This window comes from Paraferrimonas sedimenticola, assembly GCF_002282855.1.
Lineage (GTDB): Bacteria > Pseudomonadota > Gammaproteobacteria > Enterobacterales > Shewanellaceae > Paraferrimonas > Paraferrimonas sedimenticola.
This window is the reverse complement of the sequence record NZ_NRIR01000001.1, coordinates 230,475-461,160: the sequence shown is the minus strand read 5'-3', so window position 1 is coordinate 461,160 and position 230,686 is coordinate 230,475. Positions and strand designations below refer to the sequence as shown.

Annotated in this window: 187 protein-coding genes, 5 tRNA genes and 1 other RNA gene (2 of these 193 only partly in view); 139 read left to right on the top strand and 54 right to left on the bottom strand. The window is 51.1% G+C overall.

The annotated features are described in order from the left end of the window. The 3 genes in view from deoA to deoD are tightly spaced (at most 23 nt apart) and all read left to right on the top strand, a layout consistent with a single transcriptional unit that may run on beyond the window. Positions 1 to 1,241: the 3' portion of a thymidine phosphorylase gene (deoA, locus tag CLC93_RS01985; protein WP_095504257.1), read on the top strand. Its footprint begins 85 nt before the window's first position; the window shows 1,241 of its 1,326 coding nt (coding positions 86-1,326); its start codon lies beyond the left edge, outside the window; it ends in the stop codon at positions 1,239 to 1,241. Between the two features lie 17 nt (positions 1,242 to 1,258). Then, a complete protein-coding gene (locus tag CLC93_RS01980) occupies positions 1,259 to 2,473 on the top strand; it encodes a phosphopentomutase (RefSeq protein ID WP_095504256.1) in 1,215 nt (404 codons plus the stop codon). A 23-nt stretch (positions 2,474 to 2,496) separates the two neighbouring features. Next, positions 2,497 to 3,213, top strand: coding sequence for a purine-nucleoside phosphorylase (gene deoD / locus CLC93_RS01975; protein WP_095504255.1), 717 nt, complete (start codon positions 2,497 to 2,499; stop codon positions 3,211 to 3,213). A 69-nt stretch (positions 3,214 to 3,282) separates the two neighbouring features. Here deoD and CLC93_RS01970 read toward each other — a convergent pair whose 3' ends face one another. Further along, a complete protein-coding gene (locus CLC93_RS01970) occupies positions 3,283 to 3,945 on the bottom strand; it encodes an AhpA/YtjB family protein (protein ID WP_095504254.1) in 663 nt (220 codons plus the stop codon). An 83-nt stretch (positions 3,946 to 4,028) separates the two neighbouring features. Between CLC93_RS01970 and serB the strand changes: the two genes are divergently transcribed. After that, positions 4,029 to 4,991 (top strand): phosphoserine phosphatase SerB, encoded by a 963-nt coding sequence (serB, locus tag CLC93_RS01965; protein ID WP_245837042.1) that lies wholly within the window; start codon positions 4,029 to 4,031, stop codon positions 4,989 to 4,991. Positions 4,992 to 5,046: 55 nt separating this feature from the next. Here the strand turns inward: serB and CLC93_RS01960 are convergent, their stop codons facing one another. Then, positions 5,047 to 7,392: a PilZ domain-containing protein gene (locus tag CLC93_RS01960; protein WP_095504253.1), complete on the bottom strand. Its 2,346-nt coding sequence runs from the start codon at positions 7,390 to 7,392 to the stop codon at positions 5,047 to 5,049. A gap of 159 nt (positions 7,393 to 7,551) precedes the next feature. Between CLC93_RS01960 and radA the strand changes: the two genes are divergently transcribed. After that, positions 7,552 to 8,919, top strand: a complete 1,368-nt coding sequence (gene radA / locus CLC93_RS01955) for a DNA repair protein RadA (protein ID WP_095504252.1) — start codon at positions 7,552 to 7,554, stop codon at positions 8,917 to 8,919. Between the two features lie 141 nt (positions 8,920 to 9,060). Next, entirely contained in the window at positions 9,061 to 9,900 is an 840-nt protein-coding gene (cysQ, locus tag CLC93_RS01950; RefSeq protein WP_095504251.1) for a 3'(2'),5'-bisphosphate nucleotidase CysQ, read from the top strand. A gap of 184 nt (positions 9,901 to 10,084) precedes the next feature. On the opposite strand, the gene CLC93_RS01945 is transcribed toward cysQ, so the two are convergent. The 5 genes from CLC93_RS01945 to CLC93_RS01925 form a co-directional block, all read right to left on the bottom strand. Next, on the bottom strand, positions 10,085 to 10,486 hold the full coding sequence (locus tag CLC93_RS01945) for a bactofilin family protein (RefSeq protein WP_095504250.1): 402 nt from the start codon (positions 10,484 to 10,486) through the stop codon (positions 10,085 to 10,087). A 133-nt stretch (positions 10,487 to 10,619) separates the two neighbouring features. After that, positions 10,620 to 11,132: a ferredoxin-type protein NapF gene (gene napF, locus CLC93_RS01940; protein ID WP_095504249.1), complete on the bottom strand. Its 513-nt coding sequence runs from the start codon at positions 11,130 to 11,132 to the stop codon at positions 10,620 to 10,622. 37 nt (positions 11,133 to 11,169) lie between these two features. Next, a complete protein-coding gene (gene galE / locus CLC93_RS01935) occupies positions 11,170 to 12,183 on the bottom strand; it encodes a UDP-glucose 4-epimerase GalE (protein WP_095504248.1) in 1,014 nt (337 codons plus the stop codon). Then, positions 12,184 to 13,092, bottom strand: a complete 909-nt coding sequence (gene galU / locus CLC93_RS01930; protein WP_095504247.1) for a UTP--glucose-1-phosphate uridylyltransferase GalU — start codon at positions 13,090 to 13,092, stop codon at positions 12,184 to 12,186. A 214-nt stretch (positions 13,093 to 13,306) separates the two neighbouring features. Then, on the bottom strand, positions 13,307 to 13,615 hold the full coding sequence (locus tag CLC93_RS01925) for a ComEA family DNA-binding protein (RefSeq protein WP_095504246.1): 309 nt from the start codon (positions 13,613 to 13,615) through the stop codon (positions 13,307 to 13,309). 239 nt (positions 13,616 to 13,854) lie between these two features. Between CLC93_RS01925 and ffs the strand changes: the two genes are divergently transcribed. Both ffs and CLC93_RS01915 read left to right on the top strand, forming a co-directional pair. Then, positions 13,855 to 13,951: signal recognition particle sRNA small type (gene ffs, locus CLC93_RS01920), an RNA gene on the top strand. Positions 13,952 to 14,154: 203 nt separating this feature from the next. Beyond that, positions 14,155 to 14,346: a hypothetical protein gene (locus CLC93_RS01915; protein ID WP_095504245.1), complete on the top strand. Its 192-nt coding sequence runs from the start codon at positions 14,155 to 14,157 to the stop codon at positions 14,344 to 14,346. Positions 14,347 to 14,352: 6 nt separating this feature from the next. On the opposite strand, the gene CLC93_RS17685 is transcribed toward CLC93_RS01915, so the two are convergent. Next, positions 14,353 to 14,499 carry a hypothetical protein gene (locus CLC93_RS17685; RefSeq protein WP_169902760.1) on the bottom strand — a complete coding sequence of 49 codons (147 nt, stop codon included), beginning with the start codon at positions 14,497 to 14,499 and terminating at the stop codon, positions 14,353 to 14,355. On the opposite strand from CLC93_RS17685, the gene CLC93_RS01910 reads away from it, so the two are divergent. The 3 genes from CLC93_RS01910 to CLC93_RS01900 all read left to right on the top strand — a co-directional run bounded on the left by CLC93_RS01910 (position 14,482) and on the right by CLC93_RS01900 (position 16,769). Then, entirely contained in the window at positions 14,482 to 15,069 is a 588-nt protein-coding gene (locus tag CLC93_RS01910; RefSeq protein WP_095504244.1) for an acyl carrier protein phosphodiesterase, read from the top strand. The two genes, CLC93_RS17685 and CLC93_RS01910, sit on opposite strands and share 18 nt — an antisense overlap. 95 nt (positions 15,070 to 15,164) lie before the next feature. After that, a complete protein-coding gene (locus CLC93_RS01905; RefSeq protein WP_095504243.1) occupies positions 15,165 to 15,689 on the top strand; it encodes a phosphatase PAP2 family protein in 525 nt (174 codons plus the stop codon). A 9-nt stretch (positions 15,690 to 15,698) separates the two neighbouring features. Beyond that, positions 15,699 to 16,769 (top strand): MJ1255/VC2487 family glycosyltransferase, encoded by a 1,071-nt coding sequence (locus CLC93_RS01900; RefSeq protein ID WP_095504242.1) that lies wholly within the window; start codon positions 15,699 to 15,701, stop codon positions 16,767 to 16,769. Positions 16,770 to 17,449: 680 nt separating this feature from the next. Here the strand turns inward: CLC93_RS01900 and CLC93_RS01890 are convergent. From CLC93_RS01890 to dinG, 4 genes are read right to left on the bottom strand one after another with little or no spacing between them, the layout of a single operon-like run. Next, positions 17,450 to 18,160 (bottom strand): YccT family protein, encoded by a 711-nt coding sequence (locus CLC93_RS01890; protein ID WP_245837040.1) that lies wholly within the window; start codon positions 18,158 to 18,160, stop codon positions 17,450 to 17,452. Between the two features lie 30 nt (positions 18,161 to 18,190). Continuing rightward, the gene (gene priC / locus CLC93_RS01885) at positions 18,191 to 18,835 is read right to left on the bottom strand and encodes a primosomal replication protein PriC (protein ID WP_095504240.1); all 645 of its coding nucleotides are present in this window, start codon (positions 18,833 to 18,835) and stop codon (positions 18,191 to 18,193) included. Further along, on the bottom strand, positions 18,835 to 19,608 hold the full coding sequence (locus CLC93_RS01880; RefSeq protein WP_095504239.1) for a sulfite exporter TauE/SafE family protein: 774 nt from the start codon (positions 19,606 to 19,608) through the stop codon (positions 18,835 to 18,837). The genes priC and CLC93_RS01880 overlap by 1 nt, the downstream gene beginning before the upstream one ends. Positions 19,609 to 19,667: 59 nt before the next feature. Beyond that, complete coding sequence (dinG, locus tag CLC93_RS01875) at positions 19,668 to 21,785, bottom strand: ATP-dependent DNA helicase DinG (RefSeq protein ID WP_095504238.1); 2,118 nt, start codon at positions 21,783 to 21,785, stop codon at positions 19,668 to 19,670. Between the two features lie 369 nt (positions 21,786 to 22,154). Here dinG and CLC93_RS01870 point away from each other — a divergent pair, with 369 nt between their 5' ends. The 10 genes from CLC93_RS01870 to CLC93_RS01825 all read left to right on the top strand — a co-directional run bounded on the left by CLC93_RS01870 (position 22,155) and on the right by CLC93_RS01825 (position 37,159). After that, the gene (locus CLC93_RS01870; RefSeq protein WP_095504237.1) at positions 22,155 to 23,321 is read left to right on the top strand and encodes a porin; all 1,167 of its coding nucleotides are present in this window, start codon (positions 22,155 to 22,157) and stop codon (positions 23,319 to 23,321) included. Between the two features lie 558 nt (positions 23,322 to 23,879). Then, complete coding sequence (locus CLC93_RS01865; RefSeq protein ID WP_095504236.1) at positions 23,880 to 24,659, top strand: DUF3450 domain-containing protein; 780 nt, start codon at positions 23,880 to 23,882, stop codon at positions 24,657 to 24,659. Beyond that, positions 24,659 to 26,011, top strand: a complete 1,353-nt coding sequence (locus CLC93_RS01860) for a MotA/TolQ/ExbB proton channel family protein (RefSeq protein WP_095504235.1) — start codon at positions 24,659 to 24,661, stop codon at positions 26,009 to 26,011. Before CLC93_RS01865 ends, CLC93_RS01860 begins: the two co-directional genes overlap by 1 nt. Next, positions 26,011 to 26,541 (top strand): MotA/TolQ/ExbB proton channel family protein, encoded by a 531-nt coding sequence (locus tag CLC93_RS01855; protein WP_095504234.1) that lies wholly within the window; start codon positions 26,011 to 26,013, stop codon positions 26,539 to 26,541. The genes CLC93_RS01860 and CLC93_RS01855 overlap by 1 nt, the downstream gene beginning before the upstream one ends. Before the next feature lie 10 nt (positions 26,542 to 26,551). Beyond that, a complete protein-coding gene (locus tag CLC93_RS01850; RefSeq protein WP_095498503.1) occupies positions 26,552 to 26,956 on the top strand; it encodes an ExbD/TolR family protein in 405 nt (134 codons plus the stop codon). A gap of 1 nt (position 26,957) precedes the next feature. Then, positions 26,958 to 27,572, top strand: a complete 615-nt coding sequence (locus CLC93_RS01845) for an energy transducer TonB (protein ID WP_095504233.1) — start codon at positions 26,958 to 26,960, stop codon at positions 27,570 to 27,572. Between the two features lie 2 nt (positions 27,573 to 27,574). Next, positions 27,575 to 28,822, top strand: a complete 1,248-nt coding sequence (locus tag CLC93_RS01840; RefSeq protein WP_095504232.1) for a tetratricopeptide repeat protein — start codon at positions 27,575 to 27,577, stop codon at positions 28,820 to 28,822. Between the two features lie 84 nt (positions 28,823 to 28,906). Next, positions 28,907 to 30,739, top strand: a complete 1,833-nt coding sequence (locus tag CLC93_RS01835) for a DUF885 domain-containing protein (protein WP_095504231.1) — start codon at positions 28,907 to 28,909, stop codon at positions 30,737 to 30,739. 442 nt (positions 30,740 to 31,181) lie between these two features. Next, positions 31,182 to 33,926, top strand: a complete 2,745-nt coding sequence (locus CLC93_RS01830; RefSeq protein ID WP_095504230.1) for a TonB-dependent receptor domain-containing protein — start codon at positions 31,182 to 31,184, stop codon at positions 33,924 to 33,926. 563 nt (positions 33,927 to 34,489) lie between these two features. Next, the gene (locus CLC93_RS01825) at positions 34,490 to 37,159 is read left to right on the top strand and encodes a TonB-dependent receptor plug domain-containing protein (protein ID WP_095504229.1); all 2,670 of its coding nucleotides are present in this window, start codon (positions 34,490 to 34,492) and stop codon (positions 37,157 to 37,159) included. 285 nt (positions 37,160 to 37,444) lie between these two features. Here CLC93_RS01825 and CLC93_RS01820 read toward each other — a convergent pair whose 3' ends face one another. Further along, a complete protein-coding gene (locus CLC93_RS01820) occupies positions 37,445 to 37,804 on the bottom strand; it encodes a TraR/DksA C4-type zinc finger protein (protein WP_141237326.1) in 360 nt (119 codons plus the stop codon). A 283-nt stretch (positions 37,805 to 38,087) separates the two neighbouring features. Then, positions 38,088 to 39,548 carry an aminoacyl-histidine dipeptidase gene (locus CLC93_RS01815; protein WP_095504228.1) on the bottom strand — a complete coding sequence of 487 codons (1,461 nt, stop codon included), beginning with the start codon at positions 39,546 to 39,548 and terminating at the stop codon, positions 38,088 to 38,090. 212 nt (positions 39,549 to 39,760) lie between these two features. Between CLC93_RS01815 and CLC93_RS01810 the strand changes: the two genes are divergently transcribed. The 5 genes from CLC93_RS01810 (at position 39,761) to CLC93_RS01790 (ending at position 47,589) form a co-directional block, all read left to right on the top strand. After that, positions 39,761 to 41,272, top strand: a complete 1,512-nt coding sequence (locus CLC93_RS01810; protein ID WP_095504227.1) for a M17 family metallopeptidase — start codon at positions 39,761 to 39,763, stop codon at positions 41,270 to 41,272. A 274-nt stretch (positions 41,273 to 41,546) separates the two neighbouring features. Next, complete coding sequence (locus tag CLC93_RS01805; protein ID WP_095504226.1) at positions 41,547 to 42,836, top strand: NCS2 family permease; 1,290 nt, start codon at positions 41,547 to 41,549, stop codon at positions 42,834 to 42,836. Positions 42,837 to 43,039: 203 nt separating this feature from the next. Further along, positions 43,040 to 45,130, top strand: coding sequence for a S8 family peptidase (locus CLC93_RS01800; protein WP_169902758.1), 2,091 nt, complete (start codon positions 43,040 to 43,042; stop codon positions 45,128 to 45,130). Between the two features lie 72 nt (positions 45,131 to 45,202). Then, positions 45,203 to 46,339, top strand: coding sequence for a glutamate 5-kinase (gene proB, locus CLC93_RS01795; protein ID WP_095504224.1), 1,137 nt, complete (start codon positions 45,203 to 45,205; stop codon positions 46,337 to 46,339). Beyond that, positions 46,336 to 47,589 carry a glutamate-5-semialdehyde dehydrogenase gene (locus CLC93_RS01790; protein ID WP_095504223.1) on the top strand — a complete coding sequence of 418 codons (1,254 nt, stop codon included), beginning with the start codon at positions 46,336 to 46,338 and terminating at the stop codon, positions 47,587 to 47,589. The genes proB and CLC93_RS01790 overlap by 4 nt, the downstream gene beginning before the upstream one ends. Before the next feature lie 140 nt (positions 47,590 to 47,729). Here the strand turns inward: CLC93_RS01790 and dusC are convergent, their stop codons facing one another. Further along, a complete protein-coding gene (dusC, locus tag CLC93_RS01785; protein ID WP_095504222.1) occupies positions 47,730 to 48,665 on the bottom strand; it encodes a tRNA dihydrouridine(16) synthase DusC in 936 nt (311 codons plus the stop codon). A 219-nt stretch (positions 48,666 to 48,884) separates the two neighbouring features. On the opposite strand from dusC, the gene CLC93_RS01780 reads away from it, so the two are divergent. From CLC93_RS01780 to recR, 9 genes are all read left to right on the top strand, one after another. Then, complete coding sequence (locus CLC93_RS01780) at positions 48,885 to 49,292, top strand: HvfA family oxazolone/thioamide-modified RiPP metallophore (RefSeq protein ID WP_095504221.1); 408 nt, start codon at positions 48,885 to 48,887, stop codon at positions 49,290 to 49,292. A 274-nt stretch (positions 49,293 to 49,566) separates the two neighbouring features. Continuing rightward, positions 49,567 to 50,409 (top strand): HvfB family MNIO-type RiPP peptide maturase, encoded by an 843-nt coding sequence (locus CLC93_RS01775; protein ID WP_095504220.1) that lies wholly within the window; start codon positions 49,567 to 49,569, stop codon positions 50,407 to 50,409. A gap of 9 nt (positions 50,410 to 50,418) precedes the next feature. Continuing rightward, entirely contained in the window at positions 50,419 to 51,192 is a 774-nt protein-coding gene (locus tag CLC93_RS01770; protein ID WP_095504219.1) for an HvfC family RiPP maturation protein, read from the top strand. Positions 51,193 to 51,530: 338 nt separating this feature from the next. Beyond that, entirely contained in the window at positions 51,531 to 52,580 is a 1,050-nt protein-coding gene (rsgA, locus tag CLC93_RS01765; RefSeq protein WP_095504527.1) for a ribosome small subunit-dependent GTPase A, read from the top strand. Positions 52,581 to 52,666: 86 nt separating this feature from the next. Then, a complete protein-coding gene (locus CLC93_RS01760; RefSeq protein ID WP_095504218.1) occupies positions 52,667 to 53,029 on the top strand; it encodes a YbaN family protein in 363 nt (120 codons plus the stop codon). Positions 53,030 to 53,140: 111 nt separating this feature from the next. Further along, the gene (apt, locus tag CLC93_RS01755) at positions 53,141 to 53,686 is read left to right on the top strand and encodes an adenine phosphoribosyltransferase (protein WP_095504217.1); all 546 of its coding nucleotides are present in this window, start codon (positions 53,141 to 53,143) and stop codon (positions 53,684 to 53,686) included. Positions 53,687 to 54,034: 348 nt separating this feature from the next. After that, entirely contained in the window at positions 54,035 to 56,692 is a 2,658-nt protein-coding gene (dnaX, locus tag CLC93_RS01750; RefSeq protein WP_095504216.1) for a DNA polymerase III subunit gamma/tau, read from the top strand. Positions 56,693 to 56,763: 71 nt separating this feature from the next. After that, a complete protein-coding gene (locus CLC93_RS01745) occupies positions 56,764 to 57,099 on the top strand; it encodes a YbaB/EbfC family nucleoid-associated protein (protein ID WP_095504215.1) in 336 nt (111 codons plus the stop codon). A gap of 27 nt (positions 57,100 to 57,126) precedes the next feature. Further along, complete coding sequence (recR, locus tag CLC93_RS01740; RefSeq protein ID WP_095504214.1) at positions 57,127 to 57,726, top strand: recombination mediator RecR; 600 nt, start codon at positions 57,127 to 57,129, stop codon at positions 57,724 to 57,726. A gap of 120 nt (positions 57,727 to 57,846) precedes the next feature. On the opposite strand, the gene CLC93_RS17680 is transcribed toward recR, so the two are convergent. Beyond that, the gene (locus CLC93_RS17680; RefSeq protein ID WP_169902756.1) at positions 57,847 to 58,002 is read right to left on the bottom strand and encodes a hypothetical protein; all 156 of its coding nucleotides are present in this window, start codon (positions 58,000 to 58,002) and stop codon (positions 57,847 to 57,849) included. Positions 58,003 to 58,310: 308 nt separating this feature from the next. On the opposite strand from CLC93_RS17680, the gene htpG reads away from it, so the two are divergent. From htpG to CLC93_RS01715, 5 genes are all read left to right on the top strand, one after another. After that, positions 58,311 to 60,221, top strand: a complete 1,911-nt coding sequence (gene htpG / locus CLC93_RS01735; protein WP_095504213.1) for a molecular chaperone HtpG — start codon at positions 58,311 to 58,313, stop codon at positions 60,219 to 60,221. A gap of 312 nt (positions 60,222 to 60,533) precedes the next feature. Beyond that, positions 60,534 to 61,178, top strand: a complete 645-nt coding sequence (gene adk, locus CLC93_RS01730; RefSeq protein ID WP_095504212.1) for an adenylate kinase — start codon at positions 60,534 to 60,536, stop codon at positions 61,176 to 61,178. 16 nt (positions 61,179 to 61,194) lie between these two features. Then, positions 61,195 to 62,187: a ferrochelatase gene (gene hemH, locus CLC93_RS01725; protein ID WP_095504211.1), complete on the top strand. Its 993-nt coding sequence runs from the start codon at positions 61,195 to 61,197 to the stop codon at positions 62,185 to 62,187. A 171-nt stretch (positions 62,188 to 62,358) separates the two neighbouring features. After that, entirely contained in the window at positions 62,359 to 63,663 is a 1,305-nt protein-coding gene (locus CLC93_RS01720; RefSeq protein ID WP_095504210.1) for an inosine/guanosine kinase, read from the top strand. 127 nt (positions 63,664 to 63,790) lie between these two features. Continuing rightward, positions 63,791 to 64,372 carry a transposase gene (locus CLC93_RS01715; RefSeq protein ID WP_095504209.1) on the top strand — a complete coding sequence of 194 codons (582 nt, stop codon included), beginning with the start codon at positions 63,791 to 63,793 and terminating at the stop codon, positions 64,370 to 64,372. A 326-nt stretch (positions 64,373 to 64,698) separates the two neighbouring features. Here CLC93_RS01715 and CLC93_RS01710 read toward each other — a convergent pair whose 3' ends face one another. Further along, positions 64,699 to 66,168 carry a peptide MFS transporter gene (locus tag CLC93_RS01710; RefSeq protein WP_095504208.1) on the bottom strand — a complete coding sequence of 490 codons (1,470 nt, stop codon included), beginning with the start codon at positions 66,166 to 66,168 and terminating at the stop codon, positions 64,699 to 64,701. 325 nt (positions 66,169 to 66,493) lie between these two features. Between CLC93_RS01710 and CLC93_RS01705 the strand changes: the two genes are divergently transcribed. From CLC93_RS01705 to CLC93_RS01680, 6 genes are all read left to right on the top strand, one after another. After that, positions 66,494 to 67,477, top strand: coding sequence for a YadA C-terminal domain-containing protein (locus CLC93_RS01705; RefSeq protein ID WP_169902753.1), 984 nt, complete (start codon positions 66,494 to 66,496; stop codon positions 67,475 to 67,477). Positions 67,478 to 67,671: 194 nt separating this feature from the next. Then, positions 67,672 to 68,172 carry a transcription/translation regulatory transformer protein RfaH gene (gene rfaH / locus CLC93_RS01700; protein WP_169902751.1) on the top strand — a complete coding sequence of 167 codons (501 nt, stop codon included), beginning with the start codon at positions 67,672 to 67,674 and terminating at the stop codon, positions 68,170 to 68,172. Between the two features lie 364 nt (positions 68,173 to 68,536). Next, complete coding sequence (locus tag CLC93_RS01695; protein WP_281254648.1) at positions 68,537 to 69,688, top strand: polysaccharide export protein; 1,152 nt, start codon at positions 68,537 to 68,539, stop codon at positions 69,686 to 69,688. 26 nt (positions 69,689 to 69,714) lie between these two features. After that, positions 69,715 to 70,158: an arsenate reductase/protein-tyrosine-phosphatase family protein gene (locus tag CLC93_RS01690; protein ID WP_095504205.1), complete on the top strand. Its 444-nt coding sequence runs from the start codon at positions 69,715 to 69,717 to the stop codon at positions 70,156 to 70,158. Positions 70,159 to 70,234: 76 nt separating this feature from the next. Next, positions 70,235 to 72,439, top strand: coding sequence for a polysaccharide biosynthesis tyrosine autokinase (locus CLC93_RS01685; protein ID WP_095504204.1), 2,205 nt, complete (start codon positions 70,235 to 70,237; stop codon positions 72,437 to 72,439). 137 nt (positions 72,440 to 72,576) lie between these two features. After that, on the top strand, positions 72,577 to 73,746 hold the full coding sequence (locus tag CLC93_RS01680; protein ID WP_095504203.1) for a nucleotide sugar dehydrogenase: 1,170 nt from the start codon (positions 72,577 to 72,579) through the stop codon (positions 73,744 to 73,746). 56 nt (positions 73,747 to 73,802) lie between these two features. Here CLC93_RS01680 and CLC93_RS01675 read toward each other — a convergent pair whose 3' ends face one another. The 4 genes from CLC93_RS01675 to CLC93_RS01660 all read right to left on the bottom strand — a co-directional run bounded on the left by CLC93_RS01675 (position 73,803) and on the right by CLC93_RS01660 (position 80,995). Beyond that, on the bottom strand, positions 73,803 to 75,302 hold the full coding sequence (locus CLC93_RS01675) for a capsule assembly Wzi family protein (protein ID WP_095504202.1): 1,500 nt from the start codon (positions 75,300 to 75,302) through the stop codon (positions 73,803 to 73,805). Positions 75,303 to 75,463: 161 nt separating this feature from the next. Continuing rightward, on the bottom strand, positions 75,464 to 76,846 hold the full coding sequence (locus tag CLC93_RS01670) for a phosphohexomutase domain-containing protein (RefSeq protein WP_095504201.1): 1,383 nt from the start codon (positions 76,844 to 76,846) through the stop codon (positions 75,464 to 75,466). Between the two features lie 727 nt (positions 76,847 to 77,573). Further along, the gene (locus CLC93_RS01665; protein ID WP_095504200.1) at positions 77,574 to 79,760 is read right to left on the bottom strand and encodes a peptidase domain-containing ABC transporter; all 2,187 of its coding nucleotides are present in this window, start codon (positions 79,758 to 79,760) and stop codon (positions 77,574 to 77,576) included. After that, positions 79,760 to 80,995 carry an HlyD family secretion protein gene (locus CLC93_RS01660; RefSeq protein ID WP_095504199.1) on the bottom strand — a complete coding sequence of 412 codons (1,236 nt, stop codon included), beginning with the start codon at positions 80,993 to 80,995 and terminating at the stop codon, positions 79,760 to 79,762. Before CLC93_RS01660 ends, CLC93_RS01665 begins: the two co-directional genes overlap by 1 nt. A gap of 556 nt (positions 80,996 to 81,551) precedes the next feature. Between CLC93_RS01660 and ettA the strand changes: the two genes are divergently transcribed. The 10 genes from ettA (at position 81,552) to CLC93_RS01610 (ending at position 91,356) form a co-directional block, all read left to right on the top strand. Continuing rightward, positions 81,552 to 83,219, top strand: coding sequence for an energy-dependent translational throttle protein EttA (gene ettA, locus CLC93_RS01655; RefSeq protein WP_095504198.1), 1,668 nt, complete (start codon positions 81,552 to 81,554; stop codon positions 83,217 to 83,219). 483 nt (positions 83,220 to 83,702) lie between these two features. After that, positions 83,703 to 84,959: a serine hydroxymethyltransferase gene (gene glyA, locus CLC93_RS01650; RefSeq protein ID WP_095504197.1), complete on the top strand. Its 1,257-nt coding sequence runs from the start codon at positions 83,703 to 83,705 to the stop codon at positions 84,957 to 84,959. Between the two features lie 174 nt (positions 84,960 to 85,133). Then, positions 85,134 to 85,586, top strand: coding sequence for a transcriptional regulator NrdR (gene nrdR, locus CLC93_RS01645; RefSeq protein WP_095504196.1), 453 nt, complete (start codon positions 85,134 to 85,136; stop codon positions 85,584 to 85,586). Positions 85,587 to 85,632: 46 nt separating this feature from the next. Beyond that, positions 85,633 to 86,748 carry a bifunctional diaminohydroxyphosphoribosylaminopyrimidine deaminase/5-amino-6-(5-phosphoribosylamino)uracil reductase RibD gene (gene ribD, locus CLC93_RS01640; protein WP_095504195.1) on the top strand — a complete coding sequence of 372 codons (1,116 nt, stop codon included), beginning with the start codon at positions 85,633 to 85,635 and terminating at the stop codon, positions 86,746 to 86,748. 15 nt (positions 86,749 to 86,763) lie between these two features. After that, positions 86,764 to 87,420 (top strand): riboflavin synthase, encoded by a 657-nt coding sequence (locus CLC93_RS01635; RefSeq protein ID WP_095504194.1) that lies wholly within the window; start codon positions 86,764 to 86,766, stop codon positions 87,418 to 87,420. A gap of 206 nt (positions 87,421 to 87,626) precedes the next feature. After that, positions 87,627 to 88,745, top strand: a complete 1,119-nt coding sequence (gene ribBA, locus CLC93_RS01630; protein ID WP_095504193.1) for a bifunctional 3,4-dihydroxy-2-butanone-4-phosphate synthase/GTP cyclohydrolase II — start codon at positions 87,627 to 87,629, stop codon at positions 88,743 to 88,745. Positions 88,746 to 88,908: 163 nt separating this feature from the next. Continuing rightward, a complete protein-coding gene (ribH, locus tag CLC93_RS01625; RefSeq protein WP_095504192.1) occupies positions 88,909 to 89,385 on the top strand; it encodes a 6,7-dimethyl-8-ribityllumazine synthase in 477 nt (158 codons plus the stop codon). 1 nt (position 89,386) lies between these two features. Continuing rightward, entirely contained in the window at positions 89,387 to 89,791 is a 405-nt protein-coding gene (nusB, locus tag CLC93_RS01620; RefSeq protein WP_095504191.1) for a transcription antitermination factor NusB, read from the top strand. Between the two features lie 45 nt (positions 89,792 to 89,836). Continuing rightward, positions 89,837 to 90,799: a thiamine-phosphate kinase gene (gene thiL / locus CLC93_RS01615; protein WP_095504190.1), complete on the top strand. Its 963-nt coding sequence runs from the start codon at positions 89,837 to 89,839 to the stop codon at positions 90,797 to 90,799. Positions 90,800 to 90,867: 68 nt separating this feature from the next. Beyond that, positions 90,868 to 91,356, top strand: coding sequence for a phosphatidylglycerophosphatase A family protein (locus tag CLC93_RS01610; protein ID WP_095504189.1), 489 nt, complete (start codon positions 90,868 to 90,870; stop codon positions 91,354 to 91,356). A 131-nt stretch (positions 91,357 to 91,487) separates the two neighbouring features. Here the strand turns inward: CLC93_RS01610 and CLC93_RS01605 are convergent, their stop codons facing one another. After that, positions 91,488 to 92,096: a DUF416 family protein gene (locus CLC93_RS01605; RefSeq protein WP_141237325.1), complete on the bottom strand. Its 609-nt coding sequence runs from the start codon at positions 92,094 to 92,096 to the stop codon at positions 91,488 to 91,490. A 167-nt stretch (positions 92,097 to 92,263) separates the two neighbouring features. Next, complete coding sequence (gene barA / locus CLC93_RS01600; protein ID WP_095504187.1) at positions 92,264 to 95,050, bottom strand: two-component sensor histidine kinase BarA; 2,787 nt, start codon at positions 95,048 to 95,050, stop codon at positions 92,264 to 92,266. A 120-nt stretch (positions 95,051 to 95,170) separates the two neighbouring features. On the opposite strand from barA, the gene rlmD reads away from it, so the two are divergent. The 17 genes from rlmD (at position 95,171) to CLC93_RS01515 (ending at position 117,490) form a co-directional block, all read left to right on the top strand. Beyond that, positions 95,171 to 96,523, top strand: a complete 1,353-nt coding sequence (gene rlmD, locus CLC93_RS01595; protein ID WP_095504186.1) for a 23S rRNA (uracil(1939)-C(5))-methyltransferase RlmD — start codon at positions 95,171 to 95,173, stop codon at positions 96,521 to 96,523. A 6-nt stretch (positions 96,524 to 96,529) separates the two neighbouring features. After that, positions 96,530 to 98,737 (top strand): GTP diphosphokinase, encoded by a 2,208-nt coding sequence (gene relA / locus CLC93_RS01590; RefSeq protein WP_095504185.1) that lies wholly within the window; start codon positions 96,530 to 96,532, stop codon positions 98,735 to 98,737. A gap of 7 nt (positions 98,738 to 98,744) precedes the next feature. Next, a complete protein-coding gene (gene mazG, locus CLC93_RS01585; RefSeq protein ID WP_095504184.1) occupies positions 98,745 to 99,617 on the top strand; it encodes a nucleoside triphosphate pyrophosphohydrolase in 873 nt (290 codons plus the stop codon). 181 nt (positions 99,618 to 99,798) lie between these two features. After that, a complete protein-coding gene (locus CLC93_RS01580) occupies positions 99,799 to 101,433 on the top strand; it encodes a CTP synthase (RefSeq protein ID WP_095504183.1) in 1,635 nt (544 codons plus the stop codon). Between the two features lie 121 nt (positions 101,434 to 101,554). After that, positions 101,555 to 102,847, top strand: coding sequence for a phosphopyruvate hydratase (gene eno / locus CLC93_RS01575; RefSeq protein WP_095504182.1), 1,293 nt, complete (start codon positions 101,555 to 101,557; stop codon positions 102,845 to 102,847). 566 nt (positions 102,848 to 103,413) lie between these two features. Then, positions 103,414 to 106,278, top strand: a complete 2,865-nt coding sequence (locus CLC93_RS01570) for a TonB-dependent receptor domain-containing protein (RefSeq protein ID WP_095504181.1) — start codon at positions 103,414 to 103,416, stop codon at positions 106,276 to 106,278. 290 nt (positions 106,279 to 106,568) lie between these two features. Then, entirely contained in the window at positions 106,569 to 106,853 is a 285-nt protein-coding gene (gene ftsB, locus CLC93_RS01565; protein ID WP_095504180.1) for a cell division protein FtsB, read from the top strand. Positions 106,854 to 106,886: 33 nt separating this feature from the next. Then, positions 106,887 to 107,639, top strand: a complete 753-nt coding sequence (ispD, locus tag CLC93_RS01560; protein ID WP_095504179.1) for a 2-C-methyl-D-erythritol 4-phosphate cytidylyltransferase — start codon at positions 106,887 to 106,889, stop codon at positions 107,637 to 107,639. Next, positions 107,639 to 108,118: a 2-C-methyl-D-erythritol 2,4-cyclodiphosphate synthase gene (gene ispF / locus CLC93_RS01555; RefSeq protein ID WP_095504525.1), complete on the top strand. Its 480-nt coding sequence runs from the start codon at positions 107,639 to 107,641 to the stop codon at positions 108,116 to 108,118. The genes ispD and ispF overlap by 1 nt, the downstream gene beginning before the upstream one ends. After that, positions 108,118 to 109,170 (top strand): tRNA pseudouridine(13) synthase TruD, encoded by a 1,053-nt coding sequence (gene truD / locus CLC93_RS01550; RefSeq protein ID WP_095504178.1) that lies wholly within the window; start codon positions 108,118 to 108,120, stop codon positions 109,168 to 109,170. The genes ispF and truD overlap by 1 nt, the downstream gene beginning before the upstream one ends. A gap of 9 nt (positions 109,171 to 109,179) precedes the next feature. Continuing rightward, complete coding sequence (gene surE / locus CLC93_RS01545) at positions 109,180 to 109,917, top strand: 5'/3'-nucleotidase SurE (RefSeq protein WP_095504177.1); 738 nt, start codon at positions 109,180 to 109,182, stop codon at positions 109,915 to 109,917. Further along, positions 109,914 to 110,552, top strand: coding sequence for a protein-L-isoaspartate(D-aspartate) O-methyltransferase (locus CLC93_RS01540; protein ID WP_095504176.1), 639 nt, complete (start codon positions 109,914 to 109,916; stop codon positions 110,550 to 110,552). Before surE ends, CLC93_RS01540 begins: the two co-directional genes overlap by 4 nt. A 3-nt stretch (positions 110,553 to 110,555) precedes the next feature. Next, on the top strand, positions 110,556 to 111,455 hold the full coding sequence (locus CLC93_RS01535) for a peptidoglycan DD-metalloendopeptidase family protein (protein ID WP_095504175.1): 900 nt from the start codon (positions 110,556 to 110,558) through the stop codon (positions 111,453 to 111,455). A gap of 105 nt (positions 111,456 to 111,560) precedes the next feature. Next, complete coding sequence (gene rpoS, locus CLC93_RS01530) at positions 111,561 to 112,583, top strand: RNA polymerase sigma factor RpoS (protein WP_095504174.1); 1,023 nt, start codon at positions 111,561 to 111,563, stop codon at positions 112,581 to 112,583. Positions 112,584 to 112,765: 182 nt separating this feature from the next. Beyond that, positions 112,766 to 113,410 carry an MBL fold metallo-hydrolase gene (locus CLC93_RS01525; protein ID WP_211286800.1) on the top strand — a complete coding sequence of 215 codons (645 nt, stop codon included), beginning with the start codon at positions 112,766 to 112,768 and terminating at the stop codon, positions 113,408 to 113,410. 187 nt (positions 113,411 to 113,597) lie between these two features. After that, entirely contained in the window at positions 113,598 to 115,994 is a 2,397-nt protein-coding gene (locus tag CLC93_RS01520; RefSeq protein WP_095504173.1) for a TonB-dependent receptor, read from the top strand. A 260-nt stretch (positions 115,995 to 116,254) separates the two neighbouring features. Continuing rightward, positions 116,255 to 117,490, top strand: a complete 1,236-nt coding sequence (locus CLC93_RS01515) for an alginate export family protein (protein WP_095504172.1) — start codon at positions 116,255 to 116,257, stop codon at positions 117,488 to 117,490. A 195-nt stretch (positions 117,491 to 117,685) separates the two neighbouring features. Here CLC93_RS01515 and mutS read toward each other — a convergent pair whose 3' ends face one another. The 10 genes from mutS to CLC93_RS01465 form a co-directional block, all read right to left on the bottom strand. After that, positions 117,686 to 120,202: a DNA mismatch repair protein MutS gene (gene mutS, locus CLC93_RS01510; RefSeq protein ID WP_095504171.1), complete on the bottom strand. Its 2,517-nt coding sequence runs from the start codon at positions 120,200 to 120,202 to the stop codon at positions 117,686 to 117,688. 171 nt (positions 120,203 to 120,373) lie between these two features. Beyond that, positions 120,374 to 121,606 (bottom strand): sodium/glutamate symporter, encoded by a 1,233-nt coding sequence (gene gltS, locus CLC93_RS01505; RefSeq protein WP_095504170.1) that lies wholly within the window; start codon positions 121,604 to 121,606, stop codon positions 120,374 to 120,376. A gap of 97 nt (positions 121,607 to 121,703) precedes the next feature. Further along, positions 121,704 to 122,000, bottom strand: coding sequence for a hypothetical protein (locus CLC93_RS01500; RefSeq protein WP_095504169.1), 297 nt, complete (start codon positions 121,998 to 122,000; stop codon positions 121,704 to 121,706). Positions 122,001 to 122,171: 171 nt separating this feature from the next. Further along, positions 122,172 to 122,651, bottom strand: a complete 480-nt coding sequence (locus tag CLC93_RS01495; protein WP_095504168.1) for a hypothetical protein — start codon at positions 122,649 to 122,651, stop codon at positions 122,172 to 122,174. Positions 122,652 to 122,754: 103 nt separating this feature from the next. Then, a complete protein-coding gene (locus CLC93_RS01490; RefSeq protein ID WP_095504167.1) occupies positions 122,755 to 124,653 on the bottom strand; it encodes a hypothetical protein in 1,899 nt (632 codons plus the stop codon). A gap of 3 nt (positions 124,654 to 124,656) precedes the next feature. Further along, positions 124,657 to 125,574 (bottom strand): hypothetical protein, encoded by a 918-nt coding sequence (locus CLC93_RS01485; protein WP_095504166.1) that lies wholly within the window; start codon positions 125,572 to 125,574, stop codon positions 124,657 to 124,659. Next, positions 125,564 to 128,719 (bottom strand): hypothetical protein, encoded by a 3,156-nt coding sequence (locus CLC93_RS01480; RefSeq protein WP_141237324.1) that lies wholly within the window; start codon positions 128,717 to 128,719, stop codon positions 125,564 to 125,566. Before CLC93_RS01480 ends, CLC93_RS01485 begins: the two co-directional genes overlap by 11 nt. A 615-nt stretch (positions 128,720 to 129,334) precedes the next feature. Further along, complete coding sequence (locus CLC93_RS01475) at positions 129,335 to 130,342, bottom strand: tetratricopeptide repeat protein (protein WP_141237323.1); 1,008 nt, start codon at positions 130,340 to 130,342, stop codon at positions 129,335 to 129,337. A gap of 46 nt (positions 130,343 to 130,388) precedes the next feature. Beyond that, positions 130,389 to 131,126: a hypothetical protein gene (locus CLC93_RS01470; RefSeq protein WP_095504163.1), complete on the bottom strand. Its 738-nt coding sequence runs from the start codon at positions 131,124 to 131,126 to the stop codon at positions 130,389 to 130,391. Positions 131,127 to 131,170: 44 nt separating this feature from the next. Beyond that, positions 131,171 to 133,117 carry a bifunctional serine/threonine-protein kinase/formylglycine-generating enzyme family protein gene (locus tag CLC93_RS01465; RefSeq protein WP_095504162.1) on the bottom strand — a complete coding sequence of 649 codons (1,947 nt, stop codon included), beginning with the start codon at positions 133,115 to 133,117 and terminating at the stop codon, positions 131,171 to 131,173. Between the two features lie 338 nt (positions 133,118 to 133,455). Here CLC93_RS01465 and tssA point away from each other — a divergent pair, with 338 nt between their 5' ends. The 27 genes from tssA to CLC93_RS01330 all read left to right on the top strand — a co-directional run bounded on the left by tssA (position 133,456) and on the right by CLC93_RS01330 (position 161,510). Next, complete coding sequence (gene tssA, locus CLC93_RS01460; protein WP_095504161.1) at positions 133,456 to 134,484, top strand: type VI secretion system protein TssA; 1,029 nt, start codon at positions 133,456 to 133,458, stop codon at positions 134,482 to 134,484. Between the two features lie 35 nt (positions 134,485 to 134,519). Next, a complete protein-coding gene (gene tssB, locus CLC93_RS01455; protein WP_095504160.1) occupies positions 134,520 to 135,041 on the top strand; it encodes a type VI secretion system contractile sheath small subunit in 522 nt (173 codons plus the stop codon). Next, entirely contained in the window at positions 135,034 to 136,542 is a 1,509-nt protein-coding gene (gene tssC / locus CLC93_RS01450) for a type VI secretion system contractile sheath large subunit (protein WP_095504159.1), read from the top strand. The genes tssB and tssC overlap by 8 nt, the downstream gene beginning before the upstream one ends. Before the next feature lie 14 nt (positions 136,543 to 136,556). Further along, positions 136,557 to 137,039, top strand: a complete 483-nt coding sequence (locus tag CLC93_RS01445) for an Hcp family type VI secretion system effector (RefSeq protein WP_095504158.1) — start codon at positions 136,557 to 136,559, stop codon at positions 137,037 to 137,039. Between the two features lie 9 nt (positions 137,040 to 137,048). Further along, positions 137,049 to 137,543: a type VI secretion system baseplate subunit TssE gene (locus CLC93_RS01440; RefSeq protein WP_095504157.1), complete on the top strand. Its 495-nt coding sequence runs from the start codon at positions 137,049 to 137,051 to the stop codon at positions 137,541 to 137,543. After that, entirely contained in the window at positions 137,540 to 139,384 is a 1,845-nt protein-coding gene (gene tssF, locus CLC93_RS01435) for a type VI secretion system baseplate subunit TssF (RefSeq protein ID WP_095504156.1), read from the top strand. Before CLC93_RS01440 ends, tssF begins: the two co-directional genes overlap by 4 nt. Then, entirely contained in the window at positions 139,381 to 140,331 is a 951-nt protein-coding gene (tssG, locus tag CLC93_RS01430) for a type VI secretion system baseplate subunit TssG (protein WP_095504155.1), read from the top strand. The genes tssF and tssG overlap by 4 nt, the downstream gene beginning before the upstream one ends. 32 nt (positions 140,332 to 140,363) lie before the next feature. Continuing rightward, positions 140,364 to 142,973, top strand: coding sequence for a type VI secretion system ATPase TssH (gene tssH / locus CLC93_RS01425; protein WP_095504154.1), 2,610 nt, complete (start codon positions 140,364 to 140,366; stop codon positions 142,971 to 142,973). A gap of 13 nt (positions 142,974 to 142,986) precedes the next feature. Beyond that, positions 142,987 to 145,311: a type VI secretion system Vgr family protein gene (locus tag CLC93_RS01420; RefSeq protein WP_169902749.1), complete on the top strand. Its 2,325-nt coding sequence runs from the start codon at positions 142,987 to 142,989 to the stop codon at positions 145,309 to 145,311. Next, on the top strand, positions 145,304 to 145,609 hold the full coding sequence (locus tag CLC93_RS01415) for a hypothetical protein (RefSeq protein ID WP_095504152.1): 306 nt from the start codon (positions 145,304 to 145,306) through the stop codon (positions 145,607 to 145,609). Before CLC93_RS01420 ends, CLC93_RS01415 begins: the two co-directional genes overlap by 8 nt. A gap of 30 nt (positions 145,610 to 145,639) precedes the next feature. After that, a complete protein-coding gene (locus CLC93_RS01410; RefSeq protein WP_095504151.1) occupies positions 145,640 to 145,942 on the top strand; it encodes a PAAR domain-containing protein in 303 nt (100 codons plus the stop codon). Positions 145,943 to 145,947: 5 nt separating this feature from the next. Then, positions 145,948 to 147,228 carry a type VI secretion system-associated FHA domain protein TagH gene (tagH, locus tag CLC93_RS01405; RefSeq protein WP_169902747.1) on the top strand — a complete coding sequence of 427 codons (1,281 nt, stop codon included), beginning with the start codon at positions 145,948 to 145,950 and terminating at the stop codon, positions 147,226 to 147,228. Between the two features lie 25 nt (positions 147,229 to 147,253). Next, positions 147,254 to 148,579 (top strand): type VI secretion system baseplate subunit TssK, encoded by a 1,326-nt coding sequence (gene tssK / locus CLC93_RS01400; protein ID WP_095504149.1) that lies wholly within the window; start codon positions 147,254 to 147,256, stop codon positions 148,577 to 148,579. Positions 148,580 to 148,583: 4 nt separating this feature from the next. After that, positions 148,584 to 149,888, top strand: coding sequence for a type IVB secretion system protein IcmH/DotU (gene icmH, locus CLC93_RS01395; RefSeq protein WP_095504148.1), 1,305 nt, complete (start codon positions 148,584 to 148,586; stop codon positions 149,886 to 149,888). Beyond that, the gene (gene tssM, locus CLC93_RS01390; protein WP_095504147.1) at positions 149,885 to 153,280 is read left to right on the top strand and encodes a type VI secretion system membrane subunit TssM; all 3,396 of its coding nucleotides are present in this window, start codon (positions 149,885 to 149,887) and stop codon (positions 153,278 to 153,280) included. Before icmH ends, tssM begins: the two co-directional genes overlap by 4 nt. After that, a complete protein-coding gene (locus tag CLC93_RS01385; protein WP_095504146.1) occupies positions 153,274 to 153,855 on the top strand; it encodes a TagF domain-containing protein in 582 nt (193 codons plus the stop codon). The genes tssM and CLC93_RS01385 overlap by 7 nt, the downstream gene beginning before the upstream one ends. Continuing rightward, positions 153,852 to 154,616 carry a PP2C family protein-serine/threonine phosphatase gene (locus tag CLC93_RS01380; RefSeq protein ID WP_095504145.1) on the top strand — a complete coding sequence of 255 codons (765 nt, stop codon included), beginning with the start codon at positions 153,852 to 153,854 and terminating at the stop codon, positions 154,614 to 154,616. Before CLC93_RS01385 ends, CLC93_RS01380 begins: the two co-directional genes overlap by 4 nt. Continuing rightward, positions 154,613 to 154,891 (top strand): hypothetical protein, encoded by a 279-nt coding sequence (locus tag CLC93_RS01375; protein WP_095504144.1) that lies wholly within the window; start codon positions 154,613 to 154,615, stop codon positions 154,889 to 154,891. Before CLC93_RS01380 ends, CLC93_RS01375 begins: the two co-directional genes overlap by 4 nt. 135 nt (positions 154,892 to 155,026) lie before the next feature. Next, the gene (locus CLC93_RS01370) at positions 155,027 to 155,482 is read left to right on the top strand and encodes a hypothetical protein (RefSeq protein ID WP_095504143.1); all 456 of its coding nucleotides are present in this window, start codon (positions 155,027 to 155,029) and stop codon (positions 155,480 to 155,482) included. Between the two features lie 197 nt (positions 155,483 to 155,679). Next, the gene (gene recA / locus CLC93_RS01365; protein ID WP_095504142.1) at positions 155,680 to 156,714 is read left to right on the top strand and encodes a recombinase RecA; all 1,035 of its coding nucleotides are present in this window, start codon (positions 155,680 to 155,682) and stop codon (positions 156,712 to 156,714) included. Between the two features lie 3 nt (positions 156,715 to 156,717). Beyond that, positions 156,718 to 157,638 carry a regulatory protein RecX gene (locus CLC93_RS01360; RefSeq protein WP_141237322.1) on the top strand — a complete coding sequence of 307 codons (921 nt, stop codon included), beginning with the start codon at positions 156,718 to 156,720 and terminating at the stop codon, positions 157,636 to 157,638. Between the two features lie 141 nt (positions 157,639 to 157,779). Beyond that, entirely contained in the window at positions 157,780 to 160,377 is a 2,598-nt protein-coding gene (gene alaS / locus CLC93_RS01355) for an alanine--tRNA ligase (RefSeq protein WP_095504140.1), read from the top strand. Positions 160,378 to 160,631: 254 nt separating this feature from the next. Further along, complete coding sequence (csrA, locus tag CLC93_RS01350; protein ID WP_095504139.1) at positions 160,632 to 160,829, top strand: carbon storage regulator CsrA; 198 nt, start codon at positions 160,632 to 160,634, stop codon at positions 160,827 to 160,829. Between the two features lie 178 nt (positions 160,830 to 161,007). Then, positions 161,008 to 161,100 (top strand) — tRNA-Ser (locus CLC93_RS01345). 5 nt (positions 161,101 to 161,105) lie between these two features. Beyond that, a tRNA-Arg gene (locus tag CLC93_RS01340) sits at positions 161,106 to 161,182 on the top strand. Positions 161,183 to 161,269: 87 nt separating this feature from the next. Continuing rightward, positions 161,270 to 161,346 (top strand) — tRNA-Arg (locus tag CLC93_RS01335). Positions 161,347 to 161,433: 87 nt separating this feature from the next. Further along, a tRNA-Arg gene (locus tag CLC93_RS01330) sits at positions 161,434 to 161,510 on the top strand. A gap of 79 nt (positions 161,511 to 161,589) precedes the next feature. On the opposite strand, the gene CLC93_RS01325 is transcribed toward CLC93_RS01330, so the two are convergent. Next, complete coding sequence (locus tag CLC93_RS01325) at positions 161,590 to 163,140, bottom strand: phospholipase D family protein (RefSeq protein WP_095504138.1); 1,551 nt, start codon at positions 163,138 to 163,140, stop codon at positions 161,590 to 161,592. A gap of 228 nt (positions 163,141 to 163,368) precedes the next feature. Here CLC93_RS01325 and CLC93_RS01315 point away from each other — a divergent pair. From CLC93_RS01315 to CLC93_RS01300, 4 genes are all read left to right on the top strand, one after another. Further along, a tRNA-Ser gene (locus CLC93_RS01315) sits at positions 163,369 to 163,461 on the top strand. 627 nt (positions 163,462 to 164,088) lie between these two features. Next, positions 164,089 to 164,331 carry an OadG family protein gene (locus CLC93_RS01310; protein ID WP_095504136.1) on the top strand — a complete coding sequence of 81 codons (243 nt, stop codon included), beginning with the start codon at positions 164,089 to 164,091 and terminating at the stop codon, positions 164,329 to 164,331. A 26-nt stretch (positions 164,332 to 164,357) separates the two neighbouring features. After that, on the top strand, positions 164,358 to 166,145 hold the full coding sequence (oadA, locus tag CLC93_RS01305; protein ID WP_095504135.1) for a sodium-extruding oxaloacetate decarboxylase subunit alpha: 1,788 nt from the start codon (positions 164,358 to 164,360) through the stop codon (positions 166,143 to 166,145). Between the two features lie 9 nt (positions 166,146 to 166,154). Next, on the top strand, positions 166,155 to 167,285 hold the full coding sequence (locus CLC93_RS01300) for a sodium ion-translocating decarboxylase subunit beta (RefSeq protein ID WP_095504134.1): 1,131 nt from the start codon (positions 166,155 to 166,157) through the stop codon (positions 167,283 to 167,285). Between the two features lie 431 nt (positions 167,286 to 167,716). Here the strand turns inward: CLC93_RS01300 and CLC93_RS17675 are convergent, their stop codons facing one another. After that, on the bottom strand, positions 167,717 to 167,890 hold the full coding sequence (locus CLC93_RS17675; protein ID WP_095504133.1) for a hypothetical protein: 174 nt from the start codon (positions 167,888 to 167,890) through the stop codon (positions 167,717 to 167,719). Between the two features lie 98 nt (positions 167,891 to 167,988). After that, complete coding sequence (locus tag CLC93_RS01290; RefSeq protein ID WP_095504132.1) at positions 167,989 to 169,260, bottom strand: dicarboxylate/amino acid:cation symporter; 1,272 nt, start codon at positions 169,258 to 169,260, stop codon at positions 167,989 to 167,991. A gap of 354 nt (positions 169,261 to 169,614) precedes the next feature. On the opposite strand from CLC93_RS01290, the gene CLC93_RS01285 reads away from it, so the two are divergent. From CLC93_RS01285 to CLC93_RS01260, 6 genes are all read left to right on the top strand, one after another. Beyond that, the gene (locus CLC93_RS01285) at positions 169,615 to 170,040 is read left to right on the top strand and encodes a YqaA family protein (RefSeq protein ID WP_095504131.1); all 426 of its coding nucleotides are present in this window, start codon (positions 169,615 to 169,617) and stop codon (positions 170,038 to 170,040) included. A 38-nt stretch (positions 170,041 to 170,078) separates the two neighbouring features. Beyond that, positions 170,079 to 172,925, top strand: a complete 2,847-nt coding sequence (locus CLC93_RS01280; RefSeq protein WP_095504130.1) for a M16 family metallopeptidase — start codon at positions 170,079 to 170,081, stop codon at positions 172,923 to 172,925. Positions 172,926 to 173,063: 138 nt separating this feature from the next. Continuing rightward, positions 173,064 to 174,647: a glutamate--cysteine ligase gene (gene gshA, locus CLC93_RS01275; protein ID WP_211286773.1), complete on the top strand. Its 1,584-nt coding sequence runs from the start codon at positions 173,064 to 173,066 to the stop codon at positions 174,645 to 174,647. Next, complete coding sequence (locus tag CLC93_RS01270; RefSeq protein WP_095504128.1) at positions 174,644 to 175,075, top strand: hypothetical protein; 432 nt, start codon at positions 174,644 to 174,646, stop codon at positions 175,073 to 175,075. Before gshA ends, CLC93_RS01270 begins: the two co-directional genes overlap by 4 nt. Positions 175,076 to 175,416: 341 nt before the next feature. Continuing rightward, complete coding sequence (locus CLC93_RS01265; RefSeq protein ID WP_095504127.1) at positions 175,417 to 176,040, top strand: transglycosylase SLT domain-containing protein; 624 nt, start codon at positions 175,417 to 175,419, stop codon at positions 176,038 to 176,040. Between the two features lie 115 nt (positions 176,041 to 176,155). Next, the gene (locus CLC93_RS01260; protein ID WP_095504126.1) at positions 176,156 to 176,914 is read left to right on the top strand and encodes a tRNA-uridine aminocarboxypropyltransferase; all 759 of its coding nucleotides are present in this window, start codon (positions 176,156 to 176,158) and stop codon (positions 176,912 to 176,914) included. 9 nt (positions 176,915 to 176,923) lie between these two features. On the opposite strand, the gene CLC93_RS01255 is transcribed toward CLC93_RS01260, so the two are convergent. Then, on the bottom strand, positions 176,924 to 177,850 hold the full coding sequence (locus CLC93_RS01255) for a flagellar motor protein MotB (protein ID WP_095504125.1): 927 nt from the start codon (positions 177,848 to 177,850) through the stop codon (positions 176,924 to 176,926). Between the two features lie 3 nt (positions 177,851 to 177,853). After that, positions 177,854 to 178,621 (bottom strand): flagellar motor protein PomA, encoded by a 768-nt coding sequence (gene pomA / locus CLC93_RS01250; protein ID WP_095504124.1) that lies wholly within the window; start codon positions 178,619 to 178,621, stop codon positions 177,854 to 177,856. 204 nt (positions 178,622 to 178,825) lie between these two features. Here pomA and xseB point away from each other — a divergent pair, with 204 nt between their 5' ends. The 4 genes from xseB to thiI all read left to right on the top strand — a co-directional run bounded on the left by xseB (position 178,826) and on the right by thiI (position 183,476). After that, positions 178,826 to 179,062 (top strand): exodeoxyribonuclease VII small subunit, encoded by a 237-nt coding sequence (gene xseB / locus CLC93_RS01245; protein WP_095504123.1) that lies wholly within the window; start codon positions 178,826 to 178,828, stop codon positions 179,060 to 179,062. Then, positions 179,059 to 179,952 (top strand): (2E,6E)-farnesyl diphosphate synthase, encoded by an 894-nt coding sequence (gene ispA, locus CLC93_RS01240; RefSeq protein WP_095504122.1) that lies wholly within the window; start codon positions 179,059 to 179,061, stop codon positions 179,950 to 179,952. Before xseB ends, ispA begins: the two co-directional genes overlap by 4 nt. 20 nt (positions 179,953 to 179,972) lie before the next feature. Beyond that, on the top strand, positions 179,973 to 181,841 hold the full coding sequence (dxs, locus tag CLC93_RS01235) for a 1-deoxy-D-xylulose-5-phosphate synthase (RefSeq protein WP_095504121.1): 1,869 nt from the start codon (positions 179,973 to 179,975) through the stop codon (positions 181,839 to 181,841). A gap of 171 nt (positions 181,842 to 182,012) precedes the next feature. Continuing rightward, complete coding sequence (gene thiI, locus CLC93_RS01230; RefSeq protein ID WP_095504120.1) at positions 182,013 to 183,476, top strand: tRNA uracil 4-sulfurtransferase ThiI; 1,464 nt, start codon at positions 182,013 to 182,015, stop codon at positions 183,474 to 183,476. A gap of 180 nt (positions 183,477 to 183,656) precedes the next feature. On the opposite strand, the gene CLC93_RS01225 is transcribed toward thiI, so the two are convergent. Together CLC93_RS01225 and CLC93_RS01220 are read right to left on the bottom strand one after the other, a co-directional pair. Further along, positions 183,657 to 184,556, bottom strand: a complete 900-nt coding sequence (locus CLC93_RS01225; RefSeq protein ID WP_169902746.1) for a ketopantoate reductase family protein — start codon at positions 184,554 to 184,556, stop codon at positions 183,657 to 183,659. Next, positions 184,543 to 184,908: a VanZ family protein gene (locus CLC93_RS01220; RefSeq protein WP_245837036.1), complete on the bottom strand. Its 366-nt coding sequence runs from the start codon at positions 184,906 to 184,908 to the stop codon at positions 184,543 to 184,545. The genes CLC93_RS01225 and CLC93_RS01220 overlap by 14 nt, the downstream gene beginning before the upstream one ends. A gap of 218 nt (positions 184,909 to 185,126) precedes the next feature. On the opposite strand from CLC93_RS01220, the gene CLC93_RS01215 reads away from it, so the two are divergent. After that, positions 185,127 to 185,612 (top strand): YajQ family cyclic di-GMP-binding protein, encoded by a 486-nt coding sequence (locus tag CLC93_RS01215; RefSeq protein WP_095504118.1) that lies wholly within the window; start codon positions 185,127 to 185,129, stop codon positions 185,610 to 185,612. A gap of 250 nt (positions 185,613 to 185,862) precedes the next feature. Here CLC93_RS01215 and CLC93_RS01210 read toward each other — a convergent pair whose 3' ends face one another. The 5 genes from CLC93_RS01210 to CLC93_RS01190 form a co-directional block, all read right to left on the bottom strand. Further along, on the bottom strand, positions 185,863 to 187,221 hold the full coding sequence (locus CLC93_RS01210; protein WP_095504117.1) for an AmpG family muropeptide MFS transporter: 1,359 nt from the start codon (positions 187,219 to 187,221) through the stop codon (positions 185,863 to 185,865). Between the two features lie 44 nt (positions 187,222 to 187,265). Further along, positions 187,266 to 187,604 (bottom strand): hypothetical protein, encoded by a 339-nt coding sequence (locus CLC93_RS01205; protein WP_095504116.1) that lies wholly within the window; start codon positions 187,602 to 187,604, stop codon positions 187,266 to 187,268. 163 nt (positions 187,605 to 187,767) lie between these two features. Next, positions 187,768 to 188,370: a peptidylprolyl isomerase gene (locus CLC93_RS01200; protein WP_245837034.1), complete on the bottom strand. Its 603-nt coding sequence runs from the start codon at positions 188,368 to 188,370 to the stop codon at positions 187,768 to 187,770. A gap of 28 nt (positions 188,371 to 188,398) precedes the next feature. Continuing rightward, positions 188,399 to 188,965, bottom strand: a complete 567-nt coding sequence (locus CLC93_RS01195; RefSeq protein ID WP_095504114.1) for a YajG family lipoprotein — start codon at positions 188,963 to 188,965, stop codon at positions 188,399 to 188,401. A gap of 92 nt (positions 188,966 to 189,057) precedes the next feature. Continuing rightward, complete coding sequence (locus tag CLC93_RS01190) at positions 189,058 to 190,173, bottom strand: methyltransferase (RefSeq protein ID WP_095504113.1); 1,116 nt, start codon at positions 190,171 to 190,173, stop codon at positions 189,058 to 189,060. Positions 190,174 to 190,254: 81 nt separating this feature from the next. On the opposite strand from CLC93_RS01190, the gene CLC93_RS01185 reads away from it, so the two are divergent. From CLC93_RS01185 to nqrM, 15 genes are all read left to right on the top strand, one after another. After that, on the top strand, positions 190,255 to 190,893 hold the full coding sequence (locus CLC93_RS01185; RefSeq protein ID WP_095504112.1) for an alpha-ketoglutarate-dependent dioxygenase AlkB family protein: 639 nt from the start codon (positions 190,255 to 190,257) through the stop codon (positions 190,891 to 190,893). Positions 190,894 to 190,896: 3 nt separating this feature from the next. Beyond that, positions 190,897 to 191,205 (top strand): BolA family protein, encoded by a 309-nt coding sequence (locus CLC93_RS01180; RefSeq protein WP_211286798.1) that lies wholly within the window; start codon positions 190,897 to 190,899, stop codon positions 191,203 to 191,205. Positions 191,206 to 191,293: 88 nt separating this feature from the next. Further along, the gene (locus tag CLC93_RS01175) at positions 191,294 to 191,806 is read left to right on the top strand and encodes a TRAP transporter small permease subunit (protein WP_245837030.1); all 513 of its coding nucleotides are present in this window, start codon (positions 191,294 to 191,296) and stop codon (positions 191,804 to 191,806) included. Further along, positions 191,797 to 193,158: a TRAP transporter large permease gene (locus CLC93_RS01170; protein WP_095504110.1), complete on the top strand. Its 1,362-nt coding sequence runs from the start codon at positions 191,797 to 191,799 to the stop codon at positions 193,156 to 193,158. The genes CLC93_RS01175 and CLC93_RS01170 overlap by 10 nt, the downstream gene beginning before the upstream one ends. A gap of 18 nt (positions 193,159 to 193,176) precedes the next feature. Next, positions 193,177 to 194,271: a TRAP transporter substrate-binding protein gene (locus CLC93_RS01165; RefSeq protein WP_211286797.1), complete on the top strand. Its 1,095-nt coding sequence runs from the start codon at positions 193,177 to 193,179 to the stop codon at positions 194,269 to 194,271. A 75-nt stretch (positions 194,272 to 194,346) separates the two neighbouring features. Continuing rightward, positions 194,347 to 194,856, top strand: a complete 510-nt coding sequence (gene luxS / locus CLC93_RS01160) for an S-ribosylhomocysteine lyase (protein WP_095504108.1) — start codon at positions 194,347 to 194,349, stop codon at positions 194,854 to 194,856. Between the two features lie 1,130 nt (positions 194,857 to 195,986). Further along, positions 195,987 to 198,164, top strand: a complete 2,178-nt coding sequence (locus CLC93_RS01155; RefSeq protein ID WP_095504107.1) for a TonB-dependent receptor family protein — start codon at positions 195,987 to 195,989, stop codon at positions 198,162 to 198,164. A gap of 351 nt (positions 198,165 to 198,515) precedes the next feature. Then, positions 198,516 to 199,859, top strand: coding sequence for a Na(+)-translocating NADH-quinone reductase subunit A (locus CLC93_RS01150; protein ID WP_095504106.1), 1,344 nt, complete (start codon positions 198,516 to 198,518; stop codon positions 199,857 to 199,859). After that, a complete protein-coding gene (locus tag CLC93_RS01145) occupies positions 199,859 to 201,061 on the top strand; it encodes an NADH:ubiquinone reductase (Na(+)-transporting) subunit B (RefSeq protein WP_095504105.1) in 1,203 nt (400 codons plus the stop codon). Before CLC93_RS01150 ends, CLC93_RS01145 begins: the two co-directional genes overlap by 1 nt. Continuing rightward, entirely contained in the window at positions 201,054 to 201,827 is a 774-nt protein-coding gene (locus CLC93_RS01140) for a Na(+)-translocating NADH-quinone reductase subunit C (protein ID WP_095504104.1), read from the top strand. Before CLC93_RS01145 ends, CLC93_RS01140 begins: the two co-directional genes overlap by 8 nt. Beyond that, the gene (locus CLC93_RS01135) at positions 201,827 to 202,447 is read left to right on the top strand and encodes an NADH:ubiquinone reductase (Na(+)-transporting) subunit D (protein WP_095504103.1); all 621 of its coding nucleotides are present in this window, start codon (positions 201,827 to 201,829) and stop codon (positions 202,445 to 202,447) included. The genes CLC93_RS01140 and CLC93_RS01135 overlap by 1 nt, the downstream gene beginning before the upstream one ends. A gap of 6 nt (positions 202,448 to 202,453) precedes the next feature. Further along, on the top strand, positions 202,454 to 203,062 hold the full coding sequence (nqrE, locus tag CLC93_RS01130; protein ID WP_095504102.1) for an NADH:ubiquinone reductase (Na(+)-transporting) subunit E: 609 nt from the start codon (positions 202,454 to 202,456) through the stop codon (positions 203,060 to 203,062). A gap of 61 nt (positions 203,063 to 203,123) precedes the next feature. Further along, positions 203,124 to 204,347: an NADH:ubiquinone reductase (Na(+)-transporting) subunit F gene (gene nqrF / locus CLC93_RS01125; RefSeq protein WP_095504101.1), complete on the top strand. Its 1,224-nt coding sequence runs from the start codon at positions 203,124 to 203,126 to the stop codon at positions 204,345 to 204,347. A gap of 22 nt (positions 204,348 to 204,369) precedes the next feature. Beyond that, positions 204,370 to 205,389, top strand: a complete 1,020-nt coding sequence (locus CLC93_RS01120; RefSeq protein ID WP_245837027.1) for an FAD:protein FMN transferase — start codon at positions 204,370 to 204,372, stop codon at positions 205,387 to 205,389. 12 nt (positions 205,390 to 205,401) lie between these two features. Then, positions 205,402 to 205,626, top strand: coding sequence for a (Na+)-NQR maturation NqrM (gene nqrM / locus CLC93_RS01115; protein WP_095504099.1), 225 nt, complete (start codon positions 205,402 to 205,404; stop codon positions 205,624 to 205,626). A gap of 288 nt (positions 205,627 to 205,914) precedes the next feature. On the opposite strand, the gene CLC93_RS01110 is transcribed toward nqrM, so the two are convergent. Then, positions 205,915 to 206,202 (bottom strand): GIY-YIG nuclease family protein, encoded by a 288-nt coding sequence (locus CLC93_RS01110; RefSeq protein WP_095504098.1) that lies wholly within the window; start codon positions 206,200 to 206,202, stop codon positions 205,915 to 205,917. A gap of 754 nt (positions 206,203 to 206,956) precedes the next feature. Here CLC93_RS01110 and dinB point away from each other — a divergent pair. Together dinB and CLC93_RS01100 are read left to right on the top strand one after the other, a co-directional pair. Beyond that, positions 206,957 to 208,027, top strand: coding sequence for a DNA polymerase IV (dinB, locus tag CLC93_RS01105; RefSeq protein WP_095504097.1), 1,071 nt, complete (start codon positions 206,957 to 206,959; stop codon positions 208,025 to 208,027). 109 nt (positions 208,028 to 208,136) lie between these two features. Further along, a complete protein-coding gene (locus CLC93_RS01100; RefSeq protein ID WP_095504096.1) occupies positions 208,137 to 208,379 on the top strand; it encodes a hypothetical protein in 243 nt (80 codons plus the stop codon). Here CLC93_RS01100 and CLC93_RS01095 read toward each other — a convergent pair whose 3' ends face one another. After that, positions 208,380 to 208,766: a hypothetical protein gene (locus CLC93_RS01095; protein ID WP_095504095.1), complete on the bottom strand. Its 387-nt coding sequence runs from the start codon at positions 208,764 to 208,766 to the stop codon at positions 208,380 to 208,382. A 573-nt stretch (positions 208,767 to 209,339) separates the two neighbouring features. On the opposite strand from CLC93_RS01095, the gene CLC93_RS01090 reads away from it, so the two are divergent. Together CLC93_RS01090 and CLC93_RS01085 are read left to right on the top strand one after the other, a co-directional pair. Beyond that, positions 209,340 to 216,599: a LamG-like jellyroll fold domain-containing protein gene (locus tag CLC93_RS01090; RefSeq protein WP_169902745.1), complete on the top strand. Its 7,260-nt coding sequence runs from the start codon at positions 209,340 to 209,342 to the stop codon at positions 216,597 to 216,599. Positions 216,600 to 216,882: 283 nt separating this feature from the next. Next, a complete protein-coding gene (locus tag CLC93_RS01085; protein ID WP_095504093.1) occupies positions 216,883 to 217,764 on the top strand; it encodes a LysR family transcriptional regulator in 882 nt (293 codons plus the stop codon). A gap of 269 nt (positions 217,765 to 218,033) precedes the next feature. Here CLC93_RS01085 and CLC93_RS01080 read toward each other — a convergent pair whose 3' ends face one another. The 6 genes from CLC93_RS01080 to ubiU form a co-directional block, all read right to left on the bottom strand. After that, positions 218,034 to 218,582 carry an outer membrane beta-barrel protein gene (locus tag CLC93_RS01080; RefSeq protein ID WP_095504092.1) on the bottom strand — a complete coding sequence of 183 codons (549 nt, stop codon included), beginning with the start codon at positions 218,580 to 218,582 and terminating at the stop codon, positions 218,034 to 218,036. A gap of 461 nt (positions 218,583 to 219,043) precedes the next feature. Beyond that, a complete protein-coding gene (locus CLC93_RS01075) occupies positions 219,044 to 219,598 on the bottom strand; it encodes an outer membrane beta-barrel protein (RefSeq protein WP_095504091.1) in 555 nt (184 codons plus the stop codon). 145 nt (positions 219,599 to 219,743) lie between these two features. Continuing rightward, positions 219,744 to 220,310 carry an outer membrane beta-barrel protein gene (locus CLC93_RS01070; RefSeq protein ID WP_095504090.1) on the bottom strand — a complete coding sequence of 189 codons (567 nt, stop codon included), beginning with the start codon at positions 220,308 to 220,310 and terminating at the stop codon, positions 219,744 to 219,746. Between the two features lie 967 nt (positions 220,311 to 221,277). Next, a complete protein-coding gene (locus CLC93_RS01065) occupies positions 221,278 to 221,844 on the bottom strand; it encodes an outer membrane beta-barrel protein (RefSeq protein WP_095504089.1) in 567 nt (188 codons plus the stop codon). 758 nt (positions 221,845 to 222,602) lie between these two features. Continuing rightward, positions 222,603 to 223,493, bottom strand: a complete 891-nt coding sequence (locus tag CLC93_RS01060; RefSeq protein ID WP_095504088.1) for a U32 family peptidase — start codon at positions 223,491 to 223,493, stop codon at positions 222,603 to 222,605. 215 nt (positions 223,494 to 223,708) lie between these two features. Next, positions 223,709 to 224,704 (bottom strand): ubiquinone anaerobic biosynthesis protein UbiU, encoded by a 996-nt coding sequence (ubiU, locus tag CLC93_RS01055; protein WP_095504087.1) that lies wholly within the window; start codon positions 224,702 to 224,704, stop codon positions 223,709 to 223,711. A gap of 226 nt (positions 224,705 to 224,930) precedes the next feature. Between ubiU and ubiT the strand changes: the two genes are divergently transcribed. Continuing rightward, positions 224,931 to 225,434, top strand: a complete 504-nt coding sequence (ubiT, locus tag CLC93_RS01050; protein ID WP_095504086.1) for a ubiquinone anaerobic biosynthesis accessory factor UbiT — start codon at positions 224,931 to 224,933, stop codon at positions 225,432 to 225,434. Positions 225,435 to 225,570: 136 nt separating this feature from the next. Here the strand turns inward: ubiT and CLC93_RS01045 are convergent, their stop codons facing one another. Next, positions 225,571 to 225,828, bottom strand: a complete 258-nt coding sequence (locus CLC93_RS01045; protein WP_095504085.1) for a YfhL family 4Fe-4S dicluster ferredoxin — start codon at positions 225,826 to 225,828, stop codon at positions 225,571 to 225,573. 1,168 nt (positions 225,829 to 226,996) lie between these two features. On the opposite strand from CLC93_RS01045, the gene CLC93_RS01040 reads away from it, so the two are divergent. The 4 genes in view from CLC93_RS01040 to CLC93_RS01025 are tightly spaced (at most 6 nt apart) and all read left to right on the top strand, a layout consistent with a single transcriptional unit that may run on beyond the window. After that, entirely contained in the window at positions 226,997 to 228,139 is a 1,143-nt protein-coding gene (locus tag CLC93_RS01040; RefSeq protein ID WP_095504084.1) for a polysaccharide pyruvyl transferase family protein, read from the top strand. A 4-nt stretch (positions 228,140 to 228,143) separates the two neighbouring features. Next, entirely contained in the window at positions 228,144 to 229,079 is a 936-nt protein-coding gene (locus CLC93_RS01035) for a glycosyltransferase family 2 protein (protein WP_095504083.1), read from the top strand. A gap of 4 nt (positions 229,080 to 229,083) precedes the next feature. Continuing rightward, positions 229,084 to 230,343: an oligosaccharide repeat unit polymerase gene (locus tag CLC93_RS01030; protein ID WP_169902744.1), complete on the top strand. Its 1,260-nt coding sequence runs from the start codon at positions 229,084 to 229,086 to the stop codon at positions 230,341 to 230,343. Between the two features lie 6 nt (positions 230,344 to 230,349). Next, positions 230,350 to 230,686: the beginning of an oligosaccharide flippase family protein gene (locus CLC93_RS01025; protein ID WP_095504081.1), read on the top strand. 896 nt of this gene lie beyond the right edge of the window; only the first 337 of its 1,233 coding nucleotides appear in the window; the start codon lies at positions 230,350 to 230,352; the stop codon falls past the right edge of the window.

Genomic DNA, 230,686 nt, shown 5'->3' with positions numbered 1-230,686 from the left:
TTGCGGATAACAGCATTGCCGACAGTCAGGTGGCAGCATTTGCGATGGCCACCTACTTCAACGACATGACCATGGACGAACGCGTGGCGCTGACCTGTGCCATGCGTGACTCTGGGCGCACCATCGATTGGAGCAGCCTTGGTTTTGACGGCCCTGTGCTAGATAAACACAGCACCGGCGGCGTTGGCGATGTCACCAGCTTAATGCTTGGTCCCATGATTGCTGCCTGTGGTGGCTATGTGCCTATGATTTCAGGTCGTGGTTTAGGCCATACCGGTGGCACACTGGACAAGTTCGACGCCATTCCTGGCTATCAAACCTCGCCGTCGAGCGAGCAATTTGAGCAAGTGGTCAAAGACGTAGGCGTGGCGATTATCGGCCAGACCGCGGATTTGGCTCCAGCGGATAAGCGCATGTACGCGGTTCGCGATGTCACCGCCACGGTAGACTCGATTGCTCTGATTACCAGCTCGATTTTGTCCAAGAAGCTAGCTGCTGGGCTTGAGTCATTGGTGATGGACGTCAAAGTGGGCTCGGGCGCTTTTATGCCGACGCTTGCCGAGTCGCAATCGCTAGCGCAAAGCATTGTCGATGTGGCCAATGGCGCGGGGACTAAAACCAGTGCTTTGTTGACCGACATGAATCAGCCTTTGGCCTCTTGTGCCGGTAACTCGTTGGAAGTTCGCGAGGCCATCGACTACTTGTGCAACCGCTATCGCAACCCGCGCTTAGACCAAGTGACCCTAGCCCTGTGTAGCGAATTGCTACAGTTAGGGGGACTGGCTGAAAACGACGACGAGGCTCACGCCAAGCTTGAAGCCGCCTTGGCATCTGGTGAAGCTGCTGAGCGCTTTGCTCGTATGGTGCACGGTTTGGGCGGTCCTGCTGACTTGCTGGAAAGAGTTGATGACTATCTGCCACCTGCGCCAATTATCGAGCCGGTATTGGCTGATAGTTTTGGCTTGGTCAGCGGTATTGATACCAAAGCGCTGGGAATGGCGGTAGTCGCCCTTGGCGGTGGTCGTAGCCATCCGCAAGATAAGCTGGACTATCGCGTCGGATTGAGCGATTTTTGTCGGATTGGCGATGTGGTCAGCGAAGGACAGCCTCTGGTTACCATTCACGCCAACTCGCAAGCCAGCTTTGAAGTGGCAAAAGCGCGAGTACTGGCGGCCATTGAGTTCAGTGGCGAGGCGGCGCAACCGCAAGTGTGCATTTACGATACTCTGCGCGCTAACTAGCGCAGAAGGACAAATTTATGAAACGTACCATAGTCTTGATGATGGACTCCTTTGGATTGGGAGCCACCGAAGACGCCCCGAAATTTGGCGACACTGGCGCAAACACCTTTGGCAGCATTGCTAAGGCCTGCTTTGAAGGTCGCGCCAATGAAGGCCGCGAAGGCCCGCTAAAGCTGCCAAATTTGGCCAAGCTAGGACTGGCCAACGCCGCGTTTGAAAGTACAGGCGAGTGGCCAGCGGGCTTTGAGCGTGAGCAAGCGCCTAGCGGTGCTTTTGGTCATGCCGCCGAGCTTAGCTCTGGTAAAGACACCCCATCGGGTCACTGGGAAATGGCCGGTGTCCCTGTGCTGTTTGACTGGGGCTATTTCGAAGACAAGCAAAACTCTTTCCCCAAAGAGCTGACCGACCGCATTTTAGAGCGCGCTGGTTTAGACGGTTATTTGGGTAACTGCCACAGTTCAGGCACTGTGATCCTAGAGAAGCTCGGCGAAGAGCACATGAAAACCGGCCAGCCGATTTTCTATACGTCGGTGGATAGCGTGTTCCAAATCGCGGCCCACGAAGAGACCTTTGGTCTTGAGCGCTTATACGAGCTTTGTGCAATCGCTCGCGAAGAGCTAGCGGATTACAACATTGGCCGAGTCATTGCTCGTCCGTTTGTTGGCGCCGATGCAAAGAGTTTTGAGCGCACCGGCAATCGCAAAGACTTAGCGGTTGAGCCGCCTTCAGCCACTGTGCTGGATAAGCTCAAAGACGCCGGTGGTGAGGTAATTAGCGTGGGTAAGATTGCCGATATCTACGCCAATTGTGGCATCACCAAAGCGGTTAAAGCCTCCGGCCTTGAGAAGCTATTCGACACCACGCTTGAGCAAATTAAACAAGCCGGTGATCGCTCTTTGGTCTTCACCAACTTTGTGGATTTTGATAGCCACTATGGCCATCGCCGCGATGTACCTGGATACGCCAAAGCATTGGAGTACTTCGACGACCGTCTGCCAGAGTTGCTAGCGCTACTTGGCCCCGAAGACCTGTTGATAATCACTGCCGATCACGGTTGCGATCCGACGTTCCCGGGCTCAGACCACACTCGCGAGCACGTGCCAGTGATTTGCACCGGCGCAGGACTTGAGCCTGGTTCGCTAGGCCGTCGCGAAAGCTTTGCCGATATGGGCCAAAGCATTGCAAAACATTTTGAGCTGGAGCCGATGCAATACGGCACCGCCTTCATCTAAACGAATTTTAAGGATTATTTTTTATGGCAACTCCACACATTAACGCCAAAGCTGGCGCTTTCGCTGAAACCGTACTTTTCCCAGGTGACCCGTTGCGCGCCAAGTACATTGCTGAGACTTTCTTGGAGAAGGTTGAGCAAGTGACCGACGTGCGTAACATGTTCGGTTTCACCGGCACTTACAAGGGTAAGCGCGTATCGGTTATGGGCTCTGGCATGGGTATCCCATCTTGCTCAATCTACGCCAAGGAATTGATCACCGAGTACGGTGTGAAGAACCTGATTCGTGTCGGTAGCTGTGGCGCGGTAAGCCTAGACGTTAAAGTACGCGACGTGCTGATTGGCATGGGTGCTTGTACTGACTCGTCGACCAACCGTACTCGCTTCAAAGGCCATGACTTCGCTGCTATCGCTGACTACACCCTGCTGCGCGCAGTAGCCGATTCAGCCGAAGGCGCGAACGTGCCAGTGCGTATCGGTAACTTGTTTTCTGCCGACTTGTTCTACACCCCAGATCCAGAGATGTTCGACGTGATGGAGAAGATGGGTGTGTTGGGTGTTGAGATGGAAGCCGCTGGCCTATACGGCGTTGCTGCTGAGTACGGTGCTAAGGCTCTGACGGTTGTTACCGTATCGGATCACATTCGCACTGGTGAAGAGACCACTGCCGATGAGCGTCAAAATACTTTCAACGAGATGATCCAAATTACTCTGGACGCCGTTCATAACATCACTGATTAAGCGCGAAGTTGAGACGCCGCTTAGTGAGTTAACCCTGCATTGTGGCCACGAACCTATCGTGGCCTTTTTTTATGCTTTTTCTTGACCCTTTTCTTTTGCCTCTTCTTTTGTCTCTTCTTGGGGCTCATCCTCGAAAGAACCATTGTCGCTGCGAGCTTGCCAACGTTTAACGCTAAGCATTCGCGCCAGCAAGAATCCAATAACAAGTGATAACAATAAGGCGATAGGCAGCAGTTCCGCCTGAGCCAAGTAAGCGGCGGATAAGTTTTGCACGTGATGCTCTGGGTTCATGCGCAATCGCACGTAGCCCACATCTCCTTGGTTAGCGTGGCGCACCGGCTCAATTACAGGCAAGTGCTTTGCCAGTAGCTTGGCGATGGCTTGCTGTCGCTCAAAGCCTTGCAAGCCCGCGGAAATTTCAAATCTGTGTTCAAAAGCTATTTGCTCGCCGTGGCGGTTGAACACGCTAATTGCTTGCAACGCCGGGTTGGACATTAGCCGTTGCGCCTGTAACTCGGCCTGTTCGTGATCGTCAAGGGCTAGAGTAGAGGAGAAGGCCAACGCGGTTTGCTGGGCCAATTGGCGCGAGAGTTTGCGCCCTTGCTCGTCGAGCAGGCGATATCCTTGATTCAGGCTTTGTTGCCACAGCTCTAGCAGCAATAGGCTCAGTAAGCCCACGAGTAGTAGTTGCCACAGTCGGTAGCGAGCGAATTGACGAGCAAAATCCTTCAAGAACAACTCCGTAAGTGACTGTTTTATTTAAGCGCACTATCCCTATAATAAAGAACTTTTAGAAAGACTAACAGGCAGCCGTAGTGACCCATTTTCAGCTTAGTTCTATCGCTAGTGCGCTATTCTCAACTCTATCTCACAGCCAGCATGCGGGTGCTCGTTGGGCGCTATTGGCCGATGCCAAGCTGTCTCAAACTCAGTTAGAGGATGCACTAAATCAATGCTTTAGCGGTGATTGGGGCTATCGAGAGTTGACGCCATGCGGTCAAGCGTACGGCTGGTTAGTTAGCGGAGCGAGCGATGCCAAGCTTGATGCGCACAAGCTCAATGGCCTAGGGCTAGCGCTGGAAGTCGTTGAGTTAGACGCCAACTGGCCCAAGTTAAGCGAGCCTGGATTGTTGTTAATGGACATGGACTCTACCGCGATCACTATCGAATGCATCGACGAGTTGGCGGCCTTAGCTGGAGTAGGCGAGGCGGTGGCCAGCGTGACCGCGGCGGCAATGCGTGGCGAGTTGGACTTTGAGCAAAGCCTGCGCGCTCGCGTGGCCAAACTCGAAGGGGCCAGCACCGACTATATTGACCAATTGTGCGCTGAGTTGCCGCTGATGCCGGGTATTGAGGCCATGGTGGCCAGACTCAAAGCGCACGGCTGGAAATTGGCTGTGGTCTCTGGTGGCTTTATGCCCTTTGTTGAGCAGCTCAAAAAGCAGGTGGGGTTGGATGATGCCATGGCCAACACTCTGGATATGGCTGAGGGCAAGCTGTTAGGCAGTGTGTCTGGGGTGGTGGTGGATGCCGAGTACAAGGCCACTCAGCTAAGCGGCTTGTGCCAGCGCTGGGGTATCGAGCCCACTCAAAGCATTGCCATCGGCGATGGAGCTAATGACATTCAAATGATCCAGGCGGCTCAGCTGGGCGTGGCTTATCACGCCAAGCCGAAATTGGTGGAAGCGGCGAACGCTTCTGTGGCGCGCTTGGGGTTGGATTCGCTGCCCCTGTTGCTAGAGGCCGCAAATTTAGCCTTTGCCCCCCAAAGCAACTAGGCTTGCCCCTTGAGCTAGCTAACGAAGCTACATTGCTGGCGTTAGCTAACGCTCGCTAGTCTTTGCTGTGGCGCTGCAACATCTCGGCGCTGATGTCCAAAATCTCTCCTATGGCCAAGGTGGAACGCAGTTCTTTTTCGAGCTGTTTGGCCTTGCCCACTGAGTGGATAGTCAGGTAATTCATTTCAGCTTCGATGCGTTCAAAGTTAATCGCATCAACCCTTCCTCGAGCGACGCGAATCGCCATCATGCGCCCTTTGGCCTGAATTTTGTTGATAAGCACTTGCTGCTCAGAGATCGACAAGCCGGTAATCGGGTGCAACTGGCATTGGTAGCCACCCGAGGGCTTGACCTTAATCTGAATCAGCAGCTCGTAGGCCGTCATCGCTTCAGTCGACAGCGCCTTGGTCAGCGGGCCTTGCAGCAGTTGAGCCAGCTCTGGCTCACTGGCCAGTTGCTGTAAGTGATAACGCCCGGATACAGATGAGCCTAGCTGCAGCCAGTCGAGCACGCGGTTGTGTTTTAAGCTGCGACACACCAAGTCGGCCTGAGCCTTGTGCCCGCGTTTGTGGAAGAAGAAGGGCACCGAATTAAGCTGTTGTAAGAACAGGTTCTTAAGGCCTTCGGTCAATTCGGTTTCGCCATCGGGGCGCTCGTTGAGCGAGGTCAGCTTGTCTTGGTTGTGGGTCAGTAGCTTAGCTAAGAACGCCAAGTTTTGGCCCTTGTCGTACTGATGCAAAGCCTTAAAGTGACCAATAACCCCTTCGCTGCGCTGCGATAGCAGCTGATAGGGGATCTTCGCGAGCTTGTTGCTGCCCGCCAGCTTTTGCAGTTTGGGATAACTCAGGGCCACCGGCTTGGTTTTATCAAGCGCTGGCGCGTCTTTAAATCTGAGTTTAATGCCCGAGGCTGAGATGTCCTCACTTAACGCCATAAAGCTTTGACTGCCTTGAGAGACTTCCACCAAAGTTTGCAGCGCAAAGCGCTTTTCTTGGCGACGGTCATGCCAGCTTACCGCCAGCAGCTTTATCGGTTTATCGTCGCTGTCATCGACTCGAAACTGCTGCAGCAAATTCGGGTCTTGCTCAGAGCGCTTGGCTTGATAGCAAAGCTTACCGGCTTCGCTAGTTACATCGTCTAAGCGCAGCAGGTACTTGAGCTGGTTGAGGGTTTCACGAGTTTTCAGCGGCAAGGGCTGCTCTTCGCCAGGCAAGCAGTAATCGTGCAGCGCCTGTTTGCCGCCCAGTTCGGTGGCGTCCAATTGCCAAATGCGCCAGCTGGCCAACTGACTGCCAAAGCTGAAAAACAGCTGCTTTAAACCGCTGCGATTAAGCTCAGCTAGGGTGGCGGCATAACGCGACTGGCGGCCGTTGGCGCGGTACACAAAGCTGTACAACAATTTGTGCTCGGTATTGGGGTTGCGCATGGCGAGATCTATGCGAGGCTTGGTCAGCACTTTAGCCAATTGGCTGCGTTTTTGCAGATCGTCAAAGTAGGCATACGCGTCTTGGTTGTCGCGGCTACTCAGGCCAAATTGAATGCCTTGATTATCGCCAAACAAAGGCAGGCATTGCAGTCGCGGTAAGTATTGAGTCTCGTACGCGAAGCTGGACGTGGCTAGCAGCACCTCGTTGACGTCGACCTTGTACTTGGATTTGTGGTTATCAATGATTTGCTGCAACCACTCGCTGTACTCTTGACCGCCGCCCACGCGGGCTAGCCGCAGCCATTGATACTGGGCTTCGCCTTCGATGCCGGCGATGCGATATTCCACACCGAGTTTGAGTTCGCTAATGCTGGATTTGAGCTCTTTGGGAATTCCAGTCAGGCGCAAAAACAGTGGCTTGGCTGCGTCGATTTTAATGTGACCGGATAAGCGCACGCGGGCACCATTCACCGACAAATCAGAAGTGACCACTTCCATGCGTTGCAGCGGATTTTGCCAGGCCTGCGCTTTGATTGAGAAGTTCATGCGAACTTCTTGACGCTGAATGTAGTTGCCCAGCACCAAGGCCTGCGCTAACTGACTAGGGTCGACCTCTTCTGAGGGTTCGAGATGCGCGGAGTCGAGACGGTTCTTATCCAGCGCGGTGAGGCTCTCATAGACGCCAACCGTGTAGCGACCGCCAAAAATATGCAGTTGTTCGTTGAACGCGCCCACCAGCGCTTTGTCGATGAAGTGCACTAGGTTGCCCACCTTGATCGGTTGGCACTTGTAGTGCTCGCGAAAATCGAGGCGACGTTGGCAGGGTTCGTTTAAACGCTTGAGCTCCATTTTAAGCAGGAAGCGATTAGCGCTGGACTCGCCCAGAGTGAGTTGTTCGAACTTGTGGTCAAAGTCCTCCTCAACCAAAAGGACTTTAAGTTGTTCAATTAGCGGTCGTTGTTGTTCAAGACTCATAGATTGTTCGTTATAGTAGAGCCGCGGAGCAATTCCCGCGTGCCGTCCATATTCCTTTGTCGGCCAAAAACAGCAGTTCTGAAGCCCGAATTGGCAGGGATTCAGCGCTTAGACAACACCCAGACAACCTAAGTCTTATAACAACACGAATCCGTTGATATGGCAAAAAAACAGACCGCTTATGTGTGCACCGAATGTGGTGCCGATTTTCCCCGCTGGCAAGGCCAGTGCAGCGCTTGTGGCGAATGGAATACCATTTCAGAAGTGCGGTTGAGCTCGGCCACGCCTACGGGCCGCGGCGCGCAGTTTAGCGGTTACGCCGGAGCGGCGGACAATCAGGTAAAGACTTTAGACCAAATCGATTTAAGCGAAGTACCTCGAATTAGCTCGAGCTTTAAAGAGCTCGACCGTGTTCTGGGCGGCGGCATAGTACCAGGTTCAGCGATTTTGATTGGTGGCAGCCCAGGGGCGGGTAAGTCCACACTTCTGCTGCAAACCTTGTGTGCGCTGGCCGAGACCATGGGTGCTTTGTACGTTACCGGCGAGGAGTCCTTGCAACAGGTGGCGATGCGCGCCCACCGTCTAAATTTGCCGACCCAACGCTTAAAAATGCTCTCGGAAACCAGTGTTGAGCGCATCATTGAAATTGCGCAAATCGAGAAGCCAAAAATCATGGTGATCGACTCGATTCAGGTGATGCACATGGCGGACATTCAATCGGCGCCTGGCAGCGTGCCTCAGGTGCGTGAGTCTGCCGCTGCGCTGACGCGGTTTGCCAAGCAAAACAACATCGCGGTGATTCTGGTGGGGCACGTCACCAAAGACGGCACCTTGGCGGGTCCTAAGGTGTTGGAGCACTGTATCGACTGTTCGGTACTGCTTGATGGTGATGCGGACAATCGTTTTCGCACTCTGCGCTCGCACAAAAACCGCTTTGGTGCGGTTAACGAGCTTGGAGTGTTTGGCATGACCGAATCCGGCCTTAAAGAAGTGGCCAACCCCTCGGCGATTTTCTTGTCCCGCGCGACCGAGCAAGCCGCGGGTACCGTGGTGATGGTGCTGTGGGAAGGCACTCGGCCCTTGCTGGTGGAGTTGCAGGCCTTGGTGGATCACTCACCACTGTCGAATCCACGCCGGGTGGCGGTAGGTCTTGATGGTAACCGCTTGAACCTCTTGCTAGCGGTATTGCACCGTCACGGTGGTTTGATGATGTCAGACCAAGACGTGTTCGCTAACGTGGTTGGTGGAGTGCGCGTCGCTGAAACCGGTGCGGACTTAGCCTTGTTGCTGGCCATGGTCTCAAGCTTTAAGGACCGTGTATTGCAGCGCGACTTGGTGGCCTTTGGCGAGGTAGGTTTGTCGGGTGAAATTCGCCCTGTGGGCAACGGCCAAGAGCGTCTAATTGAAGCTGCCAAGCACGGCTTTACTCGCGCGATTGTGCCTAAGGCCAACGTGCCGAAAAAGCCGATTGACGGGATGGAAGTGATCCCTGTAACCCATCTTAGCCAAGCGTTAGAGGCACTGTAAATGAGCGGCATGGACCCTAGAGCACAGGCACCGCAGGCCTTGAAGCAAGCACTGGAGGCGCTGTAGATGAGTGATATTGACACTAAAGCGCGGGCACTGCAGGCCTTGAAGCAAGCACTGGAGGCTCTATAAATGAGTGGCATGGACCATAAAGCACAAGCGCCACTGGTATTGAGCAAAGCGCTGTTAGAGTCGATTCGTCTGCTGGCGCAAAAAGCCGGCGAAGCGGCGATGGGCTATTACGGCGATGCCAACGCCATGGGTGTGCAAGTCAAAGGCGATGCCACTCCAGTGACTGCCGCCGACAAAGCGGCCCATCAGGTGATAGTCGACGGGCTGATGGAGCTCACGCCATCGGTGCCGATTTTGTCCGAAGAGGACGAGCACCAGGTGCCTTGGGGCGAGCGCTCGCAATGGTACCAATACTGGCTAATTGACCCACTCGATGGCACCAAAGAGTTCATCCACGGCAACGGTGAGTTCACCGTGAACATCGCGCTGATTCAAGCCCAAGCCCCAGTACTGGGTGTGGTTTATGCGCCAGCCCTTGGCTTGAGTTACTGCGGAGCAGAGAGCGTTAGCGCCTATAAAGTGCTAGCCAGCGGCGAGTCGCTGTCACTGCCGCAGACCGCAGACGTGCCGAGTGAGACTCGAGTCTTATCCAGTCGCTCCCATCCATCACCGGCCTTGAGCGCCTATCTAGAGCGTTTGACCAATCCAGTGTCAGTACCCGTGGGCAGCTCTTTGAAGCTTTGTTATCTGACCGATGGTCAGGGAGACCTGTATCCTCGACTCGGGCCAACCAGTGAGTGGGACATTGCCGCCGGCCAAGCGGTGGTGGGTGCCTGTGGTGGACAGGTACGAGTGCTAGATGAGCATAAGAATCCAAGCCATCCGCTGGGCTACAACCAAAGCGACAGCCTGCTAAACCCAGAATTCGTCGCCTACCTAAACCCAAACAAGCTGCCGAAATCCGAGTAAACCAAGCAACTCACAAGCAGCAACCTCACCTTAGGTTTATCCACACCCACCCCAAAAAAGCGCGCAATTTATCCACAGCGCGCGCCAACTCACTGAATTTTAGCCACAAAAAAAGCCCACAGCCTACCCACAGGGGACTGTCCCCTAGGGTGGTTTTGCGGACTTTTATCCACAGAGTAGTACTTTAGGCGGGTTCCGCGCTAATTTCTGTGGTGTCGATATCTTCTTCGACTTGAGGTGCGGCTACCCAGTTCGGTGCTTGCTTGACGCGGTGGCCGATGAACTGGCCGCCTTGGTAGATTTCGATGGTCTCGCAGTAGACTTCGCCATCTAGGGTGCCGGTTTGGTCGATAACCAGTTGTTGGCAGTGAACTGAGCCTTCAACTTTTCCTGAGATCTTTAGAGTTTGGCATTGAATTTGGCCGCTAAGCTCGCCGCTATTCTCGACTTCAATGTCGGCAGAGGATTGGACCTGGCCGCTGACTTTGCCGCCGATAAGTGTGTTGCCATCGAATGCCAGTTGACCGTCGACTTGGCAACCTTGGGCCAAATAGGTAAGTTGCGCGGGTTTATTTTTCTTGAACATACTGAGCTTCGTTGTTTGCTGTTGGCTTATTATTGAGCGCCGCCAAATTATGCGGCGCAAACTTTGATAGCCATACTAACCTCAAAGCTTTGGCTTTGGCTAGGAGCTGGATCGAATTGTGCAGCGCACTTGTTCAATAAGCCTTCGAGGTGACAGAAGGGCGTGCTTTTGTCTGGATTTTGACGGCATCAGCGGGGCAAACACTCTTACATGCACCACAGCCAGTACAGGCGTCTAAGTCCAATTGCGGACGCGCTACTTGACCAAGTGTTGGTCGAATCGCAATGGCTCTTGGCTCGCAGGCGTCTTTGCAGCTGTGACACACCACACCACGATGGGTGAGGCAGTTATCTTGCACTTCGGCCCAGTAGCTCCAAGGGGCTTGCTCGAAACCTCGAAACATCTCGACCTTGCAAGCTTTGACGCAAGCTTGGCAGAAGGTGCATTCGTCTTTGTCGAAATTCAACTCTACAAAGCCACCACGACCTTTTTGAATGATGCCAGTTGGACAGGCATCGATGCAGTCACCACAGCGGGTGCATGCGTCGATAAAGGCGTTTTCTGACACCAACCAAGGCAGGCGCGGCGGTAGGCTTTGATCGCGACGCAGTAGATTGCGTCGCGATAGATCTGGCAGGTCGCTCATTACTCTCTACCCAACTTTTTAGCCAACTCTTTAGCCATTATTCGGCGTAGCCCTTAGGGTTTTGCGACTGCCAGCGCCAAGAGTCTTGTGTCATGTCATCCAGCGACTTTTGCGCAGTCCAGCCAAGCTCTTGCTCGGCGAGAGTGACCTGAGCGTAACAAGCGGCAATATCACCTGGGCGACGAGGACCAATTTGATAGGGCACGTCACGGCCAGAGGCTTTTTCAAACGCCGCCACCATTTCCAGCACACTGTAACCGTTGCCTGTACCTAGGTTGTAAGTCACAAGCCCAGGGTTTTGCTCAAGCTTGTCTAGTGCTTTGAGATGGCCTAAGGCCAAGTCTACTACGTGGATGTAGTCGCGCACACCAGTACCGTCTTTGGTGTCATAGTCGTCACCAAACACGCTTAGCTTCTCAAGCTTACCCACAGCCACCTGAGTGATGTACGGCATCAGGTTGTTGGGAATGTCGTTAGGATCTTCGCCAATCAGCCCTGAGTGATGGGCGCCAACTGGGTTGAAGTAGCGCAGCAGGGCGATATTCCAACGTTCGTCCGACTTAGCCAGGTCGCGCAGCATTAGCTCAACCATCAGCTTGGACTGACCGTAAGGATTAGTCGCACCGGTTGGTGAGTTTTCGGTGAGTGGCAGCTCAGTTGGGTTGCCGTAAACCGTAGCCGACGAGCTAAACACCAAATTAAAGCAGTTGGCCTGCGCCATGGCTTCGCACAGCACTAGCGTGCCAGCAACATTGTTTTGGTAGTAACGCACAGGCTGAGCCACAGACTCGCCAACCGCCTTGAGACCGGCGAAATGGATCACAGAGTCGATATTGTACTGACCGAAAATATCGTCCAATACGGCGCGGTCGCGAACATCACCTTCGATGAAGGTCACCGGCTTGCCGGTGATTTGCTCTACGCGCTTAAGCGCTTCTGGGCTGGCGTTGCACAAGTTGTCCAACACGACCACATCGCGGTTAATGTCTAGAAGCTCCACTAGGGTGTGAGAGCCAATATAGCCGGCACCACCGGTAACAAGAATGGCCACTTACGCCTCCTGTTTTGCAAGTGTTTGAATCAAATCGGCAACGCGGTCGCCGGTTTCTGCGTGGCGTAGTGCGTACTCAATAGTGGCACGCACATAGCCGAATTTGGTACCACAATCGTGGCTGCCACCGCGCATGTAATAGGCATCTACCTCTTGCTCTTCGATAAGCATATCGATGGCATCGGTGAGCTGAATCTCGTCGCCGGCGCCCACTGGCGTGCGCTCAAGCAAGTTCCAGATCTCTTTGGACAATACGTAACGTCCCACCACCGCTAGGTTTGAAGGGGCATCCTCAAGCGCTGGCTTTTCTACCATCTTGTGAATCTTGGCAAACTCACCCGCTTCGATACTGGCACCGTCAATGTCAGCAATACCGTACAGGTGTACTTTGTCTTGCGGCACACCCTCAACCATGATTTGGCTGGCTTGGGTCTGGTCGAACTTGGCGACCATCTCGGCCAAGTTTTCCTGGGTCAAGTTACTCTTGTGCTCATCGATAAGCACATCCGGCAGTAACACAGCGAATGGGTTATCACCGACCACTGACTTGGCGCACAAAATGGCGTGGCCCAGACCTTTGGCGTGAGACTGGCGCACCGAAATAATGGTCACATCTTTTGGACAGATGGCTTGTACCGCTTCTAACAGCTGACGCTTAACACGACGCTCTAGCTGAGCTTCTAGCTCAAAACTGGTGTCGAAGTGGTTTTCGATGGAGTTCTTTGAGGCGTGGGTTACCAGCACAATTTCCTTGATACCAGCGGCAATCGCTTCCTGAACTACGTATTGGATAAGTGGCTTATCAACAACAGGTAGCATTTCCTTAGGAATCGCTTTGGTCGCAGGTAGCATACGGGTGCCAAGGCCGGCGACTGGGATTACCGCTTTGCGGATCTGTTGGTTTTGCATGAGGGCAAACGAACCTTTGATTGTGGAATGACTAAGGCATTGTAACCAAGTACTTGGCTTAAGTTTAGAGAAAATTGGAAGACAAGCGCAGCACGTACCAACCGATTTACTGATTCGTCAGACTTGTGTAACGGCTTTGACGTGAAATTAAAATACTTGTTGATATGTATCCCACTGTGATAACCGCCAGCGCAGGCACTGGCGGCGGTTTGAGTTACAGGCTGATGCTGTGTTGATTTTTCTCCAATATTGACTGACCGATACCGCGCACCAGCAAGAGTTCTTCGAGATGCTTAAACTCGCCGTTAGCGGTGCGATAGGCCACAATCGCTTCGGCTTTCTTAAGGCCAATCCCCTTGAGTTTTGAGGCCATGGTTTGAGCATCCGCTGTGTTGATGTTGACCTTGTCCGTCACTGGTGCAGTGGCGGTATTGCCCTCTGCAGCTAGCGACAAGCTAGCCGGAACAAAAGTAAGAGCAAAGGCCAAAAGGCCGGTACGGATCCAGGAAATGGTTTGAGTCATGTGCGATTCCTTATGCTGTGACTGAAGATTTTGTTGGCTCCAATAGTGGAGTCACTGCCAGCTTAGATAGTCTTTGTCAGCCTCGCCTCAGACCTTTGGGGGAGTTTTTGTCGCTATGGTTTGTGCAAATCGCCGAATCTTCGCGCAAGCAAGCACAAATGCGGCTTGGCGACTTGATTCAAACAAGGGGAATAGTCATAATGCGCGGGTCTCAATCGAGACGGTCTACGATGGTGGCCCTGTGGTCCCCTCGCAATGCTAGTTCGTGAACCTGGTCAGGCCCGGAAGGGAGCAGCCACAGCGGGTGATGCATGTGCCGGGGTGCGGCTGCAGGGTTGCCACCAAATTCTCGTGTTATCTCAGTCCTTGCCTCACATTAAAAGCCTGCTTTTGATGGTGTTTTGCTGTGCCTGATTTCTACTTTTCGCTTTCTGCCTTTCGCTTTCCATAATTCACTTCCAACCTTGAACCACTGCAGTTCAGATTTTTTATTACATTAGCTGTAATATTAAGTCTTCCTTGATATGTGGCAAAAACTTATGAAATTACTTGGCTTTTTGTTTAAGCGAAAAGTGCTCAGTGATGATGCGAGACGGTACAAGCTCTGTGTTCGACTGCATCAGGGGCACAGCGTAAACGATATCGCAGCGGAGCTAGAGACATCGGTAGAAGTGCTTATGGACGATTTGCAGTACATCCGCACTCCGGCCAGCACACCAGCAGCCGAATAATTCGCGCTAATTGATTGATAATAGCAAGGATGCTTTTTCTTTTTCACCCATGCTCATCTTTTCGTTCACTTGATTCAATTGCCCACCCCAAGGCATGCTAGAGCGTCCGCTTTCCAATAAACGCATCGCTTTGCCATGAATTACCTTGCCCATTTGGCGCTGTCCCAATCTTCAGTAGAGTCGAGAGTCGGCAATCTGCTCGGCGACTTTTGCAAGGGTGTGGACACCAAGGCGCTACCCGTTGGCATTCAGGCAGGGCTAGCTAATCACAGATTGGTGGACCGACTCACCGACCAACACCCTCAGGTCAAATACCTTAAAACCTTAATTTCGCCCCAGCGCCGCCGTTTTGCCGGTGTGATACTCGATCTTTGTTTCGACCACTTCTTGATTGCCCATTGGCATGAGTTTTACGAGGGTGATTATCACCTCTCCAAGGGCGAGTTCTTCGAGCAACTAACCCTAGGTTTGCCCTTGATGCCCGAGCGGATGCAATACGTGGTGTCGCGAGTGGTCGCGCAAGATTGGTTTGAGACCTACGAGCGGGTCGAAGGAGTAGGGTTTGCGCTGGATAGAATCGCGCAAAGGATCCGTTTTACCAATCAGTTTGAGGGGAGCATTGAGGAAATCGACACGCACTACACTCAAATTGAGCAAAGCTTTTTGACCCTTTACCCCGAGATCCAAGCTCAAGTCGCCGACGCTAGACTCGAACTCCTCTAACCGCTCGCTTTCACCCAATTGTTATTCGGCTGTAACCCAAGCGTCATTTGCACGCCTTAGCTTTGTCAGCATTAGCAAAGCTAAGGACCAAATCGATGCGAATGACACTGGCGCGCTGGGATCTGCAACTTTTGTTATGGCTACGACAACTGTCGTTTGAGAAGGACTTACATCGAGTTGCGAAATTGGTTTCGCGAAGTGGTGATGGTGAACTCTACTTTGCCTTTGCACTTCTGGCATTGATGACCCACTGGCAGAGCGGACTCGACTATTTTCTCACTTTGCTGCTCGCTTTTGCCGTTGAGCTGCCGCTGTACTGGCTACTCAAGAATACCTGCCGTCGCAATCGTCCTGCTGAAATTTGCGGTACCCAGGGTGAGGCAATTTCCGCGGCCATCAAACCCCATGACAAATTTAGCTTTCCATCCGGACACACTTGCGCTGCGTTCTTGTGCGCCACAGTCACTGCGCAGATGTACCCGCCACTGGCTTGGATTGCACTAACTTGGGCCAGCTTGATAGGCCTTTCTCGAGTATTACTGGCGGTGCACTTTCCAACCGACGTGTTGGCCGGCGCCGCCTTAGGTTATTCCATTGCTACCATAGCAATGGCTTTCTAGGAGAAAGTAATGCGAATTCTCTTTGGCGTTCAAGCCACAGGCAACGGTCATATTTCACGAGCGCGAAGCTTTGCACGCTCGTTTGCCAACCACCCAGACATTCAAGTGGACTGGCTATTCTCCGGTCGTGAGCGAGAGCAACTGTTCGACATGCAAATCTTTGGCGATTTTAAAGTACTGCCAGGACTCACTTTCGTGACATCCCAAGGGCAAATTAATCCCATAAAAACCGCGCGAAAGCTCAACCTTCCAAGGCTTTGGAAAGACGTGACATGTCTAGACCTAGACGCCTACGACCTAGTCATCAGTGACTTTGAACCAGTCACCGCCTGGGCTGCCAAACACCAAGGCGTGCCATCCATGTCCATCAGTCACCAAGCGGCATTCCTAAAAGACATTCCCTGTCCCAAAAGCGCAATACTCAACAAACCTTTGATGCGCTACTTCGCACCAACTGACGTGCAATTGGGCTTGCATTGGGACAGTTTTGGCCAGAACCTGCTACCACCAGTTATCGAGCCAATGACCTCAACTAAAATCCAGCACGCCCTAGGCGACTTTGCCCTAGTGTACTTACCATTCGAACACCTAGACCAAATCCAAGGTTGGCTAGCCCCAATCAGAGCGCAAGAGTTTGTCTGCTTTCACCCAGACATTGAACGTCCTCTGCGAAGAGGCAATGTGCGCTGGCGTCCACTCTCCCGAGAAGGCTTCATTAAACACCTACACGCCTGCCAAGGCGTAATAACCAATGCCGGTTTCGAATTACCTTCAGAAGCCATCGCGCTAGGCAAAAAACTACTGGCACGCCCCCTAAAAGGCCAATTCGAGCAGCAAGCCAACGCCATGGCACTCCAACAGCTCGGCTACGGATACGCCACCAATAAGCTATCGAGCCAAGCTATTAAGCACTGGCTACAACAACCCAACCGCCAGTTACCACAATGGCCAAACGTCTCTGACGCCATTGTCGAGTGGCTAAAAATTGGCGATTGGCAGAACCTAGACGCCTTGTCGGCGGAGCTTTGGTCACAGGTTGGCACGGTTGCTGAGGAGATGCGGGTAGCGAGCAACGGCTAGCGGTTGGCAGGGAAGAGCGGGAGCCGCCGGCAAGCGGCCGAGAAGCTTCGAATGTTGAAGCTGTTCCCGCCATGCCTTTTGGTCTCGCCTTGGCAAAGCCTTTGTCGGGACGCTCTAGACATCCATGTTCGCTCTCAGGTCGTTCCCGACGACCTGAAGCCCTCCTTAAGGCTTCCCCAAGGCGAAACCAATGTCATGGCATCGAACAGCTTCAACATTCTTCGCTTTGGCGGCCGCTTGCCGGCGGCAGATAGGATGAGGAGCAACTGGCTTGATGGGGGCAAACTTGGCTACCGGCAACACCGGCAACACCGGCACCTCGCACCCAGCTTCCCCGCAGCCAGCCACCAAGCGCCCACAAGCAAAAACTGGCAACCAGCTTCGCCACGATTGGCACTCGCGCGGACAAGGATGTCGTTGTTGGTGTCGATGTGGGTGGGCGATCGGAGGATGGGCTCTGGTCGTCGGGAACGACCAGGCAGTGCATAGGGGTGAAAAGCGAGAGCTTTGAACGCGAGACAGGAGTCGAGCTGGGGAGGCGGCTCAGGGAAGAGCCGCGTTGAACGTCCCGACGAGGACGTGCAGCCGCAGCGGCGCCAGAAAACGACGGCTTGTCCGTGCGAGTGCCAAGTGGCCGCTGGTTGCCAGTTGCTACCAGCTACCAGCTACAAGCCACCCGCTTAGAGCTGGCCAACCGCCCAGCTAAGAAACTCTTTGCGTGTCTTTTCGTCCGCTTGCTCCCACCAGTACTGCAGCATTTCCTGAGCTCGGTCGCTCTGGCCGGTTGCAGCCTTGGGTTGCGCAGCAGTGGCGGCTACTGCCGGTACTGCTGCTGCCGCCGGTGCTGTAGCTGCAGCTGGCGCCGTTGTTGGTGCGCTAGCCACAGCGGTGGTGGTTGCGACTGCGGTGGCTGCTATGGCTGCGTCTTCCGCATCGACGTGCGGGTTCTCGCCTATTAGGGCTTTGAAGATGGTGGCCTCTTCGGCATCTGTGTAGGCTGTGGTGATCTCTACTGGGCGCTTGTTGCTGTCGACTACTTGGACTTCTGGGCGCTTGGCGTAATCGTCGGGCTTCTTGTTGTAGAGCTCGCCGCTGCCGTCAAGGTAGTAGTTTTCGCCGGCCTTGGCGACAAAGGCGATCACGAAGGGTTTCGAGCGGACTTTGCGGTCCATGTCAGAGAAGCGGTCGGCGACTAGGTCGTTGTAGCGCAGCGCGATTTTGTGTGGGCCTTCGCCGATATCGAGTTCGTCGGTGTGGACTAGGAAGCTGGTTTTGACTTCTTTGCCGTCCAGCGCCAGATACTGGAAATTCATTGGAATGTGCAAGGTGGCGGCGGAGGCGGGTAGGGCGATCAGCCAGGCCATGGCGGTGCGAACTAGCCAGTGTTTCATAGTCTCTTCCTTTTGGCGTGATTAGCGCGTTTAGGAGGATAAGCGTTTTTGTAAGTGTGCCAAGGCGCGGCGGCATTGCTCACGGCGCTTATCCAAGGTTAACAGCTCGTTTTGACAACGAATTTTGTCTGCACCATGACAGCGATGCACTCGAATTTCAAGCTTTTGTAAGGATAGTTCGAGTTTGGCTAACCACTGCTTATGCTTAGCTATTTCTGCCTCTAGGCGGTTTGGATCCTGATAGACCTCGATAGGGATCCAGCTGAACTCCTGCGCGCTTTTGGCTTCGGCGACTCGTAGCTTTTCGGCTTGGCGTTTGTGCCACATTTGCTTGGCGCTTTGACGAGACTTTTGCTCTTGGGTCACGGTTACGCTGGTGGTGTTTAACGCCAGGTTTAGCGCGCGAAACATGTCTTGAATGCGCAAGCACAGGGCTTCAATTGTGGCGGCATCGGCCTTTTTGGCCAACATGGTTTCTAGCCGGTCCACTTCTTTGGCTACCGAATTGACGCAGGGCAACAGCAAGCCGCCGTGCTGCTCGAATAATTGCTGATAAAAACGGTTCTTGTTGGCCATTATCCGTCGTGCGCCTTGGGTTAGGCTCTGGTCGTGGGCGCGCGCTTGGTTGGCAAGCGCGTTAAGCTGGGTGCGCATTCGCGCAATGGCGTTGGCCATTAGAGCCAGGCCTCCCAGGCCAGCTTAGCGGCGATTACGATGACCACGCTAATGAATATAGGACGAATAAAATTAGCGCCAAAGCGAATGGCTGAGTGGGCACCTAAGAAGGCGCCCGCCATGATGCACACGCCCATGCTGACGCCTAACAGCCAGTTCACATGACCTAGATAAATAAAGGCCGCCAGAGATGTGGCATTTGAGACAAAGTTCATTGCCTTGGCCATGCCCGATGCCCACAGAATATTGAGCTTGTAGATGGCCATGTTCGACACGGTCCAAAACGCGCCTGTGCCAGGGCCGGCAAAACCGTCGTAAAACCCGAGAGTAAAACCTTGAAAAGTCTGTTTGGTCTTCAATCCTTCAGCATTCGTAGGCGGCTGGTGCTCTTCTTCGTTAGGACGCTTGCTAAATAAGGTATAAACCGCGGTGGCCAGTACTATCATAGGCAAACCTTTATCAAGCACGCTGGGGTCTAAGTAGTGCACCGCAAAAGTGCCAAGCAGGGCACCCACAAAAGTGGTGAACAGGGCGGTTATCCAAATTTGCGGCTTAAACAGCTGCTTCTTATAAAAGGTAAAGCTGGCAGTCGCTGAGCCAAAGGTGGCAGCGAGCTTATTGGTACCTAGCGCTAAATGCGGTGGCAGCCCCGAGGTTAGTAACGCCGGAATGGTCAACAGACCACCGCCGCCGGCGATGGCGTCGATGAATCCGGCGATAAAGGCTACTACTGAAAGTACTAGCCAGATATCGGGTTCGAGCGCAAATTCCAAAGTGTTTCCCTTTCGTAGCGGTATGAGTAGCGGGGTTAGCAGAGAGGCCAACGCGCCGTTTATTCTATGACTCGACGGTAGGGTGGCAGGCCGTCAAGTAGCGCCGAGCCGTAGCGTCGAGTGAGTAAGCGTTTGTCGAGAATGCTGATCCTGCCATAGTCTTGCTCTTTACGCAGCAAGCGTCCGCAACTTTGTATCAGCTTGCGTGAGGCGTCCGGCACAGTCAGTTGCATAAAAGGATTGCCGCCTCGTGCCTTAACGTACTCGGCATGGGCTTCTTCCACAGGCGAGGTGGGGACAGCAAACGGCAGCTTGGTAATAATCAGGTTGGTTAGATAGTCTCCGGGCAAATCCAGACCCTCAGACAAAGAGGCGGTACCAAAAATCACGCTGGGTTTACCCTCGTCTACCCGTTTCTTGTGCTTTTCTAGCAAAGCTTTGTTAGACAAGTCGCCTTGTACCAAGATTGGCACTTTCAACTTAGAGGTCAGCTCATCGACTACCTGATTCATCTGCCAGTAACTTGAAAACAGCACCAGTGATGCCGGTTCGTCTTCGAGCAATTTAGGCAGTGTGGTCACCAGCTCACCGGTAAAAGCTTTGTCACTGGGGTCGTGACGCATTTTGGGCAGATACAAAGTGGCGTTGTTTTCAAAATCGAAAGGGGATTGCAAGGCTAGGTAGCGCGTACCATCGTTGGCGCGCAGGCCCACTTGCAGGCGAAAGTGGTCAAATTGATTAAGCGCACGCAAAGTCGCACTGCACAGCACCACGCCTGCGGCCTGATCCCAGAGTTGAGTCTCAAGGATGTGGCCCACTTCGATAGGGGAGGCGCTCACTAGATAGTCCTGCGGATTGGTGTCCGAGCGCGCGGCAATCCAGCGCGCCAAGGGTGCGGCTTTAGGATGCTGTTCTTGCGCCATCATTTGCCACACCTGCTGCAAGTTCTCTAATCGCTGCAAATAATTGCCCAATTCCACCATTGCCGGTTCGGCTTTGCTGGCGCTCAAGTCACCATCTTTAAGGGCTTCTGCCACCAGATTTTGAATCTTGGTTAGATGCTTGAGATTGGTTTTACAGCTAGCGGCCAGGTCATTGGCCAATGGCGTGAGTAAAGGTGGCAGCTCGCCGTTTTCAAAGCGGATGCGTGCTTCTTCATTATTAAACCAGTGCTCGTTGGCATTGAGTAAGTCGCCCACTTGCTTGAGCTGGCCTATGGTATCGGTTAGCTCATCCATTAATGACTGGCATGGCTTGATGGCTTGCTCTGATGGCACCAAGGCTTGGATTTTGCTGAGGCTCTTGTCTAAGCGCGCCAGCCAGTCGGCACTGGCGCGCACTGTTGCTGAGGCGCTAGAAAAATCGCGAGTCACCTGAGGCAGGTGATGGGCCTCATCAATCACAAAAAATAGGCTATCTGGGTCGGGTAAAATCACCCCGCCGCCCAAACTCAGGTCCGCCAGCAACAAGCTGTGATTGACCACCAATACATCCCAGCGGTCCATGTCATCGCGGGCTTTGTGAAACGGGCAATACCTGTGATCGGCGATGTTGCGTTGACAGCCGTGCTTGTCTGAGCTGATTTGGCTCCAAATCGAGTCAGGAATGGTTTCTTTGAGGCTGTCGCGATCGCCATCCCAGCGACCGTGATGGTAGTCGGACAATAAGGTCTTTAGCCGCTTTATTTGATGCGGGTCAGGTTTGGTCTGAAATAGCGCCTGTTGGTTTTCGTCCGCTTCACCGGCCAGCAGTTCTAATTTCGACAAGCACACATAGCGCTGTCGGCCTTTTACTAGGCCAAACTTAAAGTCCAGTTCGCTTTGGGCCAAGAAGAAGGGCAGCTCTTTGCTAACCAACTGTTCTTGCAGCGCGACAGTGGCGGTAGATATGCACACCTTTTTACCCTGCGCCATGGCCAAAGGAATGGTACCCAGTAAATAAGCCAGCGACTTACCAATACCAGTACCGGCCTCCACCACCATGATTTTGCGGTCTTGGCTGTACTCGCCCGCAAGGGTTTTAGCGATGTCTGCCACCATGTAGTTCTGCTCCCGTCTCGGGTTGAACTGTTTCATGCCACCGGCGATTTTTTTGTAGATGCTGCGGATCTGCTTTTGCACCTTTTCAGGTACTTTGGCCCCCGCGCGGGATGCTGTTTGGGTTGAACTGGTTGTCATGAGTGCGAACGTAAGCGAAAAGTGGCTTCATCATAACAGGGCTGGTTTAGGCGAGCAGCAGTTTTTAGTGAAGCGCCAAGGAGATTCATTCTAAGGTAGTAATCAAAAGATCGATCAATCTTGTAACAATTGCACAATATTTCCACTTTAAGCGCTTTACAAAAACGGTATTTTCTCGCCTATTTGCGTGAGATTGATCAGAGTTTACTTATAAATCATATGCTTAGGAATTTTGAATCCTAATCACCGGCCGGCAGCCCCGCTATTTTAGAAAAAGGTTAATCGCGAATCAGTTCCAATTCGGTCCTGCCTTGGTTTTCGAATTAACTACACTTTGACAATACCCCAGAATATTCATAGGAGTCACAAATGAAATTGGCTTGGCTTAGCAGCGCCGTATCCGTAGCGCTAGCGGCACCCGCTGCACAAGCAATCGAAGTCTTTAACGACGGCAAAAACTCGGTAGGCATTGGTGGATATGCCGATGTACGAGTACTTAATACTCAAGGTAAGACGGAAGTTGCTGATGGTACCTCGCGCATTAATTTCGATTTTAATCGAAACATGGGTCGAGGCTGGGACTTACAAGCCAAGATGGAATGGGGCGTCAACTTGGTCGGTAATACGGATATCTCGCTGACCGGTGACTATGTGCACACTCGCAGCGGTGACTTCCTCAATAATCGTTTGGGTTTTGTCAAAGTAGGCCATGAGAAGTACGGTTCGATTTCCGCGGGTAAACAGTGGGGTGTCTATTACGACGTGGTAGCCGCAACCGATATTCCGCACATTTGGGCGGGTACCAGTTCGGGTGTTTATACCTTTAATGGTGACGGTGGCCTTAATGGTACCGGTCGTGCCGACAAGGCATTGCAGTATCGCAACGAGTGGGGCAATTTCAAACTAGGGTTACAGGTACAAGCGCGTAACTCAGCCGACGAAGTCAGAGATTTGCAAGAAGTGCCTGCGCCACTGCCAAGCACTGGCAATGTTTACCGTATCCAATCGATCACTTACAACAGCACCTATGGAGCCTCGGCTCGCTATCAGGCGACTGACAAGTTGGAAGTGGGTGTGGCTTATAACCAAGGTGAGTTCGAAGGTCGCTTCCTTGACGGCACTCCACTGAATGCCACCGACAAGATTGCTGCTTTTGGTTCTAGCTACGGCGGCATGTATGACGAGGGCTTATATTTGGCCTTTAACGTCAACCAAGCGGAATTCCACGAGGTGGACAACGAAGGTCGCATCATTCCAAAGAGCACGGGTGCTGAGGCTTTGGTGAGCTATGCCCTTGACGGCGGCTGGGTACCATTCTTGATGATGAACTACCTGAAAGCCGATGAAGAGAGCTACAAGCGCGACTACGAAGGCGACACCTTTGAGCGTTCGTTCATCACTGGCGGCGTGCACTATCAATGGGACAAGAACACTATCTTGTACATCGAGGGTCGCAAAGACTTTAGCAAGGTGCCTGACGCTCAGAAGAAAGTTGAAGACGACGGTATCGGTATCGGTATTCGAGTGTTCCTCTAATCGCAATCCGGCTTAATAAAAGCTTCATCTAAAATATCCCCGTTCTCGCCAGTCGAAGACGGGGATTTTTTATACCTGCACGCCAAGTTGCGACAGTGTAATAATTCGCCTTGAATTGGCGCTTTCTCGCCCACTCTTGTTTGTTTGCTATGTTCTAATTTAATTAATTCGAATTCTATGTAAGCGGCACTTTTGAGGCTTTCAGCTATAGTTTATGGCGCTTTGTTCAGCTTAGGTTTAGAAAAGTCCTCAATGACTTAGGAGACTCCGGTTGCAAAAAAACACAAAGTATGAATTTACCCCGCTCGCTTGATTTTCGTACGGTAACGGCTGTTTAGACGAGTTTCTGGGCTGGGAGAAGTGTTGACAGCTATTCAGCTATTATGGAATCATGCCTGCGGGTCTGTCCGTAAAGGCGGATAGAATAAGCTAATATAACAATCACTAAGAGTGGGGATGACAGTACTTTTTACTCAATTCGAAAATTATAAATACTGAATGAGTATTCACACGGTCTGGCATCTTGCTTAAACATTCACATCAAATTGGTTGGAAACTATGTCCAAGGTAAGTACAAGAACCAAACTGGCTACTGCTATGGTTGCTGCACTGGCTTTCGCCGGTAGCAATCTAGTCGCCGCTCCTCTTACCGACGTGCAAAAAGCAGACGGCAAAATGCATGTTGCTGCTGAAAAATCTCAGCAGAAAATCGATAAGTACTATGATCAAGCTCAAGACATGCTGTTCGAATACGGCAGCACCGAAGATCAGCGTGAATCTCTAAAAGGCTACAACGACTACGTTGCTGGTCTGGTTGCTGACCAGGAAGAGAGCATGAAGTTGATCCAAGCGGACATCGACTATGTTGAAACCTTGCGTCAAGGCGTTGTGCCTTTGATGTTCAAAATGGTTGAGACTCTGGAGCAGTTCGTCGCTCTTGACCTTCCTTTCGAGCAAGAAACTCGTAAAAACCGTGTTGAAAACCTAAAGAGCCTGCTGAACTCTGCAGAAGTGTCTTTAGCTGAGAAATACCGTCTTATCCTTGATGCCTACGACATTGAAAACGACTACGGCCGTTTCGTGTCTGCTACCGAAGGTAAGCTGGAAGTTGATGGCAAAGAAGTACTGGTTGACTTCTTCCGTCTAGGTCGCGTTGCTCTGTACGCTCAAAGCCAAGACCAAAAAGGTGCTTGGATGTACGACGCGAAATCTAAGACTTGGAACAAGCTAGAAGACCGCTACTTGCGTGAACTGACCAAAGGTATCCGTATTGCACGTAAACAAGGTGCAAACGACCTGTTCGAATTGCCAATCCCAGCTGCGGAGGCTGCACAATAATGAAAAAATTACTGACTTCTGCCCTGATGGCAGCCAGCCTGAGCTTGACCGCTGGTGCTGCAGTTGCTGCAGAGCCGACTTCGTTCGAAGCTCTACTGCAAAAAGTACAAGCTGAAGCCACTGCTCAAACCAAAGTAAATAAAGCTCGTGAGACTGAGTTCAAAAACTACGCTGGCGACAAGCAAGCGCTGTTGAACAAAGCTAAGCGCGACCTAAAAGCCGAGCAAGACCGCGGTGATCGTCTAAACCAAACTTACCTAGACAACGAACGTCGTCTAGCTGAGCTGGAAGAAGACCGCAAAAACGCTCAGGGTGACCTGGGTGAAATGTTCGGTGTTGTTAAAGGTGCTGCTGGTAACCTAGCTGGTCGTCTAGCCGCTTCTAACATCTCTGCTCAATATCCTGACCGTCACCAGTTCATCGCTGAGCTGGGTGCCCGTAAAGAGCTACCTCGCATCGACGAGCTAGAGCAGTTCTGGATGGCTTACCTGAAAGAAATGACCGAGTCTGGCAAAGTCGTTAAGTTCCAAGGCGACGTAACCGGTATCGACGGTAACACCACTACTACTGAAATCAGCCGTATTGGTCCATTTAACCTATTGGCCGATGGCAAGTTCGTTCTATACAACGACGAGCTAAAGCTTATCCAAGATTTGTCACAACAGCCTGACGGTTACCAAGTTGCCCCAATCAGCAACTGGGCTGCCCAGACTGACGGCTACGCGCCGCTATACGTCGATCCAGCGTCTGGTGTTCTACTGAGCGTATTCACCCAGAAAGCCTCTCTTGAAGAGCGTTTCGAAGCGGGTGGTACCATTGGTAAAATTATCGCTGGTCTACTTATCCTTGGTCTGATCGTATCTATCGAGCGCTTCATCACTCTAGGTGTTGTTGGTGCGAAGATTAAGGCGCAAACCAAGAAGATCGACGAACCTGGTAACAACCCATTGGGTCGCGTGTTGAAAGCCTACCACGACAACAAGACTGTTGACGTTGAGACTCTAGAGCTGAAACTGGACGAAGCAATTCTGAAAGAAACTCCAGCAATTGAGACTCGTATTTCTATAATTAAAGTATTAGCAGCTATCGCTCCTATGCTGGGTCTGTTGGGTACCGTAACCGGTATGATTGCTACCTTCCAATCTATCCAACTGTTCGGTACTGGCGATCCAAAACTGATGGCTGGTGGTATTTCAATGGCACTTGTAACGACCGTATTGGGTCTGATTGCAGCCTTGCCGTTGATGCTGTTACACGCTCTAGTTTCTGCCCGTAGCAAGTCTTTGGTTCAGATTCTTGAAGAGCAAAGTGCTGGCATTGTTGCTGAGCATGCTGAGAAGAGGAACGCCTAATGATGCTATTCCTGATGGATACATGGGATTCCGTCAGGGGCTTCATCTCCACGGGGGGTGACGTCCTCCTGCTGGTGGCGTTTGTTCTGTTCCTTATGTGGGTTCTCATGTTGGAGCGTTACTTCTACTTGAATGTAGCGTTCCCTAAGTTCCGCGATAACGTGATTAACCACTGGAACGCACGGGGTGAAACTTCATCCTGGCATGCACATCGCATCCGTGAAGCCTGGATATCCCAAGCGAAGCAACAATTAAATGCGCGTATGCTAGTCATCAAAACTTTGGTAGCCATCTGTCCAATGATTGGTCTGTTGGGTACCGTAACCGGGATGATTAACGTATTTGACGTTATGGCTGTGCAAGGTACGAGTAACGCTCGTGCGATGGCGGCCGGTATCTCCACTGCCACCATGCCGACTATGGCTGGAATGGTAGCGGCACTATCGGGCGTATTCTTTAGCACACGTCTTGATGCGCGTCTGAAAGTCAGCCTCGAGAAGCTAGCTGATAGCTTGTCGAATAAAGAATAGAGAGAAAACAATGGCACGTAAGAAGCATTCAAGCGTGGAAGAAGAAGCGCAAATCGACATGACACCGATGCTCGACATCGTGTTCATCATGTTGATCTTCTTCATCGTAACGACTTCGTTCGTTAAGCCTTCAGGTTTGGACGTAAACAAGCCTAAGGCATCGCAGTCAACTCAGAAGAAATCGGCTAATATCTTTATTGGCATCAGCAAAACTGGTGTGATTCAGATGGAAAACCGTCAGGTTGATATCGAGCGAGTAGCGGCTAACGTTGAACGTATGCTAGCCGAAGCTCCAGAAGCTGCTGTACTTATCCAAGCCGACAAAGAAGCCCAACACGGCATCGTTGTTAAGGTGATGGACCAAGTGAAGCAAGCGGGTATCGATAAGATCTCAGTTGAAGCGGAGAAAGATTAATATGTTGAGAGCACTAGTATCTTTGATCCTTGGTGCTGTCGTTACCTTTGCTTTGTTCGTCTTCATGGCGTTTCTAATTGGTGGCGGTGCTCAGCGCGCCGACACCAGTACTGAATCACCAGTGATTGAAATCACAATGGATAGGCAAGATGCAAAGGCGCAGAACAAGCCAAGGTTCAAGCCTAAGCCACCGCCACCACCAGAGCAGCCGCCAAAACCGGAAGCTCCACCACCAGAGTCGAGTGCTGATACCTCAGGTATGAGCTTCAACATGAGCGGTGTAGCCATTGGTAGCGCGAGCACTGGTATGAGCCCAGGTAGCTTTATGAAGGGCGATGGCGATGCGACTCCGATTGTACGTATCGAACCACGCTACCCGATTAAGGCAGCCCGTGATGGTAAAGAAGGTTGGGTACAACTAAGCTTTACTATTAACGAAGTGGGCGGGGTAGAAGACGTTAAGGTAATCAAAGCAGAGCCTAAGCGTTTGTTTGACCGCGAAGCGGTACGCGCCCTGAAGAAGTGGAAATACAAGCCTAAGATTGTCGACGGTAAGCCAATGCGTCAGCCTGGCATGACCGTGCAACTAGACTTTACTTTGGATAACGCAGGTTAAATATGGCAAAAGCAAACAACATAGCGACTACGCTGTTGGCTGGCCTAATGGGTCTGGCGCTAATCGCGCCAGCCACTGCAGCCAAGGGTGAATGTCCAATCGACAACCGTAAGTCACAGGCTGTTGGCCAGTCTGCAGGTAAAAAGGTTCAAAAGGCCTTTAACCTGTACAGCGAAGAAGACACCGCAGGTGCCCTTGAGGTTCTGCTGGAAATCGACGCTAAAGATGATTTCGACAAAGCCTATGTGTCGCGTTTTATCGGCAACTTGTACGCCGAGCAGGGTAAAATCCCAACTGCATTGAAGTACATGAAGATCGCTGTTGATTCAGATCAGCTAGGTGGTACCGACCACGCGGCTTCTCTGAAGCTATACGCCGATCTTCTAATGATGGAAAAGCAGTTCTCCAAGGCGGTACCTGTGTACCAAGATTGGATGGAATTCACCTGTAAAGAAGACGCTGACGTATACACCCGTATCGGTGTGGCTTACTCAGAGACTAAGCAGTACGACAAAGTTATCCCAATGGCCGACAAAGCCATTGCGCTGAACAAAGAACCTAAGAAAGGTCCGTTCCAGCTGAAGCTAACCTCGTACTACAACACCAAGCAGTACCAGAAGTCTATCGATGTACTGGAGACCATGATCCCGCTGTTTATCGACGATAAGCGCCTGTGGGTTCAGCTCGCTCAATTCTACTTGTTGGTCGAAGACTACAAGAAGGCATTGGCGACCTATAACATCTCCTACCTCAACGGCTACTTGGAAACCGACGGTAACGTTCGTCGCTTGGCCCAGCTATTGTCGCAAAACGGTTCTCACTACCGCGCTGCGAAAATCTGGGAAAAGCACATGAACGAAGGTCTTATCCCGACCAACGAGAAGAACCTAAAAGATCTAGCGGGCTTCTTCCAACGGGCTAAAGAACACCGTACCGCGGCTAAGTACTTTGGTAAGGCTGCTGACGTCAACAAAGACGGCGAATTGTACCTCAAGCAGGGCATCCTGTTGGTTCAGGCCGAGCGTCACAAAGAGTCGATTCCAGTGTTTGAGAAAGCACTGAAAGCGGGTATCAAGAACCCGGGCGAAGCTCACATTCAGATGATGCTAGCGCATCTATCCCTGAAGCAGCTTAAGTCGGCTTATAAGTACGCCAAGCTTGCCAAGAAGGACAGCAAGACCAAGAAACACGCAACTAGCTACGAAGGCTTTATCCAAGAGAAAGCCAAGCTCTACGGCGTGACCCTGTAACCGTTATCGGTTAATCTAAGCCCTGCAAATGCAGGGCTTTTTATTTTCTGCCCCAAGCAAATCAAAAATAATAAAGGATTCAAGATGAAGCGCACTATGCTGTCCGGCTCAGTGCTCGCGGCCTGTTTGGCCATGAGTGCCTGTTCAGACACCTCGACCACTGCGCCTAAAGCAGGCGTTGAACCCACTCAATCCACAGCCAACTCGGCAGTTTCGGTAAGAGCCGAGCAAGCCTACTTGGCGCTCGCGGATCAGTACTTCAACGAAAGCCTGGCTCAAAGCCCGATCTCTGCCACATTTGTCGGCCTAGATGAATACAACCACTTGTTTGGTGATGAGCTGAGTGACGCTTGGTTAAAGGCCCGCCACGAGCTCAATAAGGGTTATTTAGAGCAGGTTAAGAAGATTGACCGCGCTCAGTTGTCGGCCGACATGCAGCTAAGCTATGACATGTTTATCTACAACCGCGAGTTGGACTTGGTTAGCGAAACCTTCCCTTCGCGTTTTATTCCTTTAAACCAGTTCTACTCGCGTATTTTCACCATGGCTCAATTGGGCAGTGGTGGCTCAGCACAGCCATTCAACACAGTGAAGGACTACCGCAACTGGCTAGAGCGCATGGATGGTTTCACCGCTTATCTAGACCGCGCGATTGCTCGTATGAAAGAGGGCATGGCCTCTAAAGTGGTGCTGCCGCGCACGCTAGTCGAGCGAATGATCCCTCAGATTGACGCTCAGCTGGTAGAAGACCCAAAAGAAAGCTTGTTCTACTCACCGATTGGCCAGTTCCCGGACAGCTTTTCTGAAGCTGAAAAAGCCGAGTTGGACAAAGAGTACCAGACCTTTATTCAAGAGGTGCTGATGCCGGCCCTGAGCGAGCTGCGTGAGTTCTTGGCTACCGATTACCTGGCTGCCAGTCGTGGCTCTGACGGCATGTGGGGACTGCCAAACGGTAAGCTTTGGTATCAACACCTGGCCAATCGCAACACCACCACCCAAATGCCAGTAGATGAGATTCACGAGTTGGGCTTGAGTGAAGTGGCTCGAATTCTGAAAGAGATGGACGAAGTACGCCGAAAGGTAAAATTCGAAGGTGACTTGAACGCCTTCTTTGAGCATTTGTCTTCTGATCCTCAGTTCTTCTTTGAGACTCCTGAGCAGCTGGTACAGGGCTACACAGATCTTAAGGACGACATCAACGCAGTTGTGGCGAATTACTTTGAAGTGATGCCAAAGGCCGACTACGAAGTTCGTGCTGTTGAAGCTTACCGAGAGAAGTCAGCCGCCGGTGCTTCGTATAATGCCCCCGCGGTGGATGGCTCGCGCCCAGGTATTTTCTATATCAATACCTACAATTTAAAAGCCCAGCCCAAGTGGGGCATGACTACTTTATCGCTGCACGAAGCTGCACCGGGTCACCATTTCCAGATTGCCATCAAGCAAGAGTTGACCGGCGTACCTCAATTCCAGAAGTTCGGTGGCTACACAGCCTTTGAAGAAGGCTGGGGGTTATACGCTGAGTACCTAGGTATCGAGATGGGCTTGTTCACCGACCCGTACCAGTACTTTGGTAAGCTCTCTGACGAAATGCTGCGCGCCATGCGCCTAGTGGTCGACACAGGACTGCACGCTAAAGGCTGGTCCCGTGAGCAAGCGATTCAGTACATGCTGGACAACTCGGCGATGGCGGAGAGTGATGTGACAGCGGAAGTTGAGCGCTACATGGCAATTCCTGGCCAGGCGCTTAGCTACAAAGTTGGTCAGCTGAAGATCCTTGAGCTGCGCGCGCGTGCCGAGCAAGCCCTTGGCGATAAGTTCGATCTGAAGAAATTCCACTCACAAGTGCTGCTTACCGGCTCTATGCCAATGGCGGTTCTTGAGAACAAAATTGACGCCTGGATTGCTTCGCAAAAATAGGTATTTTTCGACCTAGTACAAAGCCAACGCTACTGTCGTTGGCTTTTTTTTAACCTATTCAATAGGTTAACGTTTTGTGTTTTGTAATCAAAGTTAGAGCTTTTATGTAAATACACGGTAAGGGCACGATGGCTTTTGCCTCCTGTTAACAAAATTGGCTCACAAAACGGCACTTAGTGTAACTCCTGTCACTCTGTTGCGGCTTTGCGAACAAAATGTCAGTAATGACGCGGGTTTGGTTACCTTGGTGCTATTTGCGTGTGCTGTGTGTTGCAAGATTAATAACGATCGGTAGCGCATAAATGACAATTTGCACTTTGACTCGTTAAATCCCCTCCCTAGTATTCAGCGTCGAGTCACTTCGTTTGACTCCAATGACGATAAAAAACAATAGCAATGACTGGTTCGTAGTCTGTATCGCGAACCTTTAGGGAGTAGGAAAATGACATCACAATCATTGATAGCGAAATGCGTCAAAACGAGTCTTATCGCCTCTGCTGGATTGGCAATGAGTTTGCCAATGGCAAGCCAGGCCATCGCCGAAGAAGTGAGCGCAGACGTAGAGCGCATCGAAATTACCGGTTCTCGCATTAAGCGTACCGACATGGAAAGCGCCACCCCGGTAACCGTGCTAAGTGCCGAGGACATGGCCAAGCAAGGCTTTACCAATGTGCAGGATGCATTGGAAAGCCTAACTGCCACCACCGGCGCTATGACCGGCCAGGAAATTCACGGCTTCACCCCAGCGGCTTCAAGCATTAGCCTACGTGGCGCTGGTGCAAGTCGTACTCTGACCCTCATCAACGGCAAGCGCCTAAACCAATACCCTAAGCCAGCGGGCGGCAGCGACAACTTTGTCGATACTGCGAACTTGCCTATGGAAGCGGTAGCCCGTATCGAAGTGCTAAACAGCGGTGCGTCGGCCATTTATGGAGCTGATGCTGTCGGTGGTGTGGTTAACATTATTCTGAAGCGTGACTTCGATGGTGTTGCGCTTAAATACCGCAAAGGCGTAACCCAAAATGGCGGCGGTGGAAATGATCGCATTGCGCTTTCTATTGGTAGTTCTTCGGACAAAGGTAATGTTTCGACCTTCATTGAGCTTACCGACAATCAGCGCCTACGAGCAACCGATCGCGAAAACTTTGGCCTGCATACCGATAAGGTCGACCACCCACGTTCGTTATACAGTTCATACGGCGCTCGTATCAATGGCCTGAGCGATGCTGACAAAGCAGCGTTAAAAGCAGATCCTGACTATGCGGACGCAGTGTTTTCTCGCACTCCATTCACTGAAGATGAGTGTAACGCAGGTGGATTCTTCTGGACTGGCAGTACCTGCGGTTTTGATCGCTCGACACAACGTGACTTATCGCCTGAGTCTACGCGATTCATCAGCACTACTACCTTTAACTATGAGCTAAGCGATGACGTGCGCTTTATCGGCCGTATGGATATTGCTCAGGCAAAGTCGATTACGCGCATCGAATCCATGGGTGATGACTCAATGAATGTTCGGGTTAACGATGATGGTCAGGTTATCCTAAGTACCTCCTACAACGGCGAGAAAATAAGCAAGGCGCTTGGTGACAAGTCAGTCGCTTTAGGCGGTGATTTTGCTGATTTAGGCGCGGGTAGCTACAACTATGTGCGTCGTTTACACGAATTTGGGCCGCGAACTGGCGAAACTAAAAGCACCAACTATTTCTTCTCAAGCGGATTGGAAGGGGATCTGGCCGACTACGCTTGGGACGCATCGGTCAATTATGGCCGTACGGAAGTTGACGTACTTCGAAGCGGTTACGCAACGGCTGGTGGCATGTTTGAATACCTGACTCAAGGTGACAATGGGGTATCTTACTTGCAAGGCTTTTCAGCAGAAGATGTAGAAAACATCGCTTACAACCCGTTTGAAAAAGCAAGTTCGACCTTGTTGAATGCGCAAGCGAACATCACAGGTTCATTAGCTGAACTTGAAGCCGGTTATATCGATTTTGCCTTCGGCGTTGAATGGTCTCGTCAAGATTACAATACGGATTCAGATTCTGAGTCGAAGAAAGGCGCTATCCTAACCACTGGCGGTTCTTCTGGTACCGGTGAGCGTTCGTTTTGGGCGACTTATTTCGAAACCATCGTTCCGATCACAGACGAAGTCTTGGTAAACGCTGCGCTTCGGTATGACCGCTATAGTGATTTTGGTGGCAACCTAACGCCTCAGGTTTCTGTTGAGTATCGTCCGACCCTCGAGTTATTGGTTCGCGGTAGCATTGGTGGGGTATTCCGTGCACCGGATATGCACCGAGTCTATGGCGATCCGACCAACGGTTACAGCACTATCCAGGATTACAAAACCTGTACTGAGAATGGTGGTACTCCGGGAGATTTGGATAACCCGGCAGCGCTTCAAGAAGTATGCAATGGCTACAGTGTGAGTATTACCACCGGTGCTAACAAAGAACTCAAAGCTGAAACCGGTTACACTGCCAACTTAGGGACAGTGTACTCGGGTGAACAGTGGAACTTATCTGTGGATTTATGGCAGTGGAAGCTAGACGACATGGTTGACTCTATCGCTGCCGCAACGGCAGCTAAAGAGTTCAAAGATTATGAAGACATGCTAACTCGTGACGACTCAGGAAAAATCATTCACGTTAACGCGACCGCGCAAAACCTAGCCTATCAAAAAGTAACTGGATTAGATTTTGAAGCAGGTTATGACTTTGATCTAGGCGAAATGGGAGATCTGCGTTTATTCGGTAATGGAACCTATAACATAGATTCTGAAACTCAACTGTCGCCAACTGATCCTATTCGTGACAACTATGAATATGGTTGGCTGACCCGCTATCGCGTAAACGCAAATCTAGCATGGTTCTACGGCAACCTAGAAGCCACGTTGGCTGCCCGCCACATCGGTCCTATGAAGGAAGGCACAGTTCTTCAAGAAACACTTGAAGATGGCACAAAGGTAGATATTCCGAAGAAAGAGCTTGCTAGCTGGACAAGTTGGAACTTAACAGCTGTTTACCATTTAGGTGACAATGCCAAGCTTACCGCTGGTATTGTGAATCTGTTCGATAAAGGCCCAAACTTCGATCCTACCGCAAGCTCATGGCCACACTACCCACGCAGCGTCTATAACGCTCGCGGTCGTGAGTTCTTCCTAGAAGGTGAAGTGAAGTTCTAATCGCCACCTAAGCGATAACCTCTCAAAAGCCCGCTGTCGCGGGCTTTTTTATGCCTGTCATAAATGCTGGGAGCTAGGTCCGCTTTGATCATTGTTTGTGCGATTGCCCGTTTATGCAGTCAAAGCGGAACTAAATGACTGGTTATGCAGTCTGGAGTAGGTTTTGTGCGCCTGTTGTTATTTGCTGCTGTTGCAAAATTGTGAAGATGTAAAAATTTACCCGTTTCGATGTAAATAAAATGAAAGAAAAGAGCGGTTTTCACACCAGATGAAACTGTCGATAAAAAAAATGTGAAAGCGCTCAAATCAATATGTTGCGCAGTTGTAACGCTGCGGTAACTCCCGTGCTAATGGGATCTTTACATTAGTGAGACCGGCTTGTTTTGCAAATGTAAATGAATTGGTTAAGAGATATTGCGCATCTGTTGCGATTGCGACGTTGACAGTTTTTCGCTCAAAAAACAGTATCAATGTCGAACACATATCGCTTTGTTCAATTCAAAAACTACAACAGCAAAACAATAAATCGGACGCAGAATCCGAACATGTTAGGGAGTAAAAACATGGCATCACCATCTTTGATTGCTAAGTATGTGAAAACCAGTCTGTTAGCCTCTGCCGGAGTGGCATTGAGCTTACCAGTGGCGACTCACGCAATCGCCGAGGAAGAGAGCGCTGCTGTAGAGCGCATCGAAGTTACCGGTTCTCGTATCCAGCGTGCGGATATGGAGACCTCTTCTCCGATCACCGTAATCGACCGCGCCACCATTGACGCATCAGGCATGCCAACCATTTCGGACTTTGTTCGTAATCTGGCGCAAAACTCATTCGGTTCATTCCGTGATGCATCAGGTTTTGGTTCTGGTCAATCTTCACAATCAACTGTTGACCTACGTGGTTTAGGTCCACAGCGTACTCTAATCCTGATCGACGGTCGTCGTACCGGTTATTCAGTGGCATTCGGTGGTGCGACTCAGAACTTGAACACCATCCCAATGGCAGCGGTAAAACGCGTTGAGATTCTACGTGATGGTGCTTCTGCGGTATACGGTTCTGACGCTATTGCTGGTGTAATTAACGTTATTACCAACAAAGAATACGAAGGCGGCAACCTAGAAGTTGAGTTTGGTCGTCCACAGCAAGAAGGTGCTGATGAAAGCAGCGCTCGTTTCACTGTTGGTTCTAATAGCGACAAGACCAACATCGTAGCTTCTGTAGAATTCTACAAGCGTGAAGCGCTATACGACCGTCAACGTGAATACAGTAACATCGCTACTGGTACTTCGTTTGGTTGGCCAGGTGGCGGTATTCCAAGCCACAGCGATGAGTTCATTGATGAGCGTTGTCCTGAGAACTTGGGCGACAGCGCTGACTTCCCGAATTCTTACATTGGTGCCAACGGTCGTTGTAACTACGACTTTACCGCCGATTCTGCCACCATGGCAGCCCAACAGCGTTTCTCAACCTTCGTTAACATCAACCACCAGTTGACCGACGATGTTGAGTTGTTCTCTCGTGCATTGGTTTCTCGCATCTGGACCGAAGGTCGTTATGCTGCAGCACCAGTAACTGCACCATATCCACTATGGACTCGCACCGAAGAGAACAAGTACTTGTTCGACGCAGCCGCTGAGAAGTACGGTTTTGAGTCTTTCATCGATGAAGAAACTGGCGAGCTGGTTCACCAAGATGTTCTACTTCTAATGCGCACCGTACCAAATGGTAACCGTGACACCGAAGTAGAAGATACAGAAGTTAACTTGCTTGGTGGTCTTCGCGGTGATTTGGACTTGTTCGGTGGCGCTAACTGGGAAATCGGAACTCAGTTCATTCGCTCAGAAGTTAGCTCCATCAGCAAAAACCTAGCCAATAAAGTGGCTATCCAAAACGCTTTGGATTCAGGCGACCTAAACTTCTTCGGCTTAGATTATGTTGACGGTGACGGCAACATGGTTACTTACACTCCTGGTGAAGCAGAAGCGGTTATGGCTGGCTTTAACTCTTGGGGTATCTTCCGCGGTCGCACTCAAACCGTTGCTGCCGATGCGAACTTGAGCTTCGACATGTTCGACCTGCCAGCAGGTTCTGTACCTCTAGCTTTGGGTCTTGAGTGGAACACCACTAGCTTCATGCAAGAGAACGACCCTGCGTCTAACCGCCTAGAATTGGCTGGTACCTCTGGTGGTGACAACATCTACGGTAAGAAGCGCGATATTTTCTCTGCTTCTGCTGAGACTATTATCCCTGTTATCGAAGGTCTAGACGTTAACTTGTCTGCTCGTTACGACAACTACTCTGACTTTGGTAGCACCACCAACCCGAAAGTTGGTATCACCTACCGTCCGTTCGATATGTGGTTACTACGTGGTTCTTGGGGTAAAGGTTTCCGCGCTCCAGGCTTTGATGACCTATACGGCAACGCCTCTGAGTCGTTCCCAACTGCAATTGACACCACTGCTTGTGAATTGTCAGGCGACAAAGACTCTCCAGCTTGTGCGGCACAACAATACCGTTCGTTCTACGGCGGTAATGAGCAGCTAGACGCTGAGAAGTCTGAGTCATTGACCTTCGGTACCGTTGTTAACCTAACTGACAACTGGGACGTTGAGCTGGGCTACTACGCCATCGAAATCAAAGACACCATTGGCACCATCAGCGCTCAGAAAGCGTTCGATTTGGAAGCGACTGGTATCGACGGAATCGTATTCCGTAACGATGATGGCAGTGTTGACTTCTTGAAGCTGACCACTCAAAACTTGGGTGTTCTGAACACCAGTGGTATCGATTTCAACACCAACCTGTTGGTTGAAACCGGTTTCGGTGACATCAACTTCAAAGTTGACTGGAACTACATCATCGAGTGGAACGAGCAGCCAGATCCAACCGAAGACAAGATTGAGTACATCGGTGAGATGGGTAGCCCACAAATGCGTGGTAATGTTGGCATCACTTGGATGAAGGACGACATCTCTGCGTCTTGGAACAGCTACTACATCGACAAGCAAAGCTCAGTGATTGCAGACGAGACTTACAGCGTTGGCAACCACATCACTCATGACTTGCAGTTCGGCTACAATGCGCCTTGGAACGGTAAAGTGAGCGTTGGTGTTCGCAACCTGACCAACAAGGATCCAGAGCTGAATCACGACTACTACGGCCACCCAGGTTACGACTTGTACCTGTACAGCCCAATCGGTCGTACTTACTACCTGCGTTATTCGCAGCAGTTCTAAGCTAAGTCTAGGATATGCATTGAAAAGCGGACTCAGTTGAGTCCGCTTTTTTGTGTGCGAACCCTTGCTGAGGCTGGGGTTGAAATTGAATCAGAGGCAGATGTTTTAGGCGCTGGCTGCAGCGTTAGAAGAATAGCAACAGGCGAATTAAACCTAGCGTGGTTTGGACTACTACAACGAGCGCATTAAACCCCGCTTGGCAAAGGCTTTGCTGTTGGCGGCTGGTATGGATGCCGAGGCGAATAGGCCTAGATCAAAAGCAAATTGCAGTAGTCGAGTACTGGATTAAGCGTCGTTAAGCAGGAATTCAGTGCGTGCTATCTTGGCGTAGGACTCGGCACAGGCTTTACAGCGCTGCTCACTCGGGTCGGCTTCCAGTCGCTCACATTCGATGGCTTCTTCGCAATCGCTACAAAGACCGTAGAGCCCAATATCCCATTGGATCCACGCCGCTTCTAAGCGGTGCATCTTATCCACCTGTTCGGCGGACAATTCTGATTTGTAGGCTTCCAAAGCGCTGAGCTTAGCTTTTGGGGCTAAGTCATCTAATTGGTGTCGGCATCCGTCCGATAGCTGTCCTTCCAAACTGGACACAAGCGCTTGGCTGTATTGAGTAAGTAAAACCGTTGGCGAAACTTGCGACATATTGACTGTACGAACACTGGCTAATTAAACATTGAGTGTGCTTTAAAAAGTACTCCTAGCCTGCATACAGAGTCATGATTTGCATCAAACAAGCCTCCGAAAATCTTTGAAAATCCCCCAAAAGTCTAGGGCAAGTTACCCACAGGGGACTGTCCCCTAAAGGGTTGGCATTATATTTGCCGGACAGAAAAAAAGAGCTAACCCGATAATTATCATTCGGTTAGCCCTTCATTTTCACTGAATATTTATCCACAGGGGAGAGTCCCCCTGTGTCAATATTAATTTAGTCTTTGGCTGGGATCGCTTTTAGCAATTGGGTCAGTAGCTGCCAGTATTGCGCCACTGATTCAATGTGCACTTTCTCGTCCGGCGAGTGCGGGAACTTGATGGTAGGACCGATAGATACCATGTCCATTTCTGGATATGGCTTCTTGAACAGGCCGCACTCAAGGCCAGCGTGGATCACCATGATGTCTGGCTCGCGTTGGAACAGCTCTTGGTACAAGTCGCGCACCAATGCCATTACCGGTGAGCTGTTATCCGGCTTCCAGCCTGGATAAGCACCGGTGAAGCTCACTTCAGCGCCAGCCAGTTGGGCAAGGGCGGCCAAAGTGGTCTCGACGTTATTACGCGAGCTGTCGTCTAGCGAGCGAATCAGGCACAAAATGGTGGCAGTACCTTCGGCCACAGTTACAACGCCTAGGTTCAACGAGGTTTCTACCACGCCCTCGATGGCATCGCTCATACGCACCACACCGTTCGGACAGGCGTGCAGTGTGTTCACCAGAGTTTGCTGGCTAGCGCTTTGCATAACCTCTGCAGGCGCATCAATACCGTTAAGCTCGATAGTCAGGTTTGGCTCAGCTACCGATAGCTCTTTGGTCACGATGGCAGTGAACTCGGCAACGTAAGCATTCAGCGCATCGACTTTGTCGGACGCGATGGTGAACTGAGCTTGACCTTCGCGAGGAATGGCGTTGCGCAGCGAGCCGCCTTGAATGGCGGCCAGTGCCAGTTGCAACTCGGCAGGGGCGGCAAATAGAAAACGGCCCAATAGCTTGTTGGCGTTACCGCGACCTAGGTGAATATCACAACCTGAGTGACCGCCTTTAAGCCCCTTCACTGTTAATTGGAAGGCGGTTTGGGATTCAGCGGCTTGGTAGCTCACTGGCAAGCGCAGGCTAGCATCGATACCGCCGGCGCAACCCATGTAAATCTCGCCTTCTTGCTCTGAGTCGGTGTTGATTAGGATCTCGCCATTTAAAGAGTCGGATTGCAGGCCAAAGGCACCTGTCATACCCGCTTCTTCGTCGACGGTCAGTAGTACTTCCAATGGACCGTGCTCTATGTCGTCGCTTTGCAGCACAGCCAGCGCTGAGGCCATACCGATACCGTTATCGGCACCTAGGGTAGTGCCATTGGCGGTCAACCACTCGCCATCGATTAAAGTCTCGATAGGATCGGTCACAAAGTCGTGGTCTTTGTCGTTGTTTTTTTGCGGCACCATGTCCAGGTGGGCTTGAAGCACCACACCTTTGCGGTCTTCCATGCCCGGGGTGGCAGGCTTGGATAGAATCAGGTTACCAGTCGCATCTTGTTTCAGTGTTACCTTTGGCTGGGTCTCTACCCAAGCTTTTATGTGCTCGATGAGCTGTTGTTCGTGCTTGGATGGATGGGGAATTGAACAGATTTGTTCAAACCAGTGCCACAGTGGCTGAGGTGATAGGTGTTGTAATGAGGCCACGTATCGACTCCTTAAATCGGCTAATCACAAAAGAGTGGAGTGCAATATATCACAGGCTTAACGTGGATCCTTAACCCCAGCGCTGGCGTTTTATCAGAAAGCTGTAAATAATGGTGCCAATTTAACCTTGGCTTAACCTCGCTGCTGGACTGTCGGTTGTGAAGGGCGTTCGCCAAGGGATAACAATAAAACCCAGAATCAAGGACTTAATCATGACCCAAGCCTTTTTCCAACAAGTTACCGAGCGCGATCAGATTTTTGCTGACGGCCCTTGGGACGCACTTGTAGTGCTGACTCATCAAATCACCCTTGAAGATTACCCCGAGCTCTCCCAATTAGTGCAGCACGCCGCTAGCGTTGATGAGGGCGTCGGTAAAACCACCAGTTTGTTATTAGCACCAGGTTTGGCGGGAGGCCGCATGGTGGTAGCACCTGTGGCAAAGGTGGATGACCCATACACTGACGTTCGAGTTTACGCCGATGCGGCTAAGTCGGGGATTGAGCGCGCTAAAGCGTCAGGTGCTAAGCGTCCGCTATTGGTAGTACAGCCTCACGGTGACAGTGCCAACGAATTTGCCGAGTCAGTCGCTGCGTTAGGTGCCGCCGAAGGATTGTGGCTGCCACTAGAAGCTCGTGAAGCGGGTGCGGCCAAATGCCAAATCGAGCAAATTGGTTTGCTGGCGGACGATGTGGACGCTGAGCTGTTAAATGCTTTAGAGTCTGGCCGCGCGTTGGCTCGAGACCTATGTGGTACCGATCCTGAGCGCATGGCTCCACCGGCGTTTGCCGATTGGGTTCAGGCGGGTTTGGCTGACTCAGGTCTTAACATCAGCGTGATTGGCGATGAGAATACGCTGCGTCGCGACTACCCCTTGTTGTCAGCGGTATCGCGCTCCTCGTTCGCGGTTGAGCGTCATTGCCCGCGCGTGGTTCGCATCGAATACAAGAGTGAGGGACCAATTAAGCGCACAATTTTGCTGGCGGGCAAAGGGGTCACCTATGACACCGGCGGTGCTGACTTAAAAGTGGGCGGTGCCATGGTGGGTATGAGCCGCGACAAAGGCGGTGCCGCTGCCGCAGCGGGTCTGATGAAGACTCTGAGCATGTTAAAGCCTGAAGGCCTGCACGTAATTGCCGAGCTCGGTTTGGTGCGAAACTCGATTGGCTCCGATTGCTTTGTGCCGGATGAAATTATCACGTCCCACGCAGGTGTACGTGTGCGCATCGGCAACACTGACGCCGAGGGTCGCTTGGTGTTGGCGGATGTGATGTCCCATCTAAAACAAGACTACGCCGATAGCCCACAAGTGGAAATGTTCTCGCTAGCGACCCTAACCGGTCACGTGGTGCGCGCCTATGGTGGTTACACCGCTGCGGTTGAAAACCGTGCCGCACGCGCCAATGGTGTCGCTAACCAAATTCAATCTCGCGGTGAAGCCTTAGGCGAGCCACTAGAAATTAGCCGTTTGCGCCCCGAGGACTTTGACAAGATCAAAGCCACCACAGTCGCTGAAGATATACTGTCGGCCAACAATGCGCCAAGCTCGGTGACCGCTCGCGGCCACCAATTCCCAGCGGCCTTTTTGGTGAAAGCCTCAGGCGTGGATGAGACGATGCCATACACTCACTTGGACATCGCTGGCTCTGCGGTCACCGGCCACCCACACTACGGCACACCAACCGCGACGCCAATGGTTGGCCTGTTGGCCTATTTGCTGGCCTAACTCGCCACTCGTCTCAATCTATAAAGGCGCCAAGCTGTCACAGCGGGCGCCTTTTTGTTTTTCAGAGCCTGTGGATAGCTTACCCGAATCGCGCAAAAAATCGCCAAGTTACACACAGGGGACTGTCCCCTATGCTGTTTTGGGGGTGTTTTATCCACAAAAATCACCAAATGCTGAAGCATGCTTTGATCTGCAACATTGCCAGCCTATTCGACTAGGTTCATAATCCGCTGTTAAAACTGCGCTTTAACAATTTTGCAAACTGGACACTCGCATGCTGGAAAAACTGTTTCAACTCAGACAACACGAAACTAATCTGCGCCAAGAAGTGGTCGCCGGTGTAACCACCTTTTTGACCATGGCCTACATTATTTTCGTCAATCCAGCCATGCTCGCCGATGCGGGAATGGACCAAGGGGCGGTGTTTGTTGCCACCTGTTTGGCCGCGGCTATCGGCTGCTTCATCATGGGCTTTGTGGCTAATTACCCCATCGCCTTAGCACCTGGTATGGGACTGAACGCCTTTTTCACCTATACAGTGGTGTTGGAGATGGGACACTCGTGGGAGAGTGCGCTAGGGGCCGTGTTCCTCTCGGGTATCTGCTTCATGATTTTGTCCTTGGTGAAAATTCGCGAGTGGATTGTTAACTCGATCCCTGTGTCGCTGCGAGTGGGTATCGCCGCTGGTATTGGCTTGTTTCTCGCGATTTTGGCGCTGAAAAACGCCGGTATCATTGTGAGCAGCCCTGCCACTTTGGTGACCATGGGGGACATCACCGCCTGGCCGCCGCTGATGGCCGCTTTGGGCTTTTTCCTAATCATTGCGCTGGTGGATCGCGATATAAAAGGGGCGGTGCTCTTAGCGATTTTCGCCGTGACCGTGATTTCGCTGATTGCCGGTGAAGTAAGTTACTCCGGCATCGTATCTGCACCACCCTCGCTCGCGCCGACTCTCTTGAAGATGGACGTCGCAGGGGCACTAGAACTGTCGATGATTAGCGTGGTGTTTGCCTTCTTGTTCGTGGATTTGTTTGATACCTCTGGCACCCTAGTTGGTGTGGCTCAACGGGGTAATTTGCTGGATAAGAATGGGCGTTTGCCGCGTTTGCGCAAAGCGCTTTTGGCCGATTCTGTTGCCACCGTTGCGGGCTCTATGATGGGTACCTCGACAACTACCTCGTACGTAGAGAGCACTGCTGGTGTGGCCGCGGGTGGTCGCACTGGCCTGACCGCTGTGGTGGTTGGCGTGCTGTTCTTGTTCTGCTTATTCTTATCGCCACTGGCGGGTATGGTCCCAGCTTACGCCACTGCACCGGCGCTGTTCTTCGTAGCGATTTTGATGATGGCCGGTTTGGCCAATGTGGACTGGCATGACTTAACCGAGGCGGCACCCGTGGGCGTGGTGTGTTTACTGATGCCGCTAACTTTCTCGATTGCCACGGGTATTGGCTTTGGTTTCATTGCATATGCGGTTATCAAGGCACTCAGCGGCCGCTTTAACGAGTTGAACGCTGGCGTTGTGACCATCGCTGCCTTGTTTATTATCAAGTTTGCTGTGCTCTAAGCGCTAAGCAGACTCGACCCAAAAGCGCGCTCACTGAGCGCGTTTTTTAGTGTTGAGCCAATGCAATAAACGCCACCATGGCCACAGAATCCGGTTTGGATTGAGGATAGACTGGTGCAAAAGGCCATAGTGTTTAAAAAATGGCCATACAAATATTCCAACAAGAATTATGTTGCGGGTGCAAGCCCGTTAGGCTGGGTAGTATGCCAATCAAATCTTCGTCAATTCGTCCGTACAGCCGGGGAGTCCCATTCGCCGCGCTGGCTTTGTTGTGTGTTAGCGGTGCTTCTATTTCTGGCCCTTTTTCTGCCGAATTAGCGCCTACTGACTCAGTGTCAGCCAAATCCCTCGCGAGTGAATCAGTTTCGGCCGAGATGCTGCAACAATACTTAGACTGCCCCGAAGGTGTATGTCCGCAGCAGCAACTACTGATTAAACAAGCGCGCGCTCATTCGCAAGTTGCTGGGGTTCAAACTGAGAACTCAAATACCGCAGCGCAGAGTTATGGAACGCTTGCGCTAAAGCCTTATCGCCAATCATCTGTGACTCAGCTGCAAAGCACTAGTCTGAGTGCTGGCGATGGTGCCGAGCCGCATTGGAGCCAAGCCTGGTCAAGACTCGAACTCAGCTCAAATCCCATCGAACGTCAGGCTCAACTACAAGCGCTAGCCGAGCTACGCCGACAACAACCCGACTTAGTGGTCGAAGCACCGCAACCTCGCTATTTGACCGGCTTTCAAAATCAAACTGAAATACCGCACACCGAGCCGGGTTGGCAGTGGTCCGCCATCGACTTATTGGGAGCAAGAGACTGGCTGGCCAGCAAGAGCAACGGCACCAGGCCTATCGTGGTGGCGGTCATCGACTCAGGGATCGATTACACCCACCCCGACCTACAACCCTTCATGTGGCGTAACCCCGCGGAAATTGAAGGCGACGGCATCGATAACGACGGCAACGGCATTATCGATGATATCCACGGCGCCAGCTTTGGCGGCAGCGAGCATCACGGTGAGCCTATGGACACCGATGGTCACGGCACCCATGTGGCCGGCATTCTGGCGCAGATGTTAGCCGAGCTAAAAGACACAGGCATTGCCGATATTCGCATTATGGCCATCAAAGCGACCTCGGATAAGCTTCTGTATAGCAACGATATTGCTGAGGCGGTGGATTATGCCGTATCCATGGGCGTTGACGTGATTAACATGTCCTTTGGTGGCAGCGTGCCAAGCCAACTGGAACAAGATGCCATTAGCTCGGCGTTTAAGCGAAGCTTGCTAGTGGCCTCGGCGGGCAATAGCGGCAAGCCAAATAGCAGTGATTGCCAAACCCAAGCGACGACTCGCTTTTATCCGGCGGCTTACCCATACGTGGTTGGCGTGATGGCCAGTCAACCCCAGCTCGATGAGGCCAGTCCGGCAATGGCGGCTTTTTCGAACTGGGACTGTGTGCCGGGCGATGAGCTTGAATATGAGATCATGGCGCCGGGATTGGGGATTTATTCCACACTGCCTAACAATCAATACGCCAGCTGGAATGGCACCTCGATGGCCTCGCCAATTGTGGCGGCCACCTTGGCGGTGATGAATCAGGACAATCCGGGCGAGAGTCATCGCGAGTTGACCTTGCGCTTGCTAGAGGGCTCACCAATGACTTATGCGCACACGCTAAGTGATGGCGAGGTTCAACTGAGCTACCCCAAGCTCGACCTTTTAAAAGCACTGCAACAGGCGCCCGTGCCTCTGCTGAGCTTATCGCAATTGCTGGTGTACCCAAGCACAGACAACTTACCTGGCAGCGCCGCTGCTAACCCGAAAGTCAGTCAGCTGTCACCAGGGCAAAGCTACGATTTGGCGCTAGAGCTGCACAACTACAAACAAGCCGGCATCGAGCTCTCGGTGCAAATGCTGGCCACTGATGCCAATGGCAATACCAGCGAGTATGTGAAGTTCAGCCGCGATACTCAGCAGTGGCCAGCGGCAGAGCCAAGCGCGCTGTTGAGCAACGGTTTGCTGTTAGATGCCAGTGAGCAAGTCATCGGCGCTGAGCAGCCGTTTCGCTTTGAAGTGGCCGAAGGGGTTGAAGGCACTCACACCGTCAAACTCATCGCCGATGTGGTGTTTGAGTATCGCTTTGACCCACAACCTAGGGGCCAGTATCGAGCGCGAGTCGAGCGTAGCATGACTTTAGTGGGCGAAACTCCTGAAACTGGCGGCAGCAGCGGTGGCAGTTGGGGCTTTGGCGCGCTTATTGGTTTGTTAATCGCCGCTTGGCGTCGCAAACTCGCATAAGCAAAAGAATTCAATTCAAAAGCGCTGTTGGCTTGTCTAGACTGGAGATCTCTTAATTAGTAAGGGTTCACAGTGAGCACAAACTATCAGCGCATCGTTGTAAAGCTAGGCACTAGCGTACTAACCGGCGGCAGCGATCGACTCAACTCGGCGCGCATGGTCGAATTGGTGCGACAAATGGCCGTGTTGCGTCAAGCCGGTACCGAAGTCATCCTGTGTACTTCGGGCGCGATGGCGGCTGGGCGTGAGCATTTAGGCTTCCCGGCCCTGAGCGACAGCATGGCCGACAAGCAGCTGTTGGCGGCGGTTGGTCAAACTCAGTTGATCCAGCGTTGGGAAAACCTTTTTCAAATCTACGGCTTGCACGTGGGGCAATTGCTGCTCACCGGCGCCGATCTGCGCGATCGCGAGCGCTATCTCAACGCCCAAGACACTCTAAACGCATTACTCAGCCACGGCATTATTCCTGTGGTCAACGAGAATGACGCGGTGGCGACCACAGAAATTAAAGTCGGCGATAACGATAATTTGTCGGCTCGAGCCGCGTTGCTGGGGCAAGCGGATTTACTGGTGTTGCTCACCGACCAAGACGGGCTGTTTGATGCTGATCCGAGAAGCAACCCTCAGGCGCAATTGATTGAACGGGTCGATGCAATCACTCCCCAGGTGTTAGCTTTGGCCGGAGGCAGCGGCACTCATTTGGGCACCGGCGGCATGGCCACCAAACTGCAAGCGGCGCAGCTGGCGCAACGGGCTGGCATTGAGGTGATCATTGCTGCGGGTGGTCGCGATAATGTGTTGCTGGATGCGTTTGCCAAACGCTCGGTGGGCACTCGAGTCAGCGCTCATGCCAATCGCTTAGAAAGCCGCAAGCAATGGCTACTGGCGGGCCCTAAAGCCAGAGGCAAACTGATTTTAGACAGCGGTGCGGTCAATGCGATTAGCAGTCAAGGCCGCAGCTTGTTGGCCAAAGGCATTATCGATTGCCAGGGCGAGTTTGAGCGCGGTGCTTTAGTGGCTTTGCACAGTGAAACTGGTGAGCTACTCGCTCAAGGGCTAAGCCGCTACAACGCCAACGATATCACGCGGATCCGCGGCCAACACTCGCAAGCCATCGGCGAGCGCTTGGGCTATGACTACGGCAAAGTAGTGGTCCACAGAAATGACTTGGTGTTGCAGCCGGTGAGCTTAGCAGGAGAGCAAAAATGACAGATTTAATCGGCATGGGCCAAGCGGCTCGCAAGGCCTGTCGCGAGCTGGCCAACCTAAGCGCGCCGGCCAAGAATCGCTTGTTGCAAGCGATAGCCGAACAGCTTGACGCGCAGGCACCAGAGATTCTGGCGGCCAATCAAGTGGACATGCAAGCAGCCAAGCAAAAAGGCTTAGCCGATGCCATGCTTGATCGTTTGCTGCTCGATAGCCAGCGCCTGCAAGGCATTATCTCTGATATTCAGCAGGTGATTAGCCTGCCAGACCCGGTTGGCGTTGAACTTGATAGCCAGCGCTTAGACAATGGCCTTCGCCTGCTCAAGCGACGTATTCCACTGGGTGTGCTAGGGGTTATCTACGAAGCGCGACCAAACGTAACGGTGGATATTAGCGTGTTGGCGCTAAAAACCGGCAATGCGGCGATATTGCGTGGCGGTCGCGAGACCCTGAATACTAACCAGGCCTTGCTAAAGGCGATTCAAGCCGCTTTGAGTGAGTGCCAGCTGGACTCGAACACCATTCAGTTGATTCAAGACCCGGATCGGGCCTTAGTCGGCCAACTGCTAACCATGGATGAGTATGTGGATATGATCATTCCTCGTGGTGGGCCAAAGCTTCAGGCAGTGTGTCGCGAGCAGGCTAGCGTGCCTGTGATCACTGGCGGCATTGGTATTTGCCATATGCTGCTCGACAAGCGTGCGGATCTGACTAAAGCGACCGAGCTGGTGATTAATGCCAAAGTGCAGCGACCAACGGTTTGCAACGCGCTAGATACGCTGTTGGTGCATCAAGATTGTGATACTGATGCCATGCTCGACTTGCTAAAGGCCGTCCATGGGCAAGGGGTTAGTCTAAAGGGCTGTCCTTTGGCGGTGGCGCGTTGGCCACAACTGGATATCGCGACCGCCATTGATGGCGATTGGGATACCGAATGGTTGGGCTTAACCCTTGGAGTTAAGCTGGTGGCCAGCATAGATGCCGCGATTGAGCACATTGATGCGCACTCATCTGGGCACAGCGAGGCGATCATTACTGATGATTTGGCCGCCAGTCAGCAGTTTGTCGACCAAGTGCAATCGGCAGCAGTGTACGTTAACGCCAGTACTCGTTTTACCGATGGGGCCGAGTTTGGCTTAGGTGCCGAGGTGGCAGTGAGCACTCAAAAGCTGCATGCCCGCGGTCCTATGGGGCTGGAAGCACTAACCAGTTACAAGTGGATTGGCTACGGCGATTATTTGGCTCGAAGCTAATTGGCAGAGCGACTTGAAGCACTGAAGCACTGAAGAGCGAAAGCACTGAAGACTTACTGGAAGAGCCGCACCAATTTGTTGGGCTATGTCAGTTGCGGCTTTGTTGATGGTGGCAAGCTCAGGGCTTTGATGCCAGCGAGCTAGGCCGCCACCGACAATAACGGCCGAATTGCCTCGGGCGCCTTTAACGGCTTGATTTGGTCGAACATGTCGCGCGCTTCCGGGTAGCTTTTGACCAAATAGGTAAACCACTGCTTGACTCGGTTGGCAAAATACAGGCCCTTGTCGCCTTCCATTTCTAAATGACTGTAGCGTTGCAATAGCTCAACCACTTCTTCCCAGGCCAGCGAGGGGGTTTGCTGTTTGACCATGGCTCCAAGGTTAGGGCGGTTAAGCGCCCCGCGTCCCACCATTAAATCGCTGCAACCGGTGGCCTCAAGACAAGCTTGTGCCGAGGCCCAATCGACAATATCGCCATTGGCCACCACGTTGATATCCAGCGCGCGGTTAATATCGCCAATGCGCTGCCAGTCCACCGTGCCTTTGCGATAACCGTCTTCCTTGGTGCGCCCGTGCACCGCCAGCTCGCTCGCGCCGGCTTGTTGAATAAGCCCGGCGATATCGACCGCTTGTTGGGTGGAATCCCAACCCAAACGCATTTTGGCGGTGACAGGTAAATCGCTTGGCACGGCTTGGCGCACCGCATCCACCACCTCAAACACGCTATGCGGCTCTTTGAGCAACACAGCTCCACCTTTGGAGCGATTGACCAGTTTGGCCGGACAACCAAAGTTAAGGTCCACGCCCGGCGAGCCAAGCTCGATAGCGCGCTTGGCGTTGGCGGCCATTTTGGCTGGATCTTGGCCTAGCAGCTGAACTCGCACTGTGGTGCCACTAGAGGTGACACAACCATTCTTAAGCTCTGGGCAAAGTTTGAAGAAACTGCGCTCTGGTAGCAGCCCATCAGATACTCGCACGAACTCGGTAACGCACAGATCATAAGGATTAATCTGGGTTAAAAGTTCGCGCATTAGGTGGTCGAGTACCCCTTGCATCGGGGCGAGTATCAGTCGCATAGGCTCGTCAGGCGTAGGTTTTGCTTAAAATTGGCGGCAGTCTAGCGCGTTTAAGCCTAAATGCGAGTGGAAATTGTTGCAACTTGTGTGTTTTTTGCTCAATTAAGAAAAATTGTTGCTAGGATGTAATAGAACCGACATGGCTCGGGTCTTATTAACCAAGCCAGCATCAGCGCTGGTTGCCTAAGCAAGGTTAGCAACTTAAAAAGGGTACAGATTATGAACAACGTAAAGAAAACTTCCGTGGCAGCGGCGCTGGGTGCAGTAGTATTGGGCGCGTCAATCGCGCCAATGGACGCACAAGCAGCACCTTTCGGTTTCCAGTCTATGGAGCAGGGCTATCAAATCATGGGCGGCCATGGTGAGAAAGGCAAAGAAGGTAAGTGCGGCGAAGGCAAATGCGGTGAAGGTAAGTGCGGTGGCGATAAAGCTAAAGCCCACGGTGACAAAGCCAAAGAAGGTAAGTGTGGCGAGGGCAAATGCGGCGAAGGTAAGTGCGGTGGCGACAAAGCCAAAGCCCACGGTGAAAAAGCCAAAGAAGGTAAGTGTGGCGAAGGTAAGTGCGGCGGCGACAGCAAGTCGAAAGAAGCCAAGTGTGGTGAAGGCAAATGTGGCGGTGCTGCATAAGCTAGCCAACCTCTAGCCAGAGACACGACAGCCGGCCTTTGGGTCGGCTGTATTGTTAAGGGGCACTCAATAGTTGAGCTTTGAGCTCTGGTATTGAGTCGAATGAGTATTGCAGCCCAGTGGTTTCAAACCAAAGCAGTAATAAGCTAAGGCTTTTATGAACAAAAGCTTCATCAAATCAGAGCAGTACGAAACTCGGCTAGTAGAAAACCAGGGTTTTGATTTAATCTAAATAACACATCCACAATTGATAGGATGGCCGCAAGGAGTTGTTATGCCAACACAGTTTGAAGGACCGCTGACCGGACTCGGTCTACGCCGAGAGATGCTCGATGAGTTTTGCCAGCAGTTACCGCAAGACATCGACTTTCTAGAAGTCGCTCCGGAAAACTGGATGGCCTTAGGCGGCCGTCTGCAAAAGCAATTTCGCCAGCTCACCGAGCGCCATCGCTTTGTGCTGCATGGTTTATCGTTATCCATTGGTTCTCCCGCTGAGCTGGACGTGGAGTTTGTTCGCCAGGTTAAAGCCTTTATGGACCTGCACAATATTGAGTGGTACTCGGAGCACTTAAGCTACTGCTCTGGCGAGGGCCACATGTACGACTTGATGCCGATTCCTTTTACCGAAGAGGCGGTGGCGCATGTGGTGTCTCGAGTCAAACAAGTCCAGGACATACTCGAGCGTCCGTTGATCTTAGAAAACGTCAGCTACTACGCCGCACCTGGCCAGCAAATGGACGAGCTTAGCTTTACTCAAGCGGTGCTGTCCGAGTCAAACTGTCAGTTGCTGCTTGATGTGAACAACATCTATGTGAATTCGGTAAACCACGGCTACGACGCCGAAACCTTTTTGGCCGGGCTGCCGACTGAACGCATTCGCTACATGCACATGGCCGGACACTATGTAGAGGCGGAAGACCTGCTAGTCGACACCCATGGCGCGGCGGTGTGCGACCCGGTTTGGGAGTTGCTGGAAAAAGCCTACGCCATTCACGGCGTGCATCCGACCTTGCTCGAGCGCGACTTTAATATTCCACCAACCTCAGAGCTGTTACCCGAGCTGCAGCGCATTCATCAATTGCAAAATGCCGCAGCGCCGGCCGTGCTGACCGCGTAAGGAGGCGATATGCAGGATTCAAGCAAGGACGTCAGCGTCGACTTTAAAATGGTTCAGCAGGCCTTTATGGACAGTATTCGCGATCCCGATGGCGCGCCATTGCCCGAAGGGGTGAGCGCGCGGCGCATGAAGGTTTATCAAGAGTTGTTTTTCAATAATGTGTCGGGGTTTGTGGATGCCGCCTTTCCGGTGCTGAAAAGCTTGTTTAGCGATGATGGTTGGCTCGCGCTGCAGCGCAAGTTCTTCGCCGAGCACAATTGTCAGTCGCCGCTGTTTATCGATATCTCTCAGGAGTTTATCGAGTACTTATCGGCTAACCCGCAGGTGTTACCGCAAAAATTTGGCTTTGCGTTGGAGCTCGCTCACTACGAGTGGCTGGAATTGAAGGTCTCTTCAAGCCTTGGGGTCGAGTCGCAACGCTTGAGCTCCGATGCATTGGATAAGGCCAAATTGTGTGTCCATCAGGCGGTGGCGATTGCTCAGTATCAGTGGCCGGTGCAGCACATCAGTGTCGACCAGCTACCTGATGAGCCGCTAGAGCACCCAGTATTTTTAGCCTTGTATCGCGATGAAGACGACGATGTAAACTTCATTCAACTCGATGGGTTTAGTGCGCAGTTGCTGAGTTTGCTGCAAAGCCAACCTGGAATGAGTCTAAGCGAACTACAAGCCTGGGTGGTGGAGCAATTCCCGACTTATGAGGAGTCGGTGCTAGTGAATGGTTTAAATCAGTTATTGGCGCAAATGGCCGAGCGTGGCGTGGTGCGCGGACTGCTTGGCTAGTGGATGATTTGTGCTTCGCTGCTGGTTTGTGATTCGCCACTGGTTTGTGCCAGTGCTACTGGTTTGTGATTCGCCACTCGTTAGTACTTCGCGAACGGCTGGTGTTTTGCGAACTACGAGTGCTTCGCGAACTACTAGTGCTTCGTGAAGCGCTAGAGCTGGAATCTGCGCACCTTGGTAGCCAAGGTTCTCGCTAGGTTTTTTGGGACTCCTTGGCAGTGTCGCGAGGCCGCTCGCAAAAAATGCAGCACACACTTAGTTTGCAATCGGTTTTTGCTAAACTAGCGCAATCGCGCCTGCGCTCAAATCGCAGGCCCTTTCGTTTTTCGGAGCGCGTTATGTCCGCCTATTCGCTTGCCCAGTTGGGCTGGAACCCATTTTTTCAACAACAACTGACATTGGATGAGTATCAGGATACTCGTGCGATGCGCGTGTGCGAGCAGCACAGAAATCGGCTGGTTTTGATCGGCGAGTCTGGCTTGGCAGATTTTGCTCTAGTCGGGCAATTGCCAGCGATTTCGGTGGGAGACTGGTTGTTGCTGTCAACTGAGGGCGAGTTCATTCGTCGTCTAGATCGCGCCACCGAGTTTCGTCGCAAAGCCGCCGGCGCCAAGATAGACGAGCAGATGATTGCGGTTAACGTGGACACTGTGTTTATCGTGATGTCACTCAATCAGGACTTTAAGCTCAGTCGCGTCGAGCGCTACTTAACTCTGGTCAACGAAGCTGGGGCTGAGTCTGTGGTGGTCCTGACCAAAAAGGATTTGTGCGAGTCGCTCGAGCAGGCCGATGAATTGGTCGCTCAGGTACAAGCGCTGGACCCATTATTGAATGTGGTGGCGCTTAACGCCTTGGACAGCGAAGCCGCTGCTGCACTGGCCCCTTGGTGTCGTTCTGGTAAGACTTTAGCGTTAATGGGCTCGTCTGGTGTGGGTAAGTCGACGCTGGTGAACACCATCATTGGTGATGCCCAACAAGCCACTGCGAATATTCGCGAAGACGATAGCAAAGGCCGTCACACCACTACATCGCGTTCGATTCACCTGACACCGGTAGGGGCTGTGCTAATGGATACCCCGGGGATGCGCGAGCTGCAGTTAACCGACGTGGATGAGGGGCTGTCGCTCACCTTTGCCGATGTAGAGGCGTTGGCCGAGCAATGTCGTTTTGGCGATTGTCAGCATCAGGCTGAGCCTGGCTGCGCTATTCAAGCGGCGTTAGCCTCTGGTGAGCTCGATGCTCGTCGCTTTAATAACTATCTGAAGCTCGCGCGCGAACAGGCGCTCAATTCGGCCTCTTTGGCGGAAAAGCGCGCCAAGGACAAAGCGCTAGGCAAAATGTATCGCGCCGTGCAAGGCGAGTCTCGTCGACGCAAGAAAGGCGGCTAGGCGGCACCTTAAGGACATGGCGGCTGTTCACATTCTGCTAACTCAAACGTTTACATTGTGTTGCCGGGCACTTAGCCTAGGTGGCTATGATTAAGCGCAGTTTTTACCTAGTCGGCGGGCTGTTGAGTCTCGCTCTAGGCACGCTCGGGGTGGTTTTACCCCTGCTTCCCACCGTCCCATTTATTCTGTTGGCGGCGTTTTGCTTTGCCCGCTCGAGTCAGCGTCTAAACGACTGGCTGCATGAGCACCCTTGGTTCGCGCAAGCCCTTAAAGATTGGGAAGAAAAGCGCGCGGTCAACGCTCGTTTGAAAAAACGCGCCTTTGTGGTGGTTTTGCTAAGCTTTAGCCTCAGTATTGCCGTGGTTCCCCTGATGTGGGTGAAAATCATGCTGGCTTGTATGTGCTGTGGCTTGCTTTGGTATTTGTACCGCTTGCCGGAAACCGACTAGGGCGAAATTTGACTCTCTAGACAAGCCCACGAAATAGCGCTTGCAGTGCCGAGTTGGCTGTGAATAATGTTCTTTTTTAATCAAAGTAGCCGCATGGCGGTCAAGTGAATTATGAATCCTGAAAGCTTAGCTCTGATCAAGCAGAGCATTAAAACCATTCCTGATTACCCGAAAGCCGGCATCATGTTCCGCGACGTCATGTCGTTGATCGAAGACGCCAAAGCTTTCCAGCTGACTATCGATTTGCTGGCAGAGCGTTTCGAAGGCCAAGGCTTTACCAAGGTAGTGGGTACTGAAGCTCGCGGGTTCTTGTTTGGCGCTCCTTTAGCGCTGCGCTTGGGCGTAGGTTTTGTGCCTGTGCGCAAGCCGGGCAAATTGCCACGGGCTGTGATTGCCGAGTCTTATGAGCTGGAATACGGCCAAGACGTTTTGGAATTGCACCAAGACGCCATAGGTCCAGAAGACAAGGTATTAGTAGTCGACGATTTGCTGGCCACCGGCGGTACCATTGAAGCCACAGTTAAGCTGATCCGCCGCCGTGGCGGTGAAGTGAAAGAAGCGGCTTTCGTGATCTCGTTGCCGGATATTGGTGGTGAGCACCGCTTGAAGAACATGGGCATCAACGTGACCGCGTTGGTGGAGTTCGAAGGCGACTAGGCTTTGTGGTTTTGGGCACTGAGCTTGCCGGTGCCCTCGCTGCTTTGCTCTTGTCATTCTCGCGAACGCGAGAATCCACCCAACCGCCACAAGCAAAAAGCCGGAATCTACCCAACCGCCACAAGCAAACTGTTAAGCCCTCTACCCTTCTTTCGCCCAAATGAAGTGCCTAAAAGAGAACGCCTCAGCCCTAAGAGTTACACAATAGCTTTTACCCAAGAGCAGTCCCTCATTCCTTTGGGTGACCCCCTCCCACTTTTTGCGATTCCCCCTAGATTCTCGGTTAGCGATTCCACCCGCCTGTGGTAGCATGGAAATCAATCACATGGGAGAGAACCGGGGAGCTTCATGTCCTATCAAGTGTTAGCCCGCAAATGGCGTCCAGGCCGCTTCGAGCAAGTGGTTGGCCAAGCGCACGTTTTAGCGGCTCTAACCAACGCCTTACAGCAGGATCGCTTGCATCACGCCTACCTTTTTTCTGGCACTCGCGGTGTGGGTAAAACCACGCTGGCGCGTTTGTTTGCCAAAGGCCTAAATTGCGAAACTGGCGTTACCAGCGAACCGTGCGGTCAATGTTCCGCTTGTTTGGAGATCGCTGAAGGGCGCTTTGTTGACTTGATTGAAGTGGACGCCGCCTCGCGTACCAAGGTCGACGATACTCGCGAAATCTTAGAAAACGTGCAGTACCGTCCCGCTCGCGGTCGCTACAAGGTGTACTTGATTGACGAAGTGCACATGCTTTCTAAAGCCAGTTTTAATGCCTTGCTAAAAACCCTGGAAGAGCCGCCAGAGCATGTGAAGTTCTTGCTGGCGACCACGGATCCGCAAAAGCTGCCGATCACTGTGCTCTCTCGCTGTCTACAGTTTAATCTCAAAGCGCTAACCGTTGAGCAAATTGGCGCTCAAATTGAACGCATTTTGCAGGCAGAAAATATCGCGTTTGATGCTGGAGCCTCCTTGTTGTTAGCACGCGCCGCGCAAGGCAGTATGCGTGACGGTTTAAGCCTGACCGACCAGGCTATCGCCCATGGCGGCGGTCAATTGCAACTGGCCTCGGTTGAACAAATGCTGGGTGCCTTGGACGAAGATTCGGTTAATCGCTTGCTGCAAGGGATCATCGATGGCGAAGTGGCGCCTATGCTGGAGCAAGTGGATAATGTGCTGGGCTTTGGCGGTGATGCCGAGTCTGTGCTGGTGGCCATGTTGCGTCGTCTGCATGAAGTAGCACTCGCTCAGTTCAGCCCGCATGCATTGCAAATCGCTTCGCATCCCGAGTCGGTTGCTGCTTTGGCAAAAGCGCTTGCGCCCGAGCAAGTGCAGCTTTACTACAAGATTTTATTGGAAGGTCGTCGCGAGTTAGCCCATGCACCGGATGCGCGTGCTGGGTTAGAAATGGCGTTATTGCGCGCTTTGGCATTTGCCCCTGAGCAAAGCGAGTCCGTGTTTAGTGCTAAGCCATTGGGCAGTGGACAACTGGCGGGAGAATCTGGGGTGCAGAGTGCGTCGGCACAAGCTGTTAGCCAACCTGTAGATAGCGCACCAGCACCACAAGCGGTCGTACCTGAGCAACCTCAAACGCCAGCTTCACCCCAGGCAAGTGTTGCCAGTCAAACTGGCGCACAGCCTGTAGCTTCACAGCCTCAAAGCCAGCCAATGGCTGACGTTCAGCGTCAAGCCCAAGCGGCCAATGCACGACAAGACGAGTCGCTGCTATTTGCGGAACAGCAAGAAATCATGGCTCAGGCCGAATCCTTAACCGGCGGTGCTTCAGAGGTTAATCTTGAGCATGCGGTGATGGCGGCCAACGCCGAAGCCGAGCAAGCGCATAGTCAGCCAGCCTTTGAGTCGCCGGAGCAAAATGCACCTCAGTCACAGGTGCCCGCGCAAGAAACCTCAGAGTTTGGCCTGCAGGGCGCACCGGCCAGCGCACCTGTTGCGCAGCCGCCACAAGCGCCACAGCAACCGCTTAGCAACCAAGCTAGCCCAGTGCCGGCGACGTCTGTACAACCGCCTCAAGCTTCATCGCCGTCGCCACAAGCGTCTGACGAAGCGGACTTGTTTGAAGATGAGTTGTTGCAAGCGGCCTTGGCCAATCGCGACCAACTGCGGGCCAGTATGACCCAAGCCGAGGGAGACACCCCGGCAAAAAAGTCACCAGCTAGCGAGCCCAAACCGCAGCCGCGCGGTCCGGCCGCTTCAGCCGGTGCTTTGCAAAGTCGGGAACCTCATAAATCGGAGTTGCCTAATCAGGAGTCGCATAAAGCGGAGTCGCAAAATCAGGGCCTGCAACATCAGCAAGCCCAACATCAGCCTATATCTGAGTTAGCGACGCTTGAGCACCCTGTAGCTAACCCGCCTGACAGCGAAAATGTAAGCGCAACGGATCTCACGCCGGCAGCGCCTGCAGTTCAGCCTGAGCCTGTCGAGCCAGCTGTGTCTGGGCCCAAATCCCAGGTCAGTGATGTGAACGCGCCGAGTGCAGCGATAGCTGTCGAGCCCGATCCCATGCACAAGCCAGAGGCAGAGGCAGTTCCAGCACTCGAAACGAGCCGGCTACCAGCGCAACCCAACCAATTGCTGCAAATCATGTCACAAGGTCCACAGCCGGACCTGGCCTGGTACAAAAGCCTATCTATGATCAAAGTGGGCGGACGCATTCGCCAGCTAGCCATTAATTCCGTGGCCGACATACAAGGTGAACATTTGCGGCTGCAGCTCAAGCCAGACCAAAAGCACTTGGCCGCTGAAAAAGCGATAACTGCACTGCAAAGCGCACTGCAAGAATGGTTTGGACAACCGCTAAACTTAGAAGTGGTGGTAGGTGAGCCTCAAGGTCGCGAAACGCCTTTGATGATCCGCCGTCGCTTCCATAAGGAACTGCTGCAAGAGAGCCAGTCGCATATGAATTCCGATCCTTTGATCCAGCGACTGCAAACTGAACTTGGAGCGACCTTAGACTGGGATAGCCTCAAATATCCCGAACACATGCTGACCGAGCGGGTCTAAAACGTTGCACTGGCGGGGCAAATGAGTAACATAAGCCCGCACAAGATGAATTAACCAAGCGAGAGACGATTATGTTTGGAAAAGGTGGTATGGGCAACCTGATGAAACAGGCCCAACAGATGCAAGACCGTATGGCGAAAGTGCAAGAAGAAATCGCTCGCATGGAAGTCACCGGTGAAGCTGGCGCTGGTATGGTAAAAGTCACCATGAACGGCGCGCATAACGTCCGTCGCGTTGAAATCGACCCAAGTTTGTTGGGCGATGAGGACGAAAAAGAGATGTTGGAAGACTTGATCGCTGCCGCTTGTAACGATGCCGCGCGCCGCGTTGAAGAAAACCAAAAGTCGAAAATGGCTGAAGTAACCGGCGGCATGAACTTGCCACCAGGTTTCAAAATGCCATTCTAATTGGCGCTTTAGGACTCAAACGCATCCATGAAATTTAGCCCATTAGTCGACGAGCTAATCCAAGCCTTTAAAGTCTTACCTGGAGTTGGACCAAAATCCGCTCAACGTATGGCTTTTCAGCTGCTTGAGCGTCAACGCGCTGGTGGGATGAAACTTGGACGCGCTTTGGACGCGGCAATGACCCAAGTGGACCATTGTCGCGACTGCCGCACCTTCACTGAAGAAGAGCTGTGCAGTATTTGTGCTAGCCCACGCCGTGGCGAAGCCCGCCAGTTGTGTGTGGTAGAAAGCCCCGCAGACGTATTAGCAATCGAAGCCTCTGGCCACTACTCGGGTAAATACTTCGTGCTGATGGGGCACTTATCGCCCTTAGACGGCATTGGCCCCGACGACCTTGGCCTCGACATTCTGGCCAAACGCTTAGCTTCGGGTGACGTTAGCGAGCTCATTCTGGCCACCAACCCCACCGTCGAAGGCGAAGCCACCGCGCACTACATCGCCGAGCTGGCCAAACAACACGAACTCAAAGTGTCCCGTATCGCCCACGGCGTCCCAGTCGGCGGCGAACTCGAATATGTCGATGGCACCACTCTGGCACTCAGTTTCTCCGGCCGCCAACAAGTCTAGCCCCTCTCTTTCCCATACACTGTGGATAAACACCCCACTTTTCGGCATAGGGGACAGTCCCCTGTTAGTAACTACTGCCACTTCTGTGCATAAAAATGCTCACTGTGGGTAAGTTTGCTGTCATCTGAACCAAGCATCCCACACGTTGATAGCGACTCCAAGCGCTAACAAGGTCACGAGAAACCAGCGAGGGCATTGATACCCCTGACGGTCAGACCAATCTATGGCTCTTAGCCAACCAAACATAGCAACTAGCGCGAGTGCTAGTACTGCCACCTTAGTTCCCACGATGTCCCTTCCGCTTAAGACTATATCTATATCGCTTTAGCCTAGCCTCAATTGCCACAGCTGCGAGCATTTGACCCAAACTGTGGATAAAACCCCCACTTTTAGGGGGAGGGGACAGTCCCCTGTGTGTAAGCTACTCCCAAATAGTGGATAGTTTTTGTGGGGTGTTGATAACTACTGAGATTACAGGGGTAGGAATTTTTTTGCGGCAGCCCCTTGAAAAGTGTTTGGGCGACCACATCTAGCTTACATAGCAATTTTTACGTTAGAAAAACCACATTCCCGAGGAAGCAACAATGTCTCAGCCAGAAGTTCATGGTTTTCAGACTGAAGTCAAACAGCTACTTCAGCTAATGATCCACTCGCTATACAGCAACAAAGAAATCTTTATGCGCGAGTTGGTTTCCAACGCCGCCGATGCCGCCGATAAGCTGCGCTACAAAGCCCTGTCCGACGACAGCCTATACCAAGGTGATGGTAGCTTGCGCGTGCGTATTAGCCACGACAAAGACGCAGGTACCGTGACCATTTCCGATAACGGTATTGGTATGAGCCGCGATGAAGTGATTGAGAATCTGGGTACTATCGCCAAATCTGGTACCGCTGAATTCTTTAGTAACTTGTCAGGCGATGCAGCCAAAGACTCTCAGTTGATTGGCCAATTTGGTGTTGGATTTTACTCGGCGTTCATCGTGGCTGACAAAGTGACCGTGCGCACTCGTGCCGCGGGTGCTGCCGCTGACCAAGGCGTTGAGTGGGTTTCAGAAGGTGAGGGTAGCTTCACCCTGGAAGACATTACCAAAGAAGAGCGCGGTACCGAAATCACTTTGCACCTGCGAGAAGACGAAAAAGAGTTTGCTGACGATTGGCGTCTGCGCTCTATCGTGACCAAGTACTCGGATCACATTTCGATTCCGGTGGAGTTCTACAAAGAAGCCACTGAAGAGCAAGACGGTCCTGATGGCGAGAAAATTCCGGCAACTCCTGCTAGCTGGGAAGCGGTCAACAAGGCCGAAGCGCTGTGGACCCGCTCTAAATCAGAGATCTCAGATGATGAGTACAAAGAGTTCTACAAGCATGTCTCGCACGACTTTGCCGATCCGCTGAAGTGGAGCCACAACCGTGTGGAAGGTAAGCACGAATACACCTCGCTGCTGTACATTCCATCGAAAGCGCCATGGGACATGTTTAACCGCGAGCATAAACACGGTCTGAAGTTGTACGTGCAACGCGTGTTCATCATGGATGACGCCGAAGTCTTTATGCCGAACTACCTGCGCTTCATGAAAGGTCTATTGGACTCCAATGACCTGCCGTTGAACGTGTCGCGTGAAATTCTGCAAGACAACAAGGTCACTCAGGCGATGCGTACCGCGCTGACTAAACGTTCGCTGCAAATGATCTCAGGACTTGCGCAAGACGAGGAAGCCTACGCCACTTTCTGGAAAGAGTTTGGCCAAGTGCTAAAAGAAGGTCCTGCGGAAGATTCTGGCAACCAAGAGAAGATTGCCAAGCTGTTGCGCTTTGCTTCAACTCACAACGACTCGTCTGCAGAAACCGTATCCCTTGAAGCCTATGTTGAGCGTATGGTGGAAGGCCAAGACAAGATTTACTACATTACTGCTGACTCTTATGCAGCCGCTAAGAACAGCCCACATCTAGAAGTGCTGCGCAAGAAGGGCATCGAGGTGCTACTGATGTCTGAGCGCATCGACGAGTGGATGATGAGCTACCTGACCGAGTTTGACGGCAAAGCCATGGTTAACGTGTCACGTGGCAACCTGGAACTTGGTGAGCTAGAAGACCAGGCCGAGAAAGAGCAACAAGAGCAAATTGAGAAGCAGTCAGAAGACTTGGTTAAGCGCGTTAAAGTTGTGCTGGGTGATAAAGTCAAAGACGTGCGCGTGACTACCCGTCTCACCGACTCGCCGGCGTGCTTGGTCACCGCTGATGATGAGATGTCAGCGCAAATGATCAAGCTGATGCAAGCGGCGGGTCAGCCAGTGCCAGAGTCCAAAGGCGTATTCGAGCTAAACCCTGAGCACCCGATTGTGCAAAAGCTTGACCAAGAGCAGGACGAGCAGGAATTTGCTGCTTGGATTGAGCTGTTATTGTCACAAGCGCAACTGAGTGAGCGCGGCAGCTTGGAAGACCCATCTAGCTTTATTAAGCAGCTAAATGAGCTGTGGCTAAAGCTGGCTAAATAAGCCATTTGCTTGTTGATAAAGGCGCCAATTGGCGCCTTTTTGCAGCAAGTTACACACAGGGGACTGTCCCCACCCCCTAAATCCGGCGGTTTTATCCACAGCCTAAGTGGCAAAGAGCCAAAAAGTTAGTGTCAGTAGCGATCGCTTTTGCCCTAGCTCGCGTAACTCGAAATGCTCAAGGTATTTAAGCGAAAACGCAACCAATCGTACTCGCTGGTGAACATACCGACTAGTGCTTTAAAAATTGGGTCATTTGTGCCACTATTGCCGCCATCTCTGTGACACAGAACCTATTTATAAGGAAGCATAAGCATGCGCATTATTCTTTTGGGCGCGCCAGGTGCCGGTAAAGGTACTCAAGCTCAGTTCATCATGGAAAAGTACGGTATTCCACAAATCTCTACCGGTGATATGTTGCGAGCGGCGGTAAAAGCCGGCACACCACTGGGTTTGGAAGCCAAGAAAGTGATGGACGCCGGTCAGTTGGTTTCTGACGAGCTGATCATTGGTTTGGTTAAAGAGCGCGTGGCTCAAGACGACTGTGCAAACGGTTTCTTGCTCGACGGTTTCCCTCGCACCATTCCACAGGCCGACGCGATGAAAGAGCACGGCATCAAGGTGGATCACTGTGTTGAGATTGACGTGCCGGACGAAGAGATCGTCAAGCGCATGAGCGGCCGTCGCGTTCACCCAGGTTCGGGTCGTGTGTACCACGTGGTATTCAACCCGCCCAAAGTGGAAGGCAAGGACGATGTGACCGGTGACGACTTGGTAATTCGCAAAGATGACGAAGAGGCCACAGTTCGCGATCGCTTGAAAGTGTACCATGAGCAAACTAAACCGCTGGTGGATTACTACGGCGCTGAAGCCAAGGCAGGCAACGTGCAGTACAGCAAGTTTGACGGCACCCAAGCCGTTGCCGAAGTGAGTGCCCAGCTAAAAGAATTACTAGGCTAAGTAAGCACACGGACACATGACACAAGACCATTCGCGCCACGGCGTGCTGTTGGTGGCTCTGGGAACTCCAGACTCACCGACGCCTGCCGGGGTCAGAGCATTCCTGAAAGAATTCCTATCCGATCCTCGGGTCGTTGATCTCAATCCACTGATTTGGAAGCCCGTGTTATATGGGATCATTCTGAACGTGCGCCCGCGCAAAGTGGCAAAGGCCTATCAGTCTATTTGGACTGAAAACGGCTCGCCATTGATGCACATTTCTAAGCTGCAGCAGCAAAAGCTGACTGAAAAGCTGGAAGCCATGACCGATTGGCCTATTCCGGTGGAGCTTGGAATGACTTACGGCAACCCGTCGCTCAGCACCGGCTTAAAGCGCTTACAAGAGCAAAACGTGGACAAGGTAGTAGTGCTGCCGGTATTCCCGCAATACTCCTGCTCTACCGTGGCACCGGTAAGCGATGGTCTGGCGAAAGCCATGCTGACTCGTCGCAATGTGCCAGAAGTGCGCATGCAAAAAGAGTATCACCTAGACCCGGATTACATCTCGGCCTTGGCGGATAGCGTTCGTCGTCATTGGGACGCGAACGGTCGCGCCGACAAGCTACTGATGAGCTTCCACGGTGTGCCTCAACGCTACGTTGATGAGGGCGACCCGTACGAGATGCAGTGTCACGCCACGGGTGATGCTCTGGCAGAAGCGCTTGGCTTGAGTTCAGATGAATACTTGGTGACCTTCCAGTCGCGTTTTGGCAAAGAGCCTTGGTTGCAGCCGTATACCGATGAGACGGTCAACAGCTTGCCAAAACAAGGTGTTAAGTCGCTTGATGTGATTTGCCCGGCGTTCTCGGCGGACTGCCTAGAGACCCTAGAAGAAATCGCTGAAGAAGTTCGAGACGAGTTTTTGGAAGCCGGTGGCGAGCGCTACCAGTACATTCCTTGTCTGAACGACGACGATGCACACATTGAGCTAATGGCCAAGCTGGCCCTGGCTCAGATGCAGGGCTTCTAGTCTTAAGCCACTGTCACAAATTAATAAAGCGTGCCGGGACTGGCGCGCTTTTTTATTGCTAAACGCTAGTTTGCTTACCGCTTAATTAGCGCATGGACGTTAGCCCTTCTTGAACGGCTGAACTAGGCTGATAGCTAGTCGCCGACACTCAACACGCCAGCGCGAGGCACCATGAAGTTTCCTGGTCAACGTAAATCCAAACACTACTTTCCGGTGAAGTCGAACGATCCGGTTAATTTGGGCTTGGCCCAGCACAAAGAGCAACGTCGCACCCATATCTGCGGTGTTGAGCAGACGCTAGTGGACATCGAAGCTCGCGTTAGCGATGAGCTTCTGGAACGCCATAATCTCAAAAAGGGCAACTCACTTCTGATCGATGATGAGGCGGCGAAAGCGTTGTACAAAGAGCTAAAAGAGAGTGGCCTGATTAGCTCTGAGTTTGCCGGTGGCACCATTGGTAACACGCTGCACAACTACTCGACACTGGCGGACGGCAATTCAGTGATGTTTGGCGTCATGCGCTCAAACATCGAAGTGGGCAGCTACGCCTATCGCTATCTGTGCAACACCTCGTCTCGGGTGAACTTGAACCATCTGCAACCGGTGGATGGCCCGATTGGCCGCTGTTTTGCTTTGATCACCGAGTGTGGTGAGCGCAGTTTTGCGATTTCCAAAGGCTGTATGGATGACTTGCAACCCGAGTCCATCGACAAGCAAATTGTGCAGACCTCCGCGGCCTTGGTAGTGAGTTCTTACTTACTTCGAGCGGACCCAAATGCAGGGATGCGCGACTCTGTGCTTAAAGCCATTGAGTACGCCAAAGAGGCGGATGTGCCGGTAGTGCTGACCTTAGGCACTCGCTTTTTGATAGAGCAAGACCCGCAGTTTTGGCGCGATTTTATTCGTGACAATGTAACGATTTTAGCGATGAACGAGGACGAGGGCGAGGCCTTAACCGGCGAGTCAGACCCTCTAGCTGCGGCAGATAGGACTTTAGATTGGGCGGATATGGTGCTCTGTACCGCAGGCCCTATTGGCTTGTATATGGCCGGGCACTGCGATGAGCAATATTTGCGCGTGACTTCTCATACCTTACTGCCTGGAGCCATTCCTGAATTTAATCGTCATGAGTTTTCGCGCCCAATGCGAGTAAAAGACTGTCAAAAGCCAACTCGAGTGTACGCGCATATCGCGCCGTACATGGGTGGTCCGAAAGAAATTCGCAACACCAATGGCGCTGGCGATGGAGCATTGTCTGCACTGTTACATGATTTGAGTGCGGCGCAATTTCATAAACTGAACATTCCGAACTCCAGCAAGCACAAGCAGTCGGGCTTGTGTTACTCAAGCTTTAGTCAGATTTGCAAATACGCCAATCGAGTGGCGTTTGAAGTCTTGGGACAGGACAGCCCGCGCTTGATGCGCGGCTTACCCGAGAAAGAGGACTCACTAGAAGAGGCTTACTGGGAGCGCTAGAACGCATCGGTTGTTGCAGTTAAGCCCGCCAAATCGGCGGGTTTTGTTTTTTGGTTCCGATTGCGGATGGATGGTAGAGGAAAGCTGTCCTATGGTTTGAGTTTTCGCTAAGTGCAAGGAAGCTAGAATGCCAAGAGGACCAAGACATATAATCGCCAACGTGCCGGTGCACATTATCCACCGTGGCAATAATCGCCAAACCATCTTTCACAACGCCAAAGACCACGCTGTTTATCACAAGTGGCTAGGCGAGGCTTTGGCTGAGTCGAAATGCACCTTGCACGCATTTTGCTTGATGCCAAACCACACCCACTTGCTGATAACTCCACCGTCAAAGCATGCGTTGGCTAAGTGCATGAAGAAACTCTCGCAGATCTACGCCATGTATTACAACCGCGAATATCATCGCTGTGGCGTGTTTTGGGAAAGTCGCTATAAGCACAAAATCATCGAGGACGAGCAGTACTTGATGACTTGTTATCGCTATATCGAGTTAAATCCAGTGCGCGCAGGAATGGTGTCAAACCCAAGCCACTACCGATGGAGCAGTCACCGATTCAATGCCCACAACCAGTCTCATCCGTTTGTTAAGCCTCATCCAATATTCCGAGATATCGACACCGACCTGGACGAGCGAGCCCTTTGGTATCGCCAGACTTTCGGCGATTTCATTGGCCCAAACGAACTAGAATACATAGAAATTTTCTAGCAAACCCGCATGTGGACAAAATCGCGGCCTGCAACCCTAGGGGACAGTCCCCTGTGAGTAAGTGACAAATTATTGCTGGATTTTTCATCAGTTATCCACAGTTGGCTAGGTTCGAAGTGGCCATAATTGAGTAACTAGGCTGTGGCTGTCGTTCTAGGAGTACCTAACAGTCGGATTGCTAAGAAATTGCCATATCTGTGGATAAAACAGGCGGATTTAGGGGTAGGGGACTGTCCCCTGTGGGTAAGCCTGGGGGCAAGTACCAAAAAACCGCAGGGGCGAAGCCGCTGCGGTTTTTCTACTAGAAGCTCAGAAGCTAAAGGCGATTAGCGAGGTGCTACGCCTTCGTGATCAGCAGTAACTGCGATCTCGTCTTCTAGGGCTTTGTCTTCGTCGTCGTGGTGAGTGCTGTCTTCAGCACCGTGCATCCAGTCAACTAGCTTGTCAGCCATGAAGTATAGGATGGCGCCAGAGACAACCGCGGTAATTGCGATACCAGCGAAGATACCCATAGCGTTTGCTAGCTGCTCTTCTTTGGTGCCGTCGTGGCCGATGAACGAACCAACGAAACCACCGATGTAGTTTGCCGCAGCAACGAATAGGAACCAGGCACCCATCATCAGCGAGGCGATACGTAGTGGAGCCAGCTTAGTTACCATCGACAGACCGATAGGTGACAAGCAAAGCTCACCCATGGTGTGGAAGAAGTAAGCACCAACCAGCCACCACATAGATGACTTAGCGGTTGGGTCGCCGCCCATCTCTAGAACCGCACCGATCATGAACAAGAAACCGATCGCTAGCAAAACCAGACCCATGGCGAACTTCACCGGCGAGTTTGGCTCGCGCTCACCTAGGCGAACCCAGATAGATGCGATAACAGGTGCAAAGATCACGATGAACATGGCGTTCAAAGACTGGAACCAAGTGGTCGGTACTTCCCAACCGCCAATCATGCGGTCAGTAAAGTCGTTGGTGAACAAGTTCATCAGACCACCGGCTTGCTCGAAGCCCGCCCAGAAGATGATGGTGAACAGACCCATAACCATAATTACTTTGATACGGTCGCGCTCAACAGGCGTTAATGGTTCTTTGCGAACTTCAGTTTCTTGCTGCTTAGCCAGCTTGGCCGCAGGCACGGTACCGATGTCGCCCAAGTACTTTTGAGCAAACAGGAACTGAATTACCAAAGAGGCCACCATACCGATACCGGCAGTGATAAAGCCTGCTTGGAAGTTACCGTCATAGGCAGCAACCACAGAACCCACAATAATACCGGATAGGAAAGCACCTACGTTGATACCCATGTAGAAGATGGTGAACGCGCCGTCACGACGGTGGTCGCCCTCTTCGTACAAATCACCAACCATGGTAGAGATGTTCGGCTTGAACATACCGTTACCGGCAATCAGAACACCCAGACCTAGGTAGAATACTTCGGTTTCCATGCCTGGAATCCAAGCGTGTGGCGTACCCAGTAGGAATTGACCGGCGGCCATCATGGCACCACCGATGATAATGGCCTTACGTTGGCCTAAGTAGTTATCGGCTAACCAACCACCAATCAGTGGGGTTAGGTAAACCAGACCGGTAAAGATACCGTAAAGTTTTAGTGCGTCGGCTTGGGTCCAACCCATACCGAAGCCACCTTGGGTGTGGACTTGTCCAACCAAATACAGAACCAAGATGGCTCGCATTGCATAGTATGAGAAACGTTCCCAAAGCTCGGTGGTAAAGAGTAGGAATAACCCTTTAGGATGGCCTAGGAAAGTGCCTTGAGGGGGCATAGAGCTCATTCAAATTACCTTCATTTTGTTGATTGATTAATGGCTATCGCTGCCATTTTATATAACGCGACACACTATATACGCGCATGGCGTGACCAAAGTCAAATAGGAATCGCCAAAGCTGGCGGTAGTCGTATCTTTGAGCCAATTACGCACAGAATTGTTGTACATGTTTTGTGCGTCAAAATTTCCGTATTTCACACAAGTCGTCAAAAACAACTCACAGATCCTTAGGGGTGGCTTAGGTATCTTACAGTTACTGTAATATTTTCGGCCCGCGCTGAACATTGTTCTGAGCGTGTACCCGTAGCAAAACCCTATGAGGTCCAAATCAATGAAATCCAATGTCTTCTTACTTTTTGCGCTTTTGTGCAGTACTAGCGTTTTGGCTGAGCCCGTGGGTCAAGTGCCTGCGAACCGCCATATCCAGGACATTTTGGTCGACCAAGTGGCTGAGAATACCGACCGCATCGCGGCTAACGATCGCATTAATCGCAAACAAAACGAGGCCATCGAGGGCCTTGCAGAAGAATCTCAGCGCACAAACTCTCGCTTGGACCAAGTCAATGGCGAGCTGGATAGTCAACGCCAGCGTATGAACGACATTGAGAAAGCGGGTGACGAGCTAAACACCAAAGTGGATGACAACACCAAGGCCATTGAGGGCATGGGCGATATGTTTGACCAAACCCAAAAAGGTATCACTGACGTGAAGAATGGTCTGGTCGAGACCGAAAAGCACATTCAAGAAAACAATCGCCGTGTTGACCAAGTGGAAACGGGTGTCGAACAAAACCGTCAAGGCGTTCAGAATAACGCCAACGAAATCGCTCAGAATCGCGATGGGATTTCGCATACTAAAGAGCGCTTGGAGCGCGAAGTGAGCAAGCAGCAGGCGGTCAACGAACAGGCTAGTAGCGAGCGGCAAGAGATGCGCACCGATATTGGCAGCAACCGACGTGCAATAGCGTCCAATACTCAAGCCATCGCCGACAACCGGATGTTTATGGAAGATCTAAAGGCTAAAACCACGGCAGAAATTCATCGCCTTGATCAACGAATCGACAAACTCGATGGACGTTTGTCAAACGGAGTTGCCATGACGGGTGCCATGTCTCAGCTACAATATAACGCTAGCAAAGGCGTGGGTGTTGGTATTGCCAGTTTCAACGGCTCAAATGCTATCGCTATTGGCGCCGGCTATCGCTTTGGCGAGAAGCAGCAATGGCAGCTAAAAGGCAGTGTTGGCCATTCGCAAAACAGCAAGGCTGGTAATGACACTATGGCGGCAGCGGGCTTGAGCTACTCATTTGATTAAGTCGTTACTTAGCAAAGCCTGGGCTTAGCCAAACTAAAGGGTAGTTGACGCCCTAGGTTGGGAATAACCTAGGGTTGAATGAAGGCTCGATTGGTTTAAATCTAGGCAAGTAAATCTCGCATAGCTGGCTGCTAAGTCATTAATAGGTATACTAAAGCTCGTTTGGAATGAGAGTGATGATCGGCGAATACACAATGAATTGGTATCTGGTATATGCCAAGCCAAGAGGTGAACAACGAGCTCAGGCCAATCTAGAAGCTCAAGGTCTTGAAGTTTATCTACCTCAGATTGAGCGTGATAAAATGCTCAGAGGAAAAAAACAGAAGGTGGAAGAGGCTTTGTTTCCCGGCTACCTGTTTGTGCGCTTTGACCCAAGCCAGTTTGCGGTAGCTCGCGTGAAAAACACTCGTGGTGTGGCCGGGATGGTGCAATTTGGCGCGCACATGCCTGTGGTACCAAGCGCTGTGGTACTGTCTATCATGCAGCAACTCGACGATTTGAACGAGATACCAGAAGTTACCAATGATTTTACTGCCGGCGATAAGGTAATAGTTACCGAAGGGCCATTTGCCCATTTAAATGCAGTGTTTCAAGAATCTAGTGGTGAAAACCGTTGCTTCATTTTATTGGAAATGATGGGTAAGCAGCAGCGCCTAGAAGTTGAGCAGGCCAAATTGGCTAAACAAGGCGACTAGACAAGCCTTTTGTTCTTCTCATTTTTGGCACTTGAGCCAAGAATGTCATTGAAATTTCATCATCGTGAGCCTAAACTAGCGCCTCAACTGCGCGGAGGCTGTGCAGAAATTGAGCGCAAGGAAACATGCACTCAATTGAGACAGGGAAAGTCGTAACAGATTCAAATAACAAACAGTGCCCTGAAGTAGCTTCGCCGCTACCCAGGGCACTGTTTGGTTTAGGCGACATGTAAGCAAGCTGTTGAAATCGTTATCGACAGTTTAAGGTCGCAAGATTTTTGCAAACACTGGTAAACGCACTGGCGTTAAAATTCCAGAGTTGTTCAGGTAACTGCCTGTTTTATAAATAGCTTTGAGGTAACCCTTGAAAAACCCTACTCAAGTCCACTCTTTTGTAAAGTCTGGCTTTATCAAAACCGGATTGGTTTTGTTGGCCAGCTTGTCTGTTAGCGGGTGTATGACACCTGGTGGACACATCCGCGGCGGCGAAGCTGAAGCGGCAATTGACGAAGCCAGCATTCAGATTGTGCCCCTGACCACCGAAACGGTTGCGGCATTAAACTCCGCGAGTGACCAAGTTCAAACCGCGCGCAACAATCCTGCGCTAGAAGCCCAATTGGCGGACTATGAGTATCGCATTGGGGTTGGCGACGTACTGAGTATCATTGTGTGGGATCACCCAGAGTTGACCACACCTGCCGGTCAATTCCGCGACGCGGCGGCTACCGGTAACCCGGTACGTGCGAATGGCACCATCTTCTATCCCTACGCAGGTAACGTACCTGTTATCGGTAAGACAGCACCACAAGTTCGCGAAGTGTTAACACAAGCGCTGAGTAAGCACATTCAAAGCCCTCAGGTGGACGTGTCGATTGCTGCGTTCCAAAGCCAAAAAGTTTATATGACTGGCGAAGTCAAAGAGAGCGGTGTTCAGCCGATCACTAACGTACCTTTGACCCTGCTAGATGCCATCAACAACGCCGGCGGTCTGACGCCCGATGCTGACTGGCGCAATGTCACCCTGACTCGCTACTCAGACAAAGGCAGCGAAGATGAAGTGATTGATTTGCATGCTTTGTATCAAAAAGGCGAGCTAAGCCAAAACACTCTGTTGCGTCACAACGACGTGATTCACGTAGCCCGCAACGATGCGCTAAACGTGTTCGTCATGGGTGAGGTGGGTAGCCCAGATACGCTGACCATGAATCGCAATGGTATGAACCTGGCTCAAGCGCTCTCAAGCGCGGGCGGTATCAATGAAGGTACTGCCGATGCCACAGGTATTTTTGTATTGCGCGCAGGTCAGGACAACAGCACGTCTGTGTTCCAGCTCAACGCCCAAAATGCAGTAGCACTGGTATTGGCCAGCAAGTTTAAGTTACAGCCTAACGATGTAGTATATGTGACCGCCGCTCCGGTTAGCCGTTGGAACCGCGTGATTGCACAAATCGCACCGACCGCGATCATGCTGAAGAACATCAGTGACATCAGCAAAACCTACATCAACAATAACTAGCCTACGCTGAAGTTGGAGAGCTAACCATGTTCAATACCATCTTGGTGGTGTGCGTCGGCAACATTTGTCGAAGCCCCACGGCTGAAAAATTGCTGCAGTTGTACTTGCCTAACAAGCAAGTGATTAGTGCGGGTATTGCTAACGCTAAGTCCGGGTTAACTGGTAAAGGCATAGAGCCTAACGCCTTGGCTTTATTGGAAGAGCGTGAGCCACAAGCCAATACCGAGCACTCAGCTCAACAACTGAGTTCAGAGCTAGTACGCAAAGCCGACCTGATTCTGGTGATGGAGAATGGTCATCTGAATGTGGTGAATCAGAAGTATCCTCAAGCCAGCGGCAAGTGCATGCTGTTGGGAAAATGGGATAGCGATGCCGAAGTGCCCGATCCGTATCAAAAAAGCGACGAAGCATTTCAGTTTGCCTATGACGAAATCGAGCGCCATTGCCGTGCTTGGGCGCAAAAATTATAAGTTAATTCATGGGCTCAAGTTCGCTTGAGCTTCACGTTAGATGTCGAAATGTCGGCAACCCAATGAAAGAGTGACCATGACCTCGAATACCAATGATAAATCTTCTCGTAGCCTTGATAACGACGAGATAGATCTAGGAAAACTGCTGGCCATCTTGCTTAATGGCAAGTGGATTATTATGGCGACCACCTTTGTGTTTGCCCTGTTAGCCGTGGCTTACGCCATGCTAGCGACTCCTATCTACAAAGCCGACGCTCTGATTCAAATTGAAGAGAAAAAGGGTGGCCTACCAGGTCTGGCGGATCTCGGTGAGATGTTTGCCACCGATGGTGCTGCCGTCACCGAAATCGAATTGCTGAAGTCTCGTCAGGTAATTGGCAATGCCGTTGATGAGCTTAAGCTGGATATTATCGCTGAGCCTAAGCGCTTTCCGCTGATTGGCAACTTTTTAGCTCGTCGCCACGGTGGTGCTGAGCCGGCGGATGCCATGCTGGAAGGTTATGGTTGGGGTGGCGAGCGCATTAATGTCTCGCAACTGGCCGTAGAGCGCGACTTGGGTAAAGAGCCGCTAATTCTGACCTACTTAAGCGGCAACAAGTATCAGGTCGCCCACGGTGACAAAGTTATCATCAAGGGTGAGCTTAACCAGCTAGCCGAGTCGGCTTTGGGCGATGTGCGTGTACTGGTCACTGACCTAGTTGCGCAGCCAAATACTCAGTTTGTACTGACCAAAAAGAGCCGTGTAAAAGCGATTCGCGACTTGCAAGGCATTTTGGCCGTGAGTGAAAAAGGCAAGCAGTCTGGGATTCTAGCTCTGTCACTGGACGGTGCCGATCGTCAGTTGACCGTTAAAACCCTAGATGCGATTGCCAACTACTACGTACTGCAAAACGTGCGTCGTATGTCTGCAGAAGCTGAAAAGAGCTTAGAGTTCTTAAAAGACCAGCTACCGACCCTAAAGATTGAACTGACCGAGTCGGAAGAGCGTCTAAACGATTACCGCTTGGCAAACAAGTCGGTGGATTTGTCGCTAGAGACACAGTCGGTGCTCGAGCAACTGGTCAACCTAGAATCGCGTATTTCAGAATTGGCCTTCTCAGAAGCGGATATCGCTCGTCGATTTACTCCTGAACACCCGAACTACGTGGCCTTTAAGCGCAAGCAACAAGAGTTGTTTGACGAGCGCGAGCGCCTGCAAGAGCAAGTGACTGAGTTGCCTGAAACTCAGCAGGAAGTTCTTCGCCTTGCTCGTGACGTTGAAGTGAACCAGCAAATTTACTTGGCGCTGCTGAACAAGGTACAAGAGCTTAACGTGGCTAAAGCCGGTACCGTGGGTAACGTGCGTGTCATCGATTACGCTGAAATTTCTGAGCATCCGGTTAAGCCGAAGAAAGCGCTGATTGCGGTTCTAGGTACCTTGCTTGGCGGCATGCTGTCAGTGGCCTTTGTATTGGTTCGCGCGGCGATGAATCGCGGTGTGGAGAACCCAGAAGAGTTTGAAGAAATTGGCATTAACGTATACGCCAGCGTACCTTTCTCCGAGACTTTCTTTAAGCGCTTTGAGAGCAACAAAAAGCGTAAGAAACACAAGCAATCTCTGTTGTTAGCGCACTACGACCCAACGGACTTGGCCATTGAAGCGATTCGCTCGCTGCGCACCAGCCTGCACTTCGCCATGCTAGAAGCTAAGAACAAGGTGATCATGATTTCAGGCCCAAGCCCTGAGATTGGTAAGTCCTTTATCAGTGCTAACCTGGCCACCACTATCGCCCAAAGCGGTCAAAAAGTGTTGGTAATCGATGCGGATATGCGCAAAGGCTACATGCAGCGCCTGTTCAATATGAACTGGGACGACGGGCTGTCAGATATGCTTGTGGGCGATGTGAGCTATGAAGATGCGATTAAAGAGACGGAAGTCGAAGGTTTGCACTTTATGCCGCGTGGACGCATTCCACCAAACCCGTCTGAGCTGCTAATGCACCCGAGCTTTGCTGAGTTCATTGAGCGTGCGAATAAAGAATACGACATGGTGATTGTCGATACGCCACCGATTTTGGCGGTGACCGATGCCAATATTGTCGGCCATCTGTGCGGCACCAACTTGATGGTGACTCGTTTTGGTATTAACCCATTGAAGCAGGTTGAAGTGGCGCAGCGTCGCTTTGAGCAAAATGGCGTCGATATTAAAGGCGTGATTTTCAACGGTGTTGAGAAGAAAGCCGGCGGTTATGGCTATGAGTACGGCTATTACAGCTATGAGTACAAGAACAAGTCGGCTTAACTGAGCAAGCGCTTGAAAAGATTAAGGCTGCAGTAATGCAGCCTTTTTGCTTTGCGGTTGCCAGAAGTGGATTGAGCGATCATAATCCGCTGCAGAAGAAACGAAAGAATCGACAATTTATAAGGACCGTTTAGAAAATGAAAATTGCGATTGCCGGTACAGGGTATGTGGGACTGTCAAATGCAGTTCTGTTAGCGCAGCATAACACTGTAGTTGCGGTAGATATCCTTGCTGAAAAAGTGAACCTTATCAACGATAAAAAATCTCCCATTGTCGATGTAGAGATTGAAGACTATCTGGCCAATCGCGATTTAGATCTTGTTGCTACCACAGATAAAGCTAAAGCCTATGCAGATGCAGACTATGTAGTTATTGCGACCCCGACAGACTATGATCCTGTCACCAACTATTTCAATACCAGTTCAGTAGAAGCGGTTATTGCCGACGTACTCGAACACAATACAAAAGCAACCATGGTAATCAAGTCCACTGTGCCCGTTGGCTATACCGCAAGCGTGCGTGAGAAGTTTGGTGTGGACAATATTCTTTTTTCGCCTGAGTTTCTTCGCGAAGGCATGGCCTTGAGAGACAACTTGCACCCATCGCGAATCGTCGTTGGTGAGAGAAGTGAACGCGCAGAAGTTTTTGCTCGGCTATTAGTCGATGGTGCTGAGAAGCAAGATATTCACGTGTTATTTACTGATAGCACCGAGGCGGAAGCGATCAAACTGTTTGCCAACACCTATTTGGCGATGCGAGTGGCTTATTTCAACGAGCTGGATAGCTACGCCGAAACACACGGCTTGGACAGTCGCCAAATCATCGAGGGTGTAGGCCTGGACCCACGTATTGGTTCGCACTACAACAACCCGTCGTTTGGTTATGGTGGCTATTGTTTGCCAAAAGACACCAAGCAGATGCTGGCCAACTATGAGAATGTGCCCAATAACTTGATTCGAGCAATTGTTGATGCAAATCGCACTCGTAAGGACTTTGTGGCTGAGAGTATTCTAAAGCGAAACCCCAAAGTCGTGGGCATCCATCGCCTGATTATGAAAGCTGGCTCTGATAACTTTCGCAGCTCTTCGATTCAGGGGATTATGAAGCGCATCAAAGCTAAAGGCATCGAGGTGGTGGTGTACGAACCAGTACTGCGAGAGTCTGAGTTCTTTCACTCTCGCGTGATTTCTGATTTGGAGGAGTTCAAGTCTGTAGCGGATGTTATCGTTGCCAATAGACTGACGGCCGAGATTCGGGACGTTGCCGACAAGGTGTACACCAGAGACTTGTTTGGTAGTGATAGTTAGCTTTTGCAAAGAATAAAAAAGACTGCCGATTGGCAGTCTTTTTTGTTGCGCGGGTATTAAAATCGATAATCTAAGCTCGCGTATACCGTTGCGTTTAGCTTGTCACCTTGCTCGACTTTTCTCGAGTTGTAGATATCGGCCCCAATATTCAATAAGCCGAACGGAGTCGGGGTGCGCAAACTGTTGCTCAGCATGACGACCACTTCTTTGTCTCTAATTGCAGTGTAGTCTGGACGAGCGTGCTTACCGTCTTTGTTGAGTTGGATCCAGCGTAGTTTAGTATCGAGACCGTATTGCTGCCATTGGGTTTGTACACCAAACATGGCACTTCTGGCGTCGGATTCGTAGGTGCTCCCAATGACTCGACCATGGTAACGATAGCCACTTTTGTAATCGCTGTGCTCGTACATGCAGTTAAACGCATTTGGATCTGGGCCGCAGGCGACCATGGTGTCTGAGTACTCGGCGTAAAGCTTAAATTGAGCCTGCTGTTTGTGAATCCAAGTATCTGCGCCAAACAACCTTGAGCAGTCGGCAATATCCCAAGGGTAGGGGCCTGCACTGTCTTCACAGGTTTGTTCGTAGTAAATACCGATTGGCTGACTAAACCAAGTGTCGTTGTAACGCAAATCTACCCCAGCAAGTTTGTTGCCTATGTGGGTGTTTTTACTGGGATCACAATCGGTACTACCATCGGCACACTCGGTGCCACCAGTAATCATGTCCCAAAGGTTGCGCCACTCGCAGTTTTGCCCTTCACCGCAGAGTTGGTTAGACAGACTAAGACCAAACTCCAACTGCCGTATAGGACGAAAGTTAACCCGCGCCTGGACTAAATATGGATTTGGAATGGCTCGCTCTTTTTCCATCTGGCTAATGCTAGCGGTGACATTCCACGGTCCAATCCAAGACAACCATGGAGTTTCAAAAGCTTGAGGGTTATTGCGAGATATACTGATAGCTGGCATAGGGCGAGCATTGTTACTCACGTGCAAAGCGTGATCGAAACCCGGGCCCCACCATCGCTCTTGCGCACCGCCAGTGATAATCCAGTTGCCTAGGGCAATAGCCACGTAGGAATCGTCCAGACGGTAGTGCTCACCATCTTTGGGGTTGTAGTGGGCGCTGGCGGCGATTTTGTACGCCACTCTGTCCACCATTCCGCTGTAGCTCACCTGCAAATTTGCCGGTGTGCGATGGGCCTGCCCAAAATCAGTAAAACGCTTATCGTTACTGGTGGCTTGAGCCTTAATTTGACCCACACCATCTGGCTTGCGATTCAGGTTGTAATAGAAATTAACTCGGCTAAACGCATCGAGCACCTCAGGCGACAAGGCGCGGTGGTCAGCTTGCTCCAAGTCCTGCCCAATGCCAGACCACATCAGTGGAAAGGTGTTAATCGGCACTGTAATCACGCCTGCATCAGCTAAGCGTTGGATATCAGCTCTGAGAAATTGGTCGCTGGTGTCGACCCAGGGGGCAGCGATTGCATTGGCACCAGCCAATGAGCAAGCAATCGCGATGGCACTGACTCGAAGTTTATTCGATAAATTCACTCAAGCGTCCTTGTTAACAAGTTGAGTTGAAATTTTGGAAGGAAAGTTTATCAGATGCGCTCGAGTGCGAGTAGGTCTAAAGCTACCCATGATGATGTGCTTTAATGAAAACTGAGAATCTGTGTTGTATTAAAAATCGCTTTCGAAACCACTGGCAGTGGTCAGTCAGCGATAAGGTCTAGTAGTTCTTGGGTCTTTTGCTGCATCAGCTTTTGGTTCCCCTCAGACTCAACATTCAATCGCACCACAGGCTCGGTATTACTTTGCCGCAAATTAAAGCGCCAGCGTCCCGCGGCCTCATTAAAACTCATAGACAGGCCATCGGTGCGGTCGACCGACTCAGCGATATCTTGGTACTTGGCCTTGATTCGCGCAATGGCAGTATCTGGATCTTTGAGTTTACGATTGATCTCCCCAGAGCTTGGGAAGGCTTTCATTCGTTCACTAACTAACTCAGACAAACTCTGCTTTTTGGCGGACATCAAGGCGATAACCAATAGCCAAGGGATCATACCGGAGTCGCAGTAATAGAAGTCGCGAAAGTAATGGTGGGCGCTCATCTCTCCACCGTAAATCGCATCTTCGCTGCGCATTCGCTCTTTAATAAAAGCATGGCCGGTTTTACTCATCACCGCTTTTCCTCCGTTGTCTGCAACTATGGCTTGGGTGTTCCAAGTTAGTCGCGGGTCGTGGATGATTTTGGCACCAGGCTGAGATTGCAAGAAAGCTTCGGCGAGCAGGCCGACAATGTAATAACCTTCGATAAACTGTCCCTGCTCGTCAAACAAAAAACAGCGGTCAAAATCGCCATCCCAAGCGATGCCAAGTTGCGCTTGATGATTTATCACGGCTTGGCGAGTGTCACCGCGATTTTCTGGTAGCAAGGGGTTGGGAATACCATTGGGAAAGCTAGCGTCTGGTTGGTGGTGCAGTTTAACGAAGCGAACGGGGACTTCTTTCTCGATAAATACTTTCTCGATGGCGTCGATGACATGACCGGCAACGCCATTACCACTATTGACCACCAGTTTCATTGGCGACAGTTGTGACAGGTCGATGTACCCCAGTAAATGCTCGACATAGCTCGCGAGCACATCTTGTTTGCGATACTGGCCGCGATTGTTGATATCGACAGGTGGAAAGGCATTGCGCTCAGCCAATCGTTGAATATCAAACAAGCCGGTATCGCCAGAGATGGGGCGACTGCCCTCGCGCACTAACTTCATGCCATTGTAATCGATGGGGTTGTGCGACGCTGTGACCTCAATGCCGCCGTCGACTTTTAAGTGAGCGGTGGCGAAATAGATTTCTTCTGTACCCACTTGGCCGATATCGATAACGTCCACACCGGCATCTTGTAAACCGAACGCCAGTGCCAGTTTAAGTGGCTCGGAGGTTTCGCGAGCATCGGAGCCAACCACCACGGTTTTTGGGGATAAAAACTCGCCATAGGCTCGCCCTATGCGATAGGCGATGTCTTCGTTGAGTTGGTCGCCTAGGCGGCCACGAATATCGTAGGCTTTGAAGCAGGTCAGCGCTGACATTGTTTGTATTCCCAAAATTGCGTTGATATTCCGCTTCTTAGAGCGGTATTGGCTAAGTGTAGCAGCCACAAATTAGTTGGGAGGTTGCACTACAAAAAAAATTGTTCAAGCGGATTTTGGGCCGAATACCGAAGTAGCAGCATCAACAATAAAGATAGTAAAAGAGCAATAACAGAAGACCGGATACTGCGTTAAAGTCAGTTTGCTTCCATGCGCCTGACATCCTGTCAGTTCGACGAGCTCGTACAATTCGGAGGCCATGTACGAGTGTCGTCGACATCCTTTCGCCTTCCCACAAACCGCCATCAGCCCTTGGGCGTAGGGCCATCCTTGGCCGTTTGTTTCTGGCTAGATTCAGCGACTGCAATCATTCCGCAAGAGAGGAGCAAGCGGGCTAATTGCTATCGAGTTCTCTGACTTTTTCCGGACTCCTGTTATTGCTCTCTTTTTCCTTAATTGTTAAGTCTCATTTGCGACCGACTGCAGAGACCGACCAACCCTCCCTGGTTGTCAATTTCGATGGCAATCCTTTGCCTACTAGTCCTAAGTTAAATGCTTAGGCGCTCTCCCTAGCGGCCCTAAAGGCTTTCGAAATGGCTTCGTCTTGAAGCGTCGGTCTCTCGGTTTATTTCAACTTCTGTGTTCTTTGTTTTCCTTTCCTTTGCTTTTCTCGACGTGAGAGCAGTTTTACCGCCAAACCTAGTTGTTAAAAGTTCATTTGGTAGCGTCAGCATTGCCCTGCAGGTACAGGTTTTAAACCCCCATCTTTTAGCAGCCACACTTGTTCTGCTGCATCCAAGGTGCTTTGCCTGTGAGCCACAGACACTCGTGTCATGCTTAGCGTCGAAAGACTCTCAACAATGCTTTGCTCGTTATCTTTATCCAAGTGGCTAGTCGCTTCATCGAGCACCAATAATTTGGGTTGTCGGTACAAAGCTCTCGCCATAAACAAACGCTGAGTCTGACCGCCAGACAACTGATTGCCTAACTCGCCCACCAGACTGTTTAGGCCAAGCCCCAGTTGAGCAATGGTGCTGGTCAAACTGGCTTGCTCGATAGCCTGCGTAGCGCGCTGAATATCAGGCGTTGGCTCGCCTGCACAAATATTGTCAATCAAGGTGCCTGATATCAGTTGGTCGTCTTGCATGACTGCTGCTATTTGACGGCGATAAGCTCTAAGGCCGATATCGCGAATGTCTTTGCCGTCAATCAGTACTCGCCCTTCACTGGGTACCAGTAGTCCAAGGATGATTTTTATGAGCGTTGATTTACCAGAGCCCGAGCTGCCAGCAATTGCGGTAGCGCTGCCAGGTTTTAACCTGAGGTTGATGTTCTTTAGCAGCCACTCACTCTGGCCTGGGTAGCGAAAGCACACGTTTTCTAGTGTCACTTCTACGGCTTTGTTCGGGGTTACCGCAGCCGAGCCAGAGCCATCTAGGTTGGCTTCCTCATCGGCCAAGGCGATATCGCTAATGCGCTCGAGATGCAGTTTGAGCATTCTAAATTGCACCAATTGCTCAATTAACCCCGCGACTCGCTCGACCAATTGGGTTTTGTAAGCCATAAAAGCCAGTAGCATGCCCACGCTGAACATACCGCCCATGGCCAGCTGTGCGGCCAAGTAAACCACCAACACATTCTCGATTCCGAACAGAAACTTGTTAGCGGTGGCGTAGTTGATATTGAGCTTGCCTAGGCGTATATCAGCGTTAATGACATCGGCGTAGCGGTTTTGCCATTGGGCGTGGCGTTGAGGCTCTTGGCCCAATAGCTTGAGCGATTGCATGGTCTTTAGCGACTCCAGCAGATGGCTTTGCTCTGAGGCTGAGGCGCGGATCTGCGCGTCTTGAGCTCGGCGTAATGCGCGATAGCTAAACACCCTCAGCAAGCTGTAAATGGCCACTGCGGCTAACACCACCAGGGTAAGCTTGATGGAGTACATCAGCATGAACGCCAGAATCGCCAGCGACATCACGCCATCGACCAGAGTTTCTGAGACACCTGTGGTCAGTCGCTCACGCACTTGCTGCAGGCTTTGAAAGCGGCTGAGAATGTCGCCAGTGTGACGAGCAAAGAAAAAACTCATGGGCAAGCGCAGCATGTGACGCAGCAGGTTGCGGCCCAAGCTGAGGTTGAACACGGCGCTGACTCTAAGCACCAGATAACTGCGCAACCAATGCGCGAGTGAACTGATAGCAGCAACCAAGCCAAACCCGATGGCAAGCACCATGAGTAAGGGACGATCTTGGGCGATCAGGACTTGGTCGACCACCCATTGCATATAGTAAGGGCCTAACAAGGCCAGCAGCTGTAAAAGCAGAGATAAGGCGATGAGTTTTGCCAGACTCAAACCTAGACCGTCTAGCTGGCTCCAAAGTTGACGCCAACTCAGACTTGGCGCGGCGGCTTGGGTTTGAAAATCTTTAGCAGGGCTGAGTTCTAGAGCGATTCCGGTAAAGTGAGATGCTAGCTCATTTACGGATAACTCGAGTTTGCCGTTGGCCGGGTCAAAAATTGACGCTTTGCTGCCTCGAACTTTGGCCAAAACCACAAAGTGATTCATGTCCCAGTGCAGTATGGCCGGTAGTTGCAGTTGCTCGAGTTGGTCTAGCGGGCATTTAAGCGGGCGGCTGCTAAGGCCGATATCCGCAGCCAGTTCAATCAATTGTTTTAGGTTGGCGCCACTGAGTCCTGTAGGAAGCTTTTGTCTAAGTTGAGCTAAGCCAATGCCGTTGCCATGGTAGTCGGCCACCATAGCGATGCAGGCCAGTCCGCACTCAGATATTTCGTTCTGTCGAATCAGCTTAAGGCGCTTGCGACCACCAAAATTGAGCAAGGACTTAGGGTCAACCTGGGGCGTGGTCGCAGCTGAGCTGGATGAGCCCACTGGGTTAATCGTCGCAGTCTGTGTCATTAGCGCAGTCTCCCGCTAATACCGCTAAAGGGTTGTACCAGCCAACGCCAAAGCGACTGGCGCTTCAGGTGGACATCGGCTTGTAGCAACATTCCGGCACGCAAAGGGAGCTCGCCCAAGCCTTGCTGACTTAACGTGGCTTGCACTCGGTACACAGGTTCTTGCAGTTGAAACGGACCTTTGGATTCACTGGGTAACTGCAAAGCACCATCGAGTTGTTCTACTTTGCTGTCGAGAAAGCCATATTGCTGATAGGGGTAGGCGTCAAAACGCAATCTTGCTAGCTGGCCCGGTTCGACAAAGCCTATGCTGCGACTTGGTAGCAGCAATTCAGCGACCAATAAGCTGTCTTTGGGCAATATGCTCAGTAGAGGTTGCCCCTGGCTAAGGGTCTCGCCCTGGTAGGAGCGGATCGCGGTTACGGTGCCAGCGCTTGGCGCTAAAATACTGCCGTTGAGTTGGCTCTGATGAGCGAGATAACGTTGCTGAGCGTTGGCCAACAGAGTGGCGTGCTCATTGAGAGCTAACGCCTGGTCGTGGGGCAGCCGCTTGGAAAGACTGTTGAGTCTATTGTATTCGTCCGTCAGGTCGATTTGAGTGGCCTCGATGACGGACAATTGCTGACGCAGTTGTAGCAGAGTGTCTTGGGTTTGATTAAGTTCGATTTCCGATAAGTAGCCTTTTTCAGCCAGAATTAAACGGTCGTCGAACTGCGCCTGTAAAATACTCAGGCGTTGATTGGCGATGCTCTGCTGTTTTTGATTGTTCTCCAGCGCAGCCTCGATATCGCGAATTTGTTGTTGCAGCTGTTTGGTTTCTAGCGCTTGAGTCTGTTTGAGAAAATTTAGCGCTTGTTCGGCTCTTGTTTGTTGCTCTAATAAGGTTTGGCTAACCGCTTTAGATAGACTGGGGTTGGCATTGTACCCTTGTGCATGACGAACTTTCGCCAGTACTTGCCCTTTGTCGACTTGTTGTCCCTCGCGAACTAATAAGTGGGTAATTGCGCCTGAAAGGTTGGGGTAAACTTTGATTAATCCAGCACTTGGCCTTAGGTAGCCATGAACCGTTTCTTTTTTGGAGAAATCTTGAGTGACAACAAAACTGGCCAAGGCTACAGCGACAAGCAGTAGAATGACAATGGAGCGCGTGAGAGACAAGGGCTGAGCGAGCGAGATGCTCCCTTCAAGTCTCTGATACTGCTGTGTTACCGCCTGTTTGCGGAATAATCCTGACATGCTTTTCCCTACGTCCGTTGTAAGTGTTCATCATCCAGCTGATGGGTGTGAAGGGTGTTGAATGACGCTTCTTGCGTCCACATGAACTTCTGTTCACTTCACACATTGCTAAAGCTAGAAGCGCTTTTGTTAATGTGCAAGAGAAATCTACAAAAAATTTTGTGAAATCCGTCAGGAAATCTATACAGCGATAACTAAGCTGCTGAAATTAAAGGTTAATTTTTATGAAAAAATCTTTAGAAAAAATGTGGAGGCACAAAAAACCACATTAAAATCAGGGTTTCGCTTACTATTCGGTGACGTCGCCAAATTGGACTGACTACCCAAAACTTATTGCTTAAGGTGCTTTTTGACTAAATAGTACAAATGTACAAGTTTTAAAGTCGGTTGCTCATGGGCGAATAAAGCGTTCAAACCACAAGCAAGGGTGTATCTTGGGAGTGATAGGTATAGATTCTTGGGCTTGGACCGTCCCCGCACGCCCACGGATGAATCTCGCCAACAAATATGCGAAAATGCGGCGGTTTCTTTTCAGTAGAGAGTTCGAGTACCCGCTATGGCTCAATTCGTATATTCCATGCTTAGAGTTGGCAAAATCGTGCCGCCTAAGCGTCAGATCCTCAAAGATATTTCCTTAAGCTTCTTCCCAGGCGCCAAAATTGGTGTGCTTGGTCTCAATGGTGCAGGTAAATCTACCCTGTTGCGCATCATGGCTGGTCTTGACACCGAAATCGAAGGTGAAGCGCGTCCTATGCCCGGCATCAAGATTGGCTACTTGCCGCAGGAGCCACAGCTTGACGAAAACCAAACCGTACGCGAAGCGGTTGAACAAGCGCTAGAAGAAGTCACGGGTGCGCTTAAGCGTCTTGATGAAGTTTACGCTTTGTACGCCGACCCCGATGCCGATTTTGACGCCTTGGCCAAAGAGCAGGGTGAGCTGGAGTCGATTATTCAGGCTCATGACGGTCACAACATCGAGCAGCAATTTGAGCGTGCCGCTGATGCGCTGCGTTTGCCGGAGTGGGATGCCAAAGTTGGCGTGCTATCCGGTGGTGAGCGCCGTCGTGTGGCCTTGTGTCGTTTACTGCTAGAAAAGCCAGATATGTTGTTGCTGGATGAGCCAACCAACCACTTGGACGCTGAGTCGGTTAACTGGTTAGAGCGCTTCTTGGACGATTACCCAGGCACAGTGGTGGCGATTACCCACGACCGTTATTTCTTGGATAACGTTGCTGGTTGGATTTTGGAACTTGACCGCGGTGAAGGAATTCCGTGGGAAGGTAACTACTCTTCTTGGCTGGAGCAAAAAGACGCGCGTTTGGCGCAAGAGGCTTCATCTGAAAAGGCTCGTCAAAAGTCGATTGAGAAGGAGCTTGAGTGGGTGCGCTCCAATCCTAAAGGTCGTCAGGCCAAATCAAAGGCGCGTATGGCTCGCTTTGAAGAGCTCAACAGTGGCGATCGCCAAAAGCGCAACGAGACCAACGAGCTGTATATTCCGCCAGGTCCGCGTTTGGGCGACAAGGTCATCGAGGTTAACGGTTTGACCAAGTCGTTTGGCGATCGCGTACTCATAGATGACTTGAGCTTTAGCGTACCAAAAGGCGCGATTGTTGGGATTATCGGCCCTAACGGTGCCGGTAAGTCGACCCTATTTAAGCTGCTAAGCGGTACCGAACAGCCAGATTCAGGTTCGATTGAGCTGGGTGATACCGTGCAATTGGCATCGGTGGACCAATTCCGTGATTCGATGAACGATACCAACACAGTTTGGCAAGAGATCTCAGAAGGGCAGGATATTCTGCGCATTAATACCACTGAAATCCCATCGCGCGCTTATGTAGGCCGCTTTAACTTCCGCGGCTCGGATCAGCAGAAGATCATTGGCGAGCTATCTGGTGGTGAACGCAACCGTGTGCATCTGGCCAAGCTGTTAAAAGCCGGCGGCAACTTGTTGCTACTCGATGAGCCAACCAACGATTTGGATGTGGAAACTTTACGTGCGCTTGAAGAGGCGCTGTTGGAGTTCCCAGGTTGCGCCATGGTTATCTCGCACGACCGCTGGTTCCTTGACCGTATCGCCACTCACATTCTGGATTACCGCGACGAAGGCCAGGTCAACTTCTTCGAAGGAAACTACACCGAATACAGCGGCTGGCTTAAAGAGACTCAAGGCAAAGACGCCATCGAGCCTCACCGTTTGAAGTACAAACGAATTAGCAAGTAAGTAGCCACTTACTCCTACCAAAGGGCGACATTTGTCGCCCTTTTTTGCGTTTAGGCGCCTGTGGACAAAACCGCTCAAAACTGGGTTAGGGGACAGTCCCCTGTGAATAACATATACCCCAATGGCGAATTTTTCGGCGGTTATCCACAGAATTCAGCCATCCATTATGATTAAATCTCACACTTCTCATTCGTTTGGCTGAGTGCCCGTCTGTAGATAAGAGTCTTAGCTACGAATTGTGGATAAAACACCGGCTAATTGCCTTAAGGGACTGTCCCCTGTGGGTAGCTGGTTGCATAACTGCGAGTTAGCTGAGCTTTATGCACAGGCGAGGGGCAAAGTTGCGAGCGAGATCCTGAGAAAATCGCGTGATTTTGGTAGCGTGCCTGTGGCCTAGGGCGCTAGTGTTGCCTAGCCATTTCCGCTAGAATGCGGGCAACTCGACAAAATTAACAAAAACACGACTTCTGTCAGGAGAGACGAATGCTGAACAAAGCGATGAACATTGCCGATTTTGATCCCGAATTGCATCAGGCAATTGTCAACGAAACTCGCCGCCAAGAAGAGCATATCGAACTGATTGCCTCTGAGAACTACACCAGCCCACGCGTATTAGAAGCGCAAGGCTCTCAGCTGACCAACAAGTACGCCGAAGGCTATCCGAGCAAGCGTTACTACGGCGGTTGCGAATACGTTGATATCGCAGAAGAATTGGCCATCAAACGCGCCAACGAACTGTTCGGCTCAGACTACGCCAACGTTCAGCCACACTCAGGCTCTCAAGCCAACTCGGCAGTATTCATGGCACTGCTAACTCCAGGCGACACTGTACTGGGCATGAGCCTAGACCACGGCGGTCACCTGACTCACGGCTCTCCAGTTAACTTCTCTGGTAAGCACTACAAAGCCATCCCATACGGCATCGACAATGAAACTGGCGAGCTGGACTACAACAACATTCGCGAGTTGGCCCAAGAGCACAAGCCTAAGATGATCATCGGCGGTTTCTCGGCCTACTCTGGTGTGGTTGATTGGGCCAAGATGCGTGAGATTGCCGACGAAGTAGGTGCTTACTTATTCGTAGATATGGCACACGTTGCTGGTCTGGTTGCCGCAGGTGTCTATCCAAACCCTGTACCTCACGCACACGTGGTTTCTACCACCACTCACAAGACTCTAGCTGGTCCTCGCGGCGGTCTGATTCTGTCCGCTGAAGGCGATGAGACGCTTTACAAAAAGTTGAACTCAGCGGTATTCCCAGGTGGTCAAGGTGGTCCTCTGATGCACGTTATCGCGGCAAAAGCGGTAGCCTTTAAAGAAGCGCTAGAGCCAGAGTTTAAAACTTACCAAGCGCAAGTGGTGAAAAACGCTCAAGCCATGGCTAGTGAATTCATCGCGCGCGGTTTTAACGTCGTCTCTGGCGGTACTCACAACCACTTGTTCTTACTAGACCTCATCGACAAAGACATCACAGGTAAAGATGCCGACGCCGCCTTGGGCGCTGCTAACATCACGGTCAACAAGAACTCGGTTCCAAATGACCCGCGTTCTCCGTTTGTGACGTCAGGTCTTCGTATCGGCTCGCCAGCGATCACTCGCCGTGGCTTTAAAGAAGACGAAGCGCGTCTACTGACCGGTTGGATCTGCGATGTGCTAGAGAACATGGGCGATGACGCAGTTATTGAGCGTGTTAAAGGTCAAGTTCTTGAGCTTTGCGGCCGCTTCCCGGTATACGCATAAGCGCTTTTAGGTCCATTGCGCTGACAAAGCTCGATGGACCTAAACCTCAGTTTGACCATGTTTTGGCAGGTTTTTATTGAGATCTGCCAAATTTGCCCCCACATCTAGTTGCAAACTGGCTCCCTAGCGGGCATAAACCCAATACTCGCACCTGAAAGTTCCTTCGGAGGTTCCATGCACTGTCCTTTTTGCAGCGCCAATGACACCAAAGTCATCGATTCGCGCTTAGTTGCCGATGGCCATCAGGTGCGTCGTCGACGCAGTTGCAATGTCTGCAGCGAACGTTTCACCACCTTTGAAACCGCTGAGCTAGTGATGCCACGCATCATTAAACATGACGGTACTCGTCAGCCTTTCGACGAAGATAAGCTCAGAAACGGCATTCAGCGCGCGGTAGAAAAGCGCCCGGTCTCCACCGAGCAAATTGAAAACAGCGTCAGTAAAATCAAATCATCGCTGCGTGCTACCGGCGAGCGCGAAGTCGACAGCTCCATGGTAGGCAATCTGGTGATGGACCAACTCAAAGAGCTCGACAAGGTGGCTTACATACGTTTTGCCAGTGTGTATCGCGCCTTTGAAGATGTCAGCCAATTTGGCGAAGCGATTGCTAGCCTCGAGAAGATGTAGCCCGTGACTCCTTTCGGCTTGGACGCTCACAGCGGATAACCCTCCCATGTCTCTCTCGCCCGCGGTTACCGATACCATCTATATGCAACGCGCCATACGCTTGGCGCGTAAGGGGCGCTATTCCACTTCGCCCAACCCCCGCGTCGGCTGTGTGATTGTCAAAAACCAAAAGGTTGTTGGCGAGGGGTATCACATCGCCGCTGGTGGACCGCACGCCGAAGTCCATGCGCTCAAAGCCGCAGGGGCTAACGCTCAAGGTGCTACTGCTTACGTTACCCTAGAGCCTTGCAGTCATTTCGGTCGTACCCCGCCTTGCGCGCAAGCACTGATTAAAGCCAAAGTCGCTCGAGTGGTGATTGCTATGCAAGACCCAAATCCGCAGGTCGCTGGACGCGGCAATAAAATGCTAGAAGAGGCTGGCATCGAAGTGGTGTCTGGCGTACTTGAAGCACAGGCCAAAGCGCTCAATCCGGGCTTTATCAAGCGTATGCTCACCGGCTTGCCGTATGTTCGAGTTAAGCTCGGTGCAACGCAGGACGGTAAAACCGCTTTGGCCAATGGTCAGTCAAAATGGATAACTGGCGCGGCGGCTCGAGCTGATGTGCAGGATTGGCGCGCTCAGAGCTGTGCGGTACTCACAGGTCGCGGTACCGTATCCGCAGACGACCCAAGTCTACTGGTGCGTCCTGAGCAGTGGGCGCAAATGGGCCGCGATAAAGAACTACTAAAAGATCTCAAACAACCGCTACGAGTGGTGTTAGACCGCCAGGCCCAGCTCACTCCAGATTTTCAAATGATGCAAGATGGCTCGCCCACCTTGCTCATCAGCCAAAAAAACTACTCAGAGCAAAATTGGCCGCAGTCCGTTTCACGTACCAAGCTAGTTGCAGACGGCCAGCTCAAGCCGATACTTGAGCATCTAGCCGCGAAGGGCATCAACGAAGTACTCGTAGAAGCTGGCGCCACTCTGGCCGGAGCTTTTGTTGAGCAAGGCCTCGCAGACGAGCTAATTTTGTATCAAGCTGACAAATTAATTGGTGCAGATGGTCGTAATTTACTAAACCATGATGCACTTACCAGAATGGAACAGGTACCAGTGTTATCGTGCGTCGACCGTCGTCAAATTGGCGAGGATACTCGCAGCATTTACCGAATGAGCTAGTGTTTACAGGAACTCATGTTTACAGGAATCATTGAGGCCGTTGGCCATATTGAAAGTATCGCTCAAAGCGATAAAGGCCTTGCGCTTAAGGTGAACAGTGGCAAATTGCCGCTAGAAGGCACAGGGCTGGGTGATTCGATTGCCACCAATGGCGTGTGCTTAACCGTCACCGAGCTGTTTGCCAACGGCTATACCGCTTATGTTTCGGCAGAAACTGTCGCGTTAACCGGGTTTGCCCACTATAAGGTTGGCCAGAAGGTGAACCTCGAACGCGCGGTGACTCCCAACACTCGCTTAGGCGGGCATATGGTCTCAGGCCATGTGGATGGTATGGCCAAGTGCGTCGAGCGCAATGCCCTTGGTGAAGCCATAGAGTTTTGGATTGAACCACCGGCTGAGCTTGCGCGCTACATACCGCACAAAGGCTCGGTCACCATTGATGGTGTTAGCTTGACCGTGAATCAGCTCGACGGTGCTCGCTTTCGATTGACTATTGTCCCACATACCGCATTAGAAACCACATTAGTGGACCTGCAAGTGGGTGACAGTATCAATTTGGAAGTGGACCTGATTGCCCGTTACCTAGAGCGCCTAATGCAAGGGCGCAGCGCCGAAGGTAATGCCAGCCAAGGGGTGACCATGGCGCAGTTAGCCAAAGCAGGTTTTGCTTAACACTGCCCGGGCTTAACACAGCCAGAGCTCAGCGTAGTCACGGCTTAGCGCAGGCAGGGTTTAGACCCAAGCCTGTGGATAAACAGGCCGCTTATTCGGGTAGGGGACAGTCCCCTGTGTATAAGTTGGTCTGTTTTCGAACGAAATATGTCAGTTATCAACAGGGGACAGTCCCCTCATAAAAAATTAAGAAGTAAGGATGCCCCATGGCACTGAACAATATTGAAGAAATCATCGAAGACATGGCCGCCGGTAAGATGGTGATCCTAATGGACGACGAAGATCGGGAGAACGAAGGCGACCTGATTCTAGCAGCGGACAAGGTGACCCCTGAGGCGATCAACTTTATGGCGACCCACGGCCGTGGTTTGATTTGCTTGACCCTGACTCGCGAGCGTTGCCAGCAGCTCAACCTGCCTTTGATGGTCTCCAACAACAACGCCCAATATTCCACTAACTTCACTGTGTCGATTGAAGCGGCGGAAGGTGTTACCACTGGTATCTCGGCGCACGACCGATCACGCACGGTAGAAGCGGCTGTGGCCCAAGACGCAGTGGCGGCGGACATTGTTCAGCCTGGCCACATCTTTCCGCTAATGGCGCAAGAAGGTGGTGTGTTGGTTCGCGCCGGTCACACCGAAGCCGGTTGTGATTTGGCCCGTTTGGCCGGTTGTGAGCCTGCCTCGGTTATCGTTGAAATTCTGAACGAAGACGGCACCATGGCCCGTCGTCCCGACCTCGAGATTTTTGCCAAGCAGCACGGCATCAAGATGGGCACCATTGCCGACTTGATTGAGTATCGCAATCACAAAGAAACCACTGTGGTTCGCGAAGCTAAGTGCAAAATGCCGACTCGCTTTGGCGACTTTGAGCTGATTACTTACCGCGACACCATTGATAATCAGCTCCACTATGTCATGAAGAAAGGTGTGATGAAAAACGGCGAAGTGGGCGACAACCCACTGGTACGCGTGCATCTGCAAAACACCATCAACGACATTTTGTACTCAGAGCGCGACCAATCGCGCAGCTGGCCACTCGACAAGGCGCTTGAGCGCATTGGTAAAGAAGGCGGCTTGATGGTTTTGCTAGGCCACGAAGAGACCTCTGAGCAACTGCTACAAAAGCTAAAAACCTTTGAAGCAGAAGATGAAGGCGAAGTGCCAGTGAGCGCCAAGTGGCAAGGCACCAGTCGTACTGTGGGTATCGGCTCGCAGATTTTAGCGGACTTGGGCGTGCACAACATGCGTCTGATGAGCTCGCCTAAGGTGTATCACGCACTGTCGGGCTTTGGTCTAGAAGTGACCGAGTACGTCGAAGAATAACCAAATGCGCCCGTGTGCAGCGGGCGTTTTTATACCATAAAAAACAGGCCACATTCGGCCTAATAAAAAGACACGCAGCGCTTAGGCTTTTTTGCTATCATAGCGCCGCATTGACTTGGATTGGTTCGCGTTTGACGAGCTAAACACCAGAATAGGAAGAACAATGAAAGTCATCGAAGGCAAAATTGCAGCTAAACAGGCGAACATCGCCATTGTCGTATCTCGCTTTAATAGCTTTATCGTAGAGAGCCTGCTTGAAGGCGCCAAAGACACGCTAGTGCGCTTTGGTGAAATCGATGAGAGCCAAATCACCGTGGTTCGTGTACCTGGTGCGTTTGAGCTACCTTTGGCCGCTCGTCGCGTGGCAGCGACTGGCAAATTTGACGCCATTATTGCCCTAGGCGCGGTAATCCGCGGTGGCACGCCGCACTTCGACTTTGTCGCCGGCGAGTGCAACAAGGGCCTAGCCCAAGTCATGCTAGAGTTCGATACGCCAGTATCTTTCGGTGTGTTGACCACAGACACTATTGAACAAGCCGTTGAGCGCGCCGGCACCAAAGCCGGAAACAAAGGTGGCGAAGCTGCCCTTGGCGCATTAGAAATGATCAACGTGCTGCAGAATTTGGAAGAGCAACTGTAATATGAAGCCATCTGAGCGTCGTAAAGCCCGCCGTCTAGCGGTGCAAGCGATCTATTCTTGGCAACTGAGCGGCAATGCCGTTGCAGATGTCGAGTTGAATATTTTGACCGAGCAAGAAACCAAGGGCGTAGACGTCGACTATTTTCGTGAGCTGTTTACCGGCGTAGCGACTCAGGCGTCAAACCTAGACGAGGCGATTAAGCCTTGGCTGGACCGCAACTTGGAAGAAGTTGACCCGGTCGCCAAAGCGATTCTCAGATTGGGCGCTTTCGAACTGATTCATCGTAAGGATGTGCCGTACAAGGTGGTGATTAACGAATCCATCGAGTTGGCCAAGTCCTTTGGCGCGGAAGACGCGCACAAGTTCGTCAATGGCGCGCTAGACAAGCTAGCCGCCTCTCAGTAGCAGCCAGAACAGAGGAAGGCGACCAACAGGTCGCCTTTTATTTTTGTGAAAGAATTCGAGCTGATTAAGCGTTTCTTTGAAAACAAAGGTCCTAAGCGCAAAGACGTATTGCTTGGCGTAGGCGATGATTGTGCCATTGTGCACTCGCCAGCCGAGCGGGACTTGGTGGTGTCTTGCGATACCCTGGTGGAAGGCGTTCACTTTTTAGCGGATATGCCGCCAGAAGCACTGGCCCACAAAGCGGTGGCCGCCAATCTGTCGGACTTGGCAGCGATGGGGGCAGAGCCTGCGTGGATGACGCTTGCGCTGACTATGCCTCGCGTGGACGAAGACTGGTTAGAAGGCTTTAGCCAGGGCATCGCTTCGATTTGCGAGTACTATCGAGTCCAGCTGATTGGTGGTGATACTTGTCGCGGCGAGCAGTTGTCGATGAGCATTACAGTTCACGGTCATCTGCCTCGTGGCAAAGGGCTGCGTCGCTCAGGAGCCAAGGCCGGTGACAATGTATACGTGACCGGCTATCTGGGTGATTCGGCACTGGGGCTGATGCATATTTTGGGTGAGAGTAGCCTCAATGAAAAGGCCGCTGAGCTAGCGTTGCAGCGTCATTATTACCCAACGCCTCGAGTGTTTGCAGGACAGGTTCTGCGGGATATTGCTAATGCTTGTATGGATTTGTCCGATGGGCTCTCATCCGACTTAGGCCATATGTTAGAACGCTCTGGCGTCGGTGCTGTGATTGAGGTTGACCAGCTGCCTTTGTCTGAAAACTTGGTTGAGTCGGTCGGCCGCGAGCACGCGATTGAGATGGCCTTAGCCGGTGGTGAAGACTACGAGTTGCTGTTTACCGTACCGCAATCGCAAACCGGTGTTTTGGATTTGGCACTCAAAGAAGCGGGTGTTAAGTTCAGTCGTATTGGCCAAATAAAGTCATCGCCTGAGCTGAATTATCGCTTGGATGGCAAAGCTTGGCGCTCGCAAGCCAAGGGCTATCAGCACTTCGAGTAGCAATTTAGGCTTCAGCAAGGGATTAGCAATTAAGTAGCCCATCGGTACAAAAAAATAAGAGTAAACCTGTGAGTCAAAACCCTCTCGACAAACTATCTCTGTCCAATCCAATTCACTTTTTGGCACTTGGATTTGGCAGTGGATTAGCCCCCAAAGCCCCCGGCACCTTTGGCACCTTAGCAGCACTGCCCCTTTACTGGCTGATGGCTGACTTGAGCTTAGGCGTCTATCTAGCCATTACTCTGGTGGTGTGTATCGCTGGTATCTATATCTGCGATAAAGCCTCAAAGGACATGGGCGTGCACGATCATGGCGCGATTGTCTGGGATGAAGTGGCCGGTCTTCTGATCACCTTTATCATGCTTCCCACCGGTTGGATTTGGTGGCTAATCGGCTTTGCGCTGTTTCGTTTGTTCGACATCCTCAAGCCCTGGCCAATCCGCTGGCTCGACGCCCGCGTGCACGGCGGTTTTGGGATCATGATTGACGACATCATAGCCGGCATTTTCGCGCTAATTTGCGTACAAGCCATCGCCGCGAGCGGCATCATCGCTTAAAACTTCAGTTTCTGTGGATAAAACAGCCGGTTTTAGGGGGAGGGGACAGTCCCCTGTGTATAAGTTGCTTGGTTTTTGCGCGATTTTGGCGAGTTACTAACAGGGGACTGTCCCCTGTTAGTACAAGAGTGCTAGAGTTCGATACCTAGGTTGCTGATGGGGTGGTCGCAAAGCTCGCGGCGCAGTGCCTTGGTTTGCTCGGCATCGGCTGGGTTGGCTTGCTCTACCCAGTCCAACAGTTGTTGTTGTACCGCTTTTTCTTCTTGCAGCATAGGGTGTTCAAAGCAGTGTTGCTTTAGCGCATCACCTTCCAAGTCTTGATGGTCAAAGGCTTCCACAAAACCAAGCACTGTGGCGGTGGATAGCTTAGAGACGTTTACCAACTCTTCGTCGTTCTTACTTTCCAATGCGTTTAGCATCACAACCAAAGACACTACAGCGTCCGCCGCCGGGCGTGCAGCGTAGAGCTCTTCTTCGTCGGGTTCAGGGGTAACTAGGTCGAGCTTGTCGAAGTGCGTCTCGTAGTTGACCTTGAGCTTGCGGTCATAGCACTTTTGCCATAATAGCTGAAGAGTGATGTCGAATTGCTTTTGCGCTTGCTCGGCTAACTCGCCGCCGCGCTGTTGCCAGAAAAAATCGAAGTTAGGCTTCATGCGCTGGGTTAGCGCCAAGGCAAACAGGTGTTTTTGAGCAAGGCTTAAGCCTTTGATGCGTTGAAAAAATCCGGCATTAGCGGACATGGGCTGTCTCCCAGACAAATGGCCATAGTCAATGTGAATCACGCTGATTGGCTTGCAAGTGAACTTGCCACGCACGCGTGCTTGCGGCTCGAAAAAGCACACGCGGCTCGCGAGCCTACTTGCCGCCCACCAAAGTACTCGTCACTCACAAGAGTATTCGGCTAGAGCTATTGTCCCGAATCGCTTGGCAAAGTCAGACTCTCCAGCAGCTCAGCCGCCGCCGATTCTACCTTAATTATCTCGTCGAGTAACTCTAATAACTCGGGCTCTAGGTCTTCTGGAGTTTGCCCTTGCTTGAGTGCCGTCTCAACGTCGGCACATTGGCGTTGCAGCGGGGCTACGCCGGCATAGCAACTGGCACCGTGCAACTTGTGCACGCTTTGCAGGCCCGCTTGGGTATCATTGCTACTGAGCGCGGCTTCGATGTCCTGATGCGCGCTCGGCAAACTATCGGCCAACATACGCACCATGTCCTGCGCCAATGCCGGGTCGTTATTGGCCTGGGCTAAGGCTAAGGTCCAATCGATGGCCAGTTGCGCAGGCTTTTGGTCGCTGTGCCCCTTGGCCATCCAATGGGCCAGAGTAGAACGCAACGCTGGCTCATCTATGGGTTTGGCCAGATAATCATCCATGCCTGAGCCCAAGTATTTGTGCTTCTCTTCAGCGAGGGTGTGTGCGGTGACGGCAATAATCGGTGTGGTGCGATTTTGGCCCACGCTGCGGATAACGCGAGTAGCGCTCAAACCATCGATGCCTGGCATTTGAATGTCCATGAAAATCACATCGAATTCACGCTGGCGACACTCGCGAATGGCCAAGTTGCCCGAGCTCACTGTGACCACCTCAGTGACTAACTCTTCTAGCAAGGTTTTTATCAACTTCAGATTCGATGGGTTGTCGTCCACCGCCAACACTCGGCCTTGGGCTTTTGGCTCGCTCATCACATAGGCTTGCTCGACCGGTTCGGCGCTGGCGAGGGGTACCGAGCTCTCTGCGGGCTGCCCACCAGGATAAAGCATATTGGCAATCAGCTGTTTATGGATAACCGGCAGCGACATCAAGCAGTCTTGATCACGTCGCAGCATGCCCTCGATTTCGGACAAGTCTTGGTTGTGGTGAGTCAAAATCAAACGCGGCGATATGGCTTGGGCGCGAGTGAGCAGCTCACCGGCGCGAAGCGAGTCGTAAAACTCATCTACTGCGAGTATCGCATAGTCAAAACTTTGCTCTTGGTTGAGCTGTTGCTCGAGCTGTGAAGGCTGAGTAAAGGCGCTCACCTGCAGCTGATAATGCGCCAATGCGGCGGCCATCACCTGACGAGTTTGGTCTAGAGGCTGATACAAAAGCACGCGCTTACCCGATAACAGCTCAGCGGGCATCAAGTCTTTGATAGCGTATGGCGAGCTGGTTAGCGGTAGGCTAAACCAAAAGGTGGAGCCCACCCGTGGGGTCGATGAAAAGCCAATTTGGCCGCCCATTTTGCTCACAAGGCGCTTACAAATCGCCAGCCCCAAACCGGTACCGCCATAACGGCGCGTAATCGAAGAGTCAGCCTGATTAAAGGCTTGGAACAACTGCTCTTGCTGGCTGGTACTAATCCCAATTCCAGAGTCTTTAATCTCGCCGCGGATATAGAGCTTTTCGCCCTCTTGGTTCATGGCCTTGAGAGTCACCTTAACCACGCCATCGTCGGTGAACTTAATGGCGTTGGCCACCAGATTCGAGATCACCTGACCGATGCGCATGCTATCGCCACACAAGCTCTCGGGAATACTGGGGTCCATCTCGACCACTAGCTCTAGGCGTTTGTCCACCGCAGCGGGTGACAACAAATCGACGGCTTGCTCAACGCACTCATACAGCGAAAATGGCAAGTGCTCTATGGTCATCTTATCCGCTTCAAGCTTGGACAAGTCCAAAATGTCGTTAATGATGGTCAGAAGGTTGCGAGCGCTATTTTCGATGGTGCGTAAGTAGTCTCGCTGACTGCGATGCAGCTGAGTTTTTTGCAGCTGACGAGTAAAGCCAATAATGCCGTTTAGCGGCGTACGCAACTCGTGCGACATGTTGGCCAAAAAGTCGGTTTTGATTTGGCTGGCGGTTTCGGCCTTGCGCTTAGCAATGTCCAACTCGACGTTTTGAATCTCGATTTGCTCAATGGTCTGGCGCAAATCCGAGGTGGCCTGGTCAATCGAGTTCTGCATTTCTTGGTGATAGTCGTACAGCGACATGGCCATGTCGTTGATACCCAGCTTTAAGGAGTTCAACTCACCAATCAGCTCCTCGTCGATGCGCGCATCTAGCTCGCCTTTGCGAATGCGCGCTACCTGATCCACCATCTGACTGATGGGCCGGGTCACGCTGCGCACTAGTTTGAACGAGAAGAACAAGTTCAGCTGCACCCCAAGCAGCACGATAATAAAGGCCGCCACCGCACTGCGGTGCTGGGCCAACATAATGTGCTCTTTATTGAGGTGCATGGAGACGTAACCGAGAATGTGCTCAGGTTTGGGCGCCTCTGAGAAATCGTGCTCGTGGCTTAATACTGGGGTTCGCACAATCAACGCGTTGCCAATGTGCTCAATTTGGGTTTGCTTAAGGGTAGATACCGGCCCCTTTAAACGCATCAACTCAAACTCGCGATGATACGAGGTGGTCACATGGTTGATGTTTTGCGCGGTAAACACTGCAATCGCTTTGATGAGCGTGCTCTTTTTTTGCTGCGCGGCGGTGATGATGTGCTTTATTTGGGTGCGGTCGGCCGAGGAAAAGCCCGGCTCGGTGGCCAGCGCTAAGGGCTCGGCAATGTCGATGGCCTGATTGACCAGGGTTTCTTCGAGGTCGTGAATTCGAGTGAAGGTAAAATAGCTGCCCAACAACAAGCCCACCAAAATGGTTGGCGCCAGTGCCAATAACAGCACCCAAGATCTCAGGCTATAGTTGGTAGTCTTCATGCATTGCTTACCCGCAGGTGACAGCGGCTAAAGTTTCAGGCAAAGTGCCCAGCTTGTTTGAATTATCGCTCCAGAATAGCACGCTCAGCGATAGATGTAATCTTTAACCAGGGGCCGAGTATGGCGCAGTTTTTTAAAGCAAAACCCAAAGCCAGCAAAGGCTTAGCAAAAGCCATTGAGCTGACTATCGAACGCTTAGACCACCAAGGGGCCGGTATTGCCGAGCACAGTGGTCAGGTGGTGTTCGTTCCAGGGGCTTTGCCAGGCGAGAAGGTCAAAGCTCAGCTTAGCCAACAGAAAAAACGCTTCGCCCACGCCAAATTGATTAAGGTACTAAGCCCCAGCGAGCATCGCATAGCCCCCCAGTGCCCCCATTACGCACAATGCGGTGGCTGTGATTTGCAGCATTTGGCTATCGAGCAACAACGCCAAGCCAAAGCCGCTAGCTTGCAAAGCTTAATCGCTAAGTACTCAAAGCAGCCACTGCCGACTCTTCAACCGGCGATAACTGCTGACCAATGGGGCTATCGCCGCCGCACTCGCTTGTCGCTAAAGCCCAAGCCGAGCGGCGGCTTTGCCTTTGGTTTTCGCGCCAAGGCCTCGGACAAAATTATCGATATCCAAGAATGCCCGATTCTAGAGCCTCAACTGGCTAAGTGTTTATCCGAGCTTCGCCAAACTTTAAGCGCGATGCGCAACATCAAGGCCATTGGCCACATTGAACTGATACAAGCGGGCGAGCAGTCAATCCTCTTGTTGCGCTTACTCAAATCGCTAAACTCCAAAGACATGAACAGCTGGCAAGCCCTTGCTCAATCTCAAGGGTTGCGTTTACTCGCTCGCGACAATCAAGGGCAGCATCAAGCGCTTGATGGCGGCGAGCTCAACTTTGCTTACGCCGTTCAAGCGGCAAAGGAAGAGCCCAAGCTCGACATTGGCTTTCAGCCCGACGCTTTTATTCAAGTCAACGACCAGATCAACCAGCAAATGGTGGCGCAAGCGGTAGAGTGGCTGGCACCGAGCCCAAACGAACGCATTCTTGACCTGTTTTGCGGCGTCGGTAACTTCAGCCTGCCTATCGCGGCGCAGCAGCCCAAAGCTGAGGTGATTGCGGTAGAAGGGGTTAAAGAGATGGTGGCGCAAGGGCGTGACAACGCCAAAAGCGCCGCTCTAGATAACCTTACTTTTTACCACGAAGACTTGTCTGACTTTGAGTTGAGACGTCCTTGGCTTGAGCCTTGTGACAAGTTATTACTTGACCCTGCTCGCGCCGGTGCCGCTGAGGTACTGACCCAACTGGCAAAACTACAACCCAACACAGTAGTTTACGTATCGTGCAACCCGGCCAGTTTAGCGCGCGACAGTCAGATTTTGTTGGAGCAGGGCTACCAGCTCAAAAAATTGAAGCTAGTGGATATGTTTCCGCAAACACATCATTTAGAATCGATAGCCTTATTTAGGAAAGTAGGGTAATTCAGCATGGTAGCGGTACGCGAGTCTCATTTTGCCGGTCCGGATTTTGATTTAAACGCTTGGGTTGAGCGTTATTGTCCTGAGCTTGAACAGGCACCGAGTTTGCTGCGCGTTATCGAGGCTGTGATGAGTTTGGCCCAGAGCCACTGCAACGACGAAGAGCATCTGCATTTGTGCTCGGCCCGCTGCCGTGAGCTTATCGAAATCCTGTCGCCACTCAACATGGACTTGGAAACTCTACAAGCCGCCGTGCTGTTTGTGGCTAACGAAGAAGGCTGGATTGAACTCGAGCAAATCGAAGAGGACTTTGGCAAGAACCTCGCCACCTTAGTGCAAAGCGTGCAGGCGATGGACGCCATTCGCACCCTAAATCTCAGCCAAAGCGCAAACCCTGGTCAAATCGACAATCTCAGACGCATGCTCCTAGCCATGGTCGAGGACGTGCGCGCCGTGGTGATTAAACTCGCCGAGCGCGTGGTGCTGCTGCGCGAAGCCAAAACCCTGCCAGAAACCGAGCGGGTACTGCTGGCCCGCGAAATTGCCGAAGTGTTTGCACCACTGGCCAACCGCTTAGGGATAGGTCAGCTGAAATGGGAGCTTGAAGACTTAGCCTTCCGCTACCAACACCCAGATACCTACAAAGACATTGCTCGTTTGCTGGATCAAAAGCGCATCGATCGTGAACAGTACATTGAAGCTTTTGTCGCTAAGGTCCAGCACAGACTCGACGAAGAGCATGTCAAAGGCAAGGTCTACGGCCGGCCCAAACACATCTATTCCATATGGAAGAAGATGCAAAACAAACAGCTGCAATTCGACAAGCTGTTTGATGTGCGCGCAGTGCGAATCGTTACCGAGCGTCTGCAAGACTGCTACGCCGCACTTGGGGTGGTGCACTCGCTGTTTAAGCACATTCCGCAAGAATTTGATGACTATGTGGCCAACCCCAAGCCCAATGGCTACCAGTCGATTCACACTGTGGTTTTAGGCCCAGAAGGGCGCACGGTGGAGATTCAAATTCGCACCGATGACATGCACCAAGACGCCGAGCTTGGGGTCGCTGCTCACTGGAAATACAAAGAAGGCGGCAGTGGTGGCAAACCGTCGGGCTACGAAGAGAAAATCAACTGGCTACGCAAGATTTTACAGTGGCAAGAAGACGTGGCCGAGTCGGGCAATCTGGTGGACGAAATTCGCTCGCAAGTGTTTGAAGATCGCGTGTATGTCTTTACCCCTGGCGGCGAAGTAGTGGACTTACCTCTGGGTTCTACCGTGTTGGATTTTGCCTACTACATTCACTCGCAAGTGGGTCACAAAGCGATTGGTGCCAAAGTGGATGGCCGCATCGTGCCCTTTACCTATCAAGTGGCCACCGGCGAGCGGGTGGAAATCATCACTTCCAAGCAGCCCAACCCTAAGCGCGATTGGTTAAATCCCAACTTGGGCTACATCTATTCAAGCCGTGCTCGCTCCAAAATTTCTCACTTCTTTAAGCTCGAAGACAAAGACAAGAACCAGGCGGCGGGTAAAGAAATTCTAGAAAACGAGTTGGGAAAAATCGGTCTTAATATCAGTGACGCTGAAACCGCCATTGAGCGCTTTAACGTGCATTCGCTGGAAGACTTAATGGCGGCGGTGGGTGCCGGTGATGTGCGTATTAACCAAGTCATCAACCACATTCAATCGCGCCAGCGCAGCAGCGAAGATAAGCAAGACGAAGATCTCGAAAAACTGCTCAAGAAAACCGCGCCAAGCTCTAAGCCCACCAAAGGGCAAATCGAAGTGGAAGGGGTGGGCAATTTGATGACCCACATCGCTGGTTGCTGTCACCCACTGCCTGGCGATCCGATTCAAGGTTTTATTACTCAGGGGCGCGGTATTAGTGTGCACAGAAGCGACTGCCCTCAGCTCAAGGAACTCTTGTCTAAATCCCCTGAACGCGCCGTGGATGTGGTCTGGGGCGAGAATTACAGTGGCGGCTATCGAGTCAAACTTAAAGTGATTGGCAGCGAGCGTCCGGGACTGCTAAGAGACGTCACTACGTTATTGGCCAATGAGAAAATCAACGTGGTCAGCATGGCGACGTCCTCAGATGCTAAGCGCCAATTACACACGGTGGATCTTGAGTTGGAATTCAACAATATCGACGGCCTGTCTCGAGTAATGCACAAGATGGAACAAATTCCCGGCATTATTGAAAGCAAACGCCAGTAGGGACCGAATGAGCAACTCCGACGCTAATACCAAGGGCAACGTCAAAACCAACTCCCTTGCCGAAAACCAATGGCTTGAGAGCCGGCAGGCGCTATCCCGTTTGCTTGAGTTGATGCAAACCCTGCGCAGCGACAATGGCTGCGCTTGGGATAAGGCGCAAACCTACCAAAGCATAGTGCCCCATACTCTCGAAGAAGCCTACGAGGTTGCCGAAACCATAGAGCTCGGCGAGCTTGACGAGTTACCCGGAGAACTCGGCGATCTCCTGTTTCAAGTGGTGTTCTACGCCCAAATCGCACGCGAGGAAGGCCGCTTTGATTTTGCCCAAGTGGCCAATGGAATTACCGACAAGCTTACCCGCCGTCATCCGCACATATTTGGACAGTCACTAGGTGTGCCTGCCGACAACGCGCAACAGGCTCTAGGTCAATGGGAAGCCCTCAAACAACAAGAGCGCCACGCCAAAGCCCAAACCTCGTTAATGGACGATATTCCATTAGCCTTGCCAGCCTTAACTCGCGCCAACAAAATCCAAAAACGCGCCGCCAGCGTGGGTTTTGATTGGGGCGAATTACCGCCTGTGGTAGACAAAATCAAAGAGGAAATCGACGAGGTGCTGGTGGAAGTTAACTGTGCAAACCCTGACAAGGCACGCATAGAAGATGAAATCGGCGATTTGCTATTTGCAACGGTCAACCTGGCACGTCACCTAAAAATTAATCCAGAACAAGCGCTACGAGGGGCTAACCGCAAGTTTGCCAAGCGTTTTAGAGGGGTAGAACAAAGCGTCGAGAGCAGCGGCCGGGCTTTTGACGAGCATACCCTCGAGCAGTTAGAAGACTATTGGCAACAGGCAAAACTGCACACTAAAGACGACTGAAGGCCCGAGCACCGACCAATAAAGTGTTCAAAACAGCGCCTTTTGGGTGCTTTTTGTCTGTGTCGCGTAAATTGCCAATTGTGACCCCCACCTCGCTTTGGTATACTAATTTCCCGTCCGAATGACCCATTTCTTTTATACTTGGTCATTCATCCCAAAGTCTTACATTCTCAGGTTCAACATGACTACACGATACATTTTCGTTACCGGTGGCGTGGTTTCTTCATTGGGTAAAGGGATTGCGGCGGCCTCGCTGGCAGCTATTCTTGAAGCCCGTGGTTTAAAAGTCACCATTATGAAATTGGATCCCTACATTAACGTGGATCCCGGCACCATGAGCCCAACTCAGCACGGTGAAGTATTTGTCACCGAAGACGGCGCCGAAACCGACTTGGACCTGGGGCACTACGAGCGTTTCATTCGCACCAAAATGAGCCGTCGCAACAACTTCACTACCGGCGCTATTTACGCCGATGTGTTGCGCAAAGAGCGTCGCGGCGACTACTTGGGTGCTACTATTCAGGTGATTCCGCACATTACCAACGCCATTAAAGAGCGCGTTATTGCGGGTGGTGAGGGCAACGACGTGGCCATCGTTGAGATTGGCGGCACCGTGGGTGACATCGAGTCATTACCTTTCCTAGAAGCCATTCGTCAGTTGGGTGTGGAACTTGGCCGCGAGCGCGCCATGTACATGCACCTGACTCTAGTACCTTACCTAGGCGCTGCTGGCGAAGTGAAAACCAAGCCGACTCAGCACTCGGTGAAAGAGCTGCGCTCGATTGGTATTCAGCCAGACATCCTAATTTGTCGTTCAGACCGTGTAGTACCGGCCAACGAACGCGCTAAGATTGCGCTGTTCTGTAACGTCGAAGAGAAAGCGGTTATCTCGATGAAGGACGTGGACAGCATCTACAAGATTCCAGCCCTACTCAAGTCACAGCATTTGGATAGCCTAGTGGTACGTCGCTTCCACCTAGACTGCCCAGAAGCGGACCTAACCGAGTGGGAAACCGTAATTTACGAAGAAGCCAACCCGACCCGCGAAGTGGTTATCGGTATGGTAGGTAAATACATCGAACTGCCGGATGCCTACAAGTCGGTCAACGAAGCACTGAAGCACGCCGGTCTTAAGAACCGCGTCTCGGTGACCATTCAATACGTTGACTCACAAGACATTGAAGCCAAAGGCACTGAGATCCTGTCTAAACTCGACGGTATTCTGGTACCCGGTGGCTTTGGCGAGCGTGGTGTTGAGGGCAAGATCATGGCCGCTCAGTACGCTCGTGAAAACAAGGTGCCTTACCTAGGTATTTGTCTGGGTATGCAGGTAGCGCTGATTGAGTTCGCTCGTAACGTGGCCGGCATGCAAGATGCTCACTCAACCGAGTTCAACGCCGAAACCCCGTACCCTGTGGTTGGTCTTATCACCGAGTGGTTGGACGCCGATGGCGATGTGGAAGTGCGTACCGAAGAGTCAGATTTGGGCGGCACCATGCGCGTCGGTGCGCAGCTGTGCCACTTGGTCGAAGGCACCAAAGCGCAAGCGATTTACGGTGACACTTGCATTGAGCGTCACCGTCACCGCTACGAAGTGAACAACACCTTCCGCGATCGTCTGTCAGAAGCTGGCCTAGTATTCTCTGGCCTGTCTACCGATAAGAAGCTGGTGGAAATGATCGAAATTCCTGGCCACCCTTGGTTCATCGCCGGTCAATTCCACCCGGAATTCACCTCGACCCCAAGAGACGGTCACCCGTTATTTGAAGGCTTTGTGGCCGCTGCCAATCAGTTTGGTTTGGGCGACGAAGAGTAAGGCTTCAAACGCGCCGCAACGCATTCGTTGCGGCGTTTTTATTATAAAAAACGAATTACTTTACAAAGTGTTTTTTAAAAACACTTTTCTAAAAACTTAGCAAACAAGATTCGAGGACAAGATGGCAAACATCGTTAAAGTTTTGGGTCGCGAAATCATGGATTCGCGCGGTAACCCGACTGTTGAAGCCGAAGTTCACCTTGAGGGTGGCTTTATTGGCATGGCGGCTGCACCGAGCGGCGCATCTACTGGTACTCGCGAAGCCCTTGAGCTGCGCGACGGCGACAAGGCTCGCTACCTAGGCAAAGGCGTATTTACCGCCGTTGCTAACGTAAACGATAAGATTGCTCCAGCTTTGGTTGGTGTTGATGCGCGCGAGCAAGCGGCACTAGATCAAATCATGATTGATTTGGACGGCACCGACAACAAAGAAACCCTAGGCGCGAACGCGATTTTGGCGGTTTCTCTAGCTGCTGCTAAAGCCGCTGCTGCTGCCAAAGGCATGCCTTTGTACGCTCACATCGCCGAGCTAAACGGCACAGCTGGCCAATACAGCATGCCACTGCCAATGATGAACATCCTCAACGGTGGTGAGCACGCCGACAACAACGTCGACATTCAAGAGTTCATGGTTCAGCCGGTATCTGCCCCTAGCTTCCGCGAAGGTCTGCGTATGGGTGCTGAAATCTTCCACGCGCTGAAAAAAGTACTGCAAGGCCGTGGCCTGAGCACTGCTGTGGGTGACGAAGGCGGTTTTGCGCCTAACCTAGCCTCTAACGCTGAAGCTCTGGCTGTGATTAAAGAAGCCACCGCCAACGCAGGTTACGTACTAGGTAAAGACGTAACCCTAGCACTGGACTGCGCTGCCTCTGAGTTCTACAAAGACGGTCAGTACGTACTAAGCGGAGAAGACAAGTCGTTCGACGCCAACGGTTTCTCTGACTATCTGGCTGAGCTTGTGGCTCAATACCCAATCGTGTCTATTGAAGACGGTTTGGACGAGTCAGACTGGGACGGTTGGGCCTACCAAACGCAAATCCTAGGCGATAAAATCCAACTGGTGGGTGACGATCTGTTCGTAACCAATACCAAGATTCTGACTCGAGGTATCGAGCAGAACATTGGTAACTCGATTCTTATCAAGTTCAACCAAATCGGTTCACTGACCGAGACTTTGAACGCGATTAAGATGGCCAAAGACGCAGGTTTCACCGCGGTTATCTCACACCGTTCTGGCGAAACCGAAGATGCGACCATCGCTGACTTGGCGGTAGGCACTGCAGCGGGCCAAATTAAGACTGGTTCACTGTGTCGCTCTGATCGTGTGGCTAAGTACAACCAGTTGCTGCGCATCGAAGAGCAGTTGGGCGATAAAGCCCCGTATCGCGGCCTAAGCGAAGTCAAAGGCCAGTAATTACTCGGCTTGTAAAAAGCTAGAGAAGGGAGGCTTCTTCTCGACCTTTGTTAAACGCCCAATGCTCTGTATTGGGCGTTTTGTTTTTTAAAGCGCTTGGTATCAGCGTTCAATCAAGCTCGCCTTTAAGATCTCGGATTCCCTGCTGGTCAAGTTAGTTCACCAAGTTTCAAATGCCTCGCGGCTTTGTTGCGATCCTGTAATGATTCAATCAAGCCTCTTTCTGGTTCGCTCAAAAAACCAGCGTCGCATGAGCTTGGATTTACTGCGCCTCAAAATTGCTATGAGTCGTGTGCTGTCCCAGAGTTTATTTTTGGTCGCTTTTCTTGCCAAGCGCTTAAACGCCAAAATCTAAGATTAACCGCCTATTTCTTCTCATTATTTTTGTAATCGAGTCAGTTAAATATTGATTGGGATCAAGGTGTGGTTGCGCCCGCCCAAAAACCCTTGCCAGCCGTTAATTTAGCTATTGCGATCTACCCGTTGAAGATGTAACTTCTCAGTTGCGCACGTTTACATTCTTATAACAAAGCCCTTAAGGGCAAATTCTTATATAGGGAAATGATATGCAAATCAGTAAAGTGGCAAAATCCATCCGCGTGGCCTGCGTTACCGGCGGATTGTCAGCGCTATTGATGTCGACCGCAACCTTCGCCGAAGAGGTGAACGCGGAAGAAGAAGTTGAACGCATTGCAATTACCGGCTCGCGTATTGCGCGTACCGAATTATCCAACCCAACTCCTATCGTTGTTCTTGAGCAATCTGAAATTCAGAAGTTTGGTACCACAGATCTGGGTACCATTCTGGCCGAGCTGCCAGCTATCGGTGCAACCGATACTCTTGCGGGTAACGCCAACTCAAACGCGGCGGCGGGTATCAGTTCTGCCGATTTACGTCGCTTGGGCGCCAAACGTACCCTAGTCTTGGTTGACGGTAAGCGTCACGTGGCAGGTACGCCAGGCTCGTCACAAATGGATTTGTCGACCATCCCATCAGCACTTATCGAGCGAGTTGAGATCATTACCGGTGGTGCATCGGCGATTTACGGTTCGGATGCGGTATCCGGTGTAGTCAACGTGATTATGCGCAAGGACTTCGAGGGCTTTCAATTTAACGCCACCGGCTCGCGCTCAACCGAGACTGATAACTACGGCACCCATGGCTTTGATTTCGTGGTTGGTACCGGGAACGATGACGGCAACGTAAGCATTTACGCGGGCGTACAAAAAACCAAAGAAACCATGTCTCGTGACCTCAAGCAGCTGCAAGATTGGGGTACCATTGCCAACCCTGAAAACGGTGGTGAGGAAGACGGCATTCCAGATCGTCTGCGCGTACCTAATGTGGGCTCAGAAATGATCAACAAATGGGGTGTGATGAACCCATTTGCCGATTCTCGATTTACTTTTGACGATCAAGGTAACGTTCGTGAGCAGTGTGTTCGTGAAGGCACCAACAGCTTTGCCTTTGGTAACTTCCCGAACGGCTGTGACACCGCCTTCTTCACCGAAGAATACGAAAACATCTTCCCTGAGGTGAATCGTATTAACACCGGGGGTACTTTCAATTACTCCTTGAACGATAACATCAACGCCTTTGGTAACGTTAAGTACACCAAAGCCGACATCAAGCAGCAGTTCCAGCCAGGCTTCCGCTTCGGTAACATCACCGTTGATGTCGAGAACAATGCGTTCTTGACTCAAGAAGCGCGCGACCGCCTCGGTGGCACCGGCTTGGTTTCTATGGCTAAGTTCTTTGATGAGCTGGGCAACCGCTCTGCCGCCAATGACCGTCAAACCTTCCGCTTTGTGGGTGGCTTTAACGGTTACTTCGGTATCAGTGAAACCGAGTTTGACTACGAGCTGTACTATGTTTACGGCGAAACCAACAACGTACGTGTGACCGAGAATGACATTATTCCGGATAACATTGCGGCAGCCATTAACTCGGTTATCGACCCAGCCACTGGCGAAGCGGTTTGTGCCGACCCAGATGCGGGTTCTGTTGACGTGGGTAACTGTGTGGCTTACAACCCATTTGGCTTTAATCAGGCCAGTGAAGAAGCCAAAGACTGGGTATCTGCTGATACCACTCGTCAGGATAAAATCACTCAGGAAGTCTTCGGTGCCAGCTTAGGCTTTGACTCAGCACAGCTGTTCTCTTTGCCTGGTGGCCCTATGGCATTCGCTTTGGGTTACGAGCAACGTGAAGAGACGTCTCGTACCATTACTGATGAGCTAACCAAATCAGGTGCACTGGCGGGTGCGGCAACGCCGGACGAAAACGCCAAGTACGACGTGAAAGAGCTGTTTGCTGAGGTTAGCGTACCATTGCTAGCTGACTTGGCTTTCGCTCACGAGCTGACCTTGGACGGTGCATACCGTACCGCGGATTACTCACACGTGAAAGGCAACGTAAACGCTTGGAAAGTGGGCTTGATTTACGCGCCTATCGAGTCAGTTCGAGTACGTGCAACTCGCGGTTCAGCGGTTCGTGCGCCTAACCTGAACGAAGCCTTTAGTCCTCTGTCACCGGGCTTTGCTCGAGTGTCTGATCCATGTGATGCGGACAACATTAGTGACGATCCGGATCGCGCAGCAAACTGTGCGGCCTTGGGCATTCCTCCAGGCTTTGAAGCCAACGATAACGTGAGTGTCGATATTCTATCTGGTGGTAACGATCAGCTAACTCCAGAGAAATCGAAATCGACAACTGTGGGCTTAGTTTGGACGCCAGGCTTTATCGACGACTTCTCGGTCACTTTGGATTTCCACGATATCGAGATTGAAGACGCGATCATCGAAGTTGCGGCTCAAGACATCGCAGATAACTGTGTCGATGCAACCGGTGGCCCAGACCAAACATACTGTGGTGCCATCATTCGTAACCCAACCACCAACGATATTGAGTTGGTTCGCACCGGCTTCCTAAACGCCGCGGCGCTAAACACTCGTGGTGTGGATGCTGAAGTTCGCTATAACTGGGACTTGGCAAGTGTCAATGGTGTGGGTGAGATTCGATTCAACCTATTCGCCGCTCACTTGCTGAAACGCGAACAGTTTGAATTCCAAGACCGTCCTGACGAAATCAACGTTGAAGATGGCGAGGTTGGCGATCCTAAGTGGGAAGGTCGCTTCGGTGCAACTTACGCGCTGGATGACTTAACTGTTGACTATCGTTTGCGTTACGTTGACCGTTCAGTGACCTATGATGTATCGCCAGGTGGCGGTTCACCTGAAGACTTGTACCCTGGTTGGGTACCGTCGATTACGACTCATGACCTGTCGGCAAGCTATGTCTTCGGTGACAACGTTCGCGTGTACGGTGGTTTCCGTAACCTGTTTGACAAGGTACCACCTGGTTACACCATTAACCCAATCTACGACGTAATTGGTCGTCGCGTGTTTGGTGGCGTTAACATTACTTTCTAACGGCTAGTTAAGCGTTAATTGAAATGCCAGTGACCTTGCGGTCGCTGGCATTTTTTATGTCTGGCTTTTGATATGTTCAGCAATTTTGAGCGCTTGCTACAAGCTCGAGGAAGCAGAGCCAGAGTCGCAGTGACTTAGGGCTAGCCAACTGGGCAAGCAGCGCTTTTTTGGCCAAATCGAAGCACAAACTGACACTTGGTCTAGATGAGGGTCATGAAATGCCGTGCATCACTTTCTTTTTGCAGTGCTTTGAGTGATCATATTTGGATGGATTGGAATGTGAGACACACATGAAGCGTTTGCTAGGGATTTTGCTGGTGCTGCTGTTGATGCTGCAATACCGGTTATGGTTTGGCAATAACTCGCTGCCGCAGTACTTTCAACTGCAAGGGCAGATCGAGGCGCAGCGCGCGAGCAATCAACAACTGGAAGCTCGCAATCAGGTGTTACACAACGAAATTAAAGATTTAAAAGAAGGTTCACAGGCGATCGAAGAACGCGCCCGTCAAGAGCTGGGCATGGTCAAAGACGGGGAGACCTTTTATCGGGTCATCAATCGTCCTGCCCGCCAATAAGCATTGAGTGCCGTTCGACTCGCTAAACCCACTATGACCTCAAGCTCTAGTTCTGAATTACACGCTTTAAATACCATCTCAGTTGTAGCGATTGTGCCGGCGGCTGGTGTTGGTGCTCGCATGCAAGCAAACTGTCCAAAGCAGTACTTGCCCATCGCCTCTAAAACCATACTGCAAACCACCATCGACCGCTTATTGTCCCATGGGCAGATTCAGCAAGTGGTGTGCGCAGTTAGCGATGGTGACGGCTACTACGCTGACCAAGCTTGCGCCCAAGACGACCGAGTCACTCGTATCAGCGGTGGTGCCGAGCGCGCCGATTCGGTACTCAATGCGTTAACCGCCACCATAGAACACTTGGGGGCTGAGAAAGCGTCGCAGACCTGGGTACTGGTACACGATGCGGCGCGCCCTTGCGTAACCTCAAAAGCCATCGACGATTTACTGAGTTTTTGTCAGCAACAAGGGCATGGCGCGATTTTAGCGGCACCGGTGCGCGATACCATGAAGCGCAGTAACGATGGCACCAATGTGGCGAAAACCGAGCCGCGCGATGGCCTGTGGCACGCGCTAACGCCTCAATGCTTCCCATTACTCGAATTGCATCGTGCGCTGTCTGACGCGCTAGCCCAAGGTGTGGCTATCACCGATGAAGCGTCAGCCATCGAATGGGCTGGTGGTCGTGTTGGTTTAGTGGCGGATAGCATGACCAATTTAAAGATTACTCACCCGCAAGACTTGGCCTTAGCTGAGCTTATTTTATCTTCTCAGGAGCAAACCTCATGATGCGTATTGGCCAAGGTTTTGACGTACACAAGTTCGGTGGCGACGGGCCGATTATTCTGGGGGGCGTCGCCATTGACTACGAGCAGGGCCTAGTGGCCCACTCCGATGGCGATGTGTTGCTCCACGCGCTAACCGACGCTTTATTAGGGGCGGTGGCACTCGGTGACATAGGATTGCACTTCCCCGATACCGATCCGGAATTCAAAGGCGCTGACAGTCGAGCTTTGTTAAAGCACGCTTATCGACTGGTTCTGGACAAGGGCTTCAAAGTGGCCAATTTGGATTGCACCATCATAGCTCAGGCGCCAAAGATGCGACCGCACATTGATGCCATGCGTGCCAACATCGCCGAGGACTTGGGCCTAGCCATGGACTGTGTGAATGTGAAAGCCACCACCACTGAAAAGCTCGGCTTCACCGGCCGTAAAGAAGGCATTGCCTGTGAGGCCGCGGTATTACTGATGGCGGAGTCAGCCTAATGGATATGACCAGTCTGAGCTACCTGCAAACCCCGCCACAATCGACAGCGGTGTTGCGAAGTGAGCCTAGCGACTTTCAGGTACGCGAGATTCTGCCCTTTAGCTTTGATGGCGAGGGCGAGCACCACTATTTGTATGTGCGCAAAATAGGCCAAAATACGGCCTACGTGGCAAAGGTGATTGCCCGCTTTGCCGGCGTGCCTCCAAGAGACGTTTCTGTGGCGGGTCAAAAAGACCGCCATGCGGTGACCGAACAATGGTTTTGCGTGCGTATTCCCGGCAAAGATGAGCCCAATTGGAGTGAGATAAACACCGACCAAATTCAGGTGCTAGAGCACACTCGTCACCGCAAAAAACTGCGTACCGGCGCGTTGGCGGGTAACCGGTTTGAGTTGTTGCTGCGCGATGTGGTGGCCAACGACGACCTCGAAGCGCGTTTAAAGCAAATTGAGCTGCATGGTGTGCCCAATTACTTCGGCGAACAAAGGTTTGGCCAAAACGGCAACAACCTGACTCGAGCCTATGAGATGTTTGCAGGGCGCAAGGCCAAAGACAGACACAAGCGCGGCATGTACTTATCGGCGGCGCGAGCGTATCTGTTCAATTTGAGCGTCAGTGCGCGTATTGCTCAGCATGGAGTTGCCGGGATTGATGGTGATGCATTGATGCTCAGCGGCTCGCGAAGTTACTTCCAATCAGAAGCTTGGGATCAAACCTTACAGAAGCGTTTGGATAGCCAAGACATTCAACTGTCGGCACCGCTGTGGGGCAAAGGGCCACTGGCCAGCCAAGGCCAAGCCTTAGCATTAGAACGGGCAATTGGCGATGCCAGTCCAGAGTTGGTTGAAGGGTTGGCTCAATACGGGCTTGAGCAAGAGCGGCGGCCATTGCTACTGCATCCGCAAAATTTTCAGTATGAGTGGGATGCGCAAGCCGCTACGCTAAAGTTGAGTTTTGTGCTGCCAGCCGGTGCGTTTGCCACTGCGGTAGTACGTGAAATTACTACCTATGTTGACGCTCAATCCATTGAAAAGCCGAATGAAAACGGGTAACAATAATCCATGAATTTATTGGTTAGTAACGATGACGGCGTCAATGCCGAAGGAATCAAAGCGCTGTCGAGCGCTTTGTCTGAATTAGGCCAAGTGTTAACCGTGGCGCCGGACCGCAACTGTTCGGGGGCGTCAAACAGCTTAACCTTAACCAATCCGCTGCGAATTCAGCGCTTGGAAAATGACTTTATTGCGGTCAATGGCACCCCGACCGACTGTGTTCATTTGGCGATCCGCGAGCTGTGCGAGCAAGAGCCTGCGATGGTTATTGCGGGCATTAACCACGGCGCGAATCTGGGCGATGACACCATCTACTCGGGCACCGTCGCCGCGGCTATGGAAGGGCGCTTTTTGGGGCTGCCGGCGATGGCGATATCCCTGGTTGGCAAAAACCATTTTGATACTGCCGCGCAAATCGCCAAGCAGCTGGTAGAAAAGATGCAGCGCTTACCGCTGGCCAAAGACCAAATTCTCAATGTCAATGTGCCGGATTTGCCGTTAGAGCAAATTAAAGGCATTCGAGTGACGCGCTTAGGAGCTCGTCACAAGGCCGAAGGAATGATCCGTACCTCGGATCCTGCCGGTCGTGAAATATTCTGGTTAGGCCCTCCTGGCGAGCAACAAGACGCAGGAGAGGGCACTGACTTTGACGCGGTCAATCAAGGCTATGTGTCGATTACCCCACTTTGGGTGGATTTGACCGCGTATGAACGTTTGTCTGAGTTAGCACAATGGATCGCTGAATGAATCAAGGATTAGCCACTGCCGCAGGGCGACGTTTGGCACAGACACTGGCACAAGCCGGTATTACTCATGCGCAAGTGTTGCAGGCGATTGCTTCAACGCCGCGAGCCATGTTTATCGACGATGCGCTGGCGCTAAAGGCCTATGAAAATACTGCGCTACCCATTGGTCAGGGACAAACCATATCTCAGCCTTACATAGTGGCGCGCATGACCGAGTTGTTACTGCAAAACTCGCCTAAGAGTGTGCTTGAGATAGGTACAGGCTCTGGCTATCAAGCAGCCATTCTGGCTCAGTTGGTACCGCAACTAGCCACAGTTGAGCGCATCAAGAGCTTACAGATTTTGGCGCGAAAGCGCCTAAAACAGCTAGACCTTCACAACGTCAGCTTTAAATACGGCGACGGTTGGAAAGGCTGGGCTAGCAAAGGACCCTTTGATGCGATTATGGTGACTGCGGCGGCGGCCTCTGTGCCACAGGACTTGTTGAACCAGCTCGCCGATGGCGGTCGATTGATCATTCCCGTGGGTGAGGGGCAGCAATCCTTGTTGTTGATCGAGCGACGCGGCGATGAATTTGTCCGTACCACGGTAGAGGCGGTGCGTTTTGTTCCTCTAATCGCTGGTGATCTGGAATAGCGCATGCTGAGATGGGTCTGGACACTTTGCCTTGTGTTTAGTTTGGTGGGCTGTAGTTTTCAAAACCACCGCCCAGCGCCAGTGACCGAAATCTCCACCAAAAAAGTGTATCGCAGTCAGGATAGAGGCAGTCTGTCAGCCTCAAACTACAAAGTGAAAAAAGGCGATACTCTGTATTCTATCGCTTTTGCATCGGGTCAGGACTACCGTCAGCTGGCCAGAAATAACCAGTTATCCCCACCTTATGTGATTCGTCCCGGGCAAGTGATTCAGCTGCGTGGTAGCGCGCCGAAACCGGCAGTTTCGAGCAAAAATTCTAATTCTTCAAACGCTAGTTCGAACTCGAGAATTTCACAAAAAAGTCAACAAAAACAACAGATAGCTTCAAATTCGAGTGCGCCAAAGGCTAGTTCAGAAAAAACTAAAAAAGATCTTGATAAGCCTGTTACGCAGGAGTATGTTGTTACAGGAAGTCAACAAAATATTAACCAAGTTATCCACAAAACTGACCCAAGGGCAGCATCACAGAAAGTCAGTGCGTGGATTTGGCCAGCAAAGGGCAAGCTGGTCGGTCGGTATACTTCTAGTGAGCAAGGTGGAAACGGTATTAAAGTTTCCGCACCGCGGGGGACCGCGGTTTTGGCGTCTGCGGATGGCAGGGTAGTCTACGCAGGAAGCGCCTTACGAGGCTACGGTAATCTGATTATCATCAAACATAACGATGATTACCTCAGTGCCTACGCTCACAATGACCGAATTTTGGTTAAAGATCGGCAAACCGTGCGACAAGGGCAGCGCATTGCCGATATGGGGAGTTCAGGCACTAATCAAGTGGTGCTGCACTTTGAAATTCGCTTTCGCGGACAATCAGTGAATCCCCTTAATTTTCTACCTAAATCGTGAAGGATTTATCACAACTGCATGGTAGAGCTTTTTTGCAAAGGAACAGGGAGGCCGTAAAGGTGCATTAAACAATCTGGGTACAAGTGTTCACGGGAGACACTAAGTATGAGTCACAAAAAAAGCAACGCGGCGGAGTCTGCAGTTACCGACTTTGACCAAAACGATATTGAAGCAACCGTCATCGAAGCAGCGGTTGAACAACAGGCTAGGAAAGCCGAAGCGGCAAAAGAAACGAAAAAGCCGGCAAAAACCACTGCGTCTGAAAAGCGCACTCAGGAAGACCTTCAGAAAAATCTTGATGCCACTCAAATGTACTTGAGTGAGATTGGATTTTCCCCTCTATTAAGTGCCGATGAAGAAAAGTTTTTCGCTCGTAAAGCGCTGAAAGGTTGTGAGAAATCACGCAACCGCATGATCGAAAGTAACCTTCGTCTGGTAGTAAAAATTGCGCGTCGATACAACAATCGCGGTTTGGCCTTGTTGGACCTTATTGAAGAAGGCAACTTGGGCTTGATTCGCGCAGTTGAGAAGTTTGACCCAGAGCGCGGTTTCCGTTTTTCAACCTATGCGACTTGGTGGATCCGTCAGACCATCGAGCGCGCGATAATGAATCAGACGCGAACCATTCGCTTGCCGATTCACGTGGTCAAGGAGCTTAACGTTTATCTGCGCACCGCTCGCGAGTTGGCCCATAAGTTGGACCACGAACCAACCGCCGAAGAAATCGCAGCCAAATTAGACAAGCCAGTGGAAGATGTGTCGCGCATGCTCAAGCTGAACGAGAAAATTAGTTCGGTAGACACGCCAATCGGTGGTGAGTCAGACAAAGCGCTTCTAGACATCATTGCCGACGACGATTCGGTTGGCCCTGATTACTGCGTACAAGACCAAGACATTAAGTCGTCAGTGGTTAAGTGGTTGCAAGAGCTCAACTCAAAACAAAGAGAAGTGTTGGCACGTCGCTTTGGCCTGATGGGCTACGAGCCATCGACCTTAGAAGATGTGGGTCGCGAGATTGGTTTGACTCGAGAACGAGTACGTCAGATTCAAGTCGAAGCCCTGCGTCGCTTGCGCGACTCCTTAGGTGCCCAAGGCTTATCGGTGGAGACCCTATTCCGCGCGGAATAAAACCTCACATTGTTAGCTAGCGCATAAGAGCAAAAACCCTTGGGTTTTTGCTCTTTTTCGTATTTGGGCTCAATAACATGGGCAATTGATAGCAAGGTAACAGTCACCGGGTCATGATCTTGGCGGTTGAATCAGCTATGCTGGGGGCCTTAAAAGTTTTGGGAGTTCCGCTTTCTATGTCTTTGCAGTACACAATCATTCCTGTCACCCCTTTTCAGCAAAACTGCTCGCTCATATGGTGCGAACAAACCAAGCAGGCAGCCTTGGTGGACCCCGGCGGAGACCCTGATCGAATTTCCCAAGCGATTGAAAAAGCGGGTGTCGAACTGGCCCAGATTTGGTTAACTCACGGACATTTAGACCACGTAGGTGCCTCTAGTCAGTTGGCGACCAAATACGGGGTAGATATTATCGGCCCAGGCGAGCAGGACCAATTTTGGCTGGACGGTTTAGGACAGCAAAGCCAAATGTTTGGCTTTGACCCAATTGAGTCTTTTACTCCGACTCGCTACTTAAAAGATGGTGACACTCTATCTTTGGGCGAGCACCAGTTCGATGTGGTCCATGTGCCAGGACATACCCCAGGACATGTCGCTATTTTTCACCCACAAAGTCAAACAGCTTGGGTGGGCGATGTGCTGTTTTGTGGCTCTATTGGTCGCACCGATTTTCCTCAATCGGATCACGCCGCGTTAATTCGCTCTATCCGTGAAAAACTCTGGCCTTTGGGAGAGCAGGTAACCTTTGTTCCCGGTCATGGTCCAGAAGGACAATTTGCCGAAGAACGTCGCAACAACCCCTTCGTCGCCGATCAACTGTTTAGCTGAGTTAGTACAAATCTGTCCTTAATGAGTTAGTTGTACATTAGTGCAACTAACTCGCTAAAAAACACTTCCCTTTTGTGTGTTAGCTGTTATGTTAATGTTACTGGTGAGTAAATACTCAACTGATAACAATAATAATTAAACAAGCATTGCTTGAAACAAATATAACAACTAACCATCGGGGCAAGACATGAAACAGGGACAGAACTCCGGCGCTATGCCGCTGAATTCGCTGGCGTTTGCGGTTGCCGCTGCGCTGAGCTTAGGGGCTTCACCGGTTGCTTTCGCTGACGAAGCAGAAGAAACCAAAGGTATTGAAGTCATTGAAGTAACTGCGCAGAAACGTGCACAGAGCATTCAAGAAGTACCTATCGCGATTAGTGCGTTCTCTAACGATGACATCGTTAAACTTGGCGCCAACAACATCAACGACCTTGGCCCTGCCACCCCGGGCATGGAATCCAACAACCTCAGCGTAACTCAGCCTCGCTACACCATTCGCGGTATTCGCACCGCTGACTTTGGTATTGGTTCAGATCCTGCCGTGGCGGTATACGTGGATGGCGTATACACAGGCCGCTCGGGTTCTGCTCAGCTGAACTTCAACGACATCGAGCGTGTCGAAATTCTAAAAGGCCCACAGGGTACGCTATTTGGTCGTAACGCGGTGGCGGGTGCCATTCACGTTATTACCAAAAAACCTATGACCGCTGACAACGAAGGTAACTTCAAGGTCACCTTGGGTAACTACAATCGCACCAAAGGCGAGGGTATGTTCAACTTTGGTATTAGCGAAACCGTAGGCCTGCGCCTATCAGCGCTGATCGACAAGTCAGACGGTTACGTTGACCGTGCTGGCGGCGGTGACGCCCTAGGTAAAGAAGATACTCGCTCGGTACGTGGTGCGTTGCTATGGACGCCTTCAGCAGCGACTGAGGTGATTTTCCGTGCCGAGTTCGACAAAGTTGACCGCTACGGAACCATTATTGCTTCGCGCAACGCCGCGATTGCTCCGGCTGACCCATTTGGCCCAGTGGCCACTGACGCCGATGGCAACGAAATGCGTGACTTGTTCGGCACATCACTGGAAGTGAATCACGAGATGGAGAGTATGACTTTCACCTCGATCACTTCATACCGCCAGTTCGACGCAAACAACCTACAAGACGATGACGGCTCTGCGGATCCTCGCTTCTACTTCGCGACCGATAACCGCGAAGATAACAAGGTATTCAGCCAAGAGTTCCGTTTGACCTCGAATACGGATGGCAAGTTGGACTGGGTAACCGGCGTTAACTTCAGCCACGAGAAAGCCAAGCAGCAACACGACGTAATACTGACTGGCGCTACCGTTGATACCTTTATTCTGCACGACTCAGGTATTCCAGGCGAGATGATCCCTAACATTCCAGCAGGTGCTGGTTGGATGGGACTCGTGGGCTCGGAGCTTGGTCCCGCACTTCCTGTCATCTCTGAAGCACTTGGCTATGCGGATCCAAACCTGCTGTTAATGGAGATTGCCGCGCTCAACTATGGTAAGCCTTGGTTAGAGCAAACCTTTGATGAAGGTACCTTTACCAGTGCTGCGATCTTTGGTGATTTGATTTACAGCGTTACCGATCGCTTAGACCTGACCTTTGGTGCGCGTTACACCTACGATAAGAAAGATTTCCAAATTTGGTCTCAGTACCAAAACGAAATCACCTTCACCCCGGGTATGAACGCAATTGGTATTCCAAACGTTCCTTTCGGTCTGGCCTTCTTCGACCAGTTTAATGGTGAGAAGCAAAGCGACAGCTGGAGCAAACTGACCCCGCGTGCCGTAGTTAACTTCAAGGCGACCGACGATGCCATGTTGTACGCCTCGATAGCACAAGGTTTCAAAGCTGGTGGTTTTAACTCTTTGGGTCAAGATCCAGCCTTTGAACCAGAAACCGTTTGGAACTACGAAGCGGGTTGGAAAACCTCTTGGCTAGACAACGATATTCGCTTTAATGGTTCTGTGTTCTTCTGGGATTACAAAGACCTGCAAACCTTTAAGCTGTCTGGTCCTTCTGGCGCAGTACCTACCTACAACGTTCGCAACGCCGATGCTGAAGGTAAGGGTTTTGAGCTAGAGTTCAACTGGGCGGTGACTCAGAACTTCAACCTATTGGCCAACTACGGCTACGTTGATACTAAGTACACTCGCTACGACTTGTTCCCAGGCGAAGGTCCGGAAGACGATATCACTGGCTTGCCATTGTCCTCTATGCCTAAGAACAAGGTGTACGCAGCGGCCGATTACAACTTGCCGCTGGGAGAGACTGGCGACTTGGCCTTCCGTTTTGACTACTCATGGGTTGACGATCGGGTTGACTCGTCAGGCGCGGGTCCTGCGGATCGCATCAAGGCTTACTCTATTAGTAACGCGCGTATTACCTATATGCCGTACTCAGGTGATTGGCAGCTTGCAGCCTACGCCAACAACGTCTTCGATGAGAAGTACTTGATTGGTATCGGTGGACAAGGTGCGGTGATCGGCTCGCCAACGACCCGTCGTGGTCTGCCGCGTACCATGGGTGTTGAGTTTAGTCTTCTGTTCTAAGCTCAGCAGGTATCGACAAGGGCCAGCGCTATGCGCTGGCTTTTTTGTTGAGCGTGATCACCGCTTAAGCTTCAGTCGACTGGGTTTGTGTGATCGCTTTGTAATTTAGTGTTAACCAAAAAGGGGTATTTAATAGCTGGTGTGATACAGATCTGAAAACGCCTTGTTAAGGGGTTTTAGCATTCGCCTCAAGGGTAGCGAAGCGTGATAACAATCTTGGTGCCGAAAGAGCATCTACTGCGCTTCGACAGGAATTCAGAATGTCTTTTTACAAGGAAAAACACATGCTAAAGCCGACCATCATTGCAGCCAGCATTGCCATCTCTCTGGCAGGCATCAGCCAAGCCAACGCCGAACAAGCCAACACTTTGACTCAAGCCATTACCGAAGGCAAAGCCTCGGTTGATGTGCGCTTGCGTTACGAGGGAGTGGATCAGGACAACGCGCTTAAGAATGCCAACGCGCTAACCGTTCGCACTCGTTTGGGCTATACCACCGCCGACTTCAACGGCTTTAGCGCCCTGGTAGAGTTTGAAGACTCGCGTCCAGTTGCAGGCGTTAACAAGTACAACGATGCTCTGGGCAGTAATCCTGAGTACTCTGTGATTGCTGACCCGAAAACCACCGAAGTGGATCAGGCCTTTTTGCAGTACAAGAATGACCAGTTCAAAGCGCGTGTTGGCCGTCAGGTAATTGCACTGGATAACCAACGTTTTGTCGGCCACGTTGGCTGGCGTCAAGACCGTCAAACCTTTGATGCAGTATCATTCGTTTACTCGCCAATCAAAGACTTAGACGCGACTTATGCCTACATTGGCAAGCGTAACCGCATCTTCTCTGACGTGCGCGATGTTGACTCTAAAGACCACTTGTTTAACTTAGGCTACAAAACTGCGATTGGTAAAATCAGTGGTTATGGCTACTTGTTGGCAGAAGACAACAACACTAAGAACAACCTGGATACCTTTGGTATTCGATTGGCGGGTAAGCGCCAGCTAGACGCCTTTGGCCTGGGTTATCAAGCCGAGTTCGCTCAGCAAAAGTCGGTTAAAGAAGCGGTTGAGTACAAAGCCAACTACTACTTGCTAGAAGGTAAAGCCAGCTTTAAGCCACTGACTGTGACCTTGGGCTACGAAGTCTTGGGCTCAGACAATGGCAACTATGGTTTTGCAACCCCACTAGCGACTCTGCACAAATTTAACGGTTGGGCGGATCAGTTCTTAGGCACGCCTAAGCAAGGTCTGAAGGACTTGTATCTGGGTCTGAGCGGCAACATCAAGGGTCACAACTGGGGCGTGACTTACCACGACTTCAAAGCCGATGTGAGTAAAGATGGTGTGAGCAACTTAGGTAAAGAGTTGGATGTGGTACTGAGTCGTAAGCTAACCGACAATCTGACCGCTGGTGTTAAGTACGCTGCTTACATGGCGGGTGATTCGGCCGCTGGTAAAGTGGATACCAACAAGTTGTGGGTATGGACTAGCTTGGCGTTTTAAGTCGGCTGCTGGCATTCCCACGACCAGCTGCTGTCATTCCCTCGACTCACCTGTCATTCCCTCGAAGGAGGGAATCCATCCAGTTGCAAATAGCAGTTAGGTGGATTCCCAGCCAAGCTGGGAATGACAAACGGTTCGCTGGGAATGACAGAAACAAAAAAGCCCGCTAGTTGCTACTAGCGGGCTTTCTAATGCCTAAAGCAAGCTCTTCAGCTGATAAAGCAGAGCGTGCGCTTGTTTAGGTGTCAGATCGTCTGGGTCCATTTGCGCCAACGCCTGTTCCACCTGCGACTCTTGCAAAAGACTAGGCTGGCTTGGCTCAATGGCTGCGGTCGCCGAGTGCGGCTGACTTTCTAGCTGGTGCAGTTTAGCTTTGGCCGAGTGAATCACTTTACTCGGGACACCCGCGAACGCCGCCACCTGTAAACCATAGCTGCGACTGGCCGGGCCTTCTTGTACCGCGTGCATAAAGGCAATCGAATCACCGTGCTCAACCGCGTCCAAGTGGACATTGGCCACCCCTGTGTTGCTCTCAGGCAACTGGGTTAACTCAAAGTAGTGGGTGGCAAACAAGGTCATACTGCCTAGCTTATTCGCCAAGTAATCCGCTGCTGCCCAGGCCAAAGATAATCCGTCGTAAGTAGAGGTGCCGCGGCCAATTTCATCCATCAATACCAGAGATTTCTGAGTGGCGTTGTGCAGAATATTGGCGGTCTCCGTCATTTCGACCATAAAGGTCGAACGGCCTGAGGCCAGATCGTCTGAGGCGCCAATACGGGTGAAAATCCGGTCCACAGGGCCTAACTCTGCCGTTTGCGCTGGCACATAACTGCCAATGTGCGCCATCAACACGATCAGTGCCGTTTGACGCATATAGGTCGATTTACCACCCATGTTCGGCCCAGTAACGATCAACATTTTGCGCGATGGCGACAGTTGAGTCGGGTTGGCAATGAATGGGTCGGTCGATACTTGCTCGACTACAGGGTGGCGACCTTCTTGGATATCAATCCCAGGCACCAAGGTTAAATTAGGTCTGTGATAATCCAGTGAGTCAGCGCGCTCGGCCAAGTTAGCAAGCACGTCCAACTCAGATAGCGCAAAGGCACAGGCTTGAAGCTGACCAATCACGGGCATTAGCGTATCGAACAGCTCTTCCCAAAGGGCTTTCTCTAATGCCAAAGCTTTGCCTTGACTGGTCAGCACCTTGTCTTCGTGAGCTTTAAGCTCTGGAACTATGTAGCGCTCCATGTTCTTTAGCGTCTGGCGGCGCTGATAGTGCATGGGCACCAAGTGAGACTGAGCGCGGGACACTTCAATGAAATAGCCATGCACCTTGTTATAGCCCACCTTGAGGGTGCTGATACCAGTCTCTTCGCGCTCGCGGGCTTCGAGCTCGCTAAGATACTCGGTAGCACCAGTGGCCAAATCACGCCACTCGTCGAGTTCGTTGTTGTAACCAGGCGCAATCACGCCACCATCGCGAATCAGCATGGGCGGGTTATCGACAATTGCCTGTTGGAGCAAGGCCAATTGCTCGGGAAATTCACCAATACGCTCAGACAAACTCGCGAGCCCTGGCGCTTGTTGCAAGCTCAAAAGTTGTTGCAGCTCTGGCAGAGTTTCTAGGGCTTGGCGCAGTCTGGCCAAATCGCGAGGGCGAGCGGAGCGCAACGCCACTCGAGCCAAAATTCGCTCCATATCGCCAATGGCTTTTAGCGGCGCTTGATAGTGCTCGAATTGCTGACCATCGAGCATATCACCCACGGAATCTAGACGCGCGTCCAAGCGCTGACGGTCGGTCAAGGGTTGATGTAACCAGCGTTTTAACAGGCGACTGCCCATTGGCGTGCTGGTTTTATCCAGTACAGAAGCAAGGGTGTTAGCTTCAGAGCCGCTTAGGTTGTGAGTCAATTCGAGATTGCGACGAGTGGCCGCATCTAGAATGACAAAGTCAGACTGACTCTCAGCCACAATCGCGCGAATATGGGGCAGGGCGGTGCGCTGAGTGTCTTTAATGTACTGCATCAAACAGCCCGCGGCACACAGAGCGTCGTTCATTGACTCCACACCAAAGCCGGATAGGTCCTTGGTGCCAAACTGTTGGTTGAGTTGATTGCGCGCCGATTGGATTTCAAACTCCCATAACGGGCGACGACGCACCCCTTTGTACGGGCGCAGCAAATGCTGGGCATCAAAATCTTCTGGATACAAAAGCTCAGCCGGATGCGTGCGCTGCAACTCGGCTTCCAGCGCTTCTTCGCTTGCCAGTTCGTTGACCACAAAGCGGCCAGAACTCAAATCTAGCGTGGCGTAGCCATAGCCTTGTTTGCCTTGATAAATCGCCGCAAGCAAACTGTCTTGGCGCTCGGGTAGCAAAGCCTCGTCGGTCAAGGTACCCGGGGTAATAATACGAACGACTTTGCGTTCAACTGGGCCCTTTGAGGTGGCTGGATCGCCAATCTGCTCACAAATCGCTGCCGATTCGCCCAATTGCACCAGCTTAGCTAAGTAACCCTCAATGGCGTGATAAGGCACTCCAGCCATAGGAATAGCATTGCCACCGCTTTTGCCGCGAGCGGTTAATGAAATGTCTAACAGCTGGGCGGCTTTCTTGGCATCGTCAAAAAATAGCTCGTAAAAATCGCCCATGCGATACAGCAAAAGTTGGTTGGGATGCTGGGCTTTAATGGCGAGATACTGACGCATCATGGGCGTCTGTTTGTCGAGATCGACTGTGGCGCTTTGGGTCACAGAGCTTCCTGTTATTAGGGCTTATCGTCAAAACCAAAATCATACCCTAACTACTGGAGCAACCCAATAGCGCAAGCGCCAGCAAAACAACCGTGAAAGCGTTTTGCTGGCGTGTTTATTTGGCAGGCTTTAGCCGAAGCTCGACAAGAAGAATGGAATCATCAGTGCGTTAACCAAATCGATAAAGAAAGCGCACACCAAAGGCACAATAATAAACGCCAAATGCGAGTTACCGTAGCGGGCGGTTACGGCCGCCATATTGGCCATTGCCGTTGGCGTCGAACCGAGCGAAATACCGCCAAAGCCGGAGCAGACTACCGCCGCGTCATAGTTTTTACCCATGACTCTAAATACGATCAGTATGTTGACCGCCACAGCAATCACAAACTGAGCGCCAAGAATGGCAAAGATTGGGCCGGCTAGCTCAATCAGGGTCCAAAGCTGCATGCTCATTAGCGACATGGCCAGGAAGGTACTCAGCGACATGTTGGCAATCAGCGCAATTGCTGGGGTGCGCGAGGGCCAAGTGGTGCCTGTGATGCGCGAACGGTAAGACGGGAAAGTATTGGTACACAAAATCCCGGCGAATAGACAGGTTACAAACAAGGGCAATTGCAGACCTAGCTGTTCGATCCCCTCGTTGAGCAAGAAGCCCAACACCACGCAGATATGGATCGACAGCACCGCATTGAGAAAATCAAAGGCGGTTACCGTGCCCTCTTTATCTTCGTCGTCAACCCCGACATCCAAAGGCTCATCGGCGTTGCCTTCAAGCTTGTAGCGGTTAACCAGAAACTGAGCAATGGGGCCACCCATTAAACTGGCCAGAATAAGACCAAAGGTGGCACTGGCGATACCAATTTCCATAGCGTTGGTAATACCGTACTCCTCGGCAATTTTTGGCGCCCAAGCAATGGCGGTGCCGTGACCACCAATAAGCGATACACTGCCGCCGAGCAGACCGACCGCAGGGTCTAAACCGAAGGCGGTCGCCACCCCGATACCTGTGAGGTTTTGGACCACCATGTAGCCTATGGTTATCACCAAAAGCAGCACTAAGGGTGAACCACCTTTTGCCAAATCCTTGAGACTGGCGTTAATGCCAATGGTAGTGAAGAAGTACACCAAGAACACATCCCGCGCGCCCATATCGAAATTGACCTCGATACTGGTAAAGGCGTAGATAAGCCCAATGCCTATCGAGAACAGTAAACCGCCGGTCACCGGCTCCGGAATGCTGAACTCTTGCAGCAGCTTTACTTTCTGGTTAATGCGTCGGCCAACAAACAAGACAATGATGCCTATAGTGACGCTTATGAATCCTTCAATGGAGAGGACTTTGGTGATCTCATCAAATTCCACGGGGGTTGACTCTTGTTGACTTTGGTTCTTCCAGCTTAGTCAAGAGTCTGTTTATTCACTAGTTTTTGTGAGAATTGATTTGGGGATAAAGTGCCAACTAGGTTTCGATGAGGGTAGCGGCTACCGACAAACCGTCGGCGGATAACGCGTTGAGCTCCCACTCTTGCGTCACAGTGTTTAGTACCACACGGCCGATCATTTGGCGGTGACTGCCGTCGTTAAAGCTGACCCAAGTTTTGCTGAAATGGTTGTGTATTTTTTGAAAGTCTTCGCACTCAATGCGCGTTGGGGTAAGGGTTTGACTGGGGCGGCGACGTTTGCGCCAATCGAGTTGGTTAATTTTAAATTGAGTAATAATAGCTTCCTTATGCGTGCTGTATACCCAAGCAATCATATCAAAGTTGTACTCGAGCCAAAAACCTCCATTGTTTGTTATTTACTTCTGCGCCAAATGTTACCCATGGAGAGACTCAACAATCGTGACTGGTGATTTAGATAGCGACGCGCAGTCGTGCTGCAGACACCACATAGGGGGACAAGGCTACTGATAGATAAAAGCGTTTGTTTAGGCGATATGCCAACTGCTGCCTGCAGCTTGCGCGGCATAGTGGCTACGTTCCAAAAACGTCCTAGATCCAAATTTGAGGAGGCTGGTAAGCTCTGCATCCAGCTCGATATGGTGTTTCTTTGCAACGGCTAGGAGGTCGGCAGTGCCCTGCGCATTATTTGCCCATAGGCGCTCAGATGTCCATTCGCCCGAAGCATAGGCCAAAGCTCCCAAGCAAGCTCCGACATAAAAGGCTAATGTGCAGGCACCTATGACTTTAGCAAGTTGGGCGGTGATTGCCGCTGCTCCTGAACCGGCTGGAACCGCTAGCACGGCTTCTGCAATAGTAACTTTAGTTCCATAAGTTTTTACGATCCCTGCTAAGGTACCGATTGTAGAGGACGCGGTAGTTACGGTGCTAAATAGATTGTTGGGCGCGGGCAAGCCCATACTGTCTAGCGAAGTTTTAAAGTGCTCATAGAATGTTTTATTTTCCATCGTTTAACCCATCTGTACTAATTTTCTATTCAAAATAAGAGAGTAGCCTGGGCTTTTATTAGCTTTGAACGAGGCTCTGCAGCATGGTGGTTAACTCTCAAAATCATTGTGGTGCTCCAGCGCGTATCCAACGAAGCACCTTTTGGTACTCTTCACTATCAATCGGCAAAACCTCTTCGCCGCCATGTAATGGGGCATTGCTGGGTTTGCGCAACAACAGGCTGTTCTCTGGCTCAACTAAATCGACCCTGGCTAAGACGCTGCGATACACATCGCTGAGTTGCCGCTCCCCTTCGACTAGATAGTAAACTGGCATATTTGAAGCATAATTGCTTTGATGGCAAACCGTGCACCTCTGACCTTCGTTTAACACTTCATCGTAAATTTGTTGGAACGACGTAGGGATTGCGGCTGAGTTATCAATGGTTACAGTGAAACGTTGGGGCTCACTATTGCCGGTGCTATTGGATGTAACCAATTGCAGCTCGACCTCAGCTCCGTCGTCAGCGGTTAGGGTGGGGGTGGCCGTGTCGGCGTTTTGCAGGCTTGCAGACGGATCAGATGAGGTAATTTGCCATTGATAACCTGTGCTGAAATAGCTCGCTCTCCCGTCAAGCTGGACAGGAGACGGCTGGCGTCTGTCCCCCCCTGGGCGTGCGAACGCTGAGCCAGGCGTTGTTATTTCACCTTGAGGCGAAATGACGTCGAACTCCTTGATAAAACTCGCTAGCAGACCGGCTTTTTGTTCAGGAGAATTCCAAAAGGAATCGTTGCTAATCAATGATGCTGGCATTACTCCACGTTTAAATATGTAGTCGGTGAGTAGTTCTACGTTTAATCCTGAAGCGTAGGTGGCAAAGGCCTCGTAGCTTGAGAAAGTGATAATGTTTTTATCTCTCTCTTGAGCGGCATTTGTACCCAATAAGCTGTGACAACCCAAGCAATGAGGCTTTAAAACCTGCGTATAGAGCCGCTCGACACCTTCGGGGCGAGTGTCGTTTTGTTGCCAACCGGAGGGAATACAATCAGGGCAGTACGCCGAGAATACAGGACTGCCTTCATCGTTTGTTTTGACCTGATAGGCCGCTTCTATACGCTCCTTGGCAAACTCGTTATTCCAACTGCCAATGTCTTGATATTGCCCAGCTTCAACATACGAATCGTAGACCAGTTGGTTAATCGCTTGAATATTTGGCGCTTGATCTGCATAGGTATAGTTGGACATGTCGGAGTATTGGAAGGTATCCGGCTGCAACATGACAAACTGGGGAGAGTGAAGAGTCACTGGATCAAACTCTCCGTTTGGTAGTGGAGGATAGGCATAGCCTCCATGACAGATGATACAGGTGGTCGGCATGTATTTTTCACCGCGACCATCGAGATTCACTTTGACCAGTCGCTGTTGATCACCGCTAGGGGAGAAAGTGAAGAACTTCAATATCTTGCGAGATGAGCAATCGTTCATGTCAATTGGACTGAATTCAATCGCATTGGTACCAAAGTGGAAGTCTTTGTCTTGGGCGATTAGGGCATCTAGGTTCAGCGGCCCGTAGGCTGATGCATCACCATCGATCACTTCGACGACATAGTTCACCACGAAGAATGAGGTGTTAGTACACTCCATTCCATTGGCATCCAAATGTTGCCACTTCCAGGCAAACATATCTCGGCCATAGCCTAGGTCATTGACGTCTCGAAAACTGGCGTTGATAACATCGGTAGCTTCATTAAAACCGTTGGCCTGTTGCCATCCGGGAAAGGTCGTTCGGCTGCCATCCGCGTCCACTACTTTGTAATAGGCCTCGGCATAGCCTGCAGAGTCAATCGTGGTGGCAAATACTTGCGGGTCATAAAGCCCTCTATTGACGTACTGCAGGAAGTTATTTGGAGAAACCTCAAGCTCTTCTGGAGTGGGTTGGAGTGGATTCTCGATGGTTTCCTCGCCACCGCAGCCAGCTAAAAGGCCGCAAAGCAGAACTGCCGCTGTTGAATAATATCGCATGGCTTAAAACCTTTTCTGAAGAGAAAGACCGAAGATCCAATTTCTGTATTTATTACCACCTCTGGCATTGGCAATGACTCGCATAGCCGATAAATCCAATACCAACTTGTTGGCAAAGCGTTTATCCACACCAAGTTTTAAAGTGTGCGTTTTTGCTGGTAGCCGGTAACCAATCCAAATCCCGTCAAATGCGGCAGTAAAGGCCTGATCGATTTCGATGGCATCGGCTGCCTGCACCAATTTAAAGATATCGTCCGCTGGGGTGCCATCGGGAAATATGGCTCTGGTTGTGGACGCTACATCACCATCAATGTAGCTATAGGTCCCGCTTATCGACCAAGTTGGAACAAACTCGTAGCGGCTACTAACAAACCCTCGAGTACGGCGTAAATCCCAAACATCGCTATGTGCGTCTCTGTGACGGTATTCCAGACCAACAGAAGCAGACCAAACATCAGATATGGGTTTGTCAGCAATCAACTGGCCCGTATACATTTGGCCGTCGCGCTGACGATGGGTTTGGTAGTCATCAACCTGAGCAAAAAGATTGGCGGTAATTGACCATGATGTGGGCATAGGATTGAAGCGAAAGCGATAACTGATTTCGGCCCCGCCTGAATATCGACTCAGGTCCTTTACGGCTTCCACTCTCTGAGCTTCGGCAAACCCCCTAATTGATAGGGTTTGCAAAGGCGTTATTGGCCAGCGATAGCTAAGGCCTGCAGATAGAGTCGCAAAGTTGTCGTCAACTATGTCTCTTTTAAGCTCAGCATTACCAATGTTGTCATTTCGCCCAAGCGACAGTCGGATATCAGGCGACCAACGACTTTCAGGTTCAATTGCCGCTTCGTCAGCTTGGGCGGGCACAGTGGCCAACGCGCCAAAAACAATAAAGGCTGGCGTGAATGCTCTACATTTCATAGAACTTTCCTTTGAAATAGCGACGATAAACGCCGAGCATAATAGGAATAACCAGCCACCATATACTCATGGCTCCGCTACCGCCTTCGGGCGCTGTCGGTGGCTCTGGTCTGGTGGTTGTGGTATCGGTTTTTTCCACTGCTAAGGAGAGGGTCAGGCTAACCGCTCCATTTTTAGATTGGTCGGCATCGTTTGCGCCGGCATCTTGGATTGATACTTCCAAGCATTCAGCGTAAACCTGCAAACCATCACTGTACTGACTTGAGCCTAGAGCAGGGCAGGCGCCGTCAATCCTTTGTGCGGTGCGAATCACTTCGCTCGAGCTACTGCTAAACGTATTCCAGCCGTCAGGGGTTGCAGTGCGAAGAATTGCATTGGGCGGCACACTAACTTTTAGAGGCAGTACGATAGAGGCACTTGGATTGGCATCAGTTAGGCCTCTGAGCCTTAGGTCAAACAGGTCACCGACCAAATCGTAATCGGGATCCGCTGCAGTATCGGTTACCGAAAACAATTGTTGTGACGTAATAATTGTGCCTTGCAGGCCGGCAAGTATCGCTGCGTCTCCAACCAACAAGGCCACCCCATTACTCGACTGAACTAGAGTGAGTCTCGACTCTTCAGTGGCGGATACTCTCAGCGGCTGGAATGCAACAGCGTCTACTGGGTCTAGGTAATCAGGGGTGCCATCGCCATCGCTGTCTTCGATGCCTTCAGTACTATCTGGGATATCGTCATTGTCGGAATCTGTGTTACCCAATACTGGAGTCGTATCCTCAACTACCAATATTGAGGTTAACTTGATTTCGTTTTGTCCATCACTCACCAGTGCTTCTAATCGATAGAATCCCGCTGCTATGTTTGTAGCGTCTATGGAGAGACTGTTATTAGAAGCTGGGGCACCTTGGCAGGGGCTTTGAATCAGTAGCTGATCACTACTACTCCAATCGAATTGGAGCGTATCGCCATTGGCATCAGTCACATTTGCCATTACATCGATACACTGCCCTCTGTCTTTATAGGCATAACGCCCCAAATTCAAACCGCCCTGTGTTATGGCTATTTGGCCAACTGGGGCGACATTGTTGTCGGTTATCATCACAGTGTAACTGCGCTCGTTCGACAACACGGCTTTGCCTTGTAGGCTGGTGATATCGACAACAACAGTTTCGTTGTCTTCAGCGGCATTATCCATGATGACTTCGAAAGTAACCTCAGCCGAGGCTTGCCCAGGAGCAATTTCAACAGTACCAGCTTGGAGAGTGTGATCGTCCTCTGAAGCGGTTCCGCCAACGGTATAGTTCACTTGTACTGGCGCATCAGGGTCTGGTGAAACCCCATTCATGCTTACACTGAAGCTCACAGTCGTTCCTTCAGCGGCTACCTGGCCACCGCCAAGAGAGACAATCGGTAAGATATCTAGTCGCTGCACTTGGGTGCTAGTGTTGCCAGCTAAATCGGTAGCATTCCAGTTGACCAAGTGACGCCCTGGACGGAATAAAGAAGCTGCATCGGACACCACTCCCACTGGCTGGCCACTGTCAACGGCGGTTGCTGTCAGGTCAACTGGGGTGAACAAACCCGTTGATACAATCTCAATATTCTCGGCGCTGATGACAGGGCCAACAGAGTCGATAGAAATGGCCTGACAATCAAGGTCTTGATTGGCTAAACAAGTCAGGAATTCTTCTAAATTGGACAAGCCATCGCCATCTTTATCTTGGCTGGCGTCATTTGGCTCGTATGGGTTGAGCTGATTGAAAATTTCAGCAACATCGTAGATGCCATCATTGTCGCCATCCTCGTCGCAGAGATCGCCAATGTCGTCACCGTCATAGTCGTCCTGACCAGGATTACTGAGTGCTGGGCAGTTGTCGTCGTAGTCAGCAACTCGATCATTGTCTTGGTCCGGTGGGCTAACGATGATCGAGAATGTCTGCTCGGATTGTTGTGGGCCTTGGTTGTCGCCACCTTGGTCACGGGCGGTAACGGTAATTGGCCCATATTCAAAATCGAACATACTGGTTTGTGGCGGTGTCCAACGGATCTCACCACTAGCTGAAATGGTCATTCCGTCAGGTTGACCTGTTAAGGCATAAGTCAGCCCTGCTCCGGTTGGGTCTTCAGCGTCGTACATGTCTAGGTCATAGGCGTATTCTTCGCCCTCGATTGCGCTAGTTGATGGTTGCGAGCGGAATCTTGGCGGATCATTTACGTTGGGCACATTAACCGCGACTCTGGCAGTGTATGGGCCAACGATGTATCGGGCGAAATCAGCCGTCGTTGGCGGGCGGTCCGCAATGTAGAAGGTAAACTCGTCGATATAAACGTCGCTTTCTGAATTGTGGTTGTAACTGATCTGATTGGTTTCAGAGTCAATAACGACTGCGCCGTTTTGTGGAAGGGTTGGCGCAAAGTCACCGGGGAGATCGTCATAACTGACCACATACACGCGGTCATTCGTATCGGGGTCGCTCAGGCTTAACTCTTCTGAGGAAAGGGTTTCCTCTACCCCTGGCTCGTTGAGAAAGATGTTGATATCCATTCCGGTTGGCAGGTCATTTACGCCATTGATATTGATACGAGCTGAGCTTGAAGCAGTACCGCCAAAGTCATCTTGAATGATGTAGTCCACCCGTACTGTCTCGCTTTCTCCTTCTCCAAGAGAATTAAATTGCTCCGGTACTGTGTAGCGAAAATCACAGTCTGTATTATTGACTCGTTCAAAACCATTGGATGGGACAGTTGGGGAGATGATGCGTATCGAGTCTACGGATGGATCGTCACCAGGGTCATCAAACGGGCAGGCGTTAAACCGAAATGGCTCGTCGTCTTCGGTTGCCTCTACTATAGTGCCAGAGGCGTTAGGGGGCGTATTTACGACAATTTCTCTAGCCACACAAGTAACTAAACAGCGAGCGGTGTTTCTAACCCCATCTACTGGGTCTTGAGGATCGGGGTTAAGCAGGTAATCTAAATTAGCAGAGTCTTCTCCAAAGCCAACGCAGGAGAAGAGCTTAAAAAAACCGGGATTTGGATCGCTGGTCCAATCAAATTCCCAAGACTTTAGTTTGTCCCCTGTATTCGAATGAATTAGCTGGAAGCCAGAGCCATTGGGGGGAGTATCTGGCCCTATTAACTTCATTCCCCCCCCAGCGCTCAAACTTATTGGCTGCCCTTGAGGTACCTTGCTTTCTCTATCCACCTGATAAAGGGCTGTATTGTTACCGCTATTGCTAAGGACACCCGCATTGAGGTTTAGCTGCAAGGCTAACTCTGTGTTGGGCAATACTGTAATAGGCCCAGATGCAGAAGTTGAGGGACGAGTATCAAGCGCGGCTGAATGTGAAGTTGAAAGGTCATGGCACCCAGAGCCTTGGCAGCTTCGCATACTCGGAGCTTGGTGCTTGTTTAACCAGAAATCATCGCTAGGAAAGTTAGTGCTGAAGTTCGAAGGGTAAGCAAAGCAGTAACCGCTGAAAACCATTAGCGTCGAAAACAATCCGACTCGTGCCCGTTCTTTCATGTCGCACCTTCAAAAGCCTATGAAATTAGCCATTCCGAAGCTTTTGGAGACACATGGTCCATGAAACTGTGTCGCCGACTGCATACTCCGTCTGCTTATCTGTTCCTATACAACATCTAATTGCTAGATGTTCGAGCTAGAAGCTCTTCTTGTCGCTGAAGTTCAGCAAAGCCTAGTAGTCAGAAATAAGGTCGTCAAGTTTGCCGTTTGACGAAAAATGTTAGGTTGAGCGCGCTAAAAAGTGACACCATTTCTCAAAGGGCCATTGTCAAATTTTCGTGGGGGAGCTTGCTCTTGCGCGACCGGCTGTGGAACGACTTCATCCTGTTGTTGCGGCTCTATTGTAGCCGCTACGGTATCCACCGGAGATTCACTCAATTGCGGTTCTTCCGGTTGAGGCTGAGGAGACTGAGCTGGTGCTGCTGCCGTTATTTTCGCTTCAGTTTCAACCGGTTCGGTTAAACTCGCGACAGCTGCATTAATGGTTTCATCGTTTGGATCTCGTTGTTGAGCTTGCAGATAGGCTGCTAACGCCTGCTCGGTTTCGCCAGAGGTCTGTAATAACTCTCCTTGACGAACTAGTATTTGGATTTCATCGGGGTGGCCCACTATCAAGGCTTGCTCACAGGCTGCCAAGGCGCCTTGCTCGTCCTCAGCCAAACACCTGTCTACCACGGTTTGTCGAGCGGAATTTGCCAACGCCAGTTTGGTTTGAATACTTTGATCGGAAGGGGCAATTGAAGCTGCTTGTCGATAGCCCAACAAGGCGTTGGTCACCTGGCCCAAGTCAAAAAGTGCATCAGCTTTACCGACAATTAATTCAAGGTTATTTGGCGCAATAGCCAGACCATCATTGCAGGCAGTTAATGCTCTTGCAGGCGTCAGAGAGGTGCATCTTAGGGTGTGCATTCGCAACTTAGCTTCGCTATCTGGTTGGCTGGAGGCGGCTTCTGTTTGTTGTCGCTTCTGCTCAATATAGCGCTGCTCTTCTTGAATGCTCTTGGCCTGGGCAAGCTTGTCTTTTAAGTCCTGATTACTCGGACTTATGGTGATGCCTTGGCTTAGGGTGGCTACGGCGGAATCGTATTGTTCGCTAAGTATTAGTGCATCAGCGAGCTTTATTCTGAGATCGGTATTGCGGGGTTCGGCAGCCAGCTGCTGTTGGCAAGCGCTAATCGCAGCTTCGGACGCTGAACCGTCGCACTCAACCGCGTACGCTCGGCTGCAAAAAAGGCATATCACCAGTGCGCCCCAGAATAAGAATTGGGGCGTCACAAAAATAAACCGTTTAATAACCACGGTGGTCCCCGCTATGGCCTTTATCTGACTGTTTAAATAACCACTCGCCTGATGGCATTTGGATTAGGTTAAACAAATACCAACGGTCAACGGTCGAATAGGCTGGGTCTTCCACTGCGATAGTGCTTTCAATTTCGGACCGAACCTGAGCTAAACCAAAAGCGCTGCCGGAGGCTTCTGCGCCGTATAAATTGTCTCGAGTGAGGTTGACCAACTCTTGAGTAAGCAGGGCAGCTTCATTGGTGGACTTGGCGAGCAAAATGTCTTGCCCCAGAACGCCAATCAAATCACAGCGCTCTACAATCTGTGGTAGTTTTTCTGCCAACATCTTAGATAAGGCTTTCACATTAGCCGATGCATCCGGTGAATTAGCGGCGAAATCTATGTGGCTAATGGCATCGATTAGGGCATTCTTAACGGCGTATTTGTCGGCACCTTTCGGGACTGGTTCGTTGCGTATGGTGGCGTCAATGACGATTTGTACATTGCGCTTGATGGTCGCGAGATCATTGTCGCTTTTTGCCGCAGCCTTTGCGGCGTCATGGGCGACGATCGCAGCTTGCTCGGCAGTGACCAATAGTCCGGCTTGATTTGGCGTGTCGTGCCAACCCTCCAGTGCATGACCGATATGAGTGTGGGCTATGGTTGGCGTACGAGTGGCGCAGCCATTCAACAACAGCATGGTGACACCGCACAGTATCAGTAAAATGGTGCTCTGTGGTTTCATCAAATTCTCCCTATTTCCTAGTATCCAATCTCGGTTAAGCAGCGCTATAGCGTGCGGGCAATTCTAAAGCCCAGAGTACTGGCGCGAGTATTGCTGTTGAGGTGGTTTCGAAAAGCATAGCGAACGAAATTCGGCTGGCTAAACCAAGAGCCGCCTTTTAAGACCCGCTGCCTACAATCACCATCTGACCAGGCACTACCGTCAGTTGGTGCCCCTTGGTAAGTTTGATTCCAGCAGTCTTCGACCCATTCGAAAACGTTGCCAGAAAGCCCGTAGATACCCAGCTCATTGGCTTGAAAGGCACTAGTTGGGGCGGTATTCACAAAGCCATCGGTGCAACTGTGTACTGTCCAACCTGGATAGGCTTGTGCGGCGGTTTGGTCCGCCAGATTCGCCACTGTGCACGATGGATTGTCGCTTCCTGTTCTCGCGAGAAACTCCCACTCTGCGGCGCTCAAAAGTCGGTAATCGTGGCCGGTTTTTTGAGTAAGCCAGTTAATGTAGGCTTTGGCATCGTCCCATGAAATACAGGTCGCTGGGTGCGTGTCATCTTGTTCGAACCCCGGTTTTTGCCAACCGTGATCGGGTCTTTCAATCCACTCACCGTCGTAAACCCAACAGCCGTTGGATTGATAGTTGCTGTCGCTGACAAATATGGAGTACTCAAGTTTGGAAATCTCAAACTTACTCACGGCAAACTGGTAGTTAATATCCACCTGATGCTGAGGCCCTTCGTTACTTAGCCGTCCCAGCTCGGAATCCGGAGAGCCTTTGAGAAAGCTACCTGATGGCACGACAATTAGCTGTGGACAATAGGGACAGTCCTGAATGGTATCTCCAGGTTGCTCAGTTTGAGCGTCCACTGTCTCAGCCGCGCTGGCTAGGTCTTGAGTTTGAGGTTTGACCGTCGGCGATGTCACTTGTTGGCGGACCGGCTTTGGCTCACCGCTGTCGAGCATCTTTTTGCCCCAAAAGCCTCCACCTCCAATCGCCGCTATGGCAATCAGTCCAAGCCAAATCCCTTTGCTCGATTTTCGCTGGTTTGACTGGGGCGGTGAGGCGGGTGTCTCCGGTGACTTTTCAGGCGAAACTAGATGGCTTGGCGGGGTTTGAATGACAGTTGCATCATTGCTGACCAACTTAGATTGAGCCGATGCGGTTGAGGATAGAGCAGGTAAGCAAGCGCTTAGATCCGCGGCGAAGGCCTGCGCGTCTGCGTACCTATCATCGGGCTTTTTCGCCAAGGCCTTACTGATAACCGAGTCGATGACATCGGAAATGTTGGGGTCAATTTCTGAAATTGGTTGCAGTTCAGTGTGCACCACTTGAAAGGCCGTCGAGGCGATATTGGTACCTCGAAAGGCAGGCTTCCTTATCAGTAACTCGTAGAGCAATACGCCTGTCGAGAACAAATCTGATCTTTGGTCAACTTGCTCTCCGAGGAGTTGCTCTGGCGACATATAGCCTGGGGTGCCCATTACCGTACCCATTTGAGTCAATTCTGACGACTCGATACGAGCAATTCCGAAATCGGCGATTTTTACCTCGCCGCTGCTACTTAGCATGATGTTTGACGGCTTAATATCGCGATGCACCACACCATTTTGATGGGCATAAGCTAATGCATTCAATACATTTAGGACGATTTCAGCGACTTCTCGTGGGCTAAAAACCTGATCGGTATCTTCTATCTCTGATAGCGTTTTTCCATCGACAAATTCAGTGGCTAAGTAGGCAGTACCTGCATCTTCACCGTACTCGTAAACATTGATGATGTTGGGGTGATTTAGACGGCCAGCGGCTTGGGCTTCGTGTTTAAACCTCTCCTGCAGTTCGTGGTGTTCTGGGCCTTGATATTGGGGGGCAAGGGTTTTTATGGCCACGGCACGGTGAATTACCGGATCTTCGCCTTTGTAGACGATGCCCATCGCGCCTCTACCAAGCTCAGAGGTAATGGTGTACTTCCCAATTTTGTTATTGCTTTTGTCCATAGAGAGCGCGCTGTGCAATGCGAAATTAGTTGCCCAAAAACTTACAGTTATCGGATGTGAAGGTGAATTCCTCTCAAAGTTAAGTCTAAGAATTCGTTATTGACAAGGAGGGATAATCCTAAAGACAAAAGGGTTTATGTCGCGAACAAGTGGTTTATTAGTTTTTCATGGTTTTCTTACCCGTATCGGATTTATGGGTCTACACTCTTGAATCTAGAAATTATCTTTCGCATAGATAATTAGGCGCTTTTAAGTGCTTTTTCAGATGGCTAGCCGACGTACTGAATGGCAGCACAGGGTGTTGCGCCTATGGTTTTTATAGGACAAATGAACAACCAATGGACGCTCTATTAGGGTCGATAGATGACTCAAACCCAGCGGGTCCTGACCTGAGTATGTCAAAGGAGTTTATCGAATTGTTTGCCATGGTTGAGCAAACAACCCCTTCGATAATAGGCAACACAGAAGAAAAGAAAGTGAACTGGAAGCAAGTGCAGTCCAGGGCGCTCGAGCTGTGCTCAAAAAGTCGTGACTTGAGAGTATTAACCTTGTGGTTTCGCGCCAACATCATGGTTGAGGGAGCCACGGGCCTTGCATCGTTAGACGTGCTCCACAATTGGCTCGGTGAACTTTGGGAGTCAATGCATCCTCAGCTAGACCCCGAAGATGGCGCCTTTGAACGGGCCTCGGCACTGGCTTACCTCGCAGGCTCGGAAACCTTTCTCACTCCTTTGAGACGATGCGTCCTAATTGATGGGGGTCGTCTAGGTCAATTTTCTTTTCGCGATCTGCAGATGATTGAAGGCACCATCGCGGGTCTTGAAGACAACGAAAAAACTGATAAAAAAATGGCGGTAAATAAATCGGTTGCCGCGATGGGCCCAGAGGGTGTTCAGGCACTGAGTAGTGTTTTACAGCGAGCCTCGCAGGGTGTTGAACAATTGCTTGGTGAGCTTGACCGGCTGGGAGGGCAAGATGCTTGTCCACCATTGGGATCGTTTACCAGTCTTCTCAATGAGGTTCAGCAGCTATGGCAACCATACGCAGACAAGGTCACTCCATCCCCGAGGGAGCAAGAGCAAACTGAGCTGAGCGAGCCTGAATCACCAGCTGCAGCGTCAGCGGCACCAACGCCAAATTCAACGTCACTTCCCAATCGCATCACCAGCCGCCAACAAGTCATCAGCGCGTTAAACCTAGTTTGCGACTACTACCGAGATTTTGAACCATCCAGCCCAGTGCCCTTGATTATTCAAAGGGCTGAGAAGCTGGTGGAAGCGGATTTTATGAGCATTATCCAGGAAGTGAGCCCAGAGGCTATCGGCACCATTCAGTCTTTGGTGGGGCAGCCTGATAAAGAAGATTAGCAAGTTAAATATAGAACCAGTGAAGGAGATACACAGTGGATAGCGGCCAGAAGCAAATAGGCAGAAATCGTGCCCCCAGGGTGCAAATTGAATATGACGTTGAGGTCTACGGAGAAGAACGCTCCGTTGAGCTGCCGTTTGTTATGGCAGTAATGGCTGATCTCTCGGGCAAACCCAAAGAGCCACCACCGCCAATTCAAGATCGCGATTTACTTGAAATCGACGCGGAAAATCTAGACGAGCGAATGAAGTCTGTTGCGCCTAGAGCGGCATATCAGGTGGAGAATAAACTCACAGATAGCGATGACAAACTCAGCGTAGATTTAACCTTTTCGTCTATGTCTGACTTTGAGCCAGATAAGGTTGCTGAGCAGGTACCAGCCCTTAAAGAACTACTTACAGTCCGTCGTCAGCTCACCAATTTGCTGACTTATATGGACGGTAAAAGTGGTGCTGAGGAGTTGTTATCAAAGGCGATAGACAATCCAGAATTATTGAAAAGCTTGTTAGCCACAGCAAAACAAGGTGAATCAGGCCAGGAGGACAGCAATGAGTGATCCCCAATCGCCAATGCAAGAGCAACCCCAAGACTCCGCTGCTCAGGGAGAGTTTACGGACTTTGATTCCTTGCTGCAAAAGGAGTTTAAACCCAGAACGGAACAGGCTAAAGATTCGGTCAAAGAAGCGGTATTAACCTTGGCTGAAATGGTGCTGAAAGACAGTGGCACCGAACTTGTTGGCTCTGACTCTGTTGCAACCATAGAGAAACTCATCACCTCTATTGACGAAAAGCTCACCTCTCAGGTTAACGAGATTATTCACCACGAGGATTTTACCGGTGTTGAAGGTGCCTGGCGTGGTTTAGCTCACTTGGTCAACAAGACCGAGACTGATGAGACGCTAAAGATTAAGGTTTTGAATATCAGTAAAAAAGAGCTGCATAAAAATCTTAAGAAATACAAAGGCGTACTATGGGATCAAAGCCCAGTGTTTAAGAAGCTCTACGAACAAGAATATGGTCAGTTTGGTGGTGAACCCTATGGCTGTATCGTAGGCGACTATCACTTTGATCACAGTGCCCCAGATGTTGAGCTGCTTGGTGAAATGGCTCGGATCGGTGCGGCAAGCCATACGCCCTTCATCTCTGCAGCGTCTCCCACTTTGATGCAAATGGACTCATGGCGTGAGTTGGCAAACCCTACCGACATTACCAAGATATTCCAGACTCCTGAGTATGCCGCTTGGCAGTCTTTGCGTAAGTCTGAAGACTCGCGCTATCTAGCGCTAACCTTGCCACGTTTTATGGCTCGGACTCCATACGGGCCGAACACCAATCCGGTCGAAGGCTTTGAATTCGAAGAAAGCACCAGTAATGACGAGGGTGGTCATTATGTCTGGGCCAACAGTGCTTATGCGATGGCGGCCAACATTACCCGCTCCTTTAAGAACTACGGATGGTGCTCGAGGATCCGTGGGGTTGAGTCTGGGGGCCTTGTAGAAGGTTTACCGACCCATACATTCCCATCGGATGACGGTGGCGTCGACATGAAATGCCCAACTGAGATTGGCATCAGTGATCGACGGGAAGCGGAACTCAGTAAGAACGGCTTCTTATCTCTAGTCCATCGTAAAAATACCGACATGGCGGCTTTCATTGGTGCTCAGACGCTGCAAGAGCCTGCTCAATATGCTGATCCTGATGCAACCGCCAATGCCAATCTTTCAGCGCGCTTACCTTACTTGTTTGCAGTCAATCGATTTGCCCATTACCTCAAGTGCATTGTGCGCGACAAAGTGGGTTCATTCAAAGAACGAGAGGATCTCGAGCGCTGGTTACGAAAGTGGATTGTGCAATACGTGGATGGTGATCCGAAAAACTCAACGGAGGAGGTTAAAGCCAGAAAGCCTCTTGCAAAAGCTGAGGTAGTGGTCGAAAGCATTGAAGAAAACCCGGGTTATTACAACGCTAATTTTTACTTGCGGCCCCATTACCAGTTGGAAGGATTGAAAACTTCGCTGCGTTTGGTAGCCAAAGTACCGTCTGGAAAAGAGAAATAAGGTAGGAGCTTATTATGGCTATGGACATGTTTTTTAAGATAGAGGGAATTGAAGGTGAGTCAGAGGATGACACTCATGGTGGGGAAATCGATGTACTGGCCTGGAGTTGGGGTTGTAGCCAGTCAGGGTCGACTCACATTGGTGGCGGCAGCGGCAGCGGCAAGGTCAATGTCCAAGATATTTCATTCACTAAATGGATCGACAGTGCCAGCCATAACTTATTACGGCATTGCTGCAATGGTAAGCACATTGCCAGTGCGACCTTGGTTTGTCGTAAGGCTGGTGGTGACGACCCGCTGGAATACATAACCATCGAATTTGAAGATTTGATCGTCACTTCAGTTAGTACTGGTGGTTCTGGTGGAGAGGATAAGCTAACAGAAAATATCTCGCTAAACTTTGCTCGCTTCCATTTCAAGTACAAACCTCAAACGGAGGATGGTGGTGAAGAAGCCGAGAAAGAAGTGAAATTTGATATCAAGGCAAATAAGCAGTAACCAACCACAATGAAAAATGGCGTGGTTGAGTGCGAGCGTTTGTCCCCTTTTCTTGCACGCTTTCTAGACTCGAGTGCTTCAGCAAATCTTGAAGATACGAGAGTGCTAAAGCGTGCAGTATTAGGGGAGCTTGAGCGTTTGCTTAATACAGCATGTTTGCCGGAAGACTATCAGCTTACAGACTATCCGCAAGTTAAGACCTCTACCATCAACTATGGTGTGGCTGACTTTGCAGGAAAGATTGTCTGCGGGATCCCGCTTGAAAATGTTGAGAAGCAAATTGGGGCAGCCATCGTAGCTTTCGAGCCTCGGCTAGTTGCTCGAAGTCTGCGTTGTGTGGCTAACCCAAATGCTAACTCCGATAGTGATTTAACCGAGCCACTGGCATTGCTAATCGATGTTCAAATGAAAGGTCTCAATGGTGAAATCGTGAATTTGAACTTAGCAACCGAGTTTGATTTGAGCCAAGAGGCCTTCGTTATCACGGAGCGCACAGAGTCATGAATGAACACTTAATGCGCTACTACAGTGAGGAGCTAAATTACATACGTGAAATGAGTTTGGAATTTGCTGAAGCTTATCCAAACAATGCTGCAAGCTTAGGACTTGGAAGTGCTACTTGTGACGATCCCTACGTTGAAAGGCTACTCGAAGGATTTGCTTTTCTTGCCGCTCGTACCCGTTTGAAGTTGGACGCTGGCTTCCCGCAAATGGCGCAGCACCTATTTGAGTTGTTGTTCCCAGGCTTTACCGCACCAAACCCTAGCGTATGCATTGTTGAATTGGAGCCAGAAGCGGGCATGCTTCAATCCAGTTTTAAACTACCAGCCAAAACCCAATTGCAAGGGCAGTACAGCAAAGACAGTTCGGCACGCTGTTTGTTTAGAACCTGCTTCGATGTTGTCCTTACCCCATTGGTTATTGCTGAGGTGGACTACCGAAACCGGGACTTACTGGCAAGCCCGAACAGTGGCATTGGCAACGGCGCATCTAAGCACAGAGCTGAACTCAGAATAACCCTCAGCCTACCAGATAAAATCTCGGTGTCAGAGTTAGAGCTTGATGCCTTGTCGTTTTACCTACCCAATTTTGATGGCCTTGGCAGCGCATTGTTCGAAGCCCTCAATTGCAACTTGAGCGAAGTCCGAATAGCAGATACGTCGCAGCTACCCAAAAGCACTCAACTTACAAAGGCGCGATTAGTGGCGGATGGCTTTGCTGACAATCAAGCCATGTTCGAATCTTGTCAGCGACAGTTTGGCGGCTTGCGACTACTACAAGAGTATTTTGCCTATCGAGAAAAGTTCCAATTTGTAAAGCTCACGGGCCTATCTGACTGGGGAGATTTCACGTCCAATCAGATCACTTTAATTTTCGTCTTATCCAAGGTGGATGAGCGTTTGGTCGGTGCTCTAAATAACGAGTACATTCGTTTGCACGCTACTCCGGCGGTAAACCTATTCGAAAAACGCCTCAGCCCATACAAGCTTGATCCCAAACGAATGGCAAGCCCGCTAGTGGTTGACCCTGCTAATCAGGCTGATTACGAAATCATACGATTGTTGGAGGTGGATGCCTTGTTTGAGCAGGATACTGGCCGAGAGACTGTCAGGCCGTTTGGCCATTGGCAAGGGTCTAGTTCACTTACCTACAGCACTGAACGCCGGCAACGATTGATATCCAAGCGCAAGCAAACAACTGGTGCTCGGGCGCCTTATCTGGGCAGCGATGTGTTTATTAACCTCATCGACAACGATCAGAAACAGTTATCTCACGTGCGCCAACTTAGCCTTACTGCCTTGTGCTCCAATGGAGACTTACCGCTAAACATGCCCCTTTCTAGAGGCAAAACCGATTTTAGTTTGCTAACGGGTGCTCCGGTTAAATCCATTCGAGCCAAGCAGGGCGTGAGCCAACCCGCTTCGGCAATATTTGACGCCCGTACCCCTTGGATGTTGACCACTTTGCTGGGCTTCAGTTTGGGTTCTTTGGTTGGGGATAATGGCGCGGCACACCTCAAGCAATTATTAACCTTGTTGGCTCCTAAAAATGGGCGGATTGAGCAAAGGCTACTAGAAGGGATCGTGCAAGTCGGGGCGGACCCCTTGATTGAACGAGTGCCATCCAAGGGCCCGGTTTGTTTTGCCAGAGGACTAAAAGTCAGCATTGAGTTGGACGAGAACTACTTTGACAACGGTGATGCCTTTGCATTGGGCTCGCTTCTTGAAAAAGTTCTGCGTCATTACATAAGCGCAAATAGTTTATTGCAGGTGGCTTTATCCACTTTGCAGCGAGGCGAGGTCCACTGCTGGCCGGTTCGATTTGGCGGGGCGCCAAGGCTATGAAGCAACTCACTCAAATGACTACAGAGCCCTGGCAATGGGATTTGTTTGCAGCATTGTCCGAGATAGAGTCTCAGCAACAAGGGCCGGCATTTGGCAGGGCAACTAGCCCGAGTAAAGAAACGGTTCGAATTGGGCAAAGTTCGTCAATGTCCTTTGCTGCTTCTGACATTTTATCTTGCCGAGCGATTACCAATAATCGCTTGGCACTGACTCAATCCGTGTATGGACTTCTTGGCAGTCAAGGGCCTATGCCACTGCATTTTACTGAGCTTGTTCATAGCCAGATTCAAAAAGACAAAAACGCCGCACTACTGGGTTTGGTGAACTTGTTTAATCATCGCTCAGCGATGTTTTTCTATCGAGCCTGGAAGCAAAATCAACCATCCAATGACAGTCAATTCAGCGATATTTTGCATGGCTTGGTGGGTCACACAAAAGTCTCAGAGTCTCGACCTCTGTGGCAACGAATACGAGCGTATTACGGGATTATTGGTAGCCAAGAGCTTAGCTGTAAACGGATGCAGTCAATCGCTAGCGATGCGATAGGCATGCCCGTGGCAGCCAGTGATTTTGTCGGCAATTGGTTCCCTTTACCAGAAGGCTTACAAGGGCGGCTTGGCCGCAGTGTGTTAGGTAATGACAGCCATCTTGGCAATCGATTTTACAGCCAAGATCTAACGGTGAGATTTGATATCACCTGCTCGAGTTTGGATGACTATTTGAAGCTACTGCCTGGTGGCTCGAGTTGGCAAACAATGATGGCAGTTGTGACGGCAACAACTGCAGGGCGGCGAAACTGTCAGGTACGTATGAGCCTGGATGCTTTAGAAAGCGAGCAAGAAACTTGTCTAAATGGTCAGCAGCGCCTCGGTATGAGTGCCTGGCTTGGCAGTAAGGGAAATAGCATACGGTTGGGGTTAGTTCGTAACCTCGACGTTGAATTGTAAACACAGCGGTAGTGAACCTAAGGGCTTAGCAAATGGCGAAAGTATCTCGAGTGACATTATTCGGAAAACTGAATCCGACGCTTTATGGCGGACTTCAAAGTGCAACGGACTTTTGCAAGTTACGAGGTAATCCCTACGTCGAGCTGAGTCATTGGTTACATCAATTGTGGCAACAAGGTGATCTCGACCTGCATTTAATCGCGAAGCACTACGGTTTGGACTCGCAAGTTGTGCAACAGGAACTGTCAGACAGTCTGGATAAGCTTCCAAGAGGTGCTTCTTCGATTTCTGATTTATCCAGCAAGATCGATGAGTCGGTTGAGCTTGCTTGGGGGGTGGCATCGCTTACCTATGGCCATAAGAAGATCCGCAGTGGACACTTACTTTTGGCTCTTCTGCAGTCTTCAGATTTACGCGGCGCCTTAATGGGATTATCTACCACCCTGGCGCAATTGGATGCCAGCAAGTTAAGCGAAGAGCTACTCGATGTGGTGGCACAGTCGAGCGAAGGCGATGCAGATGAAGCGCCAGAAACTCAAGGCTTAGCGACCGAAGACGCTGATGGCTCGGCACTTAGCAAGTACACCATAGACATGACCGCCGTTGCTGAAGCTGGTGAGATGGACCCTGTAATTGGTCGGGAAGACGAAATCAGACTGATGATCGATATTTTAATGCGGCGTCGTCAGAATAACCCCATTTTGACCGGTGAGGCCGGGGTCGGCAAAACCGCCGTCGTCGAGGGGTTTGCTCAGCGAATTGCTGACGGCGAAGTGCCTGAGCCCCTGCAGAATGTGCGCTTGTTGGCGCTAGATATTGGTCTGTTACAAGCCGGTGCCAGCATGAAAGGAGAATTTGAAAAGCGCCTTAAGCAAGTCATTCAAGAAATCAAAGACAGCGATAAATCCATCATTCTATTTATCGATGAAGCCCACACCTTGATTGGTGCTGGTGGTCAGTCTGGGACTGGGGATGCGGCCAACCTATTAAAGCCCGAGCTTGCCAGGGGCATGTTACGCACGGTCGCGGCAACGACTTGGTCTGAGTACAAGCAATACATTGAGAAAGACCCAGCGCTGACTCGTCGATTTCAGCTGGTCAAAGTCGCTGAGCCTGAGGTGGATATTGCGGTGGCCATGCTACGTGGACTTTACCCAGTACTCGAGAAGCACCATGGAGTGGTTATTCAAAAAGAGGCGCTGCAAGCGGCTGCTGAATTGAGTGCTCGATATCTACCCGACAGGCAGTTACCGGACAAAGCCATTAGCTTGTTAGACACAGCTTGTGCCAGAGTTGCCACCAGTCAAAGCTGCCAGCCACCATCGTTAGATGATTGCCAACGCCAACAACAATTTTTGAATTCGGAACTGGCTCTGGTGCAAAAAGAGCAGGCCCTTGGCACCCATAGCGCCGAAGACTTTGCTGAGCTGTCCGAGCAATTAGCGTCTTTAAAGGTCAACGAAGAAGAAATCACAGCCCGTTGGCAGAGCGAGCAGGAGGTGGTTACTCAGATAAACGAACGTCTAGAGGCGATTAAGAATGAGGACGCACAAGTTAGCGAGGCTGACTCAACTATCGCGGATTTATTGAGTCGCCTAGGGGAGATTCAGTCTGAACAACCCTTGGTTTATCCGCTGGTGGACGAGAAAGCAGTTGCTGCGATTGTCAGCGATTGGACTGGGATCCCAGCGGGTAAAATGCAACTAAATGAAATGGATGCACTTAAACAATTGGAATCCAATCTTGGCCAGCGGGTCCTTGGTCAAGATCACGCGTTAAAACAACTGGCTGACGTGGTGCGTATATCCAGAACTCGATTGGATGATCCCAATAAGCCTGTCGGCGTGATGCTGCTCGCAGGCCCATCAGGTACGGGTAAAACCGAAACTGCCTTGGCTTTAGCCGAAGCCCTTTACGGTGGTGAGCAAAACATGATCACCATTAACATGAGCGAGTTCCAGGAATCCCATACGGTATCCACTCTAAAGGGCGCTCCTCCCGGGTATGTGGGTTATGGTGAAGGTGGCGTGTTAACAGAAGCGATTCGTCGTAAGCCACACTCAGTATTGCTGTTAGATGAGATTGAAAAAGCCCATCCAGATGTCCATGAAATCTTCTTTCAGGTGTTTGATAAAGGCTGGATGGAAGACGGCGAAGGTCGCTACATCGATTTTAAGAATACTCTGATTTTACTGACTTCCAATGTCGGCAGTAACGCCATTTTCCAATATTGCAATGAGCAACAAGACATAGACATCGGCCATTTAGGCGAGCTGCTTGACCACTCATTACGTGAAGTCTTTCCCGATGCCTTGATTGGTCGAATGTCGGCCATTCCTTATCTGCCATTGTCGGTCGCCCTACAACGACAAATCATGAACTTGAAGCTGGATAAAATCATTGACCGAGTCAATCAGCATTATGGGGCAACCTTAGAAATTGACTCGTCGGTTCTAGATGGCTTAAGTGACCATTGCCAGTTGTCTGAAAAAGGCGGGCGCTTGTTAGATGCGGTGATTACCAAACATGTATCTAGGAATCTCAGCCAGCATATCCTGTCTCATCCGGGCTTAAGTTCAGATACCCACCTCACCATGACCATGGAAGAGGGTAATTATGTCGTGAAAGAGCGGCAGGCTTAAGGAGGGAATCGGCTTGAGCAGCAACGAAGCAAGATTTGCAGAAATTGCATCTGAATCGCCACAGCATGAATGGCGATTAATATCTGCTGAAATCAGTGAGGAGGTGGATGAAGGTGTAACCGTGGTCGCTCAAGCCAATATAGATAATATCAGTTCTGAACTCGAGTCCCTGTTGGGCAGTGCCATGACCATCCGCTGGCAAGTGAGAGACGGAAAAACACGTTATATCAATGCGTTAGTTGATCAAATTCAATGTCAGCATAACTATGATGACACCTTATCGGTGCAGTTAGTCCTTAGGGATTGGTTTTACTTTTTAAGTAAACGTACCAATAGTCGCTGCTTCCAATCGAAGACGACAAAAGAAATCGTTGACTCGATTCTAGAGGAACACAGTTTTGGCACGCCTGAGTGGCGCACTCAATACACGCTGCCGACCCGTGAGCACTGCATTCAATTTGCCCAGTCGGATCAGCACTTTATTCGTCGGCTTTTGGCTCAAGACGGCCTTTACTTCTACTTTGTCCATGACAATGGCGAACACAAAATGGTGATTACCGACAGTGGTGTCGCCGCTAAAACCATGCCGGGCTACGAGTCGGTGCCCATGGTTGGGCAAGAAGACTTTGATAAAGAGGAAGAGTGCTTTCGCAATTGGAAGTGGCAAGGCCAGCACTCTAGTGGTCGATTTTCAGCCTCACATTACAGTTTTGAACGCCCAAGGGCGGATTTAAGTGATCTAATACATGCTTATAGTCCGCAAGAACTCAATGATCTTGAGAGCTTCTCCTTCTATGGCGGTAATGAGTATCAAGCGGTTGCTGATCGCAATCAACTACAATCAGATGCGATTCGGGCTAAGGCGCTGACACTGCAGGCTCAGGGTAGTTGTCGCGGGCTGGGTTGCGGCTTTATGTTTGCTCTGACCGAACATATCGAGCCTGAGCAGAACAAAGAATACTTAGTTACTTACCTGCGTCACTCTCTCAATGTTGAGCCTTATCGATCGGGAGATGGCAACCTCACCCCAAACTATCAATGCGATGTTCGGGCATTGCCCAACAATGTGCCTTATTGCAGCAGTCCTCGACGATTTTTCCGTTCCTTACAAGGCATTCAAACCGCAACGGTTGTAGGACCTTCAAATGATGACATTTGGACAGACGAATATGGTCGAGTGAAAGTCCAGTTCCACTGGGATCGCAAAGGCAACAATGATGAAAAAAGCTCTCATTGGATAAGAGTCGCGCAAAGCATTGCAGGAAACGGTTGGGGCAGCATTTATTTACCCCGCGTTGGGCAAGAGGTGTTGGTCAGTTTTATCGACGGAGATCCGGATAACCCATTGATTACCGGAACCGTTTATAACGCTGCCTGCATGCCTCCCTGGAAGTTGCCAGATGAACGCCACATCAGTGGCTATCGCAGCCTTTCGACCCCAAATGGCGGCCGCAACAATGAGATTCACTTCGACGATAAAGCCGGTGAAGAAGCCATAGTGTTACATGCGCAAAGTGAATGGCATAGAACCGTGGGGACTGACAGTTTTACAGACATTGAGGGGGATGAGCATCACAACCTAAAAGGCACATTGAGATCATCGATTTTAGGAGAGTTGCATCAAAACATTAAAAGGGATCGGATTGAGCAGGTTAAAGGTGATTCATCTCAACAAACCCAAGGCAAATTTGATTTGAAGATAGGTATGAACGCTGCGATTGAGTCTGGGATGAATATGCACCTGCAAAGCGGCGTCGAGATGGTCATCGAAAGCGGTATTCAAATCACCCTAAAGGCCGGGGGAAGTTTTATCACGATTGGTCCAGCAGGAGTGGCTGCTCAGGGACCTATGGTGACGCTAAACAGTGGCGGTGGAGCAAGCAGTGGCTCGGGGGCGAGCCCAAAGGCACCAGAGGAGCCTAAGAAAGCTAAGGAAGCCGATGGCTCTAAATCTGTCGATGGTCCAAAAGATAAGAAAGCGCCAGAGAAACGACGCAGAGGTGGAATTGTCAAGGTTGACCCGTATCAGTTAGCAGCCGCGCCCGGAAGCTCACCACAACAAGTTGCAGCTCGTAAGCAAGTAGCGATTCAAGCTTTAGGTGGGCCAAGCTTTGTTAGCGAGCAAGCGGGTATTGATTTCAACGAGCCTGTAACCAAAGTGGAAACGCCAGAAGGCCCAGCACTGGCCTGCACCAGTTCGAAAATTCCTTACTTCTTTAGTTTGGATGACTCAGAGGCTGGGCCTGATGATCAGGACAATCTACCTGAAGAGTACTTTCTACCCGCAGGAGAGCCGCTGTTAATCCCAATCTCACCGGAAGGGAGTGGCCATGAATAATGTACTGACTGGCACCATGCAACCGTCGGCGGTGAAGGGTTTGATTAGAGCTCTGAGGATCCATGTGCAAAAAAACGGAGAGGATAAGGTTTCCCGCTCGGTTCTGAATCAGCTGACGTTTGTTCGGCGTTGGCTTGAAACTGGGGCCAATCCCAAAGAGCCTCGATTACACAAATTGAATTTTGGCCCGTTAATTCGTCGCAACGCCAAACTGAACGCATCTGAGTTGGCAAAGCCATTAAGAGGTTTGTATTGCACTTTAGTGGCGATTAGAGGACTTGGCCGCCGAGTGCTATAACAAGTAACAACCAATGAAAATATTAGGAAAATGCCTATGATGGCAGCTCGAATAACAGATATGCACGTTTGCCCAATGGTGACCCCTGGGGTACCGCCGATTCCCCATGTAGGCGGTCCAATCGTTGGTCCTGGTGCACCTACGGTTTTAATTGGTGGCTTAGTTGCGGCCAAGGTAGGGGATACTTGCACCTGCGTTGGGCCACCTGACACCATTATCAAAGGGTCTACCAGTGTGATGGTGGGCGGAAGTTTTGCTGTACGTGTGGGGGACACGACAGTCCATGGCGGAAATATCGTAGCTGGCTACCCTACGGTGCTGATAGGGGGCTGATGGCAATGGCTACCGACATCATCATTCGCATCACATCCGGCCCGAAACAAGACTTGGCTTTAACTGAAGTCCGGATATCAAAGTTTGATGAGCTGGTGATTGGCCGTGGCAATGATTGCGACTGGCCTTTGAACGATGCTTCGCGGATGATCTCTCGTGAGCATGCCGCGATACGTTTTGATGGTGAACATTTTCGAGTTACTGATACCAGTACCAATGGCGTTTTCATTAACGGTAGTCGCAAGGCGGTCGGGCAGGGTAGTGGCGCCCAAATAGTCCCTGGGGATACTTTTGATATCGGCATGTATCGCTTTGAAGTCGCTGCGTGCGAAGTCTCTCAACCCGCTACCGATGTGGAGGGGCAGCTTGCTTCAGCCCATCCCCCTAATAAAGAAAGCTTAACTCATTTTTTGCGTGCTGATTCGCCATCGCCGAAACCAACTCCCACCCCTGTCAGTGAACCGGCAATTCCAAAGAAACGCAGTCTTGGCAGAGCTAAAGGGGGATTGTTTGCCGCGCCAGAAGGCGACCGGCAACATTCAATAACTGGCGGGAAAGTGCCGCATCAGGCTCCCATCGAAAGGCCTAAACCTCAGAAGCCGCCGGCAACTGACCCCCAAGCCCAACAATCATTAGATGCGTTTTTAGAGCCGGAATCCGTGCAACCGCCTAGCACCTCTCCGGCACAAGCGCCTGTTCAAGCCGAACCAGCAAGGTCAGCGCAGGGCCACTGGCAGTCTGGTTTTTTACAATCGTTAGGCAGTACTGAACAGGACAATGGTCTCGATGCACAGACCATGGGATTGATGGTGCGAGCTCTGTTTGAGGGAACCTTTGAACTGCTAAAGCAGCGCGAACAGTTTAAAAGGGAGTTTCGGCTACAAGGCACCATGTTACAGGCTGGGCAAAACAATCCATTGAAGTTTTCGATTAGCTTTGAAGATGCCATCAATCGCATGTTGGATAAGCCTAAGCCTGGCTATTTGCCTCCAGAGAAGGCGGTCGAAGAGGTCTTTAATGACTTAAAGCAACATGAACTTGCCTTGATGGCGGCCATGATGGAAAGCGTTGAAGCACTGCTTAAAGGAATAGCGCCAGAGCGGATAGCGGACGCGATAGACCAGCAAGGTTCAGGATTACTTGCCAAGAGCAAAGAAGCGCGCTGTTGGAACGAATACCAAAAACTTCATGCGGAGTTAGTCAATGGCCTGAATGATGATTTTAATCGGGCTTTTGGCGCGGAATTTGTCAAACGGTATGAGCGCCATCATCTCAAAGTAAACTAATAGCAATAAGCGTTAAGGAGCAAAAGTGACAGGAAAGGTTGTTTGGTCCGATGGCATGTTGTTGCAAAGTGCCCATTTTCAAGCTGAGAATCGATACTCGGAGTGGTATGTCGATGCCAGAGTTCGTCCGCTACTTGCCTACAGTTGGGGGTATTCTCACCTTAAACTGAATAGAGATTTGTTGTTAACCGGGCAGATTGGTGTGCTACGGGCTAGTGGTGTGATGCCAGATGGGGCGCCGTTTAGCTGTTCTAAAGCCGAGGGGCTGCCAGCGCCTTATCGACTAGAACCCGATAGCCGAGATCTGCTCATATATCTTGCGCTGCCTGCTAGCACGCTTGATGGTGCTGAGATTGCCCCAAGAGATGTGGATGAACCTTCAAAGCGCTATAGGGCTTTTTTATCCGATCATAAAGACGTCACACCTTATTCAACTGAGTCGACTGAGCTTGAATTGGCTCAACTCAATCCCACTTTAAAACCAGCAAGCGAGCTGGGAAGTGGCTGGATAGGCCTTCCTATTGCCAAGGTAAAAAGCATTAGCAGTGATGGCTCGGTCGAGCTTTACGAAAACTGGGTCCCGCCAACGCTTAGCTGCGGTCTATCGGAAACCACTGAACGTTGGTTTACCGCCCCGCTTGGATTAATCGAACAGAAGCGCCGAGGGCTGGCGGCCAGGCATAGCCATACTGCAGAGCAAACGGAGCATCGCTCGTTGCTGCTGTTGCAAATACTGAGCAAAGCTCGCGCTATCTTGTGGCATCAGCAAGGGTTACCGACCTTACATCCCGAGTCTCTATTTTGTTTTTACGCAGGGCTTTTAGGCGAGTTAACTTGGCTTGAACCAAATGCCCATCAACTCGAAGACATCCAGTACGATCACAATGAGCCGGCGCTGAGCTTTGAGCGAGTGATACAGCGCTTGATGAAGTTACTTGCGCAAGCGGAAAATAGCAGCGCTATCAAACTGACGGTAACCAAGAAAGATCACGGTTATTGGATAAGCACCATGGAAGAAATTGAGTCTGTGGCGGGTTATCAGTTGATCATGGCAATTAACTCCAACTTGCCAGATAGCACGGTAAAGTCGACTTTTGCAGAACAACTCAAAGCGGCTCCTATCGAAAAAATTCGCGACTTGGTTCAGCGTCAACTGTTAGGGCTAAACATTAGCCACATCGAGGCAAGTCCAGCTTCAGTCCCTTACCAGGAAAATCGTGTTTACTTTGAAATCGATGGCAAGGGGGCTTTGTGGGATGAGCTGTTAAATTCGTCGGCGCTTGCTTTTCATTTAGGTCAAGAATGGCAATCGACAGTCATCGAGCTGTGGGCTGTTGGCGGAGAAAATTAGCGCAATGGCTGACCTAAGCTCGACAAAACGAGAAGGCACTCTCATCCAATCTGGTGTCAAGCCAATAGCGTTGGAGAAGGAAAACTCGGAACGCGAATTTCAACGCTTAAACTCTGCCTCTGGAATGAACTTAGTCGATGAGGCACAGGAGATCTTAACTTTCGTTCGGCATATCCCCTATGTTGATACCATTGAGAGCGCCGACATGGTGTTCGACGAAGCCAGCACTTGGCTCTCCCAATATCAAGAAGGTTTGATTGCAAAAGGCGAAGACAAAGATGTGGTACATGCGGCGCACTTTTGTCTTTGTTGCCTATTAGACGAAGCCATCATGCGAACTCCATGGGGAGATGAAGGTAAGTGGGCTCAGCGGACTTTGCTTTACTACTTTCACGAGGAGCGCAACGGCGGTGAGTATTTTTTCAACGTGCTCACTAATGCCCGAGCCGAGCCTCAGCGTTTTCGAGGCTTGCTGCACCTGTTGTTTCGTTGTTTAGCTCTTGGGTTCATGGGCAAGTACAAAATACAGCAAGACGGTTCGATAAAGCTCAAGAAGCTCTACCATAGCTTCGGCGAAGAATTGGTCGAGTTGGAGAGCGCGAAAAAGGCCAAACTTTCTCCCAAATGGCGACCCACTGTACTTCGAGGCAATCGGCAATTAAGCCGTTTGTCCCTGTGGGTGGCCTTGCCGGTTATGGCCATGCTATTGATCGGTGGTTACCTTATCGGCAGTATTTGGAACAGTTTGGCTACCGAACCAGTAACTAAACACATCGCCCAAATTTCAGCGCCAACCCCTCTCTACCGTATCGACCCTATCGAAGTCCCCCAACAAATCGCAAAGCTAAGCGTTACCCCACCTCCACAGAAGCCTGCGATGTCTTTAGCGACTTTGCTTGCTGAAGAGATTTCTGCGGGCGAACTGGTGTACACCGAACGCGATGGGTTGGAGATTGTCCGTTTTAATGGGGCGTTATTTGATACGGGAAGCAATAGTTTAGCGACAGACTTCAAGGTCACCCTAAGCGCCATCGCATCGGCGCTGAACTTGCTGCCAGGACCGGTAGAAGTCAGTGGTCATACCGACAATGTGCCAATTAGGACAGTCAAGTACCCCTCTAATTGGGCCTTGTCCAGTGCTCGGGCGGATGCGGTAGCCACCGAGCTGGTGAATATTGGCGTCGACGGTCAGCGTATCACTGCAATCGGGCAAGGAGACAATCAACCCATTGGTGATAATGCCACATCTGATGGACGCGCATTGAACCGACGCGTTGAGATTAGCCTCAGACACATGGAGGGGCTATGACGCGGCATGACTTAATTTTTTACTTGGTGAGCCTGATAGGCGTGTCGGCGCTGTTAGTCATCCTTTGGTGGCTGGGGCCGCTTTGGCAGGTGGGTGAGGCTTATCCCTTGGGAGCTACCAGCCGTCGATTGTTCCTGTGCTCAATAGTATTGTTTTGCTTTGTGGCTGCCGTGATAACTCATCAGATTTTGCAGCGGCGTAATCGCCAAGCATTAGTCGACAAAATATCCGCGGCTTCAGCTGATAGCGATAGCATGGAAGCCTTGGTCAACGAAGAGCAAAGATTAGTACAAGCCAAATTTAAACAAGGGCTGTCTCAGCTTAAGGATCTTGAAAAGAAAATCGACCTTACTCAGATCCCCTGGTTTGTCATCGTTGGTGCCCCTGGTTCGGGAAAAACCACAGCGTTGCAAAACTCTGGACTCAATTTTCTGTTAAACGACAAACAGTCCGGCATGAGGGGTATTGGAGGCACTCGCAACTGTGCTTGGTGGTTTGCCAAAGAGGCGGTATTGCTGGACACCGCAGGGCGTTTCTTTTCCCAAGACAGTGAGCAGGCCATCGACCAAGGGGGCTGGTCTGCACTACTTAATAACCTAAAACAGCACAGGCCTAAGCAACCCTTAAATGGGGTGATACTGACGATCAGTGTCGAAGACTTGTTGAGTGAAAACGAAGCTCGACAAAATGCTTTAGTTGAGGCTATTCGAAACCGTCTTGGTGAGCTTCGCGATTTGGTTACCGGTAAATTACCTGTGTACATTTTACTGACCAAACTCGATGTGGTGGCAGGATTTACCGAGACTTTCGAATCTTATGACAGGCAACAACGCAAACAAGTATTTGGTTTTACTTTTGATTTGGAGCAGAGCCAGGAGCCAGAGCTGTGGCTCGAAGCCGCCAAGGAGTACTGGCAACAAATCATTACCGATCGCTTCCGTGCTTCGACTTCACACCTAACTGACAGTCAAGATATTGCTGCTCGTGGCTTGATCATGGACTTCCCAAGGCAGCTCCAGCAACTGCAAGTCCCGTTGACCAATATATTGCGTCAGGCATTTGCTGCCGACAGTTTAGCCGGTATACAAACGGTGCGAGGATGTTATTTCTCTAGCGCTACTCAGCTAGGAAGACCGATAGACCGTCTTCTCAATCGCTGGTCCGGTGTGTTGGGGGAAAACAAGAGTCGCAATGAGCTCAGTAGCGTTAATGCCAGATCCTACTTCCTAGAAGATTTGCTGCTCAGAGTAGTGTTGCCTGAATCGCCGCTCTCCAGTTTTGATGTAAATGCGGAGGCGAGAAGCCGAAGGTGGCGCTTAGCCGGCGCAGCGTCACTTGCGGTAGTGTTTATGCTGACTTTGATTGGAGGGATTTATGGCTTTAGTCGAGCGCATGCCTACATTGATTTTCACCAGCAGCAGGCGCAGAAAATTGACATTAAGGTTCAAGGCTTAACCCAAAACCCACCGCTTACCGAGGTGACAGAGCTTTTGGATGAAGTTCTGACACTTATCGATGAGCCCGCCCCCATTGCTGCATACTGGTCAGCCCGGGCGATTAAACAGCAGCATCATCAGTTGTATCAGCGGCTGTTAAGACAAGTGTTGCAGCCTCGTTTAGTGTTGGAAGCCGAGCAAGCCCTAAAAGACGATGTTGGCGCAAATGACCAATTTGCCAATCTCAAATCCTACCTAATGCTAGTCAGTGGCCAGCGCTGGCAGTCTAAGACTTTGGGAGACTGGAGTACTCGAAAATTAACGAGCTTGTCAGCCCAAAAGCACGGTAACGCATTGGCAGAAGCTGGTGGATTGGCTTATCCAGATCTCGAAAACCTGCAGTTGATTGCGGTTTCTAGACTCGCTTTGTCTAAAGTGCCACTGGAGCAGCGACTGTTAATGCAGCTAGAAAGCTCTGGGGCTTCGTCGGCCTTGCAGGATATTGATATGCCATTGCTGCAAAGCATTATTGATAATCCAGAGCCCCCCCCATTTGCTGTGCAAAGCGCTACCTTGCCGGAGCAGAAAATTGCCGGGTTTTATACCAAAGAGGGTTTTGACAAAGTCTTCGTACAAAATGCGACTCAAATAGTGGAAGACTTGGAAAAGGAGATGTGGGTTCTTGGCACAATAGAGCAGAAACCAGAAGCTTTTGGCCAACATTCTCCAAAACTCTATCGTTTATACCTCGAGCAATATAGCCAGCGTTGGCAGAGTTTGGTTGATGCACTAGCGTTAAATATGCCAGCCAGCCCACAGCAAAGTCGCGAGTATTTACAGGCGCTTGCAACGAACCCTCAATGGTTCAATGCGTTGCTGGCGCTGATTTCGGAGCAAACCCAGTTGGAGCTGGTGGATAGTCTTGATAGTGATCCCTCTAGTTCAACTTCGAACTACGGCGTAGTGGAGTATCAGCACGGTTATATGAAACGTAGGTTCAATGACCTGCATGAATTGGGAGACGAGAAAAATACGCTGTTGCCACAATGGAGCGAATTATTGGTGCAATTCCTAGCAGATTTGGACGCATCTTTAGATTCTGCACAGAATGAACCTATCGACCCTACTTTAAGCGAGTCACTCCAAGGTCATGTGGCCGAGCTACGTACTTTTTCAACCAAATTACCAGCACCTTTCAGTCAGTTTTCTACGCAGTTGGCCAGTCATGGGCGCGAGCATTTAGAGCGTCGAATCGGCGATAGTATGCGCGGTGCTTTGCAGTTGCTGCAAAGCCAATGTCGAGCGGCTGCAACCAAATATCCACTTACCAACAGTCAACGTGCCTTGTCTATTGCTGAGTTTCACGAGTTATTTGGGCCGGATCAGGCGCTGGATAGGTTTAGTCAGTCCTTTTTAGACGCCAGTGTTATCAAAGAAGGCTCGGCTTGGCGTTGGCGTGAACCAAATGAACTAGGTGACGCATGGTTGCGCCCCTTTGCAGACGCACACCAGATTAAGCAATTTTTTTACCCTATGGGGGCTAGTGAGCCAAGGTTTGAGTTTACCCTGCAGTTGCAGAAAAGTGCGTTAGCACGGGCGCCGCAAGGCAGTTGGCTCGAGCTAGATGTGAATGGGCAAGTGATTCAGCATGGGGGAAATCGGTCGCCTTTACTCACCGCTCAATGGCCACTTTCTGGAGATGCTGGCTATGTCAGACTGAGCTTAAACAACCAAGCTGGCGAGACTTTAGAGGAAGTTCGGCATATCGGCGCATGGTCGTTGTTCCGCTTAGTTTACGGTGCCAGACGTCAAGGAAGCTCCCCCTATCAATTGTATCGTCGAACTTTGGTTCTGTCGGGCAGCCAAGTGAGTTTTGACTTGATCCAAATGCCCAGCCAAGACCCAAGCCCTTTGATGTTTAGCACCCTACAAAACTTCCGGTGCCCAACATGGTAATTGGAAATCTAATCTACAGCGGTAAATTGCCCGCTATTGGTGACTACCTGACTTGGCTGCCGGCGCCATTGCGAGGGGCACTTGAAGATCAAATGGACGAGCTGGCGACGTTCGAACCGGAGCAAGGCTGGGTACTTTACTGGGCTTGGCAAAATGACGAGATTGTGATGGTCGGCTGTGTCGCAGCCAGTGCCGACAGCGTCGGCCGTCGCTATCCATTTTTGCTGGGCAGTATGGTGGATAGGCCAGCGATAGCTGTGGGTGAAGCTGTACTTATCACTGAGCTTGCGGCGTTCAGTCAAGTTTATGATGTATTGCAAGATGTGCTTGTCACTAGTGACTTTGACGAGCTAAAGCGCAAACTCCAAACCGAGCGGCTGGATTTCGTGGAAAACAGTCGCCCTTGGTCGGATTTGTTAACAGCAGAGTCAACCTGTTATTGGCAATTGATTGGTGCGGAGGATTGCTTGGAAGCTGATGATGAGGTTGGAGTCAACCAACTCGAACCTGGACGATTATTGCCAAGCATTGGGCCGTTAAATCGGGCTGCCGAAAACTTGAGGAGGAGATTATGAACTCTTTCCTTAATCTATCTCTGTTTAAACCTGGCACTAAGTCTAACGGCAAGCTGAAATGGCATTCAGAGTCGGTCTGTAATGTAGGTTGTGTCAGGAAAGTAAACGAAGATTCTATTCTGGATAGGCCACAAAAAGGAATTTGGGTAGTAGCCGATGGTATGGGGGGCCACAATGCGGGAGACCATGCCAGCAGCGCGGTGGTGACCGCATTGGATGAGATCCACCCTGACCATGCGACAGCTCAGTTAGAGCAAGTAGAGCAGACATTACAACGGGTGAATTCAAACCTTTTGGCCGAGGCCAATGGTGGGAAAGGCATTAGCGGAACAACCGTCATTGTGATGTTAGCTCACCCGCCAATAGGGCTTTTGTTGTGGGCGGGAGACAGTCGTTGTTATCGCTTGCGAGATGGTCAGCTGGAGAGCCTAACTCGGGATCACTCCTACGTGGAGACGCTGTTGCAAGCAGGGGACATTGGACTTGCCGAGGCCGAGTCGCATCCCATGTCAAACGTAATAACACAGGCTGTTGGGGCGAATGACAAACTAGTTCTGGAACCCAGCATAGTTAGACTCAGAGCGGGGGACAGATACTTGTTGTGCTCTGATGGCATTTATAGAGAGTTAAGCGAGACTTCGATGAGTCAACTACTGCAGATTGAGTCAACACAAGCCTGTTGTCAGGCCATAGAGACAGAAGTCATGCGAGCCGGTGCCAGGGATAATTTTTCCGCTATAGTTATTGATATCAGCTTATGAGTCATTCAGCCCAGAGCCAGTTTAAGCAGTGTTATCTAAAATACGTTCGCAACGAGCTTACGTACGAAAGCTATTGCGAGAAACGGGCGGCATTAATCAAAGCGGCAATCGATGGCAGGGTTCGGGTAGAAGCCAGTGGCACGATACCAATGGGAGCCCTGCCGACCACTTTGCCACCTTTTAAACTGAAGCGCCCAAAGCGGCTTTGGCTGTTGTTTGGTTTGGCGATAGTCCTTTTATTACTGGCCACTTTTATTGCCGTTGAGTTTGTCTGAACAGTCTGCTCGTGCGTTAAAGGAGTACGTCTGGTGAATTATCATGTTGCTTTGAATCGACCACGTCATGTTGCGCCAACTACCTCCACGGAACATCTATCTTTAGGGGGGGAATTACACTAAAGGAAGGCTCTAATGTCATCTATACTGACTGGCTTGGTTTTACCTCTCGCCGCTTTTACGACCTTAAAATGGGCAGGTAAGTCGCCTGTCGTAATCGCTGTATCGTCTGGAGTTGCTTTGGTAAAAATCCTTGATGAGTACGCAGAAGAATCTGCTAAGGAGTCTATACGCGAAATCTATTCAAAAAAGGACGTCGACAAGATTTTGCTTCTTAGTGCGCATGATCCCGCAATAGAAGCGGGCATTGATGGACGAGCCGTTGGAAGAGCCAAACTTCAGCAATGGGTAGACAGAAATGGTGGGACTGCTTGGGTTCAAACAGGAATTAACGGACGGCTAATGTTCTGGTGGCATCCGGAAAGCCAATTTCAGCCCAAAAACAATCTAAACCGTCTATCCAATGAACTTGCCATAGGCCACGTAGTCCGTGGCTCAGGAGGTGAGCCAGGTTCAAGCGGCCTTCCATAGATGCAAATAATTAGCCATCGGCGACTGTGTAAAGTTGCTCGGCAGATGAGATATGACTGTTATTAGTTTTTGGTGGTTAAAGGAATCCACACTTTAGAATGAGCTCCTCAAAAAATTTTTTATACAGGGGTTGATACTGTATGACTGTACAGTATACTGGTCAGCAACTAAAAGATTCCACTCATCGGAGAGCGTTCATGAACGACAATAAGCAGCGCGCCCTAAGCGCAGCCCTAGGACAAATTGAGAAGCAGTTTGGTAAGGGCTCTATTATGAAGTTGGGCGACGCCACAGCTTTGGACATTGAGTCAGTATCCACAGGTTCTTTGAGCCTAGACATCGCTCTGGGTATTGGCGGTCTGCCGATGGGACGTATTGTAGAAATCTACGGTCCTGAGTCTTCCGGTAAAACCACTATGACTCTGCAAGTGATTGCAGAAGCGCAAAAAGCCGGTAAGACCTGTGCGTTTGTGGATGCGGAACACGCACTAGATCCGGTATATGCAGAAGCGCTGGGTGTTAACATCAACGAATTACTGGTTTCACAACCAGACACTGGTGAGCAGGCCCTTGAAATTTGTGACATGTTGGTGCGCTCTGGCGCGGTAGATGTGGTGATTGTTGACTCGGTTGCAGCGCTTACGCCTAAAGCCGAAATCGAAGGTGAGATGGGCGATAGCCACGTAGGTTTGCAGGCGCGCTTGATGTCTCAGGCACTGCGTAAGCTAACCGCCAACATCAAGAAGTCCAACACCCTATGTATCTTCATTAACCAAATCCGTATGAAGATTGGCGTTATGTTTGGTTCACCTGAAACCACTACTGGTGGTAACGCGCTTAAGTTCTACTCGTCAGTGCGTTTGGATATTCGCCGTATCGGTGCCATTAAAGATGGCGATGAAGTGGTGGGTAACGAAACCCGCGTTAAAGTGGTTAAGAACAAGGTTGCGCCTCCGTTCCGACAAGCTGAGTTCCAAATTTACTACGGCGAAGGTACTTCTAAAGAAGGTGAGCTAATTGACCTTGGCGTGAAAGAAAAGCTAATCGACAAAGCCGGTGCTTGGTACGCCTACAAAGGCGACAAGATTGGCCAGGGTAAAGCTAACGTGATTCGCTTCCTGAAAGAAAACCCAGCCATTGCTGAGGAAATCGAAGGTCTGATCCGCAGCCGTTTGTTGCTACAAGCCAAGGCGGCTGAAGAAGAGTCGGCCGAAGGCGAGCCAGCACTGTAAGCTGTGAGCAAACAATCACGCGCTTCAAAGGCTAGTATCCCTGCGGATGCTAGCCTTTCTGTTTCTCAAACATCCGATTCTCAATCAGGTGTGATGACCTTGGCGGAAATTTTGGCCGAGCATCCGCCAGAAGCACAGTCAAATGAGCCGGCAAAGCCGATTAAGCCTATTTCGGCACCAGCTAAAACCGCTAAGAAAAAGACTCCAGCTCGCCGTCGTCGAGCCAAACCGTGCGTTACTTCGTCGAACGCCGAACCCTCTTTTAGCGAATCTGATAAGACTAAGCCCTATAAGAAAGCATACGCTGCGACAGAGTCTTACAAGAAAAAGCCGCAGAATAAAAATTACTCTGAGAAAAAGTACTCCGAGAAAAAGGCTCATAGAGCAGAGTACGACAGAGAGCAGGGCAATCAAGATCTCGAAACTACACAAGACCCGCAAAGCGAATCGCTAAAAAAAGAGCTCAAACAGCTGGGTCAAAAAGAATGTCACCATGCGGCGCTGCAGCTGCTAAGTCGACGGGAACACAGTTTGGCTGAGCTATCCACTAAGCTGACAAGCCGAGGGTTTGAGTACGATAAGATCCAAGTCACTCTGGCTCATTCAATCGAGCAAGGCTGGCAGTCACAAAAACGCTTCGCCGAGTTGTATATTCGCTCCAAAGCCAACAAGGGTTATGGACCGCAACGCATCGTCCAACAGCTCAAGTTCGACCACAAGTTAGATAGCACGGACATCGATTACGGCATGCTCGAGTGCGACTGCGATTGGTTTGAGTTAGCCCATACTCGATTCACCAAAGAATGGCGCTCCGGCCGCCCCATGGACTTCGAGCAGAAACAGAAAATTCAGCAAAAGTTAATGCGCCGAGGTTTCGATTGGGAGCAAATTCGTTATGCGCTTAACAAAAAAGATGACGACTAGCCCACCGCGGCACTAGCAAGCCTGCTAGCAGCTCCTTATAATGAAACGTTTTTTAAAATAATCGCTCGTTGTTCGCACACTTGCACAGATTCGCGAACCACAAGCCGAGCCACCAATTGTCAGGATGTATCCATGCGAAATATGACCACGGCCGAGTTGCGTGAAGCCTTTTTAGGCTACTTTGGCCAGCAAGGGCACCAACGCGTCGCCTCAAGTTCTTTGGTTCCTCATAACGACCCAACTTTGCTATTCACTAATGCGGGTATGAACCAGTTTAAAGATGTGTTTTTGGGCGCGCAGGACAATGGCTACACTCGAGCAACCACTTCGCAGCGCTGTGTGCGCGCTGGTGGTAAGCACAACGACCTCGACAATGTAGGTTATACCGCTCGTCACCACACCTTTTTTGAAATGCTGGGCAACTTCAGTTTCGGCGATTACTTCAAAGTCGATGCGATTCGCTTTGCTTGGACTTTCCTAACCGAAGAGCTACAGCTGCCTAAAGAAAAACTATGGGTTACCGTCTTTGAAGAAGACGATGAAGCGGCAGACATTTGGATCAACCAAATCGGCGTGGATCCTGCGTGTTTGTCGCGCATTGGTGCCAAAGACAATTTCTGGCAGATGGGTGATACCGGCCCTTGCGGTCCTTGTACCGAAATTTTCTACGACCACGGTGAGCACATTTGGGGTGGTCCTCCAGGAACCCCAGAAGAAGATGGCGACCGTTACATTGAAATCTGGAACTTGGTATTCATGCAGTTCAACCGCCAAGCGGATGGCACCATGGAGCCACTGCCTAAGCCGTCGGTTGATACCGGTATGGGTCTAGAGCGCATCGCCGCAATTCTGCAGGGCGTTCACTCGAACTACGAAATTGACGTTTTCCAAACCCTAATTAAGACCATCGCCGAGCGCCTGGGTGTTAACGACCTCACTCACGCATCGCTGCGCGTGATTGCTGATCACATTCGCTCTTGTGCGTTTTTGATTGCCGATGGCGTATTGCCGTCAAACGAAGGTCGCGGCTATGTGTTGCGTCGCATCATTCGTCGCGCGGTTCGCCATGGCAATAAACTTGGCGCCAGCGAGCCTTTCTTCTACACCTTGGTTGAAAAGCTAATCGAAGTGATGGGCCCGGCAGCCGACGAGCTAGCCAAGCAACAAGCCATCGTCGAAAAAGCGCTGAAAGCCGAAGAAGAGCAGTTTGCTCGCACTTTGGATCGCGGTATGGCCATGCTGAACGAAGCACTGGATAACCTAAAAGGCGACAAGCTAGACGGCGAAACCCTGTTCAAGCTTTACGACACTTACGGATTCCCAGTGGATCTAACCGCTGACGTGTGTCGTGAGCGCGATTTGAGCGTTGATGAAGAAGGCTTTGAGGCACACATGGCCGAGCAGCGCGCTCGTGCCCAAGCGGCCAACCAATTTGGTACCGATTACAACGCGGCTATCAAGGTAGAAGGCAGCTCGGAATTTACCGGTTACCAATCGCTAGAAGGCGCAGGTCAGATTAAGGCGCTATTTGCTGGTGCTGATGCGGTTGAAAGTCTTAGCGCCGGTCAAAGCGGCGTGGTGATCCTAGACTCTACCCCATTTTACGGCGAGTCTGGTGGTCAAGTGGGCGATCAGGGTGAATTAGTCATCGATGGCGCTAAGTTTGTCGTGACCGACACTCAATTGTACGGCAACGCCATTGGCCACCTTGGTCAACTGGAAAGTGGCGAGTTGGCAGTGGGCCAAAGCGTTAACGCTCAGGTGAACAAGCCGGCGCGTCATCGCACCGCACTGAACCACTCGGTGACTCACTTGCTACACGCCGCGCTTCGCAACGAGCTAGGCGAGCACGTGACTCAAAAAGGCTCTTTGGTGAAGCCTGAGTACCTGCGTTTTGACTTTAGCCACTTTGAAGGGGTTACCGCAGAGCAGCTAAATCGCGTCGAAGATGCGGTAAACCGTCAGATCCGTCGCAATCATCCGGTCCTTACTCAATTGATGGACCTAGAAGAAGCCAAAGCCGCCGGCGCAATGGCGCTGTTCGGCGAAAAGTACGACGACCAGGTACGCGTTGTCACCATGGGTGACTTCTCAACTGAACTTTGTGGCGGTTGCCACGTAGAACGTACAGGTGACATTGGATTATTCAAGTTCACCTCGGAAGGCGGTATTGCCGCTGGCGTTCGTCGCGTAGAAGCGGTAACTGGCCAAGCGGCACTGGATAAAGTCGCACAAGAGCAGCAACAATTGCGTGATGTGGCTGCCATGCTCAAAGGCGATAGCAGCAGCGTGATTAGCAAGCTAGCCGCTATGCTGGACAAGAGCAAAGGCCTTGAAAAGTCGCTACAACAACTGCAAGACAAGCTAGCAGCGGCTGCGAGTTCTGACTTGGCCGGCGATGCCACCGAAGTTAAAGGTATTAAGGTAGTGGTGAAGGCCCTAGATGGAGCCGACCCGAAAGCGCTTCGCGGCATGGTCGACGAGCTTAAGCAAAAACTAGGCAGCGGCATTATCGTGTTGGCAGTGAGCAAAGGCGACAAGGTGAGTTTGATTGCCGGTGTCACCAAAGACCTGACCTCAAGCGTTAAAGCCGGTGAACTAATCGCCATGGTTGCTGCCCAAGTAGGTGGTAAAGGCGGCGGTCGTCCGGACATGGCCCAAGCCGGTGGTTCTGAGCCAAGCAAGGTTCCAGCAGCACTTGAATCTGTGGTTCCGTGGCTATCGGACAAACTGGCCTAAGTCGGTTTGATTTTTTTACCGCTAAACAAAAGGTTACCCCAGCAAACTGGTTTTTGTTGGGGTGAACCGCAAAATTGTGTTTCAGCGGTGGCTTATGTTGAAAAAATGTGTCATTTTGGTGGGTAAGTGTGGGTTTTTTAAACCATAATCCCTTGAAAGCGATGCTTTTGTACTAAGCTAACCTTATACTAGGAACATAGCTGACCAGGGCTTATAGGCTGGCTGGGCGAAATTCGTAAAAGAGGAGCTAACGAATGCTAATTTTGACTCGTCGTGTGGGCGAAACTCTGATGATTGGCGACGAAGTAACCGTCACCGTACTTGGGGTAAAAGGAAATCAAGTGCGTATTGGTGTGAATGCACCGAAGGAAGTTTCAGTCCATCGTGAAGAGATCTACCAGCGCATCCAGTCGGAAAAAACCGGCGATGGTCCTGAGGGCGGCAACGCCTAACATTAAGCCAGCAAAACGCTGGCTTTTTTGTGCCCAAAATTCGGCGCAAATACCCATCAATTCTGTGTTTTCGTGCGGTTGATAGCGGCAAATGCACAAAAACGAATCAACTAAAATTTTTCTCCCAAAAAGGGTTTGACTTATTTTCGTGAGACAGTAATATGTGCGCCACATCGACGGTGAGGTGGCCGAGTGGCTGAAGGCGCTCCCCTGCTAAGGGAGTATAGGGTTTGTAGCCCTATCGAGGGTTCGAATCCCTCCTTCACCGCCATCGACGCGTCCGTAGCTCAGCTGGATAGAGTACCTGGCTACGAACCAGGCGGTCGGAGGTTCGAATCCTCCCGGACGCGCCATTTTCTTCTAGACTTTAGAGTCGGTTGCAAATGGGTATGATGGCACTCAGTCTGAAAAGACAGTAGGTCGATGTAAGTGAAAACAGGGCGTCCGTAGCTCAGCTGGATAGAGTACCTGGCTACGAACCAGGCGGTCGGAGGTTCGAATCCTCCCGGACGCGCCATTTTCTTCTAGACTTTAGAGTCGGTTGCAAATGGGTATGATGGCACTCAGTCTGAAAAGACAGTAGGTCGATGTAAGTGAAAACAGGGCGTCCGTAGCTCAGCTGGATAGAGTACCTGGCTACGAACCAGGCGGTCGGAGGTTCGAATCCTCCCGGACGCGCCATCTTCGAAAGCCCCAACCTTACGGTTGGGGCTTTTTCGTTTTTGCGTCTTTTGATTTACAGGACAGGCAGAAACCGGGCTTAGAATTGATTTTGCAGTGGTAACAGCTTAAATAGGCTTTCTACGAATCGCTGTGAGGCGCTGCGAGCGGGCTGCTCGTATGTTTTCTGTTGATGGTTTTGCCAATACAGGCGGCCGTCGTCTTCTCGACCGACACGCCATGCATTCTCACCCTCAAACAAAGGTGCGACTTGCTCTCGCAGTCCTCCGCAAAAGGATTTGGACTCAACCCCTAAACCATTTTCTGTATTGATATCCATGGCGCGCGGGTCAAGATTCAGCGAGCCTACATAACAGTAGTTGTCATCAAATACGCCGACTTTCATGTGCAAACTGACAAAACCCGAGTCTTGAGTGGCGTGGGCCAGATTAGCAACGTCTGCGGCGGGGTAGTGGTTAAACTCGTATAGCTCGACGCCCGTGTTCAATAGCTGGTCGCGAAACTTTGCGTATTGGGCGGACACAGCTGTGTGGTCGGTGGACGCCAGTGAATTGGTGAGCAGACGCACCTTGCGGCCCGATGCGATGTCCCGCTTTAGTTCGTCGATAAGTGCGGTGTTGGGGATCAGATAAGCAGTGAGATACCAAACGCTGTCGTAATTTAGCGACTCCATGCGCGCACTATCAGCCATCAGTTGGTAAATGCGCTGCTCTGGCTGGGGGCTGCTGCTTGGCGGGTCTTGCAGATACCAGCCAAGGCCTGGTTGCATCCGTTGGGGCAATTGGGCAAGCCAAGCATTCCAAGTTTGCGGTGCTAATGGATGTCCAAGCAGTTCCGGCTCGACCCTATCGAGATATTTACTGAGCTCCAATCGAAACATTTCAAGCTCCAGACTGTTGGCCGGTGCCATTTGTTTGGCTGGGTAAGAGCGCTCGGCCCCCCAGTACAAATCAAACCCTTTGGCTGCATCAGCGACCGCCACTCCAGTGAACAACAAATCCATGTCGAGGAAGTTGTACTCCTTTGCCATGCCGAAATATTCGTCGCTAATGTTGCGACCGCCAACTAGAGCAAACAGGCCATCGGCCACCAACAGTTTGTTGTGCATCCTTGGGTTGAACTCATCAAAGCTGCCAGCAAGATTTTTGGCGATGCCTAAGGTACCGGTTCTAAAGTGGCCTGGGTTGAAGATTCTCATGTGAATGTTTGGGTGAGCACTGAACGACGCATAGTAGATGTCCTGCGAACTGATACCACTTTGCGAGGCGAGATACAGATCGTCAACCAGCAGTCTTATGCGCACACCTCGGTCGGCGGCTGCAAGCACTCGAGAAAGTAACAAGGTGCCGCTTGGGGTAGTACTCCAAACAAAGTACTGAAAGTCCAAGCTGTGCACCGCACTGTCGATTAGCGCCAGTCTCACGTCTAGTGACTCTTCGGCGTCTGCAAGTGCTAGTAGTCCGGTTTTCGGGCTGTCCCATTGTGCTTGCACCGCCTGCGCAGTATCTGCAAGCACGCCGTAGTTTGAAGGCGCCAGGCTAACTAGCTGTTTCTTCTCTTGCACTGGTGGCAAAGTTGAACAGGCAAAGAGCAGGGTGCAAGACAACAGGGTTAGCCAATTTCGACTCATGGACTCTCACAGGGTTGCTAAATTACTTACTAATATAACTAGGGATTTTAAAAGCCGCCAAGTTAGTCAGAACTTCGAAAGAGTGCTCGGTGAGCGCCTGGATCTCGTTTTTGCTTTGCAAGGCTAATAGCTGATGATTTTGTGAGCGGACGGACTGTTGACCCGATTGACAAGCTAACCCCCTCAAGTAAACTAGTCGACGCATTGAGGCAAAGCCTCATGGAGCGCGGTGAGGTGGCCGAGTGGCTGAAGGCGCTCCCCTGCTAAGGGAGTATAGGGTTTGTAGCCCTATCGAGGGTTCGAATCCCTCCTTCACCGCCATAAATAGAAAACGCCCTATCCGAAAGGATAGGGCGTTTTCTATTTATACCGCTGGGAGGGATCGAACCCGATAAAGGGTTCGACAAAAGCCCATGGAAGGGCTTTTGAATCGCCGTAGGCGCCCGAAGGGTCGACGGCAGGATGTCGTCGAATAATCCCTCCTTCTAGGGCTGTCCAAATGGACAGCCCTTTTGTTTTTTATACCGCTGAGAGGGATCGAACCCGAGAAAAGGGTTCGACAAAAGCTCAAGGATGAGCTTTTGAATCGCCGCAGGCGCTCAAGGGTCGATGACAGGATGTCGTCGAATAATCCCTCCGCCTAACTGCTTGTGGGGCTGTCCAAAAGGACAGCCCTTTTCTGTATATAGCATTCGGAGAGATTAGAACCCGATAAAGGGTTCGCCAAAAGCCAAACGATGGACTTTTGAATCGCCGAAGGCGCTCAAGGGGCGAATGAGTTTAGATTTGGAGCAAAAGGATTTGATGATTCTCAATCACTAGCAGATTAATCATCAAAATTGGTAATACCAATTTACATCGGGCTAGCTTTTTTATACAACTCTGTTACTTTGTTGCCTTGGCTTTGTCACATTGCCATGTACTAGGAGTCGTTTTCAAGGAGTTGCCATGGAAAATATGTCTGAGCTACTAGCTCAAGCCGGCATGCTGATGCTGATGGGGATGGGCCTGGTGTTTATCTTCCTAAGCTTATTGATCCTGACCATCAAACTGATCGCTTGGCGTTTCGCGCCTACCACAAGCGACGCAATTTCTGAGCCGACTCATGGCAGTCCTGCCGGGTTGGACCCAAGCATAGTGGCCGCAATATCCGTCGCGGTTAATCGCTATCGCCGTCAAAAATCTCAATAACAAGAATATTCACGGAGTAGTTGCTCATGAGCAAGCCTTTAGCTTTAACCGAGTTAGTTTTGCGTGACGCCCACCAGTCAATATTGGCCACTCGCCTGCGTTTAGAAGACATGCTGCCCATCGCCCCTAAGTTGGACCAAGTTGGCTTTTGGTCGACCGAGAGTTGGGGCGGTGCCACCTTTGACGCGTGCATTCGCTATCTGGGCGAAGATCCTTGGGAGCGCATTCGCGAGCTAAAAAAGGTAATGCCAAATACGCCGCAACAAATGCTGCTGCGCGGCCAAAACCTGCTGGGCTATCGCCACTACGCCGATGATTTGGTCAATAAGTTTGTTGAGCGCGCTTATGACAACGGCGTTGAAGTATTCCGTGTGTTTGACGCCATGAACGATGTGCGTAACGTGCAAGAAGCGCTAAAAGCGGTGAAACGCGTGGGCGGTCACGCTCAAGGCACTATTTCTTACACGACGTCACCGGTCCACACGCTAGACACTTGGCTGGATATGGCCAAGCGCTTACAAGACTTGGAAGTGGACTCTATCTGTATAAAAGACATGGCGGGTCTGCTAAAACCTTTTGAAGCCTATGACCTGATTTCAGAGCTTAAAGCTCAGACCGGGCTTACCATTGCGCTGCATTGCCACGCGACCACAGGTCTAAGCGGCCCCACCTATCAAAAAGCCATCGAGGCGGGTGTGGATATCCTAGATTCGGCCATTAGCTCTATGAGCCAAACCTACGGTCACTCAGCAACTGAGACCATGGTGGCGATTGTTGATGGTACTGATCGCGATACCGGCTACGACATGGCGTTGCTTGAAGAAATCGCCGCCTATTTTCGCGAAGTACGCCAAAAGTACGCTCAGTTTGAAGGTGGCTTGAAGGGCATCGACGCGCGCATTCTGACGGCACAGGTGCCAGGCGGCATGTTGACCAACATGGAAAGCCAGTTAAAAGAGCAGGGCGCTGCTGACAAACTCGACCAAGTCCTTGAAGAAATTCCCGCGGTTCGAAAAGACTTGGGGTATTTGCCACTAGTCACTCCTACTTCGCAAATTGTCGGTACCCAAGCCGTGCTTAACGTGCTGACCGGCGAGCGCTACAAGTCGATTACCAAAGAAACCGAAGGGGTCCTTAAGGGCGAATATGGCGCAACCCCAGCACCGGTGAACAGCGAGCTACAAGCGCGCGTACTTGATGGTGGTGAGGCAATCACTTGTCGTCCGGCTGACAAGCTAGCGCCGGAATTTGAAACCCTATCGGCAGAATTACAGCAAAAGGCGAAAGCCGACGGTATACGTCTGGCCGATAATATTGCCGACGATACTTTAACCTACGCCTTGTTCCCGCAAATTGGTCTTAAGTTCTTGGCCAATCGCGACAATCCAGAGTCCTTTGAACCAGCGCCAAACGGCGTGGTTGAAGCGCCAGCGGCTGCTCCTACGTCAGCTAATAGCGAAGAGAGCTATGACGTAGTGGTCAATGGCCAAACCTATAGTGTGACGGTCGGGCCGCAGGGCAGCCTTGCCAACATTCAGCCTCAGTCGGCAGCACCCGCCGCTCCTGCACATGTGGCGACGCCAGCGCCTACTGCGGGCCAAGCAGAACCCATGGGTGCGCCGCTCGCGGGCAACATCTTTAAGGTGGTCGTGAGCCAAGGGCAGCAAGTGGCCAAAGGCGATTTGGTATTGATCATGGAAGCCATGAAAATGGAAACCGAAGTGCGTGCCGACCGCGATGGTCAAGTTGCGCAGCTATTTATCAAGGAAGGCGACGCTGTCAAAGTCGGTGAGCCTCTGATTGCACTGGCATAAGGAGCTCACATGGAAGGATTAATCGCCTTTTGGAGCGAGACGGGCATCGCTCACTTTGAACTTGGCCAAATACTGATGATTGGTGTTGGCTGTGGTCTGCTGTTTTTAGCCATCGCCAAGGGTTTTGAGCCCTTGCTACTATTGCCTATGGGGTTTGGCGCGATTCTGGCCAATATTCCAAACGCCGGCTTCACTGATCCCGGTGGTTTGTTGTATTACGTCTACTCGGTTGGTGTGGGGACGGGAATATTCCCACTGCTGATCTTTATGGGCGTGGGTGCTATGACCGACTTTGGTGCGCTAATTGCCAACCCAAAAATGCTGTGGTTGGGTGCTGCCGCTCAGTTCGGAATTTTCGCGACTTTGCTTGGTGCGATTGGACTGAATTTAGTGCCAGGGTTTGAATTCAGTCTGCAAGACGCGGCGGCGATTGCCATCATTGGCGGTGCCGATGGGCCCACCGCGATTTTCCTCGCCAGTCGCTTGAGTCCGGACTTGCTTGGTGCCATCGCAGTCGCGGCATACAGCTACATGGCGTTGGTGCCTATCATTCAGCCGCCAATCATGAAGGCGCTAACTACCAAAGCCGAGCGCGAAATCAAAATGGAGCAGCTTCGCGAAGTAAGTAAAACCGAGAAGGTACTGTTTCCGCTCGCCGTGCTTGGCGCCACTATCTTGTTCTTGCCGGCGGCAACCCCGTTGGTGGGCATGTTCTGTCTGGGTAACCTGATGCGTGAATCGGGCGTAGTCGAGCGCTTATCCCAAACCGCGCAGAACGAGTTAATTAACATAGTTACCATATTCTTAGGCCTGGGTGTGGGCTCAAGACTTTCGGCCGAGAAGTTTCTGACTTTGGAGACGCTAGGTATTTTGGGCTTAGGTGCGGTGGCCTTTGGTATTGGTACCGCAACCGGTGTCTTGATGGCTAAGCTGATGTGTCGTTTGAGCGGAGGCAAGGTCAACCCGCTTGTGGGCGCAGCTGGGGTGTCCGCGGTACCTATGGCGGCACGTGTGGTCAACAAGGTGGGCTTGCAGTCCAACCCGCAGAATTTCTTGTTGATGCACGCCATGGGACCGAACGTGGCTGGGGTATTGGGTTCAGCGGTAGCTGCGGGTATTTTGCTGGCGGTGTTGGGTTAAATCCTTCAGGTATTTCCTCGCGCGCTGGTGTCATTCCCTTGGCCGCCACCGTCATCCCTTTGTCCGCAGCCGTCATCCTCAGCTTGACTGGGGATCTACCCACTACCGTCATCCTCAGCTTGACTGGGGATCTACCTAGTTGCTGGTTGCAATTGGCTAGATTCCCTTTTTCAAGGGAATGACAGACGCGGAAAGGGAATGACTGACGTGGAGAGGGAATGACAAGCGCTACCCACTACCGTCATCCTCAGCTTGACTGGGGATCTACCTAGTTGCTGGTTGCAATTGGCTAGATTCCCTTTTTCAAGGGAATGACAGACGCGGAGAGGGAATGACAGACGCGGAGAGGGAATGACAGCTCTCCGTTTCTAATAAGCTAGCCAACAAAAAACCGCCAACAGGCGGTTTTTTTAGGCGCTTAGCACGGCCAACTACTGATATTGAGTCAGCCACAACATCAGCGACAAAAAGCCAATAATCGCAGTACTGGCGCCGATGATGATGAAATAACCTTTCTTGCCTTGCTCTATGCTCCAGCCATTGGCCAGCAAAAATAACGTCCAGCCTATACAGATTATTAGTGGTATTAAAAATAGGCGCGTCACACTAACTCCTTGAGCAAACAGATTTAAAAGGCCCCAGCGGGGCCTTTTTAAGTAAGCTTAGCCTCAATTGTCACGGCTGTGAACCTTTGTGATAAGCGTTAAGCAGCGCTTGCTTTTCCCTCATCTGGGGTTTCACTCGCCGGGGCTTCGCTGTTAAACACGACTTCATCCAGCAAACCTTCAGAGCGACCCACAACAACCGAGGTCATCATATCGCCAGTCACGTTAGTTGCGGTACGCATCATGTCAATGACTCGATCAATCGCGGCGATAAAGGCAATGCCTTCCAGCGGTAAGCCTACGGCGTTTAGGGTCACGGTGAGCATCACCATCGCAGAACCTGGAACACCAGCGGTACCTATGCTAGCTACAGTGGCGGTCACCATAATCAGCACGTAGTGGCCAAAATCCAGTGGAATGCCGTACAGCTGAGCGATAAAGATCGCCGCAATCGCCGGGTAAATACCGCCACAGCCATCCATGTTCATGGTCGCACCCATAGGCAGTACAAAGCTGGCATACTTCTTCGAAACACCCATGCCTTGGGTGGCACAACGGTTAGTCACAGGCAGAGTACCGAAGCTTGAGGCTGTGGTGTAGGCCACCAATTGCGCCGGCATGGCTTTGCGGAAGAACTGAATCGGACTGAGTTTGGCGACAAACTTAATCATGCCACCGTAGACAAAGATAATGTGGATAAGACAAGCGATGTAAATGGCCACAATGAACTTGGACAGTGGCAGTAGCGTCGCCAGACCGTACTCGCCAACCACCCAGGCCATCAAACCAAACACGCCAATTGGGGTTAGCTTTAGCACGTAGCGAGTCAATTGATACATGACCTCTGAGCCAGAAGCGATGAGCTTTTTCATCGGCTCGCCTTTCTCGCCAATGGCGTTCACCGAGATGCCCACCAAAATTGCGAACACGATGATCTGCAGCACTTTACCCTCGGCAAGTGCCGCAATGGGGTTCACCGGGATCATGTCGATGAGCACTTGTGAGAAGCTAGGGATCACTCGCTCCTTAACTTCGGCGGCTTGTAGCTGCACGCCAGCGCCCAAGTCCAAGAGGCTGCCGATACCCAGACCAATCAGTGACGCAATCGTCGCGGTTAGCATGAACATGCCTATGGTCTTGGCACCCAAACGCTTAAAGTTGGTGCTGTTGTCCATCGAGGTGAAGCTCACGGCAATGGCAAAGAACACCAAAGGTGCAACCAGCATTTTGATTAGGGCGATAAAGGCATCACCCAGGGGTTTTAGCGCGGTGGCCTGCTCGCCCAGCACTACACCTGCCAGAATACCTAAGCCAAAGCCCACTAGTACTTTTTGCCAAAAGGGCATGGCCCACAGTTTACTCATCATAATTTCAGTCTTTTGCGTCTCGTTATTAATTATCGCCCATGAACTTGCATTCCGGCGCCGCCAAGGCAGATGGCGAGCAGGGCAGTCTAAAAAGACTGTATGCTCAACACAATCTCAAAACCTTATATCATATAGCCAATCGATGGAACTCTTTGCGCGTGCATTAGCACAAGTTAAACATCAGGTTACAAATACCCATTGGGCACTGATGGCGATAATAAAATAGACCGGTTATTGTTTGTTTGGATTGCAAATTCCTTGGGTCTGGGCGGGCTTTTGGTTAGCCTTAGGCAGCGCTAGTGGATTGGTTAGACTGATCGACTGCGCAAACTTCAAAAGACTCACAGGAATTACTCGATGGCCGAACTCGGCTTAATGTTCATCACAGCACTGGCATCGGCCACCATTTTACCCGGGGGCTCAGAGGCCATGTTGGTGGGGCTGCTGCTGCGTGGTGAACAAGACACCACAGCTTTGCTGATCGTTGCCACCTTGGGCAACACCATAGGTTCGTTAACCAGCTATGGTCTTGGCTATCTGGGGCGGTTGAAATTCAAGCCCGGTGACAACCTAAGCAAAAGCCAGCAAACTGCGATGAACTGGGTTAATCGCTACGGCGTTTGGAGCCTGTTGTTGGCATGGACTCCGGTGGTCGGCGATCTGCTATGTTTATTAGCTGGTTGGCTTAAATGGCCGGTTGCCTTAAGCTCAGTGATGATCTTGATAGGTAAAGGCGTACGTTACTGGATATTAGCGGCGCTAACCCTGCACTGGGTGGGGTAGCGACAACACACATCATTTCGAAAAATACTGAGGCGCTTATGAAACTATGGACAGTGGCTGCAATTGCGGCCGTAGTGCTTACCGGATGCTCTGGCACAGGAACGCCAGACCCAGCACAAACCAGCCTTCCCGCTGGCATCACTCTGCAAGAAAGCGTTACCAGCAACCCAAGCGGGCTGGTAATCCCTTATCAAAAGTATCAACTCGACAATGGCTTGACCGTGATTTTGGCCAAAGACGACTCGGACCCTTTGGTGCATGTCGACATGACTTATCACGTGGGCTCGGCCCGCGAAGAGGCCGGTCGCTCGGGTTTTGCTCATCTGTTTGAGCACATGATGTTCCAAGGTTCAAAACACGTTGGCGATGACGAGCACTTTAAAATTGTCACCGAAGCCGGTGGTAGCATGAACGGCACCACCAACTCAGACCGCACCAACTACTTTCAGACAGTGCCCAAAAACCAGCTCGAGAAAATGCTTTGGCTTGAAGCGGACCGCATGGGCTTCTTGCTGCCAGCAATTACTTCCGAGAAGTTTGAAATTCAGCGCGAAACCGTGAAAAACGAACGGGCGCAGCGCATCGACAATCGTCCTTACGGCCGCATGTACGAGCGCGTGTCACAAGCACTTTATCCGCAAGGGCACCCGTATTCTTGGCCCGTGATTGGTTGGCCCGCGGACCTCGATGCCACCGAAGTGGCAGACGTGCGCAGCTTCTTTGCTCGTTGGTACGGTCCCAACAACGCCACGCTAACCATTGGTGGAGACTTTGATGATGCTCAAGCTCTGGCCTGGGTCAAAAAGTACTTTGGCAACATTCCGCGCGGCCCTGAAGTGACCAATATGTCTAAGGACTTAGTCACCTTGGATAAGGACCGCTACATATCAATGGAAGACAAGGTTCACTTGCCCTTGCTGATGATGACTATGCCCACGGTCTACGCGCGTCACCAAGACGAAGCGGCGCTGGACTTGCTGGCAGGCATTATCGGCGGCGGTAAAACCTCGTTGCTATACAAAAACTTGGTGAAATCGGGCGCTGCAGTGCAAGCGGGTAGCTCCCATCCTTGCCAAGAGTTGGCTTGTACCTTTAGTTTTTACGCGCTGGCCAATCCTGCCGCTTCACCAAAACTGGCGGACATGGAAAGCGCTATCCGCGCCTCGATTGCCGAGTTTGAAAGCCGCGGTGTTAGCGACGATGACCTTCTTAAAGCTAAAGTTAACTTCCGCGCCAGCACTATCTTTGGTTTGCAAAGCGTGTCCGGCAAGGTGTCTAAGCTTGCCTACAACCAAACCTTCTTTGACAATCCCAACTTGATTCAAGAAGAGCTCGACCGCTACGACGCGGTGACCAAAGCCGACGTGATGCGGGTGTTCAATCAGTACATCAAAGACAAGCCTATGGTGCTGATGAGCGTGGTACCCGAAGGGCAAACTGCCTTGATTGCCGCGCCGGACAACTTTGAAGCGCCTGCGCCGCTGACCGCCAAAGGTGGCCATGCCAAAGACGTTGAGCAAGCACAAATCGTCGACAACTTTGATCGCAGTGTGATGCCATCAGCGGGCGACAATCCCAGCTTAACCGTACCGAGCTTGTGGCAAACCCAGTTGGCCAGTGGTATTGCTGTGATGGGAACTCAATCGACTGAGACTCCGACCACCGAGGTCATGGTGTACTTTGCCGGTGGGCATCGCATGGAGGCGCTAGAGCAAGCGGGTGTGGCCAGCATGACAGCCGCCATGATGAGCGAAGACTCGCTCAAACGCAGCGCCGAGGAACTAACCCTTGAGCTTGAGAAACTGGGTTCGAGCGTGAGCTTCTCCGCCGGCGCTAGCAACTCTACGTTGCGGATCTCCACCCTGACCGAAAACCTCGATGCCACCTTGGCCATTGTTGAAGAGCGTCTAAAACAACCGGCATTTGCCCAAGACGATTTCGCTCGGGTCAAAGGCCAAGTGCTACAGGGCTTGCAACACAATGCCAAAGACCCGAACTGGATGGCTCGTACCGCATCGAGCAAAATTCTATTCGGCGACAAGTCAATTTTAGGCTTTCCATCGAGCGGTACTCTAGAGACTGTGAATGGGCTGACGGTCGATCAAGTCAAAGCCTTTTACGCCGAGCAGTATCAACCCGCCAAAGCTCAAGTGGTGGTGGTTTCCGATCTTGAGCAGCAACAGATACTGCCCAAGCTCGGCTTCCTTGCCGACTGGCGTGGTGGCGAGGAATTTGTCGCCTCACCGCTGGCCTTGCCCGAGCTCAAAGGCGGCACTCTGTATCTCATCGACAAGCCGGGTGCGGCTCAGTCGGTTGTGAGTATTACTCGCGTAGCCATGCCGTTTGACGCCACCGGAGATTACTTTAAAGCGCGCTTGATGAACTATCCCCTGGGCGGCGCCTTTAACAGTCGCATCAATATGAACTTGCGCGAAGACAAAGGCTACACTTATGGCGCTCGTTCTTACTTCTCAGGCAACGAAGAAGTGGGTCGTTTTGCCGCTGGTGCCTCGGTACGCACCGAAGTGACGGCCGCCTCGATTCAAGAGATGGTCAACGAGATCAACGGTTATCGCGATGGTGGCATTAGTGAAGATGAGCTGGCCTTTATGCGCGCGTCGATTTCTCAAGGACAGGCGTTGAAGTACGAAACTCCGTATCAAAAAGCGGGTTTTGTGCGTCAGATACAAAAGTATCAGCTGTCCAAAGATTTCATCGACCAGCAGTCTAAAATCATTGAAACCATTAGCAAAGGTGAGATTGATGCGCTGGCCAAGCGCGAGTTGGACTTGAGCAATATGGTTGTCATTGTGGTGGGTGACAAAGGGGTTATTGGACCGAGTCTCGAGCAACTTGGCTTTCAGATTGAGACCATGAGCTTGTAATGCGGCAAACCGCCCCCATATTGGGTTCAGGTGCAATGCGCCTGAACCCTTTTTGCGTTATTTTACCGCCGTTTGCCTTGGGGCAAAGGTGCAAAACTGATACAGTGGCCTCGTGCCTACAACAAGAGAATTAACCTTTTGAACTCCTTATCCGACACGCTGGCAGTACTGGCGACCCGGGACAATGCGAAAGCCTTGACCCGATTGAGTCGCGGGGTCGAGCGTGAAGCCCTACGAGTGGGCGACGACGGTCAGTTGGCGCAAGATGCGCACCCGCACGGGCTAGGCTCCGCCTTGACCCACCCATGGATCACCACTGACTACAGCGAAGCCTTGCTGGAGTTCATCACCCCGGTCAGCGATTCGGTCAACGAACTGATGGACAGGCTAGGGGACATTCACAAGTACACCTTAGAGACCTTACAACACCAATGGCTGTGGCCACTGTCCATGCCTTGTATGGTAAGCGACCCCAAAGATATCAAGATAGCTCAGTACGGCAGCTCCCACGGCGGTCGGATGAAGACTTTGTATCGCGAAGGCTTGACCCACAGGTACGGCGCGCCGATGCAGATTATCTCTGGAGTGCATTTCAACTTTTCGATTAGCTCAGAGTTATGGCAAGCGCTGCACCAGCATTCCGGCTCTGAACTGTCGTTGGATGAGTATCGCTCGCAAGGCTATTTTGGTCTAATTCGTAACTATCGCCGCTGGGTGTGGGTACTACCTTATTTGTTTGGCGCATCGCCAGCACTGTGTCGCTCTTTCTTGGGTGACAAAAAGCCAAATCTGCCATTTGAGACTTTGCCGCCGGGAACCCTGTATTTGCCTTACGCCACCTCATTGCGCATGAGCGATCTGGGCTACACCAACAAAGAGCAAGAAAACCTAGGCATCAGCTACAACGGCTTGAACCAGTATCTGACCTCGGTTAATCGCGCCATTCGTCAACCTAGCGAAGAATTCGCCAAAATCGGCGTAAAAGTTGACGGTGAATATCGCCAATTGAACGACAACGTGCTGCAAATCGAAAACGAGCTGTACGCGCCAATTCGACCCAAACGGGTGGCCCAAGCGGGTGAAACCCCGTCACAGGCGCTAGCTCGAGCTGGGGTTGAATACATTGAAGTTCGCGCGCTGGATGTAAATCCATTTAGCCCAATGGGCATTCGCCCTGATCAGATTCGAGTGCTGGATTTGCTATTGCTTACTGCTTTGATGACTCCATCAGCAGACATCAGCAGTGAAGAAGAGGCTGAGATCCAAGCCAATTTACAGGCGGTGATTTTGCGCGGTCGACAACCGGGTTTGCAGTTGACTAAAAACGGCGAGAGCGTGTCGCTGCGCAACTGGCTGGCTGAGCTGTTTGATCAATTCGCATTGGTGGCTGAGTGGCTCGATGGCTTTAATCCGGCCACGCCATACGCCGATGCTCTGGCGACCTGGCGCATCAGTGTGGATGAGCCCGAGTCGACCTTGTCCGGTCGTTTGTTGTCTGAACTGAAAGGCAGTGGTAGCTCGCAAAGTGAATGGGCAATGAAGTTGGCCAAAGGCTATCACCAATGTCTGAGTGAGTATTCGTACCGTCACTGGCACCAGCCAGATTTTGAGGGGGCGGCTGCGAGCTCTCATCAAGCGCAGAGCGAGCGTGAAGCTGCCGATACAGGCAGCTTTGACGACTTCTTAAGCGACTATTTTGATAAGGCGTTGGCTAAAGTATGAAGCACTGGAGCTGGTTAATTGTCGGATTGTTTTTGCTTAGTGGCTGTGCCACTAAAGCCGAGCGCAACGCTTGTTCGATAATCGCCAGCTATCAAACTCCAGAGCTTGAACAAAACCACTTTCGTCTATTGGTCACCGCCATCAATGACAAACCGGTAATGTCGCGTCCCATGTATCAGTTAGCGCCGGGTAAAGTGACTTTACAGCTGGTGGAACTTATCGACCATCCCGAGCTTGGGGTAGCGCCAGAGCAGCGTCATTTCGAAACCATGGAGCTCGATTTAAAACCCAACCTTCGCTATCACTTAGTGGCGCGATTTGTTGCAGCGAACGCCGATGGACCGGGCTACTGGGAACCTATCGTGGTGGAAACCGAAGTGTTTAACTGTTCGATGGAGCAGCCCTACGTGGCGCAGCCTGCGCAATAGGCTCAAAGATTAAGACTCGAATTCTAGTTGAAGAGATTTGGGCAAAAAAAAGTGGCGACATAGTCGCCACGATACCATTTAATCTGGTCATTACAGGCACTCATTGCGTACCTGAAAGGGAAGGATAATGATGAACGAAATAAATCAGTTCACTTATTCAGACTGGCCCTTTTTAAGAAAGTTCAAAGAAATTGGTTTTTTTTTGCTCAATTTGCATAAAAATTTAAAAACTTCCGTTTTTTTGGTGACTTAGCGAACGCTCATGCAAGCCTGACTTTACACGCTGATCGCCAACGGGCATGCTTGTAATCACTTTTGCGCTAATCACGTGTCAGGGAATAATGACCAAGTCACTTCGAAATCTGTTGTTGGCCGTAGGCACGGCTATGACTTTGGCCGGCTGCGCCGCTTCGCCACCCGCGGAGCCAGAAAACATTTGTGCCATTTTTAAAGAGAAACGCGACTGGTATAAAGCGGCGAAAAATACTCGTGAAAAATGGGGTGCACCTGAGCACGTCACCATGTCGATTATGTATCAAGAAAGCAGCTTTAAGCACAACGCCGCTCCTCCGATGCAATACTTTTTGGGCTTCATACCCATCGGTCGCGCCAGTAGCGCCTACGGTTATGCTCAAGCCAAAACCATTACCTGGGGCGATTACGTTAAAGAGACGGGCAACACTTGGGGTAAACGCAACGATTTTGACGACGCCATGGACTTCATGGGGTGGTATATCTACAAGAGCAACAAGGTTAACGGTGTGTCCAAATGGGACGCTTACGCTCAGTATTTGAACTACCACGAAGGCTGGGGCGGCTACAAGCGCGGCAGCTACCGCTCGAAGGCTTGGCTGATGAATGTGTCTAAGAAAGTCGACCGTCGGGCTAGCCAGTACTCGGCGCAGCTGCAAGGTTGTCGCGAGGACTTGGACCGCTCTTGGTTGTGGCGTTTGTTCTTTGGGTGATAAGAAAGCGATGTTTTTTACAGCTCTCACGTTTGTCATTCCCGCGAAAGCGGGAATCTAGCCATTAGCTACTCGCTAGATTCCCAGTCAAGCTGGGAATGACGGAAGGAGTATCATGCCACAATCCCAACACGCCGTTCACCGCCTGTTTCAAGCGCGTCTAGCGCGTGCCACGCGCCCCTTTAACGCCAGAGGCGGTAGCGTGCAACGTTGCCCACAGTGTCGCATCCACCAGGACTACTGCATGTGCGACTACCGCATCAGTATCGACACTCAAGCGGCGGTGCTTTTGTGCATGTTTGACGATGAGGTACTAAAGCCCACTAATACCGGTCGGCTGATTGCCGACCTGATTCCCGACACCCACGCCTACATCTGGTCGCGCACCGGCGATAATCGCGAAATGAAAGATCTATTGGCCGATCCCCAATACCAGCCATACTTGGTATTTCCCGGCCATTACGCTGGGCCTGAGCGAGTGGTTACTAAACCCAATACCAAAGCCGGTAAGCGTCCGCTATTCGTGTTGTTAGACGGTGCTTGGCGTGAGGCCGCCAAGATGTTTCGCAAGAGTCCTTGGTTAGATCACTTGCCAGTATTGTCGATTGAGCCTGAAGTGTTAAGTCGCTATGCGCTGCGCAAAGCCAGCCACGACTCGCAATTGGCCACCGCCGAAGTGGCGGCTCGAATCCTCGAGGTGATGGGGGAGAGGGATAACGCCGACACCTTAGACACTTGGTTTGAGTTGTTTAACGAGCGCTATCGCTTGGGCAGTCAACAATTTCACGGAGAAGGAGTCACCAAGGCCGGCTTATTGGAACAACCCGCCTTGGCCAAGTGGCTACAAAACCAAGTGGCAGCAAAAGTTAAATAAGCCGTCGGCCTAGCGAACCTCTACCTGCTCTTCAGACACCATGGCTTTGCCTTGCATGATGCTAATTTCAACGCGGCGATTGCGAGCGCGATTGACCGGACCGTCGTTGGCCACCAAAGGCTGATTTTGTGCCATGCCGCGTACCAGTAATCGATTTTCATCAAAGCCCTTTACCGAAATCATGGCGTGAGCGACGGCGAGGGCACGCTTGGACGACAAGTCCCAGTTGGACGAATACAGCTCATTGCTAATGCGAACATCATCAGTGTGGCCAGTTACCGTAATTTGTCCCGGCACATCGTTAAGTAGACGCGCCACCTTTTGAACTATGGGTCGAAACTGAGGTTGCAAGAAGCCTGAGCCGGACGAAAACGAGCCTTTTTCGCGAATTCGAATAATGATCTGTTGCCCTAATGACTCGACCTCTAACGCGCCATCGACAATTTGGTCACGCAGTTGCTCGGCCAGCTTCTTGGCGCGGCGATTAACCTGCTCTTGGGTCACCTGGTGGGACTCTTTCTTGCTGGCGGTTTCGGTATTTGGCTTGGCCGTGTCTGAGCTTCCGCCGCGCTGCAGGCCTTGTTGGAATTGCAGACCACCACTGGAGGGGTCTTCGCCTGGTTGGTATTCCAGCGTTTGCTGAGTCATGCGCTCGGTTTTCTGATTGATTATGTCAATCGGCGTTGGGTCCGGTCGACCTGGGCGAAACTCCAGCGCAATCACCGAAGTACCCTTGGGAATGTCTTTGATTTCCAGTTGGTTTTGCACACCAAAGGCGTACTTCATCGAGCCGGCGATCTGTTTGAACTTGAGTACGTCCATTTCCGAGAAGGCCAACAGCAGCACGAAGAAGCACATCAGCAAGGACATCAAGTCGGCAAAAGTTGCCATCCATGCCGGGGCGCCTGGCGGTGGGCACTTACACTTCTTCGCCATTCGCTATTCGTCCTCTGTGGTGCTAACCACGCGTTTCTTCTCGTGCAGGTAGTTCTTCAAGAAGCCTTCGATAACCCGTGGGTTTTGACCGTCTTGAATCGCCAGTACCGCGTCCATTATCAATTGACGGTTGAGCATCTCTTCGGCTTTGCGCAGATCCAGTTTATCGGCGATTGGAATTGCCACCATGTTGGCGAACATAGAACCGTACAGGGTGGTCAACAGTGCCACCGCCATCGCTGGACCAATGGCTTTTGGATCGTCCATGTTCGAGAGCATGGCCACCAGACCAATCAGAGTACCGATCATTCCCATCGCCGGGGCAACTTCGCCCAGTGAGCGGAAAATCTTAACCCCTGCGCTGTGACGCTCGTCGGTGAGCGAGATGTCTTTTTCAAGGGCGTCGCGCACTACTTCGGCGTCGTGGCCATCCACTAGCATGTCCACTGCGCGCTGCATGAAACTGTTGTTGATTTCCGCTTCTTCTAGGGCCAAAAAACCGCCTTTACGGGCCGCATCGGCCATGGTGACGGCTTGGTCAATCAGATCTTCTGGAGCATCCAGTTTGAACATGAAGGCTTTGGCCACTATTTTGGAGGAGCCGAAGAACTGCTTGAGGTTGAACTTCATCATCACCACGAACAGGGATCCGACAAATACAATCAGGATCGAGGGTATATTGACAAATATCCCTATCTCGCCGCCATTGAGCATGGCCATAACAACGAATGCGAAGGCGCCGACTAGGCCGATGAGCGTTGCTAAATCCACTAAATCTCCAACCTTATTATTTTGTGCTTATGATTGAGCGCGGGGTCTATGGTTACTTATGTATCGGTACAAAGCCAGCCAAGTTTAGGGAAAAAAAAATTTCGTTGAAAATAGTGTGCTACATCACGGAACTAGAGTGGTGCTAATTTGACCCAGCGCACGCCTTAGGATACCTTTTGAGCGCTAATCACATAGGAGTTTGTCGTGAGCGAAAACGCCAGCGAAATCAAGTTTGAACAAGCTTTAGCCGAACTGGAGCAAATCGTCCAAAACCTGGAGCAAGGTAACTTGCCACTCGAACAAGCGCTTGCGCAATTCGAACAGGGCATCGGTTTGCTTCGAAGCAGTCAGGCACGCCTGGAAAAAGCCCAGCAACAAGTGTCGATTTTGATGGGTAACAACCCAGAACTGGCGGACTTTGACAAAGAGGGGCTCGAATGAGCCAAGCCTCACTTGAGCTGGCCTTAGGCAATGCTCAAACTCGAGTCAATCAAGGCTTAGCCAATGCCATTGATGGTTTGGTGGAACTGCCAGCACCGTTAAAAGCGGCGATGCGTCATGGCGTGCTGCTGGGCGGCAAGCGAGTTCGCCCCTTTTTGGTGTATGCCATTGGCGAAACTCTCGGGGTGCCTGTTGAGCGTTTGGATAACGCGGCGATGGCCCTTGAGTGCATTCACGCCTACTCCTTGATTCACGACGATTTACCGGCCATGGACGACGACGAGCTGCGTCGCGGTCAGCCCACAGTTCACATCGCCTTTGACGAAGCCACCGGCATTTTGGCCGGCGACGCTTTGCAATCATTAGCCTTTGAGCTAATTAGCGCTGATATTCCAGACGTTTCCCCACAACAACAGCTAGCCCTGACACAGGCACTGGCAAAGGCGGCGGGTTATTCTGGTATGTGCGGCGGACAGGCGATGGACTTAGCAGCGACCGCCCAACACGTCGAACTCGACACTTTAATGCAACTGCATCGGCTCAAAACCGGCGCCTTGATCGAATGTGCCGCGCGTATGGCCTGTATCATCGCCAACGCCGATGCCAATAAGACGACTGCGTTCGCCCAGTACTCCCAGCACATAGGCTTAGCCTTTCAAGTCCACGACGATGTGCTAGATATAGTGGGTAACACAGAAGAGTTAGGTAAACCGCAAGGGTCTGATCTAGCCGCGGATAAAAGTACGTATCCACAACTACTGGGGCTTGAAGGCGCTCAGCAGACGGCGCGCAAACTGGTACAACAAGCACTAACATCTATTAGTGATTTGCCGTACAATTGCGGGATCCTTGAAGCGTTCGCCCAGTTCATCATCGAACGCAAGCAATAACCACGAGCAACTTTTGTTTCATGAGCCAAAATATTTCCGATTTTCCTTTGCTCGATCAGGCAGCCACACCTGAGCAATTGCGCCAACTGCCAGCCACTGAGCTGAAGCCCTTGGCCGACGAATTACGTGCCTGTCTGCTATCTTCGGTAAGCCAGTCCTCCGGACACTTTGCCTCTGGCTTAGGCACGGTAGAGCTAACCGTAGCGCTGCACTACGTATACAACACGCCGTTCGACCGCATTGTCTGGGACGTGGGCCATCAGGCTTACCCGCACAAAATTCTGACCGAGCGTCGCGACCAAATTACCAGTATTCGCCAAAAAGATGGGTTGCATCCATTCCCATGGCCCGCCGAAAGCGAGTACGACACCTTTGCTGTGGGTCACTCGTCTACCTCGATTAGTGCTGCTTTGGCGATGGCGATTGCCGCTGACAAAGAAGGCAAGAGCCGTAAAACCGTAGCGGTTATTGGCGATGGCGCCCTGACCGGTGGTATGGCGTTTGAAGCCCTTAACCACGCTGGTGACTTGCACAAAGACATGTTGGTTATCATCAACGACAACGAAATGTCGATTTCCGAGAACGTGGGGGCGCTGAATAACCATATGGCGCGTATCATGTCGGGTTCTTTGTACACCAGCATTCGCGAAAGCGGTAAAAAAGTACTGCAAGGCTTGCCGACCATCAAAGAGATGGCGCGTCGCACCGAAGAGCACCTCAAGGGCATGGTTGTTCCTGGTACTTTGTTTGAAGAGCTGGGCTTTAACTACATTGGCCCAATCGACGGACATGATGTTAACGGTCTGGTGGACACACTGAAGAATATGAGCCAGCTAAAAGGCCCGCAGATTCTTCATGTGATGACCAAAAAAGGAAAGGGCTACGCCCCTGCCGAAGCCGACCCAATCGGTTGGCACGCGGTACCTAAGTTCAACCCGTCGGAAATGAAAAAGCCGGCGGCGAAAAAATCACTGCCGACTTACTCGCAAATCTTTGGCCAGTGGCTGTGCGATGTGGCCGAGCAAGACGAGTCGATGCTGGCAGTAACCCCGGCAATGCGCGAAGGCTCGGGCATGGTGGAATTTAGCCGCCGTTTCCCTAAGCAGTACTTTGACGCCGCGATTGCCGAGCAGCACGCGGTAACTCTAGGCGCGGGTCTCGCCGCTTGTGGTCACCCGACTGTGGTCGCGATTTACTCGACCTTCTTGCAGCGCGGTTACGATCAGCTGATCCACGATGTAGCGCTACAAGAATTGCCAGTATTGTTCGCCATCGACCGCGCCGGGATTGTTGGCGAAGACGGACCGACCCACCAAGGGGCGTTCGACTTAAGCTACCTGCGCTGTATTCCAAACATGACTGTGATGGTGCCTAGCGACGAAAACGAATGTCGCCAGATGCTGTACACAGGCTACAAGCTAGGCAAGCCGACTGCGGTGCGTTATCCGCGCGGTGCGGGAATCGGCGCCGAGCCGCAAAAAGTGATGAGCGAAATGCCTATCGGCAAGGGCGTGGTGAAACGCCAGGGCCAAAGCGGTTACGCGCTGCTTAACTTTGGTCACCTCTTGTCTCACGCGCAAGACGCGGCCGAAGCGCACGACCTAACTGTGGCCGATATGCGCTTTGTGAAGCCATTGGACTTAGAGTTGATTGGCGAACTAGCAGAGACTCACGAGGGCTTTATTACCCTAGAAGAAAACGCCTTGGCCGGCGGTGCAGGCTCAGCGGTTCTCGAAGCCTTGCAAAGCATGGGCGTTTACAAGCCTGTGCTGACCCTTGGCCTGCCGGATGAGTTTATCAAACATGGCGCCACCGGCTTGGTACAAGCCGAGTTGGGACTAGATAGCGACAGCATCACTCAGCGTATTGGCGATTTTATTCAACGCTAGTTTCGAGCAGATAAAACACAGGCCCGTCGACTAATTGGTCCACGGGCCTTTTTGTGAGTTGTCGTCGGGCTAACTATACTCCACTCAATCGCCTTTGCTATAATCGCGCGACTTTTGCCCCAAGGCGTGCATAGCGTCTTGGGCTAACCCTCAGATTTAAGAGTTCGAATTGTGAAATTTATCGTCAAGCTGTACCCGGAAATCACCATCAAAAGTAAGTCGGTTCGACTGCGCTTTATCAAGCTGCTAGAGACTAACTTGCGCAATGTGCTTAAGAAGGTGCACGAAGACGTTAGAGTTCAAAAGCAGTGGGACTCGATTACCGTCAACCTAAAGCACGAGGACGAGCAACTGCGCGAGCAGCTGATTGACCGTCTGGGCTGCATTCCTGGCATCCACAGCTATTTGGAAGTGGGCGAGTACAGCTACGAGAGCATCGACGATATTTACCAGCACGCTCACGCTCAGTTTGCCGACTCATTGGCTGGCAAAACCTTTTGCGTGCGCGTCAAGCGCAAGGGTAAGCACGAGTTCACCTCTATCGAAGTCGAGCGCTACGTGGGTGGTGGCTTAAATCAGCACTCGGATGCTAAGGGCGTGAGCCTTAAAACACCGGATGTGACGGTTAAGCTAGAGATTGACCGCGATAAGTTGTTTTTGGTCAAAGGCGAGTTTCCAGGTTTGGGCGGCTTCCCAATCGCCACGCAAGAAGACGTGTTGAGTTTAATGTCGGGCGGTTACGATTCTGGCGTGGCCAGCTTCCAGATGATCAAAAAGGGCTGTCGTACCCATTACTGCTTCTTCAATTTAGGCGGCGCCGCACACGAAGTGGGTGTACAGCAGGTCGCTCACTATCTGTGGCAAAAATACGGTGAGTCGCACAAGGTGCGCTTTATCAGTGTGCCGTTTGAGCCGGTAGTCGAAGAGATTCTAGAGCGTATCGACTCGGGACAGATGGGCGTGATTTTGAAACGCATGATGATGCGCACCGCCACCAAGGTAGCTGAGCGCTTTGGCATTCAGGCGCTGATCACCGGTGAAAGCTTGGGCCAAGTATCGAGTCAGACTTTAACGAACCTGAACGTGATTGACCGCTCTACCGACACTTTGATTTTGCGCCCACTGGCGGCGATGGACAAGCAGGACATCATCAACGTCGCTCGCGATATTGGTACCGCACCTTTCGCCGAAACCATGCCCGAATACTGTGGGGTTATTTCTAAAAAGCCGACAGTTAAAGCGGTATTGTCTAAGATTGAAGCTGAAGAAGAGAAGTTCTCAGAAGGACTTATCGAGCGCATTTTGGAGCAATCCACCATCATGGATATTCGTGAAATCGGCAAAGCCGCCGAAACCAAGGCCAAAATCCTAGACGCCCAAACCATCGAAGAGGCGGACGCGGACGCTGTGGTGCTGGACATTCGTCCACCGGAAGAGCAAGAAGAAGCGCCGCTGGATATGCCTGGCACCGAAGTGCGAATTTTGCCTTTCTACAAGCTGGGTAGCCAGTTTGCTGATTTGGACCAAGAGCGCACTTACTTGTTGTATTGCGACCGCGGTGTGATGAGTAAGCTGCAGGCTCTGTATCTGCAAGAGCAGGGCTTTGAGAACGTGAAGGTGTATCGCCCGGGGTGATGGGTGTTCGCACTTCCCCGTCATTCGCAACTCGGCGCTTTGTCATTCCCAACTCGGCGCTTTGTCATTCCCAACTCGATTGGGAATCTACCTAACTGCTAGTTGCGGTTGGCTAGATTCCCGTTTCCACGGGAATGACAGCAGCGAGTAGGGAATGACATACGGGGGTGGGGCATGACCTCAGAAACCCAACCGCTCCAACCGCCTAACCTTATCCCAAATCTCCTGATTCACCGGAGTATCTACCCCCAGTTCAGCCCCCATTCGACACACATACCCAGTAATCGCATCAATCTCGCTACCGCGCTTTAAATGCACGTCTTGGTGCATCGACGAATAGTTTTCAGCGGTAAGGTGAATCACTGTGAGCACTCTGGCGTAGCAGTCCTTAAACCTTAGATTAAAGCCCTGCATTTGGGCGACCTGCGACACTTCGGACACCAAACTCAATAAGGTTTCGCGATAGCGCGTATCAGCCAACTCGCCATTGCGACAGTTGTGAATGGCGGTCAGCGGGTTAATCGCGCAGTTGACCACCAGCTTAGCCCAAACCGATTCTTCGATATTCGGCGCGAATTCGCTTACCTCAAACAACTGGGCCAGCTTGGCTTCTAACTCGGGATTTAGCGCAGGACCGCACCAAAGCCCAATATCTTGTGCGCCGGTGCCGGTTTGCTCGACTCGGTACTTGTCGTGTCTTAGTGCGCCACGGGAAGTGGTGGCCAGCAGCAGCGATTGATTAGGCGCAAGTTTGGGTTGCAGTTCTAAGTGGGGCCCAAGGCCGTTGTGACACAGCACTATGACACAATCGGGTCTTAGTGAGTCCCAGTAAGGCGTAATTGCCTCAACCACCTGATGGGCTTTGGTACAGACAATTAGCGCATCCAGTTGCTCAGGGAGCGCTGCAATCGGAGCGTACTCATGTCCCTCATCGCAGCGGTCAATGAAATGCAGTTGTTCAGGCAGTGAATTTTGATAACGAGGTAAAGCCAATGGTTCAGCGCCAGTAGCCTTTAGGCGATAAAGCAGCATTTGCCCCACCGCCCCGAGTCCGAGAATGGCGATTTTAGGCGCGGTCAATGAGCCCATTCCGCTTGAGGGTGCGATAACCCCAGAGGGTCAGGTAAAACAGAGCGACGCCGCTCATGTCGGCAACAAAGTCTCCAACCTCGGCGCTTCGATAAGGCAGTTGCGCTTGAATGACTTCGATCATCACCGCGTACAAGGCCATCACTCCGGTCAGTACGACCCAACGCCATTTAAAGCTGGCGTAGGTGAGCCAGCTCAGTAGCCAAAACGCGCCAAGGTGGCCAATTTTGTCCACGTGCTCGATCCCCATGGTGGGGTAATTAGGGCGCGAAAAGACCAAAAAGGAAATGCCCAAAAATGCGAAGCTCAGCGCCAGTTGGTACAGGCGAGGGTTATAAATCAAAAGCAATATCGTCCAAGAAAAATCACAGCCTGCTAATGATAACTAGCCACTAGACGCATGTCACGGCTGAGCTTGCTTGTTTGGCCTCGCATCTGGACAAGCGTGCGCCTCGGGTTTACTCTTTCATGCACTTAAATTTAGACATTTCTGAGTGTTGAAACAGCGGCTTAAGTCGGCTTGGCTCGGAAGTGGTTCATAGAACTAACAAAGGATTTACTATGCCGTCTTTTGACATTGTTTCTGAGCTGGACACGGTTGAACTAAAAAATGCCGTCGACAACGCCAATCGCGAACTGGACACTCGCTTTGATTTTCGCGGTGTGGATGCCAACTTTACTCTGAATAAAGAGCAAGTGGCGTTGCAAGCCAACGAAGAGTTCCAGTGCCGCCAGATGTTGGATATGTTGCGCAACAACCTGACCAAGCGCGGCGTTGACCCTCGTTCGATGGAAACCGGCAATGTGTCGCTGTCTGGCAAGACGGCCACTTTGCACGTCGACTTTAAGCAGGGCATCGACCAGCCTACAGCGAAGAAGATCGTTAAGATGATCAAAGACGCCAAGCTTAAGGTACAAGCTTCGATTCAAGGTGACAGCGTGCGTGTGACGGGTAAAAAGCGCGATGATTTGCAGTCGACCATGGCTTTGCTGAAAGGCAATGAGGATATTGCGCAGCCGCTGCAGTTTAATAACTTTCGGGATTAGTTGGTGATTGGCAGATGTCTCTGCTAATTCAGCCATTACCGTCAGCCCCGCTATTCCCGTCATCCTCAGCTTGACTGGGGATCTACCTAGGTGCTAATAGCGGTTGGCTAGATTCCCAATCAAGTTGGGAATGACGCGCGGGTAGAGGAATGACGAGCGGGTAGCGGAATGACGTGGGGGTAGCGGTTGGCTAGATTCCCGCTTTCGCGGGAATGACGCGCGGGTAGAGGAGTGACGCGCGGGCAGCGGGCTAGCTCTCCCGCCTCGCCTTATCCACCAAGCGCACCAGCGTCAGTACCGGGAAGCCAATCGCGGCCGCCGCCACAAAGAACCAGGTGTAGCCAACCGCATCCACCACCATGCCGCTAAAGCCGGCGACAAACTTAGGGAACAGCAGCATAATCGATGACAACAGGGCGTACTGGGTTGCGGTGTAACCCGCCGAGGTCAGCGACGACAAGTACGCGATAAAGGCGGCCGTAGCGATACCGGCGCTAAAGTTGTCCACCGAGATGTTGAAGGTCAGCAGCGCCATGTTGTATCCCACTTCCGCTTGCACTGCGAACAGCAGGTTAGTGATGGCCACAAGTGCTGCACCTAAGTACAGAATCTTCATGGTGCCGTAGCGCATCAGCAATGCCCCACCGGCAACGCCACCTACCAAGGTCATAATCAGGCCATAGACCTTAGATACCGCCGCAATTTCTTGTTTGGCAAAGCCCATGTCCACATAGAACACGTTGGCCATAATGCCCATCACAATATCCGAGATTCGATAGCAGCTAATCAGCATTAAAATCAGAATCGCGTCTTTGCCAAAGCGACTGAAAAAGTCCTTAAAGGGCATGGCCACCGAGTGATACAGCCAGGCACTAAAGCGGGCGCGAGCGTAGGGCATTCGCCTGGCAAAATCGTTGAGGGTTTGTTGCTCGCGCTCACCGATTTTGGCATCGGCAATTTCGGGCTCTTTGGCGATTAAGGTGGTAATGACCCCCACACCGGCTAACACAGCCATACCCACATAGGCACCTTGCCAGGCGCTCAGTAAGTATGTGTCATCCGCTGGGGATAACCAAGCGGCAAAGGTCAGCGCGCCGGCGCCGGCGACAATCATGGCGCTGCGATAACCCGCTTGATAGGCCGCAGCCATCGCCCCTTGCACCGACTCTGGCGCCGATTCGATTCGAAACGCATCTACAACAATGTCTTGAGTCGCCGAGAAGAAAGCCACGGCCAAAGTAAACCAAGCCAACTGTTCGATTTGATTGGCGGGATCTGAGGTGGACATGCCCAGCAGCGACACAATTAAGGCGATTTGTGCGGTGAGCATCCAGCTGCGACGGCGTCCCATCAGCTTGGCCAACACGGGGATTTGGGTTCGGTCTATGATGGGCGACCAAACCCACTTAAAACCGTAGATCGCGGCAATCCAGCTGAAATAGCCAATGGTGGTGCGATCCACACCGGCTTCGCGCAGCCAGAATGACAGGGTGCCAAATACCAGTACTAAAGGCAGCCCGGCGGAGAAGCCAAGCAGCAAAAGAATCATTACGCGTTTTTGCGCGTAGACGGCGAAACTGGGATAGCGCTGAGACAGAGTGGCGAGCATAAAGATCCTAAAACTATGCTTTTATTGCCAACACACTAACGGCATCAAGGGCTGTGCACAACTTCTGGTCGCACGCCAATGCAGCCGTTGGGTAAGTCTGTGGAGCCACTCAAATATTGACAGCATTCAAGCAAGTGTTTCTTGCTTTCCGTGCACAATTCTTCGACCACTTGCTCGGCTTGATGAAGCTCGAATAGCAAGTGCCAAAACACGCGCTCGGTTTTGCTGTTGGTTTGTCCGTCGAATTGGTATTGCGCCCATTCTTGGAGTGTTTCCCACAAATACTGCTGCAGTTCGGACTCGGGTAGCAGACGCTCAATGGCGGCCTGACCGTAGTATGCAAGTTGCGGGGCTTTGTTGCTTATGAAGTCTTCTGGCGTCATTTAAGCTAAGCCCTGATTTGTCGTTGTTTATTGTTGTTAGCGAATCGATTCGGAAGTTACCCCGAATCAAAAAACGGACGATCAAGACTACATAAGTCGATTGCGATTGGCTACGGCTTTTTTTGAAAAAATGTACAAAAAAATACCGGTTTGAAAATTTGACTTATTGGGGAACTATGCTAGCTCGTTTGAGCATAATGGTGGTCAAAGGAAAGTTATCCCAGCCCACCTTGGCGTTGTGTCCCGTGCGGACGGCGGCCATGGCATCGATCACCTCTTCGCCTTCGCTGACCTCACCAAAAACCGTGTAACCCCAGCGACGAAAACTGGGATCTAACTTGGTGTTGTCGTCGAGGTTGAAATAGAACTGGCTAGTGGCTGAATGCGGGTCGTCCATGCGCGCCATCGCCACTGTCATGCGCTCGTTAGACAAGCCATTGCCCGACTCATTAACGATAGGCTCGTCTACGGGTTTCTCTTTGATATCCACCGTGTAGCCACCACCTTGAACCACAAAACCAGGCATTATGCGGTGGAATATGGTGTTGTCGTAGTGACCCTTGGCCACATAGCTCAAGAAGTTATTGACGGTAATTGGACTGCGATTGCGATCCATTTCGATGATGATATCGCCCATGGATGTTTCAAGCTTCACCGCGGGAAACGGATTGTCCGGTTGCAGTTGTTCTAGCGGCACAGGCTCGGCTTTAACCGACTGACACAGTAACAAAGCGCATCCGAGCGCGGCAGAGAGTATACGTTTCACGGGCGACTCCATGGTTTGTTGCTATGGGTTATTGAGCGATAAACTGGTGCAGTTCGTCGTCGTTGGCAATGTCTTGCAGCACACTATTGATCAGCGAGTTAAGCTCCAGCTCGATATCCGCTGCATTAGCCGTCAGCGGGGCTTTGCGTTGTGCGTTACCCTTGTAGGTCTTGTTGAGGATCTGCTTGCCGTTGTCCACCTTCAAGTTAACCACCACTTGGCTGTCGTTTTGGTACTTAAACGCGCCTTGCTCCACTTGGCTTTCCAAGGTCACCAGATTCAGCTGCATAGATACCGGTGCGCTGGCGCTCATTTGATAACCCTGCTTGCTAAACGCATCGCTTAGTAGACGTTGCAGCAATTGACGCGGAGGCTCGGTTGGGCCGATAAGCTGGGCTGCTTCGTCGCTTTTGTTGATGCTGGCAATGTAATTGGCGTTGCGAAGGTCTTGGCTGGTGAGGTGCAAGCTGCCCTGATGGCTATCGGTGACGGTCACAGCGGCAGGTGAAAGCGCTAATTGTGGCAGTGGTTGGCTGGCGCATCCAGCGAGTAGGGCAAGGGATGCAAATACTGCGCTAAGTCCTTTGTACTTCATGAAAATCTCAACTAATTATCGGTTGTAAATGTTGGTTTTAGTTATTGGTGGTAATCGTTGTTCTGTTTCGGTTTTTGGCAAACAGAGCAGTGCTAGTTTTTAGTCGCTACTAGCACCACAAATTTGTTGTCCGAGGCCACCAGTTCGCTGTTGCCAAACACCCGCTTGAGTTTAACGTGATAACCCAGATGGCGATTGCCAACCAGCAGCAACTGCCCGCCTTTGCAAAGGTGTCGGTGGCTGTCTTTGAGCATCTGCCAGGCAATGTGGTCGGTGATCGCATCGCCTTGGTGAAAGGGTGGGTTACACAAAATCCATTGAGCTTGTAACGGCGCGATTTCTGACAAGCAATCGCTCCAGTGGAATTGGGCGCCATTGCGCTTGAGGTTCTCTTGCCAATTTAGCTCTGCGCTTTGCACCGCTGCGGCTGACTCGTCGACAAAGTGAATGTCAGCATTTGGGTTGAGCTGTCCGGCGCGTAAACCGAGCACGCCATTGCCACAACCGAGATCGACGATCGGCCCATCACAGTCTTCGGGCAAATAGGGCAAAATGGCGCGGGCGCCAATGTCCAGCGAATTACCGGCAAACACATTGGGCATATTGCTCAAGGTTAAGTCGTACTCAGGCACCGGCCATTGGCGCAGTGGCGTGGTGGCGCGGGGCTGGCCGTCAAATACACACTCGATGACGCGCGTGTTCTTCCAGGCGAGGCTGGGGGTGGCCTGACCGAATTGGCGAGCGCAGCGTTCTACCAAAGCGCGGTTGATCAACTTGGCTTTACCGCCAATCAACAAACGCGCACCCGCACGCAAGGTTTGACTGAGCTTTTGCAGCTGACTGTCCAGTTGATTGAGGTTGCGCGGCAGCTTCATTAACACCAGTTCAAGCGACTCGGGCCAAGGCTCGTCAATCGCCAGCCAGTTAAGCTCAGGGTCTCGGCCGTTAAGGCTTAGATTCTTGATGCACCCAAGTTGGGCAACTTTGGAGTCGGTATGACTGTAAAAACGCTCCGCTTGAATTCCGCAGGCCAGCGCGCCAAAGGCATCGTTGAGCAGCAAGGCACCATCAGCGTCGAGCTGTTGGTCTTGCAAAGTCTTCAGCAAGTGATGATCGGCCGCGTCCCAGGCCTGCAGGTTGCAGTTGCTGGTAATGGGGTAGCGCTTTAAGGTCAACGCCTGACCGGCCAGTATGGTATCTTGATTCATCATGTTCGCTGCAGCGAATGCATTTGTCCTTACGTTAATCGACCGATTTTATCGGAGGCTTGGCTATCTTAGGCGGCTATTATGGCAAACTTTAGCAAGAGTGAGAAAGCTATCCTGAATAAGCAAGCGCAAATCCTACCAGATGGCGCCTTAACTCGCGTGCCTAATTGGCTCTCTGAAACCGAGCAAACCCGGTTGCAGCAAGCGATGCAGGACTATCCGTGGGAGAGTCCGGAAATAAAAGTGTTTGGCCGCTGGCACCAAATCCCCAGACAGCAAGTGTGGTTTGCCTTTGAAGCGGCGAGCTATCGCTACTCGGGCAAAGACCACATCGCACTGGCCATGCCCCAAGAGCTGCGCGAGTTGTGCGCGCGAATCAACGAGCAGTGGGGGATTGAAATGAACTCTGTGCTGCTTAACCACTATTGCGATGGCCGCGATAGCATGGGGTGGCACGCCGACAACGAGTCCGAGCTCGCCCCCAATCAGCCTATCGTATCCTTGACGCTGGGCGCCGCGCGGGATTTTATTCTGCGCCACAATACCAGCAAGCAAAGGGTTAAGCTGCCATTGAACCCAGGGGAGCTCTTGATCATGTGGCCACCGATGCAGCATCATTGGCAACACAGCGTTCCCAAGCGGGCTAGCGCGGATCCTCGAATAAACCTGACGTTTCGCTGCTTGAGTGCGTTAAGCGAATCCGCGGCAGACCAGCAATAGAGAATTAGAATGCAAAACATCATAGAACAAAAATTGACCCAAGCCTTTGCACCCAGTCATCTGGAAGTGATTAACGAAAGCCACATGCATCGCTCCAGTGCCGACGGACAAAGTCACTTCAAAGCCATTATCGTTAGCGAGCAGTTCGACGGTCAGCGCTTGTTGCAGCGCCATCGAGCGGTCAACACAGTGCTGGCCGATGAACTGGCAGCTAGCCTGCACGCATTAGCTCTGCATACCTACACCCCAAGCGAATGGGCGCAGAAAAGCGAGGGTGCACCACGCTCTCCTTCTTGCACCGGCGGCCATTAAAATTTTTGTCGGATTGACATAAGCACTGGATCTCAGTGTAAAAATTTTGTTATCAAAAGACTTATGCAACTCATATTAGTCTTTTGACGTGAAACAACTGCTGCGTTTTATCGACGCCTTTTCTGAAGGGCTGGGCCGTTTATGCGCCTGGCTCACTCTTGTCATGGCTGGCTTATTACTGGCCGTGGTGGTGTTGCGTTATGGTTTCTCGTTGGGCTCAATCGCCTTGCAAGAAAGCGTCATGTACCTGCACGGCATCGCCTTTATGCTCGGCGCGGGCTACACCCTAAAACAACAGGGGCATGTGCGTGTCGATGTCTTTTACCGCAATTTCTCTGAACGTCGGCAAGCTTTGGTCGACTTTGTCGGCACTCTCGTTTTGCTGCTGCCAGTCACCTTGTTCATCGGCTTTGTCAGCTGGGACTATGTGATGATGAGCTGGGCTCGAGGTGAGGCCTCTGCCGAAGCCGGTGGGCTGGCGTTTGTGTATGTGCAAAAAACCTTGTTGCTGTTGTTCGTGGTGAGTATGAGTTTGGCCGGTATCGCTGAGCTGATTCGCAACGGCGCCAAACTGTTTGGCAAGGAGGGCGAATGGCACTAGCTCTGTTTGCTCTGGTTTGTTTGATGCTGATGCTGGGCTTTCCGGTGGCTTTTACTCTGGCTGGCTGCGCTTTGTTGTTTGCAGGCGTCGCCACGCTATTTGGTGCCTTTGATGGGGCCTTTTTAGCGGCGCTGCCCAACCGCCTGTTTGGCATTATGAACAACCAGACCCTGCTGGCAGTGCCTCTGTTTGTGTTCATGGGCGTGTTGCTGGAGAAGTCGCGAATTGCCGAAGACCTGCTCGATGCCATGGCGCAGCTGTTTGGTCGTCTGCAAGGTGGCTTGGTTATCTCGGTGATTCTAGTAGGTATGCTACTCGCAGCCAGCACCGGGATTGTCGGCGCGACCGTGGTGACCATGGGGCTGATGTCGCTGCCGGGTATGCTAAAGCGCGGCTATCACCCGGGCTTTGCCGCCGGCGCGATTTGCGCCACCGGGACCTTAGGCCAAATCATTCCACCCTCGATTGCACTGGTGCTGCTTGGCGATGTTCTAAGCTCGGCCTATCAACAGGCTCAGTTAAACCTAGGCGTGTTCTCGCCTAAAACCGTCTCCGTGGGTGATTTGTTTGCCGGGGCGCTGATTCCAGGCTTGATGCTGGTGGCCATGTACATCGCTTACACCCTGTTGATGGTCAAGCTTAAACCCGAGTGGTTGCCCAAGCGCGCCGAAACTGAGGAAGACGCGCCATCATTTGGCCGCTTGATGGCATCACTATTGCCTCCCATCATTTTGATTTTTCTGGTTTTAGGTTCCATTCTTATGGGGTTGGCCACACCTACGGAAGCATCGGCAGTGGGTGCTGGTGGCGCATTGATTTTGGCGCTGGCTCGTCGCGCCATGGGCTGGGCGAGATTGCAGGATGTGCTGCTAACCACAGTGCGAGTGAACTGCATGGTGTTTTTGATTTTGATCGGCGCGGCGCTGTTCTCACTAGTGTTTCGAGGGCTGGGCGGCGAAGATCTGATTCACGGCGTATTGGCGGACTTACCCGGTGGGGTAGTGGGCGCCACGATTGTTGTGATGCTGGTGATTTTCTTGCTGGGGTTCATTTTGGACTTCATTGAAATCACCTTTGTTGTCGTGCCACTAGTGGCACCTGTGTTGTTAACCATGGGGCTTGACCCCGTGTGGCTTGGGATCATGATTGCGGTCAATTTGCAGACCTCGTTTTTGACCCCGCCGTTTGGCTTTGCGCTGTTTTATTTGCGCGGTGTGGCACCGCCGAGTTTGACTAGCCAAGCCTTGTATTGGGGCGTGCTGCCCTTTATCGGCATTCAGTTGTTGCTGATAGTGCTGATGGCAATTTGGCCGGGAATAGCGACCTTTTTGCCGCAACTTATATACGGATAATAAATTAGGGAGCGGATGATGAATCGCTTAACCGTAACACTCGTAGCTGCGCTACTGGCCCTGGTGGGCTGTGGTCAGGCAGACAAACAAGCGGCTGCACCGGAAGCAGCCGCCGCGGCAAAACAAACCTTTGAATGGAAGCTGGTGACCACCTGGCCTAAAAACTTTCCAGGTCTTGGCACCGCGCCTGAGCGCTTTGCTGAGCTAGTGGGCGAAATGAGCGACGGTCGTCTCACCGTAAAAGTCTACGGTGGTGGCGAGCTGGTGCCAGCCTTTGAGGTGTTTGATACCGTCAGCCAAGGCACCGCCGAGATGGGCCATGGTGCGGCGTATTACTGGAAAGGCAAACTACCTGCAGCGCAGTTCTTTGCCGCAGTACCTTTTGGCTTAAATGCTCAGCAGATGAACGGCTGGCTGCACTACGGCGGCGGTCTTGAGTTGTGGCAAGAGGCTTACAAGCCTTACGGTTTGATACCGATGGCTGGCGGTAATACCGGTACCCAAATGGGTGGCTGGTTTAACAAAGAGATCAATAGCATCGCGGACTTGGAAGGCCTAAAAATGCGTCTGCCGGGTCTGGGTGGCGAGGTGCTAACTCGCTTAGGCGGTGTGGCGGTGACTCTGCCGGGCAGCGAACTATTTACTGCGCTGCAGACAGGTGCCATTGATGCCACCGAGTGGGTAGGTCCATACAATGACCTAGCGTTTGGCCTGCACAAAGCCGCCAAGTTCTATTATTACCCAGGCTGGCACGAGCCAGGTACGACGCTTGAGTTCCTGGTTAACGAAAAAGCCTACGCTGGTCTGCCAGCGGACTTGCAAGCCATTGTGCGAGTGGCCGCCCGCGCGGTTAACCAAGACATGCTTGATGAGTACACCGCCAGAAATGCCGGTGCGCTAAAAACTCTAGTGGAGGAGCACGGTGTCGAAGTGCGCCAATTCCCAGCGGATGTCGTACAAAGCCTAAAAGCCATCACCACCGAAGTACTGGCCGAACAAGCCGCGGCGGATCCACAAATGCAAGCTGTGTATAAGTCGTACAGCGAATTTGCCGAGCAGGTGAACACCTTCCACGGTATTGCTGAAGATTCTTACGCCCAAGCGCGCAATTAAGCCGCTTATCCTTGACCTTGGCGGCTACCGCGCTATGGTAGTCGCCATTGCTTCAAATTCCACGAGGGAAATTCCATGCCTCTGCTAGACAGCTTTACCGTCGACCATACCCGTATGCACGCACCTGCAGTGCGAGTGGCCAAAACCATGACCACCCCAAAAGGCGATACTATTACTGTGTTTGACCTACGTTTCTGCATCCCCAACAAATCCATTTTGTCGGAGCGGGGCATCCATACCCTAGAGCACCTATTTGCCGGCTTCATGCGCGACCACCTAAATCGCGGCGAGCAAGAAATCATCGACCTATCCCCAATGGGCTGTCGCACCGGTTTCTACATGAGCCTAATCGGCACCCCAGCCGAAGCCGAAGTCGCAGACGCCTGGAAAGCCTCAATGACCGACGTAATTAACGTCGAAAACCAAAACGACATTCCAGAACTAAACGAATACCAATGCGGCACCTTCGAGATGCACTCACTCGAAGAAGCCAAAGCCATTGCCCAGGACATCCTAGACAACGGAATCCAAGTCAACCGCAATGACGACCTAGCCCTAAGCGACGACATCCTAAAAGGCTTATAAACCAAGCCAATGAACAAAAGGGAGCAGGGCTCCCTTTTTTTGCACCCGCAATTTGGCTATTGCGCTTGCAACTGGCGCGATATTAGCGCTTAACATGCTGCGTCGCCCGTCGCCCGTCGCCCGTCGCCCGTCGCCCGTCGCCCGTCGCCCGTCGCCCGTCGCCCGTAGCCCGTAGCCCGTAGCCCGTAGCCCGTAGCCCGTAGCCCGTAGCCCGTAGCCGGTAGCGGTAAGAGCTGGGAGTGGCTGGTGGTAGGGAGTAGGTGGCAGCAACGGCAGGTGAAAAGCGGTGGGTGGAGCAGCCCTCGGCTGGACTCTCGGCCGCGGTACCAGAAGCCCCACGTCGGGACGCTCCGAAACGTCCCTGTGCGCTCTACGTTTGTTCCCTACAAACGAAGCCCTCCTTCGGGGCTCCTACTGCCGCGGCCTACGTCCAGCCATAGGGCTGCCCCACCCACCGCTTTTGCTTTGTTGCTGCCGCTGGCTGTTAGGGGAGGGCGGAATTGGCAGGGTGGATGGAATTTGGCGCTAATTAGCAAACCCGCAATCCGCAACCCGCTGGATAGCACCTATTTCCACCCAACCACCCAACTACCAATACCCACTCCCAAAAAATCGCCAGTGGCCGCGAGCCAACGAACCGGCAGAGACTCAACCAAATGTTACTAGGCGGACTCGTGTGTGGAGACCATGAGGAGGGCTTCGTTTGTCTGGAACAAACGTAGAGCGGATATGGATATCTCGAGCGTCCCGACGATGGTTTCCACATACGGGTTCGCCAAAAGTGACGGTGGTTGAGCCTCTGCCGGTTCAGCGAGCGGCCACTGGCGATTTGCTACTTCCTGGCTGCCAACAGCTAACAGCCAAGGCGCCTGCTATTCGCTAAGAGCGAGATTCCCGTTTTCACGGGAATGACGGGGGGACACGGGAATGACGGGGGACTTCATGGGGATGACGGGGCCTTGGGCTGGGCGAGCGAGCTGGTTTCGCAACTTGCTGACACTTGTGTAACAAAATCGTGACAGCGGCCACAAAATTTCTAACCTTAAGCACTTGCTGAATCTTAATTGTTAATGCAAACTATTCTCATTCTAAATATCGTTAACAAATAAGTTACATTCAGGGTAGTGATAATGAAAGCTTCATTTAAAGTTGGATTGTGCGCATTGGCGATTCAATCAGCGCTTGTTGGTCAAGCTATTGCGGAAGAGCAGGCTGAAAGTCAGCCGATGGAAACCATCACCATTATTGGATCTGCAGCTGCGGTTAATGACATTCCGGGTTCGGCCAATGTGGTGACTCAGGATCAGTTGGAAGCCTTTGACTATAGCGATGTGATGCGCGTATTGGCTCAGGTGCCGGGTGTGTATGTGATGGAAGAAGACGGTTACGGTCTTCGCCCGAACATTGGAATGCGCGGTACTGGTACTAGCCGTTCTGAGAAAATTACCGTTATGGAAGATGGCGTGTTAGTGGCTCCCGCGCCTTTGGCGGCACCGGCGGCTTATTACTTCCCGACCATGGGACGTATGACTGGCGTTGAGGTTTTGAAAGGAAGCTCTGCGGTTCGTCATGGTCCTCGCACCACAGGTGGTGTGCTTAACCTTATCTCTCGCCAGATTCCCGATGATGGTCGCGACGTATTTGCCGATGTGGCGATTGGTGAGAACAACTACGGCAAGATTCACGCTGCTGCGGCGGGCAACAAGGATAACATTGGCGCGCTTTTGGAAGTGTATCGCTACCAGGCGGATGGCTTTAAGAAACTGCCAGTTAATAAAGACACGGGCTTTGTTAAAAACGACGTGATGTTCAAACTGAAGGGCCGTAGTTTGCCGGGTGCAAGCACCTATCAAGAAACAGAACTGAAATATAAGTACTCTGACGAAGAGTCTGATGAGACTTATATGGGTCTAACCGATGCGGATTTCGCCAATTCGCCGTACGCTCGTTACGCGGCATCGCAAAACGACAAAATGAAGACCGACCACCACAACGCACAAATTAACCACTTTGCGCGTTTTTCCGGCGGCACTGAGCTTAGCTCGCAGGTTTACTACAACAAATTCGCTCGTAATTGGTACAAAGCCTACAAGGTAAACGGTGACAGCTTGGGCTCAGGCGGTATCGATGCCGCTTCAGCCTTTGACAAGAACCCGACCGCTGAAGGCTTGAGTGTCGACATTAAAGCTAACAACCGCGAGTACTACTCCTACGGTATTCAAACCGAAGCGGTAATGCCTATGGGTGACCACAACTTCATTATTGGCGGTCGCTACCACTACGACCAAATGGACCGCTTCCAGTGGGCCGACAACTGGATGCTAAACCAAGACCTATCTATGACCTTGGTAAATGCAGGCGAGCCAGGCACTGACTCTAACCGCATCGACAGTGGTCGTACTGCCGCTGGTTATGCTCAAGGTGAATTCGTCTTTGGTGATTTGCAGGTTAACGCTGGTGCTCGCTATCAGTGGGTTGAGCTTCGTCGCAAGGATTGGGGTAAAACCAACCCAAGCCGTCAAGGTTCACCGGATAAAGACGTGAAGAACACGGTACAAGCGGTATTGCCTGCTATTGGTCTGACTTACCGTGCCACCGACGACTTGGTCATCCTTGCTGGTGTGCAAAAAGGTTTCGCGCCGCCAGCCCCCGGTAACGACAGTGCCAAAGCAGAAGAGAGCATTAACTACGAAGCCGGCCTTCGCTACAACATGGGCAGCATTGGTATTGATGCCATTGGTTTCTTCTCGGACTACTCCAACATGCACGGCAACTGCACCGCGGCTCAAGGTTGTGACGAGGAGAAAATCGATAACCAGTACAACGCCGGTGAAGTGGAAATCAAAGGTCTTGAGCTAAGCGCCAACTACACTGCTGATTTGGGCGCGGTCGATATGCCGCTGCGTCTGGCCTACACCTTAACCGACAGCCAGTTCAAAAATGACTTCGAGTCGGATTTGGACACTTGGGGTAGTGTTAAGAAGGGTGACGAGCTGCCGTACTTGGCCAAGCACCAGCTATATTTGCGTGCCGGTTTGGAAGGCAACAACTGGACCTTCAATGTGAATGCGCGCTACTTAAGTGACATGCGCACTCAAGCCGGACAGGGCACCATTCCTGCGGATCGTCTGATTCCTTCGCGCTGGGTAATGGACCTTGGTGCTAACTATCGCATCGGTGAGCAGCACAAGATCTACCTGAACGTAGATAACCTAACCAATAAGGTATACGCGGCTACTCGAGTGCACGGTTCTTTGCAACCGGGTAAACCGCGCACTGCGATTCTGGGGTATCGCTACAGTTTCTAAACCCCTTGTTTTTTAACATTTAAGGCAGCTTCGGCTGCCTTTTTGTTTTTTACCCTATGAAAATTTGTTAAGTGATTGATTGTTAATGGCTAATTTAGCCTGACAAAGAACTAGTTTAGAGTTTTCAGTACATTATTTCGACACTGGGTTACCTAAATAGTGGCATTACGGGTGTTTTGAGGGCTAGGCGTAATAAAAGCGTTGTGATTTTCATGGCGAAGGTTAATTAATTGGGGTAGAATGCGCGCGAGCTAGTGTGATTTTGCTCAAATTTAGAGGTGGAACTTCCAGCTAGCTCACTAAATAACAATAAGCGGCGTAACACCTTCATTTAAACGTAGTGCTAATAATATGATTACAATAAAGAAAGGCTTGGATTTGCCCATTAGCGGCGGCCCGCAACAAGTAATCCATGAAGGCCCAACCATCACTCGTGTCGCAACGCTCGGCGAAGAGTATGTCGGCATGCGACCTACCATGAAAGTCAAAGTTGGCGATGTGGTACAACAAGGTCAGGTTCTTTTCGAAGACAAGAAGAACCCCGGCGTCCAGCATACCGCGCTGGCCAGTGGTGAAGTGGTTGAAATCAATCGTGGTGCTAAGCGTGTCTTGCAATCGGTAGTGATTGCCGTCAACAACGACGACGGCCTAGAATTCGACAGCTATTCTCGCGAACAACTTTCCCAACTGACTTCTGCTCAAGTTCGTAGCAACCTAGTTGCTTCCGGTCTTTGGACCGCGCTTCGCACCCGTCCTTACTCCAAAGTGCCAGCCATCGACTCAGATCCGGCGGCCATCTTCATTACTGCGATTGACACTCAGCCCTTGGCTGCCGATCCGCAAGTAGTAATTGCCGAAGACACTCAAGCTTTCGCCGACGGTCAAACCGTTTTGCGCCAGCTGACCAGCAACCCAGTATTCCTATGTACTGCAGCCGGTGCCAGCATCGACGCAGTCCAGGGTGTTGATAAGCAAGAGTTTGGCGGCGTTCACCCAGCTGGTTTGGTCGGGACTCACATTCACCACCTAATGCCGGCGTCGTCTACTCGCGTGGTTTGGCACCTGAACTATCAAGACGTGATTGCCATCGGCAAACTGTTTATCAGCGGTGTGCTAAGCAGTGATCGCGTAGTCGCCATCGGTGGTCCAGAAGCGTCTAACCCTCGTTTGGTTAAGACTCGCTTGGGCGCGGATGTAAACGAGTTAGCGGCCAACGAGAGCAAAGGCTCCGAAGGCGCTGACCGTCTGATTTCAGGCTCTGTGCTCAACGGAACCAACGCGTCAGGCCCTCACGCGTTCCTTGGTCGCTATCACCAGCAACTGAGTATTTTGCACGAGGGCACTGAAAAAGAACTGTTCGGCTGGCTTGCGCCAGGCTCTGACAAGTTCTCCAACACTCGTGCTTTCTTGGGTCACTTAAACCCTAAGAAACTGTTCAACATGACAACCTCTACCGGCGGTTCGGACCGCGCCATGGTGCCAATTGGTGCTTACGAGCGTGTAATGCCGTTGGACATACTGCCCACCATGCTGCTGCGTGACCTGATTGCCAAGGACACTGACAATGCTCAATTGCTGGGTTGTTTGGAGCTAGACGAAGAAGATCTGGCTCTGTGTACCTTCGTTTGTCCTGGTAAGTATGATTACGGCGCACACCTGCGTGAGTGTCTGGAAATCATCGAGAGGGAAGGCTAATGAGCTTAAAAGATTTCCTAGAGAAGATTGAGCCGCAATTTGAAAAAGGCGGCAAGTACGAAAAGTGGTACGCGCTTTACGAAGCGGCGGCGACCATTTTCTACACCCCGGGTAAAACCAACAAAGGCCGCACTCACGTGCGCGATAATCTCGACCTAAAACGCATGATGATCACCGTGTGGGCTTGTACCTTCCCGGCCATGTTCGTCGGTATGTACAACGTAGGTCTGCAAGCGCAAGACGCGCTAATCGCGGGCTTTGGTACTCCTGACGTTTGGCAGGTGTGGCTATTTGGCCTGTTTGGCACCGAGCTCACCGCGAGCAGCGGGATCCCCACACTCATGTGGTACGGCGCCTGCTTCTTCCTACCCATTTATGCCGTGACCTTTGCGGTGGGTGGTTTTTGGGAAGTGCTGTTTGCCAGTGTGCGCGGTCACGAAGTTAACGAAGGTTTCTTTGTTACCTCGGTCTTATTCGCGCTAACGCTACCGGCAACCATTCCACTGTGGATGGTGGCTCTGGGTATCACCTTTGGTGTGGTGGTTGCGAAAGAAATCTTTGGCGGCACCGGGCGTAACTTCCTTAACCCTGCCTTGGCCGGTCGTGCTTTCTTGTTCTTCAGCTACCCGCTGAACATGTCAGGCGACACTACTTGGGTGGTAGCTGATGGCTTCTCTGGTGCGACTGCACTAAGCCAAGCGGCGCAAGGCACCTTGGAATACGGCATCACGCAAGATTGGTGGAACGCATTCTGGGGTCTGATTCCAGGCTCTGTGGGTGAAACCTCGACCGCAGCTATCTTGCTCGGTGGTCTGATTATCATCTACGCACGCGTGGCATCTTGGCGCATCGTCGGTGGTACCTTGGTGGGTATGATTGCAGTGGCGAGCCTGCTCAATCTGCTTGGCTCTGATACCAACCCAATGTTTGCCATGCCTTGGTACTGGCACTTGGTCACTGGTGGTTTTGCCTTCGGTATGATGTTCATGGCAACCGACCCGGTATCCGCGTCTTACACCAACAATGCGAAATGGTGGTACGGCATTTTGATTGGCGCCATGGCGGTGTTCATTCGTGTGCTCAACCCAGCCTTCCCAGAAGGCATGATGCTGGCAATCCTGTTTGCCAACCTGTTTGCTCCTTTGTTCGACCACGTGGTAGTTCAGGCGAATATTAAACGGAGGCTTGCGCGCAATGTCTAAGAGCAACGATTCCTTTGGTAAAACCCTATTTGTGGTCATTGGCTTGTGCTTGGTGTGCTCGATCATCGTGTCGTCAGCCGCGGTAGCGCTAAAGCCTATGCAAGTGGCTAACGCCAAGCTGGACCGTCAGAAGTACATTCTGCAGGCCGCTGGTTACGAGACCACTGACCCAACCGATATCACTCAGCTGTACAACCGCTTCATCGAAGCCCGTGTGGTTAACCTAGAAACTGGCGAATATGTCGAAGGCATTGACGCTGACTACTACGACCAACGCAAAGCCGCGCGTGAGTTCCCAACCTCAAGCGTGCCTGAGAACGACGTCGCTAAAGTTAAGCGCTACGCCAACAATGCCCTGGTTTACTTGGTAAAAGATGGCCAAGGGGTAGTGAGTAACGTGATTCTTCCGGTTCACGGCGCTGGTCTATGGTCCACCATGTACGCTTTCGTGGCGCTTGAGTCTGACTTGAACACCATTAAGTCCATGGTTTACTACGAGCAAAAAGAAACCGCGGGTTTGGGTTCTGAAGTGCAAAACCCTGAGTGGCAGGCCAAGTTTGTCGGCAAGAAGTTGTTTGACGAGCAGGGCGAGTTCGTATTCAAAGTGAGCAAGGTGCCTAGCATCGCTCAAGGCCCACACGGTGTGGATGCGCTATCCGGTGCAACCCTAACCGCTAATGGTGTGCAAAACAGCCTGCAATTTTGGCTGAGCGAAGAGGCCTTTGGCCCTTACCTTGAGAAAGTTCGCCAAGGAGGCCTTGGATAATGTCTGAAGCAAAAACCTTAAAACAGGTGCTGTTTGCACCGGTTATTGCCAATAACCCCATTGCACTGCAAGTGCTGGGTGTGTGTTCGGCACTAGCGGTAACCTCCAAAATGGAAGTGGCTTTGGTGATGTCCATCGCCCTGACCGCGGTATGTGCCTTCTCAAACTTGTTTATCTCGATCATTCGAAACCACATTCCATCGAGCGTGCGGATCATCGTGCAGATGACCATTATCGCGTCCTTGGTAATTCTGGTGGACTTGATTTTGCAAGCCTACGCCTACGACATCTCTAAGCAGTTGACCGTATTCGTTGGCCTGATCATCACCAACTGTATCGTCATGGGTCGCGCCGAAGCCTTCGCCATGAAAAGCCCACCACTGGTGAGCTTCATGGACGGTATTGGTAACGGTCTGGGCTATGGCGCTGTGTTGATGAGCGTTGGCTTTATTCGTGAGTTGTTTGGCTCGGGTACTTTGTTCGGTATCGAAATCTTGAGCACCGACTGGTATCAAACCAACGGTATGCTGTTACTACCGCCAAGTTCTTTCTTCATCATCGGTGGCCTAATTTGGGCAATCCGTACGTATAAGAAAGACCAAGTTGAGCCAAAGGAGTAATCAATAATGGAACATTACATTAGTCTTTTGGTTCGCGCCGTTTTCATCGAGAACATGGCTTTGGCCTTCTTCTTGGGTATGTGTACCTTCTTGGCGGTTTCCAAGAAAGTGAGCACGGCATTTGGCTTGGGGATTGCGGTTATTGTGGTACTGACCATTGCAGTACCGGTTAACCAAATCATTTTCACCAATGTATTGGCTCCGGGCGCACTTGCTTGGGCCGGTGCACCGGATGTTGATTTGAGCTTCTTAAAGTTCATTACCTTCATCGGTGTGATTGCATCACTGGTGCAAATTCTGGAAATGACTTTGGATAAGTACTTTCCACCTTTGTATAACGCGCTGGGTATCTTCCTGCCGCTGATTACTGTGAACTGCGCCATCTTCGGTGGTGTGAGCTTCATGGAACAGCGCGGCTACAACCTAACCGAAAGTGTTGTGTTCGGTTTCGGTTCGGGCTTGGGTTGGGCAATTGCCATCACCCTGCTAGCCGGTATTCGCGAGAAGATGAAATACGCGGACGTGCCAGATGGTTTGCGTGGCTTGGGTATCACCTTTGTCACCGTAGGTCTGATGGCCTTGGGTTTCATGTCCTTCTCAGGCGTTTCGTTATAACACAGTGTGCGAGGGCTTCGGCCCTCCGCCAAAGCAGTACATAAGTACAAAGGATTAATCGATGGAAATTATTCTTGGCGTAGGTATGTTTACCGCCATTGTGACCATCTTGGTTCTCATCATTATGTTCGCCAAAAGCCGTTTGGTGCCCTCAGGTGATGTAACCATTTCTATTAATGACGACCCAGAGAAAGCCATTGCCTCAGGCGCTGGTAACAAGCTTTTGGGTGCGCTGGCTGACAATGGCATCTTCATTTCTTCAGCCTGTGGTGGCGGTGGCTCTTGTGGCCAGTGTCGCGTAAAAGTGAAGTCTGGCGGTGGTGATATTCTGCCAACCGAGCTTGACCACATCACCAAGCGCGAAGCTCGCGAAGGCTGTCGTTTGTCTTGTCAGGTGAACGTTAAGCAAGACATGGACATCGAGCTGGACGAAGAGATTTTCGGTATCAAGAAGTGGGAGTGTGAGGTTATCTCTAACGACAACCAAGCCACTTTCATTAAAGAACTAAAACTGAAAATTCCCGATGGCGAGTCAGTACCATTCCGCGCGGGTGGCTACATTCAAATCGAAGCACCTGCGCACCACGTGAAGTACAAAGACTTTGATATTCCAGAAGAGTATCGCGGCGATTGGGAGCACTTTGGCTTCTTTGACATCGAGTCTAAGGTAGAAGAAGAAACCATCCGTGCATACTCGATGGCCAACTACCCAGAAGAAGAAGGCATCATCATGCTGAACGTGCGTATCGCGACTCCGCCGCCACGCCAGCTTGACCTACCCGCCGGTAAGATGTCGTCCTACATCTGGAGCTTAAAGCCTGGTGATAAGGTGACTATTTCTGGCCCATTTGGTGAATTCTTCGCCAAAGAAACCGACGCCGAAATGGTATTTATCGGTGGTGGCGCAGGTATGGCGCCAATGCGTTCGCACATCTTCGACCAACTTCGTCGTCTGGCCAGCAAGCGTAAGATCACCTTCTGGTACGGCGCGCGCTCTAAGCGTGAGATGTTCTACACCGAAGACTTTGATAAACTCGCGGCTGAAAACGAGAACTTCCAGTGGCACGTGGCCCTGTCAGACCCTCAACCAGAAGATAACTGGGATGGTATGACTGGCTTTATTCACAACGTGCTATACGAGAATTACCTCAAAGACCACGAGGCGCCTGAAGACTGCGAATTCTACATGTGTGGTCCACCTATGATGAATGCCGCGGTTATTGGCATGCTCAAGGACCTAGGTGTGGAAGACGAAAACATCATGTTGGATGACTTCGGCGGCTAAGCGAGAGATCGGGAGAGTTTATTTGTTATCTTCGCTTAAACATTGGCTAACCCTAGTTGGGTTAGCCTTTTTGATTAGCGGCTGTGCGCAGCCGGATCCTGTGTTGTCCTTAAGCGGCAGCACTATGGGTACCACCTACAACATCAAAGTGGTTGATAATGGCCGTCTGCCAGAGTCGATTTTGCTGCAAAGCAAGATTGATATCGAGCTGGAGAAGGTCAACAACCAGATGTCCACCTATCGCCCTAAAAGCGAATTATCGCGCTTTAATGGCATGCCCAATGGCAGCATGAAGGTGTCGCCATCGCTGGTTACTGTGATGAACGAAGGCTTGCGTCTGTACGAGCTGACCGACGGTGCGCTGGATGTCAGCATTGGTCCATTGATTAACCTTTGGGGCTTTGGCCCGGATGCGCGTCCTACCCAAATTCCTACTCAAGCTGAAATTGAACTGGTGAAAGCCCGTAGCGGCTTAGAAAACGTCTCAGTGGAAGGTCTGCGTTTGGTGAAGCGCTCGGCGTCCATGTACATCGACTTGTCGTCAATCGCCAAAGGCTATGGCGTGGATGTGGTAGCAGAATTGCTGACCAGCATGGGTGCTGAAGATTATTTGGTCGAAATCGGTGGTGAAGTGCGTACCAAAGGGCAGAAGCCCGACGAGTCGCCGTGGCGGATTGCGATTGAACGTCCCAGCGGTCGAGGCGAGGTCGAGCGCATCATCGCACCGGGTAATATGGCGGTAGCCACCTCAGGTGACTATCGCAATTATTTCGAAGATAATGGAGTGCGTTTATCGCACATTATCGACCCGAGAAACGGTTACCCGATTAAGCACAATTTGGCGTCAGTGACCGTGCTAGACCCAAGCACCATGACCGCTGATGGCTTGGCCACCGCGCTGTTGGTGATGGGCACAGAAAAAGGCATGGCCCTGGCCAATGAGCAAGGAATTGCTGCCATGTTTATCGAAAAGCAGGATGCTGGTTTTGTGACTCGCTACAGCGAAGCCTTTAAGCGCTTTGTGCATGCGAGTGACAGTTAAGGAGTCAGTTGTATGAGTACTTTCATTGCTACTTTTGTCATTTTGCTTACCGTGGTTGCGGCTATGTCAGTGGGTTACCTGATTAAGCGCAAAACCATTAGCGGCAGCTGTGGTGGTATCGGCGCGATTGGCATGGACAAAGTGTGCGATTGCCCGGAGCCGTGTGAAAAGCGCAAAGCGCGCATGGCGCAAGAAGAGGCCCGTCGTAAGGCCTTTGAAGAGAATCGGATTATTTGAGAACGGCATACGGCGCCCCGCCTGTCGTTCCCGCGCAGGCGGGAACCTACCCACTGGCAACAAGCAACTAGCTGGGTCCCCAGTCAAGCTGGGGACGACAAAAACGGTACCTGTCGTTCCCGCGCCCTCCGCCTGTCGTTCCCGCGCAGGCGGGAACCTACCCACTGGCTACAAGCAACTAGCTGGGTCCCCAGTCAAGCTAGGGACGACAGAGAGGGTACACGTAGCTCTCCAGTCACACTGGGGACGACAGAGAGGGTACCCGTCACTCCCGCCGCCCCTCAAAGCTCACAATATCTGCGAGTATAAATCCGCCCATTGCGGATTCTGTTTTTCTATCAGTCTAATTTTCCAGGCACGATTCCACTTTTTTAGCTGTTTTTCTCGCAAAATCGCTTGTTCCATGTCATCGCACAGTTCGTAGTAAACGAGCCTATTCACCTCGTAATGCTCTGTAAAGCCACTAACAAATTTGTTTTTGTGTTGCCATATTCGCTTAACCAGATCACTGGTGACTCCAATGTATATTGTTCCGTTAGGTTGGCTACTCAAAATGTAAATGCAGGGTTGTTTCATAGTGTAAAGGCGGTCTTAGGCTTGTAGCTATAAGCTAGTCGTCCCATCAGAAAAGGATATGGGAGGTTTGGGGGATTTTAAGAGTCCTCGTCGTTTCTGCTCCCAGCTTGTCGTTTCCGCTTCCTGCTCGTCGTTCCCACGGAGGTGGGAACCTAGCCACTCGCAACTGAGTGGGTCCCCGCATTCGCGAGGACGACGATGGGAAGTGCGAGGACGACGGTGGGGGCGCGAGGACGACGGTGGGTAGCAACTAGCCACTCGCTACTGGATGGGTCCCCGCATTCGCGAGGACGACGATGGGGGCGCGAGGACGACGATGGGGAATGTGAGGGTGACGGGGGGGTAGCAATTAGCCACTCGCAACTGGGTGGGTCCCCGCATTCGCGAGGACGACGATTGGGGGGGCGCGAGGACGACGATGGGAGGTGTGAGGGTGACGGTGGGGAATGTAAGGGTGACGGGGGGTAGCAACTAGCCACTCGCTACTGGATGGGTCCCCGCATTCGCGAGGACGACGATGGGAAGTGCGAGGACGACGATGGGAAGCGCGAGGACGACGATGGGAAGTGCGAGGAGGACGATGGGAGCGCGAGGACGACGATGGGGAATGTGAGGGTGACGGGGGGTAGCAACTAGCCACTCGCAACTGGGTGGGTCCCCGCATTCGCGAGGACGACGGTGGGCATAACTTAAAGCTGGATGTTTATACAGTGCTTGGGTATTCTATGGCTATCTATTTACTCAGGTAGCCCTAATGTCCAACCAGCCCTTCCAACAGCGAAAAATCATCCATGTGGATATGGACTGCTTTTACGCCGCCGTTGAAATGCGCGATAACCCTGAGCTAAGGGATAAAGCCATTGCGGTGGGCGGTAGTGCCGACAGGCGTGGGGTGATTGCTACCTGTAACTACAAAGCGCGTGAGTTCGGAGTGCGCTCGGCTATGGCCACCGCGCGCGCTTTGCGTCTGTGCCCGGACTTGGTGTTGGTCAAAGGCCGGATGTCGGTTTACCAAGAGGTGAGTCGCCAAATTCGTGCGGTGTTTGCCGAGTACACCGATAAAATTGAACCCCTCTCATTGGACGAAGCTTATCTAGATGTGAGTGAGTGCCCTCAATTTCAGGGTTCGGCCACGCTCATTGCCAAAGATATTCGTCGTCGTATTCTCGAAGAAATTGGCTTAACCGCTTCAGCGGGTATTGCGCCGGTTAAGTTCTTGGCCAAAGTGGCCTCGGATCTCAACAAACCCAACGGTCAGGCGGTTATCCCGCCAGCCAAAGTAGCCGAATTCGTTGAAACCTTGCCGCTACGCAAAATCCCTGGAGTGGGCAAGGTCACCGCGGCCAAATTAGCAGACCTTGGTATGCACACCTGCGCCGATGCTCAAGCTCGTTCGCTCGAAGAACTCGTAGCGCACTTTGGCAAATTCGGCGGCGCTTTGTACGAGCGCTGTCGCGGTATCGATAAGCGCTCGGTGCAAGCCTCACGCACTCGAAAATCCATAGGTGTCGAAACCACCTTTGCTTCGGATTTGGCAGGTGTTGTTGATGCCAAACAGCACTTTGATCGCCTGTTAGAGCAGCTAGAGGGGCGCTATCAAAGATGCGGTAATCCAGTAATTGCGAGAATTGGCGTCAAACTCAAATTTGAAGATTTTCAGCAAACTACCATGGAGCAAAAGCACGCCGCAATCGATGCCGAGTTATTGTGGAGCCTGCTTGAAGGGGCTTGGGAGCGGGGAGAGGGCAAAGCGGTTCGCTTAATTGGTTTGCAAGTAGGGCTAGATAAGCCTGGTAGTGCTAAGCAGTTGGACTTAGGGCTGTAGCGGCTTGCAAGTGATCGTCATCACTAATTTACCCGCTTCTGATTAAGCTTGGATTCAGCTAGCGTCAGTAATATGGAGAGTCCGATTCTCTATATGGTGGAATTCCGCGATGGCACAAATCAGCGCTGCGATTAATATTGCAAACCAAGACCTGAACCTGGCCAATGAGCGCCTGGCCGCGGCACAAAGCACCATAGTCCAATTGCAGCAGCAAGTGGCCGAGTTGCGGCGTCAGCTTGAATCGTCGCAGACACGTGCCAGTTCGCTCAGCTGCAACCCACACTCGGTGGCAGAAATCCTTAGTGCCGAAGAAAAAGCCCTGCTAAATAGCCTGCACAGCCAATACGCTTAATCAGTGGTCGCGTCGATTTCTGTGGCTTTGTAAGCGGCTGGTGGCGCTGGCGGTCAGTTGATAGCCGTTGTCGTTACTCTCGCAAGCGGTAAACATCACATCCACTTTAAACGAGTCACCACCCTCTAGGTGCACCACCACAGGTTGCGCTTTGTTCATTTCGGTGAGCTGCTGAATGGCTTCGCTGTCAATACTCTCGTCTTCATAGACACTCATTTCCAGCTTGATACGCTCCATGGTGGAGGCGTGCTGCATGTCGGTTTTGGTGAAGGTGTCTTTTTGCACCACCAATCTTGAGTCTTTGACGTCGGTAAGCAGTCCAAGTGAGTTAGAAAACTCGATGGAGTGAATTGGACGCTTGGCGGTCATGGTTTCAATCAGTTTCATGTCGACCTCTTTATGGTTATCGCGCTCGTTGACGCTTATTGTTGTCGATGGTTATTAACTATATAGGAACAATTGTGCAGATAAAAGGCTATGTTGGAGTTAACATTTGTTGGTTTTTTGGGCTTTTGTTTGGGCTGTCATTCTCGTCAACCCTGTCATTCCCGTCATCCTCAGCTTGACTGGGGATTGACTCCTAGCTGTCATTCCCAACTTGATTGGGAATCTAGCTAGTTGCTGGTGGCGATGTTCTACCGACCACTTGGGTAAAACCTTAAACCGGGCACATGGGTAACAGTTGAGGAGGAGGTAGCAGTTGGCTAGATTCCCTTTTTCAAGGGAATGACAGAGCGGAAGTGCGGGAAGGACAAAGCGGAAGTGTAGGAATGACAGAGCGAGTGGTCGGGAGTGGCGGTTGGCTAGATTCCCGTTTCCACGGGAATGACAAGCGTGGGGGTGGGAATGACAGAGCGGAAGTGCGGGAATGACAGCTTGGCGCTATAAACCTCTGCAATTGTTCTACAATTTGGTGAAATACTCTGTGAGATTTCGCCAAATCAGGGAGCGATGGTCACCATGTCATCTCCGAAACTTCTCGTTATTTTTGCCGTCTTGGCCTTCCTCTCGCTGTTTCCCAATACCATCTCGAGTGCTACCTTCAGCGATCCCGGCTTTGTCGAAGAGGATGTGCTTAGACCCGATGGCAACGGTTGGAACGGTGTGGTGGGTTTGGCGTTTCAAAGCGATGGCAGCCGAATGTTTGCCTGGGAGCGCGGCGGCTTAGTCTGGTTGCTTGATGATTCTGCGCCCTTGAGCACACCACTTCTCGACATCAGCGAAGAGGTGCTGGGTTGGCGCGATCACGGCATGTTGGGTTTCGCCCTCGACCCGCTATTTATCGACAACGGCTATCTCTACCTTTACTACGTAGTTGACCGTCACCATCTGGAAAATTGCATTGAGCCTGTCTCCGGCGTTGGCGCGCCCAGTTGCGGCGTTGACTATGATCCCGCCTACACCGAAGAATCGATTACCGCCACCATCGGCCGCGTCACCCGCTACCAGCTAATAAAACCCGAAGGTGAACTCGATTACGCTAATGCCCGCAGTGTCGATTATCAAAGTCGCACCGTATTGCTTGGCGATGTGCCAGCTGATGGCGTGGCAATTTTGCATCTGTCTCACGGGGTCGGTGATCTTCTGTTCGGCCAAGACGGCAGCTTGATTGTCTCCGCCGGTGATGCCTCTACTTTCACCCAATTAGATTCTGGCAGTATCTCGTCTACCGCTTATCTGCAGGCACTGAGCGAAGGCATACTGACGCCAAGGGAAAACGTCGGTTCTTATCGCTCACAACTGCTCGACACGCTAAATGGCAAGTTGCTTCGCCTTGACCCAGCAACCGGTGACGGTTTACCGAGTAATCCATTCTACCAAGCGCTTGAACCCAGAAGTAAGCGCTCACGTGTGTGGGCTTTGGGCTTGAGAAATCCATTTCGAATCGCGCTGCGTCCCGATTCTGGCAGCCACGACATAAGCGAAGGTAAACCCGGACACATCTACATAGGCGACCCGGGTTGGGAGTCTTGGGAAGAGCTCAATATCTCTAAAACGGGAGGCGAGAATTTCGGTTGGCCTATCTACGAGGGCATGGATTTTCAACCTGAGCATGTGTCCGCTTCGCCGCTAAATCCAGATGCCACAGCGGCCTTTGGTTGTGATGTTAGTTTTGTGGATCTTATCGACGAGCCTGATGCCAACGATGCGCTGCCAGCACTGCCGTGTGGCAGTAGCGATGCCAGCCTATACCCAGTGTTTCGCCATACTCGACCGGCGCTCACCTGGGCGCAAGAGAGCTTAGAAACCCGCTATCCTGCCTTTGATGACACCCTCAATCCCGTAGCGCCTCTCGTGGGTCAGCCAATTCCTGGACTGGGTTCGACACTGGTTCAGGGCAGCTCGTTCATCGGTAACTCGTCAACCGGTGGTACTTGGTATCGCGGCGATGACTTTCCTTCGGCTTACCAGAATAGCTACTTTCACGCCGACTATGGCGCAGGATGGATCCGAAACTTTCAGGTAAATGAGCAAGGTCAACTGACTCAAGTGGCCCCCTTTGCCAGCGATGGTGGCGGTGTTGTACACCTGTCGAGCCATCCCACCCAGGGTGGCCTGTACTACATTAGCTGGGCAAGTTTCATCAAGAAAGTCAGTTACGCCCCGGGTGGTAACCGCTTACCAACTGCGGTGCTTGATGCCACGCCACTGTACGGCCCAAGCCCTTTGTTAGTGGACTTTGATGCCAGCAACTCAAGCGATCCAGAGGAGGGTGCGTTAACCGCCGAGTGGGATTTTGGCGATGGCTCTCCATTGGCCAGCGGTAATCAAGTCAGCCACTCGTTTACCGCCAGCTCTGATGAGCCCGAGGCTGTAACGGTCACTCTTACTGTCACCGACGATGGCACCCCAAGCGCATCGGACACAGCTCAGGTGCTTATCAGCTTAAATAACACTCCACCCAACGTGAGTATAACCAGTCCGGTGGACGGCAGTTTGTACTCAATGCTGTCTAACACCACGGTCGATCTTACCGCCAATATTAGCGACACAGAGCACGATACCAGCGAGCTTAGCTGTGCTTGGCGCACAGTATTACACCACGATAATCACACTCACGAAGACCCCATTGATACTCAGTGCAGCGCTCAGGTGCAGCTCTCGCCGTTGGGCTGCAGTGGCGAAGATTACTACTACCGAGTGGAACTGACGGTCACCGACGGCGCAGGGCTTAGCACTAGGGTCGAAAGTTCAGTATTTCCCAACTGTGCCGAGCTAAATCCACCACAGGCAAACGCAGATTTTGCCAATGTAAACCAGGGCAGCTTTGTCACCTTGAATTTGTTGGGCAACGACGTTTCCAGCGAAGGCTTGAACCTGGCCACATTGAAGTTTGAAAGCCTCCCCGCTGATGGTCAGGTGACCTGGCTGGGCGGCGGCCTAGTGCGCTACAACCACAATGGAGCCTCACGAAGCCAAGATAGCTTTAGTTACAGCGTCAAAGACAGTCGGGGGGTTATCTCAAATACCGGCGCCGTGACCATTAATGTACAGAACATCGGGAGTGTCGAACAAACACTAGCACCCGGCATTACTCCTAATGGCGGCTCGTTTGTGGGCTCGCAGCTAGTTACCTTAAGCGGCAGTGGCGATATTCATTATCGGCTCGATGGTCAGATGCCAACTCAGGATGACCCTCTCTACCAAGGCGCTTTTAGCCTAACCCAATCGGCAACAGTGACCGCCCGCGCCTACGAAGAAGGTAGTGAGCCAAGTGACACCAGCACTGCCAGCTTTACCTTGGTAGCCAATCCGCTACCCACCGCGGGTTTGCTAGGACACTGGCCACTGGATGAGGGCAGTGGCAATAACGTCAATGACGCCTCGGGTAATGCTCGTCACGGACTGCTTAGCGGTGCCGCGTGGGCTAACGGCCGCATTGGTGGCGCGCTTTACTTTGATGGTGGCGGCGGGCTGGTGCAGGTGCCTGACGATATAGATCTTAGGTTTGATACCAATGACAGCTTTAGTTTGTCTGTCTGGGTAAACGCCGAAAACCTCGAAGGTTGGCGCGGGATAGTCACCAAGTCTCGAGACGATTGGCCTTGGTACGGTTTTTGGCTATCCCCGCGAGAGCGCTGGAATTACGGTGGCAATGAAACGCCCGCGATGGCCGCCATAAGTGGTTGGCAACATCTGCTTATGGTGCAAGATGGCGATGCGGGCAGTCGCAGTTTTTATCTCAATGGTGATTTGATTGATTCGGCCAGTGCTCGAGCTGGCAATGGCACAGGAAACCTAGTGTTTGGCGGCACACTGGCAGTATCCGAGCCGTTTGTGGGCTATCTGGACGATATTCGTTTGTATGGCCGCGCTTTAAACAACACCGAAATTCAGCAACTCGCAGGCGCGGCTGATACGCCACAACCGCCCACGGTAAATCCAGATTCCGCCCAAGTGGTACAAGGGCAAAGCGTTGATATTAATGTGCTGGGTAACGACTCAGATCCGCAAGGGTTGGATTTGTCGAGCTTGCGCATCGACAGCGCGCCTGGCGAGGGTGTGATTGAGTCGGTGAATCTGACCACAGGGCTTATTCGCTATCGACACGGTGGCGGTAGTGCCAGCTCGGATAGCTTTACCTATCAAGTGGCCGACAACACAGGTCTACTGTCACTGCCCGCTCAAGTGGACATTAGCATTACGCCGTATTTACCGGCAGATGTGGCCATTACTCAGCCAAGCTTTGGCGCGCGAATTGCCAGTACCAGCGTTAATTTGGCGTGGAGTTTTAGCGGCGATGCGCAGGGCTACGACCACATTCATCTGCAACTCGACTCTCAGAGCATAATCGAGTTATCTGCCGGTACCAGCAATTACACCTTAACCGGATTAAGTGAAGGCAGCCATTCGGCCGTGGTGACCTTGGTCGATGCGGGTAATAACCCAGTCGACAGCGCCCAAGTGAGCTTTGAAGTGGACCTAGCCGCACCGCCGCAAGTGGGCTTGCTCGGCCACTGGCCGTTGGATGAAACCAGCGGCAATCAAGCCAATGATATTTCGGGCAACAATCGTCACGGTAATGTATTCGGGGCTCAGTGGCAGCCGGGCCGCATTGGCGGCGCGCTCTACTTTGATGGCAGCAATGACTGGGTACAAATTAGCGACGATCCAGAGATGCGATTCACCGCCAATGACAACTTTAGCTTAAGCCTATGGGCCAATGCGCAGTCTCTGGTGGGCTGGCGCGGCGTGGTAACAAAATCCCGCGACGACTGGCCATGGTACGGCATCTGGTTATCGCCGCAATCGCGCTGGAATTACGGTGGTGCAAACGTGGCCGCACTGAACGCCAGCAGCGACTGGGTGCATTTGACTCTGGTGCAAGACGGCTCAGCGGGTCAACGCCGTTTCTACATCGATGGTGCTTTAGTAAGTACTGCGGGCGCTCGCGATGGCAACGGCCTTGGTGATTTGGTGTTTGGTGCCGCTCTTGATGTAGACGAGTACTTTGAAGGTTGGCTCGATGACATTCGCTTGTATTCGGTGGCACTGAGCAACGCCGAAGTGGCGGCTTTAGCCACTGCTGCCGATTTGCCACAACCGCCGCAAGTGCAGGGCGACAGCGCCAGTTTAGTGCAGGGAAATACGGTACTGATTGATGTGCTGCTTAATGACTCGGATCCACAAGGGCTTGACGCCACCAGTGTTGAGATAGCCCAGACACCGCAATTTGGCAGCGTGTTATCCATCGATGCGATCACCGGTGCGATTACCTACCAGCACGACGGTTCGATGAACTTCTCCGATAGCTTTAGCTATAAAGTGGCGGATCTCGATGGCAATTTGTCAGCCGAAGCGCTGGTGACTATCAGCATCGAGCAGTATGTACCGCCAACGGTGACTTTAAGCGCCCCCTTGGACGGACAAACCATTGCCAGCAATAGCGTCACCGTGAGTTGGCAAATTAGCGGTGATACCAGCGGCTTTGATCATTTGCACATTACTCTAGATGACAACCCGCATATCACGATTCCGGATGCCTTTAGCCTGAGCTACACCTTGCTGGACGTCAGTGATGGTCCGCATACCCTTAGCGTTCAGTTAGTCAGCGAGAGTCATCAGCCTATTAGTAACCCAGAGGCTTATGACGAGGTCAGCTTTAGTGTGGATAGCAGTGCGCCGGTGATTTTGCCTGTGGTGCAAATCACTCCGGCCGGTGGCGAGTATGTGGCACCGGTATCGGTAGCGCTAAGCGCGCAAGATATGCCTAACGGCTCGGTGATCCGCTACACCTTAGATGGCAGCCCACCGGATGAGCTAAGCGACCAATACACAGGCGAGTTGTTAATAGATGCAGATGCTGAGTTGCGAGCGCGTGTGATCTTGTCTGGACAAGCGCCAGGCCCTGAATCAAGCGCCAACTTTAGCTTTAGTGAAGCACCGGATGAAGGATTAATTGGCTACTGGCCACTGGATGAAACTAGCGGTACCACCGCCAGCGACGCTTCGGGCAATAACCGCGATGGTCAGCTGTTTGGTGGCAGTTGGCGCGCGGGCCGTATCGGTGGTGGCTTGTACTTTGACGGTAACGATAGAGTGCAAGTGAGCGCCGATGGCTCGATGCAGTTTGGCATTGCGGACAGCTTTACCATGAGTGTATGGGCCAATGCCGAGGCTTTGGACGGTTGGCGTGGTGTAGTAACCAAGTCTCGTGATGACTGGCCTTGGTACGGTATCTGGCTCTCTCCGCAAGGCAATTGGAGTTACAGCGGGCGCAATTTGGCGGTGCTAGCGGCTCAAAGCGGTTGGCATCATTTGACCCTGGTGCAAGATGGGGCGGCGGGGTTACGTCACTTCTACTTAAACGGCGAGTTGATTACCAGCTCGGCGGCTTTGGCGGCGGATGGTGAGGGTGATTTAGTGTTTGGCGGCACCTTGGCGGTCTCCGAGCCATTTGTGGGCACGCTAGATGAAATTCGTTTGTATAGCCGGGCACTTGCAGACGATGAAGTGGCGGCGTTGGCCTTGAACCCGGATGCTGGAGGTGGCGGTTCTGGCGGCGGTTCAGGTGGTGGCTCTGGCGGTGGTACTCGAGAGCTACCCAGTGATGCACCGCTAAGTGACGGCGCAGGGCTTTTGGACATGACAGGCTCAGTGGTGACCAGTCAGAGCGAGTGGGATGCGCAATTTGCTAGCGCGTATCCAAGCACCCGGCCGGTGATGGATGTCACCAATGGCAACGATGGCGACCGTTTTGCCTTTGAGGCGTCGGTATGGCTTCGCGCTTATGTGCGGATGAGTGAGACCTACAACGACACCAAATACATGGATTGGGCGGTCGAGCTGATTGACCATATGTTCAATTACACCGACATTGCTCGTGTTGGCCGAGGTGAAATTGCGATGGCCACTGAGGCCTACTGGGTGGCGCCGCGGTTCTACATGAATAACCCAACCGTGCCTGTACCCGGCTGGCGCAACTTTGCTCAAAATGGTGATAGCGACTGGCAATCTCAAATTCTGACCGATGCCCAGGTGCTGTCAGCGGTAATGCACGTGGTCGATAGCATTAAGCGACGTGGGCTTAGCGCGTACGATGAAAAGGCCGATGACTTTGTGGCGCGCGCGATAACCATAATGGATGCCCATAACACCAGCTTCAGTACCACCAAGCGCGATGGCGTGGCGGGCAGCTATTATCAGCCGAACAACAATACCACGAGCGATGATTCGGGGTTGCACAGTCACCCGCTGCCGTTTAACCACACGCTGGCGGCGGGGTACGCACAAATTCTTATCGATAAATATCGCTCTGACGGTGGGAATTATGCCGACAAGGTTGCGGCCATGTGGTGGTTCTTCAGCGATAAGCTAGCGCCTCAAGAGGACGGCAGTTGTCTTTGGAAGTATCGCTTTAACCCAACCTTTGCCGAGTCACGGGAAGAGGACTTAAACCACGGTGAAACTGACATTGGCTTTTTGATGTTGGCCTACGACGAGGGCATAGCTCGCGACAATGAGATGATGAATTGCATCGCGACCAGCTTAACTCAAAACATGTATCTGGACGGCGAATACTCGTTTGCACTGACGGGTGAGGGCGTGGCGTCGAGCTTTGATCAGGTAATGGCGGGTTGGCATTGGCTGGAGTTGCGCCATTTCGATAGCGAGGTGCGTGGGCAGGTATTGAGTGTGATGCAAGCGCGGGAGCAGCCGTTTGCTTGGGCGGGGAGCTATTTGGCTTGGGCTAATTTATTGGCGTTGGCGGAGCCTTGATCTTAGGCTCCGTCATGCGGTGCCGCCTACCTCCGTCATGCCCGCTATCCCCACGCTCGTCATGCCCGCTATCCCCACGCTCGTCATTCCTGCGGCTCCCACGCTTGTCATTCCCTTGAAAAAGGGAATCTAGCGAGTTGCTAGTTAGCGGTTGGGTAGATTCCCGCTTTCGCGAGAATGACGGAAGTGGGGAGCGCGAGAATGACGGAAGTGGGGAGCGCGAGAATAACGAGCAGGTGCCCAAGAGCATGACGTAACCCCAACTAACCGCTAATATAACCCTATGATTCATTTTAATATCAATCAGCTAGAAGCCTTCATCGCCGTTGCCCGCTTTAGCTCCTTCTCTAAAGCTGCAGGTGCCTTAGGCATCAGCCAGGCCGCTGTCTCCACTCGCATCGCCAACCTCGAAATCGACTTTGGTTGCGAGTTGTTTGAGCGCGACCGTCATTCCACTAAGCTCAGCTACGCTGGCGAGAGCCTACTTGATGAAGCGAAATTCATCATCAGTCGCTGCCAGGAGCTGCAAGACTTTGCGATGGCGCTCAGCGAAGAGCAAGAGGCCAGGGTCGTGATCGGCTATTCGCCACTAGCCGATTTACCCAATTCAGTGGAAGTTTCAGAACAAATCGTCGAAGAGTTTCCCTCATTAGAATTTGAGTTATTTGAGCAATCGTCTGTGGCCACCTACGACGACGTGCGCGATGGCAAAATGGACTTTGGTATTGTGAGTTTGCTGAAAGACCAGCTGGTGGGCTTGGAATATCTTGCCATGGGACATCTAGAATTTGATTATGTTTGCCACAAAGACTTCGTGTTGGCGGAGCATGAGCGCCCAAGTAAAGACGAACTCTCCAAACACAGGCAACTGCAATTTAAAGCTTCCCGCGGTGAGCCTGATGTATTGCCTCGCCTTTCACCAAAAGTCACCATGGCCAATACCCTGCAAGGGCTTGCGGAGTATATCGACCTCAAAATGGGCTGGTGCATTTTGCCCAAGCCGGTTTATCAAAAGCGTGTTGATGCTGGAGACTGGGTGGTCTTAGACGTACCTGGGGACAAACTGGAACTTAGGATGCCGGTTGTGATGATTTGGCCCAAGCAGCGAGCGTTAGGGCCGGTAGGCAAGCGCATTGTGGATATTCTTGCGGATAATAGGTTTTAGGTTGTTCGCTTGTGTCATTGCCAGATCTCGCTCGTCATTCTCCCAATTGACTGTCATTCCTAGCTCTCCCCTGTCATTCCCAGCTTGACTGGGAATCTAGCTAACCGCTATTGGCAACTCGATGGATTCCCTCTTTCGAGGGAATGACAAACGGAATTAGGGAAGGCAAGCGGTAGAAGCGAGTGACGATCGGGGGAGGGAAAGCCCCCAAAACACAACAAAGGCCGCTAAATAGCGGCCTTTGCTCGGAGAGTCATCATCAAGTCGAATTAGAACTTGAAGGTAGCACCCAAGTTCACACGCTGGTCAGCATCTAGCTTGATGCCGTTTTTGCCACCGTTGTGACGCAGGTACTGGTATCCTAACTCCATTTCGAAGTTCTTAGCTAGGTTGAATTTGAAACCAGTTTGGCCACCGTATACGAAGTTGTTCTGACGAGCGTCGTTCATCTCTGGCGCTTGGTCGCGAAGCTGAGAACCACCCACGGTACCACCGATGAACCAGTTAACAGACTTAGACTGAGTCAGAGGAACCAAGTAGTCAGCAGAAACCAACAGGCTTCGGCCAGTCATACGGTCGCCGCGCTTACCAACGTTTGAGCCGCGCAAAGTACCGTAAACACGTACTTGGTCGTTGTCGCCCAGGTATTTACCAACGCGAACACCAAACTCAGGACGCTTCTCTTCTTTCAGTGCTCCTTTTTTGAAACCGTCGGTTCCAAAACCAGCTTCAGCACCTACGAACCATTGGTTGTCAGCAGCCATAGCAGGACCAGCAAGTACGGCAGCAGCAGCGATAGCAAGAATTTGCTTTTTCATAATAAACTCCAAAATTAAATCGGTTCAGTAAACTTTGGCTCGCCGCTTTAGTTGGGCGCTCCGTTTGAATTCGAAGCGAAGTTTACCGGCTTCTGAAATTTCTCAAATTTCATGGTGATAAAATTTGTTTATGCTGAGGTTGGCGTGATTTGTAGAAAAGTAGGAATCTAAATTCCGCACGATTTTTTATTTTAATATTTAAAACATGCGTTTATGGGTTTTCTAAAAGTTTTGGCCTTCACGGGATTAGTGTTGATTGTGCAAATTTTAAGCAAGGATAAAAAAGTGCTTAATTGCTTTTAGTTATCCTGAGTAAGGGTTTGTTCAGCTTGGTTTGGCCTATATTTGGCGTCTTTTGGAAGTTATCAAGCGCGATAACCAAGGTACAAATTCTCAAATCCAGCTCTCAAATCCAGCTCTCAAGTCCAGCGCTCGAATTTCAGATGAAGCCAGGCAAGGGGCTAGAACTTGAAACTGGCCACGAGCTGCAATCGCTGATCGGCGTCGAGCTTTATGCCGTTCCTGTCTCCTGTGTAACGCAAATACTGGTATCCGCCCTCAAACTCGAAGTAGCGCGAATAATTGAACTTGAACCCAGTCTGCCCACCGAACACGAAGTGACTGTCGTATACTTTCGCGCTTTTTCCGCCACCAAGGGGGACATCCTCGCTCAACCGAGAACCACCCAAAGTCGGCCCAACAAACCACTCCACTGCACCGGTATCCGTCACCGAGGTTAGATAGTCGGCTGAGAACAGAAAGGCAGCCCCTTCAAGTCGTTGGCCCTGCTTACCGGTCGAAGCACTGCGCAGCGTCATGTAGGTGCGGCCCTGGTCGAGGTCGCCAAAGTACTTGCCGATACGCGTACCCACCTCAAGCCGACGATCTTTGCTAGTCGCATTGCTCTTAAAAGCGTCGGTGGACATGCCAAGCTCTAAGCCCACTGTCCAGGAGTTTTGAGCGGCGTTAAGACTAGGAATAAGAAGAAGTAGAGCGAGTGTGCTGATTTTTTTCATGGGCTTATCAGTTTGTTTTAAGACTTATTGTTTTAACTCAAGTCTAGTAAAACAAGATCAAAGCGTTTGTTTGAGGAGGGGGCTAATAAGAAAAAGCCGCTTAGCAAAGGCTAAACGGCTGTTTGGGTATTAGATGCTATCAAGCTTAGAACTTGAAGGTAGCAGCTAGGTTTACACGCTGGTCAGCGTCTAGCTTGATACCGTTCTTGCCACCGTTGTGACGCAGGTACTGGTAGCCTAGCTCCATTTCGAAGTGCTTAGCTAGGTTAAATTTGAAACCAGTTTGGCCACCGTAAACGAAGTTGTTTTGACGCTCGCGAACTGTGGTGCTCTGAAGTTCTGGCGCAATAACGTTGTCGTTGTTCAACTGAGAACCACCAAGAGTACCACCGATGAACCAGTTAACAGACTTAGACTGAGTCAGAGGAACCAAGTAGTCTGCAGAAACCAACAGGCTGCGACCAGTCATGCGATCGCCTTTCTTACCAAGGTTAGAACCGCGGTAGGTGGCGTATACACGGGCTTTGTCGTCAGCGAAGTATTTACCAACGCGAACACCGAACTCAGGACGCTTCTCTTCTTTCAGCGCACCTTTTTTGAAACCGTCAGTGCTAAAACCACCTTCGGCACCCAGGAACCACTGGTTCTCAGCAGCCATAACAGGACCAGCTAGTACAGAAGCGGCTACAACAGCAAGAATTTGCTTTTTCATAATAAACTCCAAAGTAATCAATTTAAGTGAACTTTGAAGCACCGAACTAATAGGCGCTTCGTTTGAACTCGAGGCGTAGTTTACGGATTGCTGAAGTAACTCAAATTTAACGGTGATAAGTTCTGTTGATGAGGGGTTTTGGAGTGGAAATAGCGTTCGGATCTATGGTTCCTTTAATGATTTGTTTAAGCCTCTGTTTTTATTTGATCTTTGATTTCTATGGTCAATTGCATAGTTGGCCGGAAATATAGGTGAATAAAAAACAAACAAAATTAAAAAGAATTTTAATAAGGGATTTTTATGCGTGCCTCTGGCTGGTTCAGCTTGGTTTTTGGTCGGTGGAGCTCGGTTAATTCTTGTTTCCCACGCCACTCCCGTACTCCGGCTGTCACTCTCACGTTGCTGCTGCCATTCCCGCTCTCTCGCTGTCATTCTCGTTATCTCGCTGTCATTCTCGTTCTCTCGCTGTCATTCTGCGCTCCTGCAGTCATTCCCGCGGAAGCGGGAATCCACCCAACCGCTGCACTGCCTGACCGACCACATAGGTAACACCTTAAACCGGCCACATAGGTAACACCTTAAACCGGTCACATGGGTAACAATTTAGGGAAGTGCAGTAACTGGCTAGATTCCCTTTTTCAAGGGAATGACGCGGGGTTCAAGGGAATGACGCGGGGTTCAAGGGAATGACGCGGGGTTCAAGGGAATGACGCGGGGTTCGAGGGAATGACGCGGGGTTCGAGGGAATGACGCGGGGTTCGAGGGAATGACGCGAAGTTCATGGCGATTACGCGGGGTTCAAGGGGATGACGCGGAGTTCATGGCAATTACGAGGGGTTCAAGGGGATGACGCGGAGTACATGAGAGTTGCGGCAAGAAAGAGAAGACATCAAAATAACCAACTCCAAAAACAACAAAGGCCGAAATGCATAGCATTCCGGCCTTCGCCTCAAGAACTAAGCTCAGCTTAGAACTTGAAAGTAGCAGCTAGGTTTACACGCTGGTCAGCGTCTAGCTTGATACCGTTCTTGCCACCGTTGTGACGCAGGTACTGGTAGCCTAGCTCCATTTCGAAGTGCTTAGCTAGGTTAAATTTGAAACCAGTTTGGCCACCGTAAACGAAGTTGTTTTGACGCTCGCGAACTGTGGTGCTCTGAAGTTCTGGCGCAATAACGTTGTCGTTGTTCAACTGAGAACCACCAACAGTACCACCGATGAACCAGTTAACAGACTTAGACTGAGTCAGAGGAACTAGGTAGTCAGCAGAAACCAACAAGTCACGAGCGGTCATGCGATCGCCACGCTTGCCAAGGTTAGAACCACGGTAAGTAGCGTAAACACGAGCTTTGTCGTCTGCGAAGTATTTACCAACGCGAACGCCAAACTCAGGACGTTTCTCTTCTTTCAACGCGCCTTTTTTAAAGCCGTTAGTGTCGAAGCCACCTTCAGCACCAACAAACCATTGGTTGTCAGCAGCCATTGCAGGAGCGGCTAGTACAGATGCAGTCAAAACAGCAAGCAGTTGCTTTTTCATGTTTATCTCCGAAAAATCAGTTTTCAATTACAAATCAATAATTAAAAGAGCAGCCGCTTCAGGGGCGCTCCGTTTCAGTTCGAAGCGAAGTTTACGGACTTAGAAACAATTGGAAATTTCACGGTGATAGATTTTGTTTATAAGAAAGCTGAACGAGCTTTTTATATTCTGTGGGTGTTGTTTTTCTTGGTTTTAGCAATTAATTAAATATAAACAGATGGTTAGATGGGTTAATTGAATGGCTAAGTCTTGTTCAGGTTTGACCAGCATTGAACTTGGTTGGCTGGAATTTACGCGGAAACTTATTGATTTAGTTAATCGTGGTTAAGGGTTTGTTCAGTTAAAAATGGGTTTTGGGGAGGATGACAGCGCGTCATCCTTGCCAAAAGACGTCTTCCTCACGACAAAACGTCATCCTCGAGGCAAAACGCCATCCTCGCGAAAAACGTCATCCTCGCGAATGCGGGGATCCACCCAACAGCAAAGTCGCAATGTTTTACTGCTAACAAGGGGAATGCTGTAAACCGGCCACATAGGGGACACCTTGAACCGGGCACATGGGTAACAGTTGAGCAGGAATGTAGCAGTTGGCTAGATTCCCTTTTTCAAGGGAATGACAAACGTGGGTGTGGGAATGACAAGCGCGGAACAAGGGAATGACAAGCGTGGGAGCAGCAGTTGGGTAGATTCCCAATCAAGTTGGGAATGACACGTGTGGAGGTTGGGAATGACAAGCGTGGGGGTAGGGAATCACTGGTTTACAGAGTTGCCATTCCCGCTTTGCCATACCAATAGCCGTTGCAATCGTTGGCGCCCAACGCCAGATTTTGCTCTTCAATAATCGCTTGCTGCATCTGAGCGACTTTTTCTGGAACCAAGGCCTGGTTGGGCGATATCGCCAATGAGTCTGCGCCCAGAGCAACAAGCGAGGGAATATCTGCAAACAGATTCTGATTGTGGGCGGATTGAGTCTGAATGCCGTTTAAGCGCAGCAGCGGCTGGCCATCTTGAGTTTGGCAAAGCTTGCCATTGCTGTCTTTTTGGCAAATGGTGTTGCAGCTGTCTTTGGTTAAACGCGCTTGGCGGGCGGTAAAGCATCGGGCCGAGTAGGCCAGTGGCAAGTAGCCCCAGGCGTGAACTTGCAGTTCGAACTGATCGCGTATGCCGGCTTCTTCTGCTTGGCGCATCAGTACTACTAGCTCTTCTTGAGCAAGCTCAACCGGTGGTTGGTAGCTGACCATACCCCAGTCGACCAATTGTTTAAGGCTGGCTAGGTTGTAGCAATTAATCGCGCAGCCTACGTGGAACTTAAGCCCTTGCTCGCGAAATAGTGCAGCGCTGCCTAGATCGTTGGCTTGTAGTTCAAGCTCTAATCCTTGTTGCTGACTCAATTGGGCTAGCTCTTCGACTAAGCCGAAGTCTTTGTCAGACTCGATAAGGGCTAGGGAGGTGAGAACAACGCGCTTACCTTGGTCGGTTAGCATCTTGGCTAACTGGAGGTAATCGACGTTTTTCATCAAGCGACGACGACGGCACACCTGCTCACCAATATAGAAAGTGGCGATGTCGGTGTTGGCCATGGCTTGGTAGAAGTCCATGACTTTGGTTTTAGACCAACAATAGATAAGTGGTGCTAGTGCTAGTTTCATGTTGTTCCTGTTTGTTTTTGGTCTTGTCGTCGTTATTTACCGTCTGCCGAACGCCAACTCCGTCATTCCCAACGTCTGAGCTTGTCATTCCCAACTTGATTGGGAATCTACCTAATTGCCGATTAGCGGTTAGCTAGATTCCCGCTTTCGCGGGAATGACGAGCGTGGGGCTCGGCTATGACAAGTGTGGGATGTAGACATGACAATAGCCGTGTCTACTGCCAACTCCGCTGATACGGCCCCAATGTTGCCGTTTGTCCCTCTGACAATCGAGTCAGTACCTGATTCCATTGCGGCTGTTCGCTAAACCCGTTCGGGTTAGCCAACAGCTGATCCAACGCCTGGCGCCAAACCCTTGTTACCTGCTCGACATAAGCTGGGCTGCGTTGGCGTCCTTCAATCTTAACCGCTGAAACGCCAGCGGCATATAGTTCCGGTAGTAAACTTAAGGTGTTTAAGCTGGTGGGCGACTCTAGAGTGTGATCCACTTCATCGTCACACTCATAACGGCCTTTACACACCACAGGATAACCCGACGCCATTCCGGCTTCGTTACGGTCTAACAACACCCCGTTTAAATGAGTCTCGCGAGTACCATTGTTCTCTGACCAACGCACATGCTGGCTTGGAGAACAGGCGCCACCGGTATTCGGTGATTGACCGGTCACATAGGAAGACAAGTGGCAGCGGCCCTCAGACATAATGCAAAGGCTACCGTAGGCGAACACCTCAAGCTCCATCGGGCTTTTTTGTGCTAAGCGCGAGACTTGTTTGATATCCAACACTCTCGGTAACACGGCGCGAGTGACACCGAAGTCCTTCTTATACATCTCAAGCGCAGCGACCGTGGTGGCAGACGCCTGTACCGACAAATGCAATTCAATGTGTGGATGGGTCTCTTTGGCGTATTGCAGCAAACCAAGGTCAGCCATGATAAGCGCATCGACTCGAGCGTCAACCGCTAAATCGATGGCCTGATGCCAACGACTCTCTTGCCCTGGCGAGGGAAAGGTATTAATTGCTACATAGAGTTTACGACCGGCACTTTTAGCCGCCTGCGCCGCTTGAGCAAGACGTTTGGGCGTAAAGTTAAGACCAGCGAAATGTCTGGCGTTGGTGTCGTCTTTGAGACCGATATAAATGGCATCGGCACCGGCGTTAACTGCGGCGTTAAGGGATGCCATGTTGCCCGCGGGGCAAAGTAATTCCATACCCTAGTAATTGTCCTGATATTGGATAGTTATTTTTTGCTTACTGTTCTAAATCATTGGCGCGCAAAAAAAGGCAGCACAAACTGATGCGACGCGCTGGATTCCTCGATAATAGCTGTCAGTGGTTGGGCAGACTATGATGCAGCGCAAGTTTTGCGGGCGTAGCCAGAGTTACAATGATCGGCTAATCGAAAAGAACACAGTGTACTGCCTTTTAGGAATTTCCATGAACCTGCCTTTATCTCCTGAAACCCAAATCAAACTTGCCAAACAAGCGGTCAGCGCTATTCCTAAGATCGCTAAACCGTCACTAAAATTAGTGCCGTTTCACTTTCAGGCTAAGCTTATCGAGTCGCTACTAGCTATGGTGTTGCGCGATGCGATTGATAACGACGAGCTGGAGTTTTTAGAAGGCAATTGGGTGGGGATTGAGATCACCGACTTGGAGCTTCGTTTCGCGGTGAGTTTTGACGGGCAGGGTTTCGTGGTGAGTGAGCATGCCGATTGCCAGGTGCAATTTAGCGCCGATGGTCAGTCATTGGTGTTGATTGCGGCAATGCAAGAAGACCCGGATACTTTGTTTTTCCAGCGTAAGCTGAATATTGAGGGAGACACTGAGTTGGGGTTGGAAGTGAAGAACTTGCTGATGCAGGTGGACTTTGCGGCTATGCCTGTGGCGGTACGCCATGGGATAGGGCAGTTGGCTGAGTTGATTAAGGCGGCGAGTTAGGTTTTAACTGTGTCATTCCCGCGAAAGCGGGAATCCATCCAAAAGCTACTCCCGTCATTCCCGAATCCACGCTCGTCATTCCCAACAGCAAATTAGCCATTAGCTAGGTTCCCGTTTTCACGGGAACGACAAAGCTTTACCCCTTCTTCGCCTCCTGAATCAAAACAAACTTCTCCATCAGCTGCTCTTGCGTCTCTTTGTGCTCCGGATCCACCTCAATACAATCAATCGGGCACACGCTCACACAGGTTGGGTTGTCATAATGGCCTACACACTCAGTGCACAGATTAGGGTCAATCTCGTATACCTCTTCGCCCATGCTAATAGCCATGTTGGGACACTCAGGGTCACACATGTCGCAGTTGATACAAGAATCTAGAATGATTAGCGCCATAGATAAGTCTTTCGATACAGCCGTGTTGGCGGTGAAACATAAGCCAAAGTATACCAGCGGTGAGATGGTAGAGCAGCAAATACCAACTATCCTCATAGTCACCGTCAAAATTGTGACAATTAATACGGTTTAATTGATTTGAACTATAGTGCCGTCACAAATTTTACCGCTTGTTTACATGAGTCCTTAAAGGAAAACTTTAATTACCTGTAATTAATAGAATAAATATTCGCACTAGACTCTAGCTGTAATGGTGTTTATGCAATCGTTAATCACCAAAGCTGCATAGATGGCTCACAAGCTGTGACTGTAGCGTCAATTTTTCGATTGTATTTAAGTACTCGGATTCTTAAAATACTCCACAAGCTTAAGGTTGAGGCCAAAAAGTCACCACACTATGGATGATTGCCTCAATCTGACAGGGATAGGTCAGTAAGCGCAGTACGCAATAATTCGATAACAATGCCCTGCTATGGTCTTGCACCGTGTCAGGGCATTGTTGTGTTTGAGCACCGTTAACAACTTGTTTTGAGCAGTTTGCGGAACTAAAGGCCCTAGATACAGCGAGTGTAATTTTACACACATCAAATTGCGGTATAGCTCGCTATGCTGCGACCAGATTTGGATTAAGTTCCAAGGGCGGAAGCGTGCCAAAAGAGGTATTTATTAGATTTCTCTCGTTGGCTTGCTACCGGATTTACAAGCGACGGGCGTCAAGACATGTAGAGCGTAAAAGCTATGCACTGTTTTGTCGCTAGATACAGTTTAGTAATTGTCGTCACTCTATAGGGCTTATGATTACCACTATTTTGAAGGCCTTGTTCTTATTTTAAACTCTTCTGAAATATAAAAGTGATAGATGTTAAGAACAGAATTTATCAAGTATAATTAGGTGCCTTACAAAATGTTTCGAATTAGTAGAAATCGCATATTTCTAATAAAAAGTAATAATTTGGACAAAATTTTAATTGAACTTTCCCTAGGATAGAGTTGTTCAACGCTTTCTATGTTGGGCTTTCTTAATTTTTAAAGTTTACAACTAAAAACGATGTTTGCGTGCTATATTTTTGCCGCTCATACCTATTCTTTAGAGTTATTAGCTAGCTTAATTATTTACAGTTAAAGTTTTTAACTGATAATTTTAAATTCAATCAAAGAGATTTTAACGATGGAAAAAATCGGTATATTAACCTACCATGCATCCCATAATATGGGATCAATGTTACAGACCTATGCGATGCAGTACATTCTTTCAAACCATTTTAAAATGGAAGTGGAAGTTGTAAATTATTCTAGTAAAGGGCAACAGAATATGTATTCTATGTTTCCCTCTTACAAAGGATGGAAGGGCTTAGCAAGACTAATTATTAATGCAGTCTCGTTTCCTGTGTTGAAGAGTAGGTATAATGATTATGAACTGTTTATAAACGACGCGTTCAATCTGAGTGGAGAAAAGTTTGACACGTTAGTTGAACTTGAAAAAGTCTGCGCTAAATATGATTTCTTGGTTGTCGGTAGCGACCAGATATGGAATGTAAATTGTGAGGATTTCACTGACGCTTATTTTCTGCCTTTCTCTACAAGTGCGTCAAAGATTGCATACGCACCAAGTCTCGGAGGGAGGAATCTGTTAAATTCTGGTCTTAACTTAGAGAAGTACAAAAACTATATTAAAGATTTTACAGGCTTATCAGTGAGGGAGGTAAATGGTAAAGCTTGGCTAGAGAAGTTAAGTAATGAGCATTTTGAGATTGTAGCCGATCCTACAATACTAGTTGAGACTTCTGTATGGGATTCTCTAGCCAAACCTCGACTTTATGAAGAAGATTATATATTTTTCTATGGGGTGCCATTTTCACCAGATACGTATGACATCGTCATGGAAATATCAAAAGAGCTAGGTATGTCCGTGGTAATGTTGGATGCAAAACAGTATGTATATAGAGGTAACTTCCTTAAAGGGATTAAATTGTCTAGAAATAGCTCGCCATCTGATTATTTATCATTAATTAAGCATTCTAGTTTAGTTATAACTACATCATTCCATGGCTCTATTTTTTCAACTGTTTTTAGAAAAAACTTTTGGGCTATTACATTCAAAGGAACGAATAAAGACGACGATCGGATTAGAGTGCTTTTTGACCAATTGAACATGTCAGAACGTTTAATATATATTGAAGAGCACAAACAACACGATTTACTTGAACCGGTAAATTATGATGGTTTTGATGAGCTTATGAATGATTTCAGGAGACCTGCAATGAAATACCTAGCCAATTCACTGCCTGGTATAAAGAACAAGGACATCTAAGATTATGTTGTTCTCGGTTGTCGTCCCCGCTTTCAACGCAGAACGCAGTATCTATAAGTGCCTCAATAGCATACTTAACCAGGCCTTTTACTCTTTTGAAGTAATAGTTGTTGATGATGGTTCTACAGATAATACTAAAAATATTATATCTGAGATTAAAGCTAAAAATAAGAATCTGATTTATCTATATCAAGAAAATAGGGGAGTGTCTGCGGCTAGAAACTTAGGTTTAGAGACCTGTAAAGGAGAGTATGTCGTATTTTTAGACTCTGATGACTATGTATTAGACAACTATCTATCAGAACTGGCCGAATTCATAGAGAGAACTGGATATCCAGAGGGTATTTTGCTTGGCCATTGGAGGAGTTCCAATAATAAAAGAAGAGAAGTAAAACCTTATCACCTCAATGGTAGGGAGACACATGAAGAAAAGGAGGCATTATTGTTTAAAGGGTTAATCAACAACTGCCCTTGGGATAAAGTTTTTAAGAGAGAACTTTTCTTATTGGAAAACATTTGGTTTATGGATGGCATTACTGTAGGGGAAGATGCTCTTGTAACTCATGCATTACTCCTAAATAGTAAAAGTATGCAGTCTTTTGATAAATCGTTCGTAGTATATGTTGATAACGCATACGCAGTAACTAAATCAGTGGTTAAGGAAAAGCAATTAATCGACATAGTCGAAGTTCTAAATATATTGTCTTCCAATTGCAAGGATGTAAATAGAGAGTATTTTGAATTATTTTTAATTAATAGCTCTCTTCATTATGTTAAGAATTATCCAAATCGAGATAGCGTTTATCTTTCGAGGCTAAAAAGATTACTTGAAGGATCAATTCATAGGGTAAGGTTATCTCTGAAGTGGAGAGTTAAAGACATACTTAAAGTATTCGTTTTGAAAGTCAATAACACTCTTAATTTAAGAGGCAAGGATTAGGATTTTGTTGAATATATTAATACCCACAATTTTTGTTGCCTTGCTATTCTGCCTAGCTTTGTCAGGGCGCCCTAGATTTACTTTGAGTAGTTTTGTTGTTTTTTGTTGGTTACTAATATTAATTTGTTCTATTGGGCTATATAAAGTTGATGAGAAGTACCTAGAGATTAATCAATATATCTATTGGGGCTCACTTTACTTTTCGCTTTTAGCTGTCATTCACTTAATACCATTTTCAATATCTAAGGAACGGAAGGTTGATTGTATCCTCCTACCTAAACTGAGATATCTCAACTTAGTAGCATACCTACTGGTGGTGGCTTCTTTTATTAGTATCTTTTACTTTCTAAGTGTCTGCGTTTCTGTCTTCACATCTCCAGATTTAGACATGTTTAGACATTTGTTAACAACCGAAGGTCATCCTTTTATCGAGCCAGGATTACTAAATACCGTATCTAGTGCAGTGGCAATAGTCTATCTGGTTCCTTTGTTGCTGTCGTTTATATATTTCTCATTGAACCGGCGTAGAGTGCTATCGTATCTCTTATTAATCTCATCATTGAGTTACCCTGTTTACGTTTTCGCTTACTTTGGCCGGGATGGTGTATTGTTCTGGATCTTGAGTTTTATCTCTGTGTATCTTTTGCTAGGCAATTACCTTCAGCGTGAAGAAGTATACAGAATTAGAAGGCTTGCAATGGTACTTGGATTTGCAGGTATGTTTTTGTTTGCGGTTATAACATTCTTTAGATTTGGGGATATTAACGAGTCGCTGCAAGCCATCTTATCTTATGGCGGACAACAGTTTTTAAACTTTATTATTTACTTTGATCTGCAAATAACACACACCCTTGGAGCGAGAACATTCACACTATTTCATGATATTTATTTCTCTACAGACTATTTCAATACTTTGGAAATGCTAAAACAGGAACTCGCTTATCAAAATAGAGAGTACATGTCTTGGGAATGGGGTACTTACTTTAAGGATTTCTACACTGATTACGGGGCTTTCGGTGCGTTGACCTTTATTTTCTCTTATAGCGTATATATTTGTCTTAATTTCAGCAAGCTTCACAAAAAAACTAATTTGTTGGATATACTATTTTACTTAGGAGTGTGTCAATTCGCTCTTCAGGGTATATTTTATTTTAAGTACTATATATATGTCGGCAATATCTACGTCTTTTTAATTCTCAGTCTTCCTTTGATGTCTAGATTATTTAAAAGTAAATTTACCCTTAGAATAGAGAAGAAGTGGTAACTTAGTTTGTTGGTAAAAAACATACTGTGGGCCTCATTCGACAGAATCTTAGTTTTAGGTGCGGGCCTTATAGCATATATTTTGGTTTCCAGGTTTTTGGGGCCCGAAATGTTCGGAAAAATCTCTTTTGGATTGGCTATTTCTGTTTTAGGTATTTCATTAAGTCAATTTGGTGCGAACCATATAATATTTAATCTTGCTTCTAAACGTTACCCAACTGCATTGCGTATGGTCAAAGCAAGTAGCAGTATTAGGTTGTCGGTATATCTAGCATTCACAGCAATTTGTTCTAGCCTATTATTCTACTGGTTGGGTAACGCAATGGATGTACTGTTAATTTCCG

Bases quoted from the DNA above. Each gene is read 5' to 3' on its own strand.
- relA (WP_095504185.1), top strand. From the start codon at position 96,530: ATGGTAGCGGTACGCGAGTCTCATTTTGCCGGTCCGGATTTTGATTTA.
- rfaH (WP_169902751.1), top strand. From the start codon at position 67,672: ATGAATTGGTATCTGGTATATGCCAAGCCAAGAGGTGAACAACGAGCT.
- tssG (WP_095504155.1), top strand. From the start codon at position 139,381: ATGAAGCAACTCACTCAAATGACTACAGAGCCCTGGCAATGGGATTTG.
- CLC93_RS01075 (WP_095504091.1), bottom strand. From the start codon at position 219,598: ATGAAAAAAATCAGCACACTCGCTCTACTTCTTCTTATTCCTAGTCTT.
- CLC93_RS01285 (WP_095504131.1), top strand. From the start codon at position 169,615: ATGGCCGAACTCGGCTTAATGTTCATCACAGCACTGGCATCGGCCACC.
- ribH (WP_095504192.1), top strand. From the start codon at position 88,909: ATGAAAGTCATCGAAGGCAAAATTGCAGCTAAACAGGCGAACATCGCC.
- CLC93_RS01035 (WP_095504083.1), top strand. From the start codon at position 228,144: ATGTTGTTCTCGGTTGTCGTCCCCGCTTTCAACGCAGAACGCAGTATC.
- CLC93_RS01825 (WP_095504229.1), top strand. From the start codon at position 34,490: ATGGCATCACCATCTTTGATTGCTAAGTATGTGAAAACCAGTCTGTTA.
- CLC93_RS01925 (WP_095504246.1), bottom strand. From the start codon at position 13,615: ATGACTCAAACCATTTCCTGGATCCGTACCGGCCTTTTGGCCTTTGCT.
- ribBA (WP_095504193.1), top strand. From the start codon at position 87,627: ATGGCACTGAACAATATTGAAGAAATCATCGAAGACATGGCCGCCGGT.
- CLC93_RS01915 (WP_095504245.1), top strand. From the start codon at position 14,155: ATGAAATTACTTGGCTTTTTGTTTAAGCGAAAAGTGCTCAGTGATGAT.
- CLC93_RS01490 (WP_095504167.1), bottom strand. From the start codon at position 124,653: ATGCGATATTATTCAACAGCGGCAGTTCTGCTTTGCGGCCTTTTAGCT.
- CLC93_RS01150 (WP_095504106.1), top strand. From the start codon at position 198,516: ATGATTACAATAAAGAAAGGCTTGGATTTGCCCATTAGCGGCGGCCCG.
- priC (WP_095504240.1), bottom strand. From the start codon at position 18,835: ATGGCCAACGCCATTGCGCGAATGCGCACCCAGCTTAACGCGCTTGCC.
- CLC93_RS01570 (WP_095504181.1), top strand. From the start codon at position 103,414: ATGCAAATCAGTAAAGTGGCAAAATCCATCCGCGTGGCCTGCGTTACC.
- CLC93_RS01485 (WP_095504166.1), bottom strand. From the start codon at position 125,574: ATGAAATGTAGAGCATTCACGCCAGCCTTTATTGTTTTTGGCGCGTTG.
- tssA (WP_095504161.1), top strand. From the start codon at position 133,456: ATGGACGCTCTATTAGGGTCGATAGATGACTCAAACCCAGCGGGTCCT.
- nqrF (WP_095504101.1), top strand. From the start codon at position 203,124: ATGGAAATTATTCTTGGCGTAGGTATGTTTACCGCCATTGTGACCATC.
- dusC (WP_095504222.1), bottom strand. From the start codon at position 48,665: ATGCGACTGATACTCGCCCCGATGCAAGGGGTACTCGACCACCTAATG.
- CLC93_RS01720 (WP_095504210.1), top strand. From the start codon at position 62,359: ATGAAGTTTCCTGGTCAACGTAAATCCAAACACTACTTTCCGGTGAAG.
- mutS (WP_095504171.1), bottom strand. From the start codon at position 120,202: ATGATGCGTCAGTATCTCGCCATTAAAGCCCAGCATCCCAACCAACTT.
- ettA (WP_095504198.1), top strand. From the start codon at position 81,552: ATGGCTCAATTCGTATATTCCATGCTTAGAGTTGGCAAAATCGTGCCG.
- CLC93_RS01635 (WP_095504194.1), top strand. From the start codon at position 86,764: ATGTTTACAGGAATCATTGAGGCCGTTGGCCATATTGAAAGTATCGCT.
- CLC93_RS01660 (WP_095504199.1), bottom strand. From the start codon at position 80,995: ATGTCAGGATTATTCCGCAAACAGGCGGTAACACAGCAGTATCAGAGA.
- CLC93_RS01745 (WP_095504215.1), top strand. From the start codon at position 56,764: ATGTTTGGAAAAGGTGGTATGGGCAACCTGATGAAACAGGCCCAACAG.
- tagH (WP_169902747.1), top strand. From the start codon at position 145,948: ATGGCTACCGACATCATCATTCGCATCACATCCGGCCCGAAACAAGAC.
- dinG (WP_095504238.1), bottom strand. From the start codon at position 21,785: ATGACAACCAGTTCAACCCAAACAGCATCCCGCGCGGGGGCCAAAGTA.
- nqrM (WP_095504099.1), top strand. From the start codon at position 205,402: ATGAGTACTTTCATTGCTACTTTTGTCATTTTGCTTACCGTGGTTGCG.
- CLC93_RS01690 (WP_095504205.1), top strand. From the start codon at position 69,715: ATGTTCAATACCATCTTGGTGGTGTGCGTCGGCAACATTTGTCGAAGC.
- ispA (WP_095504122.1), top strand. From the start codon at position 179,059: ATGAGCCAAGCCTCACTTGAGCTGGCCTTAGGCAATGCTCAAACTCGA.
- CLC93_RS01440 (WP_095504157.1), top strand. From the start codon at position 137,049: ATGAAAAATGGCGTGGTTGAGTGCGAGCGTTTGTCCCCTTTTCTTGCA.
- CLC93_RS01445 (WP_095504158.1), top strand. From the start codon at position 136,557: ATGGCTATGGACATGTTTTTTAAGATAGAGGGAATTGAAGGTGAGTCA.
- ftsB (WP_095504180.1), top strand. From the start codon at position 106,569: ATGAAGCGTTTGCTAGGGATTTTGCTGGTGCTGCTGTTGATGCTGCAA.
- CLC93_RS01855 (WP_095504234.1), top strand. From the start codon at position 26,011: ATGATGCTATTCCTGATGGATACATGGGATTCCGTCAGGGGCTTCATC.
- nusB (WP_095504191.1), top strand. From the start codon at position 89,387: ATGAAGCCATCTGAGCGTCGTAAAGCCCGCCGTCTAGCGGTGCAAGCG.
- CLC93_RS01185 (WP_095504112.1), top strand. From the start codon at position 190,255: ATGGCAAACTTTAGCAAGAGTGAGAAAGCTATCCTGAATAAGCAAGCG.
- CLC93_RS01770 (WP_095504219.1), top strand. From the start codon at position 50,419: ATGCAGGATTCAAGCAAGGACGTCAGCGTCGACTTTAAAATGGTTCAG.
- alaS (WP_095504140.1), top strand. From the start codon at position 157,780: ATGACCACGGCCGAGTTGCGTGAAGCCTTTTTAGGCTACTTTGGCCAG.
- CLC93_RS01670 (WP_095504201.1), bottom strand. From the start codon at position 76,846: ATGTCAGCGCTGACCTGCTTCAAAGCCTACGATATTCGTGGCCGCCTA.
- recA (WP_095504142.1), top strand. From the start codon at position 155,680: ATGAACGACAATAAGCAGCGCGCCCTAAGCGCAGCCCTAGGACAAATT.
- rsgA (WP_095504527.1), top strand. From the start codon at position 51,531: ATGTCCGCCTATTCGCTTGCCCAGTTGGGCTGGAACCCATTTTTTCAA.
- CLC93_RS01140 (WP_095504104.1), top strand. From the start codon at position 201,054: ATGTCTAAGAGCAACGATTCCTTTGGTAAAACCCTATTTGTGGTCATT.
- CLC93_RS01705 (WP_169902753.1), top strand. From the start codon at position 66,494: ATGAAATCCAATGTCTTCTTACTTTTTGCGCTTTTGTGCAGTACTAGC.
- CLC93_RS01480 (WP_141237324.1), bottom strand. From the start codon at position 128,719: ATGAAGTTAATAGGGCCAGATACTCCCCCCAATGGCTCTGGCTTCCAG.
- deoD (WP_095504255.1), top strand. From the start codon at position 2,497: ATGGCAACTCCACACATTAACGCCAAAGCTGGCGCTTTCGCTGAAACC.
- CLC93_RS01870 (WP_095504237.1), top strand. From the start codon at position 22,155: ATGAAATTGGCTTGGCTTAGCAGCGCCGTATCCGTAGCGCTAGCGGCA.
- CLC93_RS01070 (WP_095504090.1), bottom strand. From the start codon at position 220,310: ATGAAAAAGCAAATTCTTGCTGTTGTAGCCGCTTCTGTACTAGCTGGT.
- CLC93_RS01090 (WP_169902745.1), top strand. From the start codon at position 209,340: ATGTCATCTCCGAAACTTCTCGTTATTTTTGCCGTCTTGGCCTTCCTC.
- CLC93_RS01605 (WP_141237325.1), bottom strand. From the start codon at position 92,096: ATGTCCGCTAATGCCGGATTTTTTCAACGCATCAAAGGCTTAAGCCTT.
- CLC93_RS01465 (WP_095504162.1), bottom strand. From the start codon at position 133,117: ATGGACAAAAGCAATAACAAAATTGGGAAGTACACCATTACCTCTGAG.
- htpG (WP_095504213.1), top strand. From the start codon at position 58,311: ATGTCTCAGCCAGAAGTTCATGGTTTTCAGACTGAAGTCAAACAGCTA.
- dinB (WP_095504097.1), top strand. From the start codon at position 206,957: ATGTCCAACCAGCCCTTCCAACAGCGAAAAATCATCCATGTGGATATG.
- CLC93_RS01680 (WP_095504203.1), top strand. From the start codon at position 72,577: ATGAAAATTGCGATTGCCGGTACAGGGTATGTGGGACTGTCAAATGCA.
- CLC93_RS01190 (WP_095504113.1), bottom strand. From the start codon at position 190,173: ATGAATCAAGATACCATACTGGCCGGTCAGGCGTTGACCTTAAAGCGC.
- CLC93_RS01325 (WP_095504138.1), bottom strand. From the start codon at position 163,140: ATGAGTCGAAATTGGCTAACCCTGTTGTCTTGCACCCTGCTCTTTGCC.
- recR (WP_095504214.1), top strand. From the start codon at position 57,127: ATGAAATTTAGCCCATTAGTCGACGAGCTAATCCAAGCCTTTAAAGTC.
- CLC93_RS01910 (WP_095504244.1), top strand. From the start codon at position 14,482: ATGAATTACCTTGCCCATTTGGCGCTGTCCCAATCTTCAGTAGAGTCG.
- glyA (WP_095504197.1), top strand. From the start codon at position 83,703: ATGCTGAACAAAGCGATGAACATTGCCGATTTTGATCCCGAATTGCAT.
- cysQ (WP_095504251.1), top strand. From the start codon at position 9,061: ATGGACCATAAAGCACAAGCGCCACTGGTATTGAGCAAAGCGCTGTTA.
- CLC93_RS01215 (WP_095504118.1), top strand. From the start codon at position 185,127: ATGCCGTCTTTTGACATTGTTTCTGAGCTGGACACGGTTGAACTAAAA.
- CLC93_RS01195 (WP_095504114.1), bottom strand. From the start codon at position 188,965: ATGAAGTACAAAGGACTTAGCGCAGTATTTGCATCCCTTGCCCTACTC.
- CLC93_RS01905 (WP_095504243.1), top strand. From the start codon at position 15,165: ATGCGAATGACACTGGCGCGCTGGGATCTGCAACTTTTGTTATGGCTA.
- CLC93_RS01900 (WP_095504242.1), top strand. From the start codon at position 15,699: ATGCGAATTCTCTTTGGCGTTCAAGCCACAGGCAACGGTCATATTTCA.
- CLC93_RS01040 (WP_095504084.1), top strand. From the start codon at position 226,997: ATGGAAAAAATCGGTATATTAACCTACCATGCATCCCATAATATGGGA.
- CLC93_RS01845 (WP_095504233.1), top strand. From the start codon at position 26,958: ATGTTGAGAGCACTAGTATCTTTGATCCTTGGTGCTGTCGTTACCTTT.
- CLC93_RS01255 (WP_095504125.1), bottom strand. From the start codon at position 177,850: ATGGCGAAGAAGTGTAAGTGCCCACCGCCAGGCGCCCCGGCATGGATG.
- CLC93_RS01775 (WP_095504220.1), top strand. From the start codon at position 49,567: ATGCCAACACAGTTTGAAGGACCGCTGACCGGACTCGGTCTACGCCGA.
- CLC93_RS01110 (WP_095504098.1), bottom strand. From the start codon at position 206,202: ATGAAACAACCCTGCATTTACATTTTGAGTAGCCAACCTAACGGAACA.
- CLC93_RS01535 (WP_095504175.1), top strand. From the start codon at position 110,556: ATGCTGAGATGGGTCTGGACACTTTGCCTTGTGTTTAGTTTGGTGGGC.
- CLC93_RS01080 (WP_095504092.1), bottom strand. From the start codon at position 218,582: ATGAAAAAGCAAATTCTTGCTATCGCTGCTGCTGCCGTACTTGCTGGT.
- mazG (WP_095504184.1), top strand. From the start codon at position 98,745: ATGAGCAACTCCGACGCTAATACCAAGGGCAACGTCAAAACCAACTCC.
- CLC93_RS01540 (WP_095504176.1), top strand. From the start codon at position 109,914: ATGAATCAAGGATTAGCCACTGCCGCAGGGCGACGTTTGGCACAGACA.
- CLC93_RS01835 (WP_095504231.1), top strand. From the start codon at position 28,907: ATGAAGCGCACTATGCTGTCCGGCTCAGTGCTCGCGGCCTGTTTGGCC.
- CLC93_RS01840 (WP_095504232.1), top strand. From the start codon at position 27,575: ATGGCAAAAGCAAACAACATAGCGACTACGCTGTTGGCTGGCCTAATG.
- CLC93_RS01385 (WP_095504146.1), top strand. From the start codon at position 153,274: ATGGTAATTGGAAATCTAATCTACAGCGGTAAATTGCCCGCTATTGGT.
- CLC93_RS01145 (WP_095504105.1), top strand. From the start codon at position 199,859: ATGAGCTTAAAAGATTTCCTAGAGAAGATTGAGCCGCAATTTGAAAAA.
- CLC93_RS01830 (WP_095504230.1), top strand. From the start codon at position 31,182: ATGACATCACAATCATTGATAGCGAAATGCGTCAAAACGAGTCTTATC.
- CLC93_RS01415 (WP_095504152.1), top strand. From the start codon at position 145,304: ATGAATAATGTACTGACTGGCACCATGCAACCGTCGGCGGTGAAGGGT.
- CLC93_RS01280 (WP_095504130.1), top strand. From the start codon at position 170,079: ATGAAACTATGGACAGTGGCTGCAATTGCGGCCGTAGTGCTTACCGGA.
- CLC93_RS01945 (WP_095504250.1), bottom strand. From the start codon at position 10,486: ATGTTCAAGAAAAATAAACCCGCGCAACTTACCTATTTGGCCCAAGGT.
- CLC93_RS01860 (WP_095504235.1), top strand. From the start codon at position 24,659: ATGAAAAAATTACTGACTTCTGCCCTGATGGCAGCCAGCCTGAGCTTG.
- radA (WP_095504252.1), top strand. From the start codon at position 7,552: ATGGCAAAAAAACAGACCGCTTATGTGTGCACCGAATGTGGTGCCGAT.
- truD (WP_095504178.1), top strand. From the start codon at position 108,118: ATGGATATGACCAGTCTGAGCTACCTGCAAACCCCGCCACAATCGACA.
- surE (WP_095504177.1), top strand. From the start codon at position 109,180: ATGAATTTATTGGTTAGTAACGATGACGGCGTCAATGCCGAAGGAATC.
- CLC93_RS01790 (WP_095504223.1), top strand. From the start codon at position 46,336: ATGACAGATTTAATCGGCATGGGCCAAGCGGCTCGCAAGGCCTGTCGC.
- CLC93_RS01980 (WP_095504256.1), top strand. From the start codon at position 1,259: ATGAAACGTACCATAGTCTTGATGATGGACTCCTTTGGATTGGGAGCC.
- ispF (WP_095504525.1), top strand. From the start codon at position 107,639: ATGCGTATTGGCCAAGGTTTTGACGTACACAAGTTCGGTGGCGACGGG.
- nqrE (WP_095504102.1), top strand. From the start codon at position 202,454: ATGGAACATTACATTAGTCTTTTGGTTCGCGCCGTTTTCATCGAGAAC.
- CLC93_RS01820 (WP_141237326.1), bottom strand. From the start codon at position 37,804: ATGTCGCAAGTTTCGCCAACGGTTTTACTTACTCAATACAGCCAAGCG.
- CLC93_RS01170 (WP_095504110.1), top strand. From the start codon at position 191,797: ATGGCACTAGCTCTGTTTGCTCTGGTTTGTTTGATGCTGATGCTGGGC.
- CLC93_RS01100 (WP_095504096.1), top strand. From the start codon at position 208,137: ATGGCACAAATCAGCGCTGCGATTAATATTGCAAACCAAGACCTGAAC.
- CLC93_RS01155 (WP_095504107.1), top strand. From the start codon at position 195,987: ATGAAAGCTTCATTTAAAGTTGGATTGTGCGCATTGGCGATTCAATCA.
- napF (WP_095504249.1), bottom strand. From the start codon at position 11,132: ATGAGCGACCTGCCAGATCTATCGCGACGCAATCTACTGCGTCGCGAT.
- CLC93_RS01890 (WP_245837040.1), bottom strand. From the start codon at position 18,160: ATGAAACACTGGCTAGTTCGCACCGCCATGGCCTGGCTGATCGCCCTA.
- CLC93_RS01805 (WP_095504226.1), top strand. From the start codon at position 41,547: ATGCTGGAAAAACTGTTTCAACTCAGACAACACGAAACTAATCTGCGC.
- CLC93_RS01270 (WP_095504128.1), top strand. From the start codon at position 174,644: ATGAAGCACTGGAGCTGGTTAATTGTCGGATTGTTTTTGCTTAGTGGC.
- ispD (WP_095504179.1), top strand. From the start codon at position 106,887: ATGACCTCAAGCTCTAGTTCTGAATTACACGCTTTAAATACCATCTCA.
- CLC93_RS01710 (WP_095504208.1), bottom strand. From the start codon at position 66,168: ATGAGCTCTATGCCCCCTCAAGGCACTTTCCTAGGCCATCCTAAAGGG.
- rpoS (WP_095504174.1), top strand. From the start codon at position 111,561: ATGAGTCACAAAAAAAGCAACGCGGCGGAGTCTGCAGTTACCGACTTT.
- luxS (WP_095504108.1), top strand. From the start codon at position 194,347: ATGCCTCTGCTAGACAGCTTTACCGTCGACCATACCCGTATGCACGCA.
- dnaX (WP_095504216.1), top strand. From the start codon at position 54,035: ATGTCCTATCAAGTGTTAGCCCGCAAATGGCGTCCAGGCCGCTTCGAG.
- CLC93_RS01060 (WP_095504088.1), bottom strand. From the start codon at position 223,493: ATGAAACTAGCACTAGCACCACTTATCTATTGTTGGTCTAAAACCAAA.
- hemH (WP_095504211.1), top strand. From the start codon at position 61,195: ATGACACAAGACCATTCGCGCCACGGCGTGCTGTTGGTGGCTCTGGGA.
- dxs (WP_095504121.1), top strand. From the start codon at position 179,973: ATGAGCCAAAATATTTCCGATTTTCCTTTGCTCGATCAGGCAGCCACA.
- CLC93_RS01865 (WP_095504236.1), top strand. From the start codon at position 23,880: ATGTCCAAGGTAAGTACAAGAACCAAACTGGCTACTGCTATGGTTGCT.
- CLC93_RS01665 (WP_095504200.1), bottom strand. From the start codon at position 79,760: ATGACACAGACTGCGACGATTAACCCAGTGGGCTCATCCAGCTCAGCT.
- tssF (WP_095504156.1), top strand. From the start codon at position 137,540: ATGAATGAACACTTAATGCGCTACTACAGTGAGGAGCTAAATTACATA.
- CLC93_RS01265 (WP_095504127.1), top strand. From the start codon at position 175,417: ATGACCAAGTCACTTCGAAATCTGTTGTTGGCCGTAGGCACGGCTATG.
- CLC93_RS01800 (WP_169902758.1), top strand. From the start codon at position 43,040: ATGCCAATCAAATCTTCGTCAATTCGTCCGTACAGCCGGGGAGTCCCA.
- CLC93_RS01580 (WP_095504183.1), top strand. From the start codon at position 99,799: ATGACTACACGATACATTTTCGTTACCGGTGGCGTGGTTTCTTCATTG.
- CLC93_RS01300 (WP_095504134.1), top strand. From the start codon at position 166,155: ATGGAAGGATTAATCGCCTTTTGGAGCGAGACGGGCATCGCTCACTTT.
- CLC93_RS01045 (WP_095504085.1), bottom strand. From the start codon at position 225,828: ATGGCGCTAATCATTCTAGATTCTTGTATCAACTGCGACATGTGTGAC.
- CLC93_RS01135 (WP_095504103.1), top strand. From the start codon at position 201,827: ATGTCTGAAGCAAAAACCTTAAAACAGGTGCTGTTTGCACCGGTTATT.
- CLC93_RS01205 (WP_095504116.1), bottom strand. From the start codon at position 187,604: ATGACGCCAGAAGACTTCATAAGCAACAAAGCCCCGCAACTTGCATAC.
- CLC93_RS01515 (WP_095504172.1), top strand. From the start codon at position 116,255: ATGTCTTTTTACAAGGAAAAACACATGCTAAAGCCGACCATCATTGCA.
- rlmD (WP_095504186.1), top strand. From the start codon at position 95,171: ATGGCGCAGTTTTTTAAAGCAAAACCCAAAGCCAGCAAAGGCTTAGCA.
- CLC93_RS01410 (WP_095504151.1), top strand. From the start codon at position 145,640: ATGCCTATGATGGCAGCTCGAATAACAGATATGCACGTTTGCCCAATG.
- CLC93_RS01260 (WP_095504126.1), top strand. From the start codon at position 176,156: ATGCCACAATCCCAACACGCCGTTCACCGCCTGTTTCAAGCGCGTCTA.
- CLC93_RS17685 (WP_169902760.1), bottom strand. From the start codon at position 14,499: ATGGGCAAGGTAATTCATGGCAAAGCGATGCGTTTATTGGAAAGCGGA.
- CLC93_RS01685 (WP_095504204.1), top strand. From the start codon at position 70,235: ATGACCTCGAATACCAATGATAAATCTTCTCGTAGCCTTGATAACGAC.
- ubiU (WP_095504087.1), bottom strand. From the start codon at position 224,704: ATGGAATTACTTTGCCCCGCGGGCAACATGGCATCCCTTAACGCCGCA.
- galU (WP_095504247.1), bottom strand. From the start codon at position 13,092: ATGCAAAACCAACAGATCCGCAAAGCGGTAATCCCAGTCGCCGGCCTT.
- CLC93_RS01375 (WP_095504144.1), top strand. From the start codon at position 154,613: ATGAGTCATTCAGCCCAGAGCCAGTTTAAGCAGTGTTATCTAAAATAC.
- adk (WP_095504212.1), top strand. From the start codon at position 60,534: ATGCGCATTATTCTTTTGGGCGCGCCAGGTGCCGGTAAAGGTACTCAA.
- CLC93_RS01370 (WP_095504143.1), top strand. From the start codon at position 155,027: ATGTCATCTATACTGACTGGCTTGGTTTTACCTCTCGCCGCTTTTACG.
- icmH (WP_095504148.1), top strand. From the start codon at position 148,584: ATGGCTGACCTAAGCTCGACAAAACGAGAAGGCACTCTCATCCAATCT.
- tssC (WP_095504159.1), top strand. From the start codon at position 135,034: ATGAGTGATCCCCAATCGCCAATGCAAGAGCAACCCCAAGACTCCGCT.
- CLC93_RS01380 (WP_095504145.1), top strand. From the start codon at position 153,852: ATGAACTCTTTCCTTAATCTATCTCTGTTTAAACCTGGCACTAAGTCT.
- CLC93_RS01310 (WP_095504136.1), top strand. From the start codon at position 164,089: ATGGAAAATATGTCTGAGCTACTAGCTCAAGCCGGCATGCTGATGCTG.
- CLC93_RS01095 (WP_095504095.1), bottom strand. From the start codon at position 208,766: ATGAAACTGATTGAAACCATGACCGCCAAGCGTCCAATTCACTCCATC.
- ubiT (WP_095504086.1), top strand. From the start codon at position 224,931: ATGAACCTGCCTTTATCTCCTGAAACCCAAATCAAACTTGCCAAACAA.
- ribD (WP_095504195.1), top strand. From the start codon at position 85,633: ATGTCTCTCTCGCCCGCGGTTACCGATACCATCTATATGCAACGCGCC.
- CLC93_RS01210 (WP_095504117.1), bottom strand. From the start codon at position 187,221: ATGCTCGCCACTCTGTCTCAGCGCTATCCCAGTTTCGCCGTCTACGCG.
- CLC93_RS01470 (WP_095504163.1), bottom strand. From the start codon at position 131,126: ATGAAACCACAGAGCACCATTTTACTGATACTGTGCGGTGTCACCATG.
- CLC93_RS01500 (WP_095504169.1), bottom strand. From the start codon at position 122,000: ATGATTGCTTGGGTATACAGCACGCATAAGGAAGCTATTATTACTCAA.
- oadA (WP_095504135.1), top strand. From the start codon at position 164,358: ATGAGCAAGCCTTTAGCTTTAACCGAGTTAGTTTTGCGTGACGCCCAC.
- barA (WP_095504187.1), bottom strand. From the start codon at position 95,050: ATGAAGACTACCAACTATAGCCTGAGATCTTGGGTGCTGTTATTGGCA.
- CLC93_RS01850 (WP_095498503.1), top strand. From the start codon at position 26,552: ATGGCACGTAAGAAGCATTCAAGCGTGGAAGAAGAAGCGCAAATCGAC.
- CLC93_RS01495 (WP_095504168.1), bottom strand. From the start codon at position 122,651: ATGGAAAATAAAACATTCTATGAGCACTTTAAAACTTCGCTAGACAGT.
- CLC93_RS01165 (WP_211286797.1), top strand. From the start codon at position 193,177: ATGAATCGCTTAACCGTAACACTCGTAGCTGCGCTACTGGCCCTGGTG.
- CLC93_RS01715 (WP_095504209.1), top strand. From the start codon at position 63,791: ATGCCAAGAGGACCAAGACATATAATCGCCAACGTGCCGGTGCACATT.
- CLC93_RS01760 (WP_095504218.1), top strand. From the start codon at position 52,667: ATGATTAAGCGCAGTTTTTACCTAGTCGGCGGGCTGTTGAGTCTCGCT.
- CLC93_RS01780 (WP_095504221.1), top strand. From the start codon at position 48,885: ATGAACAACGTAAAGAAAACTTCCGTGGCAGCGGCGCTGGGTGCAGTA.
- apt (WP_095504217.1), top strand. From the start codon at position 53,141: ATGAATCCTGAAAGCTTAGCTCTGATCAAGCAGAGCATTAAAACCATT.
- CLC93_RS01065 (WP_095504089.1), bottom strand. From the start codon at position 221,844: ATGAAAAAGCAACTGCTTGCTGTTTTGACTGCATCTGTACTAGCCGCT.
- tssM (WP_095504147.1), top strand. From the start codon at position 149,885: ATGACGCGGCATGACTTAATTTTTTACTTGGTGAGCCTGATAGGCGTG.
- CLC93_RS01085 (WP_095504093.1), top strand. From the start codon at position 216,883: ATGATTCATTTTAATATCAATCAGCTAGAAGCCTTCATCGCCGTTGCC.
- tssH (WP_095504154.1), top strand. From the start codon at position 140,364: ATGGCGAAAGTATCTCGAGTGACATTATTCGGAAAACTGAATCCGACG.
- csrA (WP_095504139.1), top strand. From the start codon at position 160,632: ATGCTAATTTTGACTCGTCGTGTGGGCGAAACTCTGATGATTGGCGAC.
- eno (WP_095504182.1), top strand. From the start codon at position 101,555: ATGGCAAACATCGTTAAAGTTTTGGGTCGCGAAATCATGGATTCGCGC.
- CLC93_RS01810 (WP_095504227.1), top strand. From the start codon at position 39,761: ATGACCCAAGCCTTTTTCCAACAAGTTACCGAGCGCGATCAGATTTTT.
- CLC93_RS01960 (WP_095504253.1), bottom strand. From the start codon at position 7,392: ATGAGTCTTGAACAACAACGACCGCTAATTGAACAACTTAAAGTCCTT.
- CLC93_RS01520 (WP_095504173.1), top strand. From the start codon at position 113,598: ATGAAACAGGGACAGAACTCCGGCGCTATGCCGCTGAATTCGCTGGCG.
- nrdR (WP_095504196.1), top strand. From the start codon at position 85,134: ATGCACTGTCCTTTTTGCAGCGCCAATGACACCAAAGTCATCGATTCG.